205 protein-coding genes, 3 tRNA genes and 2 pseudogenes (1 of these 210 running past the window's edge) are annotated in these 230,686 nt (G+C 46.2%); 90 read left to right on the plus strand and 120 right to left on the minus strand.

Annotation, left to right across the window (positions count from 1 at the left end; all coding sequences use genetic code 11):
• Positions 1-10 precede the first annotated feature (10 nt).
• From LEPBO_RS35665 to LEPBO_RS0100355, 5 genes are all read left to right on the plus strand, one after another.
• Positions 11-418, plus strand: coding sequence for a response regulator transcription factor (locus tag LEPBO_RS35665; protein WP_017285528.1), 408 nt, complete (start codon positions 11-13; stop codon positions 416-418).
• A 138-nt stretch (positions 419-556) separates the two neighbouring features.
• On the plus strand, positions 557-1,984 hold the full coding sequence (locus tag LEPBO_RS0100340; protein ID WP_017285529.1) for an NAD(P)/FAD-dependent oxidoreductase: 1,428 nt from the start codon (positions 557-559) through the stop codon (positions 1,982-1,984).
• Between the two features lie 39 nt (positions 1,985-2,023).
• Positions 2,024-2,521, plus strand: a complete 498-nt coding sequence (locus LEPBO_RS0100345; RefSeq protein WP_017285530.1) for a MauE/DoxX family redox-associated membrane protein — start codon at positions 2,024-2,026, stop codon at positions 2,519-2,521.
• 124 nt (positions 2,522-2,645) lie between these two features.
• The gene (locus LEPBO_RS39670; RefSeq protein WP_017285531.1) at positions 2,646-5,372 is read left to right on the plus strand and encodes a GAF domain-containing protein; all 2,727 of its coding nucleotides are present in this window, start codon (positions 2,646-2,648) and stop codon (positions 5,370-5,372) included.
• Positions 5,373-5,399: 27 nt separating this feature from the next.
• Positions 5,400-6,026, plus strand: coding sequence for a response regulator (locus LEPBO_RS0100355; RefSeq protein WP_017285532.1), 627 nt, complete (start codon positions 5,400-5,402; stop codon positions 6,024-6,026).
• Positions 6,027-6,141: 115 nt separating this feature from the next.
• Here LEPBO_RS0100355 and LEPBO_RS0100365 read toward each other — a convergent pair whose 3' ends face one another.
• A complete protein-coding gene (locus LEPBO_RS0100365) occupies positions 6,142-6,525 on the minus strand; it encodes a DUF2721 domain-containing protein (RefSeq protein ID WP_017285534.1) in 384 nt (127 codons plus the stop codon).
• Positions 6,526-6,716: 191 nt separating this feature from the next.
• Between LEPBO_RS0100365 and LEPBO_RS35675 the strand changes: the two genes are divergently transcribed.
• The 4 genes from LEPBO_RS35675 to LEPBO_RS0100385 are packed head-to-tail and all read left to right on the plus strand — an operon-like array spanning position 6,717 to position 10,627.
• Positions 6,717-7,931, plus strand: coding sequence for a hypothetical protein (locus tag LEPBO_RS35675; protein ID WP_017285535.1), 1,215 nt, complete (start codon positions 6,717-6,719; stop codon positions 7,929-7,931).
• A 58-nt stretch (positions 7,932-7,989) separates the two neighbouring features.
• Positions 7,990-8,730, plus strand: a complete 741-nt coding sequence (locus LEPBO_RS0100375) for an SDR family oxidoreductase (protein ID WP_017285536.1) — start codon at positions 7,990-7,992, stop codon at positions 8,728-8,730.
• 49 nt (positions 8,731-8,779) lie between these two features.
• The gene (locus LEPBO_RS0100380; RefSeq protein ID WP_017285537.1) at positions 8,780-9,328 is read left to right on the plus strand and encodes a DsbA family protein; all 549 of its coding nucleotides are present in this window, start codon (positions 8,780-8,782) and stop codon (positions 9,326-9,328) included.
• A gap of 33 nt (positions 9,329-9,361) precedes the next feature.
• Entirely contained in the window at positions 9,362-10,627 is a 1,266-nt protein-coding gene (locus LEPBO_RS0100385) for a GAF domain-containing sensor histidine kinase (protein WP_225903955.1), read from the plus strand.
• Positions 10,628-10,632: 5 nt separating this feature from the next.
• Here the strand turns inward: LEPBO_RS0100385 and LEPBO_RS0100390 are convergent, their stop codons facing one another.
• From LEPBO_RS0100390 to LEPBO_RS0100400, 3 genes are all read right to left on the minus strand, one after another.
• Positions 10,633-11,082: a GNAT family N-acetyltransferase gene (locus LEPBO_RS0100390; RefSeq protein WP_017285539.1), complete on the minus strand. Its 450-nt coding sequence runs from the start codon at positions 11,080-11,082 to the stop codon at positions 10,633-10,635.
• A 1-nt stretch (position 11,083) separates the two neighbouring features.
• Positions 11,084-11,638: a chlorite dismutase family protein gene (locus tag LEPBO_RS0100395; protein ID WP_017285540.1), complete on the minus strand. Its 555-nt coding sequence runs from the start codon at positions 11,636-11,638 to the stop codon at positions 11,084-11,086.
• A 71-nt stretch (positions 11,639-11,709) separates the two neighbouring features.
• Positions 11,710-12,132: a hypothetical protein gene (locus LEPBO_RS0100400; protein WP_017285541.1), complete on the minus strand. Its 423-nt coding sequence runs from the start codon at positions 12,130-12,132 to the stop codon at positions 11,710-11,712.
• A 398-nt stretch (positions 12,133-12,530) separates the two neighbouring features.
• Here LEPBO_RS0100400 and msrA point away from each other — a divergent pair, with 398 nt between their 5' ends.
• From msrA to LEPBO_RS0100480, 16 genes are all read left to right on the plus strand, one after another.
• Positions 12,531-13,292: a peptide-methionine (S)-S-oxide reductase MsrA gene (msrA, locus tag LEPBO_RS35680; RefSeq protein ID WP_081614707.1), complete on the plus strand. Its 762-nt coding sequence runs from the start codon at positions 12,531-12,533 to the stop codon at positions 13,290-13,292.
• Positions 13,293-13,297: 5 nt separating this feature from the next.
• On the plus strand, positions 13,298-13,879 hold the full coding sequence (locus tag LEPBO_RS35685) for a glucokinase (protein ID WP_017285543.1): 582 nt from the start codon (positions 13,298-13,300) through the stop codon (positions 13,877-13,879).
• A gap of 14 nt (positions 13,880-13,893) precedes the next feature.
• Positions 13,894-14,640, plus strand: a complete 747-nt coding sequence (locus LEPBO_RS40730; RefSeq protein WP_017285544.1) for an IS1 family transposase — start codon at positions 13,894-13,896, stop codon at positions 14,638-14,640.
• Between the two features lie 4 nt (positions 14,641-14,644).
• Complete coding sequence (locus LEPBO_RS35695) at positions 14,645-15,187, plus strand: glucokinase (RefSeq protein WP_051077746.1); 543 nt, start codon at positions 14,645-14,647, stop codon at positions 15,185-15,187.
• A 14-nt stretch (positions 15,188-15,201) separates the two neighbouring features.
• Positions 15,202-18,090: a bifunctional transaldolase/phosoglucose isomerase gene (locus LEPBO_RS0100425; RefSeq protein ID WP_017285546.1), complete on the plus strand. Its 2,889-nt coding sequence runs from the start codon at positions 15,202-15,204 to the stop codon at positions 18,088-18,090.
• Between the two features lie 31 nt (positions 18,091-18,121).
• A complete protein-coding gene (gnd, locus tag LEPBO_RS0100430) occupies positions 18,122-19,111 on the plus strand; it encodes a phosphogluconate dehydrogenase (NAD(+)-dependent, decarboxylating) (protein WP_017285547.1) in 990 nt (329 codons plus the stop codon).
• Positions 19,108-20,613: a glucose-6-phosphate dehydrogenase gene (gene zwf / locus LEPBO_RS0100435; protein WP_017285548.1), complete on the plus strand. Its 1,506-nt coding sequence runs from the start codon at positions 19,108-19,110 to the stop codon at positions 20,611-20,613. Before gnd ends, zwf begins: the two co-directional genes overlap by 4 nt.
• Entirely contained in the window at positions 20,610-21,587 is a 978-nt protein-coding gene (fbp, locus tag LEPBO_RS0100440) for a class 1 fructose-bisphosphatase (protein WP_017285549.1), read from the plus strand. The genes zwf and fbp overlap by 4 nt, the downstream gene beginning before the upstream one ends.
• Positions 21,588-21,621: 34 nt before the next feature.
• The gene (locus LEPBO_RS35700) at positions 21,622-22,593 is read left to right on the plus strand and encodes a class I fructose-bisphosphate aldolase (RefSeq protein WP_017285550.1); all 972 of its coding nucleotides are present in this window, start codon (positions 21,622-21,624) and stop codon (positions 22,591-22,593) included.
• Between the two features lie 19 nt (positions 22,594-22,612).
• Complete coding sequence (locus LEPBO_RS0100450; protein ID WP_239741251.1) at positions 22,613-23,005, plus strand: PadR family transcriptional regulator; 393 nt, start codon at positions 22,613-22,615, stop codon at positions 23,003-23,005.
• Between the two features lie 138 nt (positions 23,006-23,143).
• Complete coding sequence (locus LEPBO_RS0100455) at positions 23,144-23,443, plus strand: hypothetical protein (RefSeq protein WP_017285552.1); 300 nt, start codon at positions 23,144-23,146, stop codon at positions 23,441-23,443.
• A 39-nt stretch (positions 23,444-23,482) separates the two neighbouring features.
• Positions 23,483-24,094: a thioredoxin family protein gene (locus tag LEPBO_RS0100460; protein WP_017285553.1), complete on the plus strand. Its 612-nt coding sequence runs from the start codon at positions 23,483-23,485 to the stop codon at positions 24,092-24,094.
• Complete coding sequence (locus LEPBO_RS0100465; protein ID WP_017285554.1) at positions 24,091-24,783, plus strand: cytochrome c biogenesis CcdA family protein; 693 nt, start codon at positions 24,091-24,093, stop codon at positions 24,781-24,783. Before LEPBO_RS0100460 ends, LEPBO_RS0100465 begins: the two co-directional genes overlap by 4 nt.
• Positions 24,784-24,795: 12 nt before the next feature.
• On the plus strand, positions 24,796-25,395 hold the full coding sequence (locus LEPBO_RS0100470) for a cytochrome b/b6 domain-containing protein (protein WP_017285555.1): 600 nt from the start codon (positions 24,796-24,798) through the stop codon (positions 25,393-25,395).
• A 13-nt stretch (positions 25,396-25,408) separates the two neighbouring features.
• Positions 25,409-26,110 (plus strand): molybdopterin-dependent oxidoreductase, encoded by a 702-nt coding sequence (locus LEPBO_RS0100475; RefSeq protein ID WP_017285556.1) that lies wholly within the window; start codon positions 25,409-25,411, stop codon positions 26,108-26,110.
• Between the two features lie 272 nt (positions 26,111-26,382).
• Entirely contained in the window at positions 26,383-27,489 is a 1,107-nt protein-coding gene (locus tag LEPBO_RS0100480) for a sensor histidine kinase (protein ID WP_017285557.1), read from the plus strand.
• 56 nt (positions 27,490-27,545) lie between these two features.
• Here LEPBO_RS0100480 and LEPBO_RS0100485 read toward each other — a convergent pair whose 3' ends face one another.
• Positions 27,546-28,220, minus strand: coding sequence for a response regulator transcription factor (locus tag LEPBO_RS0100485; protein WP_017285558.1), 675 nt, complete (start codon positions 28,218-28,220; stop codon positions 27,546-27,548).
• 243 nt (positions 28,221-28,463) lie between these two features.
• On the opposite strand from LEPBO_RS0100485, the gene msrB reads away from it, so the two are divergent.
• The 11 genes from msrB to LEPBO_RS0100540 all read left to right on the plus strand — a co-directional run bounded on the left by msrB (position 28,464) and on the right by LEPBO_RS0100540 (position 39,677).
• Complete coding sequence (msrB, locus tag LEPBO_RS0100490) at positions 28,464-28,952, plus strand: peptide-methionine (R)-S-oxide reductase MsrB (protein WP_026148316.1); 489 nt, start codon at positions 28,464-28,466, stop codon at positions 28,950-28,952.
• Between the two features lie 54 nt (positions 28,953-29,006).
• Positions 29,007-30,065 (plus strand): aromatic ring-hydroxylating dioxygenase subunit alpha, encoded by a 1,059-nt coding sequence (locus LEPBO_RS0100495; RefSeq protein WP_017285560.1) that lies wholly within the window; start codon positions 29,007-29,009, stop codon positions 30,063-30,065.
• 303 nt (positions 30,066-30,368) lie between these two features.
• Positions 30,369-31,166: an SDR family NAD(P)-dependent oxidoreductase gene (locus LEPBO_RS0100500; protein WP_017285561.1), complete on the plus strand. Its 798-nt coding sequence runs from the start codon at positions 30,369-30,371 to the stop codon at positions 31,164-31,166.
• Between the two features lies 1 nt (position 31,167).
• Positions 31,168-31,743 carry an NADPH-dependent FMN reductase gene (locus LEPBO_RS0100505; protein ID WP_017285562.1) on the plus strand — a complete coding sequence of 192 codons (576 nt, stop codon included), beginning with the start codon at positions 31,168-31,170 and terminating at the stop codon, positions 31,741-31,743.
• A 151-nt stretch (positions 31,744-31,894) separates the two neighbouring features.
• Complete coding sequence (locus tag LEPBO_RS0100510) at positions 31,895-33,457, plus strand: GMC oxidoreductase (RefSeq protein ID WP_017285563.1); 1,563 nt, start codon at positions 31,895-31,897, stop codon at positions 33,455-33,457.
• Positions 33,458-33,473: 16 nt separating this feature from the next.
• Positions 33,474-33,983, plus strand: coding sequence for a YkgB family protein (locus LEPBO_RS0100515; RefSeq protein ID WP_017285564.1), 510 nt, complete (start codon positions 33,474-33,476; stop codon positions 33,981-33,983).
• Between the two features lie 29 nt (positions 33,984-34,012).
• Positions 34,013-34,819: an MIP/aquaporin family protein gene (locus tag LEPBO_RS0100520; protein WP_017285565.1), complete on the plus strand. Its 807-nt coding sequence runs from the start codon at positions 34,013-34,015 to the stop codon at positions 34,817-34,819.
• 7 nt (positions 34,820-34,826) lie between these two features.
• Positions 34,827-36,074: an ergothioneine biosynthesis protein EgtB gene (egtB, locus tag LEPBO_RS0100525; protein WP_017285566.1), complete on the plus strand. Its 1,248-nt coding sequence runs from the start codon at positions 34,827-34,829 to the stop codon at positions 36,072-36,074.
• 22 nt (positions 36,075-36,096) lie between these two features.
• Complete coding sequence (locus tag LEPBO_RS0100530; protein WP_144056115.1) at positions 36,097-37,167, plus strand: VOC family protein; 1,071 nt, start codon at positions 36,097-36,099, stop codon at positions 37,165-37,167.
• A 156-nt stretch (positions 37,168-37,323) separates the two neighbouring features.
• The gene (locus LEPBO_RS0100535) at positions 37,324-38,058 is read left to right on the plus strand and encodes a DUF2808 domain-containing protein (protein WP_017285568.1); all 735 of its coding nucleotides are present in this window, start codon (positions 37,324-37,326) and stop codon (positions 38,056-38,058) included.
• Positions 38,059-38,510: 452 nt separating this feature from the next.
• Positions 38,511-39,677 (plus strand): AlbA family DNA-binding domain-containing protein, encoded by a 1,167-nt coding sequence (locus LEPBO_RS0100540; RefSeq protein ID WP_017285569.1) that lies wholly within the window; start codon positions 38,511-38,513, stop codon positions 39,675-39,677.
• Positions 39,678-39,848: 171 nt separating this feature from the next.
• Here the strand turns inward: LEPBO_RS0100540 and LEPBO_RS0100545 are convergent, their stop codons facing one another.
• A complete protein-coding gene (locus LEPBO_RS0100545; RefSeq protein WP_017285570.1) occupies positions 39,849-40,136 on the minus strand; it encodes a hypothetical protein in 288 nt (95 codons plus the stop codon).
• Positions 40,137-40,331: 195 nt separating this feature from the next.
• Between LEPBO_RS0100545 and LEPBO_RS0100550 the strand changes: the two genes are divergently transcribed.
• From LEPBO_RS0100550 to egtD, 4 genes are all read left to right on the plus strand, one after another.
• Positions 40,332-40,694 (plus strand): hypothetical protein, encoded by a 363-nt coding sequence (locus LEPBO_RS0100550; RefSeq protein ID WP_017285571.1) that lies wholly within the window; start codon positions 40,332-40,334, stop codon positions 40,692-40,694.
• A gap of 41 nt (positions 40,695-40,735) precedes the next feature.
• On the plus strand, positions 40,736-43,393 hold the full coding sequence (locus LEPBO_RS0100555) for an MGH1-like glycoside hydrolase domain-containing protein (RefSeq protein WP_017285572.1): 2,658 nt from the start codon (positions 40,736-40,738) through the stop codon (positions 43,391-43,393).
• Positions 43,394-43,674: 281 nt separating this feature from the next.
• Complete coding sequence (locus LEPBO_RS0100560) at positions 43,675-44,400, plus strand: DUF2808 domain-containing protein (RefSeq protein ID WP_017285573.1); 726 nt, start codon at positions 43,675-43,677, stop codon at positions 44,398-44,400.
• Positions 44,401-44,537: 137 nt separating this feature from the next.
• Entirely contained in the window at positions 44,538-45,560 is a 1,023-nt protein-coding gene (gene egtD / locus LEPBO_RS0100565; protein WP_036044303.1) for an L-histidine N(alpha)-methyltransferase, read from the plus strand.
• 148 nt (positions 45,561-45,708) lie between these two features.
• Here the strand turns inward: egtD and LEPBO_RS0100570 are convergent.
• Positions 45,709-46,014: pseudogene (locus LEPBO_RS0100570) on the minus strand (transposase family protein); the annotation flags it as partial.
• A gap of 139 nt (positions 46,015-46,153) precedes the next feature.
• On the opposite strand from LEPBO_RS0100570, the gene LEPBO_RS40735 reads away from it, so the two are divergent.
• Entirely contained in the window at positions 46,154-46,576 is a 423-nt protein-coding gene (locus LEPBO_RS40735; protein ID WP_071596135.1) for a transposase family protein, read from the plus strand.
• A 234-nt stretch (positions 46,577-46,810) separates the two neighbouring features.
• Here the strand turns inward: LEPBO_RS40735 and LEPBO_RS0100580 are convergent.
• Positions 46,811-46,882: transfer RNA gene (locus tag LEPBO_RS0100580), tRNA-Gly, on the minus strand.
• Between the two features lie 158 nt (positions 46,883-47,040).
• Between LEPBO_RS0100580 and LEPBO_RS0100585 the strand changes: the two genes are divergently transcribed.
• The 3 genes from LEPBO_RS0100585 (at position 47,041) to LEPBO_RS35705 (ending at position 49,642) form a co-directional block, all read left to right on the plus strand.
• Positions 47,041-47,535: a hypothetical protein gene (locus tag LEPBO_RS0100585; RefSeq protein WP_017285577.1), complete on the plus strand. Its 495-nt coding sequence runs from the start codon at positions 47,041-47,043 to the stop codon at positions 47,533-47,535.
• A 36-nt stretch (positions 47,536-47,571) separates the two neighbouring features.
• Positions 47,572-48,465: an alpha/beta fold hydrolase gene (locus LEPBO_RS0100590; protein WP_017285578.1), complete on the plus strand. Its 894-nt coding sequence runs from the start codon at positions 47,572-47,574 to the stop codon at positions 48,463-48,465.
• 127 nt (positions 48,466-48,592) lie between these two features.
• A complete protein-coding gene (locus LEPBO_RS35705) occupies positions 48,593-49,642 on the plus strand; it encodes a tetratricopeptide repeat protein (RefSeq protein ID WP_017285579.1) in 1,050 nt (349 codons plus the stop codon).
• Between the two features lie 14 nt (positions 49,643-49,656).
• Here the strand turns inward: LEPBO_RS35705 and LEPBO_RS0100600 are convergent, their stop codons facing one another.
• Complete coding sequence (locus tag LEPBO_RS0100600) at positions 49,657-49,914, minus strand: hypothetical protein (RefSeq protein ID WP_017285580.1); 258 nt, start codon at positions 49,912-49,914, stop codon at positions 49,657-49,659.
• A 432-nt stretch (positions 49,915-50,346) separates the two neighbouring features.
• Here LEPBO_RS0100600 and LEPBO_RS0100605 point away from each other — a divergent pair, with 432 nt between their 5' ends.
• Positions 50,347-51,789 carry an ATP-binding protein gene (locus tag LEPBO_RS0100605; protein ID WP_017285581.1) on the plus strand — a complete coding sequence of 481 codons (1,443 nt, stop codon included), beginning with the start codon at positions 50,347-50,349 and terminating at the stop codon, positions 51,787-51,789.
• A 143-nt stretch (positions 51,790-51,932) separates the two neighbouring features.
• Here LEPBO_RS0100605 and LEPBO_RS0100610 read toward each other — a convergent pair whose 3' ends face one another.
• Both LEPBO_RS0100610 and LEPBO_RS0100615 read right to left on the minus strand, forming a co-directional pair.
• Complete coding sequence (locus LEPBO_RS0100610; protein ID WP_017285582.1) at positions 51,933-52,634, minus strand: molybdopterin-dependent oxidoreductase; 702 nt, start codon at positions 52,632-52,634, stop codon at positions 51,933-51,935.
• 5 nt (positions 52,635-52,639) lie between these two features.
• Entirely contained in the window at positions 52,640-53,221 is a 582-nt protein-coding gene (locus LEPBO_RS0100615) for a cytochrome b/b6 domain-containing protein (RefSeq protein WP_017285583.1), read from the minus strand.
• A gap of 118 nt (positions 53,222-53,339) precedes the next feature.
• Here LEPBO_RS0100615 and LEPBO_RS0100620 point away from each other — a divergent pair, with 118 nt between their 5' ends.
• A complete protein-coding gene (locus tag LEPBO_RS0100620) occupies positions 53,340-54,581 on the plus strand; it encodes a dicarboxylate/amino acid:cation symporter (protein ID WP_026148321.1) in 1,242 nt (413 codons plus the stop codon).
• Positions 54,582-54,756: 175 nt separating this feature from the next.
• On the opposite strand, the gene LEPBO_RS0100625 is transcribed toward LEPBO_RS0100620, so the two are convergent.
• The 4 genes from LEPBO_RS0100625 to LEPBO_RS0100640 all read right to left on the minus strand — a co-directional run bounded on the left by LEPBO_RS0100625 (position 54,757) and on the right by LEPBO_RS0100640 (position 61,140).
• Positions 54,757-56,367: a glycosyltransferase family 2 protein gene (locus tag LEPBO_RS0100625; protein WP_017285585.1), complete on the minus strand. Its 1,611-nt coding sequence runs from the start codon at positions 56,365-56,367 to the stop codon at positions 54,757-54,759.
• 87 nt (positions 56,368-56,454) lie between these two features.
• Positions 56,455-57,204: an HAD family hydrolase gene (locus LEPBO_RS0100630; RefSeq protein ID WP_017285586.1), complete on the minus strand. Its 750-nt coding sequence runs from the start codon at positions 57,202-57,204 to the stop codon at positions 56,455-56,457.
• 1 nt (position 57,205) lies between these two features.
• On the minus strand, positions 57,206-58,717 hold the full coding sequence (locus tag LEPBO_RS0100635; RefSeq protein ID WP_017285587.1) for a mannitol dehydrogenase family protein: 1,512 nt from the start codon (positions 58,715-58,717) through the stop codon (positions 57,206-57,208).
• Positions 58,718-59,247: 530 nt separating this feature from the next.
• Positions 59,248-61,140 carry a glycoside hydrolase family 2 protein gene (locus LEPBO_RS0100640; protein WP_017285588.1) on the minus strand — a complete coding sequence of 631 codons (1,893 nt, stop codon included), beginning with the start codon at positions 61,138-61,140 and terminating at the stop codon, positions 59,248-59,250.
• A 618-nt stretch (positions 61,141-61,758) separates the two neighbouring features.
• Here LEPBO_RS0100640 and LEPBO_RS44995 point away from each other — a divergent pair.
• The 6 genes from LEPBO_RS44995 to galK all read left to right on the plus strand — a co-directional run bounded on the left by LEPBO_RS44995 (position 61,759) and on the right by galK (position 68,782).
• Positions 61,759-63,024, plus strand: a complete 1,266-nt coding sequence (locus LEPBO_RS44995; protein ID WP_081614711.1) for a glycosyltransferase family 1 protein — start codon at positions 61,759-61,761, stop codon at positions 63,022-63,024.
• Positions 63,017-64,213, plus strand: a complete 1,197-nt coding sequence (glf, locus tag LEPBO_RS45000; RefSeq protein WP_017285590.1) for a UDP-galactopyranose mutase — start codon at positions 63,017-63,019, stop codon at positions 64,211-64,213. Before LEPBO_RS44995 ends, glf begins: the two co-directional genes overlap by 8 nt.
• Positions 64,214-64,274: 61 nt before the next feature.
• Positions 64,275-65,339, plus strand: coding sequence for a UDP-glucose 4-epimerase GalE (gene galE, locus LEPBO_RS0100655; protein WP_017285591.1), 1,065 nt, complete (start codon positions 64,275-64,277; stop codon positions 65,337-65,339).
• Positions 65,340-65,342: 3 nt separating this feature from the next.
• On the plus strand, positions 65,343-66,443 hold the full coding sequence (galT, locus tag LEPBO_RS0100660) for a galactose-1-phosphate uridylyltransferase (protein ID WP_017285592.1): 1,101 nt from the start codon (positions 65,343-65,345) through the stop codon (positions 66,441-66,443).
• 79 nt (positions 66,444-66,522) lie between these two features.
• Positions 66,523-67,686 (plus strand): M24 family metallopeptidase, encoded by a 1,164-nt coding sequence (locus LEPBO_RS0100665; protein WP_017285593.1) that lies wholly within the window; start codon positions 66,523-66,525, stop codon positions 67,684-67,686.
• Between the two features lie 10 nt (positions 67,687-67,696).
• Positions 67,697-68,782 carry a galactokinase gene (gene galK, locus LEPBO_RS0100670; RefSeq protein WP_017285594.1) on the plus strand — a complete coding sequence of 362 codons (1,086 nt, stop codon included), beginning with the start codon at positions 67,697-67,699 and terminating at the stop codon, positions 68,780-68,782.
• Between the two features lie 133 nt (positions 68,783-68,915).
• On the opposite strand, the gene LEPBO_RS0100675 is transcribed toward galK, so the two are convergent.
• The 4 genes from LEPBO_RS0100675 to LEPBO_RS0100690 form a co-directional block, all read right to left on the minus strand.
• On the minus strand, positions 68,916-70,421 hold the full coding sequence (locus LEPBO_RS0100675) for an aldehyde dehydrogenase family protein (protein ID WP_017285595.1): 1,506 nt from the start codon (positions 70,419-70,421) through the stop codon (positions 68,916-68,918).
• Positions 70,422-70,491: 70 nt separating this feature from the next.
• Positions 70,492-71,409, minus strand: a complete 918-nt coding sequence (locus LEPBO_RS0100680) for an NAD(P)-dependent oxidoreductase (RefSeq protein ID WP_263970845.1) — start codon at positions 71,407-71,409, stop codon at positions 70,492-70,494.
• Between the two features lie 205 nt (positions 71,410-71,614).
• Positions 71,615-72,211 carry a hormogonium polysaccharide biosynthesis acetyltransferase HpsU gene (gene hpsU / locus LEPBO_RS0100685; RefSeq protein ID WP_017285597.1) on the minus strand — a complete coding sequence of 199 codons (597 nt, stop codon included), beginning with the start codon at positions 72,209-72,211 and terminating at the stop codon, positions 71,615-71,617.
• Positions 72,208-73,134, minus strand: a complete 927-nt coding sequence (locus tag LEPBO_RS0100690; protein WP_017285598.1) for a glycosyltransferase family 2 protein — start codon at positions 73,132-73,134, stop codon at positions 72,208-72,210. The genes hpsU and LEPBO_RS0100690 overlap by 4 nt, the downstream gene beginning before the upstream one ends.
• Before the next feature lie 170 nt (positions 73,135-73,304).
• Here LEPBO_RS0100690 and LEPBO_RS35710 point away from each other — a divergent pair, with 170 nt between their 5' ends.
• Positions 73,305-74,825: a hypothetical protein gene (locus LEPBO_RS35710; RefSeq protein WP_017285599.1), complete on the plus strand. Its 1,521-nt coding sequence runs from the start codon at positions 73,305-73,307 to the stop codon at positions 74,823-74,825.
• 193 nt (positions 74,826-75,018) lie between these two features.
• Here the strand turns inward: LEPBO_RS35710 and LEPBO_RS0100700 are convergent, their stop codons facing one another.
• The 44 genes from LEPBO_RS0100700 to LEPBO_RS0100920 form a co-directional block, all read right to left on the minus strand.
• Positions 75,019-75,720 (minus strand): response regulator transcription factor, encoded by a 702-nt coding sequence (locus tag LEPBO_RS0100700; protein ID WP_017285600.1) that lies wholly within the window; start codon positions 75,718-75,720, stop codon positions 75,019-75,021.
• 316 nt (positions 75,721-76,036) lie between these two features.
• Positions 76,037-77,080, minus strand: coding sequence for an MraY family glycosyltransferase (locus LEPBO_RS0100705; RefSeq protein WP_017285601.1), 1,044 nt, complete (start codon positions 77,078-77,080; stop codon positions 76,037-76,039).
• Between the two features lie 71 nt (positions 77,081-77,151).
• Complete coding sequence (locus LEPBO_RS0100710) at positions 77,152-78,093, minus strand: UDP-glucose 4-epimerase family protein (RefSeq protein WP_017285602.1); 942 nt, start codon at positions 78,091-78,093, stop codon at positions 77,152-77,154.
• On the minus strand, positions 78,090-78,845 hold the full coding sequence (locus LEPBO_RS0100715) for a glycosyltransferase family 2 protein (RefSeq protein WP_017285603.1): 756 nt from the start codon (positions 78,843-78,845) through the stop codon (positions 78,090-78,092). The genes LEPBO_RS0100710 and LEPBO_RS0100715 overlap by 4 nt, the downstream gene beginning before the upstream one ends.
• The gene (locus tag LEPBO_RS0100720; RefSeq protein WP_017285604.1) at positions 78,842-79,426 is read right to left on the minus strand and encodes a WcaF family extracellular polysaccharide biosynthesis acetyltransferase; all 585 of its coding nucleotides are present in this window, start codon (positions 79,424-79,426) and stop codon (positions 78,842-78,844) included. Before LEPBO_RS0100720 ends, LEPBO_RS0100715 begins: the two co-directional genes overlap by 4 nt.
• Before the next feature lie 9 nt (positions 79,427-79,435).
• On the minus strand, positions 79,436-80,284 hold the full coding sequence (locus LEPBO_RS0100725; RefSeq protein ID WP_144056116.1) for a hypothetical protein: 849 nt from the start codon (positions 80,282-80,284) through the stop codon (positions 79,436-79,438).
• 35 nt (positions 80,285-80,319) lie between these two features.
• Complete coding sequence (locus LEPBO_RS0100730) at positions 80,320-81,033, minus strand: FkbM family methyltransferase (protein ID WP_017285606.1); 714 nt, start codon at positions 81,031-81,033, stop codon at positions 80,320-80,322.
• Between the two features lie 8 nt (positions 81,034-81,041).
• Positions 81,042-82,019, minus strand: a complete 978-nt coding sequence (locus LEPBO_RS0100735; RefSeq protein ID WP_017285607.1) for an SGNH/GDSL hydrolase family protein — start codon at positions 82,017-82,019, stop codon at positions 81,042-81,044.
• Positions 82,020-82,043: 24 nt separating this feature from the next.
• Positions 82,044-82,601: a YdcF family protein gene (locus LEPBO_RS0100740; protein WP_017285608.1), complete on the minus strand. Its 558-nt coding sequence runs from the start codon at positions 82,599-82,601 to the stop codon at positions 82,044-82,046.
• Between the two features lie 55 nt (positions 82,602-82,656).
• Complete coding sequence (locus LEPBO_RS0100745; RefSeq protein ID WP_017285609.1) at positions 82,657-83,421, minus strand: glycosyltransferase family 2 protein; 765 nt, start codon at positions 83,419-83,421, stop codon at positions 82,657-82,659.
• Between the two features lie 58 nt (positions 83,422-83,479).
• Positions 83,480-84,121 carry a hypothetical protein gene (locus LEPBO_RS35715; RefSeq protein WP_017285610.1) on the minus strand — a complete coding sequence of 214 codons (642 nt, stop codon included), beginning with the start codon at positions 84,119-84,121 and terminating at the stop codon, positions 83,480-83,482.
• A gap of 304 nt (positions 84,122-84,425) precedes the next feature.
• Positions 84,426-85,577 carry a glycosyltransferase family 4 protein gene (locus tag LEPBO_RS0100755; protein ID WP_017285611.1) on the minus strand — a complete coding sequence of 384 codons (1,152 nt, stop codon included), beginning with the start codon at positions 85,575-85,577 and terminating at the stop codon, positions 84,426-84,428.
• The gene (locus LEPBO_RS0100760) at positions 85,574-86,740 is read right to left on the minus strand and encodes a glycosyltransferase (protein WP_017285612.1); all 1,167 of its coding nucleotides are present in this window, start codon (positions 86,738-86,740) and stop codon (positions 85,574-85,576) included. Before LEPBO_RS0100760 ends, LEPBO_RS0100755 begins: the two co-directional genes overlap by 4 nt.
• Positions 86,737-87,900: a glycosyltransferase family 4 protein gene (locus LEPBO_RS0100765; protein ID WP_017285613.1), complete on the minus strand. Its 1,164-nt coding sequence runs from the start codon at positions 87,898-87,900 to the stop codon at positions 86,737-86,739. Before LEPBO_RS0100765 ends, LEPBO_RS0100760 begins: the two co-directional genes overlap by 4 nt.
• 9 nt (positions 87,901-87,909) lie before the next feature.
• Complete coding sequence (locus LEPBO_RS0100770; protein WP_017285614.1) at positions 87,910-89,244, minus strand: O-antigen ligase family protein; 1,335 nt, start codon at positions 89,242-89,244, stop codon at positions 87,910-87,912.
• Between the two features lie 24 nt (positions 89,245-89,268).
• Positions 89,269-90,546, minus strand: coding sequence for a glycosyltransferase (locus LEPBO_RS0100775; RefSeq protein WP_017285615.1), 1,278 nt, complete (start codon positions 90,544-90,546; stop codon positions 89,269-89,271).
• Positions 90,530-91,588, minus strand: a complete 1,059-nt coding sequence (locus LEPBO_RS0100780) for an NAD-dependent epimerase/dehydratase family protein (protein ID WP_017285616.1) — start codon at positions 91,586-91,588, stop codon at positions 90,530-90,532. Before LEPBO_RS0100780 ends, LEPBO_RS0100775 begins: the two co-directional genes overlap by 17 nt.
• A 12-nt stretch (positions 91,589-91,600) precedes the next feature.
• Entirely contained in the window at positions 91,601-92,695 is a 1,095-nt protein-coding gene (locus LEPBO_RS0100785; protein ID WP_017285617.1) for a glycosyltransferase family protein, read from the minus strand.
• 107 nt (positions 92,696-92,802) lie between these two features.
• Entirely contained in the window at positions 92,803-93,027 is a 225-nt protein-coding gene (locus LEPBO_RS0100790) for a hypothetical protein (RefSeq protein WP_017285618.1), read from the minus strand.
• Entirely contained in the window at positions 93,017-94,174 is a 1,158-nt protein-coding gene (locus LEPBO_RS0100795) for a glycosyltransferase (RefSeq protein ID WP_017285619.1), read from the minus strand. Before LEPBO_RS0100795 ends, LEPBO_RS0100790 begins: the two co-directional genes overlap by 11 nt.
• Positions 94,174-95,016 carry a glycosyltransferase family 2 protein gene (locus LEPBO_RS0100800; protein ID WP_017285620.1) on the minus strand — a complete coding sequence of 281 codons (843 nt, stop codon included), beginning with the start codon at positions 95,014-95,016 and terminating at the stop codon, positions 94,174-94,176. Before LEPBO_RS0100800 ends, LEPBO_RS0100795 begins: the two co-directional genes overlap by 1 nt.
• Entirely contained in the window at positions 95,016-95,939 is a 924-nt protein-coding gene (locus LEPBO_RS0100805; protein ID WP_017285621.1) for a WcbI family polysaccharide biosynthesis putative acetyltransferase, read from the minus strand. Before LEPBO_RS0100805 ends, LEPBO_RS0100800 begins: the two co-directional genes overlap by 1 nt.
• Positions 95,936-97,162 carry a glycosyltransferase family 4 protein gene (locus tag LEPBO_RS0100810; protein ID WP_017285622.1) on the minus strand — a complete coding sequence of 409 codons (1,227 nt, stop codon included), beginning with the start codon at positions 97,160-97,162 and terminating at the stop codon, positions 95,936-95,938. Before LEPBO_RS0100810 ends, LEPBO_RS0100805 begins: the two co-directional genes overlap by 4 nt.
• 3 nt (positions 97,163-97,165) lie before the next feature.
• Complete coding sequence (locus tag LEPBO_RS0100815) at positions 97,166-98,044, minus strand: glycosyltransferase family 2 protein (RefSeq protein WP_017285623.1); 879 nt, start codon at positions 98,042-98,044, stop codon at positions 97,166-97,168.
• On the minus strand, positions 98,037-98,915 hold the full coding sequence (locus LEPBO_RS0100820) for a glycosyltransferase family 2 protein (protein ID WP_017285624.1): 879 nt from the start codon (positions 98,913-98,915) through the stop codon (positions 98,037-98,039). Before LEPBO_RS0100820 ends, LEPBO_RS0100815 begins: the two co-directional genes overlap by 8 nt.
• The gene (locus LEPBO_RS0100825) at positions 98,912-99,814 is read right to left on the minus strand and encodes a class I SAM-dependent methyltransferase (protein ID WP_017285625.1); all 903 of its coding nucleotides are present in this window, start codon (positions 99,812-99,814) and stop codon (positions 98,912-98,914) included. Before LEPBO_RS0100825 ends, LEPBO_RS0100820 begins: the two co-directional genes overlap by 4 nt.
• A gap of 74 nt (positions 99,815-99,888) precedes the next feature.
• Positions 99,889-101,091, minus strand: coding sequence for a polysialyltransferase family glycosyltransferase (locus tag LEPBO_RS35720; protein ID WP_017285626.1), 1,203 nt, complete (start codon positions 101,089-101,091; stop codon positions 99,889-99,891).
• A 22-nt stretch (positions 101,092-101,113) separates the two neighbouring features.
• The gene (locus LEPBO_RS0100835) at positions 101,114-101,635 is read right to left on the minus strand and encodes a KdsC family phosphatase (RefSeq protein WP_017285627.1); all 522 of its coding nucleotides are present in this window, start codon (positions 101,633-101,635) and stop codon (positions 101,114-101,116) included.
• Positions 101,636-101,637: 2 nt separating this feature from the next.
• Positions 101,638-101,799, minus strand: a complete 162-nt coding sequence (locus tag LEPBO_RS42740; RefSeq protein ID WP_017285628.1) for a hypothetical protein — start codon at positions 101,797-101,799, stop codon at positions 101,638-101,640.
• Positions 101,800-101,809: 10 nt separating this feature from the next.
• Positions 101,810-102,652 (minus strand): 3-deoxy-8-phosphooctulonate synthase, encoded by an 843-nt coding sequence (kdsA, locus tag LEPBO_RS0100845; RefSeq protein ID WP_017285629.1) that lies wholly within the window; start codon positions 102,650-102,652, stop codon positions 101,810-101,812.
• Positions 102,653-102,784: 132 nt separating this feature from the next.
• Positions 102,785-104,707: a PA14 domain-containing protein gene (locus LEPBO_RS44745; RefSeq protein WP_017285631.1), complete on the minus strand. Its 1,923-nt coding sequence runs from the start codon at positions 104,705-104,707 to the stop codon at positions 102,785-102,787.
• Positions 104,708-105,010: 303 nt separating this feature from the next.
• Complete coding sequence (locus LEPBO_RS0100860; RefSeq protein ID WP_017285632.1) at positions 105,011-106,639, minus strand: glycosyltransferase; 1,629 nt, start codon at positions 106,637-106,639, stop codon at positions 105,011-105,013.
• Between the two features lie 9 nt (positions 106,640-106,648).
• Positions 106,649-107,383, minus strand: coding sequence for a 3-deoxy-manno-octulosonate cytidylyltransferase (kdsB, locus tag LEPBO_RS0100865; RefSeq protein WP_017285633.1), 735 nt, complete (start codon positions 107,381-107,383; stop codon positions 106,649-106,651).
• 51 nt (positions 107,384-107,434) lie between these two features.
• Positions 107,435-108,487 (minus strand): hypothetical protein, encoded by a 1,053-nt coding sequence (locus LEPBO_RS0100870; protein ID WP_017285634.1) that lies wholly within the window; start codon positions 108,485-108,487, stop codon positions 107,435-107,437.
• A gap of 31 nt (positions 108,488-108,518) precedes the next feature.
• Positions 108,519-109,934, minus strand: a complete 1,416-nt coding sequence (locus LEPBO_RS0100875; protein ID WP_017285635.1) for an MBOAT family O-acyltransferase — start codon at positions 109,932-109,934, stop codon at positions 108,519-108,521.
• Between the two features lie 109 nt (positions 109,935-110,043).
• On the minus strand, positions 110,044-111,027 hold the full coding sequence (locus LEPBO_RS0100880) for a KpsF/GutQ family sugar-phosphate isomerase (RefSeq protein ID WP_017285636.1): 984 nt from the start codon (positions 111,025-111,027) through the stop codon (positions 110,044-110,046).
• A gap of 1 nt (position 111,028) precedes the next feature.
• The gene (locus LEPBO_RS0100885) at positions 111,029-111,865 is read right to left on the minus strand and encodes a glycosyltransferase (protein ID WP_017285637.1); all 837 of its coding nucleotides are present in this window, start codon (positions 111,863-111,865) and stop codon (positions 111,029-111,031) included.
• A 24-nt stretch (positions 111,866-111,889) separates the two neighbouring features.
• Positions 111,890-112,909 (minus strand): glycosyltransferase, encoded by a 1,020-nt coding sequence (locus LEPBO_RS0100890; protein WP_017285638.1) that lies wholly within the window; start codon positions 112,907-112,909, stop codon positions 111,890-111,892.
• An 11-nt stretch (positions 112,910-112,920) separates the two neighbouring features.
• Entirely contained in the window at positions 112,921-114,255 is a 1,335-nt protein-coding gene (locus LEPBO_RS0100895) for a hypothetical protein (RefSeq protein ID WP_017285639.1), read from the minus strand.
• A 19-nt stretch (positions 114,256-114,274) separates the two neighbouring features.
• Positions 114,275-115,213: a hypothetical protein gene (locus LEPBO_RS0100900; RefSeq protein WP_017285640.1), complete on the minus strand. Its 939-nt coding sequence runs from the start codon at positions 115,211-115,213 to the stop codon at positions 114,275-114,277.
• Between the two features lie 93 nt (positions 115,214-115,306).
• Positions 115,307-115,939: a class I SAM-dependent methyltransferase gene (locus LEPBO_RS0100905; protein ID WP_017285641.1), complete on the minus strand. Its 633-nt coding sequence runs from the start codon at positions 115,937-115,939 to the stop codon at positions 115,307-115,309.
• Positions 115,932-117,182, minus strand: coding sequence for an ABC transporter ATP-binding protein (locus tag LEPBO_RS40740; RefSeq protein WP_017285642.1), 1,251 nt, complete (start codon positions 117,180-117,182; stop codon positions 115,932-115,934). The genes LEPBO_RS0100905 and LEPBO_RS40740 overlap by 8 nt, the downstream gene beginning before the upstream one ends.
• Before the next feature lie 101 nt (positions 117,183-117,283).
• The gene (locus tag LEPBO_RS0100915; protein WP_017285643.1) at positions 117,284-118,129 is read right to left on the minus strand and encodes an ABC transporter permease; all 846 of its coding nucleotides are present in this window, start codon (positions 118,127-118,129) and stop codon (positions 117,284-117,286) included.
• Positions 118,130-118,157: 28 nt separating this feature from the next.
• Entirely contained in the window at positions 118,158-118,511 is a 354-nt protein-coding gene (locus LEPBO_RS0100920; RefSeq protein ID WP_239741253.1) for a hypothetical protein, read from the minus strand.
• A 719-nt stretch (positions 118,512-119,230) separates the two neighbouring features.
• Between LEPBO_RS0100920 and LEPBO_RS0100925 the strand changes: the two genes are divergently transcribed.
• The gene (locus tag LEPBO_RS0100925) at positions 119,231-119,869 is read left to right on the plus strand and encodes a response regulator transcription factor (RefSeq protein ID WP_017285645.1); all 639 of its coding nucleotides are present in this window, start codon (positions 119,231-119,233) and stop codon (positions 119,867-119,869) included.
• Positions 119,870-120,008: 139 nt separating this feature from the next.
• On the opposite strand, the gene LEPBO_RS0100930 is transcribed toward LEPBO_RS0100925, so the two are convergent.
• Positions 120,009-120,707, minus strand: coding sequence for a pirin family protein (locus tag LEPBO_RS0100930; RefSeq protein WP_017285646.1), 699 nt, complete (start codon positions 120,705-120,707; stop codon positions 120,009-120,011).
• Positions 120,708-120,912: 205 nt separating this feature from the next.
• Positions 120,913-122,688 (minus strand): hypothetical protein, encoded by a 1,776-nt coding sequence (locus LEPBO_RS0100935; protein ID WP_017285647.1) that lies wholly within the window; start codon positions 122,686-122,688, stop codon positions 120,913-120,915.
• Between the two features lie 510 nt (positions 122,689-123,198).
• Between LEPBO_RS0100935 and LEPBO_RS0100945 the strand changes: the two genes are divergently transcribed.
• Positions 123,199-123,822: a M23 family metallopeptidase gene (locus tag LEPBO_RS0100945; protein ID WP_017285649.1), complete on the plus strand. Its 624-nt coding sequence runs from the start codon at positions 123,199-123,201 to the stop codon at positions 123,820-123,822.
• A 38-nt stretch (positions 123,823-123,860) separates the two neighbouring features.
• On the opposite strand, the gene hslO is transcribed toward LEPBO_RS0100945, so the two are convergent.
• Together hslO and LEPBO_RS0100955 are read right to left on the minus strand one after the other, a co-directional pair.
• The gene (gene hslO, locus LEPBO_RS0100950) at positions 123,861-124,757 is read right to left on the minus strand and encodes an Hsp33 family molecular chaperone HslO (protein WP_017285650.1); all 897 of its coding nucleotides are present in this window, start codon (positions 124,755-124,757) and stop codon (positions 123,861-123,863) included.
• Between the two features lie 118 nt (positions 124,758-124,875).
• Positions 124,876-125,658 carry a PspA/IM30 family protein gene (locus tag LEPBO_RS0100955; protein ID WP_017285651.1) on the minus strand — a complete coding sequence of 261 codons (783 nt, stop codon included), beginning with the start codon at positions 125,656-125,658 and terminating at the stop codon, positions 124,876-124,878.
• Between the two features lie 252 nt (positions 125,659-125,910).
• On the opposite strand from LEPBO_RS0100955, the gene LEPBO_RS0100960 reads away from it, so the two are divergent.
• Positions 125,911-126,480: a Uma2 family endonuclease gene (locus tag LEPBO_RS0100960; protein WP_017285652.1), complete on the plus strand. Its 570-nt coding sequence runs from the start codon at positions 125,911-125,913 to the stop codon at positions 126,478-126,480.
• Here the strand turns inward: LEPBO_RS0100960 and LEPBO_RS0100965 are convergent.
• Together LEPBO_RS0100965 and LEPBO_RS43850 are read right to left on the minus strand one after the other, a co-directional pair.
• The gene (locus LEPBO_RS0100965) at positions 126,477-127,085 is read right to left on the minus strand and encodes a Uma2 family endonuclease (protein ID WP_017285653.1); all 609 of its coding nucleotides are present in this window, start codon (positions 127,083-127,085) and stop codon (positions 126,477-126,479) included. The two genes, LEPBO_RS0100960 and LEPBO_RS0100965, sit on opposite strands and share 4 nt — an antisense overlap.
• A 179-nt stretch (positions 127,086-127,264) precedes the next feature.
• On the minus strand, positions 127,265-127,777 hold the full coding sequence (locus LEPBO_RS43850) for a transposase (protein WP_096735584.1): 513 nt from the start codon (positions 127,775-127,777) through the stop codon (positions 127,265-127,267).
• Between the two features lie 11 nt (positions 127,778-127,788).
• On the opposite strand from LEPBO_RS43850, the gene LEPBO_RS0100975 reads away from it, so the two are divergent.
• The gene (locus tag LEPBO_RS0100975; RefSeq protein WP_017285656.1) at positions 127,789-128,421 is read left to right on the plus strand and encodes a hypothetical protein; all 633 of its coding nucleotides are present in this window, start codon (positions 127,789-127,791) and stop codon (positions 128,419-128,421) included.
• Between the two features lie 387 nt (positions 128,422-128,808).
• Here LEPBO_RS0100975 and LEPBO_RS0100980 read toward each other — a convergent pair whose 3' ends face one another.
• Positions 128,809-129,513: a phosphatase PAP2 family protein gene (locus LEPBO_RS0100980; protein WP_017285657.1), complete on the minus strand. Its 705-nt coding sequence runs from the start codon at positions 129,511-129,513 to the stop codon at positions 128,809-128,811.
• A gap of 367 nt (positions 129,514-129,880) precedes the next feature.
• On the opposite strand from LEPBO_RS0100980, the gene glgX reads away from it, so the two are divergent.
• From glgX to LEPBO_RS0101005, 4 genes are all read left to right on the plus strand, one after another.
• Positions 129,881-132,007 carry a glycogen debranching protein GlgX gene (gene glgX / locus LEPBO_RS0100985; RefSeq protein ID WP_017285658.1) on the plus strand — a complete coding sequence of 709 codons (2,127 nt, stop codon included), beginning with the start codon at positions 129,881-129,883 and terminating at the stop codon, positions 132,005-132,007.
• A 447-nt stretch (positions 132,008-132,454) separates the two neighbouring features.
• Positions 132,455-133,132, plus strand: coding sequence for a hypothetical protein (locus LEPBO_RS0100995; protein WP_148664750.1), 678 nt, complete (start codon positions 132,455-132,457; stop codon positions 133,130-133,132).
• 162 nt (positions 133,133-133,294) lie between these two features.
• Positions 133,295-133,834, plus strand: a complete 540-nt coding sequence (locus LEPBO_RS0101000) for a pentapeptide repeat-containing protein (protein ID WP_017285661.1) — start codon at positions 133,295-133,297, stop codon at positions 133,832-133,834.
• A 291-nt stretch (positions 133,835-134,125) separates the two neighbouring features.
• Positions 134,126-134,395 carry a hypothetical protein gene (locus LEPBO_RS0101005; RefSeq protein ID WP_017285662.1) on the plus strand — a complete coding sequence of 90 codons (270 nt, stop codon included), beginning with the start codon at positions 134,126-134,128 and terminating at the stop codon, positions 134,393-134,395.
• Positions 134,396-134,525: 130 nt separating this feature from the next.
• Here LEPBO_RS0101005 and LEPBO_RS0101010 read toward each other — a convergent pair whose 3' ends face one another.
• The 4 genes from LEPBO_RS0101010 to LEPBO_RS0101025 form a co-directional block, all read right to left on the minus strand.
• Positions 134,526-135,893, minus strand: coding sequence for a DUF2330 domain-containing protein (locus LEPBO_RS0101010; protein WP_017285663.1), 1,368 nt, complete (start codon positions 135,891-135,893; stop codon positions 134,526-134,528).
• Between the two features lie 10 nt (positions 135,894-135,903).
• Complete coding sequence (locus LEPBO_RS0101015; RefSeq protein WP_017285664.1) at positions 135,904-136,716, minus strand: RnfABCDGE type electron transport complex subunit D; 813 nt, start codon at positions 136,714-136,716, stop codon at positions 135,904-135,906.
• Between the two features lie 145 nt (positions 136,717-136,861).
• On the minus strand, positions 136,862-138,127 hold the full coding sequence (locus LEPBO_RS0101020) for an L-lactate MFS transporter (protein WP_017285665.1): 1,266 nt from the start codon (positions 138,125-138,127) through the stop codon (positions 136,862-136,864).
• A 161-nt stretch (positions 138,128-138,288) separates the two neighbouring features.
• Positions 138,289-139,683: a malic enzyme-like NAD(P)-binding protein gene (locus LEPBO_RS0101025; RefSeq protein WP_017285666.1), complete on the minus strand. Its 1,395-nt coding sequence runs from the start codon at positions 139,681-139,683 to the stop codon at positions 138,289-138,291.
• An 88-nt stretch (positions 139,684-139,771) separates the two neighbouring features.
• Here LEPBO_RS0101025 and LEPBO_RS0101030 point away from each other — a divergent pair, with 88 nt between their 5' ends.
• On the plus strand, positions 139,772-140,212 hold the full coding sequence (locus tag LEPBO_RS0101030; RefSeq protein ID WP_017285667.1) for an SRPBCC domain-containing protein: 441 nt from the start codon (positions 139,772-139,774) through the stop codon (positions 140,210-140,212).
• A gap of 94 nt (positions 140,213-140,306) precedes the next feature.
• Here the strand turns inward: LEPBO_RS0101030 and petA are convergent, their stop codons facing one another.
• Positions 140,307-141,257, minus strand: a complete 951-nt coding sequence (petA, locus tag LEPBO_RS0101035; RefSeq protein ID WP_017285668.1) for a cytochrome f — start codon at positions 141,255-141,257, stop codon at positions 140,307-140,309.
• Between the two features lie 40 nt (positions 141,258-141,297).
• Positions 141,298-141,834 (minus strand): cytochrome b6-f complex iron-sulfur subunit, encoded by a 537-nt coding sequence (petC, locus tag LEPBO_RS0101040; RefSeq protein ID WP_017285669.1) that lies wholly within the window; start codon positions 141,832-141,834, stop codon positions 141,298-141,300.
• A 216-nt stretch (positions 141,835-142,050) separates the two neighbouring features.
• On the opposite strand from petC, the gene LEPBO_RS0101045 reads away from it, so the two are divergent.
• From LEPBO_RS0101045 to LEPBO_RS42745, 5 genes are all read left to right on the plus strand, one after another.
• A complete protein-coding gene (locus LEPBO_RS0101045; protein ID WP_317135177.1) occupies positions 142,051-142,440 on the plus strand; it encodes a DUF3067 family protein in 390 nt (129 codons plus the stop codon).
• Between the two features lie 209 nt (positions 142,441-142,649).
• Positions 142,650-143,885: a BMP family lipoprotein gene (locus LEPBO_RS0101050; RefSeq protein WP_017285671.1), complete on the plus strand. Its 1,236-nt coding sequence runs from the start codon at positions 142,650-142,652 to the stop codon at positions 143,883-143,885.
• 67 nt (positions 143,886-143,952) lie between these two features.
• Positions 143,953-145,443 (plus strand): ABC transporter ATP-binding protein, encoded by a 1,491-nt coding sequence (locus LEPBO_RS0101055; RefSeq protein WP_017285672.1) that lies wholly within the window; start codon positions 143,953-143,955, stop codon positions 145,441-145,443.
• Positions 145,436-146,458: an ABC transporter permease gene (locus LEPBO_RS0101060; RefSeq protein WP_017285673.1), complete on the plus strand. Its 1,023-nt coding sequence runs from the start codon at positions 145,436-145,438 to the stop codon at positions 146,456-146,458. The genes LEPBO_RS0101055 and LEPBO_RS0101060 overlap by 8 nt, the downstream gene beginning before the upstream one ends.
• A 53-nt stretch (positions 146,459-146,511) precedes the next feature.
• On the plus strand, positions 146,512-146,688 hold the full coding sequence (locus LEPBO_RS42745; protein ID WP_017285674.1) for a hypothetical protein: 177 nt from the start codon (positions 146,512-146,514) through the stop codon (positions 146,686-146,688).
• A gap of 1 nt (position 146,689) precedes the next feature.
• Here the strand turns inward: LEPBO_RS42745 and LEPBO_RS41600 are convergent.
• Together LEPBO_RS41600 and LEPBO_RS42125 are read right to left on the minus strand one after the other, a co-directional pair.
• Positions 146,690-147,627, minus strand: a protein-coding gene (locus LEPBO_RS41600; protein WP_225885720.1) for an IS630 family transposase whose coding sequence is annotated in 2 segments (ribosomal slippage) — positions 146,690-147,298 and positions 147,301-147,627 — 936 coding nt in all. Because the reading frame shifts where the segments join, the coding sequence is not laid out codon by codon here.
• A 174-nt stretch (positions 147,628-147,801) separates the two neighbouring features.
• On the minus strand, positions 147,802-148,161 hold the full coding sequence (locus LEPBO_RS42125; protein ID WP_192820014.1) for a transposase family protein: 360 nt from the start codon (positions 148,159-148,161) through the stop codon (positions 147,802-147,804).
• Positions 148,162-148,377: 216 nt separating this feature from the next.
• Between LEPBO_RS42125 and LEPBO_RS0101085 the strand changes: the two genes are divergently transcribed.
• Entirely contained in the window at positions 148,378-149,628 is a 1,251-nt protein-coding gene (locus LEPBO_RS0101085) for a hypothetical protein (RefSeq protein ID WP_017285678.1), read from the plus strand.
• Positions 149,629-149,654: 26 nt separating this feature from the next.
• Here LEPBO_RS0101085 and LEPBO_RS0101090 read toward each other — a convergent pair whose 3' ends face one another.
• The 5 genes from LEPBO_RS0101090 to LEPBO_RS0101110 all read right to left on the minus strand — a co-directional run bounded on the left by LEPBO_RS0101090 (position 149,655) and on the right by LEPBO_RS0101110 (position 154,368).
• Complete coding sequence (locus LEPBO_RS0101090; protein WP_017285679.1) at positions 149,655-150,476, minus strand: class I SAM-dependent methyltransferase; 822 nt, start codon at positions 150,474-150,476, stop codon at positions 149,655-149,657.
• Complete coding sequence (locus LEPBO_RS0101095; RefSeq protein WP_017285680.1) at positions 150,469-151,326, minus strand: peroxiredoxin-like family protein; 858 nt, start codon at positions 151,324-151,326, stop codon at positions 150,469-150,471. Before LEPBO_RS0101095 ends, LEPBO_RS0101090 begins: the two co-directional genes overlap by 8 nt.
• An 82-nt stretch (positions 151,327-151,408) precedes the next feature.
• Complete coding sequence (locus tag LEPBO_RS0101100) at positions 151,409-152,191, minus strand: DUF4058 family protein (protein ID WP_017285681.1); 783 nt, start codon at positions 152,189-152,191, stop codon at positions 151,409-151,411.
• A 1,479-nt stretch (positions 152,192-153,670) separates the two neighbouring features.
• The gene (locus LEPBO_RS0101105; RefSeq protein WP_026148332.1) at positions 153,671-153,982 is read right to left on the minus strand and encodes a hypothetical protein; all 312 of its coding nucleotides are present in this window, start codon (positions 153,980-153,982) and stop codon (positions 153,671-153,673) included.
• 47 nt (positions 153,983-154,029) lie between these two features.
• The gene (locus tag LEPBO_RS0101110; protein WP_017285683.1) at positions 154,030-154,368 is read right to left on the minus strand and encodes a hypothetical protein; all 339 of its coding nucleotides are present in this window, start codon (positions 154,366-154,368) and stop codon (positions 154,030-154,032) included.
• Between the two features lie 157 nt (positions 154,369-154,525).
• Here LEPBO_RS0101110 and LEPBO_RS35740 point away from each other — a divergent pair, with 157 nt between their 5' ends.
• Entirely contained in the window at positions 154,526-154,888 is a 363-nt protein-coding gene (locus LEPBO_RS35740; protein ID WP_017285684.1) for a hypothetical protein, read from the plus strand.
• Here the strand turns inward: LEPBO_RS35740 and LEPBO_RS0101120 are convergent.
• Positions 154,872-155,057: a hypothetical protein gene (locus tag LEPBO_RS0101120; RefSeq protein WP_017285685.1), complete on the minus strand. Its 186-nt coding sequence runs from the start codon at positions 155,055-155,057 to the stop codon at positions 154,872-154,874. The two genes, LEPBO_RS35740 and LEPBO_RS0101120, sit on opposite strands and share 17 nt — an antisense overlap.
• 5 nt (positions 155,058-155,062) lie before the next feature.
• On the opposite strand from LEPBO_RS0101120, the gene LEPBO_RS0101125 reads away from it, so the two are divergent.
• Together LEPBO_RS0101125 and LEPBO_RS40745 are read left to right on the plus strand one after the other, a co-directional pair.
• Positions 155,063-155,260: a hypothetical protein gene (locus tag LEPBO_RS0101125; protein ID WP_017285686.1), complete on the plus strand. Its 198-nt coding sequence runs from the start codon at positions 155,063-155,065 to the stop codon at positions 155,258-155,260.
• Positions 155,261-155,332: 72 nt separating this feature from the next.
• Positions 155,333-155,763: pseudogene (locus tag LEPBO_RS40745) on the plus strand (IS982 family transposase); the annotation flags it as partial.
• A 9-nt stretch (positions 155,764-155,772) separates the two neighbouring features.
• Here the strand turns inward: LEPBO_RS40745 and LEPBO_RS0101135 are convergent.
• The 21 genes from LEPBO_RS0101135 to LEPBO_RS0101235 all read right to left on the minus strand — a co-directional run bounded on the left by LEPBO_RS0101135 (position 155,773) and on the right by LEPBO_RS0101235 (position 188,583).
• Complete coding sequence (locus tag LEPBO_RS0101135) at positions 155,773-157,164, minus strand: IS110 family RNA-guided transposase (RefSeq protein ID WP_017285688.1); 1,392 nt, start codon at positions 157,162-157,164, stop codon at positions 155,773-155,775.
• A 344-nt stretch (positions 157,165-157,508) separates the two neighbouring features.
• Entirely contained in the window at positions 157,509-161,858 is a 4,350-nt protein-coding gene (locus tag LEPBO_RS35745) for a tetratricopeptide repeat protein (RefSeq protein ID WP_017285689.1), read from the minus strand.
• A gap of 1 nt (position 161,859) precedes the next feature.
• Positions 161,860-162,192 carry a hypothetical protein gene (locus LEPBO_RS0101145; RefSeq protein WP_017285690.1) on the minus strand — a complete coding sequence of 111 codons (333 nt, stop codon included), beginning with the start codon at positions 162,190-162,192 and terminating at the stop codon, positions 161,860-161,862.
• Between the two features lie 155 nt (positions 162,193-162,347).
• Complete coding sequence (locus LEPBO_RS45570) at positions 162,348-163,196, minus strand: Clp protease N-terminal domain-containing protein (RefSeq protein WP_017285691.1); 849 nt, start codon at positions 163,194-163,196, stop codon at positions 162,348-162,350.
• A 2-nt stretch (positions 163,197-163,198) separates the two neighbouring features.
• Positions 163,199-165,790, minus strand: a complete 2,592-nt coding sequence (locus tag LEPBO_RS39680; RefSeq protein ID WP_081614712.1) for a right-handed parallel beta-helix repeat-containing protein — start codon at positions 165,788-165,790, stop codon at positions 163,199-163,201.
• Positions 165,791-165,798: 8 nt separating this feature from the next.
• Positions 165,799-168,684 (minus strand): right-handed parallel beta-helix repeat-containing protein, encoded by a 2,886-nt coding sequence (locus tag LEPBO_RS39685; protein WP_051077748.1) that lies wholly within the window; start codon positions 168,682-168,684, stop codon positions 165,799-165,801.
• A gap of 13 nt (positions 168,685-168,697) precedes the next feature.
• Positions 168,698-170,596 (minus strand): serine/threonine-protein kinase, encoded by a 1,899-nt coding sequence (locus LEPBO_RS0101165; protein WP_051077749.1) that lies wholly within the window; start codon positions 170,594-170,596, stop codon positions 168,698-168,700.
• Between the two features lie 52 nt (positions 170,597-170,648).
• On the minus strand, positions 170,649-172,052 hold the full coding sequence (locus tag LEPBO_RS0101170) for a vWA domain-containing protein (RefSeq protein WP_017285693.1): 1,404 nt from the start codon (positions 172,050-172,052) through the stop codon (positions 170,649-170,651).
• Between the two features lie 2 nt (positions 172,053-172,054).
• Positions 172,055-174,088 carry a protein kinase domain-containing protein gene (locus tag LEPBO_RS0101175; protein WP_017285694.1) on the minus strand — a complete coding sequence of 678 codons (2,034 nt, stop codon included), beginning with the start codon at positions 174,086-174,088 and terminating at the stop codon, positions 172,055-172,057.
• Between the two features lie 18 nt (positions 174,089-174,106).
• The gene (locus LEPBO_RS39690; RefSeq protein WP_017285695.1) at positions 174,107-174,715 is read right to left on the minus strand and encodes an FHA domain-containing protein; all 609 of its coding nucleotides are present in this window, start codon (positions 174,713-174,715) and stop codon (positions 174,107-174,109) included.
• 255 nt (positions 174,716-174,970) lie between these two features.
• On the minus strand, positions 174,971-177,043 hold the full coding sequence (locus LEPBO_RS0101185) for a serine/threonine-protein kinase (protein ID WP_017285696.1): 2,073 nt from the start codon (positions 177,041-177,043) through the stop codon (positions 174,971-174,973).
• Between the two features lie 20 nt (positions 177,044-177,063).
• Complete coding sequence (locus tag LEPBO_RS0101190; protein ID WP_017285697.1) at positions 177,064-178,992, minus strand: PP2C family protein-serine/threonine phosphatase; 1,929 nt, start codon at positions 178,990-178,992, stop codon at positions 177,064-177,066.
• A gap of 14 nt (positions 178,993-179,006) precedes the next feature.
• Positions 179,007-179,525 carry an FHA domain-containing protein gene (locus LEPBO_RS0101195; protein ID WP_017285698.1) on the minus strand — a complete coding sequence of 173 codons (519 nt, stop codon included), beginning with the start codon at positions 179,523-179,525 and terminating at the stop codon, positions 179,007-179,009.
• Positions 179,526-179,575: 50 nt separating this feature from the next.
• Complete coding sequence (locus LEPBO_RS44265) at positions 179,576-180,958, minus strand: vWA domain-containing protein (protein WP_017285699.1); 1,383 nt, start codon at positions 180,956-180,958, stop codon at positions 179,576-179,578.
• A 12-nt stretch (positions 180,959-180,970) separates the two neighbouring features.
• Entirely contained in the window at positions 180,971-181,357 is a 387-nt protein-coding gene (locus LEPBO_RS0101205) for a hypothetical protein (RefSeq protein ID WP_017285700.1), read from the minus strand.
• A 73-nt stretch (positions 181,358-181,430) separates the two neighbouring features.
• Positions 181,431-182,684 carry a VWA domain-containing protein gene (locus LEPBO_RS0101210; RefSeq protein WP_017285701.1) on the minus strand — a complete coding sequence of 418 codons (1,254 nt, stop codon included), beginning with the start codon at positions 182,682-182,684 and terminating at the stop codon, positions 181,431-181,433.
• Positions 182,668-183,726, minus strand: a complete 1,059-nt coding sequence (locus LEPBO_RS0101215) for a hypothetical protein (protein WP_017285702.1) — start codon at positions 183,724-183,726, stop codon at positions 182,668-182,670. The genes LEPBO_RS0101210 and LEPBO_RS0101215 overlap by 17 nt, the downstream gene beginning before the upstream one ends.
• A 37-nt stretch (positions 183,727-183,763) precedes the next feature.
• Positions 183,764-186,118, minus strand: coding sequence for a sulfite exporter TauE/SafE family protein (locus LEPBO_RS0101220; RefSeq protein WP_017285703.1), 2,355 nt, complete (start codon positions 186,116-186,118; stop codon positions 183,764-183,766).
• A 4-nt stretch (positions 186,119-186,122) separates the two neighbouring features.
• The gene (locus LEPBO_RS0101225) at positions 186,123-187,001 is read right to left on the minus strand and encodes a hypothetical protein (protein WP_017285704.1); all 879 of its coding nucleotides are present in this window, start codon (positions 186,999-187,001) and stop codon (positions 186,123-186,125) included.
• Positions 186,991-187,827: a hypothetical protein gene (locus LEPBO_RS0101230; RefSeq protein ID WP_026148335.1), complete on the minus strand. Its 837-nt coding sequence runs from the start codon at positions 187,825-187,827 to the stop codon at positions 186,991-186,993. The genes LEPBO_RS0101225 and LEPBO_RS0101230 overlap by 11 nt, the downstream gene beginning before the upstream one ends.
• A gap of 24 nt (positions 187,828-187,851) precedes the next feature.
• Positions 187,852-188,583: a hypothetical protein gene (locus tag LEPBO_RS0101235; protein ID WP_017285706.1), complete on the minus strand. Its 732-nt coding sequence runs from the start codon at positions 188,581-188,583 to the stop codon at positions 187,852-187,854.
• Between the two features lie 313 nt (positions 188,584-188,896).
• Here LEPBO_RS0101235 and LEPBO_RS35765 point away from each other — a divergent pair, with 313 nt between their 5' ends.
• The gene (locus LEPBO_RS35765; protein WP_017285707.1) at positions 188,897-191,425 is read left to right on the plus strand and encodes a GTPase domain-containing protein; all 2,529 of its coding nucleotides are present in this window, start codon (positions 188,897-188,899) and stop codon (positions 191,423-191,425) included.
• On the opposite strand, the gene LEPBO_RS0101245 is transcribed toward LEPBO_RS35765, so the two are convergent.
• A complete protein-coding gene (locus LEPBO_RS0101245; RefSeq protein ID WP_017285708.1) occupies positions 191,422-194,070 on the minus strand; it encodes a hypothetical protein in 2,649 nt (882 codons plus the stop codon). The genes LEPBO_RS35765 and LEPBO_RS0101245 overlap by 4 nt on opposite strands.
• A gap of 94 nt (positions 194,071-194,164) precedes the next feature.
• A complete protein-coding gene (locus LEPBO_RS0101250; protein ID WP_017285709.1) occupies positions 194,165-194,647 on the minus strand; it encodes a hypothetical protein in 483 nt (160 codons plus the stop codon).
• Positions 194,648-194,932: 285 nt separating this feature from the next.
• On the opposite strand from LEPBO_RS0101250, the gene LEPBO_RS0101255 reads away from it, so the two are divergent.
• Positions 194,933-195,331 (plus strand): hypothetical protein, encoded by a 399-nt coding sequence (locus LEPBO_RS0101255; protein WP_017285710.1) that lies wholly within the window; start codon positions 194,933-194,935, stop codon positions 195,329-195,331.
• 154 nt (positions 195,332-195,485) lie between these two features.
• Here LEPBO_RS0101255 and LEPBO_RS0101260 read toward each other — a convergent pair whose 3' ends face one another.
• From LEPBO_RS0101260 to LEPBO_RS45575, 3 genes are all read right to left on the minus strand, one after another.
• Complete coding sequence (locus LEPBO_RS0101260; RefSeq protein WP_017285711.1) at positions 195,486-196,763, minus strand: IS5 family transposase; 1,278 nt, start codon at positions 196,761-196,763, stop codon at positions 195,486-195,488.
• Positions 196,764-196,863: 100 nt separating this feature from the next.
• Entirely contained in the window at positions 196,864-197,100 is a 237-nt protein-coding gene (locus LEPBO_RS0101265) for a hypothetical protein (RefSeq protein ID WP_017285712.1), read from the minus strand.
• A 246-nt stretch (positions 197,101-197,346) separates the two neighbouring features.
• Positions 197,347-198,092, minus strand: a protein-coding gene (locus LEPBO_RS45575; protein ID WP_455565126.1) for an IS1 family transposase whose coding sequence is annotated in 2 segments (ribosomal slippage) — positions 197,347-197,837 and positions 197,837-198,092 — 747 coding nt in all. Because the reading frame shifts where the segments join, the coding sequence is not laid out codon by codon here.
• A 40-nt stretch (positions 198,093-198,132) separates the two neighbouring features.
• Here LEPBO_RS45575 and cas12k point away from each other — a divergent pair.
• A complete protein-coding gene (gene cas12k, locus LEPBO_RS35770; protein WP_225885751.1) occupies positions 198,133-199,095 on the plus strand; it encodes a type V CRISPR-associated protein Cas12k in 963 nt (320 codons plus the stop codon).
• Positions 199,096-200,320: 1,225 nt separating this feature from the next.
• On the opposite strand, the gene LEPBO_RS0101290 is transcribed toward cas12k, so the two are convergent.
• A tRNA-Thr gene (locus tag LEPBO_RS0101290) sits at positions 200,321-200,392 on the minus strand.
• A 69-nt stretch (positions 200,393-200,461) separates the two neighbouring features.
• Here LEPBO_RS0101290 and LEPBO_RS0101295 point away from each other — a divergent pair.
• Positions 200,462-200,761: a DUF3493 domain-containing protein gene (locus tag LEPBO_RS0101295; protein WP_225885719.1), complete on the plus strand. Its 300-nt coding sequence runs from the start codon at positions 200,462-200,464 to the stop codon at positions 200,759-200,761.
• Between the two features lie 13 nt (positions 200,762-200,774).
• Here the strand turns inward: LEPBO_RS0101295 and LEPBO_RS0101300 are convergent, their stop codons facing one another.
• Positions 200,775-202,379, minus strand: coding sequence for a DUF1565 domain-containing protein (locus LEPBO_RS0101300; RefSeq protein WP_017285718.1), 1,605 nt, complete (start codon positions 202,377-202,379; stop codon positions 200,775-200,777).
• Positions 202,380-202,454: 75 nt separating this feature from the next.
• Here LEPBO_RS0101300 and gshA point away from each other — a divergent pair, with 75 nt between their 5' ends.
• Positions 202,455-203,774, plus strand: a complete 1,320-nt coding sequence (gshA, locus tag LEPBO_RS0101305) for a glutamate--cysteine ligase (RefSeq protein WP_017285719.1) — start codon at positions 202,455-202,457, stop codon at positions 203,772-203,774.
• A 258-nt stretch (positions 203,775-204,032) separates the two neighbouring features.
• Entirely contained in the window at positions 204,033-204,203 is a 171-nt protein-coding gene (locus LEPBO_RS42750) for a hypothetical protein (RefSeq protein ID WP_154660817.1), read from the plus strand.
• Between the two features lie 2 nt (positions 204,204-204,205).
• On the opposite strand, the gene LEPBO_RS0101315 is transcribed toward LEPBO_RS42750, so the two are convergent.
• Positions 204,206-205,105, minus strand: a complete 900-nt coding sequence (locus LEPBO_RS0101315; protein WP_017285721.1) for a class II fructose-bisphosphate aldolase — start codon at positions 205,103-205,105, stop codon at positions 204,206-204,208.
• A 73-nt stretch (positions 205,106-205,178) separates the two neighbouring features.
• On the opposite strand from LEPBO_RS0101315, the gene LEPBO_RS0101320 reads away from it, so the two are divergent.
• On the plus strand, positions 205,179-205,901 hold the full coding sequence (locus LEPBO_RS0101320) for a DUF1995 family protein (RefSeq protein ID WP_017285722.1): 723 nt from the start codon (positions 205,179-205,181) through the stop codon (positions 205,899-205,901).
• Positions 205,902-206,044: 143 nt separating this feature from the next.
• Positions 206,045-206,797, plus strand: coding sequence for a metallophosphoesterase family protein (locus LEPBO_RS0101325; RefSeq protein ID WP_017285723.1), 753 nt, complete (start codon positions 206,045-206,047; stop codon positions 206,795-206,797).
• A 157-nt stretch (positions 206,798-206,954) separates the two neighbouring features.
• Here LEPBO_RS0101325 and LEPBO_RS0101330 read toward each other — a convergent pair whose 3' ends face one another.
• Positions 206,955-207,785 (minus strand): M48 family metallopeptidase, encoded by an 831-nt coding sequence (locus tag LEPBO_RS0101330; RefSeq protein ID WP_036044316.1) that lies wholly within the window; start codon positions 207,783-207,785, stop codon positions 206,955-206,957.
• Between the two features lie 179 nt (positions 207,786-207,964).
• Between LEPBO_RS0101330 and LEPBO_RS0101335 the strand changes: the two genes are divergently transcribed.
• The 4 genes from LEPBO_RS0101335 to LEPBO_RS0101350 all read left to right on the plus strand — a co-directional run bounded on the left by LEPBO_RS0101335 (position 207,965) and on the right by LEPBO_RS0101350 (position 211,087).
• On the plus strand, positions 207,965-208,483 hold the full coding sequence (locus tag LEPBO_RS0101335) for a DUF4330 domain-containing protein (RefSeq protein ID WP_017285725.1): 519 nt from the start codon (positions 207,965-207,967) through the stop codon (positions 208,481-208,483).
• A 74-nt stretch (positions 208,484-208,557) separates the two neighbouring features.
• Positions 208,558-210,180 carry a B12-binding domain-containing radical SAM protein gene (locus tag LEPBO_RS0101340; protein WP_017285726.1) on the plus strand — a complete coding sequence of 541 codons (1,623 nt, stop codon included), beginning with the start codon at positions 208,558-208,560 and terminating at the stop codon, positions 210,178-210,180.
• Positions 210,181-210,305: 125 nt separating this feature from the next.
• Complete coding sequence (locus LEPBO_RS0101345) at positions 210,306-210,854, plus strand: Uma2 family endonuclease (RefSeq protein ID WP_026148338.1); 549 nt, start codon at positions 210,306-210,308, stop codon at positions 210,852-210,854.
• Positions 210,855-211,016: 162 nt separating this feature from the next.
• A tRNA-Gly gene (locus tag LEPBO_RS0101350) sits at positions 211,017-211,087 on the plus strand.
• 75 nt (positions 211,088-211,162) lie between these two features.
• On the opposite strand, the gene LEPBO_RS0101355 is transcribed toward LEPBO_RS0101350, so the two are convergent.
• A complete protein-coding gene (locus tag LEPBO_RS0101355) occupies positions 211,163-211,918 on the minus strand; it encodes a 2-phosphosulfolactate phosphatase family protein (RefSeq protein WP_017285728.1) in 756 nt (251 codons plus the stop codon).
• A 608-nt stretch (positions 211,919-212,526) separates the two neighbouring features.
• Between LEPBO_RS0101355 and LEPBO_RS35775 the strand changes: the two genes are divergently transcribed.
• The 5 genes from LEPBO_RS35775 to carB all read left to right on the plus strand — a co-directional run bounded on the left by LEPBO_RS35775 (position 212,527) and on the right by carB (position 218,401).
• Complete coding sequence (locus LEPBO_RS35775; RefSeq protein ID WP_017285729.1) at positions 212,527-213,300, plus strand: tetratricopeptide repeat protein; 774 nt, start codon at positions 212,527-212,529, stop codon at positions 213,298-213,300.
• Positions 213,301-213,304: 4 nt separating this feature from the next.
• Positions 213,305-213,565, plus strand: a complete 261-nt coding sequence (locus tag LEPBO_RS0101365) for a hypothetical protein (protein WP_017285730.1) — start codon at positions 213,305-213,307, stop codon at positions 213,563-213,565.
• Between the two features lie 132 nt (positions 213,566-213,697).
• Entirely contained in the window at positions 213,698-214,771 is a 1,074-nt protein-coding gene (locus LEPBO_RS0101370; protein WP_051077751.1) for a M4 family metallopeptidase, read from the plus strand.
• Between the two features lie 15 nt (positions 214,772-214,786).
• On the plus strand, positions 214,787-215,077 hold the full coding sequence (locus tag LEPBO_RS0101375) for a protealysin inhibitor emfourin (RefSeq protein WP_017285732.1): 291 nt from the start codon (positions 214,787-214,789) through the stop codon (positions 215,075-215,077).
• Positions 215,078-215,164: 87 nt separating this feature from the next.
• Positions 215,165-218,401, plus strand: a complete 3,237-nt coding sequence (gene carB, locus LEPBO_RS0101380; RefSeq protein ID WP_017285733.1) for a carbamoyl-phosphate synthase large subunit — start codon at positions 215,165-215,167, stop codon at positions 218,399-218,401.
• Between the two features lie 191 nt (positions 218,402-218,592).
• On the opposite strand, the gene LEPBO_RS42755 is transcribed toward carB, so the two are convergent.
• The gene (locus LEPBO_RS42755) at positions 218,593-218,748 is read right to left on the minus strand and encodes a hypothetical protein (RefSeq protein WP_154660818.1); all 156 of its coding nucleotides are present in this window, start codon (positions 218,746-218,748) and stop codon (positions 218,593-218,595) included.
• A gap of 326 nt (positions 218,749-219,074) precedes the next feature.
• Here LEPBO_RS42755 and LEPBO_RS0101390 point away from each other — a divergent pair, with 326 nt between their 5' ends.
• On the plus strand, positions 219,075-220,031 hold the full coding sequence (locus tag LEPBO_RS0101390; protein ID WP_017285734.1) for an RNA polymerase sigma factor, RpoD/SigA family: 957 nt from the start codon (positions 219,075-219,077) through the stop codon (positions 220,029-220,031).
• Positions 220,032-220,129: 98 nt separating this feature from the next.
• Here LEPBO_RS0101390 and LEPBO_RS0101395 read toward each other — a convergent pair whose 3' ends face one another.
• Positions 220,130-221,596: a proton extrusion protein PcxA gene (locus LEPBO_RS0101395; RefSeq protein WP_017285735.1), complete on the minus strand. Its 1,467-nt coding sequence runs from the start codon at positions 221,594-221,596 to the stop codon at positions 220,130-220,132.
• Positions 221,597-221,761: 165 nt separating this feature from the next.
• Between LEPBO_RS0101395 and LEPBO_RS0101400 the strand changes: the two genes are divergently transcribed.
• Positions 221,762-223,822 carry a hypothetical protein gene (locus LEPBO_RS0101400; protein WP_017285736.1) on the plus strand — a complete coding sequence of 687 codons (2,061 nt, stop codon included), beginning with the start codon at positions 221,762-221,764 and terminating at the stop codon, positions 223,820-223,822.
• Between the two features lie 11 nt (positions 223,823-223,833).
• Here LEPBO_RS0101400 and LEPBO_RS0101405 read toward each other — a convergent pair whose 3' ends face one another.
• From LEPBO_RS0101405 to LEPBO_RS0101415, 3 genes are all read right to left on the minus strand, one after another.
• Positions 223,834-226,692, minus strand: coding sequence for a UPF0182 family protein (locus LEPBO_RS0101405; RefSeq protein ID WP_017285737.1), 2,859 nt, complete (start codon positions 226,690-226,692; stop codon positions 223,834-223,836).
• Between the two features lie 200 nt (positions 226,693-226,892).
• A complete protein-coding gene (locus LEPBO_RS0101410; RefSeq protein WP_017285738.1) occupies positions 226,893-230,081 on the minus strand; it encodes an MFS transporter in 3,189 nt (1,062 codons plus the stop codon).
• A gap of 159 nt (positions 230,082-230,240) precedes the next feature.
• Positions 230,241-230,686 carry the end of a UDP-N-acetylmuramoyl-tripeptide--D-alanyl-D-alanine ligase gene (locus LEPBO_RS0101415; protein WP_017285739.1) on the minus strand. 892 nt of this gene lie beyond the right edge of the window, so 446 of the gene's 1,338 nt are visible here — the last part of the coding sequence; its start codon lies beyond the right edge, outside the window; it ends in the stop codon at positions 230,241-230,243.

The raw sequence follows: 230,686 nt of genomic DNA on the forward strand, positions 1-230,686 counted from the left end.
CGAATGTAGTATGAAAACGCGCCTGCTTCTTATCGAAGACCAAATCAATCTCGCTCACTTCATTGCCCTAGAACTGAGGGCTGAGGGATATCAGGTGATTGTCGAACATCATGCCAAAATCGGATTAATCGCGGCTCAGGTGCTATGTCCTGACATCATCATCATGAGTTGGGATCTACCTGGAGAAGCTGCTTCAAGAGCGTATCACCAGCTTAGATCGATCGGGAATCAGGTTCCAATTGTGGTAATGACAGTTGATACCAAACCTCGTCATGTCTTATCGCCTGAACTCAATGAAATGGTTTGGCTGATGAAACCCTTTTGTATGTCTGACTTGTTCAAAGCTATTGATCAAGTTCGCCACACGCCATTATTTGTTAATTCACCTCAACCTGAGAGGATGCTGAGAATCGGCTGAGGATTTACTTATCAAATTTTCAGCTTGTTCTACAAAACTTCTTAACGACTCATCATTCAGAACTTGTCTCTCTCAATGAAACTCGTAAAAAGGACTTTCTAACAAGATTGCTTCACCCTACAGCAGCAGGATATCGAGATGGATGAAACGACTCTGCCAACTGTAATTTTGGGCGCTGGTTTTACGGGACTATTTGCAACCTTGCACCTGTGTCATCGCCGCTACCCTCATCATATTGTACTGATTGATCGAGCAGAACGGTTTGTGTTTAAGCCTCTGCTCTATGAACTCCTGAGTGGCGAAATGACCGATACTCAAGTACAGCCTCGTTATGCCGAGTTATTTGAGTGTGATAGTGTAACGTTTGTGCAGGATGATATTGCAACGATCGATTTAGAAACGCGAACGGTTAAGCTCACTTCGGGACTTTGCTATCGATATGGCAATTTGGTTTTAGGACTTGGTAGTGTTCCGACTTACTTTGACATTTTAGGAGCAGAAGCTCATACTTTTGCATTTCGCACAGGTGAGGATGCGATCGCATTGCGGCGACAGTTGCGAGATTGTCTGCAAAGGGCAACTCAAGCAGACGTTGAACAGCGACAGACATTATTGACGATTGCGATCGTAGGAGCAGGACCTGCTGGACTAGAAATGGCAGCAACATTAGCAGACTTGTTGCCCAAATGGTACGACCGACTGCACGGTGATCCCAAAGATATTCGGATTGTTGTGTTGAATCGTAGCCATGAAATTCTCAAAGATGACATTAACGGACATCTGCGAGAAATTGTCCAAACTGCCCTTCAAACCCGTAAGGTTTCTGTTGAAATTATTCAAGGCGTTGCTGTTAAAGCTGTATTGCCGGATGCTTTGAAGTATGAGCAAAATCATGAGATTAAAGTACTTCAAACTGCGACTGTGATCTGGACAGCGGGCAATGGACTTCATCCTCTAGTTCAACAGTTAGCAATTTCGGATGAAAATCGCGATCGCACAGGTCGGTTGCGAGTTGTCCCCACACTACAACTGCCTGACTTCCCGGAGGTTTTTGTGGGTGGAGATTGCGCCGTGTTAGAGAAGCCTCTACCCGCAACGGCGCAAGTTGCCTACCAACAAGGAGCCGCGATCGCACATAATTTATATGAGATCGCACAAGGGCAGCCCCCAAAACCCGCAACAGTCGCGCTACGAGGAACACTGATGAAATTGGGTTTAGGCGAGAGCGTTGCGAATCTCTTCGATCGAGTACCAATTACAGGACGGGCAGGGCATCTAGTACGACATGGAACCTATTTAGAACTCCTCCCCGTGTATGTTCACAATTTCAAAGCGACGGTAGGTTGGCTGACAGATGAGATCTTTCAGCGTCCGAGTCGAACTAGCTTGAAACCTTTGACCTCGATGCGATTGCTTCAGCGCGTTGGAGATGTTGCGGCTGCGATCGTGGTCATGAGTAGTGGGCTTTTGCTGTGGCGTGCTGCTCAACCGACCCAGTTCGAGCAGACTTTGCGATCGACACAGTTGCCCGCATTGCTCGATCGACTTCAGCACAAACAAGGATAGAGACGAAACTTTTGCACTCTCAAAATTTGGAGAACTCTCATGATTTTAGACACTCATACTCAACCTGGCTTACGCAGCGAACAGCGTTTATTTCGACAATCGGTGACGACAATGCGATTTTTGCTAGGGCTTTTCTTTGTGCTGTCGGGCATCGCGAACTATCTTTACTTCAATGCGCCGGGTGGCTTCTTTGAAACAGTGACACAACTCAAGCTCAAGCTCTGGGGATGGGGATTTGAAGGAATTGGTCCTCTACCTCTGATTATTGCTTTGCCCTATGCGTATCTCCTGCCCCTAACTGAAATGATTGTGGGCGTGTCATTTATGATCAATCGATTTGTTCGCTGGACAGGCATCGTGATGATGCTCATGCTATTCAGTTTTATTATTGCTTTTGGTTTGATTGGACCGGATGGGTTGATCCCCAATAATCAGGGGAACTGGGATAAGAATGTGTTTATGCTGATCGGGGCTTGGATCTGTGCCGCCTATGATCACTATCTTGTCGCACGTCGAGAAAAATCGGGCGAACTTTAGAGATATGGGACAGGGATTGCGATCTCGCTTGAAATTTAGGCGAGATCGCTTTCATCTTCAGCTACAAAATTGAACTAAGATGGAATTTAGTACCTTTAAGATTTAATTGATCCCTTTTAGTTCAATGACGCAAAGAAGCGATCACCTTCTGGAAACCACTGTTAGAGCGGCTCATGTTCTACTCACTCTAGATAACTTTGACGAAGCGGTGAATACTGCGCTGAGCATCATCGGAGAAGGGATCGGTTGCGATTTCGCCATTGTTTTAGAAAATGTTTATGAGTCTTCATCTCCATTCCCTGAAATCTGCAATTTCATCTACGAGTGGGCTTCCCCTAGCTTTCCACTGCTCAGCAAGACCTTTGGAGCAACGGTTCTTCCGGTGGGATTGCTAGGAATAGAATTTTTAGAGAAATATCTTCTCAAAGGAAACGGCTTTGGAGGGCTGCTTGAAGTCTGGAATGAACCCTTTCGCAGTCTCTTAGCTTCTGTTCAAATCCAGTCAGCTTATGCGGTTCCGATTCGCGTGAATGGCGAGTGGTGGGGAACTTTATGTCTTGATTATTGTCGCTCGCCCATTCAGGTGAGTAGTGCCGAAATTTCAGTTTTAATGACGATCGCAGATTGTATTGGCAGCGCAATTCAACAAAATCGCCTGAAGCACGAACACCAACAAACTTCTCAACAAAGAGTTGCTGACCTAGAAGGATACAATCGAATGCTACAAGGGCGCGATCGACTATTGGAGGTGACTGCCAGAGCAGCCAATGTGTTGCTAACGCTAGATAACATTGACGTGGCGATTGATTCTGCACTCACAGTTTTGATTGAGGGAATCGGTTGCGATCGCTTGGAGATTCTCGAAAATGTTTACGAAGCCTCATCTCTGATGCCAATTCGTTACCTCAGTACAGCTCATAAGTGCCTCGACTCCAGATTTGAAATTAGCTCCTTCAACATTGAATCTGCCACAGCCATCGAGCTAGAGGATCTCTTTCAGAAGTATTTCCTGGAAATGGATGGTTTTGGTGGAGTGTTGGCGGAATGGGATGAACCGCTGAGAAGCTGGTTAGCGACGCTTCAAATTCAGTCTACTTATGCGGTTCCCATTCGGGTTAATGGTCATTGGTGGGGCATATTGTGTTTTGATTACTGCCACGCCCCCATTCAATTCAGCCCTGGTGAAGTTGCGGTTTTGAGAACGATCGCTGACTGTCTTGGTAGTGCAATTCAGCGCAATCTCACTCAGCGAGAACGAGATCGCCTGTTTAAAGCGACAGCGAAAGCCGCAAATGTTTTACTGACATTGGAAGACTTTGACCAAGCTGTTAACGCAGCCCTTCAGTTTATTGGAGAAGGCACTGACTGTGATTGTGTCGTAGTTCTGGAAAATAGATTTGAGTCCTCATCTCCCTTGCCGAATTCCTGCGAATTCATTTACGAATGGGCTGCCCCTGGGTTTCTGCCTATTAGCGTTGCTTTTGGTTCAACCTCGCTCCCGGCTGACTTGCTAGGATTGGACTTCATGAGACAGTACTTTCTGGAGGGGGATGGCTTTGGGGGACTCACTGAAGTCTGGGACGAGCCTTTACGCAGCGCGTTAGCCTCTGTTCAAGTCCAGTCTACCTACGCGGTTCCGATTCGCGTGAATGGGCAGTGGTGGGGAGCATTGAGTTTAGATTATTATCGAGCGCCGATACAGGTGAGTACTGCTGAAATTTCAGTGCTGATGGCGATCGCAGATTGTATCGGTAGCGCGATTCAACGCGATCGCACTCAGAAAACAATGTTGCAAGCTGAACAAACACGAGTGACTGAGTTGGCTCAGGCAAATACAGCCCTGAAGCAATCTCTCGATACTTTTGCTGCTGATTCAGATCTCGATCGCTTCATTGGAAATACACTCAAAGCGATTGCTCAGCAGTTCGATTCTCCCTTGATTGAATACTGGGTTTATTCTCAGTCAGAAGAGCCAGCTTCAGTTCATCTGACATACTGGCAAGGTCAAGTGCTTAGTGCTGCCAATGCTTCCATCTTGAATGTCACTTCATCAGGATTGATTCCGTTTCTCGATATTCCCCTCAGTGTCGGAGATAGTAATATTGGAGCGCTGTCGATTTACTTGCTTGCCCATCGTCACTTTCCTGGACAAACCATTGAACTCGCTCATGCTTTAGCACAACAGCTCACCCTCGCTCTAGAACTGACCCGTCTTGCACAGGAAGCTCAGCAGACCGCTCTATTACAAGAACGGACTCGCATGGCACAGGAAATTCACGACACTTTGGCGCAAGCCTTTGGCGGGATTTTGATGCAGTTACAAGCCGCTCAGTACTTTGCGGTCAGTCAGCCTGAAAAAGCTCAGTCACATTTGCTGGTTGCTCAAAAAATCGCTCAAGAAGGGCTGGCTGAGGCACGCCGATCGGTTTGGACGCTTTACCTCGAAACTACTGAATATGAGGATCTCGCTCAAGCGATCGCTAAATTTATTGAACAAACTCCCTCTGATCCATCCGTATCAATTAATCTGACAATCGACGGTATACCTTATCGTCTCCATCCAGATCCAGGACTAAATTTGCTCCGTATTGCCCAAGAATCGCTCACAAATGCGCTGCGACATGCCCATGCTCAAAGGGTGCAAATTTACCTCAGCTATTGCCCTCAAACTTTACAACTCACGATCCAAGATGACGGTTGTGGCTTTGATCCCCAATCGTCTACTGCTGGATTTGGGTTACTGGGGATGCAGCAAAGAGCAGCCCGAATGGGTGCATCCTGGCATCTTGTCAGTCGCCCTAGCGAAGGAACGACGATTACCGTCACTCTGAGCAATCCTGTGATCCCATAAATTCTAAATCTACGCTCTATTTCACCTATGCTAACCAAAACCATCCGAATTCTGATTGCCGATGATCATCCCATTGTGAGTCAAGGGTTGGTTGCAATTTTGAATGACCAACCGGATATGAAGGTCGTTGCTGAAGCAACCAACGGGAAAGAAGCGATCGAACAGTTCCGATTGCATCAGCCCGATGTCACGCTGCTCGATTTACGGATGCCACAAGTCGGGGGAGTAGAAGCGATCGCGACGATTCGATCGGAATTTCCCAATGCTGCAATCATCATGTTTTCGATCTATGAAACGGATGAAGATATCTATCAGGGACTTCGGGCTGGAGCAAAAGCCTATTTGCTCAAAGACACCCCTTGTCCTGAAATTTTAGAGGTGATTCGAGCGGTGAACGATGGACAGCGGTATGTGCCAGCAGGAATTGGGACGAAGCTAGCAGCGCGGATGGAACGCCCAAATTTGAGCGATCGTGAGTTTGAAGTGTTGAAGCTGATGGCACAAGGTAAAAATAACAAGGCGATCTCATCTGAACTATCGATTACTGAAAACACGGTCAAATTCCATGTGACAAATGTTCTGCTCAAACTGGGTGCTAGCGATCGAACGCACGCAGTCGTCAATGCTCTTCAGCAAGGATTGATCAAATTGTAGTTACTTGCGAAAGTTAATTTTGCAGGACTGACATTGATGATGAACTTCCAACTGAATCAACTGATGAGAGGATCTTAGCTCATCAGCAATCAGAGCCATCCCCAAGAGCAAAACGCTAATTCCAAGTAAAAAAAACAATCACGACGATTTGCTGGAGCCATTCGCTATTGTTAGCGATCGCGAAAGCAATCACCAACATATCCAGCATAAAGACCAGAATCGCAAGATAAACGAGCACCAAAACATGATGAACCTGATGATGGTGCTTGAGTAGATTGGGCAGCAAATGGTCAAGATGGTGAAGTTTTTCAGCTTTTGCTTGATGTTGAGTCAGATCCAACTCTAGCAAGCTAAGCTGTTCCTCATGAATAGAACGAATGCGATCGCTTAGCCAGGTATACCGCGCAATAATCCCATTCAAGATAATCCCACAAGTGGTAATCATGACGACGGGAGCAATGATCAGGTTAATCGTTTTAACGAGGGTTTCATGATTCATAAAAAACTCCAAAAATTCTTGAAGGGTAGTCCTTTGGTCTGTCAACTACCCATTTGGGTGGGGAAAATACTCAACGCCTGAGGGGGGAAACAATCATTGTCTGGCGTAGTAAAGAATCAGAACAGTTTCTGTAGAGTATGAATTATCTTCAAATGTTATCTCAGCATTACACAAATTGAGGAAACCCAATCATGTCAAAACAAAGATGGGCTAACCACATTGCTCTACTACTCGGAAGTTTAGTCACGCTGAATGCTGCTCCAATTCAGGCTGAAGTGATTAATCGAGGCATTGAATCTGGCCCCTACCAAGAAGCACGTCCCGCGCCCGATTTTCTCCAACCTGATGTCAAGATTGTCGTTGGGCAGCCTTCTCCATCTGAAGTGAATCCTTCATTTCTAGGCCCTGTGCTGCTCATGAAATCTGCTCAGGTTGATTTGGTCAAAGGAACTGCAAAACTTCCCTTACACAAGGGAAAACTCGCTTCAGGTGAAACAGCCTGGTTTATCATCACCGATGCAACTGATGAAAATCTGTCTAACCTGCATGGTGTAAACTATTCACCCAAGCTTGCCTACGGGTTTACAGGACGCAATCAACGAACAGCAACGATCAGTAAAGATGGGACTTGGGTATTCAACCGAGGCAAAGTAGACTTCGAGCCAAAACTGAGCATTACACCAGGTGCTACTAACGCTCCTTTTCCACCTCAAGCGGCTCAACCTGGATCAGTAGGCGATAACAATTACACGCCTTTAGTCAAAGTTACGAATGCGACGAAAGATGTCTTGTTCAATGCTCCAATGGTGGCATTCAATCAGACGGAAGAGCAGCTTAATGCCTTTTGTAATGGCAAGCCGAATCATGATTTAGTTCATGACAAAGTGGTTGCAATCTGTCCGCGTGAAGGAACGGTGACTTTAGAGCTAACGATCGGATTTACCTTCAGTAAACCGATTCTCTATCTCTCCACTGAAGCCAACGATCCAGTCGTCGCTACGCTGGAGACTGCAACCTACGCCCCTGCCATGGAAGACTTACCCTTTGCCCATGAAGATGCACTGCCTGGCGAATCTGCTGAACGCATTTATGTCTTTGTCAATGGAGCAACTGGCTTAGACAATCCGCATCGACAAGGTTTGTACAGTGCATTAACTGACAGACGAGGGCCGTTGAATGTATTGGGTGGCATTCCAACGATTAACTTAGATTACAGTCCGATGTGGCGAATTTTTCCGGCAGTCTGGACAGAAGAAGCGATCAAAAAAGGCTACCGTGCTCGCATGAGCGATGCCATCCACATCGAAGATATGGGTGCTAAAGGCTATATTCGATCTCTCGACGGTGGCAGCCTTCGAGCCGTTGGATTCATTGTCAATTGTCCAGTAGTTTATCGCGTCAATTAGTTCATCATCATTGTCTCAACCGTGATGACTCAGAATACCTATATACAGGAATAGGATCATGCAAATCCAAAATGCAACGGCATTGGTAACAGGCGCAAATCGTGGTATTGGCTACGCATTCGTCAACGCTCTGCTACAGGCAGGCGCTCAGAAAGTTTATACCACTGCTCGTGATATCAATACGCTCAAAGATGTTACGGTTTTGGATACTAGCCGAGTCATTCCTCTCCAACTTGATGTCACAGACTCCTGCCTAATCAATACCCTGCCTGCACAATCACCTGATGTTAACCTCTTAATCAATAACGCTGGGATTCTCGCTTTTGGAAGTATCCTTGATGTGCCAATGGAGGTAATCGCTAGTCAGTTCAATACTAATTTTTACGGCTCGCTAAATGTAGCTCGTGCGCTGGTTCCAGTGATTGAGCAGAACAATGGAGGGGCGATCGTGAATCTGTTGTCGGTCGTATCGCTTGTAAGTATGCCTGCATTAGCTGCTTATAATGCTTCTAAAGCGGCAGCTTGGTCAATGACTCAATCTCTACGAGCTAGTGTTGCAGAAAAAAGGATTATGGTTCATGCTGTTTTTCCTGGTCCTGTAGATACTGATATGGCTGCGGGCATTGAATTTAGCAAAACAAGCCCTGCGGATGTTGCAGTAGCTGTGCTAGCAGGGATTGAAGCAGGTCACGAGGATATTTTTCCAGATCCTATGTCTGCTCAATTCTATGCAGCTTGGAGACAAGATCACAAAGCGATTGAGAAACAATTCGCTGCTGGCTCAAGTGATGATGTTTAGCGATGGCGAAGCCACAACTTGAATTTAAGATATTGTGAGTCTTTATCTAATGGCATCATCCAGAGAACCTAATTGTCTTACCCTCCCTGTGAGCGATCGCGATCATTGCCAAGGCAGCTCGATCGCAAAAGTCACCTTGGTCGAGTATGGCGATTATCAATGTCCTCACTGTTGGGCAGCGCAGCAGATTATTCCGTTGATTCAGCAGCAGTTGGGAGAACAGATTCGATTTGTGTTTCGTCATTTTCCGAGATCGAGTCTGCATCCAGAAGCCTACCATGCTGCCGAAGCTGCCGAAGCCGCTGCATCACAAAGTAAGTTTTGGGAAATGCACAGCTATTTATTTCATCATCAAGCGCAATTGGCAGATAGTGATTTAGTCAGGTATGCGATCGCGCTTTGCCTCAATGTCGATCAATTTCTGGCAGAAATGACTAGTGATTGCCATATGGCGCGCGTTCAGGAAGATATTAAAAGTGGCATCCAAAGTAGCGTGATCAAAACTCCGACTTTCTTTATTAATGGGATAAAGCATGGAGATGATGATCGCTTGGAAACGCTGTTAGAGGCAGTTGTAAAAGCTGAGCGCAACTGTTGAAGCGCACTTGCTCTATTCAAATTGAGGTAACAGATGATGTCTAAGTCTCAGCCACCCGTGAATTCTGCTAGTTTTATGTCTACTGTCTCTCCCGAATTAGAAATGGAGTATTTGACGACGTTAAATTATCGATCGGGCGATTTGGCTGCCTATTTAACTGAAATTTCACGGAGCGTGAGTCGATTGATTCAGTCAGATTGGACGATCGTGACGCTTTGCCAAGGGGAGACCGGGCAAATCATTGCAAGCAATCTTGAGATGCGGCGGGAAAGTGCTAGCTTCAGCGTTCATCGCACCCTGGCAGCAGAAGTGGTTCAATCCGTGCGATCTCTGGTCATCGAAAACCGCCAAAATATGCGGGATCACAATCTTGCAAGTGAGTATCACGCCTATCTGGGAGTGCCGCTAAAAATGAGGAACCAAGCAGCAATTGGCACGATTTGCTCGTTTTTATGTCACCCCCGCTCATTTACAGAAGCTGAAGTAAAGATGGTTGAATTATTTGCTGAGCGAGCAGCAACCGCGATCGAGAATTTTTGGCTCTATCAACATCAGCTACAAGTTAATCAGCAACTCTCTCAAGAGGCAGCAGCTTGCTCAATTGACTTGAAGCGATCGCAAGGTCAACTGATTGAACAAGAACGGTTAGCTGCAATTGGTGAGTTTACAACAATGATTGTCCATGAAGTGCGAAATCCACTGACTACGATCGAACTGGGCTTGAGATACGCTCAAAAAGTATTGCAGCCTGATTCTGACCAACAGCGTCTTAACCTTGCTTTAAAGGAATCTGAACGACTGAAGCATCTTCTCAATGACATTCTGTATTACGCAAAGCCGCAAGTTTTAAAACTCTCAAGACTCAATCTCAGTCTGTTTCTAGATGAATTTCTGCTTCAGGTTCAAGATGTACCCGAAGCAGTTGACCGCCGAATCAAATATACTAACAGCCTTCCAGAAGTTGCAGTGATGGCAGACCTTGATAAGTTAAAGCAAGTATTCTTGAATTTATTTCGGAACGCATTTGAAGCGATCGCTCCTCAGGAAGCCGTCGATTGCTCAATTCGTCCAGGCATCAATGTAAATTCGATTTGCATTGAGATTCACAACGGTGGCGCTCCGATTCCACCAGAGCTATTGTCTCAAATTGGAACTCCATTTTGCTCGACAAAGCCTTCTGGAACAGGACTAGGACTAGCAATTTCAAAGCGAATTATCGCAGCACATGGAGGGGAACTAATAATTGAATCATCTGTATCAGGAACCAAAGTAAGTGTGTATCTCCCGATGAACCTATGAATTGGCTACAAGCTAACTGACATCAAAACATATTGCTCGCGATTCTCAAATTTTGACTGATTATAGAGCTTCTGAGCGCTCAGATTCGATTTCAAGACTTCAAGGTGAATTACATAAATACCAAGCGCTTTTGCAATCGTTTTGATTTGCTCTAAGGTCTGTTTGCCAAGTCCTTTACCTTGAAAAAGAGGTTTAATATAAAACTCATCAATAAAGGCATCTTTTCCGCCAAATTCAATACTATAACTAGTACAGAGTGCAATGTAACCGACAACTTGACTTCTACAACAAATCAACCAAATTCCGCCAAGTTCCGCATGTGTAAGCAGCATCTTGACGGAATTCTCTCTTTGATAGTCTGCAAGATGCAAATCTGCAACTGCGTGAAACTCTTGAACCAGTGGCAGCAAAATTTCTAAATCCGCGATCGTCGCGATCTTAATCTCTGCTTCCATTTCACTCCAGATCACGTTCTAGACGAATTTCAACTTCGCGTTCTACATACTCCCATTCTTTGCTTGCCCGCATCCGCACCAGTAACTCATCAAATGCCTGAGTATGTTCTGGCGCGAACTCAAACCAAGTTAAAAAATCAAACGGTTCTCCTAAGTCTCGGCAGTGCATTAACCGACGAGCAACCCCCGGAAGATACTCCAATCCAACTGCTGTGTGATGAGATTCTTCCTCGAAAATGGCACGTCGTTCATCCTGTGCCATTTCCCACCACTGAGCCGATTTTTTAATGGGAATGAGTACTGCGATCGCAGCTTCTGCTCGATTCAATCCGGGCTGTACCGCTTGAAGCATAGTAAGCTCGTCGCGCTTTGCATACCGGACATTGCTAGTAAAGCTCTGTAGCACCCACACGCTATCTAAGGGAAGTTCTGTAATGGCATCGTTTACAACATCGATCCGTTCAACAGGAGCTAAGCTGTTCCCGATCATTCCTTGCATTCCGGTAACGCGCCATCCGCCCTGCTTACCCCCAACAAATGAAAATCGGTTGTTCATAGTTCTTGCTCAAATCGATTTAACATAGCAAACAGTCGTGTAATCTACACTACTGCTTTTGTACAGTTTTTTCAGTCTTTCAGTACACCGCTCTGCAACACTGGCAATAAAAAAGTCAGCACATATGCAAGGTTAGGAATCGCATTGCGCCAGAACCCTGTGGCGATCGATAAAGCGGTGTCGATCGCTGCCCAGGTCAACACTGAAACGATGACTAATATCCAGATTGGCTTGCTCGCAGCTTTGTCAAGTTGGTTTACGGCTTGTATTGCGGCAAACAAAGTGATGCTCCAACCGATTGACACGGCTCCGAGTACTGCTAAACTAAAGCGCATATGTGAATCAAGATTGAGTTCTCCAGGACCATTCAGCAGTTGAAATACGATCCGAGTCGGTTCGCTAGTTGCTTCTAAAGCACCTGCTGCTAAAGTGACTCCAAATAAACCGATTCCGATGCACCAGACGGTCATCCAGTTTCGCCAAAAATTTGACATACATTCTCTCCTAGTTTTCTATGTTCCAATGGGATTTCCAATATTCGATCTCTAACTCCAATGTCACAGAGAAAAGTCATACTCTCTTACCTCTAACTTCTCAGTTCTTGCAGTCTGTTTTAGAGTGACTATAGTGCAATTTTGAAACTTTCGAGTAAGCGCTGTCTGAGGACATTACCGTTGAACAGACCAATATAATAGTAGACGATCAATTTCATTTGTAAAGCATATTTTTTACTGATTTTTGGTGGCAGAATAGCGTAAGAAATGACCTGAAAGTAGATTGAAACATCTCAGGAAAATCTGTAGAAATTATCAGGTCATATTCATCTAATTCTCAGGCAAGTCGTGCAAGATAAACACTATCCCGAACATACCTGACAGAGAATGTTAATGATATGAGATATCAACCGCTTTCGTGGATTCGCCCTTTAATACTTGCTTCCTCTGTCGTGTTGCTTGCCGCGATCGCGATCTCACTCAGTAGCCGAATAACGCTCCGAACGCCGTCTTTCAATTCAAGTCTTCCATCCGACACCAACTTTGTTGCACTTCCTGATCCAGAGATCGATATTGCTGTTCCAAGCAACCTAAATCAGCAGACGATCGTGCTAGCAGGTGGATGTTTCTGGGGAATAGAAGCAATCTTTGAGCAGTTAAAGGGAGTTTCTCAGGTCGTGTCTGGCTATTCAGGAGGAAGTGCTGAAACTGCAACTTACAGCCAAGTTAGTTTAGGTAAAACGCAACACGCAGAGGTTGTAAACATCACCTACGATCCGACTCAAATCTCCTACGGTCAACTGCTGAAAGTTTACTTTGCTGTCGCACATGATCCGACTCAACTGAACCAGCAATTGCCCGATCGTGGCTCTCAATACCGATCTGCCATTTTTTTCACAACTCCTGAGCAGCAACAGGTTGCACAGGCTTATATTCAGCAGCTCGATCAAGCGCAGTCCTTTCAAAAACCGATTGTAACTCAAGTTGTGCCTTTGCAGAAATTCTATGCGGCTGAAACTTATCATCAGGATTTCGTCCAGCATAATCCGAACTATCCCTATGTCGTAGTTCATGATTTGCCCAAGCTTAAACGACTTGAGAAGCAGTTTCCTGAACTCTATCGAGATCGAATCAAGCTATCCAGCTTTTATTCGAGGTAAATGCCGTGATCATCCTAACCGGAGATATCGGAGGGACAAAGACAATTCTGCGCTTCTCAGAAGTTACTTCACAATCGTCCCAAATTTTATGTGAAGGTCGATATCGCAGTCGAGATTTTTCAGATTTGACTGAAGTGATTTCCAAATTCTCAGCAGAAGCGATCGCAAAGCTGAATCGACCGCTCAGAGCGGATGCAGCTTGTTTTGCGATCGCAGGACCTGTGATCAACAATACGTCACATCTCACAAACCTCGGCTGGATTTTAGAAGTGTCTCGCCTGACTCAAGAAACGGGCATTCCAAATATTGCGTTGATCAACGATTTTGAAGCCGTCAGCTATGGATTACTTGAGCTTACTCAGGCTGATTTATCTACGATTCAAGTCGGGCAATCAAGACCTTGCGCACCAATTGCAGTCATTGGTGCAGGTACTGGCTTAGGAGAAGGCTTTTTGCTCCATCATACTAGGAGCAACCGTCAAGTCTATGCTTCAGAAGGTGGACATGCAGACTTTGCTCCACAAACTGAACTAGAAGGTAGTGTTCTAGATATGTGGATATATGGCAGAATGAAAACGATGTGTTAGAGGGCTGAGTCGAGATGGTCCTAGAACCTGTTCAATGTCCCGATTGCCAGAGTGTGGATGTCGTTAAGCATGGTCGCAGTGCTGCTGGAAAACAACGGTATTGTTGCCGTAACTTAGAGTGTTCGAGACGATCATTTATCTTGAACTTTAGCTATCGAGGACGACTGCCTGAAGTCAAAGCGCAAATCAGCGACATGGCAATCAACGGCAGTGGTATTCGTGATACCGCCAGAGTGTTGAAGATTAGCCCAACGACTGTGATTGAAACGACTGAAAAAAAGTCAAGTCAACTTGAACAAGTAAACATAAGTCTGCTCGAACAGCACCAACCGGATAACACGGCAGTCATGGTCGTCAGAGTCGAGGCGGCGGAGATGGACGAGATGTGGAGTTTTGTCGAGTCAAAGCAGCATCAACGATGGTTGTGGCACGCGATTGACCATCAAACTGGAAAAGTCCTTGCCTATGTGCTAGCCACCCATGAAGACTCAGCTCTTAAGCAACTTCAGCAACTGTTAGCTCCTTTTTCGATTCAACGGTTTTACACCGATAGTTGGGGAGCTTACTTGCGATTGCTAGATGAGCAGCACCATACGGTTGGCAAAGCCAACACACAGCGCATTGAGCGGAAACATCTAACTTTGAGAACTCGGATCAAGCGGCTTGCCAGAAAGACGATCTGTTTTTCCAAGACTGAGAAGATGCATGATACTGTGATTGGATTATTCATCAATCGTCATGAGTTCGGGCGAGCAGTATAACGTTATGCCCACACATCTAGAACACTACCAACTAGAATGTCAAATGTTGCAATATCTACTCAAGCGATCTCCAACTCAGCATGTTTCTGTTGAACAGGTCGTTTCTGGAAATGGAATTTTAGCAATCTATCAATTTCTGCGATATCACACTGGGCTAGACCAACTTCTCCCTGAAGAAGATATCGACTTAACCTCTAAGATTACTGAAGCAGCGCTGAATGCACAAGACCCGTTAGCAGAGAAAGCATTACAGATATTTGTCAAAGCCTATGGTGCAGAAGCAGGAAATTTGGCGCTAAAGCTTTTGCCATATGGAGGTATCTATATTGCAGGGGGGATTGCCGCTAAGATTTTGCCCCTCATGCAAGAGGGAACTTTCCTTAAAGCATTTCTTGCAAAAGGCAGAGTGAGTGCATTACTAGAGCAAATTCCTATCCACATCGTCTTAAATCCCTATGTTGGTTTGATAGGGGCCACACGATACCTCAAGGAAACAATACTTCAGGCTAATTCAAACAATCATTGTTCGCTTATTGATCTAAGCTAAGAGGAATTTTAAGTATGACTCGATCTCTCGTACAGTCTGACAATCAGCCCATCACCTCGCTCCAGTCTCTACATTACTATGGACAATCGATTTGGCTAGATTACATTCGTCGCAGTCTCATTAACAGTGGCGAACTTCAAGAATTAGTTGATTCTGGTAAAGTTCAGGGTGTGACTTCTAATCCTGCTATCTTTCAAACGGCGATCGCTGGAAGCACTGATTATGATCAAGTTTTGAATGTGCTCGAACAGGTTCAGGATCGCGATGCATTATCAATCTACGAAGAACTTGCGATTGCTGACATTCAAGCGGCGGCTGATATTTTACTTCCAACCTACATTCGTACTCAAAAGCAAGATGGCTACGTGAGCTTGGAAGTTTCTCCCTATCTTGCTGACAAGACTGCTGAAACAATTGCAGAAGCACATCGACTATGGCAAGCGGTTGCGCGTCCTAATTTGATGATCAAAGTTCCGGCGACTCCTGAGGGAATTGCTGCGATCGAAGCACTGATTGGGAATGGCATAAATGTCAATATAACCTTGCTATTTTCTCAATCGGCTTATGAAAAAGTCGCTGATGCTTATCTGGCAGGATTAGAGAGATTTGCAGCGCAAGGAGGAAATGTCAGCCAGGTTGCGAGTGTTGCCAGCTTTTTTATTAGTCGAATCGATACTGCGATCGATGGGTTACTCAATGCTCAACTCAGCGCGAATTCAGATTCTCATACCTGCAATTTCCTAAGAGGTCTATTAGGAAAAAGCGCGATCGCGAATGCAAAATTGACTTATCGCAAGTATCAGCAGTTGTACACTAGTCCTCGTTGGCAAAAACTAGCAGAGAAAGGCGCTCATCCTCAAAGACTGCTGTGGGCCAGTACAGGCAGTAAAAATCCACACTATCGAGATGTGGTCTATGTTGAAGAGCTGATCGGAGCAGATACAGTCAATACAGTACCACCTGTCACATTGGCAGCATTTCTAGATCATGGTCAGCCTCGCTTGAGTCTGCCAGAACAGATTGAAGCAGCAGAAGCTGTTTTATTAAAGTTAGAACAGGTGGGAATCTCACTCTCACAAATTGCAGATCACCTTCTCCAGCAAGGCATAAAGCTTTTTCAAGACGCATTTGATGCACTTCTTAGTGCTGTCGCTCGAAAGCGCGAGACGATACTAGGAGATCAAATTGATCGCATGACCTATCGTCTGCCTCCTGCACTTGATGAAGCGGTTCAAATGCATCTATTTGAATGGCGGCAGAGTGGAAAAATTCGCCGTTTGTGGGCGCAAGACGCGTCACTCTGGACAGATACGGATGAAAATTACTGGCTCGGCTGGCTTGGAATTACAGATGATCAACTGGCTCATCTGGATCCTCTGAAGCAAGTTGTTCAGGCTGTGCGATCGCGCGATTTTACCCATGTTGTACTGTTGGGAATGGGCGGTTCTTCTCTTGGTCCTGAAGTGATGAAGCAGACATTTGGCAAGACTCCAAACTTCCCAGAATTGCATATACTCGACTCGACTGATCCTGCCCAAATTCGAGCAATTGAAAGCAGAATTAACCTGCCGCGAACACTGTTTATTGTCTCTAGTAAATCTGGCAGTACTTTGGAACCTCATATTTTCAAGCAGTATTTTTTCGACCGAGTGCAACAAATTGTTGGAGTAGAAGCAGCAGGACAACAGTTCATTGCCATTACTGATCCTAGTTCTCAACTTCAGCAGATTGCAATCAACGATCGCTTCTATCAAACATTCCTGGGATTACCTTGCATTGGTGGACGCTATTCTGTGCTGTCTAACTTTGGTATGGTTCCTGCTGCACTCATGGGAGTAGATATTGCAAGATTTTTACGCCTAACGGAAGAAATGGTACATTCTTGTGCGCCTTCTGTTCCTGCTGAAGATAATCCAGGTGTCGTTCTTGGAACAATTTTAGGGGTGCTTGCTAATCAAGGATACGATAAAGTTACTTTGACGACCTCTCCCAGCATTGCAAGTTTGGGGGCTTGGTTAGAGCAACTTCTAGCAGAATCAACCGGCAAGATTGGGAAAGGAATCATTCCAATCGATCAAGAGGCACTCTCTACACCTGAAAAGTATGGTAGAGATCGATTATTCATCTACATTCGCTTGGAATCTGCACCCAATTTAGCTCAAGATGCTGCGATCGCTCTTTTAGAACAATCAGGATTTCCAGTGGTCAGAATCGCAGTCGCGACTCCTGAGCATTTAGGACAAGAATTTTTCCGATGGGAAATCGCAACCGCAGTAGCAGGAGCAATTCTAGAGATCAATCCTTTTGACCAGCCTGATGTAGAAGCGAGTAAAATTGCAACAAAGCAGCTCATGCTAGACTATGAAAAAACTAGGATTCTTTCTACAGCAGAGCCGCTCACTACGCAACTAGAAATTCAGATATATTCGGCTCCACATGACAAGGATGCCTTCGCAAAAGCAGCGATCGAGAACTCTTTAACAAGCTATTTGCGATCGCATTTGAATCGGCTGAAACCTGGAGATTATTTTGCGCTCTTGGCTTACATCGAAATGAATCCTGTGTATTACGAGTGTTTGCAAGCGATTCGCCATGCAATTCGGGATGCTAAACAAGTCGCAACTTGTCTAGGCTTTGGACCAAGATTTCTCCATTCCACAGGGCAAGTCTACAAGGGTGGCCCAAATACAGGGGTATTTCTACAAATTACGAACGAGCCTGAGAATGATCTTGACATTCCTGGACAGAACTATAGCTTTGGAGTCGTCAAAGCAGCTCAAGCACAGGGTGATTTTCAGGTTTTAGCAGAACGCAATCGTCGATTACTTAGGTTGCATCTGAGCCAGAATACACAGGCAGATTTAGAGCTTTTACAGACCGCAGTACGTATCGCATTAATTTAGTTGATATTGAAGTCTTTGATAGGAGAACAGAATGCAAATTGGTGTTTTCGGGCTGGGACGCATGGGCGCAAATATTGTCCGCCGCTTGCTCAAACATGGTCATGAATGTGTGGTGTTTAATCGCAGTTTGGACAAAGTGAAGCAGCTTGTTACTGAAGGGGCGAAAAGAGCAAATACGCTTGACGAATTCGTTGAGCAATTAGCAGCTCCGCGCGTGATCTGGTTGATGTTGCCATCAGGCATTGTGACTGAAGAAAGCCTTTTAGAGGTCGCCGCAAGGTTGTCTCCTGGAGACATCATCATTGATGGAGGCAACTCTTACTACAAGGATGATGTGCGTCGAGCAAAATGGCTTCACGATCGTAGTATTCACTATATTGATGTTGGCACAAGTGGCGGCATTTGGGGGCTAGAGCGAGGCTACTGCCTGATGATTGGTGGAGAAACCTCTATCGTTCAGAAGCTCGATCCAATTTTTGCATCTCTTGCACCTGGAATCGGTAGTATTCCTCGGACTCCTGGACAAGCGCAGCTAAATTCTACAGCAGAGTTAGGGTATTTACATTGCGGTTCGCATGGAGCAGGACATTTTGTAAAAATGGTTCACAACGGCATTGAATATGCCTTGATGCAATCTTATGCCGAAGGTTTTGACATTCTACGAAATGCAAATTCTCCAGAAATCTCTGAATCTCATAGCTATGATTTCAATGTTTCTGAGATTGCAGAGGTTTGGAGACGCGGCAGTGTGGTGGGATCGTGGCTGTTAGATCTTGCTGCGATCGCATTAACTGAAAATCCATCGCTCTCTAATTACACTGGGTATGTCCAAGACTCTGGAGAGGGACGTTGGACGATTATGGCAGCGATCGAATCTGCCGTTCCAGCAGAAGTTTTGTCTGCTGCATTGTATGCTCGATTTCGCTCCAGACAAGATCATACCTTTGCTGAAAAGATGCTGTCTGCTATGCGTCAGCAGTTTGGAGGGCATGTTGAGCCAGTTGTGGAGCTATCGCCATGACGAAATCTCCCCCATCTATTCCGCCTTGTACGATCGTCATTTTTGGAGCAGCCGGAGACTTGACCAAACGCAAGCTCATTCCTGCTTTGGGAAATTTAGCAAAGGGTCATCTACTACCGGACAACTTTGCGATCGTTGGAGTCGCGCGCGCTTCCATGAATCATGAAGAATTCCGTCAAGCGATGAATTCTGCAATGCAGGAGCTTGCTCCTTACCTTGAAGCTGAGCAGCGAGATTGGTTATGCAAGCGGCTCTACTACCTCTCAGGCGAATTCAAGCAGGCTGAAACCTACGATCGACTGCAACAACTCCTGGATCAAATTGACCACACCCATCATACTCAGGGTAACTATCTCTATTATCTTGCGACTGCTCCTGAGTTTTTCTGCGAAATTATCTGGCAACTCCACTCCTTAGGACTTGTTGACGAAACAGCAGGTCAATGGCGACGTGCAATTCTCGAGAAACCATTCGGGCATGATCTCATCTCAGCCCGCGTGCTCAACCAAACTTTGAGCAAGGCTCTAAAAGAGCATCAAATTTATCGCATTGATCACTATCTAGGCAAAGAAACGGTTCAAAACATTCTCGTCTTTCGGTTCGGTAATGGCTTATTTGATCCGCTGTGGAATCATCGCTACATCGATCATGTACAAATTACCGTAGCTGAACAAGTTGGAGTCGAGAATCGAGGGGGTTACTATGATGTGACAGGGGCATTGCGAGACATGGTTCAAAACCATCTCTTTCAGTTACTCGCAATGATTGCAATGGAGCCGCCGATTTCTTTTGAAGCAGATGCAGTCCGAGATGAAAAGACTAAGCTTCTGCGATCGATTCGTCCACTTCAACCGGAAGAGGTTCTCACCCATACCGTCCGAGGTCAGTACAAAGCTGGTACTGTGCAAGACAAACCCCTAACTGCTTATCAGGATGACCCTAAAGTTGCTTCAGATTCAGTCACCGAAACGTTTGTTGCTCTGAAATTATTCATTGATAACTGGCGTTGGACAGGAGTCCCTTTCTATCTTCGCACAGGAAAAGCAATGTCGGATAGAGTTAGCGAGATCGTGATTCAGTTCAAGCAAGTTCCTCAAGTATTTTTTCGCCAAACTTCAATGGAACAACCTACACCTAACCTAATTCGACTTAGAATTCAACCGAATGAAGGGATTCATGTCCAATTTGGTGCTAAAGTTCCTGGGCCTGTGATGAAAACGGGTGCGGTTGAAATGGATTTTTGCTATGCCAAGCATTTTGGAACCTCTCCAAGTACAGGCTATGAAACTTTACTTTATGATTGTATGGTTGGAGATGCAACACTCTTTCAGCGTGCTGATACGGTTGAAATTAGTTGGGATGTGATCACACCAGTCCTGGATGTGTGGCAATCATTGCCCCCACGCAATTTCCCGAACTACACAGCAGGCAGCTGGGGACCACAGGAATCAGACGCTCTACTGCAACAGGATCAGCGACATTGGTGGGAGGTAGGGACATGATTACACAAGCAATGACCCTTGATCGATATCTTTGGCAGCAGCAAAAAGCCTTCAATATTCCAGTAGAACTCTCGATTCTAATCAGCCAGATCGGTTATACTGCAAAGATTCTAACTCGTGAAATTAGCCGTGCCGCCTTGGTTGGACAGCTAGGGTTAGTCGGAGATAAGAATGCAACCGGGGACGCTCAAAAAAAACTCGATGTTTTCAGCAATCAAACTATCATTGAAGCCTTCTCAGACACAGGGCTAGTAGCGGCTCTAGCTTCTGAAGAGCTTGAAATGGCAAAATTTATGGATTGTCGCAATCATACGCCTTATGTTCTGTGTATTGATCCGCTGGATGGCTCCTCTAACATTGATAGTAGTGGAGCCTTGGGAACCATTTTTGGTGTTTATCAGCGCAAAACTTACAATGGATGCTGTAGCGTAGAGCAAGATATTTTGCGCTCAGGCACAGAGATGGTTGCAGCAGGCTATATTCTTTATGGTACGAGTACAGTTTTGGTTTGCACCTGTGGTCATGGGGTCAATGGATTTACACTCGATACAAGCTTGGGCGAATTTTTACTCTCTCACCTGAACCTTCAATGTCCCAGTGAAAGTAAATACTACAGCGCAAATCTCAGCTATGCCCAAGAATGGCAACCTCACATTCAAAAACTCATTGTTCATCTCAATCAGCAACATACCTCATTAAGATATAGCGGTGCGCTCGTTGCAGATGTCCATCGGAGCTTGATTGAGGGCGGGGTGTATCTCTATCCATCAACTCCTGACTATCCTGATGGCAAACTCCGGCTGCTCTACGAATGTGCGCCCCTTGCTTTTATTGTCGAACAAGCTGGGGGAATGGCAATAACCGAGACAAAGCGTGTTTTAGAGCTTCAACCTCTATCAATTCATCAGCGATCGCCGTTAATCATTGGCAGCAAGGCAACTCTGACACTTTACGAACAAATGCTGCAAGCATAGACTGTAATACCTCAAACCTACTAAGGAACTTCCAATGACTCAACGCATCCAAGAGATTCTGAGTTGGTATGGTAGTGACAATCCTGGAACACTAACCAATCTCGCTCGTTTGCTCAATCACGGTAAGCTTACAGGGACAGGGAGACTCGTAATTTTACCTGTTGATCAGGGCTTTGAACATGGACCTGCTCGCAGCTTTGCGCTCAATCCACCTGCTTATGATCCGCTTTATCATTTTCAGCTCGCGATCGATTCTGGCTGTAATGCTTATGCTGCACCCCTTGGTTTTTTAGAAGCAGGTGCGCGCGAATTTGCGGGTCAAATTCCATTGATTCTCAAAGTCAACGATCACGATTTGCTTCTGAATGAAACTGATCCTGATCAAGCCATAACAGGCAGTGTTCAAGATGCCTTGAGATTGGGCTGTGTTGGAATCGGATTTACTATTTACCCAGGCTCATCTCATCGTTTAGAGATGTATGGACAAATCCGTGCTTTAGCTGAAGAAGCAAAGCGCTACGGCTTAGTTGTTATTATCTGGTCTTATCCGCGTGGAGCAGGACTGAGTAAGGCTGGAGAAACTGCGATCGATGTGACTGCCTACGCTGCTCATATTGCGGCTCAACTTGGCGCACACATTATTAAAGTTAAGCTCCCTTCAGAGCATATCGAGCAAGATGAAGCGCGTAAAATCTATCAAGCACAAAACATTCCTATTACAACGCTGGAAGAGCGAGTCAGGCATGTGGTGCAATGCACGTTTAACGGACGGCGCATTGTGATTTTCTCGGGTGGTGCGTTCGACAGCGATCATGCCTTACTCGATGAAATTCATGCTATTCATGCAGGAAATGGATTCGGTTCGATCATTGGGCGAAATTCATTTCAGCGATCGTATCCTGAAGCCTTAAAATTACTTGATTCAATCACAGAGATTTACAGCAGCACCGCGACTCATTCTGCTAATCGCCAAAGTAATGCAGCAACAACAGTACTTAAGCAGTAACATTCGTATTGATCTCCAAATGTCAAACACTCAGCAATCCCTGACCTTGCAAGATATTTATCAATTTTTTCAGGCTCCGCCAGTCATCTTTCTCAATCAGGAGCTAACAGTTTGCTATGTGCTGTCAGTGTTACTGTCAAAAGGGGAATCTTACGGGGCTGAGCTTGTCCAGAAACTTAGGAATGACCATGTAGGCTACCGACTGTCTGACACAATCTTACAGAGTTCAATACGATTTCTAGAACGTGAAGGAATGGTCGTAAGCTATTGGAAGAAGCCAGCAAAACGCGGTCGTCCTCGACGAATCTACCAAGTTGTTTCAGAAAAACAACAGAAAGCACAAGACCTTGCACAACTATGGCGAGATTATATTGAGAATAAGTCCTCTATTCTCAGCCAATTCTCAGACTAAACTCAGCAAATTTTAGGGCTATATTCATGCACAGCTTAGTTTAGTCCCCCATACTCCAAAGAGTAGCAGGTGCTTGAGTGTTTGCCATTCGAGTGAATAGCACAGTTTAGAACTTATATCATATGGGTAGTGAAAACCATGAAAACAATTGCTTCTCTGATTATTCTAGCTTCAGTGGGTATGCTTGTCGCTTGCTCCACTCCCAATAGTCAAAAGCCCGCTACAACTAACCCAGTTCAGCCTGATGCCATGAAACAAGGCGATGCCATGAAGAAAGATGGTGATGCCATGAAGAAGGATGGTGATGCGATGAAACAGGGTGATGCGATGAAGAAAGATGGCGATGCGATGAAACAGGGTGATGCGATGAAACAAGGCGATGCCATGAAGAAAGATGGTGATGCCATGAAGAAAGATGGTGATGCGACAAAGCCATAGTGTTATCAGGGCGATCAATTCTCACTTTTGGTAAGTTTTATGGGTAGAATTTTCCGGCAGCGTCGTCAGCTTCTTCTTTACTTAGGGTTGGGTGTGGTCGGTGCTGGAGCTACTGCCCTAAAACTCAAGCCTAGCCAAGACAAACAATCTTTAACTGCACAACCCATCCTAGATCCCAAGCAAGATCTTGTCAGTGTGCAAGCATCTGGCAATCCATTACCCGACTTCCAGGGAATTCAGCAGTGGCTAAATTCAACTCCACTCTCGATCGCAGATCTCAAGGGCAATGTGGTTCTGATTCAATTCTGGACATTTGCCTGTATCAATTGCCAACGAACTCTCCCATACATTACTCGATGGCATCGCCAGTATGCAGCACAAGGCTTAAAAGTCATTGGGATTCATACCCCAGAATTCGCATTTGAGCGTGAGCCTAACAATATTCGGAAAGCTATCGAAAAGCATCAAATTACCTATCCAGTTCCAGTTGATAATGAGTACAAAACCTGGAAAGCTTATCAAAATGAGTACTGGCCTCATCTGTTTTTAGCTGATCGACGTGGGTTAATGCGGTACGACCATATCGGCGAAGGTGCATATGACACGACCGAGCAGATGATTCAAACCCTCCTTAAAGAGAGAGTGTTATGAATCCATCGACCCTTTCTATTCAGATTGCAATTTTGGCAGGGATCCTCACGATCCTCTCTCCTTGCATATTGCCAATTCTTCCAGTGCTTATTGGTCGATCGCTGCAATCTCATCGCTATGGTCCAATTGCTCTAATTTTCGGTTTAGTTGGAGGATTCGCTGTAGCTGGAAGTTTACTGGGAATCAGTACAAGCTGGCTAACAGGAATTGCGAACTTCTTGAGATACACTGCGATCGCAATCTTATTAGGGCTTGGACTTCTCACCCTATGCCCAAGCTGGAGCTATACTCTTTTGAGCTATTTCCCCACTCTGAAATGGGTTCAGAATTCTCCACGCATTGGATTGTGGGGCGAATTTTGGTTGGGGACTCAGTTAGGATTGTTGTGGACACCTTGTGCTGGTCCCGTACTCGGCGGGATTTTAGTGTTGGCGGCTGTACAACATCAAGCCATGAGCGCCTTTTGGTTATTGTTGGCATATGGATTGGGAGCTGCTCTACCCTTGCTGATAATTGCTTATGGTGGGCGAAAGTTGACTCAGCACTTGTTGAACTTACGATCGCAGAGTATGACCTTGCAAAAAATTGGTGGAAGCATTGTGATTTTGAGTGCGATCGCAATCTTACTAGGTTGGGATGTGCAAGTTCAACTCTGGCTCGCACCATTTTTCCCGAAAACTTCACTGTGAGGCACTGCGATCATGGATGCTGTAAAACGCCAAAAATCTCCTCCGGCTCCTTCTCAAGCTTTACTCGCTAAGATATTCCACTGGACAAATTTGATTAGCCTGTTCATTATGCTGTTCAGTGGATTACAGATCTATAATGCGAATCCGGTGTTTGGGGGAAGAGACGGGTGGCATTTCCCTAGTTTTTTGACGCTAGGTGGATGGCTAGCAGGGGGACGGAATTGGCATTTTGCAGCGATGTGGATTTACTCACTCAATCTTTTGGGATACGGGATCTATGTTGGTTTGTCTCGCCGTTGGCAGCGTCGATATGCTAGCAGTAGTGATGTTAAAGCACTGCGCGTTAGTCAAAATGCAAAACGTAAAAATTATGCGCTGCATCGAGTAGTTTACACTGCGATCGTTCCCATTCTCATTTTGTCGATCGCATCGGGTTTAGCGATGTATAAGCCTGCTCAGTTTCACGGTTTGTACAGTTTATTTATCAATTGGCAAACACTGCGAACAATTCATTTTATTACTGTTCCAATTGTTGTTGTATTCACAGCTGTGCATTCAATTTTGGCACTCAAAGTTGGCACAATTCGGCTTGTGAAATCGATGTTTATCTAGGAGTGATCGAACGATGTCTAAACCGATTTCTCGTCGTCAATTACTCCAGTGGTCTGGATTATCCGGAGCAGGTTTATTGCTCAGCAGTTGCGGTTCAAATTTTGGGGCACAAGAAATCGGACAAGTCATTGAACCTTTGAACCAAGCGACACAATCCTTGCTACTCAGCCAAAAGCCTGTGCCTGAGTTTTCTATCCATCAAGTTGAACCTGATAAATTACTCATCAATACTTTTGATCAGACGCCAAAAATCGATCCAGCCCAATATCGATTAGAAATTTCAGGGGAAGTAAACCATCCGATGCAGTTGAGCCTTGCTAATCTCCGGTCGCTACCTTTTACTTCAATGGTGATTCAGCATGTCTGTGTAGAAGGATGGGCTGCAATTGTCCAATGGGGCGGAGTGAAGCTTCAGGATTTGTTGAAACTAGCACAACCAAAATTGAACGCCCGCTATGTTTACTTTAAGTCGGCTGATGGCTACTACGAAAGTTGGGATTTTGCCTCAGCAATGCATCCTCAAACCTTGATGGCATATCAGCATAATGGAAAACTGCTCTCAGTCGAGCATGGTGCTCCTTTACGTTTAGCTTCTCCGGTCAAGTTAGGATACAAGCAAAGTAAATGGGTGACTCAAATTATCCTCACAGCGCAACTGATGCCTCAAAAAGGATATTGGGAAGATCAAGGATACGAGTGGTTTGGAGGACTGTGAGATCAATAAAAATATATATTTAGAATTTCAATTTAAGAAGATGTTTGAAAAGTCTCAGAAATCTCTTCACTCTGGTTGCCATCTTCCAGTCTGATGCTAGTAGAACGAAGTCTACTGAAAGACTTAGAAGCCGACTATCATTATTTCTTCGGTTTATTGCAACAGGCTTCGCACAGTTAGACCTGGATTTGCAAGTCGGGACGGGTGAGGTAATCAACTTTTCAAACACTCTCTAATCTAAAACGAACTCCCTCTATATATGAGTAAAGTTGATGAATCGGCTAGGGCAGGTTTCAAATGGGCAGAACAGGCGGAAAAGGTTTGATTTCGCTTCATTGCAGTTTCGGCTTGCTGTCACTGTAATTGGAATTTGTGCGATCGCAATTGCGATCTATCAGCAATTGAGTCATTGGAGCATTCAGACTGTGCTGATGATGTACTCCGATCAGTTGACTGAAGCACAATTTCTGACGATCTCTAGTCAGTTGGTCAACCTGAGCTTGATTGTGATGATTGGAATGACGATCGCAACTTTAGCAGTAACCTGGCTCTTGTTGCGTCCCGTCAATCAATTGCAGCACTGGATACAGACCACAGCAACAAATTCCCAATCCAATCCCTTTACAACTAGAGCAATGCCAAGCGAGATTCGAGTCGTTGCTCAAGCATGGAGCGAGACGCTCAGTCAGAAAGCCGCCATCAAGCAGCAGCAGCGGCAATTTATTAGCAATGTTGCTCATGAGCTGCGATCTCCTCTCAGTGTGATTTATGGATACCTTCAGCGCACCGTCAAGCGTATTCCTATGTCTCCCAGTCAGGAAGAGAGCCTGAAAATGGTAACTGAAGAAGCAGAGCGAATGACCCTGATTCTACAAGACTTGATCGATCTTGCAAGAGCAGAGAGCTTAGATGTTTCGCTTCCTCAAGAGCCTCTGATTCTCAATGAGTTTGTGCGCAATATCGCAAATATGCGGGGTAAGTTTGATCATCCGAATATTCAGCTTGAAATTTCGCCGATTCCGATTCGCGTTCAAGCACGTCGGGATCACCTCATGCAAGTGCTAGATCACCTGATTGAGAATGCGATTCGATATTCTCAACCCGATTTACCAATTGTGATCCAGTTAACTCAAGAGAATGGTTGTGCTGTCATTCAGGTGAGCGATCGTGGCGAAGGAATTCCCCAGTCTGATCAAGTGTTGATCTTTGAACCTTTTCATCGCATTGATCCTTCGCGCAGTCGAGCCACAGGAGGAACCGGATTAGGACTGGCGATCGTCAAAATTTTAGTTGAGAAAATGGGTGGAACGCTTTCCCTTGATTCTGAACCCGGCATAGGTACGACCTTCATTGTTACGTTACCCATGCTACGAAATTGAGCAAAGAGGATTGATTATGATTCATTGACTATGATTCATTGACTATGATTCATTGACTATGATTCTCGGATAACATAGCCCACTCCACGTACGGTATGAATGATGCGTGTTTCACCTTGCTGCTCGAGTTTTAATCGCAAGTACCGAATGTAGACTTCAATCACGTTTGAATCCCCGCCAAAATTGTATCCCCAGACGTTTTCCAAAATCTGCTCTTTCGTAAAAACCTGTTGAGGATTCTGCATTAAGTAAGCGAGAAGATCAAATTCTTTGACCGTTAAATCGATTAAGCGATCTCCCCGTAACACTTGATGAGTCAGTCGATCCAATTTTAGCTCACCTACTTGCAAGATATTTTCATACACTTCTTGAGTTCGGCGAAGATGAGCACGAATTCGTGCGAACAGTTCTTCTACACTAAACGGCTTTGTAATATAATCATCTGCTCCAGCATCTAGTCCATCAACTCGGTCTTCTACTTCATTTTTTGCTGTCATCATGATGATTGGAATCTTGATTCCTGTGGTTCTCAATCGGCGGCAAAGTTCTATCCCAGACAGTCCCGGTAGCATCCAATCCAGAATGGCAAGATCTGGCAGAGATTGCCGTGCAATAGCAAGTCCAGTCATCCCATCGTGGGCTGTACTGACCTGATATCCTTCATTACTTAGCTCAAGTGAAATAAATTGTGCAAGTGCAACTTCATCTTCGACTAAAAGAATATGCGCCATAGCGGTAAACAATAAGCTGCTATCACTAGGAATTGAGCATAGAATATAAGCCTGAGCTATATCTGAAAGAATTCTGAAAACAAGCTGAGAAGCTCTAATTAATCTGAACTCTGTCGCCGCTTTTTACGCTCAAATATTTATTCTCATTGTTTTCTCAGGCAAGCTTTATCGAATTTAAACCTTCACTTCAGAAGTTTCTCAGTCCTGAATAGTTCAATGTACGAATCCCCGAACGACCGAACGATGAAGAGACGATATTTTGTGCAAGCAGGTTTAGCGCTTGCAGGAACCGTTTGGGTATCCCATACCCTCCGCCAGAATCCAAAAAATATGCCAGAACGCTCATTTGAAATCATCAAAACTGAAACAGAGTGGCGCAATCTGCTAACACCAGAGCAGTTTTATGTCCTCCGCAAGCATGGCACAGAACGAGCAGGAACAAGCCCACTTGATAAACAGTACAGCAAGGGAAGCTATGTCTGTGCTGCCTGTAAACTTCCGCTCTTTACTTCAGAAACAAAATTCAATAGTGGAACAGGGTGGCCCAGTTTTCACACGCCGATTGCAAATGCGATCGCGACATCACCTGATTATACGATTTCTATTGCTCGCACAGAAGTTCATTGTCGTCGCTGTGGTGGGCATCTGGGGCATGTATTTCAAGACGGGCCTCGACCTACAGGTAAACGCTATTGCATCAACGGAATTGCATTAGATTTTATTGCAGGATAGTCCTGATAGACGACCTGACTACCACAGACAAACAATCGTATTCTTAACAAGAGCATGATAGAGCTTACACCTGCACTGTCAGAACACAGACTCAAAGGGCAAGTGCGCGAGATTGGCATCAACCCCAACTACTGGTATGCCGTAGCCTGGGCACATGAGATCAAGCCTTTGCAAATCCTTGCAATCACACTCTGGAATCAAGAGCTTGCTATCTATTGTGATGATCAAAACATTGTGAGAGCGGTAGAAAATCGTTGCCCACATAAAGGAGTAGCATTGCATCGGGGTGTTGTTCAGAGAGATGCGATTGTTTGTCCTTATCATGGCTGGAAATTTCAAAATGGACAATGCACTCACATTCCATATTTTCCAATTGATCAGAAGTTGCCGACTGCTTGTTTGAGAACTTTTCCTGTTCGAGAACAGTACGGTATTATTTTTGTTTTTCCAGGCGATCCAGCCCAAGCAGATCAGATTCCTCTCCTAGACATTCCGCAATATGCAAATCCCAACTGGTTAATGATTCCAGTGAGCGCACATTTTAATGCTCACTACACGATTTGCAATGAAAATACGATGGATGTTTTTCACGGATATCTGCATCGAAATCTACAGGGATGGTTTGATCCCGTATTGCTCAAGTTGGAAGAAGCAGAAGCTTCTGTCCGAGCCGATTATCGGGTATCATATCGAGGAGCGATCGCAAGATTTTTAGGATTAAATGATACTTCTAAAGTGATCACTCGAACGATTTCAGTAAATTATCAATATCCTAACTACATCAATTCTCTGCAAGATTTGTCTTACCTCTATCTGATGCGATCGCCGATCTCTCAACACGAAAGTCGTTCATTCTCACTTCTGTTTGTTAACGTTCGCCTCCCAAAATGGCTCATTGCCCTATTACAACCTGTGCTAGAGCGTGTAATTCGCAACCGTCTATTTATGAGATTTTTAGCACAAGATATCGCAATGATTGAGAGTGAGTATGAGAACTATTTACGCGATCGTTCTCGACGATATGTAGAGGTAAATCCTGCAATTATTGCTCTACAAAGGGTGATGATACGCCAGTATAATTTTTCCCTGGATTGCAGCACAGGGGAATCTTGACTGTCTGGATCGAGGAATCGGTTCTTGCATCTTGGATTATGCCGAATCTGAGCGAGAAGTCAGGTGCATCGGTATTTTACAACGATTTAGCGATCTAGATAATCGGGATACAAATTTACTCTGACACTACCGTGGCTTGGAGACTGAATGTGAAGCCTTCCAATATGAGAATCTGCTGAAAATCACCTAAGAATTTTTTCATTAAAATGTTAGCAATTTAAGCTGGAGTTCTTAGATAGAACTCATCTTTCAGCTTCTTCTCTCAGTCACAATGAATGACATTGTTGATTGAGGAAGTAAGATATGCGACTTGATGGAAAAGTTGCTTTAGTTACAGGCAGCAGTCAAGGGATTGGGCAAGAAATTGTTCTACATTTAGCAGCAATAGGAGCAGATGTGGTAATCAACTATCGATCTCATCCAGAAGGCGCTCAAGAAACGCTAGAAAAAGTTAATGCGATCGGAGGAAAGTGCTATCTTGCGGAATGTCCGCACTCACAAGCGTATTCAATTCAAGCTGATCTCGGTAATGTTGACATGGTGCGAGAATTGATTACTGAGAGCATTGAGCATTTTGGCAAGCTAGATATTTTGGTCAACAATGCTGGAATTGAGAAACATGCTCCCTTCTGGGAAGTTACGGAAGCAGAGTATGATGCGGTGATGAATGTTAACTTGAAAGGCGTTTTCTTTGCTACGCAAACTTTTGTGCAGCATTTAATCGAAACAAACCGTCCTGGGAAAGTCATCAACATTAGCTCTGTCCATGAAGAATTGCCCTTTCCCAACTTTACAGCTTATTGTGCTAGTAAAGGCGGAATGAGAATGATGACTCGTAATCTAGCAGTTGAGCTAGGTGCGCTTGGGATTACGATTAACAATGTGGCTCCTGGTGCGATCGAGACTCCGATCAACACACAGCTTTTGAACAATCCTGAAAAATTACAGGCATTGCTGAACAACATTCCATTAGGGCGGTTAGGGCACCCTCAAGATGTTGCATCTTTGGTCGCATTCTTGGCATCTGAAGACGCAAATTACATTACGGGCAGCACATTTGTGGTCGATGGTGGATTGCTTTGGAACTATCAGGAGCAGTAGTATGCGCAAAGCGTTATTTATTCCCGTAATTTTGGGGACATCTCGGCAAGGTCGTCAGAGTGAATTGGTTGCTCGATTTGTGGTGGAGCAAGTTGCCGCTAGAGACGGAGTTGAGACTGAGTTAGTTGATATTCGCACGATTGCGATCGCAGTTGATGATGCAGGTGAATCAATCAAAAATTCTCAGTTCTCCGCCACGATGGAACGTGCTGATGGATTGATCATTGTTGTTCCAGAATATAACCACGGCTATCCGGGTTTGTTGAAACATGTATTGGATACTTGCCTCAAGGAATACATTCACAAGGCTGTAGGATTGTGCGGAGTTTCAGCAGGTGCATTTGGTGGAACAAGGGTGATTCAGAACCTGCTGCCTGTGATGCGTGAGCTTGGATTAGTGACAACTTTCTATGATCTAAATTTTAGTAATGTTCAATCTTTGTTTGATGAAATGGGTCATTTGATTGATGAAGCGACTCAGATTCGTCGGCTCGATCGCTTTTTAGATGAATTGGTGTGGATGTCAACAGTATTGCGATACGGACGGCAAAACCCATTGAATGCAATGGAGGAATAAACTCAACAGATTAGTTGCCAGATTTAACGGTGAAGCAATTGAGAGTGGGAGATGCGATTGTTTCTTTGCATTTCTACCAGGAAGGTGAACAGACGCGATGGCAGGTGACTCAGTTAGAGGATGAACTCACGGTTAAAATAAGGTAAGAACTATGACAACTCAAGCTCATTATGATGTCATTATCATCGGTACAGGAGCAGGCGGAGGCACACTTGCACATCGTCTTGCTCCAACCGGAAAAAAGATCTTAGTGCTGGAACGAGGCTCGTTTCTACCGAGAGAAAAGCAGAACTGGGATACGATCGAGGTTTTTCACCACGATCGCTATCACACTAAAGAAGTTTGGCGAGATCAAGACGGGCAAGCCTTACATCCTGGAACAGGTTACTTTGTCGGGGGCAATACAAAAGTCTACGGTGGAGCGCTGTTTCGGTGGCGCGAGCGTGATTTTGACCAAGTTCAACATCAAGGAGGCATTTCGCTAGAATCTCCTCTAAAGTATCGCAATTTTGAACCTTACTACACTCAGGCAGAAGCACTCTATGAAGTGCATGGACAGCATGGGCTAGACCCAACCGAGCCACAGGCAAGTCAAGACTATCCTTTTCCAGCCATTCAACACGAGCCGCGAATTCAAGAGATTCATGATGCGCTACAAGCAAAAGGATTGCACCCGTTCTATCTTCCGCTAGCCATTAAACTCAATGAAGCAAATCGCCATTTGAGTTCTTGCATTCGTTGTGATACTTGCGATGGGTTTCCTTGTTTAGTCAATGCGAAAGCAGATGCAGAGATCAATTGTGTACGTCCTGCGATCGATCGTACTGAGAATTTAACCTTACTCACTTCAGCGAAGGTACTCCGTTTGCATACAAGTCCATCGGGTCGAGAAGTCACAGCTGTTGAGGTCGATGTTGCAGGTCAAATCCAGATGTTTTCTGCAGATATTGTTGTTGTCTCTTGTGGTGCAATTAACTCTGCGGCTCTGCTACTACGATCTGCGAATGATCAACACCCAACTGGATTAGCGAATCGTTCTGATCAAGTTGGACGGAATTTTATGAGGCATCAGAACGGTGCGATCGTTGGATTGACGAAAAAGCCAAATCCAACTCAATTTCAGAAAACCCTAGCTGTGAATGATTTTTACTGGGGAGAAGCAGGATTTGACTATCCAATGGGTCATATTCAACTGCTCGGCAAGGTCAATGCTGACATGATTGCACTAGATTCTCCGAAGATTGCTGGAGTTTCATTTCAAGATCGCGAAGTCTTCGCATCGCTTGCCAGTCATTCTGTAGATTGGTGGCTCACAGCAGAAGATTTACCCGATCCGAACAATCGTGTACAGGTGAAAGGAGACAAGATTCATCTGAGCTACAAAGACAATAACACGGTTGCATTCGATCGATTATTACATCGCTGGACAGAAGTTTTGAAATCGATTGATTGTGGCGATCGCTTTTTACCTTGTTCGTTCTACTTCCGTAAAAAAATCCCACTTCAAGGAGTCGCGCATCAATGTGGAACTTGCCGCTATGGAGAAGATTCACAAACCTCTGTGCTGGATATCAACTGTCGAACTCATGACGTGGACAATTTGTATGTTGTCGATGGTAGCTTCTTTCCGGCTAGTGCTGCGGTCAATCCAACTCTGACAATCATTGCGAATGCCTTGCGGGTAGGAGATCACTTGATTGATCGATTGAGATAAATAAGGAGAATTAAAAATGGCAACGACAAATGATCGAAAAGCAGTTAGCCGACTTCTAGAACTCATTGGGCTTGCTCTGATGCGGTATGGAATCGTGCTGATTTTATTTTGGATCGGCTTGATGAAGTTTACACCTTACGAAGCGAATGCAATTAAGCCACTTGTAGAACATAGCCCATTCATGAGTTGGATGTATCGCGTTATCAGTGTTCAGGGAGTGTCTAATCTGATTGGTGTGATTGAAGTTGCAACTGCGGTCTTGATGGCATTGCGCTCGTGGTTCCCGATTGCTTCTGTCGTTGGCAGTGGGATGGCAGTGGTTACCTGCTTGTTAACTCTGAGCTTTTTATTTTCTACACCAGGTTGGGAACCGACACTCGGATTTCCGGCTTTATCAGTTGTACCGGGACAATTTTTACTCAAAGATATCTTGCTCCTGGGCGGTGCAGTTTGGTCATTGGGAGAATCTCTGCGGGCAGTGAAGGGTGTTCGTCACAGCGATCGTGAATTGCAGAGAATCCGATAGCACTGAGGCAGCACTTAGAGAGTCTAACCATGATCAATACAATTCGTCGTCACTATCCTGAATATTTGATGGAAGCAGCAGGATTAGGGATTTTCATGGTTGCTGCTGCGGTGATTACAGCAGCAGTCGTACATCCTAGTTCGCCGATCTCTCAGATCGATCCGTTACTTCAGCGATCGTTGATCGGAATTGGCATGGGACTGACGGCAATTTCGCTGATCTATTCTCCCTGGGGAAAGCAATCAGGCGCACATTACAATCCTGCGGTGACGTTAACGTTTCTCCACTTAGGTAAAGTGAAGCCGAAAGATGCATTTTGCTATGTCATTGCTCAATTACTAGGTGGATCACTCGGAATTTTAATTGCAGCAAAACTATTGGGGAACGTGCTCTCACATCCTTCAGTTGACTACATTGTGACAATTCCAGGAACTCAAGGAGCAATCATTGCGTTTTTTGCTGAATTGGTCATTTCTTTTGGGTTGATGATGACTGTTCTCACAGTGTCGAATACAGCACGACTCGCACGATGGACAGGACTCTTTGCAGGAGCTTTGGTGGCGACCTATATCATAATCGAGGCTCCATTATCCGGGATGAGTATGAACCCTGCTCGAACCATTGCTTCTGCAATTCCGGCAAACAATTGGACTGCGATTTGGGTTTACTTAACCGCACCGATTCTTGGGATGTTTTTAGCTTCTGAGATCTATGTGCGAATCAAGGAACAGCAGGCCGTTTGTTGTGCCAAACTTCATCACCAAAATCACAAACGCTGCATTTTTAGATGCGGATTCAAAGCTCAGAAATTGAGCGATCAACTACCAGACATCTGAATCTCTTATGCTTTCTCAACTTAAACCTCAAACCGCACTCCTCGATCGCTATCAGTCTGTACGTCGAGTCAGTGAACAGATCTGTCAACCTTTAGCGATCGAAGACTACATCCTGCAAGCGATGCCTGATGTCAGTCCTCCAAAATGGCACTTAGCACATACCACTTGGTTTTTTGAAACTTTTCTACTGGTTCCATATTTGCCAGGTTATGAAGTGTTTCATCCCCAGTTTAACTATTTGTTCAATTCTTACTACGAAGCAGTGGGAAGTCGTCACCCGCGACCTCAAAGAGGATTACTCTCTCGTCCAACAGTCGAAGAGATTTATCGTTATCGCGCTTATGTGGATCAAGCAATGGGATTATTTTTGCAGGAATTTGCAGAAGTACCTTTGGAGTCTTTGATTCTACTCGGCTTACAGCATGAGCAACAACATCAAGAATTGCTGCTCACGGATATTAAATACAATCTCGCACTCAATCCACTGCGTCCAGCTTATCGATCAGACCTTTCTTTGTCTGCATCTACTACTTCAAAAATGGGTTGGTTGAGCTACTGCGGGGGAATTTATACGATCGGGCATGAAGGCGAATCCTTTGCGTTTGATAATGAGTCTCCACGTCATTCGGTGTATCTACAAGACTATGAGCTAGCCGATCGATTAGTTACAAATGGAGAGTATCTAGAGTTTATCCAAGCAGGTGGATACAATCGGCCAGAATTTTGGCTTTCTGATGGTTGGGCAACTATGCAAGCAGAGCGATGGTCTGCGCCTTTATATTGGGAACAGATGGATGGGACTTGGTGGATCATGACACTTGCAGGATTGCGTCCTCTGGACAGCAATGAGCCTGTGTGTCATGTGAGCTTTTACGAAGCAGATGCTTATGCGCGTTGGGCAGGGAAAAGACTACCCACTGAAGCAGAATGGGAAATTGCAGCAAGACAGGTTGCAATACAAGGAAATTTCTTGGAGAGTGGACGATTGCATCCTTCTGGAACGAAAGGCATGACTCGACCTGATCAGATATTTGGTGATGTGTGGGAGTGGACACAGAGCGCTTATCTTGCTTATCCAGGATTTCAGCCTGCAAAGGGAGCTGTTGGAGAGTATAACGGGAAATTTATGTGCAATCAGATGGTGCTACGAGGTGGCTCATGTGTTACGCCTCAGAGTCATATTCGCCCTAGCTATCGCAATTTCTTTCCAGCGTCAGCTCGCTGGCAGTTTTCAGGAATTCGACTTGCTCAGTAAGTTCAACATCTTGATTTGAATCATGAAGACTACAACTCATAGAAGAATTCGATACATGCTGCTTGCTTGTTTTACAGTGTTTGCGATCGCAATTTCTCCTTATCAGCAAGCCTATCCACAAGTAGTATTTCAGGCTGCTCAACGTGCTGCTCAATCTCAGCAACCTGTGCTAGCAGTCGAATCTATTGGAATAACAGTTTCTGATATGGATAAAGCTGTCTCATTCTACTCTCAAGTTTTGCCCTTTCAGAAAATTTCGGATGTAGAAGTTCTGGGTTCAGACTATGAACAACTTCAAGGGCTATTCGGGATTCGGATGCGAGTCGTCAAAATGCAACTGGGCGATGAAGTGCTTGAACTTACAGAGTACCTCACACCCAAAGGTAAACCTATTCCGATCGATTCCCGGAGTCACGATCGCTGGTTTCAACATATTGCGATCGTGGTCAACGACATCGATAAAGCATATCAGCACCTACGAAAATATAAAGTTCAACATACTTCTACTGCTCCTCAACGGATTCCAGATTGGAACAACGCAGCGGCTGGAATTCGTGCCTTCTATTTCAAAGACCTGGATGGTCACAATCTAGAACTCATTTACTTCCCTCCAGGAAAGGGCAATCCGAAATGGCAAAAGTCTACGAATCAGCTATTTCTAGGGATTGATCATACTGCGATCGTCGTTTCCAATACTGCAAATAGTTTGAGCTTCTATCGAGATCTGCTTGGTCTAAAAGTAGCAGTAGAAAGTATGAACTATGGAACAGAGCAAGCACATCTGAACAATGTGGAAGGAGCGAGATTGCATATTAGTGGATTAAGAGCGCCGACTGGAGTGGGAATTGAATTTTTAGAATACTTGGAGCCGCGTGATGGTCGATCACTTCCTATAGATACTCGACCCAATGATTTACTCAGTTGGCAAACAACTTTAGTCGTGAATGATGTGAAAGCGATCGCGCAACAACTAAAGCGATCTCAGCTTGTTTCTTCCAATGTTGTAACGATCCCAGAGCAGACTTTGGGGTTTAAACGAGGATTACTGGTTCGCGATCCAGATGGTCATGTGATGCGCTTGGTTGAAAAATAGTTACTCATTCTCATCTTTTTCTCAGTAAACGTTTATCTAACTCAAGCTTCTCTTCAGACGACTCTCAGACAGACAGCGTTTAATCATACTCAAGCTTCAAGTCAATCCCGAATTTGACGAGGCGCAATCTACTTCTAATTTTATGGAGATTTGATCATGCTATTTCAGAAATTGGCAATCAGTACAATGTTCGCGATCGCTACAGCAGTCAGCACACAATCTTCAGCTTTTTCTCAAACAACGTTCAAGAACCCGACTCATCCCTACCTTTCGGAAATCGGCACTGCTCAAACAACTATCTCGCATCAACCCTCTCAGAGCCAATTTAAGAATTCCACCCACCTCAGATTGTCTGAAATTGGCACCTCTAGCTCGATGCAGTCTCCGATGACCCAAATGGTCGAGGCTCCAATGAGCCAAGCTCCACTGAACAATGGACAAACTTACTTCTCTCATTCCCCTCAGTTAGTTCGTGTTCATGCTTCTCAAACCCAAGCCTATACTCCATCGACCTATGAGTTTACTTTGACTGTTCCTGCTAATGCTGGACAGTCTTTGAAAGCAGTTCGGATTGCTCAAGAACGAAATTTGGGCACAGTGAAATTTGATGCGAGCAGAAGTAAAGCATTTGCAGGAGAACGATTTGCAGCAGGAGCGGAGATTCCTCTGGCAAGTGTCGGTGGTGAGAAGCCTGCTCCTGGGGAAGCTACGATCGTATTTGATCAACCCGTACAGCCTGGTAGCACAGTGACGGTTGCACTTGAAGCGAAGGCTAATCCAGAATTTGGAGGCGCTTATGAATTTGGAGTGACCGCATTTCCGGCAGGAGACAACGGGGTAGGTCAATTTTTAGGTTTTGGACGAATCAATCTCTATAGTGGTGGTGAATAGATATGATTTGAGACAAGTGCTTAACTGAAGCTCTGCTGATCGCGATCAGCAGAGCTTTCCAGGCATCATTTAGCCCTCATTCTGTACGAAAGCTCATTTGTTGTGATAGCGATCGTCGTGGCTAAAAACCAGTGAATAAAGATTTGCTGAAGAAATATAAATGCACTTCAATAAACGCAGCTATTATCCAAACTGCCGATCTGGATAAAATGCCGTACAGGGGTGTTACACAGATCCCTGTCTGCCTAATCATTCAATTCTGGGATGTTATACAGATCTTCGTCTGTACAATGTGCTGATTTAGGGCGTTATACAGATTTGCGTTCGGATAACGTGCTGAATGTAGAAAGAGCTAGATCTGTCTAAAAATAATTTCGACGTACACCTCTAAACTACGATTCAACACTGTAAGCTGATACAGAGGCTAATCCGTGGGAAGCAAAATCAATTAAATGAAAACTCAACTACTTGAAAGCCTGCTTTACGAAGAAGAAAGTCCAACGCTTGACTTTAAAAAAGAGCAATATCCATTCTCAAAGGCAACTGAGGAAGAGAAGTCTGAACTTGTTAAGGATATTCTAGGATTCGCAAACGCATGGCGAAGATCCGAGGCGTACATCTTGATTGGAGTAGAGGAAATACGCGGAGGGAAAAGTAAAGTAATAGGAATACAAAATCATCTCGATGATCATACCCTTCAGCAATTTATCAACAACCTCACTAATCAGCCAGTTCGCTTTCATTACGAAGCCGTAGCTATTGAGGACAAGCAAGTAGGTGTTATTCGAATTGAACAGCAGACAAGACCAATATATCTTAAAAAGAAATATGGAAAGCTGGATAAAGAGAAGGTCTACGTGAGGAGAGGAAGTTCAACCGATCCAACAAAACCGGCTACTTTGGAAGAAATTGCACAAATGAGGGTGGGTCCTGAAGAGATTGACGCTAATCTTGCGGTTGTATTTTCCAACCCAGATACTGAGGAGCTAATTGGCTCACACTTATCAATTGAAGCTGAATTATGCAACTTGCCGTCATCTTATAGCATCCCATCTTTGCCTGATCCGCCAAAAAATTCCTATGGACTTGGTCCAATATCAATGTATAGGACAAACCATCAATATTACCGTGAGTTAGCTCGCTATATTTTTATATGCAAGCTATTTCGTCCAGCTCGACTATCTATCTCAAATATTGGGCGTGTCGCCGCACGGAATGTTAGAGTCGAGTTCTCAGTTGACTCTTTAATGCAGATAGAGATGCTTGAAAAGAAAGATCTTCCTAAAATGCCCGAAAAACAATCTCTCGGCCCTGACCTAAGTAGAATGAGATTTAACAGACCTAAGACACCAGGGAGTGTATGCATCAATCAAGCGGCTAACCAACTAACTGTTGAGATTGATTGTGGAGATCTACAGCCAGGGAGGAGAGTGTTCTCTGATGTCTTCTACATCGGTAAGAAAACCGAAAATCGCGATAATCTTGTCGGAGCAGTTTATGCCGATAATCTTCCTTACCCCTCTGAGCTGACTCTTACAATATCTGCTTCACTAAGCGAGTCTTCTCTGACAATAGAAGATTTGATGTCTGTGGGGCAGACTAATTTTTTCAAAATCTAGAGTCAGACTAACGTCGAACAACTATGTTGCAGCGATTGGTATCAAGATCTTGGTTGGACTACAAAAGTTACTAGCCGCCACTGATCACGAACGTTATCTGATTAGTTCCTCAGCGATCGCAGTATCTCACAAGCCAATAAACGAGATTTTGATTAATGCGATCGCACTTCTTCATACAAATCGTGTCTGCTGCATTTCTCTTGCTGTGTAATCCGCCCAACTCTCTCCAGAATTTTTGCCCTTGTACGCTTCATAACTTTGGGTGAAAAACTGGCTGATTTGCTGAACTGTTATCTCCTGTTCCAACAATTCACTTAAGCCATTCTGAACCACATATTCAGCATACCAGTCTGCCCAATCCTGGTCATACAGACCTTTCAATACGCTTTGTTCATAGTCGTGATGTGCTTGACCTGCCTGCGTTAATAGTAATGCAATTGCTGATGTTTTCGTTTGCATGATATCGTCTTGAACTCAATTCGTTTTAGTATATCGATCGATGCTTCAAGCATTCTGAGTCAAAGCTGAGAAAAGACTGAATAAAGTAAAATATCGTTCTACCTTTACTCACTAAATTCTCAGCTAATCATCAACGGATATTCAGCCGCATCGTTCATTCTAGGAAGCAGTTCAATCATTAATGAAGCAATTCCTATGAAACGTCAACTCATTGCAGGATTATCTGTTTTACTGCTATCTGCTGTAACCACAACGGCTACCCATGCTGAAACTCGAATCGAGCAAGAACTCAGTATGATTCAGTTGGTGCCAAGCCAAGTCCTGAACAACACGCTCACGCCGAGTGATCTAGCAAATTTAGCTTATCGCGGCTATTTACGCGATCAGGGAATTTCGAGCTACAGCCAACTGATCTATGATTACAAAGCTGGGCGAGTTCACGCAAAAGATATTGTTCAAGCGGCAATTGTTACAAATCGACTGCCTGCTAGCACTTTGAATGATCGGGGTTATCTCAATGCTGTGAATCTTCAAATCTCTGGAATTGATAGCCACTAGATTACTTCGCGATCGCTCACTTTTCATCAAGGTACTAAACCATGACTGTTCCAACTCAAGAAGAACTTAGATTGGAAGCTGCTCGAACCCACAAAGCTCATTGGCGCAGATGGGGATCTTATCTCAGCGATCGACAATGGGGGACCGTTCGCGAAGATTACAGTTCGTCTGGAACTGCCTGGGATTACTTTTCTCATGATCAAGCGCGATCGCGTGCTTATCGTTGGGGTGAAGATGGTTTATTGGGAATTTCAGACAATCATCAACGACTATGTTTTGCGATCGCGCTGTGGAATGGAGCCGATCCGATTTTGAAAGAACGATTGTTTGGACTTACCGGAAACGAAGGGAATCATGGCGAAGATGTCAAAGAGTACTATTTCTACTTGGACAACACGCCAACTCATTCCTACATGAAAGCGCTGTACAAATATCCACAAAGCACTTTCCCTTACACGCAACTCGTTAAAGAAAATCAGCATCGAACTCGCCAAGAGCCAGAATTTGAACTCCTCGACACAGGCATATTTGATCAGCAGCGCTACTTTGACGTGATGGTTGAATATGCAAAGCAGGATGCTGAAGATATTCTGATTCAAATTAAAATCACCAATCGTAGTTCCGAAACAAAGCCTATTCATGTCCTTCCAACCCTGTGGTTTCGGAATACTTGGTCTTGGACTCAAGATAGTTCAAAGCCCTCACTCAAAATTGTGCGCTCGAATCATACCTATGATGTAATCGAAGCAGATCATCCAACCCTCAACAAGCGATGGTTGTACTGTGAGAAAGGTGAAGGATTACTTTTCACAGAAAACGAAACTAATAATGAGAGAATCCTGAGTTCCCCGAATCATTCTGCTTATGTCAAGGATGGTATCAATGATTATATTATTCATGGCAATGAGGAAGCCGTAAACCCAAATAAAATCGGCACAAAAGCAGCCGTACACTATCAATTGATCATTCCAGCCCATGCGACTCAAACAATTCAATTACGGCTCAGCGATCGTGCAAATTTAACGACTCCTTTTGCTGATTTTGATGCGATTATCAGAGCTAGACAACAAGAAGCTGATGAATTCTACCATCGCATTACACCCTTTGCACTGAGCGATGAGATGCGAAATATCCAACGTCAAGCTTTTGCTGGAATGCTCTGGAGCAAGCAATACTATCATTACAGTGTAGAAGAGTGGCTTAAAGGCGATCCGATTGCTCCTGCGCCTTCAGAACGTAAACAGGGGCGCAATCATGAATGGTTCCATCTCCATACAGATGATATTCTTTCGATGCCTGACACGTGGGAATATCCTTGGTTCGCAGCTTGGGATCTCGCATTTCATTGCATTCCACTTGCGATGATTGATCCGGAGTTTGCGAAGCATCAGCTAGATATTTTGACGCGGGAATGGTACATGCACCCCAATGGACAAATTCCAGCTTATGAATGGGCATTCGGTGATGTGAATCCGCCTGTTCATGCTTGGGCAACTTGGCGTGTGTACAAGATTGAGCAGAAAATGTATGGACGTAGCGATCGCGTTTTCTTAGAGCGCGTGTTTCAAAAGCTTTTACTGAATTTTACTTGGTGGGTGAATCGCAAAGATGTAGAAGGGAGAAATATCTTTCAAGGTGGATTTCTGGGACTCGACAATATTGGAGTGTTCGATCGTAGTGCAACACTTCCAACGGGTGGTCACATTGATCAATCCGACGGCACAAGTTGGATGGGAATGTATTGTTTAAATTTACTTGCGATCGCACTTGAACTTGCTCAAACCAATCCAGTCTATGAAGACATTGCAACCAAATTCTTTGAACATTATCTCTACATTGCTGATGCAATGAATCGTATTGGAGAAGCAGAAACTTCACTATGGAATGAGACCGATGGATTCTACTACGATGTTCTACATTTACCGAATGATCAGCAGATTGAATTGAAAGTGAGATCGATGGTCGGGCTGATTCCTTTATTCGCGATCGAAACATTAGAGCCAGAAACACTTCATCAATTACCTGCTTTTAAGAAGCGGCTAGAATGGGTTATTCAACATCGTCCTGACTTGAGGCGTAATGTGGCTTGTATGGAGACACAAGGGATGCAGGCTAGGAGATTGTTAGCGATCGTGTCTCAAGACAAACTTCGACGAATTTTACAGAAGATGCTGGATGAAACTGAATTTCTCAGTTCTCACGGAATTCGCGCCCTCTCGAAACATCATGCTACCCATCCTTATACGTTTGATGTGGATGGAACACAGTTTCGAGTAGACTATGAACCTGCTGAATCTAGCAGTGGTTTATTTGGAGGAAACTCGAATTGGCGGGGAACGGTTTGGTTTCCAGTCAATTTTTTACTGATTGAGTCACTGCAAAAGTTCCATCATTACTTAGGCGATGATTTCAAAGTAGAATGTCCAACTGGATCAGGGCAATGGCTAAATCTTTGGGAAGTTGCTTTAGAACTCTCACATCGGCTGATTCAGATTTTTCTTCAAGATCCATCTGGGCGACGACCTGTCTATGGGGCAACAGAGCTTTTTCAAACTGATCCAAATTGGCAAGATTTGATGTTGTTTTATGAATATTTTCATGGAGACAATGGAGCTGGAATTGGAGCCAGCCATCAAACCGGATGGACAGGATTAGTTGCAAAACTGATTCACCAGATTAGCCAGTATGCAGATGGTTAACTGTCTTACAGTTAAGAGATTCGCAATCAAATCAGATCCCTATGCTTCGTTGCTCACCCGCCCCCGGAATAGAATCCAAGGGTAACAGAACAATGTGCTGTGATTCAGATAGTAACGACTGCGTGAGATTTCTCAGCTTCTTCTCAGGAAAGACTTAGCACATTCGACGTTTTTTCCTCATACGACTCTCAGTTTCACCTCGTTTAATTAGAGTCAAGCTTTCAGAAGTTCACTTCACTTAACTGAAACCAGAACCTTTCATTTCACAAGGAGATTTGACGATGCTATTTCAAAGACTTGCACTCGGAATGATGATCGCGATCGCTGCAACCATCAGCACCCAACCCTCAGCCTTCTCGCAAACTAACGCCAGCAACCCAACACACACCCGGCTCTCTGAAGTTGGCACATCCCCAACCTTTTCCTTGCATCCACCTACTCACAGTCAATTTAAGAATTCGACTCAGCCCAGGCTCTCTGAGATTGGAATGTCAACAATGATGCCTACACAGATGACTGAATCCCAAATGGCTCCAGTCCAGTTCAGCGGCGGGCAAGCTTTTTTCTCGCATCCCCCTCGCCTCATGCGCGCTTATACGTCTCAATCGCAAGCTTACGTGCCATCGACTTATGAGTTTACTCTGGTTGTTCCCTCGGATGCAGGACAGGCGCTCAAAGCAGTACGAATTGCTCAAGAGCGCAACTTAGAAACCGTGAAATTTGATGTCGGCAGAAGCAAAGCATTTGCAGGTGCTCGATATGCAAGCGGTGCTGAAATTCCTTTGGCGAATGTTGGAGGAGAATCGGTTCCGGGTGAAGCTACGATCGTGTTTGATCAACCTGTTCAACCTGGAAGTACAGTCACTGTTGCCTTAGAAGCAAAATCAAATCCAGCTTCTGGTGGAATCTATGAGTTCGGAGTCACTGCTTTTCCAGTTGGAGAACAGAGTATGAGCCAATTCTTAGGATTTGGACGGCTCAATTTCTATACGGGTGGGGCGCAATAAAACGAAGTTGACCTAGAACCCTAATTTCGGCTGTGATTGATAACGAATTACAGCCATTGTTCTGTTAACACACATTCAATTGATTTTCGACTATCAATCTAGACGAATTCAGGTAGATCTCATTCATGAAGCACCCGATGATAGCAACACAAAAGAACTCACAACCCGATCGCTTTCGCTGGATTCCATTGAGCAAATCAATTCCCCAAGCTGATACAGGTGAAGAGGTCATTCAAGGACTAGCAGGCAATCCGAAAACGCTGCCTTGCCGTTATTTTTATGACGATCGCGGTTCACAACTATTCGAGCAGATCTGTGATACCCCAGAATACTATCCAACCCGCACTGAACAAGGCATCTTAGAAAGATATGCCCCAGAGATTGTGAAACTGACAGGAAATTGTGAATTGATTGAACTGGGTAGCGGCAGTTCTCGGAAAACTCGTGTCCTCCTCGAAGCTTATGGGCAGTTGGAGCAACCTCTCTATTATTTTCCGATCGATGTCAGCGAAGGCATTCTCAGAAGTACTGCTCTCGATCTATTAAATCAGTATCCAACTTTGCGGGTTTGTGGGTTAGCTGGAACTTATGAACAAGCCTTAGCAGAACTGCCCTCCTCTGAATTAGAAAATCGAATGCTAATTTTTCTAGGAAGTACTCTAGGAAATTTGGATCAGTCAGAGCGCGATCGCTTTCTCACACAAATCCAACATGCGCTCAAGCCTGGGGAGTTTTTCTTATTAGGGGTAGACTTGCAGAAGTCGGTTGATCTTCTCGAAGCTGCTTATAACGACGCTCAGGAAGTTACGGCCGCATTTAATCTCAATATTTTGCAGCATCTCAATCAGCAATTTCAGGGCAATTTCGATCTCACCCAGTTTCAGCATCTCGCTTTTTACAATCCTGTAGAGGATCGCATTGAAATGCATTTACAAAGTCTCATCAATCAGATTGTTAAGTTAGATGCACTAAACTATCAAGTTGCATTACAGGTAGGGGAAACGATTCGCACTGAACTCTCTCATAAGTTCCATCTCCCGATTCTAGAGCTAGAGCTTGAACATCACGCATTGCACCCTCTCCAAATCTGGACTGATGCGCGATCTCATTTTGGAGTTCTCCTCTGTCAGCGTCAATGTACTTCGCTGGATTGTCCATAAATTTTGATGTCTACTATGCTGAAAGAAGCTTCTCTTTGGAGCTTCTCAGCAAATTCTCATATCTGTCTCAGCTTTCCCTGGGCTTAGGTCGTGAAATGGGTAGTGTTCTAGACATAGGGAATTGGATCAGGGAGTGTCTCCCGTCAATTCGTGCCCAAGGTGCAGCGATCTCATGTAGTCGTTCGCTGAAGATCCGACGATGACAGGAGGCGTTATCACAGAAGAATTTTCGCACTTCAAATTACATCACCACCCGATAGTCCTCCCACGGTAAATCCCCGATTGTTCGTTCATATCGGCTATGCACTCGAATTGCTTCCTGCTGACAAATTGGACAGGGCGCAGAAGCTTGCGTTGAGCAAAGATTGATTTGCACTTGCTTCTGAACGCGATCTAGCTCATAGGTTTGAATCTGTATGTGTTCTGAGTCAGGGAGTAGTTGTAAAAGTTCCACGAGTCATCTGAAGCGTTCCTTGCCCTATTCTAGCGAATTGCTTCACCAAATTTGGACAAGTACCTGATGTGGAACTTCCGAGCTTTTGGTGATCTTGCCTCATAATAGAACTATCCGTCTCTTCAGGATTCTAGAGGCTGTGAAACTCCTCCAACATTTTCTGCCTGACTCTCAAAAACTTCGGCTCGAACATTGGCATTTTAAGGATTCAGAACCTCACTTATGGGCAGTCTTCACCTCAACTCAGACAAGGGCGGAATGCCCGGCTTGTCGTCAATCTAGCCAACGAGTGCATAGCCGTTATCAACGAACCTTAGAAGACTTGTCAATGGCACAATGCCGCCTGACGCTCCAGGTCAAAGTGCGAAAGTTCTTCTGTCTCAATCCGACCTGTTTGCGTCGAATCTTTACCGAGCGGCTTCCAGCAGTGGCAGCACCTTGGGCAAGAAAAACACTGCGTTTGGTGCTGCAATTGCAGCAGTTCGGGTTAGCCTTGGGCGGTGCTGCTGGCTCAACTCTTGTGAAACAACTGGGCTATGTCGTCAGTGGCAGTAGTCTTTAGAATTCTTAACCTGAACCGATTCCTTGAAAGCTTTACCTGGAGAGTTTAAGTACATAAAATTCTCCAGGGATAAGGGGTTCAGATCTACCCCAATCTTACCTCAATAAACTACCGGAATCGCCTGAAAAACACCCAAACGATAGCACTACTACACTAAGTTTGCTGTCAGAGAAATATCACTCTAAGGCCCAAAAAGCCTTTGGAACAAAGGCTTTTTGAGGACTTCGTTTAGAAAGCGGGTAACGCGATTCGAACGCGCGACATTCACCTTGGCAAGGTGACGCTCTACCACTGAGCTATACCCGCATTTGGTACTTTATTAATATCGCACACTAACTTGGAACTGTCAAGAAACTCCAACAAAAAAATTCGAGACCTAACTGCAGAGATCTCCCCGGTCAATTCGCATTATTCAGAGATAAGGTTAGTATGTATATTCTTATTGTTAATTAGCGCTACATTCAATGGTTCAGTACACCCTCGCTCAAAGCCCCGAAATTATCCTCACTGTTTCCGGTAAAGACTCGCCCAAAGCCCGCGAGAAAGCAATGGATCAACTCATGGAACTGATGGATGAAGGGAAACTACCAACAGACTTGGCAGATGGCTTCGGACCGCAAAATTTTATCGAAATTAAAGACCCTGGTAGTCAGCCTTCCAGTGATGAAGACGCGATTAATCAAGCTGTGCAAACGTTGAGCAGTCTGGCAACTTTGAAATTAAAGGCACAGGAATCTCGATCGGAAGCCCTCCAAGTTCGGAAGCATATCGATGTTCTCTTCACAGATGATCTCGTCACCGAAGAAGAAATCAATGGGCTGAAAGAAGGTTTTAAAGTCTTGAAAAGCTATGCCCAGACTAATCTGAGATATCGAGAAGCGCGATCGCAAGCCGAACAAGCCCGCACCATTTTAGATCGGGCATTGCAATCCTCAGAGCCAGAGCCGAGAAAGAAGTAGAATATAAGTGAAGATTAGTTAAGAAAACTTCATAAAATGACTGGCACTGCAAATCAAGTCGTCTCTCTGCCCACGTTTGAGAAACTGACGTGGGATTGGCAAGGGCATTCGATTCAGTACACCGTTCTGGGAACTGGGGAGCCTTTGGTATTGATTCATGGGTTCGGAGCTTCGATCGGGCATTGGCGAAAAAATATTCCAGTCTTGGCACAGGCAGGATATCAGGTATATGCGATCGATCTGCTCGGATTTGGAGGATCGGCAAAGCCTGCACTCGACTACACCGTTGAACTTTGGGTGGAATTAATTCGAGATTTTTGGGCAGCAAACATTCAGCGACCCACCGTGTTTATCGGAAATTCGATCGGGGGATTGCTCTGCCTCATGATTTTAGCGAATCACCCTGAAATCGCAGCAGGTGGAGTTTTGCTCAATCCAGCAGGCGGACTGAATCATCGCCCGGAGGAGTTAAACCTGCCGTTGCGATTGGTCATGGGAACATTTGCCAAATTGGTTGGATCAAAGCAGTTTGGACGATGGATGTTTGATCAAGTGCGTCAGAAAGGACGAATTCGCAACAGTCTCAGGCAGGTTTACCGCGATCCGGAGGCGATCACAGATGAATTAGTGGATTTATTGCATGAACCGTCTTGTCACCCAGGCGCTCAGCAAGTCTTTGCATCTGTGTTGATGGCACCGCCGGGACCGAAACCAACCGAGTTATTACCGAATATTCAATCCCCGCTTCTGGTGATTTGGGGGGAGGCAGACCCTTGGACACCGATCGCAGGATCACAAATCTACCAATCCCTTGTCCACTCCCAGCCTGTGCAATTCGTCTCAATTCCTAATGCAGGACATTGCCCCCATGACGAGCGTCCAGAGGTTGTCAATGAGTTCATTATTCAGTGGCTCACCGAACAGAAATAGGCAGATTTTAGCTGGCACCGTGCTTGGAGAAGTAAAACTCGCAGTTTCACGGAACGCTCCACAGGGATGAACAAGCTAGGCTCTAGGGTGAAATTCCTGAAATCCTAACGTAGGGCGGGGTGTTGCTATGACTCTTGATTCAAATCCCAAGCACGATCAGCTTTCAGTGGAGCGCGACACTGTTCTCCCGATCGAAGATGCGAACAGAGTTGTCTCAGAATCATTCCATGCAGATGGTGCCGAGGCAAATCAACTGTTGAACTTGGGAATAGAGTTACATCAACGCGGAGAACTCCATGCAGCGCTCAATACATTGCAGAAAGCGCATCTTCTGTATTGGGAAATGAATGATCAGCAAGGCGCAAAGCAGGCTCTTGAGGCATTAGGACAAGTCTGCTATACGTTGGGCGAGTATGCAAAAGCGATCGATTATTCGCAGCGGAGTCTTGTCCTAGCGCAGCAAATTCGGCAGTATCTCAGTAGCGTCAAACTGTTGGGAACACTCGGAAATGCGTATCGACATCTTGCAGACCACGAGAAAGCGATCGACTATCAGAAACAGAGTTTGATGTTAGCGCAGGAACTTCGCGATCAGCGGAGTGAGATGGCAGCCCTGAACAATTTGGGATTAGCCTACAAGGCAGCAAATGAACCGGAGATCGCGATCAAGTGTGAGCAGAAAGCATTGGAAATCGCCCAGAAATTGCAAGATTATGTCGCCACGGGACAGATTTTGAAGAATTTAGGCAACGCCTTCTACGCGCTCGGCGATTTTGAGCAAGCCATCGCTTATTACCAACAACGATTGGAGTTAGCAGGTAAATTAGGCGACCAGCGGTTGGAATTGCAGGTTTTACGGAATTTAGGCAACGCTTGTAATGTGACCGGAAATTATGAAACTGCGATCGCATATAATCTGCGGCGAGTTGAGATTGCACAAAAATTAGGTGATGTCCGTACACAGGAACAAGCGTTGGGGAGCCTGTGTGTGGCTTATGAAGCATTAGGTCGAACGACTTGCGCAATCAAATATTATCAGCAGCGATTGGAACTGGCACGTCAGAACCAGGATGAGCGATTGGAGTTGTATTTACTCAGCAATCTCAAGTCAGCATTCTCGATGCTTGGAGACTATACCAAAGCGAGTGAATATAGCGCACAAGCAAGACTAGGCTAGTGCGAAGTTGCAATCTAAGACGGTCGATTGATTGCTTCCGATTGAGAATATTGGGGTTTATAGGCATCTGCCGTTGCAATCAGAGACCATCCGGCATTGCGAAGCTTCTGATAAGTTGTCCATCCCTTCGATGCGCCGCGAATTTGTAAATCGGGAACGCGGTATTGGGGAAACGAGTGATAAGGTGTCCAAGTTTGGTGGGACTGTTCACGTAAATGCAGAATCTTCGTACCCCCACCCAATCCTGCCAACCAGCACATTTGTCCAGCCATTGCAGTGATTTCTCCAGTGAAAACGACGGTTGATATTGAAAGGCTTCAGTCGCCTCTCAACTGATTACGCCCACATTATGTCACCATTTATTAAAAATCATTGATAAAAAGGCAGAATTATGAGTCAAAGAATTATATCTTGCGGATGATTAATGGGGATAGAAATCAAGGCATCTGACGAATTCTAGGGTCAGATCCCTCGTGCTGAAATGACATAGGAAGAGTAAACTGCTGAGGAACAGTCGCTGAGATGAAAGTGTGGCGTTTATTCCTAAAAACGCTATTTTCTCCGTAATTTCCGGCTTTTTTTTCTATATATCTGAAGATTATTCAAAATTTCTTATCTATTTTCTTGAATTGCGGATAGATATAGAAGAACATTCAGATTGCACGATTCTGCTTTTTGTTCCCCATTTCCCTTGATAACTTTCTATGACATCAGTTTTGGCTTCTGAGATTTCTTTATATGAACTGGTCGCAGGTTCGACTTCAGCGCCGTTTGCGATGCAAGTTAGCCCGGTGACATTTAAGGCATTGATGAGTAGCCTCCTCGATCTACTGGTTGAGCAGAATGATACAGCTTCGGTATGGGTAAAGTTACCGAAGGGAGATGCGTGGCAAACAGAGTTTGATCGCTATTTGGAGCGAGCAGGGGCGGATCAACAAATTCACTGCTTTAAGAATCAGCGAGACGACAATCCCGATGCTGACTTAAAACAGGCATTCGCAGGGCTTGAGCGGACGGGGACAAACCAGCCCTCAACAGTTTTAGTATCGCCGGAGAGTCCGTTAAGACGAGAATATTTTTTGCTGATCTGGTCGAAACAGTTTTGTGGTTTGTTAGTGGGGCATCGGGCAAGACTTGCCCCGGTTTTACGGGAAGGGGATACGCTGGTTCAAGTGGATGAAGACGGCACTGAGAAGAAGCAGTCTTTGATGGCATTTTTGGTCGTTGATCCGATCGTCGTGCGCGAAGCGATCGCAAGTTTACAGCCTCTTATGCCTAGGAGTGCGACGTTGCCAGAGTGGGAGACGTTCGATCCGATGCTCGTCAATCAATTGTTAACAAAGCATATTCAGCGACAAGAGGAATTATGGCAGCGGGCAAGTACCCATCGCAAACAAGCTGAAATGGCGAATTTGCTTCAGCTTCAGAATGAGGAATTACTGAGTACAATTCGGTTGAAAGATGAGTTTCTGCATAATGTAGGGCAGGAGTTACGCACGCCATTGACCAATATGAAAACGGCATTGACGTTGCTAAATTCGCCGAGTCTAAAGCCGCCTCAAAAGCAGCGCTATATGGATTTGTTGGCGAGAGAATGCGATCGCCAAAGTTCACTGATTACAAGTTTGCTCGATCTCGTGAGCTTAGATCAGATGGCAGAGCAAACCACGGTTCAGGCGTTAAGTTTGGGGGATATTGTGCCGGGAGTCGTGAGTACATATCAACCACTGGCAGAAGAGAAAGGGGTGCGGTTAGCCTATACGATTCCAGAGAATTTGCCTGCAATTTCGTGCTTTCCGACTTGGTTGAAGCAGATTGTGATTAATCTGTTGCACAACGGAATCAAGTTCACACCGCGAGGGGGACAGGTCTGGGTGAGAGCGAAGCAGCAGGGTGATTATGTGCAGCTTGAGTTTCGCGATACGGGCATTGGCATTGCGGCTGGAGAGATTCCGAAGATTTTCGATCGCTTTTATCGGGTGCGGCAAGCGGTGGATGAAGATATGGGCGGGGCTGGATTGGGTTTAACGATCGTTCAAAAATTGTTGCTGCATTGCGGAGGTTCTATCTCGGTAAAGAGCCGGGTAGGAGATGGATCGACGTTTAATGTGCTACTGCCGATTTATCGAGGATCAGAAGAAGGGTAAGTCTTAAATATTTGAGAGAACCTGATTCAAAAAGGCTGAATTAAATAGACTGCGATGATCGGATTTCGGCTCTGCTCAGCCCACAAATTGTACTGGTTTTGAAGGCTGAGCACAGATGAAACATGAGCATTGAATGTAAGACTTTATAATCCTGCAAACCATTCGTAGCCTTGATCTTCCCAGTAGCCTTTTGAGCGACCGAGCTGGCTGACGAGCGTAATGCGAGTCACCCATTTGCTTTGTTTGTAGCCTAATTTGATCGGGGAGGCGAGGCGGAGAGGTGCGCCATTTTCGATCGGTAAGGGTTGACCGTTCTTTTGATAAGCCATCAGTGTTTGAGGATGCAAACACGATCGCAGATCCCAACTTTCTAAATAGCGATCGGCAGATTGAAAATAGACATATTGCACACCGGGTTTAGGCTGTGCGAGTTGGATTAAATCGCGCAGTCTGACTCCGCCCCATTGCACGATCGCTGCCCAACCCTCGACACATACGTGACGAATGATCATTGAGGTCAAGGGTAATTTGTAAATGTCTTCTAGGCTAAGTGACATCGGTTGATTGACTTCGCCATCAATGATCAGACGGAAGCGAGCAGGATCGATTTGTGGGGTGAATCCAAAGGTGTTGACGATCAATTGAGCCGGTTCAATCTGATTCGCTGCGAATTCTGGTACTGGAGTTTGGGGCTTGAATAGCAGTTCTTCAAATTTTTGATTGAAAGGTTCTGAAACGGCTCCAACGACATCTGCAAAGATAGGGACTCCACACCCCCCGAGAATTAACCCTGAACTTGAAATGCCAGCGATTTTGAGAAAGTCACGTCGCGAAAAATTTTGCATGAGGTTTACCAGAACATTGAATCGATCAGGCGACTGCCGCCGACTTTCAGCACGAGGAGAGAATGAACGATCGCAAATCCAATCACCGTTGGCACACTTAGGAAATGCACCACTCGCAACGCTTGCCAGTCGCCAAACATCTCGACAATCCAAGGAAATTGAGCGGGTTTATACATACCAATCCCGCTGAGAATGGCGAGCAGGAGAATCGGCACGATCGACGTATAAACGAGTCGATGCCACGCATACGCTTTGCGTTTGGGATTCTTTCCAGTTTGCAGGGCTTGAATATCGTTTGTGCCCACAAATCGATGCCGCCATCGCCGGGTCACAAGTACGTAAATCCCATACCAAACTAAATTGAGTGAGAAAAGCCACATGCCTGCAAAGTGCCAATCTCGCCCACCTGCCAGCCATCCCCCTAATGCAAAAATGGGCGGAATGGTCATACCTTGCCGTCCTCCAAACACAGGATTGGCATTGTAGATCTGGATTCCACTGGTCAGCATGATGAATAAACTGACAACATTGATCCAGTGAAAGGTTTTGGCAAGAATTGCCTGTTTTGGGAGAACTTTTAATTCCATCGGGATCGCGCAATCTTTACATCTTGTAATGTGACATAAAACTGTGAAAGTTGCGCGTCAAGCAGTTTGGGGCAATCGACGATGATAGATTGAGGGCAGTTTTTACTTGATGTCAGCTATGAGTTTATCAACGCTCATCCTCGTGGCGATGGGAATTGGGATTGGATTTGGGTCAGTGTTACATGATTTCTTTCCGAGTGCGATCGCTCCACTCGATCAGTATTTGCTCACACCCGTGGGGACTTCTTTTTTACGATTGATCCAATTCGTGGTTGTCCCGATCGTGTTTTCTTCACTAATTTTGGGACTGACTCGGATTCAAAATGCGGCTCAGGTTGGACGCTATGCCGTCAAGCTGATTTTGAGTTACTGCTTAACAAGCGGAGTTGCCGTCGTTGTGGGATTGGTGCTGGCAGTGGTGATCCGTCCTGGAGTTGGCGTATCCGGGTCTGGAACAATCGATATGGAAGCGATCGCACAATCTCAGTCGCTGATTGATTGGCTGGTCAGTTTGATCCCGACGAATCCGATCGAAGCGTTGAGCAATGGAAATTTGCTTCAGGTGATTTTTTCATCAGCATTGATCGGCGTAGCGATTCAGCTTGTTGGAGAAAAGGCAGCGAGTTTCGTCAGCTTTGTTGAGAGCTGTTATGCAATTTTTGAGAAAGTTCTCTCTCTCATTTTGTACGTCGCCCCGATCGGTGTGTTTGCTTTGATTAGCTCGGTGATTGCGACAGAGGGATTGCAACTGATTCTTAAGCTCTTTAATTATGTGTTCTTTCTCCTCGTTGGTAGTCTGCTGATGGTGGGCTTTTATCTATTGATCCTCTTTTTTCTCAAAGCAAAACCGATCAAATTACTACAAAGTCTAGTTCCTGCGCTATCTTTAGCATTTGGAACAGCCAGTTCTAACGCAGCGCTCCCGATCTTACTCAAAGACGTTCAGGAAGAGTATGGATTGCGCGAAGACATCGCAAGTTTCGCAATTCCGTTAGGGACAGCCTTAAAACGCGATGGCTCTGCCATTCTGCAAGGATTCAATGCTGTGTTCATTGCTCAAATGTACGATATTCCACTGACCACATCTTTAGTTTTAGCGATCTCACTCAGTACTTTTTTGGTTTCTTTTAGTACCCCAGGAGTTCCAGGCGCTGGAATTATTATGATGACAACTGTTCTGAGCGCAGCAGGTTTACCGTTACAGGGAATTGCGATCGTGGCAGGCGTTGATCGGTTAACGGATGGATTCAAAACGGTGATGAATATCATCGGTAATGTGTCAAATGCAGTGATTCTCGATCGCTGGGAAACTCCGCAACCGTCAGAATCCCAAAATGAAATGCTGAGAGCTATCGACTGAGGGATACACAGCCACAATTTGAGTACTAGCCATAAAGTAAAGTTGCTCAGAATTAGCGAAGTTCCTGAGTCAATATCTAGAGTAAACTGCGCGTGTTTAAAGAGTGGTTGCATCGGCTGATTATGTGGATTTCAAACAATATCAACATCATTCAGCCGATCTCTATCACTGGAATCTAAAGCGAGTGGCGAATTGAGCTTGAAAGTGTGGGTTCTTTCAACCCTAGATATTTCTGCCAAAAAGTATGAGACATCAGCTCTTGTGCAGCATTTTTCCAGTTTTTACTTGCGATCGACCATTCTGTCCTGCCCTTATCCACAATGCTAGACCACTGCGCCATAAGCTGAACATTGGTCAATAAATCAACATTTTGCTGATTTTCGTAACTGCGGCTGAGTTTGAGCGTGCTAGGATGTACGACTTCTGGATCGATGCTCATAATCCAGTCTGGACCTTTTAGATAGTCGTCAAAGGCTTTGATGAGCATTTGAGCGCGATCGAAGTCTGGCATTAACAAAGAAAGTGCAATTTCTTGCGTCAAGTTACTGACAGTATGCTCATAGCTTGGCGAGAAATGCACAGCGTATGTAATGAGATCATTGCGGAAATAATAGTAAGTTTCCCAGTTTAAGTTCTTAGCAGAGGCAGGAATATGCCAAACTGCCATCGAAGGAAATGTCGCGATTGGAATGCCTAATGTCATTTTCGCTCTGAGGCAAAATTCAACATCATCCAGTTTGATAAAGAGTGGCAACGGCAGGTTGAGTTTTTCGACAAGTTGCCGAGAGAATGAGCAAAACCAAAAGCCACCATAATCTGCATCTTCTTCAACGAGCAATTGATTGAGCGATGCATTTTGGCTTAAGTCAATTCTATAATTGAGAGCGGTTAACGAGCCAAATGCACCCTTTGTTGCTGGATCTTCGTTGTAGGTTGCTCCTGCTTCGTACAAGACTTGTTTGTTATTAAGATCAAGTAGACCGCCTGCAATGATGAACTCAGTCTTTGCATACTCATGCACTGCGAACAGCCTGCAAATGCTTTCGCTTTCTAACTCAATATCATCATCCATCAATAGAAGATGAGAGGAACTCTTTTCTGCTAAAGCTTCCATGATGCCTCTGGTAAATCCACCACTACCACCAGCATTTTTGTTAGGAAAGAGCTTGACTCTCGGATCGTTAAACTCATTATGATCCAGCGTTCTGCCATTGTCAGAAACAAACACTTTAAAGCTCTTATCTTGCAGAAGTTCGTCTTGTAAGAGACTTGTTAATGTTTCTCGAACATAGTTCTCTTTCTTGAAGGTGCAGATGACAATTCCGAGTGATACTTCTCTTTCTTTGGGTTGATCTGTTGCAATCCAACCTGCTGCAAAGATGCCCTGAGTACTCAGACAAGTAATTTCAAGGTAAATTCTGCCAGCTTTCTCAGTCTGAACTAGATTGATCGGTGCAAGCTTAACAGGTTTTGAGAGTTGGCATTGCTCAATCTTCTCTTCTAAAATTGTCTCTCTTTCACCGCTCTGTACTTCTCTATAAATCGCAACTCTAAAGTCACCTTCGAGTTTCAGAAGATAGTAGATAGAATTAAGCGAGGTATATTTGACATAGTAATTTTCATAAAACGAATTAAAATAAGAGCTTGAAGAGACAACTCCTCCCTGCTGTAAGACGGTTCGTTTACTATTTTCCTGAACATCGAGCGATGCTGCTTCATTACATCGAATATATAGATCGGAAATATCCGAAGACTTGGGAAGTTTTACTCTACCAACTATGTTCATAGTTTTATTTAATGGGTTGAGCGAATTTGAGCATATGCCTAAAAAGTAAGAAAGAGTGACTATCAACAACTCATTCTTACGACTGATTTATAGTAATTGAATCAAATTGCGCATGTCTTCGATTACATGCTGAACACCTGCTGCTTGTAGTGCAGATACTCGATCGCTGCGCTCATTCTCCGTGATATGAGTTCCGCCCACATAGCCGATAACGATAGGAATTCCAGCAGCGATCGCTGACTTCACTCCGCTCATTGAATCCTCAACTGCAACACAGCTTGTGATATCTGCACCTAAGCATCTGGCAGCATGGAGATAAATATCTGGTAAGGGTTTAGGTCGTCGAACCGGAAGAGAGTCGTTTGCGCTAAAGATTCGGCAGTTTCCCTCTGCGGAATGTTCACTCGTGAAATAATCGCTCAACTGAGCAGCAACTAGGCAAGCTCTAAGCCGTCGCAGGCTACTATTACTGACTAGTGCGAATTCGACTTCCTGCCTGATCAATTCAGACAATACATCTGACGTTCCTGCGGTTGCTTGTGCCTCGAGACTGAGGTGATCGATCGCACGATTCTCTTCTTCTAATACAAGATGCTGAATATCAGCTTCAGTCAGAGCCATAGGCGAGTCTTTATAAATCTGCGCCAGAATCTCTTGATAGGGCTTTCCTGCAAAGTTTTTAATAAATTCAGGTAGATCATAAAACTGTGCGCCGGGAAATTCGCAAGCAACTTCAGCAGTGAGCTTCCATGCGCTTTTGAGCGCGATAATTTCACTATCAACAATCGTTCCATCATGATCAAACAGAACAACTTTATGCGGCTGGAATAATTTCATTCTAAATAGGCTCCTCACTGTAATATCTAAGTGTCGCTGATAGTCCACGAGTCCGAATCTCTCGCAATGCGCGATCGCAGTATCGATCTAAAGTGTCAGTACATTCGCATTTCTCTAGACCGAGGATTTGGCTCAATGCTGCACCTGCTTGAGCCATGATGATGACATCTGCTTTATCATTTGCATGAAAAGCTGTGCCCGTTTCGCTGATGCCGTCTTGTAGAGCAAGCATCCATGCGGCGATCGGGAGCATTAGATGCTCTAAATTCAGCTTTTGAGCATGAGCATCTTGTAGAATCGGAAGAATATATTTGCCTAATTTTCGAGCGGTTTCTGCTGAAATTCGCGCAATTAAATCAGGTAGTGCTTCATTACTCAGTCTACGTAATACCTGCTCGATGTACTGCTCACACATATAGTCAGGAACCGGAGTGGCAGCAGCAATATCCTCCATCAAGAGCCGAATAAACGAGTAAAATTCTGGCGATTTGAGACATTGATGGACGTACTCAACTCCGGCTCTCACTGCTAGACAAGCAATAAAAGAGTGAACTGCATTCAGAAATCTCGATTTCATGTATAAGAACGGAGTAATATCGTCTGTCATCGTTACTCCGGTTTCTTCCCACAAGGGGCGATCGCTCGTAAACTTATCTTCGACTACAAATTGCCAGAATGGTTCTGTAACAATGGGAGCGCGATCGCGAACTTGTAGGAGTCTGTAGGGATGCTGATCATCCGACTCATGCTTTTGGGGCACAATTCGGTCTACTACAGTATTTGGAAATGCTGCCTGATTGATAAGATAGTCAGCGAATGCAGGATCAATTTGATCTGCATAAGTCAATACAGCACGCTGCAAGATAGTTCCATTTCTAGGCAAGTTGTCGCAGGATAGGGTAGTAAACGGTGCTATATCACGCTCTCGACGACGACGAAGCGCTTCAACGATAAACCCAATTGCAGTAGTCGGACGATCAGGATGGTTCAGATCATGCACGATCGATTCGTGACTCAGATCGAGGTTGAAATTTTGGTCGAGACAGTACCCTGCTTGAGTCACCGTCAGCGTAACAAGATGCAGAGAAGGTGAAGTCATTAACGCCAGCACATAGTCTTGCTCTGTTATCCCATCGACAATCTGATTGATTGAGCCAATGACCCTTGCCGACTCATGGATTTCATCGCCGCTATATCGATCAGTTGAGGTATACAGAAAGTTCTGCGACTGCAAGGTTGCGATCGCGCTTCGGCTTTTGAGACTCACTCCACAGATGCCCCATCTTAGGTCTTGACATTGATTAGAAAGATGCTCATGAATGATACGGGCGAGATGTGCTCTGAAGAAACGACCTGGTCCAAAGTGGACAATTCCTGTATTTAAAGCTTTGCGATTGTAAGAGGGGGATTGGTTCCAAAGGTCGGCAACATTCTTGTTAAATGCTACTTCTGAGCTTTGAGACTCTGCGCTAGTACACGCAGACAAAGCATCCGGCGAAATGTGGCTTATCATAACATTTCTGAAGGTAGAACCTATATTTAGGTGTAAAAGTATTACTTGCAAAGAAACTCAGTGAAGCCAATCAGCTTTTGAGAAAATTACTATTTCTGAAATAGCAAATAGACTGCAAGAACTTTCTATCAACGAGATAGTCACTTCACTGCGTTAAACTAAAAAGACTTGAGATAAGTGTGCATCCTGATGATATTGACATCAATGCAGCATGCTCTCTACCGCTAGTCAAATTTCCTAAATCAAGAAAAAGGTTCCCTGTATACTAAGCTTTGTCACAAAGTATTTTCTAAGCAGAACAGTTGACTGCGAATCAGTTCTGCTTTGGAATGGAATTTGAGGCGGATAAGCACAAAGAATAGCATCTATGAAGTGAGCCTTATGGCAGATGCAAGGTTTTAGGGTAAGTCAACATGCTTGAGTGCTTGTCTAACACCACGGTCACAGCATTGATGTGAAAAAACGCCCCTTTGCCGGAACGTGAGCCGTTATCAGCGTGGGAGCGTTCATGTCATTCAGAATGCTGTGTTTTAGCTTTGCCAAGCACCACTGCATTGGGGTTGTACTGCACATTCTGAAATTTCTGTCAGTGTTTCGTGCCCGAGCGTTGCAGAAGCGATCGCTGCGATCTCAAATTTAGGAGTGCGATCGGCATAAAGCAAGCCATTTGCTTCCTGGAAGGTGTCGGTCAACTGGGTATAACAGAATCCGCTAAACATTTCGACGCGGTTTACCACGTTCAGAAGCTTGTGATACCGCAGTTGTAGGTCGCACACATCTGAGGAACGATCGTAGCCCCAGGCTTTATCTGCTTGCGTATCAGTCGGGCGAGTGTAGGCAACGCCTCCAAACTCAGTCAGCATAATGGGTTGTCCTTGATGAGGATAGCCGTCTAGGGTAAGGATTCGACCACCAGGACGCTGGCTCTCAAACAGATCCGAAAGTTTTACTTCAGAACCATAGCGTTTTGCAAGACGATCAGGCTGACTATCATAGTCATGAATTGCCAGAATGTCTGTCGTGGTACTTTCCCAGCCATCGTTACCGATCACAGGACGAGTCGGGTCAAGCGTTTTTGTCAGATAGTAAAGTGCTTGCACATAGTGCCGTTGCGCTGCTGTTTCGGCAAGGTTGGGAACTCCCCAAGATTCATTAAAGGGCACCCAAGCAATAATACAGGGATGGCTACTGTCCCGATCGAGCACTTCTTCCCATTCTCGTGTAATGCGTTCGATCGCTTTGCGCGTAAATCGATAAGCACTTGGCATTTCTTCCCAGACTAAAAGTCCCATGACATCTGCCCAATACAAGAATCGAGGGTCTTCAATCTTTTGGTGCTTACGAACGCCGTTAAAGCCCATTCGCTTTGTGAGTTCAATGTCTAGGCGCAAGGCTTCATCAGACGGAGGAGTCATCAAGGTATCTGTCCAATATCCTTGATCCAAAACGAGCCGCAGATAATAAGGATGACCATTGAGCATAAAGCGATCGCGCTGAATACTCGCAGTCCGCATTGCTGTGTAGGATTTCACTTCATCAATCAAAAAACCCCCATGCCAAAGCTGGATCTGAGCATTGATCAGCGTCGGCTTTTCAGGACTCCATAACAGTGCATTGCGATAGTCATCAATGCCAGGATCAGAAAGCGCAATCCGGCGATTGATGTCCTCATCTACAACCTCATACATATCGTTGACGAGAAGCCGATCGTCCACACTCAGACGAACTTTGATATACAGGTCATCGCATTTTGCACCTGCCATTGATGCTTCAAATCCGATTTCCCAGCGCTCAAAATGGGGTGTCCAGCGAATTTTCGAGATGTAAGTTTCCGGTACGCACTCAGCCCACACAGTTTGCCAAATTCCAGTTGTGCGAGGATACCAAATGCTATGAGGCTCTGGAAGCCAATCTTGTTTTCCTCTAGGTTTAGCGAGATCATGTGGGTCGTCTTGTGCTAAGACGGTCACGCGTTGAGTTGTTCCTGGTTTGAGAAAATCGGTGATGTCAAAGCTAAATGGGGTATGTCCGCCTTCATGACCGCCAATAAAGTGATCATTCACCCAAACAGAAGCTTCATAGTCAACTGCGCCAAAGTGGAGCAAGACTCTTTGATGATCGATCGGAACTTCAAATTCTCTTTCATACCAACAATAGGGATGAAAGTTAGTATCACCGATGCCGCTTCGCTCAGATTCGGGAGCAAAGGGAACTTCGATCGTGTGAGTCCATTCCGAAATGTCACTTGGGCGTTTCCAATTTCCTTGATCGTTGAAGGAGAATTTCCAGGAGCCATTGAGATTTATCCACTGCGATCGCTGAAGTTGCGGACGAGGATAACCTGTTTCAAGTTGACGACAAATTGCGATCGGACTAGAGACAGAATGAGCGGTTGTGTCGAGGCTTTTACCGAGTAGTTTCATGGAAGATTGCTCCTTCAATTAGGAGAAGTTGCTCTTGGCTTCAATGCTTTTAAATAGCAAGACTAAAACCTAACATCAAAATTAATACTCTTGATGAAAGTTTACAGTTTGAATGACGATCTTTTTGATACATCAATTCAAAAGACATGATATATCCTAAGTCGAATTTAAAATTTTATTCAAAAAAGGCGATGTATTTTCTGAACCTATTCTGCTTAGATCAAGAGTACTTATGCTTATATTTTAGCTTAATTTAATTCATCCCTGGGGCAGAAGAAGTTTCAGAAATTAGCCCATTCCTTCTACATTTGATGAGAGATATTAGTGTTCGACAACTACGAACGAGAGAAAATATCAGACAAAAAATCTATGAATTCATATCTGTTAAGAAGATGAAAATAAGCGATTTAGTCTTCTATTAGAAAAAGTTTTTATGTATTAAGAATGACCATTATTGTTTACATTAAGCGCTTAATTATTTATTGGTTTTCGAGTCTTTTTACCCTTTTAGATCAACCAATCTCATCTCTTTAGACAGAAGCAATTCAAATGCGTTCAATCTACTTTTGTTGAAGTAGTAATCATACTCTACTTAACCTTTTAAACCTCAAAGAATCTATGTCCTCATTTAACATAGGATTGGATGGCTATATTAGTTCAAGCCAGATAAGGCAAAAGCAACTTACAGATGCATTGAAAACAGATGCATTGAAAACAAAAGAATTTCAGGCTTCTAATTTTGATGTTTCTGAGGAGGATGCAGCTAATTTAAATACACCGGATCTAGTCTGTTTATCTCATTTACGTTGGGATTTTGTCTATCAACGTCCTCAGCATCTCCTGAGTCGCTGTGCATCCCAACGAAGAACTTTCTTTATTGAAGAACCGATCTTTAAATCGAGTGCATCTTGGCGATTGGAAACCAGCAGACGTGAGTGTGGTGTTTGGGTTGTTGTTCCCCATTTGCCTAAGGGGATGAGCCAAGAGATGGTTTCAGCAATGCTGCAAACCCTGATCGATGAGCTATTTGAAGAGTATAGTATTGCTGCACCAATTCTTTGGTACTATACCCCGATCGCACTATCATTCACTGAGCAGCTTGAGGCATGCTGTGTTGTCTATGACTGCATGGATGAGCTATCGGCATTCAAAGGAGCTTCTAAAACCCTGAGGGAATGGGAGACAAAGCTATTCAAGCGAGCCGATGTCGTTTTTACAGGAGGACAAAGCCTGTACGAAGCAAAACAACATCAGCATTCTAATCTTCATGCGTTTCCTAGCAGCATTGATGTCGCACATTTTGCTCAAGCAAAAAGCATTACCGTTGATCCCCCAGATCAAGCTTGTATTGTTCATCCTCGCTTAGGGTTTTATGGTGTAATCGATGAGCGCATGAACTTAGAGTTAGTCGATGGCATTGCTGAAGCTCGACCTGATTGGCAACTGGTATTCATTGGCCCCGTTGCGAAAATAGACTTAGACTCTCTTCCTCAGCGCCCTAATCTTTACTATTTAGGCAGTAAATCTTATCAAGAATTGCCGCACTATATTGCGAACTGGGATGTTGCCTTATTGCCTTTTGCCTTGAATGAATCAACTCAGTTCATCAGCCCAACCAAAACGCCAGAGTATCTGGCAGCAGGTAAGCCTGTCGTTTCGACTTCGATTCGTGATGTGATTCGTCCCTATGGTCAAGAAGGCTTCGTTCATATTGCCGATCGACTCGAGGACTTTATTGAAAAAATTGAGCTTGCGATGCAGCAGGGACAGCCTGAACACGTTGATGCTTTTCTGGCTCAAATGTCTTGGGATCAGACTTGGGCAGGAATGATGCAGCAAGTTGAGACTGTGATTTTGAATTCTCGGAGAATTTCTAATGTTTGACTATCTGATCGTGGGTGCTGGCTTTGCAGGAAGTGTAATTGCTGAGCGATTAGCAAGTCAGTCAGGTAAGAAAGTCCTGATTTGCGATCGCAGAAATCATATTGGGGGTAATGCTTACGATCATTACAATGATGCTGGTATTTTAGTTCACCGCTACGGGCCGCACATCTTTCATACCAATTCTCGCGACGTGTTTGACTATCTCTCGAACTTTACAGCGTGGCGACCGTATGAACATCGTGTTCTTGCAAGTGTTGATGGTTTGCTGCTTCCCATTCCTATCAATCTTGATACAATCAATAAGCTTTATGGGCTAAAGCTTACTTCATTTCAGGTCGAAGAGTTTTTTGCATCAGTTGCAGAGCAGAAAGACTATATTCGCACTTCTGAAGATGTGGTTGTGAGCAAGGTTGGGCGAGAACTCTATGAAAAATTCTTTCGTAACTATACCCGCAAACAGTGGGGTATGGATCCATCCGAACTAGATAAATCGGTGACTGCCAGAGTTCCAACTCGAACGAATCGCGACGACCGCTATTTCACCGATACCTATCAAGCAATGCCGCTGCATGGATTTACTCGCATGTTCGAGAACATGTTGACACATCCTAATATCAAGGTAATGCTGAATGTAGATTATCGGGAAATTCAGAAAGTAATTCCCTATCGAGAAATTGTTTATACCGGACCTGTTGACGAATTCTTTGACTATCGCTTTGGTAAGCTCCCTTATCGATCGCTTGAATTCAAACATGAAACACATGATAAGCCTCTTTTCCAATCCGCTCCGGTGATCAATTATCCAAACGAACATGCCTATACTCGGGCGACTGAGTTCAAGTACTTAACTGGACAAGAGCATCTTAAAACCAGTATTGTTTACGAGCTACCGCAGGCAGAAGGCGATCCCTACTACCCGGTTCCCCGTCCCGAAAATGCTGAAATTTACAAGAAATATAAAGCGATCGCAGATGCGACACCGAATGTCCATTTTGTAGGACGATTAGCAACTTATAAGTACTACAACATGGATCAAGTTGTTGCTCAAGCTTTGGCAACCTACGCGAAGCTTTCCGAGCGTTCGACCTGGCATCCTGAAGATGTGCAAGTTTCTCCAAAAGCACTTGCACCCGATCAAGATCTTTCTGCTACTAAGAAAAATGGCGGCAAAGCATTGACATCAACTTAAAGCTTAGCTGCTTAGCCCGGTTCATCATTCTATGATTTGAGCGATCGCTCAGGAGGCTCTTGTGTCATCCCCAACCATTTTAGTCACGGGTGGAGCTGGTTATATTGGTTCCCATGCTGTTTTAGCCTTGCAGCAAGCAGGCTACGACGTTCTTGTCTTAGATAATTTATCGAATGGACATCGAGAATTAGTCGAACAAACATTGAACGTGAAGCTGATTGTGGGAGACACAAACGATCGTCCTTTACTCGATCGCTTGTTTTCTGAAACTGCAATATCAGCTGTGATGCACTTTGCAGCCGATATCGCAGTTGGTGAGTCAGTCAGCAATCCTGCTAAGTACTATCGCAACAACGTTGTCGGTACATTAACGCTGCTTGAAGCAATGGTGGCAGCATCAATCAAGCAGTTTGTTTTTTCATCCACCTGCGCGCTTTACGGCATTCCAGAGTTTGTTCCGATTACTGAGGAGCATCCCCAAGCTCCGATTAGTCCCTATGCGATGACCAAGTGGATGGTAGAGCGCATCCTGCATGATTTTGATGTTGCCTATGGCTTGAAGTCAGTCGCTTTTCGGTATTTCAATGCTTCTGGAGCCGATCCCGATGGACGATTGGGAGAAGATCACGATCCTGAAACGCATCTGATTCCACTAGTCTTGCTCGCTGCACTAGGGCAGCAAAAATCGATTTCAATTCTGGGTACTGATTATCCCACTCCTGACGGAACTTGCATTCGAGACTATATTCATGTCAGCGATTTAGCTCAAGCGCATGTATTAGGCTTAAAATACTTGCTCGATGGCGGAAATAGTAATGTATTCAATTTAGGCAATGGCAATGGTTTCTCGGTACGGGAAGTGATTGAGACGGCGCGGCAGGTAACAGGAAGACCGATTCAGGTGATAGAACGCGATCGTCGTCCAGGCGATCCGCCGATTCTAGTTGGGAGCAGTGAGAAAGCACGCCAAATTCTAAAATGGCAGCCTCAATATGCTGATTTACGGAGTATTCTGAATCATGCGTGGCAATGGCATCAAAAGCGACATGCTCAACAGCCTGATCAGATAACTTCAGCATCAGAAGAGATGTCTTCCCCGTCTATCGAAACCCTCGCGCGCCAATAGAGTATGTATTCTCAAACTTTGCTCAAACCGGATGGTCGCAAACTGACCCTTTATAGTCGAAATGCGATCGCTGAAAACATCATTGCTCCTAGCCCAAGCCCTGAGCCGATTCAGGCAAATCCTCATCTGCGATGGCATCCCTTGCGCGGCGAGTGGGTCTGTTATGCAAGCCACCGTCAAGGGCGAACCTTTATGCCGCCTCCAGAATACAATCCCCTAGCTCCAACCCGTGATCCTGAATTTCCAACCGAGTTACCCCAAGGAAACTATGATGTCGCAGTGTTTGAAAATCGGTTTCCTTCGATGCTAGTCACAGCAACAACTGCGCCGCATGAAATTGTTGAAACGCTCCCTGCGAATGGTGCTTGCGAAGTTGTTGTCTTCACTCAAGATCCGCAAGCTTCCCTAGCATCGCTGGAATTAGATCACTTAGAGTTGCTCATCCAAGTTTGGGGTGATCGCACTCGTGTGTTGAGCGAAGTTCCTCAGATTCAGTATGTTCTCCCGTTTGAGAATAAAGGAGTCGAAGTTGGTGTTACACTTCATCACCCGCATGGGCAAATCTATGCTTATCCTTTTGTGCCGCCTGTTCCAGCTCGCATGGGACAGCAGCAGCAAGCTTACTATCAAAGCCACCAGCGCGGACTATTACAAGATCTCATTCAGCAAGAAATTGCGGATGATCAACGAATTTTGTATCGGGATGAAGTTGCGATCGCGTTTGTTCCCGTCTGTGCCCGCTATCCTTACGAAGTTTGGGTCGCTCCGATTGAGCCAGTTGCAACCTTGATGGATTTAACGCCTGAGCAGCGTGAAGGGCTAGCAAGAGCGCTCAAAACGGTCACGTTAAAATTTGATGGTTTGTGGCAGCGATCGTTTCCCTACCTTATGGCGTGGTATCAAGCGCCGATAGATGGACAAGCACATCCTGAATGGCACTTACATGCAGAGTTCTATCCGCCTTACCGCACCTCAGATCGACTCAAATATCTAGCAGGCACAGAACTAGCAGCAGGTATGTTTGCGAATGATGCCCTTCCCGAAGATAAAGTCAAAGAACTACAAGCTGTGACAGTCCATCTAGAAGAGAGAGTAAAGATTTAAGAGGATATTTGAACAGAGCTAATGACAGCGATCCGTATCTCAAAATCAGGAGAACACCCTCAAAACCGGGAGAATAACAATGCAGACCCAACTCAGAAACCATTCCTCAACGCTCAGCCAGCAACGCAATGCGGAGATCGAACAAAAACTAAGCTGGATGCGTAAAGCGCTGTATGAAACTCATGCAACTGGTCTACGCTTGCGCGGAATTGATTGGTTTTCCTGGGCAACAGCAGGCGGCTCGAATATGGTTTTGCTAGCTGCTGAAACAGGTGTTGCTGAAGTACTTGTGACTTTGGACGGAGCTTGGATTTTGACAGATGAAATCGAAGCTCAGCGGCTTCAAGACGAAGAAATCCCTGCTGGATCTGCTTATCAGTTCGCCGTCAACCCTTGGACAGAGATCGATATTCGAGAAGCTTTTGTGCGAGAGACAACTCAAGGCGGACGAATCATCAGTGATTTACCCTTGATGACTCTCAACGATCGCCCTATCCTAGCAGAAACATCTCTGCCGAATACGTTGGTAAATCGTAAACGATCGCTGTTGCCTAGTGAAGTCGATCGCTATCGCCAAATTGGAAAACTCGCTAGCGCAGCCATGACCGAAGTGCTGACCCAGGCTCGCCCCGATTGGACAGAAGTGCAACTTGCGGGAGCGGGAGCTGCTGCTCTTTGGACAAGAGGACTTCATCCTGCTTTGACTCTAGCTGCTGGAGAACAACGTCTGCAAAAATATCGCCATACGCTTCCTAAACAAGAAAAAATTGGACGAGCTGCGATGCTAGTCTTTTGTGCGCGTGGATTCGGTCTATATGCCAATCTCACCCGCTTTGTTTACTTCGATCGTCTCTCAGAGACAGAAGCAAGCTTACACCATCAAGTTCGAGAAATTGAAGCTGCGGCGCTCAATCAATGTCGAGTGGAAACGCCCCTAGATCAGATTTATCTCACTTTACAACAAGCATACGAACAGCATGGTTATCCAAATGCGATTCGTGAACATCATCAGGGTGGAACAACTGGGTATTTATCCCGTGAAGTGATTGCAACTCCGACTACAAGCGATCGCTTAGCTGCAAATACAGCGATGGCTTGGAATCCCAGTCTATCAGGAGCAAAAATCGAAGATACCTTCTTGCTCCATGAAGATGATCATCTCGAAAATCTCACCCTTGATCCAAACTGGAATAGCATCGAAGTGCATCAGCAACAACGTCCTCTGCCTCTAGAACGAATCTAGTTTGACTGATATGAGTACAGCCACTACATTTACATTTGAGCAAATTTTTAACGCTGCTCCCGATGTGCAAGCGATCGCACCCGGACGAGTGAATTTACTCGGCGAACATACTGATTACAATGACGGCTTTGTTCTGCCCACAGCAATTCCCCAACATACTACGGTTTGCCTTGGAACTAGCTCCGATGATCAATTTCACATTTACTCTCACGATTTAGAAGAGCAAGTCAATTTCTCTTCGCGTGATCCGATTCCTCAAGGATTTAGTCGCTATGTGATCGGCTGTATTCGTGCGATCGAAGAACAAGGTATAGTTATTCCACCGCTGAATATCTTTGTCACGTCTTCTGTTCCGATTGGTTCTGGTTTATCGAGTAGTGCTGCGTTAGAAGTGGCGATGCTACGTGCGTTACGATCGCTTCTCAATCTCAAAATTGATGATGTTCAGATTGCACAGCTTGGGCAGTATGCAGAACGAACTTTTGCTGGCGTACAGTGCGGCATTATGGATCAGATGGCATCAAGCCTAGCTGATTCTGAGCATCTTTTATTTCTTGACACGCGAACACTCGATCGAGAATTACTGCCATTTCCAGAAGGATCTACATTTTTGGTGATAGATAGTGGGATTCCGCGCACGTTAGCAGGGAGTGGATACAATCAGCGTCGGTCAGAATGTGAGGAAGCAGCAAGATTGCTCGGTGTTCCAGCGCTGAGAGATGTTCAGGATGTTAGCGCGATCGCTGCTTTACCGAGTCCGCTCCAAGAACGTGCGCGTCATGTCATTACAGAAAACAATCGGGTTTTAGAAGCACGCCTTGGGGTATCTGCTCAACGTTTTGGGCAATTGATGAATGCGTCTCATGCAAGCTTACGAGATGACTATGATGTGTCGGTGGAAGGCTTAGATTTACTTGTCGCAATCCTGCAGGAGACCCCAGGCGTATTAGGAGCAAGACTGACAGGTGCAGGATTTGGAGGGGCTTGTGTAGCTCTAATTGATTCTAATGCTGAGCTTAAAAATGCGATCCAAGCAGTTCTCGATCGCTATCATAACGCAGGCTATACTGGCAAAATCTTAGTTGATCGTACTTAGAGGGTGCTTTAAGAGATTGGTAAATTAGCTTGCGTCAAAGGTTCCGACGTGTGACCTGCCTCCGCCCCGAATATTCCGGGGCAGGCAAATGCGTCTCAACAATTACTTTTAAAACATCCTCTACGATCTTTAGCTAGAAAGGATAAACACGCGGTGTATGTTGCACCGTGATCCAATGGTCAGTGGTAAATTCTTCAACCACCCAACTGCCTCCAAATCGACCAATTCCGCTATTTTTCTCACCGCCAAACGGTGCATTCGGTAAATCATTCACAGTCTGATCATTGATGTGTGTCATGCCTGCTTCGACTTGCAGTGCAAACCGCAATCCTCGACCTTCATCACGAGTAAATACTGCACTCGATAGTCCATATTCAGTCGCATTTGCGATCTGTAGCGCTTCTGTTTCGTCGCGTACTTTCAGAATTGAAGCGATCGGTCCAAACATTTCCTCGCGTGCCACTCGCATTTCATTGTTTACATCAACAAAGACATGCGGCGGTAGGACTAATCCTTCTGGTTCACCGCCTAACAATTGACGAGCACCCTCTTGATGAGCCGATTCGATATGCTCTAGCAGTGAATCTAGCTGAGCTTGATCAATAATTGGACCAATCACAGTATCCGGATCATTCGGGTCACCGACTTTAAGAGCGCGAACTCGATCGACAAAGCGATCGACAAATTCATCATGCACCCGCTGATCAACCACAAAGCGATTGATGCTCATACAAATCTGACCGGAATTCAAGAACTTACCAAACACCGCAGCATTCACAGCAAGCTCTAGGTCTGCATCATCTAAGACAACAAATGGACTACTTCCACCGAGTTCAAGTGACACTCGTTTCATAATTGGGCTACTCATCGCGAGTTGTCCAATATGCCGCCCTGCTTTAGTTGAACCTGTAAAGGTAATCACTCGTGGAATCGGATGCGTCACAAAAACATCACCGATCTCACTAGCTTTTCCAGCAATCACACTAAACACACCCGGCGGAAGACCTGCTTCTTCATAGATTTTGGCAAGGATTAAACCACCAGAAATCGGAGTGGTCGAAGGTGTCTTTTGCACAACTGCATTACCGAGTGCTAGCGCGGGAGCAATCGATCGATTCGCAAGGTGTAGCGCAAAATCCCAAGGACTGACAACCCCAACAACGCCCACAGGTTGACGATACACGCGACTTTCTTTTCCAGGCAGGTCAGCAGGTAGCACATGACCTTCTGCTTGATACGGAATTCCAACCGCTTGCTGCATGAGCGCATAAGCCGCTTGCCATTCGAGCATCGCTTTATTGCGCGGGCTGCCTGCTTCTCGAATCAGCCAAGAGACAATTTCTTCTTGACGCGCTTTCATGATTTCGGTAGCTCGCTGCATGACTCGTGATCGCTCACTCGGTAATGCCTGTGCCCACTCAACTTGAGCTTTCTTCGCCGCTTGATAAGCTTCCTGAATGTCTTGTTCACTCGCAGCTTGAAATTCAGCGATCGAGGTTTTGCGATAAGGATCGATCAAAGTAACTTTGTGTTCAGAGCGACCTTGTACCCAGCGTCCACCGATAAATAAGCGATCGAGACCTGTGTAGGGAGTAGGTGCAGTCGATTGAGGGGGGCGTTTTGGAGCGGTAGCAGTCATGGTAGCTTCTCCTGATTAAAACGTGATTAGCCAAAAAATGATTGGTTAAAAAGTGATGGAAATCTGCAATTTAAGGTGCAATCGTTACATCTGCTTCGAGTTCCAGCATTTTGATAAATGCAGACGCATTTTCTTCGCCCCATCCTTGATTTACAGCGGCTTTGATGGTTTCTCGTACGGCGACTGCCGCAGGAGTTGGAGCGTTTAGATCTTGAGCAAATCGAGCAATCAAGTTGGCATCTTTGAGTAAATGTTTGAGTGCAAAGCTCGGTGTGAAATCGCGATCGATGAGGGTCTGACCCATTCCATCAAACAGCGGAGAACGAAAATCAACCCGATGTAGCACATCTAAGACATCTTTCGGATTTAGTCCTGCTTTCGTTGCTAGCACCAGTGCTTCGCCAAGGGCTTCGATTTGAGTTGCTACGATCGAATTACCTACAAGCTTCATTGATGCGCCTTTGCCTGTGTCGCCCATGTAGTGAACAGATTCGCTCATTGCATTGAGCATCGGCTGCACACGATCGAAGACTGCTCGTTTTCCGCCAACTACAATCCACAATCCACCTGCCGCCGATTCATTTTTACTCCCAAACACTGGAGCATCTAGAAACTCAACTTGTTTTTCTGCATAAGCTGCGGCTTGACGCTGAGATGTACTGGGATGCACGGTACTTTGGTCGATCGCGACTTGTCCCGATCGTACATTCGATAAAATCCCATTCTGTCCAAAGACGACTTCTTCAACGACCTGATCATTTGCAAGGCAATAGAAAATTACATCCGCATCTTGGACGGCTTGAGCAGGAGTTTCTGCTTGAGTTGCACCCTTTTCGACAAGTGCCTTTCCGGCTTCTGGGCTGCGATTCCAAACAGTCAGAGAATATCCTGCTTTGAGTAGATTAGCTGCCATACCACTACCCATCGTTCCTAGCCCTAAATAGGCAATTCGTTCCATGAAATTGTCCTTGCATGAGGTTGAAGCAATCCTGTTGCGTAAAGATTACTCTTGGAGCAACTGAAGCAGTGAGTCCAGAAAACTTCGGGAAAGGAGCAATCTTTTCACGCAACATCAGATCATCCTAGAGACGCAATTGATTCTGCTCCTCTAACGAACGAGAGAGAAACTGGAATTCTCTGCACAATTCTCAGAATCAATATGCTCTAGAACGATAGGATACTTCGCGATTCCTCTAATGCACTCGCATCTCTCGCAAATAGTGAGATCGACAAGGAGACCCCCAACAAACTGATTGCGCTGGCATCGACTTGAGTACGGTGCTCCGCGCCCCAATCACTGCATTGGAACCAATCTGCACTCCCGGCGCAATAAAGCAATCTGTCGCAATCCAGACTCCATGCCCAATCTCAATCGTTTTTGTGACGAGTCCAAACGCGCGATCGCTCAAATCATGGCTTCCCGTACACAGATAGCTCTTTTGTGAAATCACACAATGAGAACCAACCGAAATACGATCGAGACTATAAAACACGACATTATCGCCAATCCAGCTATAGTCCCCGATCTCAACTTTCCAGGGATAAGTAAACCGTGCCGTCGGACGAACGAGCACCCCTTTGCCAACTTTTGCCCCAAATAGTCGCAACACGGCACAGCGAACTTGATTCAAAGGTTGAGGAGTGATGGGAAATACAATCGATTGAACCAACCACCATAGTAAGACATACCAGCCTGGACGACCGCGATCGTACCAGGATTGATCATAACAATGTAAATCGACGAGCGGAGGCGCATCTATGTCGATCGCAGACCCTTTCAAACTTGTCATGATTCTGGCTGTACGATCGGAGTTGGATTCGGTTTCGGGGTGTTTAACGTTCCCCCAAACTGCTGTAGCTCATACAGCTTCACCCCAATTTGAAACTCGTACTGGCTGAGCAACCGTGCATAGATATAGCCTGCTCTCCCATCTAGAAATCCAAGCCGGAACACATAAGCAAGTAAGAACCTTAGCGTCGGTTTGAAGGGCAATCTTACCCAGATCCGCTTCAAAAATCGCTTGCGCTGTACCGAATCGCCAAAGAAATTTGCACCGATCGTTCCTTGATCGTCTTTGCCATTGAGCAAATTCAGGTAAACCTTCGCTTCCCAATTAGAATAGCGATTGTGTCGGTCTAGCCAGTGATAAAGATCTTTGAAGTCAATGTGGAGCATATCATTTTGCAGATAGCCCACTTTCTCAGACATGACAACATGCTCATGGACTTCGTTGTCACCCGTGTTGCGAATTGCTTCAGTGCTGAGGTTTTCGTAGCGACCTTTCGCATGTTTAAACAAGCGCAAATTCCAGTCGGGATACTTGCCACCGTAGCGAATCCATTGTCCTAAGAAGAACACACGGCGATTCAGATAGTACCCTTCGTACTCTGGATTTTGAATTGCAGTCTCGATCTCATCCCACAGTTCTGGTGTGATCCGCTCGTCGCAGTCTACAATCAACACCCACTCATTGCGAAATGGAAGATTTTCCAGGGACCAATTTTTCTTCTTCGGCCAGCGTCCATTGAAGTGAAACTGCACCACATTCGCCCCATAGCTCTCTGCAATTTCCACAGAGCGATCGCTACTTTGCGAATCGACGACAAACACCTGATCCGCTCGCGCAACACTTTCTAGACAAGCGGGCAAATTTGCTTCTTCATTACGAGCGGGAATTAGAACAGAAACTGGGAGTTTAGAGAGACTAGACATAATTCGGGTGCAGAAAGGGCTTGACGCAACCACGTCGCTCCCAGTATTCCCAATCCAATTTTGGGATCACACTCAAAAGTCTTGTCCAAAAACTCTTGTAAATAACGCCCGATCTTCTGGTGAAAACTCGCTTGAATAGATATTGAGGTAATCACGGATAGGAGTAGGTTATGAAACTATTCACGATCGGCGATAGTGTTTCTCAAGGATTTATGTCAGGAGCCGCTGCTCGAACGGATCTTGCTTATTCAACGCTGATTGCGCGAGCAATGAAACTGACTGATTATCGGTATCCGAAGCTGTGGGGAGCAGGCGGATTACCGTTGAATTTAGAGAATGTTCTGCGTCAACTGCAGGAGACATACGGGACAGATATTTCTGCGTTTGAGTGGCTCTCGGTTTTACAACCACTCGGAAAAATTATTGATAGTGTAGAAGACTACTATGAGCGCGGTCAGGGGGCTGAAAACCAACCTGATCCGAGCGGAGTAGAGTTTTATCACAATGTTGCAATTCAGGGATTTGATGTTGCAGATGCTTGGTTAGTCAATGCTGAAACCTGCAAAACAGAGATCGACAGCAATCCGAATGAGAAAAAAGACAATACGTTTGGATTTCCCAGTGCAACGTTTTATCGGACTGCGCTTAAAGTCCTCAATCCTTCACTGAAACCTCAGTTCGACCAGTACACTCAGTTAGAATGGCTAAGACATCATGCGACTCAAGAAGGAGTTGAAAATTTACTCTTGTGGCTTGGTGCGAACAATGCGTTGGGAACAGTATTGGGATTGAGCATTAACCAAACACCAGGGACAGGTTCGCGATCGCTCTTATCGCTCTCCCGCGAACAGCGCGAAGCTTGGAACCTTTGGCATCCCAATGATTTTGCAGTAGAGTATGCTGAGCTTCTCGATCGCGTTGATCAGATCATGCAGAACAGTCGCAATCAAAATTTTAACGTCTTTGTGGGAACCGTTCCGCTCGTGACGATCGCACCACTTGCGAAAGGATTTGGAGAGACGATGAAAATTGAGGTTGAGACAGATTTCAGTGATAGTCAAGAAAGCTATATTTACTATAAGTACTACAGTTACTTCTTCCGAGAAGAAGAGGCAGTTCGCAAAGGAAAACAAGTATTCTTAACTTTGAATGATGCAGTGTATATCGATAACTGCATTCGGCAATACAATCAAACCATTAAGAAGCTGGTCGCGCAAAAGAATCAAAACTATTCTCAACCGCGCTATCACATTGTTGATCTTTCAAAAGCACTTCAGGACATTGCATTTAAGCGAAATGCGGGGCAGGTCAAATATCAATTTCCAGACTATTTCAACTTTAAGTATCCACCTGTGAATACGAAGTATTATCATGCTGATCAGCAAGGACACTTAAAGCAAGGTGGATTGTTTAGCTTAGATGGTGTTCATCCTTCCGCGATCGGGCAAGGACTCATTGCCTATGAGTTCCTCAAAGTGATGCAAAAAGTCGGTGTCGTTCGCCAAATTAACTTAGATTGGGAAGCGATCTTTAAGAGCGATCAGCTTTACAGCGCTCCAATTTCGCTCATGCACGAGTTGTATGAAAACGATCGGCTTTCAGAGTTCTTCATCGATTGGATTGCTGGCAAACCCGCAGCTAGAACGGAAAGCTTCCACTTAAAGGCAATGGCGGAAGATAGCACACTATAGAGATCGTAGTGCTCAATCGGTTGAAAGTTGGGGAAATAGGGAAGTGGGTAGCAACTTTCTCCATTTCCCAACTTGCAAGATCTTGTCAATCAAACAGGAGTGCTATATCGAGCGCAGCAGGAACTCCGACATTTTGCAAAATTTGGAGTTTCACATTGAGGCTCAGAATTGCTCAAATTTATTTGTCTAAGTCCTACAGTGGAATCCGAAGCTTTAACTTACCGCGCAGCAAATTAATTTTTGATGGATTCAAATACTCTTGCAATCCTGAAACTTCATTCAACAGCGATGTACTGCGAGCACATTCTTCTTCTAAGATTGCAATGTAGCGATCGAGATCTTGATCGGAGATATGTTGTTTCAACATATAAGTCGCGATCGTAATATTCGAGACAGGATGCCGTAAGCCTTGGGATAGCTTCTGCAACAGCATACTATTCATCTCAGCTAGCTCTTGACTGGTTTGGAGTTGCTTCTCAATGGATTGGGCAGCTTGTGCTTGTGCCTCAGACTGACGAGTTAAGCGATCGTACTTATTTAAGCAACTCTGCACCGCGCCGATCAGTTCTTCTTGAGTAAAAGGCTTGGTCAGATAATCATCTGCGCCCAATTCCATTCCCATTCGCACATCTGTGCGCTCAGAACGCCCGGTCAGAAAAATAAACGGAATCGTTGCCGTTTCAGCCTGCTGACGTAATTCGCTCAACACCGTATAGCCATCCATTTCAGGCATGACGACATCACAGATCACAAGGCTCGGCAGTGCTTCTTTCGCCAATTGCAACCCGGCAACACTACTACTCGTCGTCAGTGCTTGGAAACTTTGAAGCTCTAGAATCTCTTCAATATTTTCTAAGATTTCTTGATCGTCTTCGATCACTAAAACACTGTTCATTGACTATCCCAAGGTAAACTGCACTGGCTAGCAATCCGCTTTCTCTGCCGAAGCGATGAGAGCAAATCTGTCGAACTTGCCCTTGTAGATCAACCCCTTTGAAGCCTATCGATCAAGGTTTGCAAATTTACTTTCGCCAAACTTAATCGCTATACAGTACATCCTACACAAGAACTTGACCAATTTCAGTATCTTTTCGTAATTTCTTTAAGCTTTTGTGAAAGAGATTGAGAGAGATCATAGAAGATTTCAGCAAAATTACTGACTGTATCTCTCTCCATCTCGTTAAACACTGTCCAATCTGACTATTTTTTCGTCATCCAGCTCGGGTTCCCATAATTAAGTTCCGAACAGACGAATAGATTACCGTTCGCATTTTGATGCCTTGCTGATGGCTCAGATATCTTTCTCCAAGCGCGATCGCACAGACAACTTCGCTCAAACTGAGCCATGCTCCAAATTCCTGTAGAAAATGTAAATTCAGCGCGATCGCAAGCGTGACCAGAATATAAGTGCTAGCAACTTGAGCGTGGTTCCAGCCCGATTGCTGTAGTCTCTGATAAAGGTGAGTGCGATGCGGCTGAAAGATATTCTCTTTCCGAATCACACGCCGAATCAGCGTGTAAATCGCATCTGCAATCAGTGGTAATGTAATCGCTAAAGATGACCAAGCCTGCACCGCACCACCAGACTGATTTAGCAGCGAGATTGCAATCATCGCGCCCAAAACAGTACTGCCGACATCCCCCATGAAAATTTTGGCAGGTGACCAATTCCACCAGAGAAAGCCGAGCAATGAAATCGCCAGCAGCGCGAGCATTGGCTGGTTATATTCGATCGCTAAGTACGTGAATTGCACAAAAGACACGCCTGCAACTAATCCATCTAACCCATCCATAAAGTTATAGAAATTGATCAGCGCAGTCATCCCAATCATGGTTAATGCAATCGCAAGCATCGCTCCAACCATGCCCAGTGGAGCTAGCCAAGGTTGAGGAAAAGGACTAAACGCTGCGATCGCAATTCCAGCAGAGCTAAGTTGTACAAGATAGCGAATTCGAGCGGGAACATCACCGCGATCATCGAAAAAGCCAACAATAATTAACGGAATTAAAGCCGCCCAAATGAATAACGCATTGCTAGCAGTGAAGGTTTGCCAATCCAGCCACGCTAGCATAGCGCTCACGAGAGCAAATGCAATCACAAACCCAAGTCCTCCTCCACGGGGTGTCGGTTGAGTATGCGAACTGCGATGGTTTGGCACATCAAGAAGATACTGACTGAGATACTGTCTAATCGAGGCGACTAGCACAAAACTCAAGCCACCACTTGCCAGTAGCAGACTGGGAAAAATATTCATAGGAACGAAACCGAAACGATTTTTTGAGCCGCTTTTAGATAGACCCCTTCAGCTTTTTTTACTTCAACAAGTCAGTGTGTATCTTGGAACCCTCTCGCAGTTTGTTCCAGACCTTGTTCGAGGGTAAACGGAGGCTGCCAATTAAGAGTCTGGCGAAGCTTTGAACTATCGATCGTCAGTGAACCAAATAAACGATCGAGCGTTGCCGTTTTACCCAAGATCCGGGCGAGGTTAGTTAGTATTACAGGCGAGATTGGCATCAACCGGACAGGTTTACGCATCGATTCCGAAATTTTTCTAACGAGTTCTGGGGTAGAAACGTCTGTGCTATCACTGACAAGAAACGTCTGTCCAGCGGCTTGAGGATGTGTGGCGCAAGTGACGATCGCATCCACTAAATTGCCGACATAGACTAGACTCCGCTGGTTGTGAATTCCACCGAGCGGGAGTGGAATGCCTGTTTTGACTAGGTTCATCAAGTTGAGAAAATTCGCTTTGACCCCCGCTCCATAAACTAATGGGGGGCGCAAAATTACAATCTCTAAATCAGTGGTGGCTGCAATCTCATTGAGCGCACATTCTGCTTCCCATTTACTGATGCCATAGGCATCAGCAGGTTGAGGCGTACTGCGCTCGGTGTAAGGTGATGCTTGTCCATCTCCGTTGACTTTAATCGAACTGAGATAGACAAAGCGTTTGACTCCAGCAGTAGCAGCAGCGATCGCGAGCGATTTGGTCGCTTCAGTATTGACTGCCCGAAATTCACTCAAGGGATCAGCCGCAGTATCGTTCATCTGATGGACTCGGGCTGCAAGGTGAATGACAACATCGATTTGAGGCAGGATGGGATGATCATCCAATTCTGCGATCGAGGAGACTAAAATTGGTGTTACAGAGGGAGGTAACACTGCATCACTGCGAACTACGCCATAAACGGTATGTTCTGAATGTTCTAAAAGCTGACAGAGGGCTGAGCCAACAAAGCCAGTTGCGCCAGTAATCAAAAAGTTCATGCGGGGCGTGCGACGAGTTGAAAGACCTTAACAAAGTATTTAGACAGAACCTTGGTCATGTTTGTTTGGATGCCATTTTCTAGGCATCCTCGAACGATCTCTCGGTTCAGAATCCAATTGCTTGAGAGATTTGCAGTGCTAGCTCCTCCAGTCCGCATCTTGACGAGAACTTGTGGAATGTAGTGATAGCTCATTTGATGAATTGCCAGAAATCGAATCAAGAGTTCATAGTCTGCTGCAATCTTATAATCGGTTTTGAAAAAACCATAGCGATCAAATGCCCATCGTTTTACGACAAAAGTCGGATGAGCAGGCATCCAACCATAAGCAAATTTATCCGGATGGAAATGGGCAGAACTGTAGTAGCGCACGATTTTATCTGGCTCGTCATGCTTCACGTATACGAGATCTGCAAATACAGAATCGACTTGGTGCTGCTCGAACTGATTGACGATCGTGGAAATAACGTGTGAATTGAGATACACATCATCTGCATTCAGAATTGCGATCGCGTCGCCTGTCGCGAGCTTGATGCCTTTATTCATTCCGTCATACATGCCGCGATCGGGTTCTGAGACAAATCGAGCAATGCGATCGCCATAAGATTGAACAATTTCGACCGTATTATCTTTGGATGCTCCATCAATAATGATGTGTTCAATATTGGGGTAATCCTGAGCAAGAACGGATTCGATCGTGTCTCGAATCGTGGCAGCAGCATTGTAGGTAACAGTAATGATAGAAACTTTCATGGGTTTAACAGACTAGAAGAAAAGCTTTGCTCTTTGATAGCGCGAGGTTTAATCGCAACCGCAGGATTGCCCGCGTAGATGGTCCAAGAAGTCAGTGATTTTACAGCAACGCTTCCCAAGCTCAGAACCGAGCCTTCGCCAATTTCAACACCGGGAGCGATCGTCGATCGTGCAGCTAACCAAGCGCCAGATTTTACGGTAATGGGTGCAACTCGCAAATCAAAAGTTGAAGCTGTCCAATCGTGATTACCAGTACAGAAATAAACCGATTGGGACACACAGATATGATCCTCTAAAACAATCGGAGCAAGATTATCAAACCAGGCATTTTCTCCAATCCAGCAATGATTCCCGATCGTCAATCGCCACGGAAATTTTACTTGGACTCCCGGTTTAATTCGGACACCTTGCCCGATCGATGCGCCAAACGATCGGAGTACCCTAACTTTGAGACTCGAGATCGGGAGCAATCGACTTCGGACAATCGGATCTCCGATGAAAAACCAAAGCAATTGTTTCCAAGCAGGTGCGCCGGGAGTGTATTCGCGAATTGTGTATTGATCAAGATGAATAACTGTCACAGTTCTATCTCAGAGCGTTGCTTTGAATTTGACGGTTTCTTGCCACCAAGCTTGTGTTGTATCAATGTTGTATGTTCTGGGTCGGTCATGTCCTGCCCAATCCCAAAGCACCACACCATTCGCACCACGATCACGAACCGTTTCTAGCTGCGTTCGCCAGAAGTCACCATTAATAAACTGATTCCGAAGTTGGCGATTGCTGCCGTGATACCGACACCACAAATACGGATAGACAGGCTTCCCAAATTGTTGTGCCTCTTCAATGTTTGCATTGGCATACCTCACCCATCCAGGAACACGGTCATAAAAGGTATACAGTGAAGGAGCTAGAAAATCAGCAGCATCTGCAATCGGCTTAAGAAATTGATTGATTCTGCGCCAAGATTTCATGGCTGCGGGATGACCGTTTACAGGTGTCCAATAGTCTCGAATAGGCGGTAGTGCGTACACTCCCAATTTCAGTGAAGGAGCTGCTTCTCGCATCCATTCAATAACTCTGAGATACTTATCAATGTTCTCTCGCACTTGCGCTTCAGAGTGTTCATTGATTTTGACTGCCCAGTGTTCAATGTCGATTGTAAAGTACTCATATTTTTTCGCCGCCGTTCGCGCGACGTTCTGCGTAGCTTCTTTGTCGGGAGTCTCTCGGACTTTTGGCGTTTTGAAAAATCCGCGATCGTCAATTCCCATAGGCACAAGTCCGATCTCAGGTTTTTGATAAGCAACGAGTGAATCGAAGAGAATGAAAGACGCGGCTCGTTTGACTGGGCGCGATTCAACTTTCTGACAAGCACTTGGTAGCAGCAAACTTCCTCCCATGAGAGTGAGAAACTGCCGACGGTTCCAATTCATAGACATCTAAAGAAGCTCCTAGATTTGGACAGGCTTTTGATTTAACAGATTGCACCTTCGTAGACAAAGCTAAATTCTTCGCCTGTTCTCGATGCCGCAAACAATGAATATCTCAGGCTTTGAAGTGTGCGAATGGCTTGCTTGGTCTTCTCGCAGCCGACATTCGGAAAGCGGTGATGAAATTCAATTAACAATTGTTCTGGTCGAATCTGCGATCGCGCCAGACTGTCTATTACCTGATATTCTGCGCCTTCAATGTCCATCTTCAGCAGATCAATGCGATCATGCTTCAGTTCTCGCATGATCGTTTCTAAGCATTTGACTGAGACAGTGATTGCATTGGTCTGGGTAGTTGGGCGATCGAGCAAGGTATGTGAAACGTGCTGAGCATTTTCAGGCGGGTTAAACGAGACTGTGCCATCAAAGTCTGCTAACCCATACTCGTGCATGATAAACGGTTGAGTGAGCTTTTGTTGTCGTACCCACTCAATCGATTTTGGAGTCGGATCAAACGCATGAATGGTTACCCCAAAACGATTCATCATTTCGAGATCAAATGAGATATCTTGCCCGACCCCAACCGAATAAATAATTGAATCAGGGCGAATTCGATCAACCATCACATCCCAACCGCCATAGTCTGAACCGAGCCGCTGTTTCGGATAGTCCCGATCGATGGTGGCGAAGAAATCTTTCCCAATTAACGTTCTGCCGATTCTTCTTAGCTGTAATAGATAGTTCATTACTGTTACCATGACTCAAATTATGGGTTGCACCAGGTCGATTTTGCTTGAATACAAAGCTGTTGAAATAAGAGATCTGCAACCGCCTGATTGCCTGTTTCGCTCAGATGAATTTCATCAATGAAGTACTGCGATTTTTGTTCGACTGGAATCGATGACCAAGCTTGATGCACATCAACTACAGGGAGCTTCATCTGGTTTAACAGTGCAAAAAACTCGGCTTTGTATAAGGGCAGTTGCGGAGTCGGAAGCACTTCGTCTCGATAGGGCGTGTATAGCACGATGATGGGAACGTTTTTGGTCTCAGGTGCGGTTCTAAGTGATCGCACTTCATTTTTCAAGCTCTGACTATTTCGTGCAAACCATGCGGCTTTATCTTGAGGCGATCTCGCTTCAGCATAAGCAGGCATGATCAGGGCTTGACGAACAAATCGTCGAAGAATATAGCGTGACCAAAGTTCTGAGATCGCTGACCAAGGACGTTGATTGGGAAAACTCGGATCAACTCCAATTAGTGTTCCAAGACTGGTTCTCTGAATTAAATCGCTTGTGCCAATCTGAAAGATAATGACATCGCTTTGAAAGCTGCCAAACTCCCGCAAGTATCCGATCCGATTTTCGATGCCCCACGACCCTGTAGACGCATTCAGAACTTCGATCGAACCACCGAGGAGTCCGCGAAACCGCTCGGTAATTGTGTGAGCTTGATCGGTCTGTACGCCTCCATTGAGAACCGAATCCCCGATCATTAGAATTCGTCGAGTGTTAGGGGGTTTAATTGCTGAAATCGGAGGATTGCGCTGAGAATATTGATTAATTTCAATGGATTTCCCAAATCGAAACAGTTTTTGATTCGGCTGAAATCGGTAGCCTGTCTTTGAATCGGCTTGCAAGAGAGGCGGATTCCCGAATCCAAAAATCAGGCGCAGTCCCAGTTCAAGCACCGCAAAGCTCAGCCCAAGTCCGAGCAGCAAGATTGCAAAAGGTTTGAGTTTCATTGGCCCAATCAAATAAGCGCTAAGTTATCGAAATCGATCGCGCAAACTTGCTCCGGTTCGCCCTGTCATGAACCACACTATCGATCGTCCTACATCTCGGAGAATTCGTAGTTTTGATTCCTGGCGATGCACTCCAGACACTTCTACAGGCGTGAACGTAATGCCCTGGCTGCCAAATACAACAGTCGCGATCGCTTCAGATCGGGGCATGTGATAGTCCGAGGTCACAACATAAACATGCTGAATTCCCATGCGCTTGAAGTCAGGGACAACTGTTGTGAAGTTGGTCACGGTGTCGGTCGCACGCTGATCGAAATACACGCGAGAGCGGGGAATGCCTGCAGTCTGAAAAATCTGTTCGGCTTCAGAAGAACCTGTCGAGACCCAAATTTTTAGAGAAGGATAGCGTCGAGCAAGATGTACTGCATATTCTTCGCGATCGGAACTTCCTCCCAAAATCAAGATGATTTCGGGGGAAGGGGATTGCTGACGCGCGATCGCGAGTCGAGCCGGAATGTACCCCAAACCTAACGCAACGCCAACAGCGGCAATGCACCGGAGCAGTCGAGAATGAATAGACACGGTAGACTTTGTTCATGGTAGAAACCCTGAACAAAGTCTACCTGTTTTGCTTCTGTTACGAACTCTCCTCGGCTTGAATGAGATGGATCGATAACAAAATTTCGGCAAGCACGCGCTGAAAGGTGTAGTACCAGCCTGCCCAACCGTCGAGAATTCCTCCTTTGAGAATCAGACAGTAGATCAAAATTACAAAGGGCGCGAGAATCTTGGTTTTGCGAATTCGATCGCCTAAACTCAGTTCATCTGCTGAAGTCGATCGTAGTTTTTTGACTTCTAGCACCATGTAGCGATCTTGTGCCCAGAGCCAGCGGCTCAGAGGTTTACGATCGTCATGGAAAATTGGAGCTTTGAGCGTTGATGATCTGCCTTTGACCTTGAGCAATTGAGTGTGCCCATCGTCGATATAAACGGCGTGATCACGTCGGAATAATGCTTCGCGCGGTGGCAACAAGGTTCCCCGGAGCGGCTTACCAAACACACAGTACGTAAATGAAATGAAATAGCTATCGATCGCCGTATGCGGATCTAAAGTTTTCATCTCTTCGATCAAAGCTTGACTTAAGGTATAGTCCGCATCAAGCGACAGTACCCATTCGGTTTGAACTTGATCGATCGCATAATTCCACTGATTAGCGTGTGTGTCAAACCTTCGCTGGAGAAGCTTAACCTGAGGATAGGATTGAGCAATATCAAGGGTACGATCTTGACTGTAGCTATCGACAATCACGATCTGTTTTGCCCAGGTGAGATGCTGGAGTGTGCGACCGAGGTTCGCTTCTTCGTTATAGGTAAGAATAACTGGAGTGATGGTATTCAGCATAAGAATAAGTTAATCGACAGAAGCTGAATCGTCTTCAGGAGAAGATTCAGCAAGGTTCTCAGATTCTTCTAAGATCAACCGCAACACGCCCAACTTGGAAGAAATACATCAACCAACTCACGATTCCGATTAGTTTTGCTCCATCTTCTAGAAGGTATTGATTCCCAACTAAGCGATACGCTCCATCAATCGCAACGGAGATACCGAAGCAAAACAGCGCAACACCGAGTAGACTATAATCAGTTTGGCGAATCACTGAAGAAGAGCTAAATAGGTAGAATACAACTAATCCCCCATAGCACAGCAGCACTACTTTTTCTGAGATTCCCCAAGCTGGAAACACAGCTTCATGCAGAAGAAAAGCATCATCTAAACCTAGAAGTAAGCTGAGCAGTCCAGCGTTCAGAAAAAATCGTTTGAGTCGATGTAGATGCGATTGATTCCAGAGAAGAGAAGCGTTAAAGAAGCAGAGCGTGACTGAAGCTGCCCAAAAAAATATTCCAACTTGCGACAAAAAACCAGTATAGGCAGGCATCTTTCCCACACTGACGGGATCTTTCGTTAATTGTTCAATTGGAATATTACTGCTGTAGTGTAAGAGCAATAAAATCGCGATCGGGATGAATGAGAAGATGAGCGTAAAACCAATTAGAGGACGAATCTCTTTGATGAGTCGAGGTGAATACGGTAAGTGCTTCATTATTGATTTCCCTTGAAAATGATCTACAGCACCCCCAGTCTTCGTCGTGTTGAATCCATTTTTATCTCGGGCTTCTGTGATGTGGGAAGCGATCAGGATGTGATCTGGACGACATTGACAATGGGTTACATCATACAAAGGAAATTCTGCTACTGCAAGGAATGAAACATGAACTTCATTATTGTGATATGAAAAGCAAAACTAGCACAATTCCTCGATTTGCTTCCAAATGGTACTTTTTCTTGCCATTTGATCTGGTACATTGTTTGAGCATGCCTGCTCATCGTGCTGTTGGCAGTGCAACTTATTCATGCTGGCTTGCGACCTCCTTATCTAAGTCAAGTAACGCTTCAAAATCGGCTAAGTACTGCTCTGCGACATTGCGATAGCTAAATTGTTCAGCTTGTTGTCTTGCTTGGATTTTCATCGATCGAGTCCTTTCCCAATCACAAAGCGCTCGTTTCAATACAGTCGCTAAATTCTCAGTCGCTTCAGCACTGCGGTGATCAAAAAAGAATCCGGTGGTTTGATCTGCGATGAAGTCCTTGAAACAATCTAAGTTTGATACGATCGGAACAAGCCCAGTCGCCATCGCTTCGAGCGGTGCAACTCCAAAGGCTTCTCCTTTCTCAGCAAGCGACGGATAACAGAATAAATCTGCTTCTTGATAAGCTCTAGCAAGTGCTTCTGGATCAAAAATCGGCGCAACAAACTCTACTTTCAAGCCTTCAGCTTGCTGCTTCAACTGATTGAGATAGTCTGCGCCACCCCCTCCTTGATGGGTTCCACTAGGACCGATAATTCTTAATCGAACTGTCGGCAACTCTTTTGAGATGAGAGCGAAAGCAGCGATTAATAGATGCAATCCTTTTTCAGGATGAATCCGACCCACATAGAGAATTACTTTTTCATCTCGGTTCTGATATAAATTGGTGGCGGGCTGGAACACTGTGGTACTGATCGGATTGGGCACGACTTTCATCCGGGATATTGCACTGGGATATTGCGCTGCGATCGCAGTCTCCATGGCACGAGATGCAACCGCAAATCGATCAACTTGTCTATACAGAAAGTATTGTCCTTTCGGAAACCGTCCTACATTCACGACCACTTTTTTGATGTTCGGATGCAGCGGTGCAAAGACCGGAAGCCAAAAGTCATTAATGATCAAAATATCGGTTGACGGCAATGTAGGTGCAGTAGTGAGTGCATAAGAGAGATCTTTGATTAAGTCAATCCAGATTTTAGTCGTCCAGGTAAATCCACCACGACGGACATACTGAACACCGTTGAGTACCTCAAGCGCGGGCTGACCTGAAAACGATCGACAAAGCATGATTACTTCATGTCCCAATGCTGCAAATTCTTCTGCAACCCCTTGCCACCGCCGATTAACTGCGCCCCCTTGAATTGCAGGGACAGGCAACCAAGGACCCATTGCGATCGCGATTTTCATACAGGAACCTGCAACGAAGAATGAGAAAGAATTTCTTGATAGAGATCAATCATTTGTGTCGCGACTTGATCCCAGGTATAGCGATCCAGAATGAACTGTCGTGCCTGTTGACCAAGGGCTGTTGCTCTGGATAGATCAGAGAAACATTCGATTAAAGCATTTGCGATCGCATCTACATCGATATCCGTGACGTAGGCGACATGTTTTGCTTCTGGAAAGTTACAGCCAGTGGTAATGATGCAAGGTAGACCTGCTGCCATGCCTTCTAAGACCGAAACGCTAAAGCCTTCAGAATAAGAAGGCGCAATGTAAGCAGTTGCAGCTGCGAGAGCAGACTGTTTGAGAGTGCCGCTGAGATTTCCAGTGAAGGTCACTTTATCGAAGCATCCTGCATCAATAAAGAACTGTTTCGCTCTTTCTAAAAAACCAATTCCATCCGGTCCCGCTACAACTAAATGAGTGTTGGAAAAACTGCGATTCAGTTGAGCAAATGCAGGAGCTAGCAAATCTAATCCCTTTTTCGGATCAATTCGTCCGAGAAACAGAAGTAAATCTTTTCCCTGGGTTTGAGGAAACTGTTTGTAGAATTGCTCTGGGTTAAGAGATTGCTCAAACACAGATGAACTAATGCCATTCGGAATAAATCGAATTCGATCGTGAGGACACCGAGCCGCAATCGATTGAATCTCTGGGCTAGAAGTCGCGTTAATCACAGCCGCGTGCGTTAGATTCTTCTCCTCCACGAGGCGAAATCCGAACGCTTTACGACGCGGTTTATGTGCAAATGCCCAGGGTTCTAGCATTCCATGAGGCGCAATCAAATAAGGAATGTTCCGGCGACGTGCGATCGCGGCTGAAGTATAGCCAGAATAACTAAACAATCCGTGAACGTGAACTAAATCATAGTTCCGAACGTTCTGGGTTAGCCAGCGTCTCAGAGGCAGGGAAAAGGTAAATCGCTCAATATTCATACGCTCGAATAGATGAACCCGATTTGCAATCATACTAAAATCGACCAGTTCTGCTCCAGACCTCGTGATCACAGTTGCAATCAGGCTTGTTTCAATGCCTTGATGCACTAAAGCATCGCAGAGATTGACGGCAATTCGGGCTGTCCCGCCTGTTCTTTGTTCCAATCCTCCGATCGCATGGAGCACTCTCATGACGTACTGCCTCCTCCCGCTGTTTGAAACACATCTTTTGTAGAACGACAGAGTGAGATCTGTGCCGCTCCGACTAATCCCTGAGCAAAATAATCTGGAGAGAACTTTTGAATGTGCGCGAGTGCGGCTTGTCCCATTGATCGCGGATCACCTTGAGTCATTCTCAGCATCAATTGAGTCAATTGCTCCGAATCAAGGGGATCAAATCCCCATCCATTCGTGCCTTCGACCAACAAGTCTTCGTAGCACCCGCACGTTCGAGAGAGCAAAACAGGTAAACCTGCCGCCATTGCCTCATTCACGACCAATCCCCACTGTTCTTGTAAACTGGCATGAATGAAACATTGCGCATGCGCATAGTAAGGCAGTAACGCTTCTTGCTGTAAAAATCCAGGTAAGTGAACCTGCGCTGTCAAATTTAAGGCTTGAATCTGCTGTTCAATCTCCGATCGCTGCGCTCCGTCTCCGCACAACACCAGATGCCATGATGGATCACCGACTTGATTCCAGTAATTCGCGTACGCGGTGAGCAGTCGAAATAGATTCTTCTTGGGAACGAAACGATTGACAGAAAGAAAAAAGGGTTGACCGATAGGATTCGGCAGTGATCGAATTTGATCGGGATGAAACGTTGCATTTCCGACCACATTGTATCCAGTAAAAATTCGCTCCTCTGGCACTCCAAGCCTCATTAAATAGCGCTTCTGAGGCTGTCCACCCACAAGTGCGGCTCGATACTGCGTGAGCAAGCCTCGTTTGATCCATTCTTGCCAAGTTTGACGCGCAGCATCATCTTCTTTCGTTGCAGAAATCAAAATAGCTGCTTTGCGATGAGAGACTGTCCAGCTTAAAGCAGCCAGCATGCCTGGGTGAGCATATCCCGCGATCGCTAACACATCTGGTCGCAGCCGATTCAGTCCCTGATAGATCTGAGCAATTAATTCAGAAAGCTTCACAGAGGGCAGTGACTGAGGACAAAGCGTAATCAGTGGGTAAGGCAGATTCTCGACGTTCGCTTGCCACGCATAGTCTGTATCAGACCGAGCAAGTTCGATCGCGCTCACCTGCCATCCAATTTGGTGGCAATGGTGATAAAGTCCTTCTAACCGTGCCAGATGATAAGGACCATAGTTCGTAAACAGAACCGCAATGTGAGTCATAGCAACACCCTAGATGCTTTTCCGAAAGGCTTCTCGCTGCGATCGTAAATACGCAAGCAACAAACCCGTTGAGCAAATTGGCAAATAATTCCGGTACGGATCACCGTGAAACGAATAAAGACAAACTGCCTGCACAAAAACAACCAACATAAAGCAAGTCACTACAGAAAAATCGCTCCGAATAAAACGCTCTGGATTAATCTGCTCACTCGCTTGTCGTACTCGTTTCGCTGTTAGAAATATCGCTTGTACGATATGGTGAACAATGTAGAAAAAAGGAGCAATAAACGTTGCAACCCCCAAAATGCCAAATTCTAGCGCTACTTGTAGAAAAGCATTGTGCGTTGCATATTGTGCATATAATCCTTGTCCAATCAGCGGATGTGCGAGAAAGCCCTCAAAAGCAAATTGAAACATTTTTTCCCGTCCTCGAATTGAGCGATCTTCCGTATTTCCACCAGAGATTACTTGGAACAATGCATCAATCCGCTGCGAACCATTCTCGATCGCAGTTGTGAGCGGAGGAGGTTCAGTTATCATCCCGGTACTTTGTCTAGGAGCGGCCATTAACGGGCCTAACAGCAACATACCACTAAGCAACACCCCGCAGACAAAAGTAACAGTGGTTGTGACTCTAGCAATGGATCGACCGGATTGTGTGATGATCCGCGTGACATAGAGAGCAACAACTGCAACTCCCAATAGAATCGCAAGTGTTGCACTTCGAGTACCAGAGAAAACCGTCACCATCAGTCCTGGAACACTTAACCCCAGCCAGATTGCTTTAGACGAAGGCTTTGCTTTCAGCCAGAGGATCAAACAGGTGAGAAACGCATACGCTCCAGTATGTCCTACATTGATTGGATTGCCAGCCGTTCCTGCAACTAAGCGCCGTCCATGATCTGCCCATGATGCGGTTCCTGTAGAAACTTGTGCCATCAGCAAGAGCGCAGTTGCGACTGCGACTCGATTTGAGGTATAGCAAGCAATCTTTAGCTGCTCAAACGAAAAACTTTTTGCAACCGCCAAGGCAAACCAGTAGAGACTTGCATAGATCAGAAGGTTTTCAGGAAAAATCTCTGGGGTTCGCGTGGTGAAAAAGTCATAGATAAACAGGACAGCAAAGATCAAATACAGGAACTCGATCACTCCGAATCGGAGTATTCGTTTCCGGGCATCTGGATCAATTAGATTGAATAGAAATGGAATGCCGATGGTTAGCGCTTGATAAGCTGCGGTTAGGATTGCTGTATGCACTCCTGCCAGACTCGCGATCAAGAAATAGAAAGTCAGTCCGTGCATATAAAAGCCAAATGAAACCGCTGCGATCGTTGACCATTGCATTGATCTATACCCTGTAAGAAAGAACTAAACTTGCGATCGATCGAGCAGATTGTCCAGAATGGTTTTGACAAATCGCTCTGCTTGATTTTGCTGAAGAAACTGTTCTGTTTTTGCCGCATTGACGCTGATCGCACCCTCGATCGATTGAGCGATCGCACTCGAAATTTGAGCAGGATCAGTCGCATCGATCGTGATACCAAGCTCATACTGTCTTGTTAACGCACCCAACAAGCCATAGTTAGAAGCGATCACAGGGGTTTGAGTCGCTGCGGCATGAGCGAGTACAGAACTCATTCCCACATGTCGTTGATAGGTAGCAAACACGCGATCCGCGGTTTCAAAACAAAGCTGTACCTCCTGACCTTTGAGATAGCGATCACGTAAAATCACTTGTACTGGAGTTGCTTCCACGGATGCGATCGCTGATTCAATTCGTGATCTCTGATCAGCATTAATCGGTCCTGCAAGCAATAGGCATACTTTTTGAGCAATCTCAGTAGGAACCTGCTGAAGGGCTTGAAGGACTGGAAAAATTCCCTTACGGTCATTTAATTCCCCAAACATCAGAAACACTTGCCGACCTACTTCGATATCTAGCTCTTGTTTGAACTGTGATCTCACAATTACATTCGTTGGCTCAATGCGAACCGGATCAGCTAGAGGGAGAATTTTGGCTTGAGTGTTCGGATGTAGCTTTTGAATTTCTGCGATCGCGAATGGATCAAGACAAAACAATGTTTTCAGGTGCCGATTGCGAAGAATCTGAGCCAGAATCAATCGCTGTCGCCATTGTCGAATGCGCTCTTTCCAAGATTGCTGCTGCTCTAAAAGCTTTCCATAGTGAAACGCTGGACGAAAATAGATGCCTGATATTGGACAAGGCGGTACTTCCCCCCAACAGAGCGGAAGCTGAAGACTATCGAGATACATCAAAACACCTTCAGTTGCCTTGAGTTGTCGAGCATATTGACAGAAAAGTTTCCACTCGATCCAAGACTTTGCAACAGCCGATTTTGCCTGTTGAAATGCGGCATATTCGGCTTCCGAAATCGCTGTGAATTCGATCTCGCTTTGCTCAGATTGCATTGATAGGGCAACAACATCCGAATGTCGATCGACAAACTGCTGAGAAACAACAACACAAAGCTTTCCCGGAATCTGGGTGTGATGCCAATACTGTACTAGATGGTTGATATAAACCGAATGATGTCCGGTTGCTTTGAGGTCAAACAGCAGCAGCACAGGGTGAGCCACTGTTGAATCCGCAGAACCCGATATCATTTGGCTAACGGACTGAAGCATATCTCGTATCCTCTGCCGTAACGATTTCCTGCAAAATATCCGTAATACTGCGTGTGATTTGCCATTCAGGGAAATGGCTTTTGAGCTTGCGTAAATCAGAAATGTAGCAAATGTGATCTCCAATCCGGTTTTGTTCTACATACACCCAATTCACAGTTCGTCCGGTCAATTGCTCGACTAAATCAAAAGTTTCTAGAATCGAGATACTGTTTTCGCGTCCTCCACCCAGATTGTAGACCTCGCCTGGTCTAGGATTGCGCCGAAATGCTTCAAATGCTTGAATCACGTCATAGCTATGAATGTTGTCGCGCACTTGTTTTCCTTTGTAACCAAATACACGATAAGTTCCACCTGTAACCGCAACTTTTATCAGGTAAGAAAGAAAACCATGCAGTTCGACTCCAGAATGAGAGGGACCTGTGAGACAGCCGCCGCGAAAGATACCGACGTTCATACCGAAATAGCGTCCGTATTCTTGAGCGACAATATCAGCTGCGGTCTTGGAAGCTCCAAACAGAGAATGTAAAGTACGATCGATGCGACAGTCTTCAGAAATGCCGTGATAGTCTGCTTCGTTGGCATAGTCATAGCGCTTTTCGAGTTCGACGCGCGGCAGTTCATTCGGAGCATCGCCATACACTTTATTCGTGCTCATGTGAATGAAGACTGCTTCCGGGCAGTATTGCCGAGTTGCTTCAAGCAAATTCATTGTTCCAAGCGCATTCACCTCAAAGTCCAAGATGGGAATCTGACAAGCTTTATCGTGAGACGGCTGCGCGGCACAGTGAATGATCAGATCAAAAGCATGGATTTGAAATAGCTCAAATAGACGATCGCGATCGCGAATATCAATGCTATGCGGCTTGAAATTTCTTGTTTTTGCACTCAGACGCTGAAGATTCCAGGTCGTATCGCCTTGTGCACCGAAGAATTCAGCCCGCATATTGTTATCGACCCCGATCACCTCGTGCCCTTGACGATCGTAATATTCAACCGCTTCAGAGCCGATCAAACCGTTGGAACCCGTGACTAAGACTTTCATGATGTTGTTAGATTAAGATGGACTTGTACATGCTTGTAGACAATCAATCACCCGTTTCTCGTGCGCAACAGGGCGATCAAGCATTTCAGGACATTTAAGCGAGCGACTCATCAATTCTGTTAACTCAATCCAATCATCATATTGATAGACCCCAGCATAATCAGAGGTACTTCTCGAAGCATTCCGATTTGCAATCACAGGAATGCCAGCAATAAGCAATTCGGGAATTCGAGTGAGTGCCCCAGACGTGGGAACTTGATGAATGAGTGCCGCTTTGGCAGACGTGAGAAACGCTTGTAATTGTTCAGGAGTGACACTGCCATGTACAACAAAATCAGCAGACTCGCAGTATTCTTTGAGCATCTCTGTGCCATACCCGACAATATCCACTTCAAAGGGAAAAGTTTCTCTGGCTTTCTTGAGCCATTCAATTTGCTCGATCATACCGTTACGAGTTGGCGGATTTTTCGCATTGCCATGAATTAGAAAGCGATCGTTTGTCATATTTTGCCTTGCTGCTCGAACCTTAAGAAACCGCTCTAGAACAAGTTGAGGAGGATAGTAAGGCAGATAATGAGCATTAGCTCCCTTCGTGCGAAGTAGCCATTCTTCCTCACGAGAAATACAAAACACCCAGTCTGCTTTGACTAACGCTTGCACTTCTGTTTCAAAATTCTCAAAAATCGCTCCCTGATCTGGAACTAGTGCTTCTAGATTATGAGGAAATGCAATAACCTTAAAGTGCTGTTCTGCTGCGACAAACGGTGCAACATAGTTCTTTGTTGCTTCCCAGATCAAGACTTTGGTGCCTGTATGCTGTTGCAGGACTCGCTGATAGAGCTGACGCTGAAATCCGCAAAACGCGATCGAGCGAAATGCAGAATTGATCTTCAAGTGATGCTTCGCGATAAATTGCCAGGTAGCAGGATCCAAAACGGCTTTGAGCGCAGCAATCGATCGACTCTGAGCCGATTTGAGAAGCGTGCGCGAAAACGGCGTTATCTCTAGATTTGCTTTCCCGATCAGTTCGGCAATTTGTGCGGTACGATGATCGCCCCCATGACCGTTTGCATTTGTTGTAAAAAACGTATCGACTAGAAGACTCATGTTATTTCGTTCAGCAGTTTGTCGCTCCCAGAATTTTCGATAGCTTCTTGAAATGTGGTGAAACATGCTGTGATATGAATAAAGCGTTCATGAAAGATAAAAACTGCTCAAGTGCCAGAGATGACGTTTCGATTGACAGAAAGTGCTGTAAATTCTGAATACAATTCAGACTCGATCTGAATTGGAGCAGTTCGATAAGTGACTTGAAGTTCTATGAGATTTTCAAATCCGAGTTTTGCTCTAGAGTCAGGTTGATCTTTTGCCCAATTTTTCAAACTTCCGCAAATGAGCAGAGTCGATTTTGAGAATTGCTCTAATCGTCTACGCAACATAGTCAAACTCCAGTAAACGATTGTAGTAGTGAAGATGCTGATCAAAAATATTAGAGATCGAAAGCTGGTGACGCAGAGCCGCAATCTTGTGATCTTCAGGTTTGCAACCTGTGGCTAGAAATTCTAAAATCGCTGCTTTCAACCCGTTAGGCGTATAGTCCTCGAAAATTTTGATCGCACCAGGAGCGAGAGCATTATACTCAGCAATTTGAGGAATGCTAGAAGCGAGAATAGGACAGGCAACCGAAAGCCAGGTCGAAAGAGAACTCGATGCAGAAGTTTGACGAAAAGGACAGACTGCTAGATCAGTAGCGAGAAGATAACGTTCAAGTTCTAATTCTGAAAGATAGCCTGTCACGTGAATACGATCTCTGACTCCTTCTTTCTCCGCCAGTGCCATCAAATCCTGAAAATAAGCTTCGTGTCCTGGACTCACCCCGCCTGCGAAAATGAGTTTGACATGGGCGGGAAGATGAGGCAGCGCTTGAATGAGCAATTTATGCCCTTTACCGCTGTAGATAAATCCCAATAGTGTAATGACAGTAAAGTTGTCGAGATGCAAAACTTTTCGCGATTCGATTCGACTGATTCCGGGCGTGCGTGATTCTACAAAGTGCGGAATAATCTTAATTTTTGAGCTAACAATCCGATCGCTTAATCGTCGCGCCTCTTCTTGGGTACAAACAAAAGCACTCTGCGATCGCGAAATCACTTTTTGCAGTGCCAGAATGTTCGGTGAGAGTTGATCGCGCAATATTGCTTTGATCAGTTCCGCGACCCGAACACTACCCGGATGGGATCGATACTTGTGTACCAAAGTAGCACTCGAAGGCGGATAGAAAATATCGTGCAGCGTCACAATCAAAGGACGAGAACAGCGATCAAGAAACGTATTGAGATGATGAATCTGTCGCCAATCTTCTCCCCAAATCACACGATTATATTGAAAGTGAATCACATCTGCCTGAGAGAGGGTTTGTGCCGCATTGATGAGAGCATGACGATCGCACGATCGATCTCCAGTTAACTGAACATCAGCTTCGATCACGTTGATCTGAGATCGAGTTCGCGCTTCTGCAGCTAACAATCGTCCATAGCGATGAATCCCATGTTGCGGTAATCCAATGTGAAGATAGCCAATATTCATCAAATTCTAGCCCTCATCAAGTTTTTTCCAATGGTTCGCTTAATATGTTTGATTGTTTTTCTGGGAGTGTTGAGCAGAAAGTAGAGTGTCGCAACTTGAAGTTGGGATCGTAGCGGTAAGCGATCGCGGTAGGACTTGAGCAAGGCTTCAACCCGTCGTTCTCCTTCCCCCGATCTCCAATCGAGAATTGTTTTTGTGCCTTCGATTTCGCGATAGTTCCCCCAAGTTTCATCGATGTGTTTGACGTGCGCGACCTGCACCGCTCGAAAAATGAAGTCTACATCGAGCGCATAATGTTCCTCGACGTTGTAGAGTCCAATTTGCTCGTGTAAACAGCGATGGTAAAAATAGGCGGAAGGATTAATCGGATGCGGATTGACTTCAGCACCGAGCAGTAAATCGGTTAACTTGAGCTTGATTGGACGATTGTATTTTTTCAGTCCGCCTGAGTCGTTCCAAACATTGCAATTTCCCACAACTAGACTGGGTTGAGGAAGCGATCGAAAAACCTCCAAAACGCGATTTAGCACATCCGGTTCATAATAGTCATCGACATTGAGAAAGCCGACGATCTCACCTTTGGCTAAAGTGATTCCTTTGTTCATCGCATCCGATTGTCCCTTATCCTTCTCAGAAATCCAGCGAATATGTGCATACTGTTGGGTATAGCGCTGAACGATTTCAAGAGTGCGATCGCTCGATCCGCCATCCATAATCAAATGTTCAACATCCGAACAATTCTGCTGAATCACTGCCTGAAGGCAAGACTCAATAAATTTTTCTCCATTGTAGACAGGTGTAATGATACTAATCATGTCAATTCCATTGCGCTGAAAAACCATTAGTCATACTGAGTTAAATAAGCTGCGACATATTCAGCAAATGTTAACTTCTGCTGACCCTGCCGATATCGATGATTGATGGGGACACCCGTTAAATTCAACTGTTGAATCACACTTGGATAAAGCGGAATTTGATTATCACCAAACACTTCTCGATATGGATTTGGTACAGGTTTGAGATCAATCATTCTCCGCATTCGATTCGCCACCCGAACCGCAAAACTCATCGCAGTCAAACCTTCCAGCGAAAACAATCGAAACTCAGGCGGCTTTTTCAACAGCGGCAGTTTGAGAATTTGCAGCATTTGATTGACCACCTCGCGCCCGATCGTATTAGACGGATGATTGACTGTATAAAACAAGAGTTCATGTTGATAGCGCTGTCGAATTAGAGTTGCAATCTTGATATCTGTTTCCTTTTCTCGTCGAGTCAGTTCCTGCAATGTTTCTTCTACTAGATTGAGTAGAAACGCTTGATCATAAAAGTCTGGTTGGGTCAATCGCTCAATAATTTCCGCTCGGCTTTTTCCAGCTTCGACAAAGTTGATGATATTACGATCTCCATATGGAAATCGACCAAACGGATAGCCTGCTTCCGGTTTCGCTAAGGGATTATCGATATCTTGAGGATAGTATCCTTTGAAATAAAGATAAGGAAACGAAATTGTAATGCAGTTCGGGCGTAATTTAGTTACTAAACGATCTGTGCTCAGTTCGCCATATTTCTCGCCGAGTGGCTGATAGATAAACAGATCCGTTCTTGCTAACACCTCCTCAGAAACTTCAAGGTTTTGATAAACCGCTTCATAGGTGTAAGGAATTCTTTCAAAGCAATACTCCTCAACAAATTCATCAGACGACTGTAAAAACGTTTCGATTAGTTGCCTTTGACAGTTTGCAAAGATAGCACAGCGTTTTTTCATGAGGTCTGCAAAATCTGATGATAGAGTTCTTTGTAGCGTTGGGCTTGGAGTGGTAAAGCAAATTCCGCGATCGCGATCGATCGACAATTATTCTGCATGTGTTGTCGCAGGTCATCATCATCGAGTAGCTTTACAATCCCGCTGGCAAAATCGATTGGATCTTCCGGGGCTGCAAGATATCCAGTCACCCCAGGACGAACGAGATCCGGAACACCGCCAACATCAAACGACACCATCGGAGTACCACACGCCATACTTTCTTGCAGCATCAGCGGTAAGTTATCCGCACGAGTCGGAAACACAAACAAGTCCGCCGCAGAATACGCCATTGCTTTTAATCGATCGTGACTCACATAGCCGAGATTAATTGCTTCGATCCCGACTAAGGTTCCAATTTCGTTGTTTCCTCCCAGTGTTAGCAACACAATTTCTGTCTTCAGACTGGCAGGCAGGTGTTCTAATGCTTTGACGAGGAGATCGCCTCCCTTACGCCTATCTTTTAGACTCTCTGCACCGAATAGTAGAACTTTCTTCTGTGCTGGAATGCCCAACAGAGATCGACATTCTAGCTTGTCTAATGGCTGATAAACGGTTGTATCAATTCCATTCGGAATCCAGTGAACTTCAAACCGCTTCAGTAAACTTTGTTTGGCTTGCTCAGTTAGCCATCGACTCGGTGCAACGATCGTTAAATTTGCTCGATCGTATTGGTTTCGCTTCAGTCGCCATTCCCAAGCAGTACTATCTCGCCGTACTGAAGGATAAGTCTCAGGATACGGGCACTGTCCGCAACCCGATTTCCAGCGATCGCAATCATAGCTATAAGCACAATGTCCGGTAAAACTCCACATATCATGCAGCGTCCATACCGCAGGCTTTTGAGCAGTCAGAGATGAAATCGCCAGATAACTAAAAAATCCGCTATGGAGAATGTGAAAATTGAGCAGATCGCTTTCTTGGTAGCATGGATGCTTCAGCAGATCAAACGAGCTAACACAGTGAATATCATTGAGTCCGAGCCGAATCGTAACGCGATTAAGTTGACGTTCGATTTTGGCATTGCGAGAAATCGCTTGAGACTCTGATCCAGCTAGCGTTTTCAGCCCACTGAGAATTTTAGACTCAACACCACATTGGTTTAGCGATCGATGCAGGCGATACATTGAGATCGCACCCCCCCCACCCTGAGCCGAGTCACTATGCGTAATCTGGAGAACTTTCATCAGTTAGAAAATCGGTTGATAAGATTCAATCGTCCAGCGACCTTCAGCAGAATTTGACTGAGTTCGGACGATGCGCTGACAAGAATAGCTCAGATGAGATTTCAGCCAACTCCGCACTATCGGCACACGATGAAGCTGTAACTGACGAAACACATTTGGCGATCGCATCGACTTGAGCGATCGTAGTGATTCAGCCACATACAAATCGAGATGACTGCTTTTCTGTGTGTTTTGTGATCGAAATCCCGCTAAAGGAGAAGCAACCCCATATAGATCAGCGTGCTGATAGAACTGTGCCCATAGATCAAAGTCACCCGCTAATTTGTATTCGGTGCTGATCTGACCACCAATTTTTTCCCATAAACTTCGTCGCCAAAAGGTTGATTCTTGTTGAATGCTTCCGATGCCTCGCAGCGTTTTTGGACTATGGGGCAGATAGCGACCTTCAAGAAATGCAGATCGATCATATCCAGGAACAGCCCGAAATCCTAAACAAAATCCATACCAATCCCACAGTCCTGGATTCAATGTCGTTAACCATTCCACCTCAGACAGTTCGCTCATGATACTTGCAACCGTTTTTAATGCCCAAGGACACTGCATATCATCACTATTTAGCCACGCCATAATTTCCCCAGTGGCGTGAGAAAAGCCTTTATTAATTGCAGCATACTGTCCGGCATCTGGCTCACTACACCAATAATGAAGTTGAGACTCATAGCGTTTGATAATTTCGACACTGCCATCAGTCGAGCCACCATCGATCACGATGTATTCCAGATTCGGATAGTTCTGCGAGAGAACGCTTTGAAGCGTGGCTTCGAGAAACGGGGCTTGATTGAATGATGGAGTGACGATCGAGATTTTGGGAACATTAAGCATACATTGCTAAAACTTTCGATAGATCCTGAACGTGTTGAAGTTTGGAACGGAGCGCTGGAACAAACTGAGAAAGCAGCCATTCTTGATGAGGAATGCCCAACTTTCTCAGCCGTTTTAACCAGGGTTTGAACGTCGGATAACAGCGATCGACTTCCTGATATAGATCGATCCAATACTCAGAAGCGTAAGTTTTCACCACATCTAACACTTCTTGTTTTCGCCGAATGCCACCGGAGCTACTTTTGTGACTTGTATGAATTCGATAGATCGAATAAAGCTTAGGAACATACTCAAACTGAGCAATTTTCCCGGCTCGAAGAAACCATTCCCAATCTAAAACATAGTGATAGCGCAGGTCTAATTCTCCCGTTTCTTCCCAAAGCTTGCGTGTCCAAAATGCACTGGGTTGAGCAATGTAGTCATAGTAAGCCAACATCAACGGATCGTAAGGAGCAGCATACTGTACTTTTCTTGCGCCTCTGGGTCGTCTTTCTTCATAAAGAAACTGAGTATCGCCGTATATGACATAGTTCTGATCGGTCAATCCTCGAAACCGTTGCCCGATCTCTAGCAAGGTTCCCGGCAGATACATATCATCAGAATTCAGCCAACACACGATCTCACCAGAACTCAACCTCATGCCTTGATTGATGGCATCGGCTTGTCCTTTATCTTTTTTCGAGTGCCAGTAAGTAAGACGATCGATATATTGTTCAATCACTTCAACGGTATTGTCGGTACTTCCACCATCGAGCACGAGAATTTCTAGATTCGGATACTGCTGATCAATGACTGATTGGATTGTCTCTCCGATAAATTGCCCTTGATTGTAAGAAGGAATGACAACTGAGATAGAAGGATAATCTGTCATGCGAGTTTAATAGCTTCCATAAAAAGAGAGTCAGGCTTATACACACTGCCATCGTGCTCTGTGTCTAGTTGATAGCTGCACCAGTCTGGGATATAGCTTTCGGTTGCACTGCGTTGAACGATCGAGCTAAATCCACTGTGCTGAAGCAGTCGATCGAGCGAATGGCGATCGTACATCCATTGATGTACTTCTCCACTCTGCCGAAACCGCCCGATTTGAAGTGCAGTATACTCCGAACCCAAAATAAATTTTAGGACTGCTTCTCGGCGACTAGAAGCATGGTTCAAAAACCGATATACTTGCCTCAAAATTCGTCTAGTTCGTGAAACTGGGGGCGTAACTTGAGGCGATGTAGCTCGAGATTCGATCAAGTTTTTGATCTCAGTTCCACAGCGCTGCACGATAAATTCTGGATCTTTTAGCTTAGACTGAGCAAGATGCGAGTACATTTCTCCCCCGGACTGGTGTCGTGCAACTTGATCCAACAGTTCCAGCAGCATCCAATCATAGCGAGGGTTCCACTCTGAGTTTCCAGCGATTGATTGTTCTAGCGCCTGTAGATAGGTTCGCGTAATTTGCTCTAAATCGGGAACCACGACTCGAATCACGCCTTGTGGACGCAAAACACGGTAACACTCTTGGAGGAATGTGATCGCGCTCGATCGCGAAAAATGCTCTAAGACGTGTGAATGATACACCACATCAAACGAAGCATCTGGAAACGGAATTCCCTGGATTAAGTTGTGAGCGATTACTCCTTCAGAAGTTGCAGCAAAATCAACATTGATCCAGGCAGAATGAACTCGATAGCCACAACCAAGATTAAGATAAGCCTTGGCAGGTTGATTTTGAACCGACGAACTCAGATCGTTTGTCGTCTCAAGCCAGAGTGGAGACATAGGATGAATGAAAATAAGAGGTCAAAACTGATAACCGAATAGATTCTGAGCTAAACGAAACACCCGAATTTCAACTATGCCTTGATATGACACAGTGCTTTTCTTAACATTCGCTCTACTTCAAGTCGATCGTCAATCTGATCCAGTTTAAAGAACATCCGCACAACTGCATCTCCAAACCCGATCGTACTTGGCGTTTCAAAGAGCAACTTCAATGATAAACAAGCAGAACTGACCGCAATCACTCGGATCTCTGTATTAAACTGATCGCGATGCAAAACGGTCTGGAAAAAGACTTCAAACGGCAAGAAAAATAGCTCTGGATTCGTGAGTGTAATAATCTGGCTAAACACATCCGAGAGTGCGATCTTTAAGTTCTGAATCTTTGCTGTATCGTCTCTAGGATGTGGCTTGATAATTAACACTGCATCCGGATCGATCGTTTGACTAAGTAAGAGTTTTCGATAAGCTTGGATCTCTTGATCCGAAGAGAGCCGACCTGCTTCTGAGAAATTCGAGGTCAAGAGAATCACAATCGACCTTTCTGCCAAGCTCGATCGTAATTGTTCAACCCATTCTGCATGAAGTAAATTTGAGAACTGCTGAAATACAGATAATAAATGACCACGATCGACTAACGTGTAAGGCATTGGCGGCTCTTCGCCCATAATGTTGGGTAAGACAAAGTAGCCAACATCAAACGGAATGTCTTTTAACACCGTTTTAAAGCCAAGTCTTTCTTTCCACCGATGCCATTCTACTGCAGCCCAAAGTCTGATCCGAATTGGCAATGGTGGAACAGTCCGAGGCATCGAAGACGAGTTCGCACCGTAACCGACGATCGCAGAAGTCTCAGAAAAATAGATGCCAATACTATCGCCATAACAAATCTTAGTTGCAGTCTGATACGCATTAATCAACAACTGGCTGCCAAACTGCCAATTCCGACAGAGATAAATTTCATCGGCAACCGTAGTTCCAACCCATTCATATACGACTTGAAAGATGGCTTTAGGCGAAGAAGAGTCTAGTTGTTGCGCGATCGTATTGAACTGTTCTGGTGTGATATAAGTAACCTGATTCCATTCATAGACCGAAGCTGCCATCGTTTTTAGAAAGGCTGCAAATTGCTCGTTTTGCCCTCCCGGTGCATAAAGGTCATAGATTACAAGATAATTTTCATAAGATTCACCAGATTGCTCTTGCTCCCGCTTCATCAAGGCTGACAGCGCTGTCACAAACTGAACACTTCCTTGGCAAGTAATGATTCGCTTCATGCATCTTTTCCGTTATCCCATCTCATTGTTCAACTGCTCCAATCACTGCCCGGACTAAAACATCACAGATTTCGCGTACTGCACCTTCTCCGCCGCTTCTTTCAGTGACATAAAGCGAGATCTCTCGAATTTCCGACACCGCATCTGCAACTGTAATTGGACAGCCCACCGCTTGCATCGCAGGCAAATCGACTAAATCATCGCCCATATATGCCACCTGCTCAAATGAAAGCCCAAGCTGCTCACACAAGAATTTCACCGTGAATCGCTTATCCTCGACGCGCGTGAAGAGATGCGGAATCCCCAACCGTTTCGCCCGATAGAGTGTAGCCTTAGAAGACCCGGCAGACACGATCGCGACTTCGATCCCCGCTTTCATCGCTAACTGAATCCCCAACCCATCTTTGACATTAAACTTCTTGAGTTCTTCGCCTGTCTCGGTGTAGTACAGTCCCCCATCAGTCATGACTCCATCAACATCTAGAACTAAGAGTCGGATTGTGGCAAGACGGGCTTGTAATTCTGAAAGTGACAGATGCGGCATGATCACATGTAGTAATAGGACAAGAACTCAGAACAGCTATCTTGGATGAATGCGAGATCCATCTGCCACAGCGTATCATCATCAATGCGGTGCATCGCATCTACGAGAATATAGCCCCAAGCTTCGAGAAACTTTGCTGCACTGGTGGTCAGAGTTTTAGTCATCCTAATTTCCTTAACTTAAAGAGAGATTCGGGGCACTTTGTTGAACCTGACGAATTGCGAGAAGCTGTTCGAGTAACGGTTCTAATTGGGCGAGTGGAACCATATTGGGTCCATCGCTCAAAGCAACCTCAGGATTTTCATGAACTTCTAGGAACAGGGCATCAATCCCAACCGAGATCGCAGCACTCGCGAGATACGGCACAAATTGGCGCTGTCCTCCTGACTTGTCACCCTGTCCTCCTGGCATCTGAACGCTATGTGTAGCATCGAATACAACCGGATAGCCTAGATCACGCATCTGGGGCAAGGCACGGAAATCGACTACCAGCGTGTTATACCCAAAACTCGTTCCTCGCTCAGTCAGAAGAATATTTCTAGCTCCGCCCACTTCTAGTTTACGCACCACGTTTTTCATATCCCACGGCGCGAGAAACTGCCCTTTTTTCACATTCACAGCTCGACCCGTTGCAGCAGCAGCAAGCAGCAAATCTGTTTGACGACAGAGAAATGCTGGAATTTGCAGAACATCGACGACTTCAGCGACAATCGCGGCTTGATTGCTTTCATGAATATCAGTCAGAACAGGAACGCCGATCTTTTCTTTGACCTGTTGCAAAATCTCTAAGCCTTCATTGATCGTGTGTCCTCGAAACGAACTAGCAGAAGTGCGATTCGCTTTATCAAACGAGGATTTAAACACAAAGGGAATTTGCAAGCGATCGCAGACTTGACGAATCTCATCTGCCATTTTGAGCGTAAAGTCCTTAGACTCAATAACACAGGGACCTGCAATCAATGCTAACGGACAATTTTCACCTACAAAGAGCGACTCTGTAATTTGAATACGACTCATTCATTTCTCCAAAAAGATACAAAAGCAATCAACGCCAACTTAGTGAAGCGGCGTTTCTCAATCGAATATTGATCAGCACTTTGAGAGTGAGCAATGTGCCCACTCTCAAAGCGAATTGTATCAAGAGGCAGTCTAGACAATGCGAATTTGTTGAGAACTGAGGGTGAGAGGTGAATTGTTCAAGCTGGCAATCACGACTGCCGCTTGGGAGCCGATACCATCTGGATCAAATCGGAGAACGCCATTCTCGTACAAGAAAGTCACATGGGCACTAATGGGAAGACTGCCATTGACAAATACACCGCTGGAAGAAGGTGTCGAAAGCAGGCTAACTCCACTCACTAAGCCATTACCGAAACCCGCAGCGGAAATTTCAAAGCTATCTCCAAAACTAAAGTCAGTGATGGTATCTCCGCCTTCGCTGGGTTTGAAATAGACAAACGTATCGTTGCCTGCTCCACCCGTTAAATGATCACGTCCGTCACCGCCTGTTAAACGGTTGTTGCTCGCATCTGCGATTAACATATCGTCAAACCTTGAGCCAATCACATTCTCAACACTGACCAGCGTATCTTGATCCACACTGAAGGTTCCTTGCGATGTCGCAAAATTGCGAGAGAGGGCGGTGTACCATTCGCTGGAAATTTTGCGATACCCCTCAAAATTGGGATGTAAGGCATCATCTGCAGGGGGTGCAGTGATGTCATTGATGTCGAGTTTTCCCCGCATATCGACAAATTTGACGCGCGGATTTGCCCTCGCATTGACAATACTAGGAATGAGGTTGTTATAGTCATTGATCTTTTGAATCCGAGCTTCTCCACCGCGAGCTTCAGGACGGGCAGGTGGAATAGAACTCACCAATACCGTGACATCGGGAGAGGTACGCAAGATGTTGTCGATCAAAGTGCCTAATCGGGCTGCGATCGTAGCTGGACTGTCGCTGGTACCTGTGTCATTGCTGCCAATCATCAGTAAAACAATATCAGGTTGAGCTGGATTGAAAAATGTTGACACTCGGTCATTGATCCAACTAATCGTCTTTCCAGAGTGCCCTTCGTGGTCTTTATCCCCTAGCTCCACTGCACCATGAGATTGAGATCCAACAAAATCGATTTGCAGATTGTTGGTTTGGAATTGATTCCAGAGGTGGTATCGATATCCGCCCCAGTAGGGAACGGTGGGATCGTTATCGGCGGAAAGTCCATAGGTAATGGAGTCTCCTAGTGGCATAATTCTGGCGATGCGATTTGCAATCCCTTGGGTGAAATCTACCCTAACGCTATTGGTTGCATCCGCATAACTGGCGGTGTCGTTGCCGCTCCCCCCGTCTAAGAGATCGTTGCCCGTTCCACCTATCAAGACATCATCTCCTTCTAATCCTCGCAAGGTATCGTTTCCTGCAAATCCTCGTAGGATGTTGTTGTTTGCATCGCCATTGATAATATTTGCGGCAGCATTGCCATTAAATGTAGTTGGGGTTGGGGTTGGAGTTGGAGTTGGGGTTGGGTCAGGAGTTGGAGTAGAGTCAGGTGGATTGCTAAACAATTGGGAAGCCGCAACAATTCCCTGCTGTTGCCGCGCACTTAACCAGCCAAAGCGCATCATCGCATTGCCTGATACCTCCATGTACTCCAAGCGAATGTCATAACGCTGTCCTGCTTGCAAAGCAATGCGGTTGCTGGAGGTCTTCCGAATCTGATTGGTGTCTTGCCAATCGTTGATGATCAGTTGGTTGTTAATCCACAGTCGCGCGCCACCATCCGCAATGGTCAAGAAGGTATACTCTTCGCTGTACAGAGGTTGAATTTGTCCTGTCCAGCGGACTGAGAAGGTGTCAGGCGCGATCTTAGGATCGGGAGAGCCGTTGTACCAAATCAAGTCCATGCGAGTATCGGTGCGGGTCAACTTCAGGTTCGTGAAGTCCGCATTATCGTAGTACTCGCCTCGCAGCCCTGAAACCCACGTCGGGGTTGTTACGGAAGAGGTTGTTAAAGCAGTTTCTGTATTGATTGCTGAAGGTAGATTGGTAGTACTTAAAGGTTGTTGGCTCATGGGACTCTGGGGCTAATCTGAGGATTACACACATTTGATGCACCTTAGGTTTGAACGAAGCACCCATGAACTAGCTCAGAATATACTCTGTCGTATCTGATACCCCCATAATAGAAAAAATACTGGCTTGAAATTTGTAGAATCTGTGAAGTACGTCCTTACGATTACAAAGAAACTGTAGAGCAATCGCCAAATCCTGCACCCTTACCCACAGGATTTGGCGGTTTGTTTGAGCCTCAGAATCAGAACAGAGCAACAGCAGATCACAAGAATGGACTGTGACTCTGTAATCTGTATGTGACATCAGCGCTTTATCTGAGCAACACGACGTGCGATCGCAGTTTTTCGCACCCGAATCGCTTGCTGCATTTTGGTTTGCCAGGTGAGTTGCGTAAAGGTCAACGGCATTGGGGATGACTGATCTGAAGTGAACGATTTCACATACGTCAAACAGGCGCCTGCTCCGAGCGGTTCGTGCCAATTGCAGTAATCAACTGAGATCGTGGTTGGCTGATACGATTTTGAGCGCAACACGAGATCTAACCAGGTTTTTTGCTGAACCGATGCTTGCCCAATGAACAATAAAAGCCCCGATGAGGCAAGATGGGGATCAAGCTCTATGAGTCGTTCTCGCGCTGATCGCAAGGTTTCGGGTAAGTCAACTAAGATCAACTGTGCTGGACTTTGCAGGGTTTCGGGCGTTGCCCAGTGAACTTGATGCTCGATGTCAATCTCAGCACACCAAGTTTTGACAGACTCGATGGCAGTTTCCGATTCGACATAGCTCAACTTCAATCGAGCCAGGTCTACTAGATCCGCCAGTAATTGTCGATGTTTGCCGCGCCAGTAGATTCCATGCAGCTGAGGATTGATACGATGCAGTTCTTGAATCAACTGATAAAGTTGAAGTCGCTGATCGAGCGCTTCGGACGGTTGATCGTTTGGAATTACTGTGATTCGTCGATCGTGTTCCAGTCGAAACGGAGGTTCGATCTTTTGTGTGAACACATAGCGGTAGAGCTTCTGTTGCGTGAGAGATTGATTGTAGTGGCTTAAAAGTTGTTGTTGACCTGCGATCGCAATTTGTTCTGCCTTTTCAGGATGTGCGAGGTAAAACTTCACTTTCTCAACGAGTTCCGGTAAACTGCCGTAGCATTCTAGATGCTCTCCTTCTCTGAAAAGGTGCTGAATTCCGGTTTGTGGACTTAATCGATCAGTCAACAAAAAGCCCCCTGCCATCAACACTTCAAACACTCGTCGATTGGTATCCCCGTTTAAGCTACAGTTCAACACAATCTGAGCACGAACATAGTCTTCTAAGCAATCGAGATAAGGCTTTTGTTGAATATCAACTTCGATGTCTGCTTGCTGCAAATACCGGAGAACTTGCGATCGATAAGCATGTAAATGCGATTCAGAACCCCGAAAGATCACACCGTATGACTTTTCAGCAGGTTTAGACGGTACGTATGGATCAATTACAGACGTTCCAGGCAGCCAAAACACATTCTTAAGACCGGCTTCAACAAACCAGTGCAGGTGCTGAACCCCTTGATAAACCCAATGAAAATCACAGTTCAGCGATCGACAATAGCGAACGATCCCATTGAGACTGCCATCGCCCCAGTGAAACGTATCGCCGATTTTCATCAGCGTTGGACAGGATAAGCGATCGAGTCCTCGCGGTTGAAATCCCATCTTCCGAGCAGAAAGACTGATCAAATCGGGCTGAAACGTTGAAGGAAGCTGCTGTAAGACATTGTGAATGTCAAACTCTGAACTAGAGAGCGCGATCGCATACCCTTGTTGTACTGCTTCGATCGGTGGATTCGGACAAGCAATGATCCGACGTTGGGTAGTAAAGTCCGCACTCTGAAATTCCGACAAAGCAGCAGGAAAAGGACGCAGCACTAATTCTTTTGGATTCAACATAAATCACGCTTAGAGTTGCTGAGCAACGAGAACTTTCGCTTGAGCTAAATCTTCCGGAGTGTTGATCTCCAAAATCGGTTTGTCAATATGACAGACGCGAATCGTAAAGCCATGTTCTAACACTCGTAATTGTTCAAGCGCTTCACACTGTTCGAGCGGAGTCGGAGTGAGTTGAGCATAAGTGAGCAAAAAGTCGCGGCGAAACGCATACAATCCGAGATGATGAAAGACTGGAGCCGTCGCGGGATAGCGATAGTAAGGAATCGGTGCGCGAGAAAAATAAAGAGCACGCTCATGTCGATCGCAAATCACTTTGACGGTGTTCGGATCAGAAGCACCGACTTCGTGATCTAAAGGGCAAGCTAATGTAGTCATGTCGGGCGTTTCACCCTCTAAATAGGGGCGCACAAGTTCGGTTAACATTTGTGCAGTCACGAACGGTTGATCACCTTGAACATTGACTACTACTGAGTAATCTGGATAGCGAGCCGCAACTTCTGCAACTCGATCGGTTCCAGTTAGATGATTGCTCCTCGTCATTTCAACCTTGCCGCCAAACTGATTCACAACCTCAGCAATCTTCTCGCTATCGGTTGCAACCACGACTTGACTCAAGGCAGGACATTGACTTGCCGCTTCATAAATCCATTGCACCATCGGGCGATGATCGATCAGTGCTAAAGGTTTGCCGGGAAAGCGCGTCGAATCATACCGTGCTGGAATCACCGCCAGAATTTTCGTCATATCGATCGTCAAACTCTCAAAACTACTTCAACTTATTTTGGCAACAACACGTCAACGTTTTGCCTGGATATCTTTTTGCTTTTTCTCAGCCGAGATCGCTTGAACAAGCTGCTGAGTATATTGTTTTGCCGCAGGGTAGATTACATGATCCGCATTCTCCATCTCTTCTTTTGGAAAAGTGACAGGTTCTTGCAAAACATAATGCACTCTAGAACTTGAATTAGCATAGTGGCGCAGCATGTCGCGAACCTGGTTGTAATAGCCCTGAAATTCTTTTTGCTGATAAAGCTCGTTATAGATTGGACTATTAGCGAGGTAGACATCGAATTGATGTTTTTCCGCGAGTGAAATAATGTGTTCGAGCGCTTGCCGATTCGTGTTTGAAAGTTGAAAGGTTGGTTTTTGCTGAATATTCGAGAGGTGCATCGTCTTTTGACCTTCAACATTCTCTGGATTCGGTTGATGCCAAACCATTAAACCATCTTCTTTTAAGCTAAAGCTCCGATTCGTTTCATAGGAATCGAGCGGAAACATCATCACTTCTTGTAAACTTTGATTCTTTGAGTACAATGGCAGATAGCGCTCTAACAGCACTTGAAAGTTTGTGACTCGTCGCTGATTGATTCGCGGTTCAAACTGGCTAAGGCGTTGAAGTTGGAGGGGAACCCTTGCCATCATCATAGGATCTATGTCCCGTCCCCAGACATCGTAAACATGCACAATCAAAATGTGACGGGGAGGTCCGAACCGCTGAATATAAGCCTCTAACATCCAGGCGTTGTTCACGTTGGTCATGTTCCCAACAGTACAGAGATTAATCGAAGTCGTCTTGAGATCTGAATCAAACAGGCTCGGATCAATACCTTGATTGCAGCTTGAATCACCCAAAATCAACCAATCTACAGGCTTTTCTAATCTCAACAAAAGCTCCCACTTCTCGCGAATTAACCAATCAGAGCGGTTCGGCGTATGTCGGATTAGATAAAACTTTGCAGCAAGATTGAACAATCCTACCAGTGCGATTGTGCCAAACAGCGTCAAAAAAATCGATCGACGAGTTGCAGCAGTGACTGTCTCTGTCGGTAATGTAGTTCGTTCCGTCATTGAGGTTTGCCTTGTGACTAAGGTTCGAGGTTCAGAACTGGAAATAAATGAATTCTCCAGATTCGCGTGCACCGAAAATGAACAACCAAACAGTCAAGAAGCTATAAATTGTGATGCGAAAAATGAGATTTAATTTAGTAATAATTAATAGGTTCGCTGTGACCCCCTGATAAATTTGAACCAACAATAACGGTAGACAAAAGAATACAAGTTTGTATCCTAAAATCAGGCTCATGCTAGAAGCAGCAAACCCGATATTCGTGAGGATATAGACCATCTGAGGAATCGAATTCGAGCGGAAAATCACCCAACCAATATTCGTCAGGATAAACATCACAAGCATTCTAATTCCAACACCAAAATGCGAGTGGTTCCAAAATTTCTGCGGTTCTAACTTCGGTTCAAATCGTCGATAAAGAATCAGAATTGCCCCTTGATAGGCTCCCCAAATTACAAAATTCCAAGCGGCTCCATGCCACAATCCTCCGAGTAGCATTGTAATGAATAAATTCCGATAGGTGTTCGAAGTTCCATATCGATTTCCTCCTAAAGGAATGTACAAGTAATCCCGCAGCCAACTCGAAAGCGAAATATGCCATCTCGACCAAAAGTCGCTTGGGTTTACAGCAAAATAGGGCAACCTAAAATTCAGCGTTAATTCAAATCCCATCAATTTCGCAATTCCTCTGGCTATATCAGAATAACCAGAAAAATCGCAGTAAATTTGAAACGTGAAGCCTAACACTGCAATCAGAACATCAAGTCCTTGATACTGGGTATAGCTATTAAAAATTGGATCGACGAGCGTCTTCAAATTGTCTGCAATGACAATTTTCTTAAAAAATCCCCATGCAATTAGAAAAATTCCAGCATTAATCTGCTCGGTTTTCAGTACTCTCGGCGAAAGAATCTGTGGAACTAAATCAGTTGCGCGTTCAATTGGTCCTGCCACCAGCTGAGGAAAGAAAGACACAAACAGAATAAAATCAAAAAAGTTCCGAATCGGCGCGAGTTTTTTTCGATAAACATCAACGATATAACCCAATAACTGAAATGTGTAAAAAGAAATACCCATTGGTAACAAAATATTGAGTGTTGTCCAACTGGGTTGAATTCCAAATAATCCTAGAAAATCCGCAAAACTACTCGTGAAAAAGTTGAAGTACTTAAAGAAACCGAGCAGTAGTAAATTAAACGAGATCGCGCTAATCAAATACCGTTTACGCAGTACGGGTTCTTCTGTTTTGTCAATCCGATTTGCTAAAGCAAAATTTACTGTTTTAGAAAACAGCAGAAGCAACAATAATGACCAATCCCAGTATCCATAAAAAATCAAACTTGCAACGAGGAGAAGCGTATTTTGTAGCCTGTGATGCTTCATCAGCAACAAATAGAGCGCATAAACGACCACAAAGAAGATGACAAAGACATAAGAGTTAAATAACATACGCTGCTGTTGCTGCTTTTACTACGAGAACTCAAATCTAGCCACGCCGAATTCCATCAGAGCGCTCATGGCTTTGACATCCGATTTCGTTATCTTCGATCAGACTTTCCTACAATCCACTCCGAAAAATGTCATGCAGCCGCAGCAATCCTACGCAACACTGATCATCATCGACCACAGGTAAAACTGCAATCTGAGAAGGACGATCTTCCATTAATTTCAAAGCCGTGTAAGCCAGAGTACGCGGTGTGATCGTTACTGGATTCTCAGTCATGATTGCCGCAGCAGTTAGCGTCTCAAGTTCGGTCGCAGGAGTCTTTTGCACCCATCGCCGCAAATCTCCATCCGTAATCAATCCCAGAAGTTTCCGACGATCGCTCACGACACTGACGGCTCCTGATCCCCCTTGAGTAATCGCACCCACAACTTCTAACCAAGAAGCATCTGGCAGCAATACTGGATTTCCACAGTGCATCAAATCTTCGACCGTCAGCGTCAGTCGTTTACCAAGTCGCCCTGCTGGGTGGTTTAATGCAAAGTCATCTGAGGTAATGCCGCGAATTTGCATCACGGTCATTGCCAGTGCGTCACCGATCGCTAATGCAACTGTTGTACTCGTCGTAGGCGCTAAATTTAAGGGGCAGGCTTCTCGATCGACGGCTGCATCTAAGACCACATCAGCATATCGAGCCAGCGTTGAAGAGACATTGCCTAACACTGCGATAATCGGAACTTGGCGATTTTTCAGGTGTGGCATCATCGCGATCAGTTCTTCGGTTTCCCCGCTGTTACTCAACACGATACCGACATCAGCAGCCGTCACAATTCCTAAGTCGCCATGTAGCGCATCACAAGGATGCAGCGAAACCGCCATTGTGCCGATGCTATTCAGTGTTGCTGCAATCTTTTGAGCGACAATGCCTGACTTCCCTACACCGGATAGCACAATCTTGCCTGAGCAATTGAGCAATAAATCAACCGCTTTCTCGACTGCTTCCGGTTGAAGCTGGTGAGCCGCACGAGTAATGGCGTTGGCTTCGAGTTGCAGTAACGCTTGGACTTGGGAAATTGCAGAAGGAGACAGAATTTGCATGTTAGAACTGAACGGCACGTTTGAGCCGACGAATGAGGGGTCTGACAGTTGCAAAGCGAGGAGCGGAAACCGGGCGCGGTGAGTTGCCTTCGCGAATATCCTGACGCACATAAGAGCGAAGTAGGCTTAACTCAATATCGCGATCGCTGACAACTCCTGCGGAGATCGCTTCATCCAGATACTGGAACCAGAGTTCACCATACGGATGATTCGGATGTTTCCACGGCTGGGTGAGTAGATTTGTATAGTGAATCAATTTTGTGGATGCGTCCCAATAATCAAACACATTCCAGTGCGGATCGAGTTCACCAATCTGATAAGAATGGTGTGCTAAAAACGCTGGACTCATACAAGAAAAATCTGAATAGGTATAAAGCCCTTGGTCAATTTCGTCGAGGATTTGTTCGAGATTAAAGCGAGTACGATCGCAATCAATCAGCATGACGCTCAAGCCCCAGAACGCATCGCCCATGTGAGCATAGCTTTCTCGCTTCGCAAGGAAGTGACAGCCGTTTAATGAAGTCTCAAAGAGTTTACTGATATCCGTGAGACAGATCATATCTGAATCGACATAGATTGCTCTGCCTTGAAACTGACATAGCTCTGGAATTAAATAGCGATACAAACTAAACTCAGTCACATTGCAGTATTTTGCCCGAAGTGACATAGGTGCAAGAAACGGCGGCTGATCATTCAGTTCGATCGCATTATGCGTTCCATTGAGAACATAGATGTCAAGGTCTTGCTGAGCATGTTTTCTCAAAGAGTACATGAGAACTTTGCGCTCTAACAAGCTGGCTTCTCCAGAGCCGATAAAGACATTGACGCGATCTGTCATGAGAAATCACCTGAAATCGATGAACTACTCGAAATTTAGAACTTTCACTACTTTGTACAGCCAATGTTGATCGGTTGTATCGACAACACGCAGTACGCCGATCACTTGTCCCACGTACTTAGCTAAGTCAACTCGCAACCGTTTGTGGTTGAACTTGACTAATCGTTGAACTATTAACTTTAAAATGTTCTTTACGATCAAGCGATGGCTCGGTTTGTGCTGTGCGACTTTTTCTAAAGTCCAGCCAAAAGAAGCACTCACCGCAGGCATATAGCTCGAAGCCGTGCCGAATGTCAATCGAGTGACATAATCTAAGGTTGCTCTTTGACCCGGAATGAGATGGGTCATTTGCAACTGAGGTGAAACTCCTGCCGCCAGTCCCATTTTTACGGCTTCCCAAACAATCTGAACATCACCGCCGCTCGATAAACTGCGTCCTTGTCGATCGGTCGATGCGAGTACTCCTTCTGAGATCGCACGTTCATACTGCTCCATCACATCCCGCTTAACGCTCATTCCTGTTCCAGGTGGATAAAATTCTGCCCAGCGCTCGAATACACAGCCGTATTCAGTATGTTGCACATTCTTTTCTTGAAACTTACCGCGAAAATTACGATCGAACCAAGGAGAAACAGGTGCAAGAAAATCGACTTTGACACGCCCAGGACCCCAAACTGCCACACTCGGATAAGCCTGGAAACAATACTGAACCCCAATTAAATAGTCTGAGGCAGGCTCATTATCGTCATCAATGAACACGAGAATTTCAGCGGTTGTCGATCGAACACCGCACAATCGAGCAAACGTCAATCCTTGCTGCGGTTCCCGAATCACGGTCGCCCAAGAACATTGTGCAAGAAAAGCTTGCACATATGTCAATTCCGCGATCGCGATCGAACTATTGTTATCGACAAGGACACATTCGATCTTGATGTCGTCCGGCATTTTCAGAGCCGCGATTGCATTTAATGTGCGTGAGAAGACCGCTGCATCTGGATTGTAAGTGCAGACAATGATGGCAATCTCGACAATCGGTGAAGTCATGATTCCTGTTCCTATGATGCAGGTCTGGCGAGTTCTCTCAGTCGGGACTGGCGATATCGTTTCGTCACAACTTCAGGTTGATTGAAACAAGGAGTCTGCTGGAATGATTTGAGGTAGATCATGGCAAACGGCAACGTTTGAATCATGGACTTGATCGTGGCAGCAATAACCTGCGGTGAACTTTCTAGCGGCACAAATCGATAGCGAAATACAGCGAATCGACTTTCTGCCTCTGGAATGAGAAGTAAGTCTTGCATAACATTGCCGAGTCGATCGTTAGGCATAAGTTCTATGACGGTTGCTGCATGAGCCGACGGAAGCAGCATGTTCGATCCGTGAATGCCCACAATCACTTGGCTCTGAGCATACAACTCACACCACGATCGTTCCACATCTTCTGTGATGGTTTGCGTTCTCAGATCCGTGATCCAATCTGGTAGTCCCCCCGCTTTTCCTAATCCTGCGATCACGAATCGAATCTGGGGATAACATTGTCGAAGCTGTTCTGCGAGTTGAATCACTTGTTGAGTCTGCTCTTGCAAGGCTGGGAACCACTGAGCGGCAAGCTTTTTCCACATGCGCCCCAGACGACCTGGAAATCTACGATCGCGCCACTGTTGAATATGGGAATCAACCCAAAGCCGATCTTCACGCCAAATGAAAGTAACGGTAAGTTGATTTAATTGATCGTCCCATTCTTCGATGGGAAACGGCTGAATTTGAGTAAATCGTTCAACATGCAACTCAGAAAAAGAGTGAGCATACGCGGATGCTAACCAACCGTGATCGAACTGAGCTAACCGCTGCTGAATTTCTTGTGCGATCCAATCATTCCACTCATGTCCCTGCCTGAGTGGTAAATCGATTGTCCAGATAGCTGCCACATCTTGAGGAACAAGCCAGCGTAACCATCTTGGTACAATCACAATCAAATCGTACTCCTGATAGTAATCGAGGTAGTGCTGAGCATGAACAAGCTTTAATAGCCCATGACCATACATTGCATCAAGACAGTTCAGCACGATCGGCTGACGAATTGGACGAAATTCTTCTGAAGTGAAGGGAACCGGAGTCTTTTGGCGATCTCGATAACCCACGTGCAACCAGCTCGCAAACCAACTGGCTTGATATTGATCCCAGACTTCACCTGTCGTCTTGTTGAGCAGCATCGGAAAACACAATCCGTGTCCCGATGGTAAATCGCCATAATATTCTTGATCGCAGTCATCGCATCTTAGATCAGCAAGTATCCGCATTCCTGGCATATACCATCCTTGCGGCTGTAGCGCTCCCTCACAGAAAGGACAACAAAAGTCCGCATCCGGAATAGGATGAAGTTTAAACATACAAATGAATGGGGTAGGGTCAATAACGATTTCGGGCAATATTCGTGAACAAAACCTTAAACTGTTTTGAATCAAATTCGCCATCAGGCTGAACAGTGATCCAATCTCTCAAGGGTCGATGCCAGAATGGAGAATACAGTTTAATACCTTGTGAGAAGAGTGCAGCACTATAACTAAATGAACTTTTCGCCATCAGTAACACATCTGCCTGCACCAAGTGGTGAAAAGTTTTCATAGCAGGTTCATTCAGGTGAAACACAATATGATCTAAATCCGGAAAATCTTCGATTTGTCCTTGTGAATAAAGATGAAACTGTGTTTTCACATTGAATGGTGCAAGCAGGTCAGAGATGTTTTCAATCAGAGCTTTGAGCGTTTGATTGGTCGTATATCGTTCGCAATTTGTTGTTTGATTCACATCGCCACGTCTAACATGAAGTGCAATGTTAAATTGAGTTGGATCAAACTCTGTAACTTTCGGATGGAGAGACTGTTGATACTTGTACTGAAAGCGTTTGAGAAGCTTGGAGTATCGATGAGGATATCGATCAGCAAATTGATGACAATGTGTAACTACAAAAAGAGTTTTTGGCTCTGCAACGCTCAGATCAATTTTATCTAGATTGCTCCTGACAGAAACTGTCTTGAAGTTTGTCAAATCAAGCTGATAAACGCTGGGTTCATCAAAGCCGAGATTGACAAAATCTTCCCACTGCTGTGCAAAATTTGGATCATTCTCATCGTTATGTGCCAGTTCTTGAAACGGAGTATGAACATACTGTAAGCCAAATTCGTGAGCATAAAGCAGCGTTGATAAAACCGCTTGAATTTGCGCTCCTGCTCCGTCTGTTTTGCCTGTACAAGTGACAAAATAATTTGATTTTCGATACGCACTGTAGATAAGCCGTTCCGTAACTTCTTTGAGCCGATTGAATCTAGACTGCGCTTTGACAAGCATTCATCTCTCCAACAACAAACAACGCCCTGCAAAGATTGAAGTATTCTAGAGCTTCGCAGGGAAATGCGCTCGACTTAGAAATCCACAATCGAACTATCGCTTTTTCCCAACCCACAATGAGTCAAACAGTCCGACAAATTCAAACTCATGTTTGGGCAATACCAGATTCTTGATCACCCAGGTTGGACCGAGTTCATCTCTTAATTCATAGAAGTCATGAAACGCAATGTAACCGCCCGAAGCAATATACGGTGCATAGTTCAAAAAGTCTGCTTTGCAACCTTCAATCGAATGATCACCATCAATAAACAGTAAATTGATGCTTGGAATCTGTCCCACAAAGTCCTGAGACATTCCCGATAAAATCTTAATCTTGTCGAGTACGCCTAGCTCCCGCATATTTGACTTGAACTGATTGAGCAGCGGTTGATTGCCTTTCTGACTTTCGTAGATTTCTGCACTGCCTTCTTCACCAAACGCATCAAACGGATCAATCACAACAACTTGACCGCGCTTCAAGCCCTGAGCGAGACAGAAAGTACTTTTACCTTTCCAGCATCCAATTTCTACGATCGTGCTTTGATTCGGCAGCATCGAAGCATAACGATAGAGTGCCATCGCTTCAGACAATGATAAAAATCCTTCGATCGCTTCATACGGCTTGATCCGCTGCCGAACGGCTTTATCTTGTAGCTTCTGCAAAAAATTGATCTTGGTGCTAATCATTCACTTCACTCCAACGGGTGTTCAAAAAGGTCTTCACATGTGGTGGAAACGGCATTAATCGTTTTAATCGATTGCCTTGAAGGAGTTCGATCGCAATACAATCGATCAACTCATCACAGCAAATCGAGAAATTCTCACCAATCCAGAACGAGAAGTAATACTGCGAGGGCGCGAAGAAGACATTCGGAATGTCGACTTTGACTTTGACTCGCTGATCGCCATTCGGTTGTATCTCAAACCCATCATCTAAGTTAACAACATGCGCAAAGGTTTCATTCAAAGGATTTGTGATTTGAATACCAATCACCGGATTTTCAACAGGCGTGTTGAATCGCAAAGAAAAGAAGACTGAAATTGTGTCCCCCATGAGAAACGTACTACAAGGAATGCCTTCGTCGTTGCTGATGTAAAAGTCATCAAACACAACTTTTTTATTCCCTTTGCGAACAATGTCTTTTTGGACTCCAACACTATTGCTTTTCAGATAATTACCAATCACACGCTCTGGAGCACCAACATCTGTTACTTGCCCTTTCTGAAGCAGAATACAGTGATTACAAAGCTGCTGTACTGTTCCCATACTATGGCTAACAAACAAAACGGTTCGTCCTTCGCGAGTCGAAACATCTTCCATTTTGCCTAAGCATTTTTTCTGAAACGCCGCATCACCCACTGCTAGAACTTCATCAACAATCAAAATCTCCGGTTCTAAATGTGCTGCCACTGCAAACGCCAACCGGACATACATTCCCGAAGAATAACGCTTGACTGGTGTATCTAAAAACTTCTCCACCTCTGAAAATGCCACAATCTCATCAAACTTGCGACCAATTTCGGCTTTGCTCATTCCCAGAATCGCGCCATTGAGATAAATATTTTCTCGTCCAGTTAATTCACCGTGAAATCCAGTTCCTACTTCTAGCAAACTTGCAATACGTCCATCGATCACAATTTTTCCGCGACTCGGTTCCGTAATGCGGCTGAGAACCTTGAGCAGCGTTGATTTTCCTGCCCCGTTGCGACCAATAATTCCGACTCGATCGCCTTGCCGAATTTCAAATGACACATCATCCAGTGCCCAGAACTCTTCACGACTACCAGAAGAAGCAGGGTGCTGTAATCGTTTGCCAAAAGACTTAAAACCGTGGGTCAGGGCATCTCTCAGCGTATTGTCTCGCTGTTGTTTGTGCCCAATAATATACTTCTTACCTAAGTTCTTAACCTGAATAACTGTATCAGACATAGTTCTTTCCTGTAGGACTTTTCAGTCAAAACGAGCCGCCTACCTCACGATCGAGATGCTGCGGAAGTGAACACCCAGACCAGGGTGCAATCTGCTCAGGACTAGAAAATATCAGCGAATGTCTTCTCGACTCTACGGAAGTACCATAAGCTCGTCACAAACAGCAGGCTGACAATCCCCAAAGACAGACCAAACCCCATGAGATGAAACGGTGCATCGCCACCTAAAATCGCCCACCGAAATCCCTCGATTACACCGACCATTGGATTAAGCCAATACAGAAATTGCCATTGTTGTGGCACAATATTTGAGGTATAGCCGACCGGAGATACATACAATCCGAACTGAACAATAAATGGCACAATCTGAGCCACATCGCGAAACTGAACGACTAATGCCGCCAGCCACAATCCTGCACCAAACGCACTCATAGCTGCAATCACAATAAAGAACGGCAAGGTTACAACTCGCCAACTTGGAACAAAGTTGTACCAGATCATCAATCCGAGCAGCAGCATTCCAGCAATCAGAAAATCTACAAAGCAAACTACTATCACGCTCGCGGGAGCAATTAGCCGAGGAAAATAAACCTTAGACAATAGATTAGAGTTACCGAGCAAACTGCCACTACATTGTGCAAGTGCACTTGAGAAAAATTGCCATGGAAGGAGTGCCGAGTAAACCAGAATCGGATATGGGGCGTTGCCTTGAGTCGGCAGCTTCGCAATTGTGCCAAAAACAACCGAAAATACGATCATTGTCATAAACGGACGAATCAGTGCCCAAGCCATCCCGATCGCGGTTTGCTTGTAACGCACTAAGATATCGCGCCATGCTAGAAAATAGAACAGTTCCCGATAGCGCCACAAGTCTTTCCAGTATTGCTTTTCGGTGCGTCCTGCCTCCAGAGTTAATCTCTGCCGTCCGGCACTGCTTCGACTATTCATTGAATTTCGTTACTCTCACTGAAAAGGGCTAACCGACGGAACTAAAATCTTTCACGCCTTGAAATCCGACTCGACGGGATTGTCGCTGCGTAAATTCACCAACTGAAGGGTTTCCTTGGGGATTGATCACGCCCGTGGCTTGCTGCCATAGTTCAGGCGGGGCGATCGAGACTTCATACTGATTGTTCTCGAATCGGCGGACATGATACCACTCGCGACTTTGACATTCATCGCACCAAAAGGCTTCTAACCATTCACCACTGAGCATTACCGTCGTTCGGGTGGAAACGGCAAGTAGTGCATATCGACGAGATAGCCCCCGCTCTTGTAATTGTTCTGCTCGATCGGCGTAAATTGGGTGCTTTTGACTAACACTGTGCAAATAGCAGTCGTGTTTAGGGCAATAGATACTTCGCCGTTTAGAACGTTTCCGATTTCGAGCACACCTTCTCTGCAATTCGACCTCCTCTGTCATAGACAAGACTGGTGAAGGTTACGGTTGGAGAGACTGAGATCAACTGACCATCGAAGCCCACTCCATGAAGCAATAGTTAAGTTTTTTATCCAAGCTAGATAGCATTTCGCGAGAAAATGCGGAAATCAGGAAGAATCTAGAACAGAGAGTATAAACTTAATCTTTGATTTTTTTATGTAAAAATACTGCCATTGATAGCTACAAACATCGAATTACTGCTATTCCAGCCTCTACGTGCCTAAGTATGCTGGTGAGAGAAAAACTGATCGCCGTAACCCTCATCTACACGGAGATAGTGCTGCTTCGGTCTTCACGGAGCTTTAGAGAATCGGCTAATCTGTTGTCTCCGTATTTATCAGTAGAGAAATCGCGATCGTAAAAACCTGATAAAGGCAAATTTAGGCTGAGAGCAAGAGCGATCAAGGCAAATCAAACGTAAACCGAGAATTCTCTAATTAAGTAAAATCACGTAACTTTTACGTAAGAGTCTCCGTAGATTTTCTGCATACGGAGAAAGCGAGGAAAGACGTTTGTGCTGATGACAACACAGCGCATTTCTCTGACTATAAATTTAAGTAGAAATACTGGCTTGAAATCTGATTCACTTCTAAGAAGAACCGACGAATATGGCTTTGGAGATAGAGACAAAAGGTTCGATCCTGCTCGTTGATGATGATGTAAATTTTGTAACGCTGATGACTGGATATCTGGCGTTCCAGGGATATCAGGTAACCACTGCCGAGACAGGAACAGAAGCGATCGCGCTTTTGGGCGATGTCAAACCGGATTTGATTATCTCGGATATTGTGATGCCTGAAATGAATGGCTATGTCTTTGCAGAGGCGGTGCGGCAATCGCCGGAGATCAATTGGATTCCGATTATTTTTTTGTCGGCACGTGATCAGAGCCAGGATCGGGTACGAGGATTGAGTGCAGGAGCGACGGTTTATATGGTGAAGCCGTTTGAGTTGGAGGAGTTGATTGCTCAGATTGAGTCGGCTTTACGATCGTCGCAGTTGATGCGGGAAAATCGCGCGAAGCGAACAGAAGCAAAAATTTCTGTCCCGCCTGGAGTGAAGTTGACGAATACAGAGTTAACGGTGGCGCGATTGGTAGCGCAAGGCATGTCGAATCTAGAGATTGCTCAGCGATTGAGTGCAAGTAAGCGGACGATCGAGAGTCATATTAGCCATATGTTGAAGAAGACGCTCTTGAGCAATCGCACAGAACTGTCGCGATGGATTATCGAAAACAACATGGATTGATGCGCGATCGCAGTTCGGCCAATACGAATTCAAAACGGTGCGCTTTATTAAACCCCAGGATGGGATCAATAAACGCACCGTCTTGATGCTCAGATTTAGATCTTTGGGAGAGCGCACAAGATCTTTACTCTCCAAGCGATTAAGCCAAATCAAACACTAAAATTTCAGCGAGATCTTGCCCAACAAATTCCACGTGCGATACGTCCTCGATCGCAACTGCATCCCCCGCTGTTAGAGAAACACCATTGACGATCGCAGAACCCCGTGCGACTTGTACCCACAGATGACGATCGCGATCGACCTCATGCTTCACCGTTTCACCTGCACCTAAAATCGCGGCATAGAGATTGAGATCTTGATGAGCGGTCACAGAACCATCTCGCCCATCTTGAGACGCAATTAACCGCAATTGTCCTCGTCTCTCTTCCAACGGGAAAAACTTTTGCTCGTATCCCGGCTCTAAACCTGCTCGCTCTGGCAGTACCCAAATTTGCAAAAGATGAACCGTCTCAGTCTTCGAGGCGTTGTACTCACTATGCGTCACACCTGTTCCAGCGCTCATCCGCTGCACTTCGCCGGGACGAATCACAGACTGATTCCCCATGCTGTCTTTGTGCTCTAATGCGCCCTCCAACACATAAGTAATGATCTCCATATCCCGGTGCGAATGCGGCGCAAATCCACCCCCACCCGCGACTCGATCTTCATTAATGACGCGCAGATTCCGAAACCCCATATGAGCCGGATCGTAATAGCTCGCAAACGAAAAAGTGTGATACGAATCTAACCAACCGTGATTTGCATGTCCGCGATCGTTGGCTTTACGAAGTGTCAGCATAAACCCTCCTAATGTCTAAGTCAGAACTGTTTGAATTCGTACTTTGTTAGTCCAAGATAACATAGGAATAGTTTTAATGCAAACAATCGCTTGGTTGTAAAAAGAGTGACTGCGATCGACCTAGACCCTTTGCAGGCACTCTTTATGAATTCACAATTGATAGAAATCAGATCTTCTGCACACAAGCACCCTGAAACGATCGTGCTTACACTGCCCCGACTACTCGCCAATTTTGAGCGGGGCGAGGAGCATTGTTCACGACGACTCCCGATGCAAAATCTAGATCATCGAGATACCAAATTCCTTGCTCACCCGTCTCAAAGTTTTGCCAAATCAAATCAGCATGACCATCATCATTGAGATTCTCAGTCTTGACGAGCTTCCAAGGTGAATTACTGCCGAGCTTTGGCGCATTCTCAACCATGCCACTATAGCTAAAATCCTTGCCATCTAAAATCCAGAATCCGGTTTCATCTATCACCTCGTTCCGCCATAGCAAATCCAAATAGCCATAGCTATCCACCGCATCAATCAGCTTCCATTGTGAATTGCTGCCTAACACAGGTGCACCTGACACAAATTCACTCCCAACAAACTGATAGTTCGCGTCGAATGTCCAAAGAGCAGTTTCATCCGTTGCTTGATTTCGCCAAACTAAAGTTGTTTGATCACAATCCCCTAAGAAAACGTGTGAGATTAGCTCCCAGCTAGAATTACTGCCCAGTTTCGGTGCGCCTCCTAAGAACGCACTGGACACAAACTGATTGTTTTGTATCGTCCAGACTCCAGTTTCGTCAGTCACTTGATTGCGCCAGAGATATTGAATACCACCACCCGGTTTGGCGATCGCATCAATCAGCGTCCAAGGAGAATTCGGCGGAATTGCGGGTGCGCCCTCGATGCCACGACCATTAATAAAGGTTGCACCGAGCGGATTGCTCTCAATGTCCCAAGTGCCACTAGTATCATCACTGTCATTTGCCCAAACTAGAGTATTGGTCGAGGGCGCTTGAGTGCTTGCAGCAGACTGCGGGATGACCGTTGGAAGTTCTTCTAAATCGATCGAAACAACCCCTACAATTTGCCAATTTGCATCTGGACGAGGTGCATTTTTGATGAATTCACTCGACGTGAAGTCTGACCCATTCAAAAACCAAACAGCTTGCTCGCCGCTCGTGCGATTTTGCCAGATCAAGTCCGCGCTCTTGTTACCATCTACATCGACAAATTTTGCGAGTTCCCAGGGCGAATTACTGCCCAATTGGGGAAGATTTGCCACAAAAGCGCTACTACTAAAGTTTGAGCCATCAAACTTCCAAATCGCAGTTTCATCGGTCGTCTGGTTGCGCCAGAGCAATTCTAATTGATTGCCATTCCCGAGTGCATCAATGAGCTGCCAAGCAGAATTTGCGCCAAGTCCAGGAGCATTTTCCAAGAAAGCTCCAGACTGAAATACGCCTGTTTCATTGAACTTCCAGATAGCCGTTTGATCCGTAACCTGGTTACGCCAAACGAGAGTTGGGCTATCGGAGATCGTTACACCGCTTACGAGTCTCCAAGGAGAATTGCTGCCCAAAGATGGGGCACCTGTGAGCAAAAATCCGTCTTCAAAGTCTATTCCATCTACCGTCCAGATGGCGGTTTGATCGGTAACAGCATTGCGCCACAGTAACGTGTTCTCACCGCCTGTAAACCCACCTGCATCAACCAGTTTCCAGTCAGAGTTACTGCCGAGCGGTGGCATGTTTCTAAATGCTGCACCAATTTGAAAGGTTGTGCCTTGAATGCCCCACGCCCCAGTCTCATCAAGTGCATCATTCCGCCAGATGAAAGCGGTAGCTCGACTTTGAAGTAATGAAGATTTAGAACCTGATGCAACTGGATCTTCAAAATCAGGTGCACTGTGCCCACATCCGTATTGACTCGTACTTAAAGATACTGCCTCGCTGAGTGGAGACTTCACTTCAAGAGATGTTGTCATAGCAATTGTTTCTACCGTAATTAGAACAGAACTATCGCTAGTTCTAGGCTGATCATAGGGTTGAACCTAATAGTTCGGGTGTGAAGTGTATATGAAATCACATTAAGCAGTAGTGAAATCACGGTTTTTTTACGCTGACTCTTCCTAGCCCCCGTAAAGATTCGCTTGTCTTGCAATTCGCCGTAGATTGATAGATTGATCAAATCTTCAGCCATCTACTTTATCAATTCAAAAATCACTTGGTGACTTTAACGAATGATGAGGGTACGACTGAATTCATACAGCATTGACTAACTACTCATTATTTTTGGAGAAATATAAAGAATTGATGAGGCAACCGCAATATAACGGAAAAAATTCGCGCAATTTTGCAGGAAAATACGAAGGCTGTGAAGATTTTTTGTGATTAAATGACCTTGACTGATTTTTGTCTAACGCTATGTTTCGCTGCGCAACAAAATCAGTGCAGTTCGCATCTGCCGATAACTCTTCACACACAAGGAGAAAAGAATGGCGCAAGGATGGAGGTCTTTACTTGTTCAATCACGGTTCGCATTGAAACGATTCTGGGTCGTTCTGGTCTTGGGATTTTTAGGTGCGATCGCATTGTCCTGGGGTCAACATGGCTTACTCGCGATCGAGGCGAATTTACAAGCGACTGGCAATAGCTGGCAAGGCGCGTCATTCCCACTTGAAAATTTTCAAGGGTATACTTCTCCATTTGGCTATCGAATGTCTCCCGATGGTTCTTACAGCCGTGAATTCCATCGGGGTTTAGATATGGCAGCACCAGAAGGCAGCTATATTCGCAGTTGGTGGACGGGCAAGGTTGTTGAAGTTTCAGACAATAGCGCCTGTGGAACTTCAGTAGTCATTGAATCGGGTTCCTGGGAGCATATTTACTGTCATATGCAAGGCTCAGCCGGTCGGGACGGGCAAGGCAAGTATATTCAGTCCGGTGATGTCCGTATCTATGAAGGTCAGATGTTGCCAGCAGGTGAACGAATTGGTCGGGTCGGTATGACCGGACGCACAACAGGACCCCATTTACACTGGGGGTTGAAATACTCAAGCCAATGGGTTGATCCAGCACTGGTGCTGCGAGCTATGTATGCCGAGCAAGGCAGAGGTTAATTGCGTTTAGATTGAGATCGCTCGCACCCTCTACAAAATTAATTTGCTGTTTTCAGTTCATCGATCAACTGTTCTAGTTGGTCGATGTTTGCTTTGTAGACTTCGCCACAGAAATGACAGGTGGCTTCTGCACCGTTGTCTTTTTCGATCATGTCGCGAAGTTCGGCTTCTCCTAACAGTTTGAGTGCGCCTAAAACGCGATCGAAAGAGCATCCACAGTGAAATCTTACAAGCTGCGTTTCCGGGAAAATTTCTAAGCCCATATCTCCAAGCAGTTCTTCAAAGATCATGGGTAGGGTTTTACCCGCTTGTAGGAGTGGTGTAAATCCTTGCAGGGAAGACAGTCGAGATTCGAGCAGGGCAACTAATTCGGGATCGCTTGCTGCTTTGGGCAAGATCTGAATCAATAATCCGCCAGCAGCTTGCACGCCATTTCCGTCTACAAATACTCCCAAGAAAAGAGCAGAAGGCGTTTGTTCAGACGTTGCGAGATAGTGAGTGAGATCATCTCCAATTTCACCGGAAACGAGTTCAACAGTACTCGAGTAGGGATATCCATAGCCTACATCTCGAATGACATAGACGTAGCCATCTTTCCCGATCGCGCCCCCGACATCTAATTTGCCTTGAGCATTGGTTGGCAGTTCGACCTCTGGATTATCGACATAACCGCGCACGGTTCCATCTAATCCCGCATCGACCATCAGCCCACCCATCGGGCCATTGCCTCGAATGCGAATGTTGACGCGCGATTCTGCTCGTTTCATACTCGATGCCAGCAATAGCCCTGCTGACATGGTTCGACCTAGTGCTGCGGTTGCAACATAAGATAATTTGTGACGCTGCCTCGCTTCTTCACAGAGACGGTTTGAAATGACTCCGACTGCTCGAATTCCGCCGTCTGCGGCAGTTGCCCGTATTAACTGGTCAGCCATGAAAATCCTTTTCGTTACATCCGTTTGTCTTTCTAATTGTAACGAATGATGAAGGCTAAAAAGTAGGGAGTGGGGAGTCTACTCCCTACTCCCCACTCCTCACCGCCTTACGCTTCGACTAAAGGTTATCTAACTGTTTCTTCAAGTCTTCCAATTCTGCATCAACGGCTGCATCATTGGGTGCTTGAGTTGTCTGAGACTGAGGCGCAGTGGTTCCGGGAAGCGATTGCTGGGGTTGGGCTGAACCTGCGAGCATTTGTTGTTTCATTGCTTCGAGTTCGAGATCGACATCGCCGGATTCGAGTGCTCGGAATTGCGATTCTAAGTCGGCTCCAGCCAATTCTGCGGCGGCTTGTGATCGCGCTTCTAGCTGTAATACTTTGTCTTCCATGCGCTCGAACGCAGCCATTGCTGTGTTGGTGCCCATGTTGTTAACCATGCCTTGCAGTTGCTCTTGCGCTTTGGCAGCACTCGCACGCGCTTTGAGCATGTCTTTTTTCGTCTTCGCCTCGGAAATTTTGCCTTCGAGTGCGATCAGACTCCGCTTAAGCGTATCGACTTGACTCGTTTGGGTATCGAGTTGGGTTTTGAGCGCTGTTGCGGTTTCGGTGTGGGTTTTCTTGCGGGTCAATGCTTCACGGGCTAAGCCTTCATCCCCTTTTTGTAGCGCTAATTGTGCCCGCTGTTGCCAATTATTGGATTCAGTTTGGGCTTGGTTGTATTGCTGTTGTGTCCGTTTTTGAGAAGCGATCGCTTGCGCCACGGCTTGACGAAGCTGAATCAAATCTTCCTGCATGTCGATGACGGCTTGCTCCAGAATTTTTTCTGGATCTTCTGCCTTGCTCACCATGTCGTTGACATTGGAGCGGACAACTCGGCTAATGCGGTCAAATAATCCCATAGTTCTTTCCTTCTGGCGTTTCTTAGAGTTCAATTGCCGTTATTTATACGGTAGCCCACACCATTGATTTTGCAGCACTTCCGTATGGTTTGCACTGCGGAGTGACCCAACTTAATTTCTTGTAGGATCGAAACCTGCCGAGTATGCAAATTACACAGCCTCTTCTAGTCTAAAAACTTCAGGAGAAAATCGCCTCGTTCCGCAGAATTTTTTTCGCGTTTGATTAAACTAAAGTCAGAATCCGGAGGTTTTATGGTGCAAGCACAAGAGCGACGATACTCGCCGGAAGAGTATTTAGAGCTAGAAACTGAAGCTGAGGCGAGAAGTGAATATCTTGACGGTGAGATTATCCCGATGACAGGCGGAACCCCAAATCATAATCGAATTGCAAAAAATGTGAGTCAAGCTGTGGACTCGGCAATTGGAGATCAAGATTATGAGTCGTTTATGACCGATTTGCGGCTCTGGATTCCCAAGCAGCGAATTTTCACGTATCCAGATGTGATGGTTGTGAAAGGATCGTTAGAGTATTTGGAAAAACGTAAGGATACGATTACAAATCCTTTGGTGATTGTGGAAGTGCTGTCAGACTCGACAAAAAACTACGATCGAGGTGAGAAGTTTGAGTTTTACAGAACGGTAGAAAGTTTTCAGGAGTACATTCTGATCGATCAGTACAAAATCCATGTTGAGCAATTCTCAAAAACCGGAACGCGAAAATGGAGTTTGGAAGAATACGAAGATGAAAATGATACGTTAGCATTTACTTCGATTCCGTTTCAGATGTCGCTATCGGCAATCTATAAGAAGGTGGAGTTTTAGCGATCGAGAACTTCGCCAGCCGTTAATCGCAAATTTGGAAACGTTGGAGATTCGATCAAATCATTGCCGCGAAATTGCTTGAATTGATATTCTCCGCTTTCATCCAAGGTATAAATGCTAAGTGTTGGAGTTTTCGGATCGCCAATGAACCGTTTTCCGCCGAGTGCAGCATAGTCTACAATCCAATACTCAGGAATTCCGAACGCTTCATACCCTGCAAGTTTGGTTAAATAATCATCTCGCCAATTGGTGCTGACTACTTCGACGATTAAACGAATTGAGGCGGCTCTTTCGATGACGGATTCTCGTTCCCATCGGGGTTCATCTACGATCGCGATTTCGTCTAGTACGATGATGTCTGGCTCATATCCGGATTGATCTAGCACTTTGACAATGCATTCTTTGGGAATAAAGTAGGGGAGTTTTGCTTGTCGAATTGCAGATCCCAAGTCAAACGCCAAATCACCAGAGGCTCGTGAATGCCTTCCTCTTGGCTTTGGCATCTCGACAATCACTCCATTGTGTAGTTCGTAGCGAATTCCGGTATTCTCTGGATACCAAGCGATGAACTCATCAAAGCTAATCGGTTTTTCAAGTGCTTGCATGATTGAAAACCTTGATTCGTCTACTGTTAGGATACTCGATCGCCGATCGAATCTTCAGCTTGAAAGAAATCTGCAATGTTTGAGAAATACGATGCAGTTGTGATTTAAATTATGGGCTAAATCGTGATTTGAATTACGGGTTGTTGACTAGTGCATCTGGGCGAAAATAAAGCAGCAGCTTAGTGGGGCTTCGGCTCAAAGCCCTGAAACTTCCAGTTGAACGGCTTTGCCATCGTGCAATTGAAGTACCGGATGAAGGCTCGAATCTGCTGCTTGAGATCCTCAGTGAAAGTGAAGTTGCCGCGCCGAATCAGTCGTCTGGTCAGAATACTAAACCAACATTCAATTTGATTGAGCCAAGAGGTATGTTTGGGCACGTAGACGAAGCGAATGCGATGGGTTGGATCACTCAGGAAAGCAGAACGTGAAGCCATCGAGTGTAGGATGCCCAACTTACCCTTGATACCCAAATCCAGGTCTAACTGACAACAGGTTGCCACGAGTCGAACTAAGGAAGCAGATTGATGAGTGTTGAGTTGATCCAGCACAAAGATCCAACTCGCTTCTGGGTCAGTCTCAATCGTATGTGCGATGTGATTGGCAAAGTCGAATTCGGTGCGGGTCGCACCGATTGAAACTTGTCGGATGCCGCCCTGTGCAATCTGCCAAGTAAGGCGTTGAAGCAGAAGTATATCTCACTGCCATGCAGGACGCGATCGAGAACCTTGAAGACACCCGTGATCTAGAAGAATCAGAAGTACTAACAGGCGACCGCATATTTGATATCGCCACTTTTGAGCAAAAAGTTGTCCTGCTCTACCGATGTCTCTCCGCATTTCTTGATCCAACGATCGAGCCGCCGACGCTGACAAATGTCATTGAAGCTGCTGCTTATTTTCCTTTCGCGTTTCTCCAGATGCGGTTCGGAGATGAGATTTACTTGGAGAAGGAGGGACTCAACGAAGAGGAAAGCCTGAAATATTTTTATCGGAATTTAGTCTGGCGAGGATTTGAAAAATATCTTTTGAGCAATTGGCAAGCGGGGCAAGAAGAATTTGGGTTTGATGAAGAATTAGATACCTTCCATTCACACTCAGATAATTTGAGTCTTTGGCATACGGTTGTAGATGAATTGGTCGATCGCATCTTCTGGGATCGCGACTGGGCATTAACCTCAAATCATCCAGAGGTGCTGGATGGCATAGAAGAAGAGTTGAGCAAACCACTTGGACTAGATAACTATTTCACGAATCGTCTGCCTCAAGTCACTTTAGAACAGGAAGAAGTCGCGATCAACGAAATTCGGAATTGGAAATTAAGTGCCTCAACCGAATAAACCTCAAATATTCTTACTTTAGGGTTCAATTGGGGACGAATAAACTAAGCCGTAAATTGTGGCTTAAATCCTTACACTTACTGCTTTGCAGCGATTGAGATAAAACTGCGTGCAATGTCGATTGAGATAAGCTACAGTTCTTTCCATCGTTAGTTTTGGAAATCAATCGGATTCGATTCGTAATCGAAAGGTCATGGGTTCAAATCCCATCATCGGCTTTCTGTTGTTGTACTGTAGGTTCGCATACCAAGCTAGTTCCTACTTTCATTCAGCACCGCAACTTGGATTTTTAGCTTGATCGTATCGGTTCAGCAGCGATTCCCCCAGCATTGATATCAACTTTCAAGGGAACGCATTTTTAAGAGGTGAATTCTAAGGCAGGGTGGTTCAGCGAGATTGTAGAGAAACATTCCGCCGTTGTGGATTAATCAGTAAGCTCACGCCGATTGCCCAAGCGATCGAGATAAGCCAACCTGCTAGGATATCGCTCGGATAATGAACACCAAGATAGAGACGAGTCCACGCGATCATCAGGACAAATAAGCCTCCTAGCAGCAATACCCACCAGCGCCATTTTGTTTGCCAAGTTAGAATGATCAGTACTGTCACAAACGTCATACTTGACATAGCGTGTCCACTGGGAAATCCGTAGTCAAATTCTGGTGCAGGCGACTGCCACAAATGCGGACGGACACGATGTAAAAGCAATTTTGCAGTTCGGTTGATCACAATACTGCCTGTTAAAGTTGTGATCAGATATGCAAGTGCATACCACCATCGTCGAAACAGCAAAAACACCCCGACTCCGATCGCAACCGGAAACACTCCCCAAAAGACTCCTAGCTTTGTCAGAAAAGTTGCGATCGCATCAAGCCAGGGATTGTTTACTGAATGGACTGCCAGCAGAATCGGCACGTCCCACGGAAAGCCACCCTGATTTTCCCACACATCCTCTGCTAGCTCTCCAAAAATCAATAGGGGCAGTAACACGCCAATGAGTAGCATGAGTAACGCGCCACGGCGAGCAGCTAGCAAGTGCTTGAGAAATTCTAGAAAAGCTTGGAGAAATTGCTTGACATCAAAATTGAACATGCATTGTCTCAAGTGTGTGAAGTGCTTCTCGATTGAGCAAAGCTTGACCTGACTTCACCAATGTAACGTGACTTGTTTGGGTGCTGTTCACAATTTGGGCACTATTTTAGATGTCCTACTCAGACGCGCTCTACGAGGCAAAATCTTACATGTAAGAAAAAATCAAATATTTTTGAATGCTATAAAATGAGCCACTCCTTGAGATAGAAATTAGCTTGTCCTCCTGGTAGATGAGAAGTCAGCAGTCTACCTCTTACACTGAAGCGAGTGTTAAGGACGCTTGCAAGATATTAGATATCAATTCTTGGATGACTACATCATTGTGTGAATATCCTAAACTGCTTTTAATCATGATAGTTGAACGACTATGAATGCACCCATTTGGACAGGAAAAGTCTATCCGCTTGGCGCGACCTGGGATGGTAAAGGAACTAACTTTTCACTATTTTCTGAACATGCGACATCTGTGGATCTTTGTTTATTTGATCAACAGGGTTTAGAACAGCGTTTACCTCTCTATGCGGGTGAAAATTTTATCTGGCATGGATATGTCCCTGGAGTTGCGCCTGGGCAGCGATACGGCTTTCGCGTTTATGGGGCTTGGAATCCTCAAGCTGGGCATCGATTTAACCCCAATAAACTGCTCATCGACCCTTATGCAAAAGCGATCGAGGGCGATGTTCAACATGGTGAAGCAATTTTTAGCTATCGCTGGGACGATCCAGATGCGGATTTAGGTTTTTCTGATTTGGATGATGCCCATCTCGTTCCGAAGTGTATTGTTGTTGATCAAGCTTTTGATTGGCAAGGAGATCAGTTATTACAAACGCCTTGGAACCAAACTGTTATCTACGAAATGCACGTTAAGGGATTTACAAAGCAGCATCCTGAAGTGCCAGAGACATTAAGAGGAACTTATGCAGGACTTGCACATCCAGCAGCGATCGCACATCTCAAATCTCTGGGTGTGACCGCGGTTGAACTCATGCCTGTGCATCATTTTCTGTCCCAGCCTGGGCATCTTGCTGGCACAGGATTAAGTAACTATTGGGGATATGATTCGATTAATTTCTTTGCACCTTACTCCGGGTATAGTGCAGATCAAACTCTCGGCGGACAAGTGCGGGAATTTAAACAGATGGTGCAAGCTCTGCACCAAGCTGGGATCGAAGTCATTCTAGATGTTGTTTACAATCACACAGGCGAAGGCAATCATTGTGGTCCAACGCTATCTCTACGGGGGATCGATAATAAAAACTACTACCGTTTAGTTGAAGGCAACGAGCGGTACTACATGGATTTTACAGGATGCGGAAATTCGCTGAATGTTCAAAGTCCACAAGTGCTGAAGCTGATTATGGATAGCTTGCGTTACTGGGTTACAGAAATGCATGTGGATGGCTTTCGCTTTGATTTGGCATCTGCACTTGCCCGAGAGCTTTACGCAGTGGATAATTTGGCATCGTTCTTTGACATTATTCACCAAGATCCGATTCTAGCTGGAGTCAAACTGATTGCAGAACCTTGGGATCTAGGCGATGGCGGATATCAAGTTGGCAATTTTCCGGTACTTTGGTCAGAGTGGAACGGGCGCTATCGAGATGAGATGCGCGATTTCTGGCGGGGGCAGGATGGTAAGCTTGGTGAGTTTGGTTATCGATTTACGGGCAGTCCTGACCTTTATCAATCGAATGGCAGACGACCTCATGCCAGCATTAATTTCATGACGGCTCATGATGGTTTCACGCTCCGCGATCTTGTGAGCTACAACGAGAAACACAATGAAGCCAATGGCGAAGACAATCGAGACGGTGAAAGCCACAATCGCTCTTGGAATTGTGGTGTAGAAGGTGAGACAGATGATGTGGAAGTAATGCGTCTAAGAGAGCGACAACAGCGCAATATGCTCACAACGTTGATGTTATCTCAAGGCATTCCAATGATTGTGATGGGCGACGAGATGGGTCGATCTCAGTTCGGGAATAATAATGCTTACTGTCAAGATAATGAACTGTCTTGGCTGGATTGGGAGTTATGCAATTCTCAGTCTGATCTGCTCAATTTCACGCGAGAGTTGATTCATTTCCGTCAAGCACATCCCATTTTCCGGCGGCAGCGGTGGTTTCAAGGGCAGGCGATTCATGGATCGAGTGTGAATGATATTGCTTGGTTTAATCCCGATGGGCATGACATGACCGAGGAACAATGGTGCAATGGATATGCAAAAGCGATCTCTGTGTTTTTGAATGGAAGTGAATTGCCCGATCGCGGTCCCAAAGGTGGACGGATTCGAGATAGTAGTTTTCTATTACTGTTTAATGCACATTGGGAAACGCTAAATTTTGTCTTACCGACTCGATTACGCCAGCGAAAATGGTCTGCGCTGATTAACACAAAAGAGCCGAGATTTATTGATGAGAAGATTCTGTTTACCGGAACAAAAAATGTTCCGGTGATGGGTCGCTCATTAGTTGTCCTGCAATCTGGAAGCTAGCTCCTCAGTAGTCCTCTCGTTATGATGCTTTTGAGGATTTGGTGTCCCAGACAAGTGTTTTAAACCACAAGTACTTGCTCGTGGAAGAAAAGTTTGATGTCAATTTAGACCAATTATTATCTGAGGCAGCGCTACTACGGTCTTGAGAATGAGCGCTTTGGTAGACACGATGATTTCGATGGTAAATTAAGCAAACCGATAATCTTGCAAAAGTACCTGTACGGAAACGCCAGTGGGTTCAATTACGTTGACCCCACTGGTTACTTTGCTATGAATATGGTTCAGACACTTGCTATGGTCAGAATAGCAAGTGCTATCGCCAACATCTTCAATATTGGTGATATAAACCCTTTCTCAACCGATATTCTTTCGGAGATAGACCCGGCTCGCGGTTTAAGGGGACAAATCAATTTCAATCCTTGGACTTCATGATGTACGGTGTAGACTTTGAGTAATCAAGGGTATATGGGTATGAGTCTGAATGATGAAATGAGCCAAGTTTTTGAGCAGCAGAATTTAGTTTACGCATATCCAGAGTCCTTGGATAAGATTAATCTTTCACCCGAAATCAAGGAATCTATTTTGAGCTTGGGCTTACCAATAGTGATAGGCTACCTGAGATTTTCGATGGATTTTGAGCCGATTGCTGAAGACGTAAAATTTCATCAACCTAGTGAATCCTTTGGCAATCTGTTTACAATAGGTTGTAGAGCTGTAACTCAGCTAATTGGAAGATTTATACACCTTGACGAAATTGGTCTAGATGGCAATGCTAGTCTATCAAGAATTGCAAAAAAACTAGAAGAACTAGATCTGGACGAAGCTATTTTCTCGGCTGAGGTCAATCTCGCTAATAGAATATGCCTTGATTTAGACAACGGGAACAGAATTGTGTACATTAATCCAATAGATAAATCTATTGGATTTTGCAACTCTAGCCTTGAGCAATTAGCTGCTTCTATTGTTGCTTATGAGAAATCCTCGCGCCAGTATGATGATGTGCTAGAGCGTTTAGATAGCTTTAGTTACAAGATGCAAGTGATTGATTCAGCAGTATTCAATCATGAAGATGGATTATGGTTATCAATTATAAAACAGCTCAAGCTTGATGATGAGGGCTATTGATTGAATTGCTGTGAATGAGCTTTATTAAAATCCTTTTTAGTGTTCTGTACTGATCCTCACTCAACTTTCTCCAGCACATATTTGCTGAAATAATGAATATCTTCATCATTTGAAAATTCATGAAGTATCGTTCAGTGATTACTGCAATACGAGGAACTTAGAATGCTAGCTTCGGAGTTGTACAGGAAGTATGAAGAAGGGCATAGAGCGTTTAGTGGAGCCGATTTACATGAAGAAGATTTGTCTTTATCTCTAAATCAAATAGATCTGAGATGTGCAACCCTAAACTATTGCTATGCTAGGAGAGCAGAGTTTATCCGTGCTTGCCTTAGCGGATCAATTGGTTCAGAAATCCAACTCTTTGAAGTAGATTTTCGTGAAGCAGAATTGATTGGAGTGGACTTTAAATCGGCTTATATCAGCGAATGTTCATTTGAGTCCGCTAATATAAGTCAAGCCATAATAACCAACTCACTCATTACATTGTCCTACTTTCGTAATGCTAATCTCTCTCAGATTAACCTCGAATCTACGGTTCTTGGTAACTTAGATTTGAGATATGCAAATTTACGATATGCAAATTTAACTGAAGCTCAGATCATAAGCTGTGATTTGAGCTATGTCGACTTATCAGGAGCTACGTTAAACGGCGCTGTGCTTGATAATGTTTGCCTCTTTAATACAATTATGCCTAGCAGTTAGCACGCTCAGTATGTTTTGATTCCATATGAACTTATGACAAAGTAGGCAACTACTTGACCAAAACAAAAATGTTTTCTGATAACGCGACGACAGCGAATTTCTTTTAATTCCTTTCAGGATGCACATTGTGCTCCCGTTATGATGCCTTTGGGAATGTGAGAAGTGAGGGGGCGATCGCGAACAGGTACTTGTTTGCAGGTGAGAAGTTTGATTCAAGTCATTTAAACCTGAGCCGCTAGTACATAAATTCGCAATTAATTTAAACTACTTGAATACTCAGTGAAATAGCTTATGTTTTCTGATCCCACTCTGTATGCTTGCCGGGTTTGTGGACTGCTTCAAGCAGAATCTCCTTGGGGAGAAGATGGAAAAACGCCAAACTTTGAAATATGTGATTGCTGTGGCGTAGAGTTTGGTTATGAAGATTGCTCAATAGAGACTGCGAGATTAGCTCGTGAAAGATGGAAAGCTCAAGGCTTTCGATGGCATGAACCGACGATTACACCACAAGACTGGTCTTTAGAAAAGCAGCTTCAGCAAATCCCGCTTCACTTTCAATAACCGCTCGTATGCTGATGTATTGAGAAAAAGAGGAGACCACAAACAAATACCTGTTTGCGGTCTCCCCTGATTCTTCACCTCATTTCCAAACACATCATCACGAGACTAGCTGTAACATTCCTTCACCCCATTACATGCCAGAGATCGACATCAATACATCCTGCCACCAAGGAAGTTGGCTTTGAACTTGCGGTTGTTTTTTGCGAATCTCATCAATATTCCAGCCTGTAAGACGTGCTAGCGTTTGCGCTTGTTCTTCAAATCGTTGGCGCAGCGATCGCTGATAGCGTCTTCCAGCAGGACAATCTGTTTTACCGTTGAAAGGATGCCGCAAAACATAGCGTCCTTGGAATGTTTCTTGCTGATTCGTTTCTTGGAACATTAGATCTTCGGGGAACTTATCGCGCGTGTAGCGAACATGCAGCCGTGTGATAAACACATCAGAGCTTACAACTGGGCGACGACGACCACGAGGCATCACAACAGGTTCAGAACCTTCTAGCCAGAACACCCCGGCTTGCTTCAATTCTTCAGGATTGAGAGGCTCAGCCGAACAGGGATCACAATTGCCCATATTCCAGGCATATTCTAGAAAAGCAACTTTGCGATCTTCGCGATCGTAGCTTTTCTCAAACATTGATTTGTAGAAGTGACTAAACTCATCTTTGACAAACAACGGAACTTCAGAATCAGAAGGAACCTTGACCGTTCTGTAATTAGTTACCTCAGCCTGACCTTTGGGAGACAGGATATAAACAATCAAGTCTTGAGCCGCCTGAGCATTGATCATCCCTAATCGAATCGGGAGCATAAACCGGGGCGAATCATAAGTAATCTGTAAGGGACGAAGAGATTGAAATCCAGCTTTATCAAACTCATCAAGATTGACTTTCGCAACAAAGAATTTGAGCTTTTGGCGAATGTAAGGCTTTAAGAGTTGCTTTGCCCCACGCGGAATCTTATAGCCATTTTCAACTAACCAAGTTTCTAATCCCCCCGATTCTTTTGCGCTTAAAATCAGAATGTCATATTCCCCAACGGTGAATTTTGCTTCTACAGTGACTCCTAGCGAGCCTTGACGACTCCGAACAGCTTCATTTGCTTCACTCATTGGTGCAGATGGCATGGGCATCCGTAACACGCGATCGTCGATCGTTTCACACGGATCTGGATCAAAATACTCAACTAATCGAGGCGCGCTAAAAGCATCTAATCTCTCGATGATTTTAGGATCGCTTACTTTAACTTGTTCTTTCTGTAGAACCGTTGGAACGGGAACCACGATCGCAAAATCTTTCACCTCACCCTGATAGTCATTCGCCATCGTCAAAACAGTGTGATCGCCACTTCGAGCGATCGCGACTTGAGAAGCTTGGTTATAGAGTTTTGCATCTGCTTTCGCAACATAGAATCCACAAAACGCCCAAGCTTTTGGAACAAAGAAAAAGCAACTCAGACCAATAATGAGCAATGCACATAAAATGCGAAATGATTTCATAGCATATTCCTTAGATTGATAAAGACTCAGTCGTAGCTGCACTCTGTTCCCACGAGAAGCGAGAATCAGGAAAGATTTTATCGATGACAATGCTAAGCGGAGCCAGTGCAAACAATGCCCAAAACACTGCTGTCGAGACAAAAAACTGATTTCGCAAAATGAACGTCAGGACTGCGATCGCACTTGCCCAAATGACTCGCCCAATCTGAGAATTCGGAATGGTTCGAGGATCAGTAATCATAAACAAGGAAAACATCAGGAGCGATCCACTCATCAATCGATGCCCCCAGACATCCCAAGTCCAAGCTAAGTAGTAATTCCGAATCGCTTCTAATCCGCCATACATTGCAAGAAACGCGATCGTCGTATCCCATCTGCCAACTCGCTTGAGGACTAATCCCCCCGTTGCCAAAAACAGCGCTGCATACCAGCCCTCTTCACCCCACTGCCCTGGCGAAACCCAAGCATCCGAAGTAAGCAATAAGGCTGTGATGATGCCAAAATTTCCCGGATTAAAGAGATGCTTCTCTCCAATCCGCAGGATAAATTTACTAGCAATTGCAGCAGAACAAGCAAGTACGATCGTTAGGTAATGATCTGCTCTCAATAGCACGCTCATCCCCAAGGCTGTAACCAATGCGCTGGGGAAAGATTGAGTAAAGGATTGCTCTGAGATTCGAGTCATCAGCCATTGTGATCCGAGACAGGTCACGATCGCAGTTCCAACCATGCTCAGATGTAATGACCAATCTCTCGTGACAATGCCAACGAGCAAAAACAGTGAAAGAAAGAGAATTTGATAAATTCGAGCATCTTGGAACATGAGGCGACCCTTCCGCGTCAGGTTGGATAGCGCCTATTATCAGACTCTCTAAAACAAAAAAATGATGTCGTTACCGATTAAGAAACGACATCATTTTTTTATGAATTGTTCTGCATTCTCAAGGAAGATTAGCGGAATAGTTCTGTTAAAGGCTCTCTTGTGTGATTGGGCGACTTGAATCGTACTTCAGCATTGAGCTAGCAACAATGATGCCCACGATCGCAAGCAACGCCATCGGATAAAACGCATATGTATAGGTTCCCAACCAATCTCGAATTCTTCCAGTTGCCAAAGTTCCGACTAAAGCACCGACTCCATAGGCAGTAAAGACAATCCCATAGTTTTGAGCATATTGGTCAGGATGGAAAAATCGCAAAGTGATCGTTGGAGCCATTGCTAACCATCCGCCTAGACAAAACCAAAAGAGACAAAAAGCAATCAGATACCGTGCAACTTGTCCTGGCTGAGCATTTGCCATGAGAATACAGGCAATCAGAATGAGGGTATAAGATGCGATCGCGACACGATGAGGCTGAAGGCGATCGCTTAACCATCCAAACAAAGGACGACTCATGCCATTAAACACCGCAAACAGCGCAACACTACTAGCTGCGAATTTTGGATCAATGTTGATCATCTCTTCACCGACTGGACTAGAAATTCCAATGGCACTTAGGCCAATCAACGTTGCGATCGCATAGCAAATCCAAAGTCCATAGAACGATCGACTTTTGAATAAGTTGGCTGGATAAGTTCGAGCAGCGATCGTCGATGAAGCAGCGAAATCTCTCTGAGGGTGCCAATCTTTAGGCGGTAATTTCAAGGTGCAAGCGATTGCTAGAATCACGATCGTAAAAATGATCCCAAGTATCCGTAAAGTCGGTCGAACGGTGTAAATGTCAATGAGTTGATTTGCTAGGGGAGCCGTAATCAGAGGAGAAAGCCCAAATCCAACGATCGTGAGTCCAACGGCTAACCCTTTCTGATCTGGGAACCACCGAGAAACGACAACCATCGGGACACCGTAAGCGATCCCAACTCCCGTACCAGCGATCACTCCATAGGTCAGCACCATCATTTCAATTTGATGGACAAAGCTCGAAAGAAGATAGCCGCAGCCGACAATGATTCCTCCAATTGCCGTCATGGTGCGAGTTCCAAGCTTAGAAATGTAGAACCCTGCGATCGGCATCAGCGCAGCATAAAAAACAAGCGCCACAGTAAAAGGTAATAAGCTTTCTGTTGCGCTAATGTTCAGTTCACTTTCTAAAGGCTTTCTAAAGACGCTCCAAGCATAAATACTGCCCAGACATAGCAGAACACTCATCCCTAATGGAAGAAGTAGCCATCTTCCTTGGTCAGCAGGCAGTCCAAGCACTTTCAACTCAGACTTGTGAGTGAGAATCTTCATAACTTATTGCGAATAGTGGACATGTAATCTCTAGAACATTGACAATCTGAATGAATTCAGTTGTTGCTCAGTCCCCGCAATCCGCTGTTATTGTACTGACTCTTCCACTAAGGATAGAAAATGTTCGGAAAGTTTTAACTCCTAAAGTCCTAAGAAATCATTTATCCCTGTGCGACTCCATCTTCTCTCGCAGCCCGTTGAACTGCCGCAGCAACCACCTTCGCCACCCGCTCATCAAAGACAGAGGGCACAATGTGTTCTCGATCGAGTTCATCGGTTTTGATGAGAGACGCGATCGCTAAAGCTGCCTGCAAATACATATTTGTCGTAAAGGTCGAAGCACGACAATCTAATGCCCCACGAAACACCCCCGGAAATGCCAACACATTGTTGATCTGATTCGGGTAATCACTGCGCCCGGTTGCCATGACTGCAACATCATTTTTGACCAGTTCCGGCTGAATTTCAGGGATCGGATTTGCCATCGCAAAGACGATCGGATCAGTTGCCATCGATTTCACCATCTCCGGTGTCACGACTCCCGGCGCACTCACGCCCAGAAAGACATCTGCGCCTTTCATCGCATCGGCTAAGTTACCCGATTGATCAACTGCAAAGCTGCGTTTTTGAGGATTCAAATCCGTGCGATCGTTCGACAAAATTCCTTTCGAGTCACACATGATGATTTCATTCGCTCCGTCTTTCTGAAGTAACGTTGCGATCGCAACTCCCGCTGCGCCTGCACCGTTGATCACAATCCGCACGTCAGATATGTTCTTGTTGACGAGCTTTAAAGCATTCGTGAGTGCAGCAAGCGTGACGATCGCAGTTCCATGTTGATCATCATGAAAGACAGGAATATTCAACTCTCGCTGCAATCGTGCTTCAATCTCAAAACATCGAGGGGCAGCAATATCTTCTAAATTCACACCGCCAAATACAGGCGCAATCCGCTTAACGGTTTCGACAATTTCATCCGTATCTTGAGTCGCAAGACAAATCGGGAAGGCATCCAATCCCCCAAATTCTTTAAATAGCATCGCTTTGCCTTCCATCACAGGCATCGATGCTTCAGCCCCAAGATTTCCTAAGCCTAACACTGCGCTGCCATCGGTGACGATCGCCACCATGTTTCCTTTCACCGTCAATTCGTACACGCGCTGCGGTTCTTCTGCGATCGCATTACAAATCCGTCCGACCCCAGGAGTATAAGCCATCGCGAGATCTGCTTGACCTCGGAGGGGTATCTTACTGACAACACTAATTTTGCCGCCTCGATGAAGAGTGAACGTACGATCGTACACATCGAGCACTTTAATGTGAGGGAGATCTTTAACGGCTTGCACGATCGTTTCTGCATGTTCAGCACTCGCCGCATCGATGGTAATATCTCGCATCGAAATGGCGCGAGTCTGGTCAATCAAATCAATCTGTCCCATACTGCCACCCAGTGTGGAGATTGCTTGGGTGACACTGGCAAGCATTCCCGGACGATTCGGAACCTCAAAGCGGATAGTCAAGCTAAAACTGGAATTAGGGGTAAGAAGATCTGACATGGATTGTGTGCGTGATTTGCGACTCGGCAAATCTTACCGCAATAAAGGGTCACGAATTGTTAATTGCGATCGTCTGAGGACATGATTTATGCCGAGTTTATACACCGAAGTTGAAATTAATGCCGCTCGATCGCAGATCTGGCAAATCCTGATCGCTAAAGAACGCTGGAAATATTGGAATACTTTTTTATTTGACTGCGACCCAAATCGCCCGTTTATCCAAGGACGAGATGTTTCATTGTCAGTTTTACGATCGCCCGGAGAAGATGAAATTCAATTTCGCCCGATCGTCACTTTAGTTCAACCCAATTACTGTTTGAAGTGGCTTTCTTCGATTCCCGGTTTGCACAATGAGCATGTGTTTGAGCTACAAGACATCGGAGTGAATCAAACGCGATTTTCGTATCAGCAGAATTTTTCTGGAACGTTTGCCCGTTTTTTGTTGCCTTTTATTCGTCAAGAGGAACGAAAAGGGATTCAGCGGATGGCATGGGAATTGAAGCGCTACGCTGAAAAGCTTGGATCATGACATCAATATTGGAAGTGGGGAGTGGGGTGTTTTAACACAAAAAAATGGAGCGAGCGGTTAGGCTTGCTCCATTCAATTCGGTTGAATTCTAGAATTAGAAATTCATTTCAGCGGCTTGAACGCGCTCGACCTGTTTCTTCTTCAGAACCAACATGATTTGAGTCAAGGAAACGATCGCAAAGAAAGCGAGCAGACCTTTAATCCGGTCTGGGTTCTGTAACACGATCTCCTTATCGACTTGACCAAATCCACCGACGTTCGGGTTGCTGGTCAACGGATCACCTGCTTTCACCGTGTCACCTTGAGCCACGATCAACTCGGGTCCTGCTGGAATCTCATCAGTTGCAGTTGCGCCATTTTCGCCCGTAATCGTAACGGTATAGCCGCCTTCTTCGGTTTTCGCGATCGCAGAAATCTGACCTGCCGCAGAAGCGTTATAGACCGCGTTATTGCTCTTTTGTCCAGTCGGATAAACCTGTCCACGACCGCGGTTTCCGCCGACATGCACCGGATACTTACCAAAGCGCAAAGACTTATCAGTCTTCGGATCAGGTGAAAGAATCGGAAACTCGATTTCTTGATACTGCTCACCCGGAACAGGACCAACGACTAACCAGTTCGGATGAGCATCACTGTAAGGCTGGATGTAGAGTTCCGCAGCCTTTTCTTTCTGCTCGTCAGTCATCCGATCTTCTGGAGCAAGCTTGAATCCGTCTGGCAACATCAAGACTGCACCGACATTCAACGGACCTTTCGAGCCATCGCCTTGCACTTGCTGCACGCTGGTGTCGTAAGGGATTTTCACCACTGCTTCAAACACGGTATCCGGCAAAACGGACTGAGGAACTTCTACTTCGGTCGGCTTTGCACCTAAATGGCAGTTTGCACAGACAATCCGACCCGTAGCCTCACGGGGATTTTCGTATTGGCTTTGAGCAAAAATCGGGTATGCAGAAGCCGCTTGAGGCAAAGCAAAGCTGCCTGCGAGTAACGTTGCGATCGCCGCGATCGTCACGATCGCTTTTCTTAGAAAACTACTTCTCATCTCTGTTCACTATGTTGTGCAATGGTTCAAAGTCAGCGGCTTAAGCCCACCAAGGATCGTCGCCTGTACGGAAATCGGTTTCAGTCCAAGGCGTAAAGGAGATCTTGTCGTTCTCAACGCTGGCATGAACCAATGCCAAAGACAGAGGAGCGGGGCCACGAACGACCTTGCCAGTGCTGTCATACTGCGAACCGTGGCACGGACACATAAATTTGTTTTCATTTGCGTTCCAAGGCACGACACAACCGAGGTGAGTACACACCGCGTTAATGCCATAGCTCTCAATGCCATCATTTGTGACCACAACGTAAGTCGGATCACCTTTCAAGCCTTGAGCGAGAGAACGATCGCCGGCGGGATGGGATTTTGTATATTCGCTGACAAGAATATCGTTGCCAAGCGCGTCTTTTGCCGTGACACCTCCCGAAGCGCCACCAGCCGACGGCGGAATAAAGTATTTCACGACTGGATATAAAGCACCGAGCGCGACCAACGCTTCAGAGCCAAACATCAAGGCGTTCATAAATTGGCGACGACCCATGCTTGGGACATCAGAAGATTCGGATAATTGAGCCATGACTTCTTCTCTAGGGATTGCGGAAATGAGATGGATGACAAAAGATTTCGCGCAGAACTGATTTGAAAGCTCTGTGTTTAAATCAATTTACATGGAGAGGGCTACACAATGACGAGCGAATGACGATCTAGGGCACTTCAAGTTTGTCCAATCGGATGTCCAGAAATCCCTTAGAGTCGGCTGTCTGTAGCTTTTCTAAGATTTATTATACATTTCTTGACATTCAGATTATCGATACGAGACTGTGGAATTGATTTACGAAATGTTACAAATTTTGCGATCGCCATGATGACAGGACGAGATCTTCAACAAATTCTGCTCCAGAAGTGGGGGCGCTCCTACGATATCCAGGTGCGCCGTACCCAAGGGAAGTTCTTTGTTCAGATTATGTGGAAATATTTGGAGCAGTTGTCGTTCCCGCTGTCTGAGGCGGAATATTTGGAGCATTTGGATCAGGTGGCGACGTATTTGGCAGGATGGGGCGCGATCGAACAGGTGCAGTCTTATATTGCAAAAACTCGTGAACGTCCAAGACAGGGCAAGGCAGTCAGTATTCCAATCGATTTGGGCGATCGCGCTTCAGAATGGCTATTAGAAGATTTCTGAGCGGAGAAGTCCTGCTGAGATTTTCTGTTGATTCCCCTTCGAGATGTCAGCACGCAATCGAGGAATTAAAAAAATCAGAATTTTCTACGAATTCTAACAATTCTTGATAGTTTGATGTGGCTTGCAATACATTTTGCTGCGTTCTGGATTCGTGATAATTCGATCTTGAATTCGCTCCCACACCTCACCTACTTGGCGTTCTGCAAAATATGACAAAGATATCGAAGGTATCGAAATTTCTCGGTCAGATCGGACTGACCGTTGTTCTTGGCTCGATCGTGGGAGCCTGCGGAGGTGGGAGCACTCCTAACTCTGCTTCCTCCCCTGCTGCTGGCAGTGGAGATTACGTCGTTGGCATGGTTTTAGTGGGTCCAAAAAACGATGCAGGCTGGAACCAGGTACACTTTGAGGGCATTCAAAGTGCAATTCAAAAAGTTGCGGGTACAAAATTAGAGTACGTAGACAAGGTGAACCCTGGCGATCGTCCCAACGTTAAAGGTTCTCAAGTCGCAGATGACTTGATTGCCAAAGGCGCAAAATTCATTATCTTTAACTCGGATGACTTTAAAGATGATGCCTTGGAGACTGCCAAGAAACATACCAATGTGACTGTGATTCATGCCTCTGGGGATTATGCTTGGAAAGACGGCAAGAATTTCAAAAACCAAGCCAATCTCGGCAATATCATGGGACGGATGGAGTACGGGAAGATGATTGCCGGATGTACTGCCGCCTTGGGAACTGAAACGGGAAAAATTGGGTATTTAGGTCCCTTGATCAATGATGAAACTCGGCGATATAGTTCTGCTGCTTTTCTCGGCGCAAAATACTGCTGGGAGACCTATCGAAAGCGTCCGGCATCAGAGTTGACGTTCAAAGTGACTTGGATTGGATTCTGGTTCAATATTCCAGGTAAAACGCTTGATCCGACCAAGGTTGCTGATGACTACTACAATGGGGGCTTTGATGTTGTGATGAGTGGCATTGATACGCCAGAAGCAGCAGTACAAGGAAAAAAAGCAGCAGAAGCTGGGAAGAAAGTAAAATACGTGCACTATGACTTACCAACGGGCTGTTCGCTAGCTCCTAGCATTTGTTTGGGTGTGCCGTTTTACAATTGGTCAATTCCTTATGCAGATGCTTTGCAGAAAGCAAAAGATGGCAAGTACACGAGCGAATTTGTCTGGTCTGGTCCTGACTGGCAAAACCTCACCAATCCCACTGCTGGAATGATTGGGTTTAATCCAGGTCAGGCGTTAGGTGAGAATCAAAAATTCCTGGATGAGTTTGTCAAAGGAATGAGCAGTGGCAGCATTAATCTCTACAAAGGACCGATCAAGTTCCAAGACGGAACAGACTTTGTCAAAGCCGGAGAGACTGCAACAGAACAACAAATTTGGTATATGCCGCAGTTGTTGGCTGGAATGGATGGACCCAGTAAATAGCTAAATTCTTCAGAACTCCGAGTTTTTTAGAAACTTGGAGTTCTCGCGTTACAGAGTGGGTTGAACTATGCAAATCGAACTCCAACAGATTACAAAGCGCTTTGGGCAAGTCCTGGCAAATGATCAGGTTTCGATGACTGTTCAAGCAGGAAGTATTCATGGCTTGCTCGGAGAGAATGGTGCGGGAAAAAGCACGATCGTCAAAGTTCTCAGTGGTTTCATCTCGCGCGATTCCGGCTCAGTCCTTTTCGATGGTGAAGCAGCTAACATTAAAACGCCTGCTGATGCGATTCGCTCTGGCGTTGGGATGCTGCATCAAGATCCGCTCGACTTTCCACCCCTTTCGGTGCTGGATAACTTTGTGGTCGGTCGAGGCGAAGTGCTGGCAAAAGGATTATTTTCGGGGTTGAAGTTCGTGAATCTCGATCGCGCTCGACAAGAATTTCTCCGTCTGAGCGAAACCTTTAATTTCTCACTCAATCCGGATGTTCGTGTTGCTGATCTAACCGTTGGAGAACGCCAACAGTTGGAAATCATTCGATTGTTGTCTCTCGGTGTGAAGACCCTAATTCTCGATGAACCGACGACCGGAATTTCTGCGTCTCAAAAGACGGCATTGTTTGAAGCAGCACGACGATTAGCGGCTGAAGGAAAATCTGTGATCTTCGTGTCGCACAAGCTTGAGGATGTAGAGGAGTTATGCGATCGCGTTACTGTAATGCGGGCAGGGCAGGTCGTCGGTCATGCCGAAATTCCTTGTCCAGATTCAGTGCTGATTGATCTGATCTTTGGGAAAGAACTTGCTTTACCCATCAAGCCGAGGACTCAGCAATCTGAACCAATGTTGGAACTCGACGGCATTGTGGTCAAAGACGATCGCTTAACTTTGAAAGTCGATACTTTGACCGCCTATAAAGGTGAAGTGATCGGGCTTGCAGGACTCGAAGGCAGCGGACAGCAATTACTACTTTTACTCTGTGCTGGATTAATGCGAGCTTCAGCAGGCAGGATCGAGATTGATGCGCTTGATATGACTCAAAAACCGTATCCAGCGTATCTCAAACATGGAATTGGCTATTCGCCTGCGGATCGGCTGAAAGATGGCTTAATTCGAGGCTTATCGATCCATGAGCATGTGATTTTACGTCAGCCGAATCAGTCGCCATTCATTGATTGGAAAGCAACGCATCAGACAGCACTCGAAGCGATCGCAATGTTCAACATTCGAGGCAAGCCCCATTCTCATGTTGAAAGATTGTCTGGGGGAAATCAACAACGGACACAGCTTGCATTGTTACCCGTTCCATTAAATTTATTGTTAATGGAGCATCCGACGCGCGGATTAGATATTGAATCAACCTTGTGGGTTTGGCAGCAGTTAATTGCTCGATGTCAAACTGGCACCACGATTTTATTTATGTCTTCAGATTTGGATGAAATCATGCAGTATAGCGATCGCGTTTTAGTCTTCAGTGGTGGAGAAGTTTCAGAGCCGATTGCAGCATCAGAACTCACAGTCGAAAAGCTTGGACAGATGATTGGGGGACGCTTTGAGTAAAACACTTTCTTATCAAGTTGGCGCGATCGCGCTTGCTTTGATCTTTGTTGCAATCATTATCGTGTTAGCAGGGGCTTCCCCGATCGCGGTCATTTCTGAAATTGCATCCGGGGCATTTGGTACGCCTGGACAGTTCGCCCGTGTAATTTCTACACTTTGTCCATTGCTCATCGCTTCTTGTGGATTACTATTCACTTTCACAACTGGCTTATACAACTTAGGCATTGAAGGACAGATTGCTTTCGGTGGGATTGCTGCAACCTTGATACTGCGATTAGGGCAAGATTCTTTGCCTCCTGCTCTGACACTTTTTCTTGCGATTGTGGCTGGCGGAATGGGTGGAATGTTGTGGGGATTACTCGCAGGCGTTCTCAATATCTATGGACGCATCAATGAAATTTTTGCAGGCTTAGGCTTGAACTTTCTTGCCGATGGGATTGCTTTGTATTTGGTGTTTGGACCTTGGAAACGTCCGGGTGTTGCATCGATGAGCGGCACAGAACAATTTCCAGAATCGCTGTGGTTGCCGACGTTTGGTAATACAGATGCAAGCCCAATTTCGGTTTTGATTGCGCTGATTGCGATCGCATTAACGATCGTTGTTCTTAGCGGTACACATTTCGGTTTAAAGCTTCGAGCCGTTGGGCAAAATCTCAGAGCAGCTTATGTTCTCGGCATTCCATCGATTCGACAATTACTCAGTTCATTTGCAATCTGTGGTGCGTTTGCAGGCGTTGCGGGAGCGTTGCAAGTTGTGGCTGTCTTTCATCGCTTGATTCCCAACATTTCAAGCGGATTGGGATATTTAGCGTTATTAGTCGCAATGTTGGCGGGAATGAATGCTTGGTTACTTTTGCCGATCGCGTTCTTTTTCAGTGCGCTGAACATTGGCAGCTTGCAGTTGCCGCTCGATTTGAATTTAGAATCGTCTCTTGCGGGAGTGATTCAAGGAACTCTAGTACTGTTTGTGATTTTAGGAAAAGGCTTTAGTGAGTGGAAGCGGGGGAATGTTTAGCGATCAAAATAAACATTGATTTGAGATCGGATGTGTGTCAATCGTTGTGTTGCATGTTGCCTAGGCAAATCGTTGCATTGCGTCCCGAATCATTACGGCATACTCAGGTGAATCATTGTTTTGCCCGGGCGAATGGAATTATCGGCTTGTATGTTGAGAGAGAAGTGGAATACAGTTCAAACATCCCAGAGAATCTGTTCGCGGCGAAGACGAATCAGTCTGGTGTGTAGATTAAGATCCTGGGATGTCTCCCCGCAAGTTCCGCTGAGGTTGGACAGTATAGCCCGACCTAAGTACGTTAGGACTATCTCTAAAAGCGGCATCGACACAGTCGCGAAAGGTCTCAAATTCATCCCAGCGTTGCCGCATCCAATTCTTCAGCACAAACCACCATCGCTCGATTTTGTTCAAGTCTGGTGAATAGGGCGGTAGATACCAGAGTTCACACTCAGCTTGCGCCACAATTTCATCCATGGCTTGGGAGCGATGGAAACTGGCATTGTCAATGATAATCACACTGCCCGGTTGCAGTTTTGGTAGTAGACAGGTCTCTAGCCACACCTCAAACAAGTCTCGGTTGCATGAGCCAGAAAACGTCATTGGCGCAAATAACTTGCCTTGCTTGAGCGCGGCAATCCAACTGACGCGCTCAGTGCGCTTACCGGACTTGAGGGCATCACAGCGTTGCCCAAGCTTGCTGTAGCCATAGGGATACTCGTCCCGATTGTCGATGCCTGCTTCATCAACGTAAACAAGTTCAGCATCCATTTTGGTCTTTAATCGTTCCTCGAACTCAACCCGCTTGAGTTCATCCCGTTCGCGATAGACGTACGTCTTTTTTTTCGACTCATGCCCAGCTTTTTGATCGCTGCACTCATATTTTGCTGCGTCACCCCGTCGCCCCATAACTTTGCCATTTCTGCTTGTGTCTTGCCGTTATGCTGGACAACAAAGGCTTCAAAGCGTTCCCAATCCGTGATTTTATGCCGACAGCCTTGCTGGAAGTTCGTAATAGCTTGGCAGTCTCCGGTCTCCTGTTCGCGTTTGATCCAGAGGTCGAGCGTATTGCGACTGATATGGAACATCTTACTGACATCGGTTTTCTGTTCTCCGCGCTTGACCGCAGCAACGGCTTTGCGGCGCAAGTCTTCACTGTAAGGAGCAGGCATCGGCAGGTCTCAATCACGCTTTCTACCCCTAACTACAAGTCCTAATGTAGCTTGGTAGGGCTATAGTAACTCAGCTCCCTCTGGGTTAACTCCCTGCACAATTGCAGCTAAGCGATCACTCGGATGAATTCCAACCTCTTTGCCGCAACTCTTAGTCCACAACCACTTGAGCTTTTAGCGTGTGCCATTTCTGCTTGCCACTGTAGTAAGGTCGTTGTTTTTTTTTGGGCGTTCAATTGGACTCTCACTCACATCGACGACGAGGATGTTCCATTCGGTCTGGGCTGAGTGCAGCGCTTTTTTACCTGGCAAGCAGAACTCACCCGACTGAATCAAGATGTTTTCAATCTTGCGGACAATGCGTCCAACCGTCGTTTCATGAATTCCCCAACTTTGCCCGATGTGGAACTGGCGCTCAATCCTGTAGGAGGGTTTCCCTCCGTAGGGAATTGAGTAAGATGGTGCGATATTCTCGCCAATATGCCATCGCAATGAGCAGTTGATCTTCGACACCAAACTTGCCTTGTCCGCCACGTTTCCCCTTGCGCATGAGCTTTGGTTTGAGGACTTCGACCATTTTCTCGAAGGTTTCGCGCTTGACTCCTCACTTGCGTTTGAATAAGTTCGGCGGCAGATGTTGAATGCGATCATACATGGCATCGGTCTCCTAAGCAGCTTCTAACCCTCTTTTCAAACGTTCAAATCACTGCTCAGGATTCGTGCAGGAGGTCTAATCAAGTTCAAATTCTTTTGGAAGTTGCGAAGAATGATATTAATGAGTTGCTTCCAAGCTTATTGAATGTTGCTAGGACTATTCGTAATGTTGAGAGAAAGGCAGAGTTTTTTTTAGAATTAGTAAAAAATAATAGTGCGTACTTTTTAGAGGCATTAAATGCTGCACGCTTAATTCAGGATGATTACAGACGTGCTGCGATGCTTTGTGATTTGGCACAAATCGACTCTACGTATTCTTCAGAAGCATTGTCAGCCGCAGAGTTGATTCACGATGAATCTGATCGAGCAAGAGTACTAATAAAGTTAGCGACAAATGACGCTGTGAATTTTGCTCAGTTGCTGGCAGTCACAGGGTCGTTTCAGGACGAGATTAGTCGGGCAAGGGTGTTAATTGCGTCAGCAGAAAATGAGGCTGTAGATTCTCCTAAATTATTGGCAGCCGTAGAATCAATAGAGTTAATCCAGTATGAGTACAGTCGTCCGGGGATGTGGTTTCATTTAGCTAAAATTAATTCAGCGTTCCGTGCTCACCTGTTGTCATTCTTGCAGTCGATTCAAAATGAATCCAGTCAAGTAGAGAAATTACTCGTTACAAATACGCCTGAATGGGCAGCAGTATTGGTTACATTAGCCAAAATTGACTCTTCTTACTTTTCAGAAGCTTTGTCAGTTGCACGGTCAATTCAGGATAAATCTAGTCGAACAAAGCTATTGATCGAGTTAGCGAAAATTGACTCTTCTTACTTTTCAGAAGCTTTGTCAGCGTTGCGGATGATTCAGGAAACCTCTGAACCAGATCTACTAGCGCAAAATCCGCTGATGGCATCGTTTTGCTCAGATGTTTGGAGTTTGTATAAGCAGATACTCGCATTGATGAATCTCGCCCAGATCGACTCTACATACTTTTTAGAGATACTTTTGCTCATACAGTTGATGGAAGATGAATCCGATCAAGTGAAGATATTGACTGAGTTAGCTCAACAACTACCTGAATCATTCCTGCCCCAAACTTACACTATTATCTATAGCATTGCTCACAAGCCTTCCTGTGCTGAACTTCTTAGTATCTATCTTCCCCGTCTTCCCCTTGCCATCCTCTCACTCAGCAACTGGCAATCTCATCTCTATCTCCTCGCCCATCGAACCCGCGCTGACCTCATGCAAGACCTCGCCACACTATACCCAGCGATCGTACATCTCGGCGGAAAAGAAGCCGTCCGAGGCATGGTCGATGCAATGCGTGATGTATGCAATCAATGGAAATGAACCAGTTCCGAAATGAGTCGAATCAATTAAACTTCTGATTTCTGCGCGATCGCATACAAAACATCAACTTCTAATGCGTGAACCTGATAAGTTCGCAGAAATTGTAGATTGGCTTGTCGCACTCGTTCCTTAGCGGCTGAATCGAGTTGATCGATCGTCCCTCGGTAGCCCCCACCCAAACACATCGTCCACCAATCTTCGGGTGTTGTTAAATCGTGGGTTCCCATTTCAGTGAACACCTCAATCTGAGTTACACCACTTTCTTCTAGTAGACCTCTGAGCAAATCAGGGCAACGAATTCGATCCCACGGCGTGAAGGACTTGACTAATTCCGGGCGTTCCACTGCAATCGCATCCCAAAACACTCGATTCGCAGGCTCAAACACTCGCTCTCCCCAAGAAGTAATCGCAAGTTTCCCACCTGGACGCAGCATCCGCCAAAGCTCTCGAACAGCCGCTTGCATGTCTGGAACAAAGAAAATTCCGAATACACACACGATCGCATCAAAACTTTCATCCGGGAATCCCAACGTCTCAAAATCTCCAGCCTGAAATTTGATATTTTCCAATCCTTGCTGTTGGGCTTTGTCACGCGCTAATTGCAAGAGCGATTCTGCTAGATCAATGCCCAAAACTTGCCCTGTCGAACCCACACGAACTGCCGCAGGAATCGCAGAAGCACCAGACCCGCAACACACATCCAAAACACGATCACCTGGACACAATGCAAGATGATCGATCGTCTGTTGTCCAAAACGATTCCAAAACGACAACGCTGGCGCATCAAAGTAATCTGATGCAGCATTAAATACAGCTTCTACCCTGGCACGTGCCTCTTCTTTACTCACTGAGTTCCTCCAAAAAAGTGAGCGGTTGATTCATCTGAGCCGCAAAACCCAGAATTGCGCGATCGCGGTGCTCATACAACAACTCACCTTGAGCATTAAACAAGAACGTTGCCCCGCGTTGAGTCAGATAAGCAGAATTTGGCACATAGGTCTTCCAATGACTCAGCACTTCCGTCATATTACGAAGTCGCAAGGTTGCTAGTTCAAACGGACGTTGAAAACCGCTACCCCCTGCCCACCGGAAAGTAGAACCTTTGAGTGGCGGAAGTGGTGCAGCTTTTACAGTCTCATCATCGCCAATCAACTGTGGTGCAGTACGATCTCCGCGATATCCCCGAAATACTTCTGTTAAAGTTCCAGGACTCCCAATGCCTGCACACATAAGCAGGAGATTGAACCAGGCATTCTGTTCTGTCGAAAGCAATGGCAACTTGAGCGAGAGTCCCGAATACAATTCAAGCTGTTGGTGGAGTTCAGCAGTAGGGTCTACAAACAGACAATCGGGAGGAAAACCTGTGTATTCGCAGAATTTCTCGCCGGAAGCACGATCTCCAATGCCCACTGCTCGAACTGCAACTTCTGTCGATCGCAGCACTTCCGCCTCTCGCTTCAACCACCAAGCATATTCGAGGTTATCGAAATCGCCCAACTGCGACCAAATCAAAACCAGTTGCCGAGGCGCGTTACAGCCGTCTAAAATGGGCACGATCTCACCATCACTAATGCGTTGACGCTGGGTTTGAATCAAGCGATCGTACAGCTTCATGATGCGAACCCGAAAGACTAAACAACTGACCTTAAGAAGTAAAAGTTTACCAAATTCAGTTGCAGTAGATTGCCAATCTGACACCAATCGTGCCGATTCGCTGATATTCGTAAAACAACGAATTGCCCCTATGGCACTGTTCTTGGCTCACTTGTCCATACAGAGGTCATGCGATTGTAAGCACATTAGCACATCTTAGTAATGTCTCTACCCACTGACAGTCTGATTCAGACAGTTTGGGCTGAAGTTGACGAGTATAGTCGATAGCTAGCTGATATCGTCCCTTGTCATACACCCGATGCAGTAAAGCTTGTAGGTCGAGCATTGGCTCCGCTTCACCTGGCACGATCGGAATCGGAATGATTGGAATCGGTTGACGCAATCCGAAAGCGTACAAATCACCTCTTGGACGCTCATGACCTCGACAGATCAGAATTCGATAGTCTCCAAGATGTTGACTCGCGATCGGAAACGCTTTGCCTCCTCGGAGTAAATCAATCTCAACGAGATTCGTCGCACTCGCCAACACCTGATTTCGTTTGCGTTCATAGGCAATTCTTCCTTCTCCAGTCCGCTTGTTTTTTGGAGATAGAATCTCCAAAACTGTGACGACGGTTCCCGTTGCTACCTCACGAATCTCTAGATACCGCTCATTCACTTCTTCAAGAATGGGAACGGTCACTTTTTCGGGCAAGACAGATCGCGAAGACTGAACCGTTGAGGAAATAGGCTCCACTTTGCTTGTCACGACTGCCACATCAGGAATGCCGACCAGCAAACTTTCATCGTCATCACTGAAATAAGTCCGTTTCTCGATTTCGACACGATACTTTTCGCTGAGGTGATCCACTAAGTCATCCGCGATCGCAACAATCAAGCGATTATGCACCGCTGACCAGAACTCCGGATCTTCAAGAAAGGGATTCATCCCTGGAAAAGGTGATGCCATCGTGCGAACTCAAGCTTTAGGACAGGTCTTTCCTCTCATCATACGAGATGTCTCTGAAGTTAATTCTCGTTGTGATAACTGAGAAGAATAAGTACGATCGTGTCAATTCAAGAGAATATGTGGATTAATTCCTCGACTGATGGTTCTCCCAATCAGGATTTTTAGTCAATTTCCTCTGAGTTCACCCCAATCTTTTGGGAAACTCCTCATATTTTTTTACTCCGGCTGGACTTGTGTTGAGCGGCAAATTAATTGACTACTTCGACACATTATTTGTCACAACTATCGATTCGCTAAAGCTCTTATAAGATGAGATTTTTAGGCTTTATCACTCCCGTGCTCTCACCAAAACTTAACCCAAGTTTTTAGTACGTCCGAACCTAGACAAGTTAATATGTAAACTAACAGCGCCGCAGTTCAAGCTCTTTGAGTCGCTGAACTGTGAACAATGTGGGTCAGTTTGATCGTTGTCAAACGATCGTGCTTTCCGACCCTGGTAGCTGTCTGCCTTCGAGTCGCCATCTCACAGTTAAAGTTGTATGTAGGTGGGAAGTCATATCTGACGAATATCTGTTCTTCAGGTATAGCATAGGTGCGCTCCCGATTACGATAGGCAACGCTCTACCACTGGCAACAGTGTGGTACAGATATGCACTTGTGGTGGCTACCGAATCGCCTCCGAGCAAGGAGGAACCCTCTCCAATTTTTGGGCAAACCAAAGCGAGGACAAAATCCCTAGGAGGTTCGCCAAATTGCTGAATCCTCTTCCCGATTGAGTTGTACGAATCTGTGCTATTTAGACAACGCTTCAAGGAACTACTTTATCGAACTTGGATAAGAGGTTTGCCAAAGTAGAGTTTAGAAGCTGTTAAACAAAAGGATTCTAGGCACGAGGAGTCGCAATCGCCCTCCTAGACATGGGTGGGTTGAAAGTTCCGCTCCAGCAATCGGTCGCATCCATGCTCGTGGTCGCAATCGCCCTCCAGACATGGGTGGGTTGAAGAACCGCATCCAACTGAATATCACTAGCTCGTCTGCGTCGCAATCGCCCTCTTAAATTTTAGATGTGGGTAGGTTGCAGAGTTTCCGCCAAGACTTCCAGAAATTATTGAACTTATTCAATAACTAACTTTCAGAGAGGGTTGAAAGGTGCATTCGATTCGTAATACATCGCGAAATGCTGAATAACTGAATAAAGTGCTGGACTGAGACGACACATTAAATGTCCAATCTTCATTTTGACAAATAATTGTCGCCACGGTCAAATAATGTGTCGCTCAACAATCTACTTAGGAAGCCGATGATGGGATCTGAACCCATGACCATTCGATTCGTAATCGAATGGTCGGAGGGTATCGAAACTTGATGATGGGAAGGATCGTAGCTTATCTTCGATTACGTTGCAAGCCATTTGATCTCCACCTTGATCTCCACTCGTCTTGCTCTCCTTAATCGGATTTTTGCAACTTCTCAAGCAAGTCAGCCAGTTGGGTCACTCAATTTCCAGTTCTTGATTTCGGCGATCGCGGCTGCCACCTGTTCGGGAGTCACACGCGGTAGTCGGTTTGTAAAATAGTCATCGAGTCCAAGCGTTTGGCTCAATTCTTCCTCCATGCCATCCATCACCTCTGGATGACTTGAGGTTAATGCCCAGTCGTGATCCCAAAAAATGCGGTCGACAAGTTCATCTACGACCGTGTTCCAAATTCTCAAATTATCTGAGTGTGGGTGGAAAGTGTCTAATTCTTCATCAAACCCAAACTCTTCCTGTCCCGCTTGCCAATTTGGCAAAAGGTATTTCTCAAATGCCTTCCAGACCAAGTTGCGGTATAAATACTTTAGACTGTCATCTGGATTGAGTCCTTCTCGATATAAATCTCATCTTCGAGCCGCATTCTGAGAAACGCAAATGGAAAATAGGCGGCAGCTTCAATCACATTGCTCAACATCGGTGACTCGATTTCTGGGCTAAGCAGTGCGGCGAGACATCGGTGGAGCAAGACAATTTTTTGTTCAAAATCGGCAATATCGAAGAGACGATCGCCAGTCAACACTTCAGGTTCTTCCAAGTCGCGGGTATCTTCAAGATTCTCGATCGCGTACTGCATGGAAGTGAGATACAATTTCGCCTCAACACCTTTAAGTATGCGATCGCCTAACTGAGTTCGCCATGTCATCAGACCAGTTCCTCAACCTCTTCTTAACTTAACGATCGTGCAACATCAGATGAAGCAGCGGGAATGATGATAGATTTTCTTCCGATTTTTTATAGAGGCGGGTTGAAATCAGATGTGCTGTAATTTCCACATCTTCGATTTGATAGCTAGAGATTTTGTGAATCCTGGATATGTTCTGAATGTTCAGAATGCTTGGGCGAATCAGGATGATGCTACTCGCGATGGAGCTTATGCTTGCGCTTTGGCAGCAGTTGAATTGAGTCGAGACTTGGTGGCACTTCGACGAGCGGAAACTCGAACAGGCGCAGATTATTATATTGCGCCGATTGGCACAGCACTCGATGACTTAGAGAACTGCTTTCGGTTAGAAGTTTCTGGAACAGATTTGAGTAGCGCAGAAGTTCGACGACGATTGCAAGAAGAAGTGGCTCAAGCGCGTCGTGGAAGCAGCAATTTGCCAGCCATTGCCGCTGTCGTCGGATTTCGAGCAAACTTGATTATGATTAGTTCAGTGAGGTAAAAACATATAAGTTGGCTAGAACATCATACTCAAAGTGAACAGTATGCCAGTCTCGCTGAGGTCGCCAATCGCGAGGGAGAAACTCAGCGAACAGCTTCGCTGCACCAAGGGTGTGCGCTGGAACTTTATTATCTTGCAGCGGAATGTGAAGCCCGTGCGCTTGAGGCATTAGATGTGACTAAAACACGAACACTCGGCATTACGGTCGTCAGCGCAGTTTCTTTGTGGTCGAAAGCGAGAGAGTATGGCATCGCAGAGCGACTGGCATACTGTTGGTTAGCAACAGATCTCCTGCCACCGTTTGCCGTTCAAGAACTGCGTGAGCTTTTACAGGCAATCTGGCGAGAACTCCAGGTTTTAGTTGCACCGTAGAGCGGTTTCTTCACACTGGGATTGCCGATGATGAACGGCACTATACCGGATTGAAATTTGTCATTGATCGGTTACTATGGCTTCAAACTCCACCTCGTCGTGAATGACCGAGGTGAATTGTTGAATATGATCTGACTCCGGGCAATACCGATGACCGTACGCCCGTTTTCCAGTTATTTGGCAAGGTGTTCGCCGACAAAGGTTATGTCTCACAAAAGCTCGCCAAACAATTGCTCAAAACGGCTGGCATTCAACTCGTGACCAAGCTCAAACGCAACATGAAACAACGATTGATGTCTCTCAATGACCGTTTGATGCTGAGAAAACGCTCGATTGTCGAAAGCATCATCGACCAGTTGAAGAACATTTCCCAGATTGAGCATTCGCGCCATCGCTCTGCGGTCAACTGCTTTGTCAACGTTCTTGCTGGATTGATTGCATATTGCCATCAACCGAAGAAACTGTCGATCGCGCTTGACCACAATTTACTGCTTCCGGCTTAACCCGAACTCCTAAGAAACAACCTCACTTAGAGCATCAATGGGAGAGCGTTCTGTGAGGTCAAATCCCAATGCTGCTGCTTGTTTTCGCAGATGCTTCAGCTTGCGTTGCTGAAACTGTTGCTCATACTGTGCGGCTCCCACATCCTCATAACTCTGGTGAGTTTTCCGCATGAAGTAGAAGACACGAGCCAGTTTGTGAGCGGTCGCAGTAATCGCCTTGGGAGCGCCAAGCCTTGCCTTCAAGCGACGGAAGAATGCTCCGATTGCCGAGTCAGACTTCCCCGCTGCCATTGCTGCGATGCGAAAAGCGTTTGCGGCTCGACTGGAGCCAGGGCGAGTCTTAGCACTTTTACGCCTGCCGCCAGAAATATTCGTTCCCGGTGACAATCCCAGCCACGTGGCAAACTGTTTGGCACTAGGAAAACGGCTGGCATCCAGCCCAATCTCTGAGAGAATCGTCTGGACGGTCAGAACTCCCATGCCATCAATAGCTGTAAAGTCTACGCCACTAATCCGGTGCAGATGATGCTTCAAATCAAAACTTGGTTGATTCTGAGGACGCTTTCGTGCGGGTGTAGGCGGATCAAGGGGCGCTTGAGCAACCTGCGTCGGCAACTGATTCAGATAGCCTTCAATCTCAAGATCGCAGGCAGCAATTTGCTGCTGATAGCTTTCATACAAGGTTAACTCCTGAGCTAAGACAAACAGATGCTCGGTGCGATAATCGCCACTCAGCGCGGCGGCAATTTCCGCTTCGCTTTTGCGGACTCGTTCATGCTTGAGGGCTGCAAGTTTGTGGGGGTCACGTTCGCCTGCCACAATCGCTTTGAGGATTCTTAACCCACTCAACCCAGTCAAGTCACTCAACACCTGATGCAACTGCACATTCATCTGAGTCAAGGCTTTCTGCATTCGTTGCAGATGACGAGCGGCATCGGCGATGAGCGTATCGCGTTGGCGAATGTAGCTCCGCAACACACAGATTTGGTCATCCGGGCGAAACGATCCGGATAACAAGCCATAGCTGTGTAACTGCCTCAGCCATTGACAGTCGAGCACATCGCTTTTGCGCCCCGGAACACTCTTGACGGAATGAGCATCGACTAAAATCACCTCAAACCCGTGAGACTCCAGCGTCTGAAACACCGTAATCCAATATACTCCTGTCGATTCCATCGCCACCGTCTCAATCTGGCACTGCTTCAGCCACGCTGCCATCGCGACCAGATCCGGGGTGTAGCAACCAAACTCTCGCACCGATTGAGCTTCGCACTCTGGCGGCACACTCACCCAATGGCTTGCCGACCCGATATCAATTTCACACGCATGACGATGCAACACCTCGAAGGCTTCTGACGCATCGGACGTACCTGAAGCACGAGGCTGAGAACGCTGTATCATGAGAGCACCTTATAAAAACATCGGGGGCAATCCTCCACCCGGAATCAGCGACCGTTTGATTCTCCTAATCGGGATAAAGGGTTGCTCCTTTTCACCAGTGTCTTTCACGCGACGATTCCAGAACCAGACTCACAACGGGCGAAATTGCACCAGTGTTCTAGCGGTTTTGGCTGTGAAGCAATTGCCTTAATCCCTAGACTACTTCAACTCTTGGGTCGGTTTCGTTTCTTTCGCCCTTCCCAGAGGTGCGCCTCTTTTGGAGACTCACGTTAACATAATGGTATTCTCCATTGAACAAAGATACTACTCTTGGCTACCTGTCCGAATTTTGGATAGCATTTCAATCACCTATCTATCTGAAACTCAAAAGGAATATTGGCGAATGCGATTTGGCTCCCATGATGAATGATATGCTTCTCTCGAACAGGTAGCCACTGCGGCGGGTGAGTAGAGATAAATGTGCCATTTTTTGAACCTAAATCCTTGATCCACCACTTTCCCACAGTATCACGCCAAATCTCCGCGTGATGATAGTCTAACCAATTGTTGATCGCTTCTGGCAACCTACTCAGATCAATGTCAACAGCAGAAGTAGACTGAGGACTCGATCGACCAATGACCGCTCGACCTTTGATCGTAAAAGCTTCGGTCGTGAGTCCGCCCCCTCGCTTTAGAACAATGCGGGCAACCGGAATCTGAAGCATCACAGCATCGACAGTTGGCGTAGAGGGGACAATCAAATTTTTGGTGCCACAATAGGCACAGACTGGACGATCCTGGCTAATTGGCGAACCACAGCTTGAACAGTTAGACACGGAATTTGCACCGATCAGATGAATCCCCTCAATTAACAGTTGATATTTCCCTGTTTCTTGCTGACTTGAGAAAACTTGTTCTGCCTCCTGGAGTCCTGGTAGCGATCCTGAGTGAACCTGTGCGGTTTGACCCGATAAAAGTCGCACGTCTTCTAAAATCCTGACGAGATTATCTGGCGTAAAATAGTGTTCCTGCTGAATCCGATAGTCTACCGCCATCGGATCTAACTGTTCCATAATCTCTAAAGCTTGCTGTAAATGTTGCGTTGCGACCTGAAATTCTCCCTGTTCCTTGCGGGCTTCTTGTTTTGCTAAAAGATAGCCCAAAGAAGAGAGAACATCCGCTCTCAGCGGCACATTGCCCAGATCCTCAGAAATATCGGCTGCCTGCTGATACAGCGCGATCGCTTCAGCTTCTGAAACTTTCGTCTCGTGCATCAGCACCAGTGCCGCGAGTTGATCGATCACAATGATCTTCATCTGTTTACTTTCAATGCGATCGCATAGGGCTTGCGCCTCTGCAAAATGGTTCATCACCTCTTGATAACCGTACTCAACGAATGACTTGAGAAATTCTCGCTTCAGTCGCCCCAGCAGCAGTAAAGTCTGAATCTGCGTGCCAATATTTCCGGTGCGCTCTGCTTCTTGTACGGTTTGTTCGAGGACACTAATTGCCTGACCAAGGTCTTCTCGCATCGCATGGATGCAGCCAATTCTGTACATAATTGTGGGCTTTGATAGATTGTTGCCAATCTGTTCGCACAGTTCTTGTGCTTGCTCCAACGCATCTAGCGCATTGTCCAACTCGCCGTGCGTCATCCCGATCGTGCCCAGAGAAGCCAGCGCCTCGATTTGACTCTGAACTTCACCAATGTTTTTAGAAATGTCGATCGCTTCTTCTAAAAATTGACTGGCTTCCTGCCATTGATTTAACTGTAAATGCAGTCCTCCAATCCTCTGTAAAGTCGCAGATAGCTCTTGCAGCTTCCCTAGACTTTTCCAAATCTCAGCTGCCTGATTATAAAGCCGAAATGATTCATTGTATTGTCCCTCTTCTGTTTTGATCATTGCCCAAATTTGCAGCGTTTGTGCAATTCCAACGCTATTGTTAAATTGTCCATCGATCTCTAGCGCTTTCTGAACCAGTTGATAAGCGAGGTCAAATTCGCCCTGAGTCGCCTTGAGCAGCGCGACTTCTCCTAAAGCTTTTGCCTTGCCCTGGACATCCGCAACCGTTTGGAGTTGCTCATAGAGCGGAGCGGCTTGTCCCTTGAGTCCTTTGAAACTGAGGAGTGCAGCCAGCAGTGCAATGATCAGAGCTTTGCGATCTCCGTCGTGAGATGGGCAGCCTTTGAGGGCTTGTTGTGAATGTTCTAAGGCTGCATTGGGATCTCCAGTGTACTGCTCTGCTTGTGCTAAGTTGTGCAAAATGCGGTAGTCATTTGATAGCTTCAAGGTCTGCTGGCAAAGGGTTTTGGTTTCAGCATAGCGACCTAGCGGTAACCATTGCTCGGTCAAAACAATCGCGATTTTAACTGCGATCGCGCTTTCTTCGCCTAAACAGGCAAGTCGATGAATTTCTCTTTGCTGCTCCTCGGAAGGCTGGGATTGGAGCCACCAGGTTTGGTACAGCAATTGAGCAGCAATGCGATAAAGCGGTGTAGGTTGGGTCGGAAAGTTGAGAAAGGGAGCAAGCAGTCGTGGAACTCGGAGCAAGTCTGAGGCAGAGAATACTTCTATCAGCCCTAAATCGCTGGCACGACGAAGATATTGATCTAAGTTCTCGATCGCGCGACAGAGAGAAGTAAAGACCGATCGAGGCACGGGGAGATCGAAGAGTAGCCCCAGAGATAACATCTGCCGGAGCTCTTCAGGCTGTTGTTTGAGCAGTTCCTCTGCCAAAATGTTGACTCGGAATGCGGCAACTTTATCTTCGATCTGACTTTGAATGTGTTGCCGGAGTTGTTGGGAGGATTGGGATCGTTCAGCTTCTGTGGAAATCTCTTGCTTGTATTCTTCTGCTCTAGTTCTGAGTGTGTTGAGAATGCCTTCTGGATTGGCATAATCTGTAGTCAGGACTTTTGCTAACCACTCTAACAATCGAGGATTGCCATCTGCTAGTGCGATCGCTTGCTCTTGGAGTAGAGCATCGATACTTTGAGAAGTGCGATCGAAGGCTTCAAGGCGATCGAGCTTTTTGCGTAAATCTGCTCCTCGAAATGCGGTCAGGGGTTCTCGCTTTAGGCGATCGTTGAGCGATCTTTTTTCGAGCTTAAAGTTGTAGCGAGAAGTAATAATAACGCGATGAATACCGCTGTCTTTGACGACTTCGAGAAGTGGCTCTAGCGCGTCAACGGCTTCTCTTTTTAGGACATATTCGCCAATTGCATTGAGTTCTAAGTTTTTCTCAAAATCGTCGAGGACAAACAGAAATGGTTTCTGAGATTCAAATTTGAAGAAGTTTATAAGTTGAATTCTGAGCGGAGCAGTATTTTTTAATGCTTCTAACCCTTGGGAGGTGGTGCATTCATCGAGCAATGATTTACGCAGTTTATCGGGCGTGAGGTCTTGACGATTAAAGATCAAGTCATAATCTGGCAATCGTTCTAGTAACCGTTTTGCTAAGGTGGTTTTACCCACTCCACCAATGCCGTGAATCAGGATTCCAGGTGCAAGGCGGAGATGCTGAAGACATCGCTGGATCGATCGTCGTCGTCCGACAAAGTCTTTACTCGGAACAACTTCTGGACTATCAGGGTCGTCTGGATTGAGAAAGCAATCTTCTAGCTCGATCTCTCTTGGATCATAGTGGAACTGCATTCTGCCACTGGGGACAACCATTGCACCTGGGCATTCTCCCAGCACATACAAGCGCAGAAAATACCAGTCTGCTACATTCGCCTCACGAAGTTTGCGATAGGCACTGGACAGGGCTTGCGCGAGTTCGTTGCCTGCTGCTAGGTCTGCATAAAGTTGTGCAGCAGCAGTCGTGGCACTGAGATCCGCGATCGGGTATCCCCAACCCAGAACGGCTCGAATTCCGTGATCGATTAATTGCTGTGCCATTGAAGGTACTGCACCTTCGTTGCCTGCTTGTCCGGTTCGGCAACCTGAGAGAAAGACTAACTGAGGAAATCGAGGACTCAGGGCTTCAGCAATTTCGCGGGCTGAAGCATCGTAGTGTCTGCCTTCTAAGGTTTCTGTGACGAAGTAGGGAACAGTTTGCTGAGAGTCGATCTTTTTAATTGAGGCATGTCCTGTGAGGTGAAATACATCAAAGTGATGTTCTGGGAATAGCAGCCAGAGTCTTTTGAGTTCTCCAATGCAGCCGCTTTCTTCTACTCTGAGATCGAGCGGAATTCCTTTCGTGTTTTCAAGAATTAGGGCTTCTTCGCGTTCAAATTGTAGGATGGGTTCCAGGGGAGGTTCTGGCGAAGTTGCCATAAACATCACTTGCAAAGGTCGTGTTTGAGGCGATCGAGCTTTAATTTTCTGCCGTGTCCAGCGTACGGGTACGATTTTGGGACGGACGCGATCGATGAGATATTGCTGACCATTGTGCAGGACTTCCCAGGGTAAATGAGACAGTCGCGCACCGCTATCAATGGCGAGGATGAGTCCATCTTCCTGACAGTTGTCAATGCTGCCAGTGAGATGTCTACTTGCGCCGTCTAACCATGCAAAGAGCTTTTTACCAATCTGAACCGGATCGGGCAAGACTGAAACATAGAAATCTTGTTCGCTCTGGTCGATCAGCGTTTGGATGTCGGAGAGTCTGAGCCGTTGAGTCTCGTAAATCTGATGCGAATCGGCGTTGTAGTAGCGGAGTTCGATAGTTTGCTCACCGGAGGGGCGAAGCTCAATGTATAGGGTGTGCATGTTATTGGTTCAAGCAACTTTCCAGAACTTTTTGAATCTGCTCAGCGGATGCGTTTTCTAACAGAAGTCGCTGACTTCCACAGACAATCACAACTTTGTCGATCGTGGTTCCTGATTTTCCTTGCTTGTATTCTTTGTACCATTTACGAATTTGCTCAGCGATCGCGACTGTGCCTCCGACGATCGCGATGACGCTGGCAATCACTGCGATCGTGCCTTCTTTTCTGGCAGTGTCGTCTGTTGTCCAGCTTCCCTGAATTCCATCAAGTGAGACTAGCTCTTGTGCGGCGAGAACTGCATCTTGTCCTTCGATCGCAAACTGAATCGTCGCCATATGAGTTACCTGAATTTGTTTATGTTCTTTGTAGCAAATAAAACAGCAATGCAGCGTTCTGTAATATTGTTTTAGTGTTTTTCTCGCTTCGTTTCAGTGGGGTTCACCCCTAGCGCGATCGCCGATCAATTCATTCGTGTGTATACGGTAGTCTGTTAAGTAGACTGTTCTTTCAGTTGAGTTGAGTTCGTCAGATCTTTTGTCTTGTTTGAAGTAGGTGAAGCTGGATTAGCCTCTTGCCGAGCCTGGACGATCGCTTTGATTTCCCCCTTGATTTCCAGTTCGCGATCGCGAAGTTCACCTGCTCGATCGAAGTTTTTATCTCGAACGGCTGCATCTTTAGCTTCGAGGACTTGACCCAGTTCACGAGAAACAGACGGCAGTTGAAACAGTTCCTCTAGTCGATCTTGAATTCGGAGTTCTCTTCGATGTGATAGTTTTGCTGCATCAAAATTTTGAGTGCTAATGGCTGCTAGTTTATCTTTGAGGACTTGATCTAATTTCAGCTTCAATTCAGCTGGATCACGAGCCATCTCAATCTCAGCATCGATCGAACTCGCTTCTTCAGCTACCTCCCCTATCATGCCTAGAGCCAGAAATCTAATCTTATTAAGATTGACCCCTAAATTCTCCAACACTCTAGCAGCAACCCCTTCACCTTCTCGAACCAAGCCTAACAGTAAATGTTCTGTCCCAATGTAGTTGTGCTCCAGGTTACGAGCTTCTTCTAGTGAGAGTTCCAAAACTTTCTTAGCACGTGGCGTGAAGGGAATCTCTGTCGCGACATGTCCAGAGCCTCGACCAATGATCTTTTCAACTTCAATTCGTGCATCTTTGAGATTTACGCCGTGTGATTTCAAACTCTTAGCAGCAACCCCTGTGCCTTCTCCAATCAATCCTAAAAGAATCTGCTCAGTCCCGACAAAGTTGTGCCCTAGACGACGAGATTCTTCTTGAGCCAGCATGATGCATTTAATTGATTTTTCTGTAAATCGCTCAAACATACTCAACTCACCTCCTGATTGTTACTCTGATACACTTGACATCCACTTTCAATCTGCAGAGCGCCTGCTGCGTTTCCTGCCAAATTGCAATTCTCGATTCTTCCTCTCCCGCGATCGCTGACCCAAACTGCATAGTCTCCATTCGAGTTGATGCTGCATCTTTGAATCGTTGAGTTACTGCCTGCGGTTTTGATTCCAGTCTGAGCATTGTTAAAAATAGTGCAGGATTCTACTTTGCCAAGTCCACGATTCCAAATCAACACCCCAGAAGCTTTCCCATCATAGATTTGACAATTTTGCAGCGTCGGATCGCCTTCTGAATGGATTTCTACACCCGCATAGGAATTCGCAAAAATATCACAAGCGATCAAAGTTCCACTGCCGCGATTCCAGACAAACACACCGCCTTTTTGTCCCTGGTAGATCTTGCAGCGTTGCAAAATCGGATCACTCGCTTCCACAATCTCAACTCCAGCACTCGCATTCGCATAAATGCTGCAATCTTCGATCGTTCCCTGCCCTTCTTCATAGACAAAAATGCCGCCTTGCTGCCCATCGTGAATTTTGCAGTTTCGCACTTGCGGTTCGCTCTGAGCACGAATCGAAATGCCCGCTAAAACATTACCGAAAATATCACACTTCTCAATCTCGCCCTTGCCCCCCTGAGTCACGTAGATTCCACTCGCTAAATTTTCAGAAATCGTACAGCGTCGAATCACGGGCTGACTCTTGTCCTGAATCTGAATTCCCGCCTGTCGGTTCCGAGAAATTGTGCAGCGATCGAACAGTCCAGTTCCCTGTTCATAGACCCAGATTCCACTCTGAAAATTATTGCGGAGTTCGCACTGCTGCGCAGTCGGATTTCCACCTTGATAGACTGCAATTCCTTGATAAAAATTGTTCGAGATGTCGCAGTTCTTTAAAGTTCCATGACCTCCGCATACTAAGACTCCACTTGCTTTCCCCTGTTGAATCCGGCAGTTCTGAATTGTCGGATCTCCACCCGTGCGAATTTCTACTCCTGCGAGACGATTGCCAGAAATTGTGCAGTTTTCTAATGTTCCTTTGCCGCGATCGCACACTAAAACGCCACCTGCTTGACCCTCCTGAATTTTGCAGTTACGAATGATCGGATCAGCCGCTTGTTGAATCTCAATTCCAACGCCCAAATGATTGACAATCTCACAGTCTTCTAAAAGCCCTTGGGCACTCTCCCAAAACAGCACGCCTCCTGATTGCCCATCATAGATGCGACAGTTCCGCAGCACGGCTTTTGTGGTTGCACCTTGTACAGACACACATGCAAGCGACTCTGACGTAATCTGGCAATCCTCCATCACCAGTTTGCCTTGAGGAATCTGCACTGTAAATTGTTTCTTCTCGGTTGCTTTCCCTTTCAAAATCAATCTACGAACGCTTGCATAAGTCGTTTGCATCAAAATACAGTTTGCTTGTGCTGTTTCAATCACAACGTTTTCCCCATCGCCAATGATTTCCAGAGGCTTAGTAATCACAATTGTGCTCAGATAGCACCCAGGTCGGATCAAAATACGATCGCCCGCTCTTGCATTCGCGATCGCAGCATCGATAGTCTGATAATCGCCCTGACCGGAGTTGCAGACAACGATCGTAGACTTTGCTCGATTCAATCCCTGCAATGCATTGAGGAACTCTTGAATCGACTGGGGACGCTGCTCCACTCGAATCGCTAGCGCTGCCATGACCGCATCACTTACAACAGGTGTGATCGCTGCATTGAGCTCTTGAGGAGACTGCAACACACTGCCCAATACACGATCGGTAGCTTGAGTTGGAACTTTTCCAGTCAGCAGGTGATAGAGCGTCGCACCCAGGGCATAGATATCAGTAAATTGACCAAACTTTGCTTCTTGACTGTACTGCTCTAGTGGAGCATATCCCGGCGTTAACATTGCAGTCATGCGTTTTGTTTTGTCTGCAAGAAACGCTCGTGCTGACCCAAAATCGATCAGCACCGCCCGATTATCTTCTGTAATCATGATATTTTCGGGCTTGATGTCTCGATGCAGTAGATTTGCTTGATGCACGATCGCTAATGCTTGACCAATTTGCTCGACATAAGCTAGTGCTTGCTGCTCCAGGATTACAGCATTCTCGTCTAGCCGCTGTTGGAGCGTTTTACCTCGGAGAAACTGCATCACAGTGTAAACGGTATTGTTCTCCTCGAAGACTGTGTATACCTGAACAATTTCGGGTGATTGAAATCGAGCTAGAATTTGGGCTTCTTCTAAAGACTTGACCTTGTAGCTGTGATAGTCCATTGGTGTGATTGATCCTGAAGGCTGAACGGTTTTGCCCTGACGCGCACAGCCTTGTGGAAAAAACTCTTTGATGGCGACAGGTTTTCGCAGTTGCTGATGACTCCCCAGGTAAGTAATGCCAAATCCACCCTGTCCGAGTACCTTGCCGATCGAAAAGTTGCCGCCTTGCAGTTGTGTGCCAACTAAGAGTGACGGAACCACTGCCGTACTCTGACTCAGCGCCATCCCGCAAGCCACACAGACCACTGCGGCTTCAAGATTCGCTGTCCTGCAAATTGGGCAAGAAAAGACCATAGAAGCTATCACTCCTGATTTCTTTGAATTTGGGCTTTGGAGCCAGATTCGACGGTTCTTGCTCCATAGACGTTGTGAGTGAGCGTGCAGTCTTCGATCGTGCCTGCTCCCTGAGCTAGGATCTGTACCCCGATAAAGCCATTCCAACTGATCTGGGCACGCTGGATTAAGGGATTACCGCCCGTATCAATTAAGACACCTGAGTTCAAATTACTCGAAATCTCACAATCGGTAAAGTGCCCTTGCCCATTGTCCATCACATGCACCCCAACGAACTTTCCATGCGAAATCTGGCAGTGTTTTAGCGTCGGATTGCTTTGCTGACAAATCTCGACTCCAGCACCTTGGTTACTAAAAATTTGACAGTGCTCTAAAAGTCCTGCACCCTGTTCTCTTACCCAAACCCCATTCGATCCGCCATCGTGAATCTTGCAGCGACGTAGGATCGGGTTTCCTTGAGTGGCAATAATCAGGTTGGGATACTGATCTGGACTGCCAAAAAGATCGCAATCCTCTAGGAGTCCCTGCCCCTGATCAAACACGCAGACTGCATTCATCTGCCCGTCATGAATTTGACAGTTGCGAATCTGAGGCGTGCTCGATCGCTGAATATAGATCCCTGCCTGAGCATTGCCAAAAATATCACATGCCTCGATTTCCCCTTGCCCCTGCTCATCGACCCAAATCCCAATCCCTCGCCCTTGATAGATCTTACAGCGTTGAATTTTTGGATTGCTGGCTTGTTCGATGCAAATTTCAGACTTCGCATGGTTATAAATTTCACAGTCTTCGATCGTGCCCTGTCCCTGGTCTTTCAGCCAAATGCCATGAGATTCTCCATCGTGAATTTTGCAGCGTTGCAGCGTCGGATCTCCTTGCTCATAAATCGCGATGCTTGGATACTGTGCTGGGCTACCAAAAATATCACAGTCTTGAAGCAAGCCTTTACCGCTCTGCGAAACCGTCACATTGTTCCTTTGCCCGTCATGAATTCGACAGTTGCGAATGGTCGGATGACTGTCTTGCTCAATGTGAATTCCTGAACCAGCATTGTTGAAGATGTCACAGCCTTCTAGCTTGCCCTGCGCGTGATTTTTCAACCAAACTCCATCAGACTGCCCATCATAGATCCGACAGCGACGAAGCACGGGATTACCCGACACGCTAATCACCACATTCGGATACTTCTCCCCTGCTGCAAAAATTGCGCAGTCCTCTAGTACCCCTTCCCCTTTCTCAGCCACGACGACATTGTTCGACTGCCCATGATGAATCTGACATTGCTTGACCAAAGGATGACCGCCTGATTCAATCTGAACCCCTGCCCAGGCATTGTTAAAGATATCGCAATCCTCGATCGTGCCTCGCCCTTGCTCTCGTGAAAAAATTCCATGAGACTGATTATTGTAAATTTTGCAGCGACGTAGCGTGATGTTCCCAGATTGTTCGATCAGGACTCCTGCATAGGTATGACCGAAAATTTCGCAGTCTTCGATCGTGCCTCGTCCCGCATCGCTCACCCAGATTCCTAACTGATTGCCCTCATAGATACGACAGCGTTTTAGAATCGGATTTGCTTGTGCTCCTCGAATCACAATGCAATCGCCTGAGCGAGAAGTGATGTGGCAATCTGTCAGGGTGAGTTGTCCTTGTGTGAGATAGACCGCAGAGCGCGAAGTTTCAGAATCAACCGAAGTGGAGCGTAGCGTTAAGTTGCGAACCGTTGCTTGTTGGGCTTGCAGTTGTAGGCAGTGGGATTGATCGCTTTCGACAATAATCTCATTCGGGTTAGAGCTATCGCCTACAATTTCTAGGGGTTTATTGATCGTCAGGCTTTCACGATACCGTCCGGGTCGTACTAGAATCGTGGCATTCGGAGGAGCATGACGGATTGCTTCTTGAATCGTCTGATACTTGGCTCCAGTCGGTGCAACGACCATGAGATTTGGTTTCGGCAGTGCGATCTGCAATGCCTGTAAGAATTGCTCAACGGATTGAGGACGCTGATCGACTTGAATCGCTAACGCCCATTCGATCGCTTTACTCATTGCACGACTGAGATGAGGTTGGAGCGTCTGGGGAGAAGGAAGTACAGCCCCAAGAATGCGTTCGGGTGCTTGTAGGGGCAGTTCTCCCGTTAAGAGATGATAGATTGTAGCTCCCAAAGCATAGATGTCTGTGTATTTGTCAAACTTAGCATTTCGACCGTACTGTTCTAGGGGGGCATAGCCTGGAGTCAGAAGTGCCGTCATGCGACTCGTTTTTCCAGCGACAAAGGCACGAGCTGAACCGAAATCAATCAACACCGCCCGATCGTCTTCTGTGATGATGATGTTTTCAGGTTTGATATCGCGATGGAGTAACCCCGCATCATGCACCGTCTTGAGTGCATCCCCAACTTTAGCAATATAGTCGATCGCTTGTCGCTCAGAAAGTGCGCCTTGTTCTTCTAAGAGCTTCTGTAACGTTTTCCCCTTGAGAAATTCCATCACGATATAGACCGTGTTGTTCTCCTCAAATGCAGCATAAATCCGAACAATGCCAGGATGGCGAAATTTTCTAAGCAGGCGAGCTTCTTCTAGCGCTTTCGCCTTGGAGAGTTGATAGTCTGATTCGGTCAATCCACCTGAAGGCTGTACTGTCTTACCCTGACGCAAGCATCCCGGAGGAAAAAATTCCTTCACTGCGATCGGTTTGCGCTGCTTTATGTCACTCCCGAGATAGGTAATCCCAAAGCCTCCGCGCCCCAAGACTCGACCGACTGAAAAACTGCTCCGATTAAGCTGAGTGCCGACTGAGAGGGTATGAGGAATCGCTGATCTCAGCACAAAAGCACAGACAGGACATTGGACTGCATCTTCTGAATTTTGGGTATTGCAAACTGGACACTGCATCCCGATCAGCCCCCTATTTCTGTGTGCACTGCCAAAGCTTGATCGTCTTGTCGTAGCTCCCACTGATCAAAGTCTGACCATCAGGACTGAACACCACACTGGTTACACCCTTGAGATGCCCGATCAGGGTTTGAATACATTCTCCAGTCACCAAGTTCCAGAGTTTAATATTTTTTTCGTCATCACTTGCACTAGCAATCAGGCGTTCGTCTGGACTAATCGCAACCGATTCGATGCCACCGCCTAAAAAAGAGCCAGGCTGCGCGGTCAACGTCTGACGCGACTCACCTGTAGGAAAATTACGCAGCTTGATCTTGCCGTCTCGCCCAGCCGTGACTAGCGTTTGTCCACTGGGACTGATCGCGATCGTTCTGATTCCGTAGAAAGTATCGTCCAGATGGAAAATCTCGCAGCGTTGACTGAGCGACCAGATTTTGATTTTGCCATCAAAGTCAGCGCTCACAAGCAGGTGTCCATCGGGGCTGAAAGCAACAGACTGAACAAAATTTGGGTGTCCTGAGAAGGTGATCAAGCTTTCTTGCCCTGCTTCAATCTCCCAGAGCTTAACAGTCTTATCATCGCTTCCACTGGCAAGAACTGTGCTATTTCCATTCATCATGACGGCAAGCGTTGCTATCGATCCCTGATGTTCAGTGAAGGTTTGGAGTATTTGTCCAGTTCGCCAATTCCAGACTCTAATGGTTCTGTCATCACTCCCGCTGATCAAGACCGAGCCATCAGGACTAAACACGACTGCTCGAACCCAATTTTGATGTCCACTCAGAGTGCAGATTTCCGTCTGAGTCATTAAATTCCACAGTTTGATCGTTTTGTCTTCACTGGCACTCGCGATCGTCGTTCCATCTGGACTGAGCGCCACATTGCGGATTCCAGCGAGCCAAGTTGAGCCAGCAGCATGTCCCGTTAGGGTCGCAGTACACATCCAAGTTTCTCGCACTTGAGCAGGCTGAGCAACCGCGAATTGACGAAGAAAGGCTTCTACAGACTGCGGTCTTTGAGTCACTTGAATTGCCATTGCTTGTTCGATCGCGGCAGATACCGTCGATCGAACGGCTGGGTTTAACTGCTGCACGGTTCGCAACTCTACTCCAACGGCGCGATCAGTCGCAGCGACTGGCGTTTCTCCCGTTAAAAGGAAGTACAGCGTTGCGGCTAGGGCATAGATATCTGTGGAGGGTGTTTTTTGCGATCGCTGTGCATATTGTTCTAATGGAGCATATCCTGGTGTAAAGGTGACCGAATGGGTTTGAGTTCTATCCGAAACATACTCTCTAGCTGTCCCGAAATCGATTAGAACCGTTCGCTGATCCTGAGTCAGCATGATATTTTCAGGTTTGATATCGCGATGCAGAAAGTTAGCGCGGTGAATGACCTGTAATGCTTCGCCCACTTCCCGCACATAGGTTAACGCCTCTGTCTCATCCAACCTGCCACCTGCTTCGGTTACCCGCTCTGCTAGGGTTTTGCCGCGCAGGTACTCCATCACAATATAGACCGTATTGTTTTCTTCAAAAGCATAGAAGACTCGTACAATGCTGGGATGATTAAATTTAGCGAGGGTCTGCCCTTCTAGTAAAAATTTTTGCTTAGCATCAGCATAGGTTTCAGAAGTCCAGCTTCCTACCGAAACAACCGTTGTTCCTTGCCTGCGACAGTTTTCTGGAAAGAATTCCTTGATGGCAACAGGGCGAACCAAGCGCGTATCACTGCCCAGATAGGTAATCCCAAAGCCGCCCTGACCCAGAACTTTTCCAACCGTGTAAGCACCTCTCGCCAGACGCGAACCCGGCGACAAAACATCAGTGATCAAGGGTTCCAGTGCCGCCCTACATTGACCACACTGCATTACGCCCGTTTGATTGTTAAATCCGCAGGCAGAACACAGCATCATCGGAGCCTCAAGCTAGAGTCAATCAAATGGGATTGCATCAAGGGCAGTTCTCCTAAGCACCCGTTAAACGACGAATTTCTTCTTCTGAAGGCACACCATCTAGGGAGGAATCTGATCCTGGCTTGATCGTTTTGGTGCGTCCCCCCGCTCGGACAGTCTTGGCTGTGCCGACGGAAATCTGTCCAGTTTGATTCAATTCTTCTAGTGCATTTTCTAACATTTTGGTCACTGCGGCATTGCCGACTCGCTTAGTCATTCCCACTGCAACTTGTAGCGTCTGCTGTGCTCTAGCAACATCTACTGTGGAAAGCCTTACTGCTTCTTGCACCATGCGATCGAGATTTTTCTGCTGCACAAAGCCCAAAACTTCTGAATCAACGGTTGCGATCGCGGCTTCATCTAGTGTGAAATCGACGAACAAGTTTTGGACTGGAAACTCTTCTCGCTTGCTCAGACCCGGTGCAGATCCGGTTAAGCCGACCTGTGCAATTCGCACTCGACTCGGAGGACGCTCAATTCCAGAAACCGTAAATTCTAAAATAAACACCGTAAAATCGCCTGCTGTCACATTCCCCAGTCGATAGCGCGAGTCAGTGTAAGTTGCCTCGGATAAGCTGGGATAGATGCGAGTCACACTGTCTAGCTGTACGCCTTTTACGGTTGCGATCGTCGCTTGCAAATCGGTCACGACCTCACGCACTGAGGATCCCACTTCTTCGTCTAAAATCCCTTGCAGTTCGGTCATTTGCTGTAAGTGATAGTGTCGTCCCTGGCTCACCTGAGACAAGTCCATCAGCAAGTCTTGGTTATACTCATTGCCAATTCCAATCGTGATCAGGGGCGTATTTGTTTTGCCGAATCGCGGCGCGATCGCTTCACAATCTGGTTCGTCAAAGGTCTGTCCATCGGTGAGTAAGAGCACTCGCTTGGCAATGTCGGCAGGGAGGTCTGCGAGTTGCTGATGTACTTTTTCGAGTCCTTGACCCATCAGTGTGCCGCCAGAATACTTTTTCAGGGAGGTTACGGCTTGATGTACAGGTTTTTTATCCGTCAGCGGGGTCAAAGGCAGGAGCGTTTCTGCGCGATCGTCAAAATGCACGATCGTAACGCGATCCTCTGGAGCGAGCCTTGAATCATCGATCAGCAGGGTTGCGGCTTCGATCGCTCGATCTAATTTGGTCGGCAATGCTAAGTCATATCCCTGTAGTCCCCCATCAGCAGTGGGGCGGGGGGTTCCTCTGAGTCCACGCTGCTGAATTTCGACTTGGGCTTGCTGCTGATCGGCAAACTCCAACATTGAGCTACTCGTATCGATGACCAAGGCTAATGCTAGCGGTGGTCGAGATTGTGCGACTTCAGCTTGAGGAATCAGCTTGAGCATCACGAATACTTTTTGTGGCTCGATCGCGTTTGCTTTGAGACTGGCACGGTGAGGCTTGAACAAGAGATTGAGCATGGCTATTCTTCCTTGAGGATGGCAGTTTCGTTTAGGCGAACCAGCAGCACGGTCGCATTGTCTGGCGCACCTCGCTGGAGGGTGAGATTGATCAGTTCGTTAGCAGCATGTTGTAAGTCAAATCCGGCTGCTGCGATCACTTCAGCCATGTCTTGTTCCAAGAGAGGTTCCCACAAGCCATCGCTACACAGGAGCAGCACATCCTCGGTCTGTAGCTCGATTGTGGTTTGGGTCGTCATGGGTTGTAGCGTATCGATGTAGTACTCGGGCAAAGGACTGCGTTCTCCCAGTGATCGCGTGACTTTACTGCGATCGGGATGCTGCCGGAGTTCTTCTAAAGAAATCTGCTGTTGGAGCACATGCACCATTGCCAGAGAATGATCTTGAGTCAGGCGGATTACGTCCTTACCCCGGATACGATACAGCCGACAATCGCCGACATGCGCGATCGTAAATCGCCGATTGATCAAACAGACACAGAGCATTGTGCAACCGCCGCGCTCGTGCCGTTGCTTTAGAGTCTGGCACACTTGCTGATTTGCTTTTTGAACCCAGGTTTTAACGGTGCTCGTTGGGTCAGGTCCGCTTTGGAGCGTGGCAAAGTGCAGTGCTGCTTCTGCAAGCACTGCTTTGACAGCAACTTCGCTTGCAACTTCTCCAGCAGCCATACCGCCCATGCCATCTGCAATACAAGCGATCGACCAAACTTGCTCCTCTGCTTCGCATAAAAACTGTCCGTTTAGATAACCATAAGCATCCTGATTGGTTGTTCGCGTTGCTTCTAAACCAATGGTTGTGGCAGCAGCGATCGAATAGCTAATCGTTGGTGCGATTCGTCGCTTGAGTCTTAAGAGATGTTGATGCAGTTCTTCCATCGTCTTGAGACGGGAGTCGCGGCTGCCTAGGCAACGCCTGAGAAGTTGTAGCCCTCCAGGAATTTCAGGGAGTCGGCTGTGTTCTAGTCCCATTTCTGAAAGATTCTGTCCCGTGAGTGCGGCATAGAGGATTGCACCGACTGAGTAGACATCTTCACGGGCATCGACAGGCAGCTCAGGACGCAAATCTGGGGATGAATAGCCCACATGCAAGAAGGGATGAGCAGTTGTTTGTCCGAGGCGCACGGCGTAGGAGAATTCAAAGATTTTGATGGGTTTGCCGATCGCAATTTGGGTCGGGCGCAACCCCAGGTGAACCCATCCTTTTGTGTGCAGATGCGTCAGACCAAAGGCAAGCTGAGCAAGGGTAGACAGCAGTTGTGGCAGAGGAACGCGATCGCGCTCAAGCCAGTCAGCGAGTGTGGTTTCTGTATTGATTGCTTCGCTGATCAGAATGGTTTTTCCATCTTGATCAAAGAGGCTAAAGACTTGAGGAAACATCTGATGATTCAAGTCTTGTAGAACGGTTGCTTCATGCTGCAATCGCTCAGCCGCTTCTGTTCCACTCAGAGCTTCTCTCAGCCAAACTTCCTTTTGCGGGGCGATCCAGATTGCTTGATAAAGATTGATTTGAGAATCGCTTCTGAGTTGGGTTCTGATGCGGAATGTCGCGCCTTCGGGGGAGATAATCTCAGTGCCTCGATCGAGCAGAGGCGGGGCAGGAATTTCTGACAGGGGTTCGCTCAGTTCTTCTAATAGTAAAGGCTCTGCTGAACTTTCTGCTGAACTTTCTTCACGGGGTTCCTCAGCGCGATCGGCTTCTTGCTCAACAGTCGGAGACTGGACTTCCTCATCTATCTCAGATGGCTCTGGCAGTTGGGGATCAAGGTCATCTTGAGCAGGTTCTGCTTCAGAGGTGTGTTCTGCACTGACTTGATCGGGTGGTTCAGGCGGATCGCAAAGCAGTGGCTCCTCGATTGGCTCAGTTCGATCGAGTTCAGACGGAGACGCGCTAGAACTTTCGGGATCAGCGTGAGTTGGAGGAGTTTCTGCCAGTGCTGCATCAGGAGTCTGATCCGACTGCTGATGGTCTTCGGAGGATTTCAGGATGGTGTTATGTTGTCCGACGATCGATTCATCCGAGAAGGTTGGTTCAGACATTGTTCACCTCGCTGCGGATTAATCCACATGAAATTCAAATTGGACATTGCCAAATGCAATCTCGTCTCCGTTCTGAATCGGGCTTGCTTGTTCACTTGCGACGCGCTCCCACTTGGCTTGCCCGACTGAGCGCAAGAAAGTACCGTTTTTGGTTGCCAGGTCTTTGAGTAACCATCGTCCCATTGGATCTTTTGTAATCTCTGCATGGTTGCGCGAAATGTGATCAATGGCTGAGGCAGGAAGTCGTCCCAGGTCGATGTCTACTGGTCCGCTTTCTGGATCAAAGCGTCCAATCACAACTTGATTGCCATGGATAGGAAAGGCTTCTGATGTCGCGACTCCATTGCTTCTAAACACAATTCGAGCAGACCCATTTGTAACAGGAGCAGGTTGCGGAGCAGGATCAATATCTGTAGAACTGGGAACGGTTGGAGTCGGCTCTTCTGCTGGAGTCGCGTCGGTTGCTTCGACTTCCGCATCGGGCGGATCAGTAATGGGTGTTTCTAGCACAGGAGAATCAGCCTGTGGGGGATCAAGCGGTTTGGCTGGCGTTAGGGTAGTCCCACACTCGGAACACACGTCATCCTGTTCGGATACTGATGCATCGCACACAGGGCAGTTAATCATACTCAATCTCCTCATCTTATTTGCAGAATACTTCGCTCGTGCTGCCTCTTGTCATCTTTGAATTTTGGTAGGAGCGATTCGAGCAGGAGAGCCATTCGCAATCTATGAAAAAAAGCAATCACTGAGTCTCAAAGCTTACTGTTAAACTCACTACAATAGTGACCGACGATCGTGAGTTCTGACTCGGACTTTATTTTTTCTTAAGCAAAGCTAAGCGCTTGATTTGCCAATTCGCTCAGATCTTCAGATTTGCTGCTACAGATCCATCCCGATCGCTCGAAAAGCATCTTGGATCTGATTTGCCATTGCCAGATTGCCTTGCTCTAAGTAGAGTTGAACCGCAAGAGAATAGCACGATCGCACTTCTCGTTCGTCTTTTAAACTACCTTGCTGACTGAGGTTCGACAGCACCCAGGCGAGATTGTGATGTGCAGAGGCAAGACTGGGTTGAAGTTGGATCGCTTGTTCTAGATAAGATTGCGCGATCGACCATTGTGACTGCTGAGCGAACAAGATGCCTAATCGCAAACAGGCATCAGCACTCTGAGGTAAGGTCTGGTATGTTCCAATCGCAGCCTGTGTTTGATCGAGCTTTTCTTGTACAACTCCAAGATTCCAACTCATCCAATCTGACTTCTGCGACTTTTGTACGGCTTGGCTAAAATCGTTGAGAGCCAGTTTCCATTGTGCTTTCTGAGCTTGCTTCCAGGCTCTAAAACCCCAGGCAAAGCCACTATCTATCGCGATCGCTTCTTGCAGCGCAAGCTCTAGATCTGGGGATTGAGGATTCGTGACAGCATCAAGTGCCATCAGCAAGCAAGGATAGATCCAGATTTGGTGGTGCTGAGCACCTTGAGATTGCTTTGACTGCGTGATTGCCAGACGGGCTGAGGGAATCACGATTCTCCAATTTTTCTGATGGGCAGCAATCCAAGCCTTGACTCCTAAAGCAAACACGGACTGTTGCTCCAGTGCGAGAGAATGGTCGATCGCGCTTTGAGCAGACTGCCACTGACCCGATTTGCCTAAAGCCCAGGCGAGATTAGCAGCAATCCAGGCTTGTTGAGGAGCAAGATCAACTCCTTGCTGTAAAAGTTCTACTGCCTCACGCCATCGAGCAGATCGACAGTGCAGTAGACCGAGAATGCCATAAAGCCGTCCATCGGTTTGAGTCAGTTGTAGGGCTTGTTCGGCGATCGTTTGACAGGTCGCATCCTGTCCAAGATGGAGCAACACGATCGCGAGCTCAGTTAAAGCTATAGCATCGTTGGGCGTATCTGCTAGATATTTTTGATAAGATTGCGCTGCTTCTTGCAGGTGAGCTTGCTCGACTAGGCGACGCGATCGCACGAGGCTTGGGGACGTGAATTTACCTGTTTGAAGTGCCTGAATCAGTTCAGTCGTGCTTTGAAATCGATCATTCGCATCAATCCGCATTCCGGTCAAAATCACCCGCTCCATCAGGTCGCTAATTCCAGACACAATCTGACGAGGAGGCTTTAAGCGATCAGATAGCAATCGTTCAGGCGCTTCTAGCGGCAGTTCTCCGGTCAGCAACTCATACATCGAAGCACACAACGCATAGATATCTGTGCTGGGATTGCGTTTTGCACGGACGGTATACTGCTCTGGTGGCGCATATGCTCCGCTGAGATAGCGCGTCATGTGGGAAGTTTTGCCCTGTGTAAACTCGCGTGCTGTACCAAAATCGATCAAGATTGCTTGGTCTTGATCGTTGATGAGAATGTTGGCTGGCTTGATGTCACGATGTAGTAAGTCATGCTGATGCACCACTCCTAATGCTTCTGAAACTTGAATAAAGTAGCGTTTTACTCGTGCTTCTGACAAGATCCCTTCTGCTTCCCAAATCTCCTGAAGCGACCTGCCCGATACCAGTGCCATCACAATGTAAGCCGTATTGTTTTCCTCAAACCAGTCATAGACCTCTACAATATTCGGGTGCTGACATCTTGAGAGCCGCTGTGCTTCTCGAAGAAATCCATCAATCATTTCACGCTGCTGCTTGCGGCTCACTGCCCATAGCACCGTCCTTCCTTGGCGACTGACTTCGCGATCGGGAAAGTTTTCTTTAATTGCGATCGGGCGTTGCTGTCTGAGGTCAAATCCCCGATAGGTAATGCCGAATCCCCCCGTTCCCAGAGTGCTGTCAATGCGATAGGTTCCCTGCTTTAATGTCATTCCGGGTGGCAGATGAATTAGTGCAGTCGTTCGTTGAGTGGTGGAATCGACTAGCGGATTGCCACAGAGCGCACATGCGATCGCGCTGTCTAGGTTCTCATGAAAGCAAACTGAGCATTGGATCGACATAATGATTGGATCGACATAATTTATGACTGTTCAGAAAAATGGCATCGGAGTGCTAGAAGGGTCGCGTTATCATGAGCGCCTGCTTTTAGGACTGCTTCGATCGTTTGGTGAACGGCTTCTCGTAAGCTGCGGTCTGGCTGAAAGAATTCAATCATCTGACAGGCGAGTGAATTTTCAGCCGGATTTTCAGCATTTAATTCGTCCCAGACTCCATCTGAACACAACAGCAGAATGTCTCCCTCTTGTATCGATAAGGTGAGATCACCATAGCGCGACAATGTGTGAATATAACCCTCACTGAGCATCCGACGATCTCCAAGCGATCGAGTCAGTTGATTGCGATCTGGATCGTCCAGGCTGTCTTCGTAGCTGATTTGCCCATTTGCTAGACGACTTGCTGTCACAGAATGATCTTCGCTCAGTTGACAAAGGATCTGATTGCGGATCAAAAAAATCCGACTGTCCCCAATATGAGCAATGTAGAGATTTCGATCGACGGCGAGTGCTACGCTCAATGTTGTTCCGCCTCCTTGCACTTGACTCGATACCTGCTCGTTTGCTTGCTGGACAGCAGATTCTAACCATTTCGCCCATTCTGACATCTGTTTCGACTGGGGCATAGCAGACTCTAGCAGGGTCGTAATGGCAATCTGGCTTGCGACTTTGCCTTGATTCATCCCGCCCATGCCATCTGCGATCGCAGCGAGTGCAATGACGCTACTATCAAAGCGATCGAGATGTTTAATCCCATAGTGGTCTTCGTTCTGTAATCGATGCACAGAAAGACCGACCGTCGTCTGACTCGCAATTTCCCATTCGGTTCGTTTAACATTGCCGTAGCGTTTGCGAGTTTCGACGAGCGCATCTCGCAATCGACATAGGGGCAGACGATCCTCCGCATCAGAGAGACACAGCCGCAAAATTTGATAGATCGACGGGATAGGCTTAATTGCTAAGGGCGCATTGTGAGTCGAGGTTGGAGACTGTTTGTGAATGGCTTGGTACAGAAGACTTGCTACCCCATAGCTACTCATCGTCTCATCGACAGGAGATGTGCTAAATGCAGCTTCTGGTGGACAATACTTGCCGGATAAGCCTGACTGTAACTGCTCACCTGTAGGATAAGCGCCTGTCAAGTCGTGAAACTGAATCGGAGCACGCAGGTAGATAAACTTTGGCAGAATTTGAATAAAGCTCCACTGCACTTGCTGTGTATTGAGAAACAGTTGGCAGACCTGAGTTGCAACCAGGAGCGCCTCTTCCAAAGAAACGTCGCGATCGAGCCATTCTTCCAGCGTTTCGGCATCTTCTGGCAGATAGCTGAGCAGAAGTAGCTTGGGTTCAGGGTGTTCTGATGCTGCTTCGACGATCGCGTCATCGAGTAGATATCCCGATTCATCGACGGGATCAAACGGGTGTGAGTGACTTGCAGTAGAGTCTTCTCGGTCAGTCGATTCAGAGTGATCTGCAATGTGAATGGCGGTTGAATCGGGTTCAGGCGGATGATCGATCGATTCAACACTCGACTGAAATTCAAAGCCACAAGCACTGCACTGTAAGCTTTCTTTGGGATTCTCAAAGCCGCAGATCGAGCAGGATATCGTTTCGGAAGGTGCTGGCTCGATTTCTGGAGGGGCTTCAACGGTGGGAATCGGTTCTGCTGTTGAGATCAAAACAGCAGGTTTCATCTCAGATGCAGCTAGCTCCGAGATCAGCTTATTGGTTTCAATCACTTGACGAAGTTGAAGTTCTCGCGCCAAGTTGCCATTAATTGACCCGACTCGCAATAAGCCCTGCTTAACATCACTCTCAACGGTTTCTTGAATCCCAACTCTAAAGTAGTAAACATCCGCCGCGTGTGCTAAGTAAGCTTCTACCTGCACCTGAAATGCTTCGATTTCAAACCGGGCAGTGGGCTGAATGCACAGCGCATCAGTAAGTGTGTTCATAGCGCTGCAACTCTTTAGGGACTTTGAAACAGAAAGCGGAGTTTCGCGATCGCAATCTCATCACCCGGACTGAGAACTTGAGGATAGTCAATCCTGGCGCTAAATCGACTCTCGCCCACTCGTCGCAAAAAGATGCCATTCTCAGAACCGAGGTCTTTGATTTTCCACTGATCGCCTTCACGGTAAATTTCGGCATGATTGCGCGAAATGAATTCGTCTTCTTTGAATCCTTCCAGATCAATGTCTACGGGACCCGTCACTGGATCAAACTTACCGATCACAGTGTTTACCGAGTCGATCACAAACTCTGCGACAGGTGCATTGACTGTTTTTGGAATCAGTCGCGCTGTTGCCGCAGTGGGCAGAGCGGGAGTTGTAGGCGTTGGCAGGGGAATTGGAAGCGGCTGTGGGATTGGGGGCGGACTGGGAGACGAATCAGGACTGATCTGAGTGAGGTCATACCCACAGGCAACGCAGAATTCGGTTCTGTCAGGGTTTTCGTCGTAACCACAGGCTGGACAAGGACTCATCATAGTTTGTGCTCCTCAGCTAAAGGCTTGAATATTGAAATAAGTTGCGATCGTTATGTCCCAGATGCTTGGCGAATCTCTGCTTCAGAGAGTTCATCGTTGATGTCTTGACCCATTTTGACGGTCTTACTTTTTGATCCCATTTTGATGGTTTTGCGAGTGGCGGATGAGATCCGGCGTGTTTTTCGTAGCTCGTCCTGAGCAGAGGTGAGGGAGTCGGTCATCTCTGTGTTGCCGAGCCGCTTTGTCATGCGTCGCGCTGATTCTAGTAATTCTTCTGCACGATGGGGGTCTTGTTCCGCAATGCGCGTTGCTTCTGTGATTACCTGTGCGATGTTACATTGCTGCACATAGCCCATGACTTCTTGATCTACCTGGACGGCGAGTTCTTGTCCTGCGACAAATTGCACGACTACGTTTTGGAGATCAAGTTCGCCGCGTCGGTTCTCTCCGGGCACATCATAGGTTAGTCCTAATTGTGCGATGCGAATTCGGGATGCGGTGCGGCTTGCGATCGTAAATTCTAAGATAAAAACGGTTTCATCGTGAGCCAGGACGTTCCCGATGCTATGTGGGTCTTGATCAAGCGAGAACTCTGCTTGTGAAGGATAGGCACGCAGCACTCGCGTCAGTGCGACCCCTTTTACTGTTTTTACAGTCAAGGCTAGGTTCGTGATCACTTCCTGCTGGACTAAGCCGATTTCACTCACGATCGTGTTAGGAAAATCGAGGATCGAGACCGCAGTTCCCGTTGCCGTACCGGGCACAACATGAAAGGGCTTGCCTCCCGTCACATCGCTCAATCGATTCAGCAGATCTTCGTTAAATTCACCCACTCCCAGTGCTATCATCGGAATATTGGCGATCGAGAACTGTTTTGCTAATTCATCGCACAGGTCTTCATCAACGGTTTGACCATCTGTGAAGACTAATGCCCGCCGACTTGCCATGCTGTGATCATCCAGGGCGTGGAGGGCTTGTTTTAAGCCTAGCCCCATGCGAGTGCCGCCAGAGAAGCTTTTCAGACGCAAAATTGCAGCGTCAATTGCAGCGACTTCGGTTGCGGGTGTAGCACTGATCAGCGTTGTGGCTTGATCATCAAACTGAATGATGGAAATGCGATCGTTGGCATCTAACTTGCCAGAATGCAGCAGCGATCGTAGCGATTCGATCACAATGTCAATCTTGGTTTTGCCGCCTGTTGCGACGCGCCACTGCTGTCCGTCCATCTGGACAACCTGGTCAGTAGGTTGAGGCTCACCTGCGACAACGCTATACATCGAACCGCTTGTATCAATCACAAATGCGATGTTGGTTGGTGGACGAGTATTTGCAACTTGTTTGGTGGGGCGGAGTTTGAGCATTAAGAATAGTTTTTGCTCGTCCGAGTCGGCGGGGAGAAATTCGCGGTGGGGAGTGATCGCAATGTTTAGCATTTTGTTAAGTTGCTAGAGGAAGCTGAGAGGGGGAAATGCACCGCTCTGGGGTTCGATCGCGCTGAGGTCAGGAGGAACGATCGCGGGAGGAGCTTGATTGCCGGAGTCTTGTAGCTGGTCTAGGTCGATGATGTCGGTCGGGGCGAGGTTGATTTTAATGGTGCTGTCTCGGTAGCCTTGTCGGATATCTTCGATCCAGGTCTTGATGATTTGGTTGAGGTTGGAAGCGTTGATGCGGCAGAGGCTACGTCGTTGAAGTTCTCGCCGAATCGTCTCTCGGACTTCTGGAGTGAAGTAGCGTTCTGGATGGTCTTCGTCATGCGGCTGCAAATCAAGGGTGTATTGGCACTCCTGATCGGTTTGAGCTTCGGATTTGAGCGTGAGGATGTACTTAACCATTCCATAGTGCGTGACGAAGTTCAAGGCGGTTACTTGCTATCATCTCTGCGAATCGGATGAGATGAGAAAGAGCTTAATACTTTTTTTGCGATTGCAGCGATCGCGCCCAGAGACTAAAGGGCACGATCGCTAGCAGAAATAAAGCTCCTGCTAGAATAACAGTTGGCAATCGAGTTTGCCACTTTACTTCGCGTCCGAACAGTGTCATGGTATAGGACTCAGGCTGAGAGGACACTTGGTTGGCGCTAACTTTCACGCTGTGTCGAGTTCCTCGCTCAGGATTAGGATTTTCATATTTCAGTTCGTATTGACCGCGTAATGCATTGAGAAATCGAGTTTCTAGTTCTCGTACAATTTCATCTCCTGCGGCTGAGAAAGTATGAATTCCGCCTGTTGCATCTGCAATTTGCTCCAATCGCTCTTGATCCATAAATCTTCCCTCACATGCGATTTTGCCTCTTACGTTCTCGCGTGTGGCAGCTTGATTCAGTCCGCACCCTCTACCCACGTCTTGCGGAGATTCACCATATCCCAGAGCATGTAGCCAAACTTTTGGCTTGTCTTGAAGTAACGTACTGAGTGCTTCAAAGGCTTGTCTCTCGTTGGGGCTTTGATTGTCGTAGCCATCGGAGAGCAGGATGATTGCGAGTTGGGGGAGTTCTTGGTTGAATCCGCTCGGTTGAGTTTGCCGTAATGCCTTGACTGCTGCTGTGATCGAACTGTAAAGATTAGTGGCTGCACAGGGAGAACTCTTTGCATACATCTCAAGGGCTTCTTTTAGACGGGGGTCACTGGGTGAATAAAATCGATCGTTGCTCAGTAGTTTCGCTGCGTTCGGATTGTCATCATAAAAAAGCTTTGGCTTGATGTCTGGACTGCACTTGTCTTGATCTCCTGTACTAGGTTTTCCGAATAGAACCAGATTGACTTTGGTTTGGTTTGTATCGCGATCGGCAAGTTTCTGGATCAGTCCTCGAATTCCTGTGATCGCGCGTTCAAATTTTTTGGTTCCATTTCCATCAGGCTCCTTCATACTCCCGCTAAAGTCTAGGAGCACAATCATTCGGAGTGGGGGTGGACTCGCCTCATCAGGACGGCTGAACGACCAGTTCTCGGGCGAGAGTGGTTGATCATTGACTTCTAGCTGGAAGTTGTCTCGCTTGAGTGAGGTAATGGGGTCTTGTCTAGCATCTCTTGCTTGGACGCGCAAAATGACTCGATCATCGACAATTTGTTTGCCCATGATTTCGACCTGTTTGACTTGAGCGATCGCAGGCGTGCTAAAACAAGTGAGCAAAAAGAGCGATCGACTAAGCCAATGGATCAAGGAAACGGTTGTAGTAGACGAAGCGAAAGCATTTTTTATCATCTTGAGAATAAAAAGCTAGGATCGTATTGTGTCTGAGTGTGATAGTTCTGCGCGAGTCTAAACGTTCTCCATCAATTGAAATCGTGTCGTAGCAGGTGTTGTTGGGGATAAGCTTGACCGATCGAGGCTCTACATTCAGATTGGCAACATGGGGAGGCAGATGAGGAATTTGAATATTTGCGCCCGATCCGGATCCAATCAGAAATTTGCCGCGAGGGGGGAGCTGAATCGATAAGCCTTCTTCGATTTGCTTTTCTTCGGGTTCCTCGCTCACAAACTTTAAGAGATCGTGATTAATTCGAGGATAGCTGGCGTAGGGTTGGGGATCGGGATCATAGTTTGGTCCAGTAAACTCGAAGCCAGTTCCCGCCCGAAGTGCTGCCATGTAGCTTGGAGAGGTGGCAATGCTTAGGGCTAAGCCGAGCAAAGCTCCGAGCAGCGTAAATCCGATCGGATCTTCGATCCTGCGAAATTTCATCATTTCAGATCGAGAGAATTGCCAGAGTAGCTCAAAAATGACTGCCGCAACTAAGCTAGCCAGGGTTCCGAGTGCAATACTACTCATGAGCCGCTGTTGAAATCGTCTAGAGTCTCCTGCTTCTTGACTCCGCCAGCGCCATGTTAGTCCTTCGGCGAATCCGACCACTGCGCCGATGACGAGCCAACTTGAAACTCTCAAGAGCCAGGTCGGAATGGCAGGAGAAAACCACACAATCAGGGTGAGAATTGCCCCGATCGTGAATCCACTGCCGAGTCCTAGCCCGGCTGCAATCAGAAGCGGTTTACGGGCGATCTTAAAGTTAACAGTTAAGCGGGTAGGATTGCTCAGAAAAATTTCGTTGATCACCAGTCCCACAGCGAGAGAAGCCGCGACACAGGGAAATAGGACGAGCATCGGAAAGGGCTGGAGCCAATTGAGATCGTAGAGAATCAACTGTCCCAGATTCCATCCGATTAAGGCTGAAATCATGCCTGCTAAAAAGTAAAGAATCGTTCTCATTGCCAGTAAATTTGAGTGCTGAATTTAGTTCTGCTTATCAGTGGATGCTTTTTTTCTTAAGCTCATCTTCTAACGCCTTCTCTAGCGCTTGACCCGTCTGTCCATTAAGCTGTAGTACTCCATCTTTAATTGCTATCCCATTTCTACTTTGATAGTTGTGGAGCGCAGCAATCCATTTGTCAATTTTTGGATTTGCTTGATTGGGTGCGTTACGAGCAGATTCAGCAACCTGAGGATCGGCAATGACACCTGCATATTCGACATCACTTTGAAGCACACATTTTAATGACTCCATAATCTGATTTTGAGGTTTTGCATTGGGTTCAAACTGAATCGGTGGATTGCTTTTAAATTTTTCTACAATTCTTGAAATCTCTTGCCGAGTGATCGAAAAACTTTGTCGAGCTTGAACGAGTAGTTCTGGTGGAGGCTGTGTCTCAATTTTGGCGCAGCCAGAAGGTTGAGGTGTACTAGAAGTTGAGTTACTGGTTTGGGAGCCGTTTGTTGAACCCGCTTTCCGAGCAAAATTATTGAGAGTCCGATCGTTGGAGAGAGTTCCAATTCCCCAGCCTGCTGCTGACGCAATGATGAAACCGAAGGCTGAAAGCACCCACATCGCGATTTGCTGACGTTTTGGCATCTCTTGTTCAGGATCATCTTGGGGTGGCACAGACTTAACAAACTTCCGTCCCAGAATCTGCATCAGAAGGAGCACGACAGTTAAAGCACCCAAAAATACAATAAAAATCAGTTTCAACTCATTCGGAATGGCAAGGATGAAGCCACCCAAGAATCCAACGATCGTTGCGATCTTGTAGAAATGTTTGAACACAAAACGATCGTAAATTTTGATCAACGCGTACCCAGCTTGTTCCCAGACTGTAATTTTGCGAGATATCCAGCGCCCCCACAATTTTTCCTTACGACGCTTAGAGTCGAGGGCGTTTTTAAAGATTTTTTTGGGAACCTCTCCTTCGGTTACCTGACAGAAATAAGCAGCAAGCTGGTAGTAGCTCTTTGTCCGCCTGATCGATCCAATCTTGGCAAACTTATCGGCTAGGTCTTTAAATAACTTAGCAAAGGGGACATATGTGCCTGATCGCTTCTCTGCATGTAGGCTTTTCCAGAAGTCAGGATCTCTGCTTTTCAGTTGAGGAAGAGGGTCAGGAGGAGTGTCCCCCCCTAGAGTTCTCAAATCGTGGACACTATTATTGATTAGCTCTGTATTGCACTGCGTTTTGTACCAGAGACTATCTTGCTCAGAAAGCACCCAAACTAATCGATCGACTAAGGTTCTATCTGACTGCAGCCGCTTGAAGCAAATTTCGATGCCTGAGTAACATCGATCTCTAACCGTTTGGATGTCTACAAATCTTGGAGGGATAGATTGCAGTTCAAGCTGTCCTTGAAAAGTTAAAGCGGTACGTGTACGTTTTTCACTCTCTTCCTTCCTTCCTTCGTTTAACCACTTTAAATAATTCGGAAGTTCTTTAGGCAGCGCGATCGCTCTCAAGGTCAACAGCCGAATCATCTCATCCGTGTCAATCTTCTTCTTGATCGCCACCGATGCATCAAAAGAATTAAAGATCTGTTCCCAAGCTTGGATCGATACATTGGGATCATCCAAGGCTTCGACAAAGGTTTTCAGATCTTTTGAATTCATTCTATTGTCGCGCAAAGCTTTGAGAGCACCCTTAAGACCCTGCTCATCCGCAACCTCAGCCGTCGCTTCTAGAACAGGCGTGCGATTTTGCAAGCGTTGGTAGGTGTCTTGACTCGCAGGTTGAATGACCAAAAAACGCTCTGGTTTTTCGATCGCTTCTACGTTGTACGCCCATGCTGGAATAATTTTTCCCTTTTCACTTTTCTGATAGGCGATCGCACTAATCGCAGCTACCTGCATCTGATGCTTGGGAGGGACAATAATCGGAGATTTGTGTTGATCGACCCACTTCGGGATTTCTGGCGACTCAAGCTGGGGATTCGAGATGATGGATTCGCTTGGACGATCAAACGGATCAAATACTGGATAGGAATCGTGGCTCTTCACCCAGGCTAGAAGCTTCGATAAATTATAGCGCCCCTGACTCAAGAAATAGCGATAGACCGGGAACGACCTCGATTCATCTTGCGCCAAAGTCACGATCGCTAAAACTGACCAATCCTCCTCGGCATCTGATTTTCCCCAACACTCCCGTCCTACCAGTGCAGGCTCCGATTTTGACGGACGCACATCAAACAGAAGATTCCGAATGTCTCGATCGACTGCTGGCGGAACTTTAGTCAGCGTCGAGTTCATGTACCCTCCTCTATAGCCCGTCGATCTCCAGTTTTCGCGCGTCCCTTGCGGATTAAGCGCAGTACAGAATTGGTGAATCTCAATCGAAGACATGGGTCTACTCCTTATCTAATCCAGGATGACGCTTATTTGTACAGAGCCAATACAGGGGTGCAACGAGTCCAAACGGTTGCCACAACCTGGGATTTTTCAGCACTGCCCGTGTTCCCCCCTGATCGCGGTAAGTCTTTCGCATATTTGGCTCCGGCGTGTAGGTTCCCAGTGACCCATATGCCGACAGCGTGAAACATTCAGTCTGAATCGCGCCGTCCTGCTGCCAGGTCGCCAATTTTGCACACAGTTTGGGAAAGCGATCGTGGACTGCCTTCTGGGGCTGAAACCGATGCACCCAGAGTTCGGGTTGCTCACACTTCGACAGCGCGATCGCAATCCGTTGTCTAGAAGCCCCTCGGTTCTCTTGATCGAGCGCGAGGAGCAACTGTTCGACACTGGTCGCATAGTCTTTATCCTTGCGATAAGCAGTGCCATCGAGCAGCAACAACAGTCCATTTGCACGAACACAGTCTTCTAGATAATCCTGAAATCTCAGCGACTCTGGCTTAAAAATCAGATCTCTCAAAAACTCACCGGGATAGTCCTTACAGGCAATATTCAGCGTAGTGGTTCTCGCGCCCTGAAAGCTCCAGCCAAACTGATCCCGAAGCGTAATCGTCAGACCATAATCTTTGAGATCTAATGTCGAATCGAGTGGAGATGGCTCTGGCTCTAGTCCCTGCTCCAGAACATTTTGCGCCATTGCCACCAAACTTTTACTATCCTCCCCAAATGGGGTGACCGACTGCACTGGACTATTGGGTGGAATGATCGAACGAGCGAGAGCCGCCATATAGGTTGTTTTACCCGCCGCACGATCGCCAATCACCCGCAGCGTGGCATTTTGAATTTGGCTCTCTTTTTTCCCAAATTTAGTGACCACTGCTCATCCTCGCTTCCTTCGCTAACCAGTAGATTGGAGCCATCAAACCATAGGGTTGCCAGACTTTGCGCTCACGCAAATAGCAGAATCTCTGTTCTCCAAACTCTTCATGAAACACAATCTCGTCTCGTCGATTGGGTCGTGGATTAGTAATCGGATCGAGTACCCCAAATGTAGAAATGGCAAAGAACTGGAGTTTTGTTTTCGCAATTCCCTTTTTCAAAATCTCGGTTGTGCGCGGCAAATGAGTCTCAAACAGATCGCGTTTTGGATCAAGCCGACAAGGCCAAATCTCTCCTCGTTCACATTTACTAATCGCGATCGCGACTCGCAAATCGGCTCGACCATAGTCGTGAAGTAGCTGCACAAATTTTTGAATGCGAGGGACATAGTAAGCATCATCATCCCAACGATCGAGGAGAATCAAGCATCCTCCCACTCGTTGCTGAAAGCATTCGTCAATGTAGTCAGAATGAAGCGAATCCGCCCCATTGATCGAGTCAAAGACCTCACCAGGATAATCCCTAGCAACCAGGACAATCCGTTCCTTCTTAAAAGGCTGCTTAATCCAAATATCGAATGAATACTCAGGCAATTCATCGATATTGTCAGTTGGCAGCGTTGGATCTAATGAGAGTCCCTGACAGATCATGTTCTCTGCTTTATCGGCGAGCTTGTGAGTGTCCTCCCCAACCGGATCGATCGTAAATCTCTGGCTTTTGAACTGTCGATGCCAGTAAGCAAGACCTGCCATAAACGTCGTTTTTCCAGTCCGCCTCGATCCGATGATGGTGATAATTTGGTTGTGCTGTCCGGGCTTACTCATGGTGTCGAAAAATAGTGTCGAAAATCAGGCGGATAAAAAACTAGCAAGGTAGATCCAAGGCAATTCGAGCAGTGTGCGGCTATGAATGCTGGTGATAAAACAACGGGCTGCACAGTCGCGCTGTGTATTAATTCGATCAATCTGTGCTTGAATCGGGTGAAAATATCGCTGGGAGACATAGCGGTGTCGATCGAGCCATGCCATTTGCCTTCCATTCGGATTGTAAATGAGTTTTTGAGCCTCTGCTTCATAATCACAAAATAAATCGGCTTTATTGAGACAAATCGCAATGTGTCGCGCTTTAGCACAGTGACTTATAAAAAACTCGACCCAACTATCAAAGCGATTACACCACTGTCGCTGAGTCATGTAAGGCTGGGGATCAATGGTAGGCTTTAAGATTTCGCGATAGGGAGGCAAGATTAAGAGCACCCCTTCACTCTGTGTGACTGTGCCGAGAAAGCTCAGCCAATCCTCCTGATTGTCGGTCTGCCAGGAAGAGCGCCAAATTTCACCCGGTGTATCCATCCACTTGACCAATAGAGGCTTGGGGATCGGAAGCTGGACATTCACCTCCAATGGGTGCTCTCGAATGCTATCGGTGGCTCGAATGGTATCTTCTGTGCCAAACAGATTCGCTTTGAGAGAGTCATAGTCAATGCCTGAAACCTTGACATAATGCCCGCGAGGATTGATTAACTCTAAGGCAAGATGAGTTTTTCCAGCTTTTCGATCGCCGATGTAAACAATTGCCATCGCTACTCCCTGACCTGGGCTTGCATATTACTTAGGCTGCTAATTTACTTCAGTTAGATAGACGGATAATAAACACTATTTCTCAGTTTTTCAATTTGATCTGGCAAATTTTAATAGAAAGCGTTACTCTCTAGATGGATCTGGCACTGTTTTAGTCATTGTCCTAGCAAGTCTGTACAAAGTCCCAAGCGATCGCCGCTCCAACTTCAAGCGCTGAAAGTATTCCAGATATCCCGCAGAGTCGTGGTGCGAAGGGAGCTTCGTACTCTAGTTTTTATTGTGTGCAGTTTCAGAAGTTGCTAATTTACCCTCTATGTCGAGAGCAGAAAAGATTGAGCAGATCATTGCTAAACGGCAACCTCTCGTTGCCATCGTTGAATCTAATAAAGCAAATCTCATCACGCTGAGTACTTCATTGGAGTCACTACAGGAGCGTTGTAGCCAACTGTTGACACATCGCACAGAGGTTGAGATTAGTAAGGGGTTGAGGAAAAAGTTAGATGAGCTACGGAGCGAGATTGCAACTGCGATCGCAGATCTCGATCGATTAATGGTAAGGTTCAAGCGACCGACTTTAAATATTGGAGTAATTGGGCGGGCACGCCAGGGGAAGAGTCGTCTACTGCGGAGTTTAACAGGACTGAGTGAAGTTGAGATTCCGGATAGTCGCGGCGAGTTTTGTACAGGAGCACGCAGCAAAATTCTTCACTCAGACTCGACTGAATCAGCCACCGGACAAGCTTACTTCTACTCAGAACAAGATTTTTTACAGGAAGTCATCCACCCTTACTATACCAATCTATCGCTTGGCGAACTGCCCGCCACGCTTGACGCTCTCAAAGAGATTCCCGCTTTACCCGAGAACAAGCAGACTCTATCCGGTCGTGCGCTCTATGGTCACCTGCGTAAAACTTATGTCAAGCAGCTAGATGACTATCGCCCCCTCTTCTTGAAAGGCGACATCCCAATCACAGCAGCCGAAATTCGCGACTATGTGACCCAGGATCAAACGAATGATCAGGGGAAACCGATTCTCAACTATCTCGCCGTTCGCGAAGTCGTGATTACTTGTCGATTTCCTCAAGCCGATATCGGCAAGATTGCCCTCGTCGATCTGCCTGGAATCGGGGATATCAACTATGTTGACGAAGAGCGCCTGACGAATACTCTCAGACAAGATGTCGATTTTGTGCTGTTTGTCCGAATGCCAGGGAGCAAAGGAGATAGTTTGCAGGATTTTGATGTGCAACTCTATGAGAAAGCCCGCGAATCTCTCAAAGAATTGCCCATCCAACTGTGGTCGATGATGGTGCTGAACTGGGTCAAGGGCGATGAGAAAACAGATAATTTTCACCTCTGTGAAAAGTACATTTCGAGAATGGATGAGTTCAACATCGAGGTCAGCGATCGTGTGATTGCCGATTGCGATGATAGTAGAGAAGCTCAGACCAAAGTTCTCGATCCAGTTTTAGATTACTTAGCTCACGAAATAGAAGCATTAGACAAGCAGTACGCTCAATCCTGTCAAGCTCAACTTGATCAGTTGCAGCGAAAAGTGTTGGTTGAACTAGAAAAAGCAAGCACAATCCTCGTTCAGGCTGATCTTTACCAGATTTTTCAAGAAAACTTTGAAACATTCTGGAAGAGAGACTTACCCGGAGCGCTAGAAGATTTCATTATTGACAAGTCGCGTAAGCGTAAAGACTCTGAAGCTCAGTTCAAAGCAAAAGTAGCGAACGTCATCAAAAAATGTCAGACAGAAACCCGACTGCCTTCTAGTGTAGATGTCAAGATTACTCGTGATTACCACGAATCATTCAATACTGCCTACAATAGCTATCTTCCTAGACTCAGAGCGGATCTAGCTCGTCAATTTCTATCCTTGGATGGTCAGTTTCAAGATTATCTGGAAACCGTCAAGTCTGAACTGACAGATGTCTTAGTCAAGAAAGCAAAGCTCAAAGGGCTTTCTTCAGCGAAAGGCAGTCAGTTTTTTCAAGATGTCTTGGAGCGAATTCGGGCTGTTCCGGGTGCAGAGGCTCAATTTCGTGAGATTCAGCTTGGTTTCGAGACGCTTTCTGTGTTTAATGTTTCCTATGCAGGTATCATTCAGCGGCAAGTTCGAGCGTATCTAGATAAGCTTACTCCTGATGAAAGTGAAGTAGCTGATCTCAAACCGATTACTAGCTCACAAATTCACGAGCAAGTGCTGGAGATTGTTAAATCAGCAAGCCCGGAGGCAGTGAAAGGTCTGACATTCGATCACTGTCTTGAGGTGATCAAGCAAGCTTTTCCTGAACCTTCGCCAGTTCCTTCAAATCCAAGTGGCGAGACGATCGCCTTTACCCTCTCTCATTTTCTCAAGAGCAGTGACGTTCTTGTGCTCTGGCAACTTCCAGTTGTGAAGATGATGATCGAATTTGGCTTGGAGCGACTCAAATCCGCGATCGCTCAGTCTCCTGAAGTTCTCCCCAGTCCTCGTGTGATCCATAGCGAACTACTAGAAAAAGACCCAGATGTCGATAGAAAGCTCCCGATTGAGCAGATTGAAGCAACCTTGAAGCTTCTGCGAGATAGAACGATCGACGGATGCGATGCAGTATTGCAACAAATGCTGCATGAGCCGAATGAAGTGGCTTATGTGATGGTGCGAGAATTTGTCGATCGAGTTCTGCGGGCTGAATCTGCGGAACGGGAGTGGAATCGATTCCTTCATCGTGAGCAGATTCATGTTTGGGAAGAACTGCGTCAAATTGAGACACGAGCGAATCAGCAACAGGAGTGGCAAAAATTAGTCGATGCAGCAAAGCATCATGCTAGTAACCTAAAAGTTATTGCTTAGCGACCAAACAGCGTTAACAGCCAGCCAAGACCGCCAACCAGCAACAAACCGATGATGACAACAGAACCAGGATTTTTGGCAATCACGATCGAGAGATCGAGTAAGTCTACAATGATTTGAACATCTCTACTGCCCAATCCTCGTAATCTTCCAATTACAAAAGCCATCGTAAATCGAGAAGATAAATCTTGCTTGAGTGCCTCTGGTAAGATGTTAGAAACAGTATTTTGATAGTAAGACCATCGTCCCGTTAAAGCATTGCAGTAAATTCTTTTGAATAGCCCGTACTGTAACCACTTCAGAAACACTGCCAGCCAGGGAACAAAATGTTTAACAAGCGGATTGTAAGTTGATCGAGTGGGCATCTGCTTCGGCTGAGGAACGATCGCAGTCTGTTCGCGATCGAGATTGTTTAAAATTCTTTGTTGCTCTTGCTCTTCATCACGATCGACTCGATCAGCAAAAGCATTTGCAGCACGCAGCGCAATTTGTTGTGCTGCTGGATTACTTTCGCTGGTCAACCAAGAATGATACATTGCTTCCTCAATCTGGGTCTGAGGACGAGCTTGCTTTGTCCAGATCTGATACCTGTACGAATAGTTGCCGATCTGAATAGGCTTAGCACTCCAATAGTCTCCTCCAGACAGTTGAACACGCTGCTCAACATAGATGTCAGACAGTAAGTCTGCAATCTCTTGCCACTCACTCTCTTGCAAATTCGCCACCAAAGATTGCAGTTGAAACTCAATTTCATCAAAATGCGATCGTGCCTGCCGACAAAGCGCAAACAGAATTGCTTCGCGCACGAAAGGGTGCTTTTCTCCTTGAAGCATCTGCTGTAATCGATCGACGATGCTGCTTGCTGTGAGTTGTCCCAATTCTGGTTGAGGTTCAATTTCTCCATAGGTTCGCGCAACCGTTGCAAGCAAACTCTCACGCGATGTTACTTTCGCTGGATCAATTACTTCAGAAAGTCGTTTCCGTCCTTCATCTTCCCAATGTTCAAGAATTTTTATCGTAGCTTCTGAGTCCCTGCGATAAGTCCCAGCCAAACTTGCTGCGATCGCTTGATTGAAGTTGATGATCGCAGAATGCGAATGAGTCGGACTCACCTGCTGCTGAATCTTATCTTGTAACCATTGTCTCAACTGCCTGAGATGAATCTGCAAAGCTCTAGGAAGTGTGTAGCTCAGGAAGACATCTCGGACAACAGGACTCGGATCAGTTGCTAATTTTTCCAGGAGGTCACAACACTCCTGAGACAGCCCCGTTGACCCCTCCATTCCGCGAGGCGCGTCATAGAGCGCGGCATAGCTGATAGTTAGCGCAACCGTTATTTTGATATAGTCCTCCGCTTTTGAACTTTTACTAGATTCACTGTTACGTCCTCTCAAGATCGCCTCAACTTGAGCAATAATGTGCCGCGCTTGCATCAGGTCCAACCAGGAATGGAGCGTTTTGAACAGTTGCTGATCAAGTGAGTATTCTGGGTCGCGCCATCGTGCCATTGCATATGCCGCAGTCGCTTGCACATCAGTGTTTGGATCTGCTGATAGTTGTAGGAGTGTTGTCTGAATTGCATTTTCCGAAATCGAGCCAATATCACTAATCGTTTCAGCGATTACAGTTCGGATCTCTTTGCATTTTGTATCACTTCCATATAATTCCAAATTTGCTAATCGCCCAACGACTGACTGCCGAATCAGATCTACTAGCACAGGCAACGCAGATAAAATTTGTCTACGATCGCTATGCCAAGCAATTTTAAACAAAGTCCGCCGTTGCTTTGGAAAGCGAATTGCGATTTTAGTACCCTGATTCTTAGTTTCTGTGAAGTTGAAGAAGGTATGAAGGTTTTCTAAATCACGATAATCTAACGCCCGCAGGGAAGCATCTCGTCGCTGCCAAACTCTCTCTACAATCTCTTCTAAAGCCGCAAAGAACTGATCATCAAATAGCCCATCAAAAAAGCTCAAGCCTAGTGCAAGCAGTCGATCTCGTGGCTGCTTCAAATGGTGATGATACCAATTACTTAGCGCTTCCTCCTGAGAAAGCGTATTGATCAGTTGAGGCGCATCAGCGACACTGCCACGAGATAACTCATACCAGAATAATTTTGTGCTGCTCGGTTGTCGCCAAGCAGCAAATGTCACATCAGTACTCATTACAATATAGTGTTTACAGAGATTTGCAGCTTTCTGAATGCGTGCTAGGTCATAGCCGAAACTCTGAGGATTCACCTGTGTCAGAATAAAGACCGTTGTCTTTTCAGTGTTCTGTAGCTCGATATCGATACTTTGAGGATCAGAACTGCGATACCATTCCTTGGAGATTGCCTCCATTCTTTGAGCGCTTAGAGACTCAATCAAACAAGCTGCTGTGTGCTTTGCTAGAGAATCTTTATCAACATCAGAACTCCCAGCAAGGACTAAAAATCTCTGGTTCGTCAGTCGAGTGAGCAACTGTGAGATCAGATTAGGACTTTTGAAGGTTGAGGGTTTATAGCGATCGAGAGCAGGTTCAAAAAAGTCAGGTTTCTGTTGAATAACAGTTTGGGAACCAATCTGAGTAATATCTCCCACTGTGAAATCGCCACCAACATCAACATCCTCAAAAATACTCTGCTCTAAGTTGGGTTGGCTCATAAATACTAACTTCCCTCAGTTGAATCTCCGTTAATCTGTAAATTTATGCACCCTATCCAATGAATTGCTAACCTGCGAATCTTGACTCAATTCTCTACAGTTTTCTGTGAACGCTTTGACGAATATCTCCTATCTTTAAGTCGCCACCTACGCCCAAATTACGACCTACCACCTGCTCAGCAGCACTTCCCTCACTGATCTGTTCAATATTGCCAATCTCTACACTGTTCTTGATTCGCACCGAGTCAAGAACAACCTGCAACATAGGGGATTGAGATTGGATACGGTTAACAAAATCACGCAGAAGGGTAGCAAAATCTGGATCGCTCTTCATCTGACTGAGCAGGATTGTCTCTAACATCTCTAAGTTAGCTTCTGTTGGATCTGCTTCCGCAATTGCTAAGACTCCATCTGTATTTGTTGACTTTAGCTTATTTTGTACAGCGTCACGAGTTGCTTGAACCATTTCGCTACCCTTTGTCAAAGCTACTTCACCGACTTTCTCGCCTACTTTTTCTAAAGCTTTGGGAATAATATATGTTGTGACTGCTCCAGCTAACAATGAAAGTGGTTCCATTTGAGCAACTCCTAAAGTATTTTACTGTCAATGTCAAAGGGTGTGATGTATGAATGAAAGGCATTGAATAGGGAGCAACGTGATATGTTTGCTCCCTCCTAAAAACTTTGATAAATATAATCTACCGCATTCGCAACTTGTCTAAGTATAACGCTGGATCGAAGCAAAAAGAAAGACTCACCTTCTGGATGAAAGAATCAGTTCTAGAGTCTTGAATTATGCTGCACAATTGCACAAACTTCGGGATCATGATCCTGAAGTTGTGAAAATACGCAAGGTCACCGCATGTACCGACGTGAAATTCGCTATACTTGCCGCGGCGATATGCAAATGCTGTTTAGTATGAATCCGCGCATTTGTGCAAGTTGTCCCGTGAAGCAGCATTGTCTGTCCGATGATTCTAAAAACACCAAAGGGAGACGAATTTCAGTCATCCGAATGAAGCTGCCTCCGATTCCAGCAGTCGTATTAGAGCCTGAGATTACGGTCATTGCTCAAACTCCGATTCAAACTGTACAAGGGACTCAAGCTTTGATCTGGACAGATATTCCAGCCACTCAACTGCGGCGAGAGATTCGGCAACATTTGAGGCGACACCAAACTCGAATTGAACAGAGCCATTCAGCAACTCAACCCGTCGAATCCGCGATCGTTTACTTAACTCGCAGCCAACGTGCTTACTGACGACTCGCTTGGGCAGAACGGCTGAAACGCAATGCCATCCAATTCAATACACTCCAGATTTCTGCCGAGATTTTTGGAGTGTCACCAAAGTTGATTGTCTTCCTCAACAGCCTATTTAGTCGTCCTTGAAAAACACTATGCGAAATCGTAGAACCTAAGCAGGTTCTACCTCTAGAACCATCACAGCGCGAAACAATTTGCGAAGATTGAACCCGCACCCTGCGAGTAAAGCATTGAGACTATCGCCAAGCTGCCCTTTGAGATAGTTGCGCCCTAAACAGTGGTCGCTTTTGCTATGTCCAATCACAGGCTCAATGGCACTCCGCCGTTTGAACAATCGTCGCGCCTTCCCGGTGCGTTTGCGGGTGTCACAGACGAGAACTTCGACATCCTGCGGGTGATGGTCTTTGCCCCGAAATCCCTGATCCACGGTGGCATGGTTGGGACGAATGTCTGTGAGTCGCTCGACTTGCTCAATGGCGGGAGTGAGAGTGGAGCCATCATACGGGTTGCCATGCTGGGCAGCAATGCCCACAATCCAATTGCTGGCGTTCGTGGTCGTCAGCACGACTTTGCAGCCAAACTCGTAGGGTTTGTGCGCTTTGCCTTTGGCGATGCACTCGACTTCTGGAGCGTGAATGCTGTAGCACTTGCCTTTGTCCTGCTTCTGCTGTTGATAGATTCGCTTGGCAGATTTGAGCAAGACCGCAACGGCTTCGGGCATCGGCTTCAGTTTGCGTTCTAAATCTCGAATCACTCGTCCCAAGTAGGTGCGTAAGATGCGGGTTTGCTTCTGAGCGCGTCGTCCTTGTCGAGCAGCGGCATAGCGACTTTGTTTGAGCAGTACTTGTTTGCCCACCCGCACGTAAGTTTGTCGCAACTTCACCTGATGTTTTCGGGCCATCCGCACCAGCGTTCGTCTGGCTTTGTCGTACAACCGCGCATCGGTAGGAAACGCGATGGCTTTCTCTTGCACGGTCGTATCGACAATCACTTGCTTCACATCCTGGGGTGACAATGCCTCGCATTGCATGGCGGTCTTGATCACTTGTGACAGCAGTTTTTCCAGTCCATCGACTCCGACTCGTCGTCGCCAGTTCCCTAAACTCGATGGATGACAAGGCAACTGATGCTGAAAGGTCTCTTCTCCGCAAAAGTACTGCCAGTATGGGTTTTCCACCCATTTTGCCACGACTGATTCATCGCTCTCGTTGTACAACGCCTTCAGGTAATGCAGTCCCACCATCAACCGTACAGGCAATGGCGGTCGCCCTCCGTCGGTGGTCATCGTTGTGCCAAAGTCTTGCTCCAAACTCTCCCAGTCCAGCAGATTTGCCAGTTTGAACAACGCATGCTGCGCGTTCAGTTGGGCTTTCAGTTTTGGAGCTTCTGAGCTTGATTTTCCGGATGGTGTTTTCGAGAATCCGGTCATGGGTTTTGCAAGATTTTGAACAGTTTGAGTGATTTTCTTGCAATATTATCATTGTTGCTCATTGCTTAGAAGCCTCATCCCGATTACGCTTCTAGGTTTTTCAAGGACGACTAATGTAACCTTGCTCATAACTTGTCATTAGATAGCTATAAGCTTTAGCAGCTTCAGCGTAGCGATGAGCATACATAAACCATAAAAGCTGGTTACGCTGCTTATCAAGGTAAGAGAAAAGAATACTCTGATCTAAACGCTGTAGCTGCTCAGGCGATAGCTCTGCACGAATAAAGTCTCGAAAGCTGTTGTGAAACACTCGACAACCTGCATCGGAAACCTCCATGAGGTGTTTTATTTAGTTGAACAAGAGTTCGCCTTCAAAAACATCTGTTACCTCAGCTATGCGAAGAAGCTCTGAAACTTGGACTCGGAAATTAAGTCGTGCTGCTATACCACATAATTTCTTTAACTGAGGTTCCCTATCAAACTCGCTCCAAAGAACACTATAGTAAGAATCGGTAGTGTTCTAGATGTGTGGGCATAACGTTATACTGCTCGCCGGTAGTGTTCTAGATGTGTGGGCATAACGTTATACTGCTCGCCCGAACTCATGACGATTGATGAATAATCCAATCACAGTATCATGCATCTTCTCAGTCTTGGAAAAACAGATCGTCTTTCTGGCAAGCCGCTTGATCCGAGTTCTCAAAGTTAGATGTTTCCGCTCAATGCGCTGTGTGTTGGCTTTGCCAACCGTATGGTGCTGCTCATCTAGCAATCGCAAGTAAGCTCCCCAACTATCGGTGTAAAACCGTTGAATCGAAAAAGGAGCTAACAGTTGCTGAAGTTGCTTAAGAGCTGAGTCTTCATGGGTGGCTAGCACATAGGCAAGGACTTTTCCAGTTTGATGGTCAATCGCGTGCCACAACCATCGTTGATGCTGCTTTGACTCGACAAAACTCCACATCTCGTCCATCTCCGCCGCCTCGACTCTGACGACCATGACTGCAGTGTTATCCGGTTGGTGCTGTTCGAGCAGACTTATGTTTACTTGTTCAAGTTGACTTGACTTTTTTTCAGCGTTTCAATCACAGTCGTTGGGCTAATCTTCAACACTCTGGCGGTATCACGAATACCACTGCCGTTGATTGCCATGTCGCTGATTTGCGCTTTGACTTCAGGCAGTCGTCCTCGATAGCTAAAGTTCAAGATAAATGATCGTCTCGAACACTCTAAGTTACGGCAACAATACCGTTGTTTTCCAGCAGCACTGCGACCATGCTTAACGACATCCACACTCTGGCAATCGGGACATTGAACAGGTTCTAGGACCATCTCGACTCAGCCCTCTAACACATCGTTTTCATTCTGCCATATATCCACATATCTAGAACACTACCCTTGCGATCAAAGGCAACTGCCTTTCTTCCAAAGCTTCTTAGAAGATTGGCAAGCTTATCAAGCAAATAAAGGCACTTATCCGGCAGGCTTACTTACTCTCAGTTCAGCCCTCCTAGTCTGGAGAGAAGGCGAAGGTCAGGGTGCCCCATGGAATGTGAACCATCTTGCTCTCTATTGCACCTTCGATACTCGTTTAATGAGCGCAGAAGGCACACTAGAAGCCCAACAGGAAAAGGTTGCGAAAACCCTCAAAAAGCTGACCCATCCAAACCCAGATCCTCGCAATCATTCAACACTCGATCGCTTGCAGAACTTACCCGAACGTCCTAGCCGGACTCCTTACGTGGGCAATCCCGAAATTCTAGTTGGCATCAGTATTGGGTTGGCTGACCCGATCACAGTAGCAGTTGTCAATGGCAGAACTGGAGAGATTCTCGCCTATCGTACACCTCGTGCATTGCTCGGTGAGCAATACCACTTGCTCAACCGTCACCGTAAAGAGCAGCAGCACCGCTTGCAGCGTCACAAAAATCAACAGCGTGGAGTCGCATACCAACCCTCAGAATCAGAACTGGGTCAGTATGTTGACCAGCTGTTGGCAAATTCCACCATTGACCTCGCTCGAACTTACCAAGCCGGCAGCATTGTAGTGCCTAACCTGAAGAACGTTCGAGATTTACTCGCCAGTGAGATTCAAGCAAGGGCTGAACAGAAGTGCCCAGGATCCGTTGCAGCTCAAAAGCAATACGCTAAAGCGTATCGTCAGGCAATCCATCAATGGAGTTACAACAGACTGATTCAAGCCATCTGTAGTCAAGCGACTCAACGGGGTATCACCGTTGAAGTCGGATCCCAGCCTCTCAAAGGCAATCCTCAAGAATTGGCAAAAGATATCGCGATCGCAGCTTATTACGCTCGTGCGATCACGGCAAAATAGTCTGACTTTACAGTACGTCCGAACCAAGACAAGTTAAGATATGAGCAACAGCGCCGCAGTTCAAGCTCTCTAAGCCGCTGAACTGTGAAAAATGAGGGTCAGTTTGGTCGTTGTGAGACGACTGTGCTTTCCGACCCTGGTAGCTGCCCGCTCGCTGACTGCCATCCTGGTACAGGTTTCGATTTGAGATTTGTGTGGGGATGGGAAGCTGTAGTTGTGGAGCCCGTTCTTCAACTATAGCGCAGGTGCGCGCCCAGCAGAAGTGAGTCAAGCCTCCACCTCGTGAAGGCACAGGGGCATTATCTCATCAATTACTTGGTGCTGATAGTGTGACTGAAGTTGCAGCTACTGAATCGCCTCCGAGCAAGGAGGAGTCCTCCAATTCTTTTTGGCAAACCGCAGCGAGGGCAAAATCCCCGGGAGGTTCGCCAAACCGCTAGGAGCCACTACTAGTGAACCTTTCATCCAGTTGAGGTATGTCGAAGTAAGTTTTCCAGAAAGTTGAAAGAGTACTTTTTAGCGAGGTTTGCCAAAAGGCAGCTTGGAAAGCTTACAGGAGAAGAATTCTAGCGCTGGGAGTTGCGATCAGCCTCCCACGAATAGGTGGGCTGAAAGTCGAGAATGAGTTGGGGAAACCCCACCAATGCTCGTGTTGCGATCAGCCTCCCACGAATAGGTGGGCTGAAAGTTGGGATGATCAGCAGCTCAATCAGTACGCCGATGTTGCGATCAGCCTCCCACGAATAGGTGGGCTGAAAGAAAAGATGATGCTTGTTGTGCCAGCTGATCGGATTATTGCAATCAGCCTCCCACGAATGGGTGGGCTGAAAGCTCAGAGCAGAAAGTATAAATACTATGAGCTCAATGTGATTGTTGAAACATCAAATTCAATTAGCCTCAGCAAGAGGTAGCAAGTTGAATTTATAAACTACTTAACTACTAGCAACTTAATAAATCCAAACCAAAAGAGCTAACACACTAATATTTTCTATTGGAGGACTGAAAGGTGCATTCGATTCGTAATTGGTCAGCATTCTTTCTTGATTTCAAGTGACATAAATCTGCAAGTCGCATTATTGAAACAAATAGCGACATTAATCTGCGAAGAGCAGGGATTTACTAATTTGCGACACTAATTTGCGAAATGATATCCATATTGCCAAAAATCATCAAAAACGACATTAATTTGCGAATTGCGACATTTAATGTGCGAACGTACATAAAAAGCCGATGATGGGATTTGAACCCATGACCTTTCGATTACGAATCGAATGCACTACCACTGTGCTACATCGGCAAAAGGCCTCATGCAGTATAACAGATAATCGTTCGTTTCTGAAACAGAAATTGCAGAAAATTCCATCTCATGTCACGATCGACAAAAATCCTCCCTTATTATATGAGCCAGCAATCCGAACGTCTGAGACAATCCGATCCCGAAAAATATGCGCGGCTCAAAGCCGAAGCCGCTGCACCTTATCGAGGATTGCGGAAATTTATCTACATTGCATTTGGTGGCTCAGGCGCGATTGGAGCTTTCGTCTTTCTCGCCCAAACGCTGGCAGGACGAGATCTGGAAACGGCACTTCCAAATCTTGCCCTGCAACTGGGCGTAATTGCATTGATGGTCTGGCTCTTTCGATTCGAGAATCGTTCATCAAAATAGCTAGAACTCGAATCTAACGGGCAACACCCACCACGTAGGGAGAAGAAATCGCTTCAGCCTTGCCTGCGCTCACTAACGCCTGATAGATAAATGCAGCAACTTCTGCGCGAGTTGCATCCCGATTGGGATTAAATTGTCCGACCGTCGGATAGTTCACCACGATTTGACGTTGAGTTGCCGCCGCGATCGGACTTCTTGCCCAAGTTGGAATCGAAGCTGCATCTTGGAAGCGAGACAGGAGCGACGGATCACCCGCTCCAAACTCTAATCCATTCGACAAAGCCACTAAGGACTGAACCTTCGGAATCCGTTGTTCAGGTCGGAACGTCCCACCCGGAAATCCTGCCATAAACCCACCGCGCGCAGCCGACTGAATCGCAGCAAAGCCCCAATATCTGCTAGAAACATCTGAGAAGTTGACTGCGGCATTCTTGGGAGCAGGGGCAAACGCTTTCAGCACGATCGCGGCAAACTGAGCACGCGTGACCGGATCATTCGGTTTGAATGTGCCATCTGGAAAGCCCGTAATAATCCCCCTTGATGCTAAAGCTTGGACATACTGCTGCGCCCAATGTCCTTGTACATCAGAAAAAGCGATTGCGCCACCAGGAGCAAAATTAATCAGACCTGCAATCTTTTTCTGATCCAGCTGATTCCCGATCGCAGTGAGAACATTCTGAGTCGTATTGTTAATATCGCGCCCTTTACTATTGCGGATCGTATTATTGCCAAGGCTTTCCGGTGTACCTAAATCAGGCTGAGCACTACTAAGAACTACAATGCCATCTTCGCTACTATCCGCAATCATATTGCCTCGGAGCACGGGTTTTGCAGAATCACCAATCACAAATCCACCCCGGTTTTTGACGATCTGATTGCCTTCAATCAGCGCCGTTGCTGTTCCATTAATCGCAAGCCCAAATCCCGTTTCAGTAAAGGAATTGTTCTTCACTTGACCGCTCGCAGCTCTCGTAATCGAGATTCCATTGCCTTGGTTTTTAACAAAAACATTGTCCGTTACAGTTGGGCTGGCATTCCCTGTAATAAAGACCCCTTCACGAACGCTATTGGCAAACGTGTTGTTTGAGATCGTGGGACTACCTTCCTCCACCCAAATTCCGGTTCCACGCGAGTTTTCATTTGTTACTGTCACCCCGCGAACCTGGCTCCCTTGTGCCAACCACATCGATACATTTTGTTTTGCGAAAGAGCGACTGATAATATCGCCCCCTCCTTGAATGATCGTGGATTGACCTTTGGTTGCTTCATCTCCTCGAACCGTTACCCCTGCTTTAACAATCAAGGGAAAGACTTCGCCAGATTGAAGATTGTAAGTTCCAGGAGCCAATTGAACGATCGTGCCTGCGGTCGCTTGATCGAGGGCAAATTTCAGCGTTTTGAAGGGAACTGCCTCTGTCCGCCCGGCAGTGGTTTGATCCGTTCCTCTGGCAGGGTTAACGTATAAGATTGTCGTCCCCACAGTGTTGAGCGGAACGGTTAGCGTTTCTGGAGGTGGGGTGACTTGGGCTTTCAGCGCCGTTTGTCCACCGAGCCAGAGTAAGGAAATCAAGCCCAAGGGCGCGATCGCAAGAATTTTAGAAGTGCCTAGACGTGTCATATGTTCTCTATACAGGGAAGGGGGTGAATGCCAGGATTGACCTTGTATCTAATCGAAAATGACCAGCCTGGATAGATGCAAGTTCCCCAGGATTGGCTACTGAAATATACCGCAAGATTTCGGAAAGCGATGCACCAGAAATATGAAGGATTGATCGATTTTTGTAAGAAGAGTGCGATCGCATTTCTTCAGACGGTGGCAGATGATCGGTTTTCTCGGATACTAGAAGAGACGACAGCCAGTTGGGAGTCAGTGATGTTATCAAAAGGGTTTGAAATTGAGGTCTATACCGGCACACCTCAAGGAGATGTCGTCGGGATGTCTGATGAGATTGTTGCGGCGTTAGATGGGTTTGTCCGAGAACCCGATAGCCGCAATGTTGAATACACGACCCCGCCTTGTTTTCGATATGAGCGATCGCTGTGTGATTTGGTCACGCCTCGGCTGCGGTTACGTCAATTTTTAAAGTCAAAAGGTGATTACACCTTAATTCCAGGAAGTACATTGCCCTTAGCAGGACAGGGCGATCGGTTTTGGCGATCTGATCCAGCCAATCCTTATCATGATTATATTGAGAAGACTTACGGTACAAAAGTTGTTACTGCAAGTGTACATATTAATATTGGCATCAGTGATCCTGAAGTATTGATGCGAGCGTGTCGCTTAGTGAGAATGGAAGCGCCGTTGTATTTAGCCTTGAGTGCTGCATCGCCTTGGTTTAATGGCGAAATGACGGGGTATCATTCCACGCGCTGGGGACTGTTTCCGAAAACGCCTGCTCATGTGCCAATCTTTGAAAGCCATGCTCACTTTATTCGGTGGACAGAGGAGCAAATTGCGATCGGCACGATGCAAAATGTGCGTCATCTCTGGTCTGCGGTGCGTCCGAACGGTGATCGCCGTCCTTACAATTTGAATCGCTTAGAATTGAGAATTTGTGATTTGGTCTCTGATCCGATCGCGTTGCTGGCAGTGACTGCATTGTTAGAAGCTCGGCTGCAGCAATTGATTGCAGATCCCAGTCTTGATCCGTTGCAGCAGAGCAAGTTGAATGCAGAAGATTTAGTTGAAATTGCCAATGAGAATGAGGCAGCAGCAGCTAAATCCAGTTTGGATGCAGAGTTGAGACATTGGCAAGACGGACAGCCGATTTTGGCGCGTGAATGGATTGAGCAACTGTATGCTGAGACGTTTGCGATCGCGAAAAAAGCAGGCTTTAGTTGTTTCTTGCTGCCTGTGAAGAAGATTCTCCGCGAAGGCAATGAGGCACAACGCTGGATCAAACTGAGCGAACAAGGCTTGAACAATCGAGAAATCCTGGTGCAATCGATTCAAGCGATGCAACTGCGAGAAAAAGAACTCGAAGGGCAAATTTGCCAATCATTGGTTGCTTAGTAATCGCGATCTGGTTTCGACGACAAACGATGTCGATCTTGTTGAGTTGTAACTGCTCAAGAGAGTGGGGAGTAGGGGGTAGGGAGTAGGGAACTACCAAAAGAACTACTCCCCACTCCCCACCTGATTTAGGACTACCACATTAGCTCCAAATGTTGATCGAAGCTGATAATTTGTCCTTTTTTAGCGAATTTTCACGATCGAGATCGCACGGTACACTTACAGGCAAAACCTGTAAGTTGTTTACGCAGCAAGCTTATGATGCATCATCGTTTTGATCGGCGGATGCTGATCCGGCTATTCGCGCTCCTCTCAATCACGGGAACCATTGCCGCTCTTTTGCCTCTACCAAATTTTGACTCGCAAGCGAGATCGGTCGATTCGATGACTCCATTGCGTCAATCTTTGTCCGGTCTGTACGGCAATTAATATTAATTTCTGTGGGCTGCTGCTGCCAAAACCGTAGCATAGGGAGTCTCGTGGAGATGAGCTTTACCGACAGAGCCAAATAATTCTAGTTTCTCAAGAATCACATCTTGCATAGCTGCGATCGCTTCCCCGGTCACTTCTAGTAAGTCCTTCTCCTGCTGCCCACAAATCTCATCTTTGAGTGCCTGCATATACGCCTGCCGGACTTCGGTATTGACATTAAACTTACACACCCCAAGCTGAATCGAGCGCGCGATCATCTCGGCAGGCAACCCAGATGCACCATGCAAAACGAGAGGAATGTCGAGTAACATCCGAATCTGTTCTAAGCGCGGAAAATCTAAACGGGGAGGACTTTTATATTCCCCGTGAACATTCCCGATCGTCACTGCCAAAGCATCGACATTCGTCGCTTTGACAAATTCGACGGCTTGCTGAGGATCCGTCATTTTTGCTTCTTTTTCAGCGATTGTTAATCCGTCTTCTGTGCCGCTGATTCGTCCAATCTCCGCTTCGACGATCGCATGATAAGAATGCGCCAATCGCGTCATATTGCGCGTAAATTCTAGATTTTGCTCATAGGGAAGCGGCGAGCCATCCGCCATAATTGAGCGCACACCATCTTGCAAAACCCGATCGATATCTTTCACGGAAGTACTGTGATCGAGATGTACTGAAATGGGCACAGTTGCAGCTTCTGCGGCTTCTAAGCACAGAGCAACCAGAGGAGAACTGCCATATTTCAAAGCGCTTGGATGCAATTGCAGCATGGCAGGACTACGACTGATCTCGGCGGCATTGATCACTGCTTTTACGCCTTCGAGATTGTAAACATTGAACGCTCCGATCGCAAAAATATTTCGGCGAGCCGTTTCCAAGAGTTCCCGTGTCGAAGTCAGCATCCGTTGCGGCTCCCGATAGAATTAAGACTAGACCGAATTGTACGATAAGACTTTGCAGTTTAAAAAAATCGTTATGCCTGAATTGCCAGATACCTTAGAAGATGCGATCGCGCAAGCCCAAATCGCGACCCAAGCGGCTCTAGAAGCGGGTTATACCCGGTTACAAGTCGAACTCGTGTTTCCAGAGTTGAAACCAATGCCGATCGCAGAGCAATTCATTACGATGTTTCGCGATCGCGGTGCAGGGCTGAAACTCTTTTTCACAGACTCCGGGATTGCTGCACTCGCAAAACGAGATTGGGGCGACTTACCCCACCAAATCCGCAGCTTAGATGTTGCAGGCTCCCGGCAGACGACCCCCGTTACAGAACAAGTTGATCCCGAAGACGAACTTTACGTCTTTGTTTCTCCGAGTGCCGTGGAAGTTCCCCCAGTCGAGCAAATTTGCAATGCCGCCGGAGAACGCCCAGTGATTCTGCTCAATCCAAGATTAGAAGACGTCGCAACAATCGGCATTGGCTATGCAGGACGGCAACTGAGACAGCGATTTTTAGACACGATCGAGCCTTGTTATTATTTGCGTCCGCTGGATGATCAATCCGCAATTTTTCGCTGCTATCCGTCCCCTTGGCAAGTCTGGTATGCGCCTGATGGAACTTATGAACTGATTGCCGAGGAGCGCGATCGCCCTGACTCTGAGAAACTCGATGAAATTTTTGCCAAAGCATTAGGTCAATCGGCAAAACCAAGTTTATTCGCCGGATTGCAACAATTCATCAAGGCGTTAGGAAGATAAAGTTCCCATAGAAAATCCGCGTTTCAGTCAAATTTCAGTCAACTTTAGAAGTGGACAGGGCATAATTGTGGCATACGCTCAGATCCGTATGCTCAGTTTCTGCTGTGTAATTTCTAGTCTTACTGTTTCCTAAGGACGATCGCATGAGTCAGCAACCCACCCGTCGAATCGTGATCGGTGATGTTCATGGTCACTACGATGGCTTGATGAATTTGCTGGATACCATCGCGCCGGAAGCGTCGGATCAGGTCTATTTTCTAGGGGATTTAATCGATCGAGGTCCGCAAAGTTATCAAGTCATTGAGTTTGTTAAAAACAGTCCTTACCAATCTTTACTTGGAAATCACGAGCATTTACTCCTCGAAGCGTTTCCCAATGGGCAAGTGTATGCACCTGCTTTGCAGGCTTGGCTTCAAAGTGGCGGACGAGCAACAGTTGCAAGTTATACCGATATGGACGTGCTTGTCGAGCATGTGCAGTGGATTCGCACATTACCGACTTATTTAGATTTGGGGGATGTCTGGCTAGTTCATGCTGGAGTCCATCCTGAAATGCCGCTCGAACAGCAAGGATATGCTGAATTCTGTTGGATTCGCGATGAGTTTCATCGCTCGACTCAACCTTATTTCTCAGACAAGGTGATTATTACTGGACATACGATCACTTTTACTTTTCAAGGCGTTGTACCGGGAGCGATCGCTCGGGGGCAAGGATGGCTTGGCATTGACACAGGCGCATATCATCCTAAAAGCGGCTGGCTGACTGCCTTAGATATCGATAATGCGATCGTGCATCAGGCAAATATGTATACCAATCAGGTGCGGACACTGGGGCTTGATGAGGTCACAACCGCGATCGAACCTAAGCCTAGAGGGCGGCAGGTCTTAAAACGGTAATCGTTAAGCGGATTTGTTTTGCAAAGTTGGGAATGGGAGCGTGGGGATAGAGAAATAGGAGGAGTAGCAACCCTATTTCAGATCTTCCTCCTCTCTCTATCCCCTTATCAGATTGACTGTATAACGGCTACTCTCGCGTTTTCAGACTTTCAAACTTCTATCGAAGCCGCGCCCGATAACTTGCGGGATCAAGTCCTGCCGTTCCCGAACCGGGATTTTGGCGAATCAGTTGTTGCATTCGAGTGATGCGATCAGACGTGGCTGGATGATTTGCCAAGAACGTTGGAGGCGAAGCAGAATTCAACAGCTTGCGCATAAAGGTGACTGCTTCAGATTGAGCATATCCTGCCCGTCCCATCATGCGAACTCCTCGCGCATCCGCATCGTACTCATCGCGGCGACTATTCGGCAAGCGCAGCGCGACTTGTACCCCTAGATTTGCGATCGTACTACGATCGAGTCCCCCTGCTGCCAATAACCCTCGCTGCACTGCTGTTTGGCGCATTTGGTTGAGCGCATGTTTTCCAGCAATATGTCCGATTTCGTGTCCAATGACGCTGGCGACTTGAGCTTCATTATCCGCTGCATCCAACAAACCGCGATGCACATAGACAAAACCGCCCATCGTTGCAAATGCGTTAATACTCTTTTGATCGACGACTTGGAACGTATAGGGAATATTCGGTCGATCGCTATTGGCTGCGAGTCTTTGACCAATTTCATTGACATAAGCGGTGAGTTTCGGATCATTAACCAGTCGGACTTCTTGAGTCGTTAACTGATTATTAATTTGCCGACCATAATCGACTTCTTGACTATCCGACAATCGAGACAGTTGATTCGCTTGGATGATTTGAATCCCACCTCGAAGCAGATCAGTCCAAGAAATAGCTTGTGCGAGCATGGGCTGACCGAAACAGATGCCAGCCGCGATCGCGATCGATAAAACGGGATATAGCCAACGGCGACGCAGTATTTTTGTAATCATAGGAGAGCGTGAAAAATGCGTGAGGCGCTAAACAGTAGGACGCAACGCGACTCGATTTAGTTGCATCGTTTAGGCAAATTTTCGACAAATTTGCTGATACGGCTGAGTCGAGTCATGCTAATCTTGACAGGCGTTGCATGGCAAACACACAACGTACACGACATCTAGACATCTTAACTATGGCTATTGTGGATTCTCAAGGTCGATTATTCGGGAAAATCAGCATCCTAGATGTGGGTGCAGCACTAGTAATTTTACTGGTGGTGGTTGGAATCTTTGTCTATCCCGGACCAACAGGGGCAGGAGCACAAGGCGCAAGACAGCCTGTAGAAGTCGATGTTGTGGTACGTGGACTGAGCGCGTCAAATCCTAAAAGCTTTATTAAAGTTGGCGATACGACGAACATTCTGGTGCGAAAGCAGCCGTCTGGCAGTGTCAAGCTCAAAGAACTGAGATTTTTGCCTCGGACAGTGGCAACGCCTCAGCCTGATGGAACGTTGAAGGTATTTCCCGATCCGCGTCCAGAATTGGCATTAACGAATGACATGCTGATGACGTTGACGAATGAAGTCCCAATCGTAGACGGCACTCCTGTATTAGGAGGTGAAAAGGTCAAGGTTGGAACGACGATCGAGCTAGATGGTCCGACCTATACCTTTGGTACGACTGTTGTTGCCATCCGCATCAATAAATCCTAGACCCGATATTCAAAGACTGGGTGCTAGGCTGAAGTCAGTAATCATTCTAATTTTCTTCGCGTAGCTCCTAGCCTGTGACTTCTCCTTTCTCATCCGAACGCCTTTTATTCACGCCTGCAACTCCTCAAGCAGACGCAATTCCGCTTATTTTTGCTTTTCCTAACGAATACAGTGTTGACATTACCTCACTCGGATATCAAGTTGTTTGGGCAACCCTTGCAGCGCGATCGGATCTCGATGTTGCGCGTCTGTTTACGGATATTCATGAGCCTTTGCCTGCAAATCCGGAATTGCTTGGATTCTCAATGTCCTGGGAATTAGATTATGTAAATATTCTGGGCGTTTTGGAATCATTGGAGATTCCGATCTGGAGCCGAGAGCGGAGTCATTCTCATCCGATCGTATTCGGAGGCGGCCCCGTGCTGACGGCGAACCCCGAACCTTATGCAGAATTTTTTGATGTCTTTTTGCTAGGCGATGGAGAAATTCTTCTCGATGCATTTGTCCATGCTTATCAAGAAGTCAGACATGCCGATCGAGACACGCAGTTAAAGCACTTGGCAAGGGTTCCAGGCATCTATGTGCCGAGTATGTACCAAGTGACCTATCAGAGTCCTGATGGTGCGATCGCATCAATTACCCCGATCGATGCCACAATTCCGGCGCAAGTTCAGAAGCAGACTTATCGAGGCAATACTCTTTCTGCGTCGAGTGTTGTGACTGAGAAAGCCGCTTGGGAAAATATTTTCATGGTGGAAGTAGTGCGCAGTTGTCCAGAAATGTGCCGCTTCTGTTTAGCCAGTTATTTAACCTTGCCGTTTCGAGTTGCAGATGTTGAGGATTCATTGATTCCCGCGATCGAGCAAGGGCTAACAGTTACAAATCGCCTAGGGTTACTCGGCGCATCTGTGACTCAGCATCCCGAATTTGAAAGCTTATTAGATCATCTGAATCAACATCGATTTGATGATGTGAGAATCAGTCTGTCTTCTGTTCGCACCAATACGGTGACAGAAAAGCTAACACGAACGTTAGTAAAACATGATGCGAAATCGATCACGATCGCAGTCGAAAGTGGGAGCGATCGCGTTCGGAAAATTGTCAATAAAAAACTCGAAACCGATGAGATTGTCCAAGCGGCTGTGAATGCGAAAGCAGGCGGGCTAAATTCGCTGAAACTCTACGGAATGGTAGGAATTCCAGGAGAAGAATCTGCGGATGTGGAACAGACAGTCGCAATGATGCGATCGCTGAAAAAAGCTGCGCCTGGATTGCGATTAACCTTGGGATGCAGTACGTTCGTGCCCAAGTCTCATACTCCATTTCAGTGGTTTGGCGTGAATCCGCAAGCTGAGAAACGCTTGCAAAGTTTGCAGAAACAATTGCGATCGAATGGCATTGATTTTCGACCTGAAAGCTATAACTGGTCTGTGATTCAGGCGCTATTGTCGCGCGGCGATCGTCGATTGTCGAAGCTTTTAGAATTGACGCGCCATTACGGGGATAGCTTGGGCAGCTATCGGCGAGCGTTTAAGGAATTGAAAGGGCAATTGCCGGATTTGAATGATTATGTCTTCGATCGTTGGACAGTCGATCGGGTTCTGCCTTGGAGCCATTTACAAGGAGCATTACCGCAAAGCACCTTAGAAAAGCATATGGCATCAAGCTTTCCTGAGCCTTTAGCGGTTGGGCATTGAGCCATTTCGCAATTAGGCAAAGAGACTGAAAAGAAAGTTGATGAAAGAGACTATCGAATCCAAGCTTTGCGAGTGTGTCAAAATTTTAGGTAACTGAGTTCATCGTCTCTCTGATAAAGAACCTTATGATAGTTCTCCCCCACTTGAAATGGACGATCGAGGAATACCACAGGTTAATCGAGCAAGGATTCCTAGCCGATAAAAAGGTTGAGCTTTTACGTGGAGAGATTATCGAGATGGCTCCAGAAAGCCCTGATCATGCGGATTCTAACAGCGAGGCACATGCATATCTCCTCCTACTTTTGGGCGATCGGGCGAAAGTCAGAAATGCCAAGCCGATCACCTTACCCAATGGAAGTGAGCCTGAGCCAGATATTTCAGTCTGTGAGCGTCGAGAATATAGATCTCACCATCCTTATCCTGAAAACATCTTCTGGCTAATCGAATACTCAGACTCCACGTTAAAGAAAGATTTAGAGATCAAGTCAAAGATTTATGCTGAAGCAGGAATTCAGGAGTACTGGATTGTCAGTATTCAAACCCACGAGTTGATCGTCATGAGAGATCCTGAAGGTGGAGAATATGAAACTGAATTCCGAGTAAAAAGCGGCACTCTCAATCCTTTGGCATTTCCAGAGTTCGAGATCGATGTGCTGAGAATCATCAATCCTTGAGTTTAGAGTTCGCGATCGTTCTTCTTAATCGATTCAAATCTTAAGAATTTTTGAAAACAAGGAATTGAGTCTGATATCAGTCCTTAATTGCAATCGATTCAATTTTTCCAATTCTTGTAAGATTGAGATAGTGCTGATTTTGCTATGATTTAGAAATTCAGCGCGGGTATAGTTTAGTGGCAAAACGAGACCTTCCCAAGGTTTAGTTGCGAGTTCGATTCTCGCTACCCGCTTCCAAAAAAAAAGCCTCCAGCGCGACAAACCGGAGGTTAGCAGAATTTTTAATCTTTTCTAATCTTCATGAGATACTACGCAGCATGAGCGACCACGGCATGTTTGACCAATGTGCCAATCTCACGCTGAATCGGCAGAACATTGAGCGTATCCAACGAAGCGCAATATTTCAGATCTTCGAGGCAATCCAATCGGAGCAACCGCTTGCCGTGGCTGGCATGGTACATCAAACCGAGCAGATTACTTTTCCACTGTTGATACAGCGAAATTGCACCAACCATTTCGTCATTGCCAATCAATTCTTCTAGAGAACAACCCAGTCGCTCAGCCACACTTTGGACGATCGCACCAGCACACACCGTATCTTCTAGCGCAAAAGACCCTTCCCATCCTGCACCGACAATCCAAACAGTTTCCGGCTGATGTTCAACCAAATAATCAACAACGGCTTTGCGGTTAATTAATGCTGCCGCCAGTACTGTTGGCGAAGCTTGAATCTTTTGCAGAGCACGAGTGCCATTCGTCGTACTGATGAACAGATGACGACCCGTCATTAATTCAGGAGTACAGTCAAGTGGAGAATTTCCTAAATCACAGCCCTCGACTTTACTGCCGCCCCGTTCTCCTGCCCGAAGCCGTTTTTCGGGCGGAAGGGCTTCACTTTGGTGCATGAGTTTGTCCATATCGCTGAAGACATGCACAGCATCCGCACCTGAGGATAGCGCCGTTGCGATCGTACTTGTGGCTCGAAGAACATCAATCGCGATCGCACAATCCGCAGCGTTTTGGGTTGGGGTCAGTTCGGGCGTGTGGAATACAGAGAATTTCATGATTGTAGAGAAATTAGGACTGCGATGAAAAAATCAAAAATTGAAGAGGGTCGCAGACTTCAGAATACTAAATGCTTGGAGAAAATGTGAAACATATCTTAGCGGTTCACTATAGAGTCAAGTCAATAGTAGTCCGAAGTCGTCATTGGCTGCACAGTATGAAGCAGCGCTGCGAGTTCGCATTCGGGTTGTAAAATCTCACATTCGGTTGATGTGGAGAGCACCGGATCTCTGCGAAATCCAAAACAACCTCAGTAGTCTTACTAAAACTCTGGATAGCTTGAGACAAAATAATACTGAGTGGGAACTTTAAGACTGTGCAAAGCTGGTGCGAAGATTCCGCAAAGTTACGGAAACCTTTAACCGCTATCCCTTCCTGTTGATGTCTAAAGTTCTGGTGTTTTTTTGACGGCTATGAAATGGCTCGTTTCAGAAATGGAATCGGACTCTCGTGTAGTGAGTTCTGACCCCTAAAATGCAGAAAATCTATGCTCTGCTGTTTGAGAACATCCAATCTCTGACCGTAGACGTATTCATTTGTGGCACTAGGGCAGAAAGAATTCAGTTAGCGAGTCGGTAACTTTAGTTCATAGACATGTGAGGATGGCATGAACGCTCGTACATCTCTAAATGGTAGTTCCCTAAATACTCAAAAGAACCGTGCAGTCATTTCTGGGCGTGCTGCGGCTCCGAGCCGTCGATCGTCCAATCCTACCCGGTTCAACGCTCAGCGTTCTTCGCGTCCAACGACTTGGCTTGACGCTTCTGCTCAAGATCGCCTACTTCGGCGGCGATCACTCTCAGAAGCTCGACAAGGCAATTATGTAGAAGCGATCGCGGGATTGACCATTTTGATCGATCGCAATCCTAAGAATGCGCTGGATTATAACAATCGAGGTTTAGTCCATTTTCAATGCGGTGATCAAGATGCCGCGCTCGAAGACTACAACAAAGCGATCCAACTCAATCCTCGACTCGCAGGGGCTTATAATAATCGCGCCAATTATTATGCGGCTCAAGGAGAATTAGAAGCCGCGATCGCAGATTATGACATGGCAGTCGATCTTGACCCTACCAATATTCGAGCTTGGTTAAATCAAGGCATTACCTTTCGGGATTTGGGATTATACGTAGACGCGATCGAAAATTTTGAACACGCTCTGCAAATCAAAGAATTAATGTCGATTAATCTCGACGACAATTCGATATTGGAAGCCCACATTTATGCAGCCCGAGGAAGAGCGCACCATTTAGTAGGCGATTGGAATTTCGCGATGGCTGATTATCGCCGGGCGCTGAATTTGATCCCAGAATCTGAGATTTCGGGTAATCGAGTGCGATCTCAGGTGAATAATTGGATCAAAGCACTCACAGATTCCTAAAAATATGGAAGACAACACAACAATTTCAGTCTGTATTGGCACATTCGACCCATCGGGAATCCCAATTACGATCACCCGGCATCTGAGCGACTGTGCCACAGTTGCATTTCAAGCCATCACACTGAATTTATTGCTCGCACAGACATTTAATCTTGACCCAGCTGAAACTGTTGAGATTCACCACGAAGGTGGATCTGGAATCCGCATCAATCGTACGCTAAAAGGATTTATCGGCTACGCCGGAACTTACTCAAACAACTCTTAAGCAAGTTACGATCGCGACTTTCTGAAGAAAATGTAGTTAGAGAAGCACTCTGTCTCAGAGCGATTTAAAGTGGATGAGCGCTACAGGCAAGTCAGATTCTTCACTTTGAAAGAGACTAGGAGCAATCTACATATGAGAAACCGTCGTCAATCTCGCTGCCGCCGTAGAGATCAGCATATTTGTCCAATCTGTTGCATCGTGCCGCCTCATATCACCGATCGCATCATTATCAATGGAACTGAGACTCAGCGCGATTGGGCATTACAAAATCTTCGGGTTTCAGAACAGTTTCGAGGACGGCGGGAAGTCATAGGTGCAGCCATCCAGCCTTTCCTTGTCGCTGCAAATGAAAAACGTCGAACAATTTATAACGCAGCAAATAGAACAAGGTTGCCTGGGAGAATCGTACGGGGAGAAACATCTCCAGCCGTATCCGATGTTGCAGTTAACGAGGCATTTGATGGGTCAGGAGCCGTCTATGACTTTTTCAAAGAGGTCTATGAGCGTGACTCGATCGATGACTATGGAATGCGCCTCAATTCGACAGTTCATTACGGGCAGCGCTACAATAACGCCTTCTGGAACGGTAGCCAGATGGTCTATGGCGATGGCGATGGGGAATTGTTTAATCGCTTTACGATTTCGCTGGATGTGATTGCTCATGAATTGACACACGGCATTACCCAAACTGAAGCAGGACTGGTTTATCAAGGACAGTCAGGGGCCTTGAATGAGTCTTTTTCGGATGTATTTGGCGTTTTAGTCAAGCAGAAAGTTTTGAATCAGACGGCAGATCAGGCTGATTGGCTGATTGGAGCCGGATTGCTGACTGCTAAAGTCAATGGCGAGGCATTGCGATCGATGAAAGCTCCCGGAACAGCTTATGACGATCGAGTGCTCGGCAAAGATCCCCAGCCTGCAGAGATGAAAAATCTCTACAAAGGAACAGCAGACAATGGCGGAGTGCATATCAATTCTGGAATTCCCAATCGCGCCTTCTACCTAGTAGCATCTGCCTTAGGCGGATATGCCTGGGAAAAAGCGGGCAAGATTTGGTACATTGCCTTGACCGAGCGGTTACGGACTTCATCGAATTTCCAAGACGCAGCGCGGGCAACCGCAACGATCGCATCTGAGTTATACGGCATAGATAGCCCAGAGCAACAAGCCGTTCAAAATGCTTGGAGAACCGTTGGAGTGATTTAAATTTCAGGGGGAAAGATGAAAGTCACGCTAGAGCAGAGTGGCGGGTTCGCGGGGTTAATGATCATGAAAACCATCGATACTCAGGATCTTTCCCCGTCTGAAGCGCAAGAACTAGAACAACTAGTCAAGGACGCAGATTTTTTTCAATTGAATTCCATGACGGATCGCGCTCCTCAGCCCGATCGGTTTGGATATCAGTTATCGATCGAAACTGATGAACGATCGCACACGATCCAAGTTAGTGAGACGAATATGCCTGCCCAATTGCGTCCATTAATGGCATGGGTACAAGAAAAAGCGCACTGATCCTTGGGATTAGATAAAGGCAGTACAGAAATCGAATCGAAAGCCTCTAGAATGGTTTGGATTTAGAAAGAAGAGCGTAAATTTACTATGCCCCGTCGCCAAGATCTGCACAAAATTTTGCTCATTGGTTCCGGTCCGATCGTCATCGGGCAAGCCTCCGAGTTTGATTACTCTGGGACTCAAGCCTGTAAAGCACTGCGAGACGAAGGATTTGAGGTGGTTCTAGTGAACTCAAATCCGGCGACAATTATGACCGATCCCGAAACCGCCGATCGCACTTATATTGAACCCCTGACTCCTGAGTTAGTCGAGCAAATCATTATTAAAGAACGCCCGGATGCACTATTGCCGACGATGGGCGGTCAGACTGCGCTCAATCTTGCCGTCTCGCTGGCAAAAAGCGGCGTGTTGGAGAAATATAACGTCGAATTGATCGGAGCAAAGTTACCTGCGATCGAGATGGCGGAAGATCGCAAATTGTTCAAAGAAGCAATGGAGCGGATCGGAGTCGGGGTCTGCCCATCCGGACTCGCAGAAACGCTCGAAGAAGCAAAAGTGATCGGGCATCAGATTGGATCATATCCCCTGATTATTCGTCCTGCGTTCACACTCGGCGGATCAGGCGGCGGCATCGCCTATAACCAGCAAGAATTCGAGGAAATTGCTCAGTCGGGGCTGGATGCAAGTCCGGTTTCGCAGATTCTCATCGAAAAATCGCTGCTCGGTTGGAAAGAGTATGAACTCGAAGTCATGCGCGATCTCGCCGACAACGTGGTGATTATTTGCTCGATCGAAAACTTAGATCCGATGGGGATTCATACCGGAGATTCGATCACCGTTGCCCCGGCTCAGACCTTGACTGATAAAGAATATCAACGGCTCCGAGATGCCTCGATCAAAATTATTCGCGAGATTGGAGTCGAAACAGGCGGATCAAACATTCAATTCGCAGTCAATCCGGTGACGGGTGAAGTCGTTGTGATTGAAATGAATCCGCGCGTTTCTCGTAGTTCGGCATTGGCTTCTAAAGCGACAGGATTTCCGATCGCAAAAATGGCAGCCAAACTCGCTGTCGGATATTCCCTGGATGAAATTCCGAATGACATTACCAAGAAAACCCCTGCGAGTTTTGAGCCGACGATCGATTATGTCGTCACCAAAATCCCCCGCTTTGCCTTTGAGAAATTCCCAGGATCTCAACCGTATTTGACGACGCAAATGAAGTCGGTGGGTGAGGCAATGGCAATGGGTCGAACCTTCCAAGAATCGTTCCAAAAAGCGTTGCGATCGCTCGAAACGGGTCGCGCAGGTTGGGGCTGTGATAAGCCGGAAAAACTGCCGAGCTTAGAACAAATTCGCGCCGGATTGAGAACGCCGAATCCCGATCGAATTTTCACCGTGCGTCATGCCATGCTGATGGGAATGCAGAACGATGAAATCTATGAATTGACGAACATTGATCCCTGGTTTCTCGATAAGTTGTCTGACTTGCTTGAAACTGAGAAAACCCTGAAGCGGTTGACGCTCAAAGAGTTGACGCAAGAGAAAATGCTTGCGATTAAGCAACAAGGGTTTAGCGATCGTCAAATTGCGTATGCGACAAAATCGACTGAAGACGAAGTTCGGGCTTACCGCAAATCCTTGAATGTGACTCCGGTTTACAAAACCGTCGATACTTGTGCAGCTGAATTTGAAGCCTTCACTCCCTACTACTACTCCACCTACGATGCAGAGAATGAGGTTGCCCCCTCAACTCGACGGAAAGTGATGATTTTAGGAGGCGGGCCGAACCGCATCGGACAAGGGATCGAGTTCGATTACTGCTGTTGTCATGCGTCTTTTGCGTTGCGAGAAGACGGGTTTGAAACCATTATGGTCAATTCCAACCCTGAAACCGTTTCGACCGACTACGACACCAGCGATCGCTTATATTTCGAGCCGCTGACCAAAGAAGATGTGTTGAACATCATCGAAATGGAACAGCCGGAAGGGGTGATTATTCAATTCGGAGGACAAACGCCTTTGAAATTAGCGGTTCCCCTCGCTGCATTCCTCAAACAAGGCACAGTTTCGACCAAAATTTGGGGAACGTCGCCGGACTCGATCGACACGGCTGAAGACCGCGAACGCTTTGAACAAATCCTGCGCGAGTTGAACATTCAACAACCTGCAAACGGGCTTGCACGGGATTATTCCGGTGCGAAGAAAGTCGCGCGTGAGATTGGTTATCCGGTCGTCGTGCGCCCAAGCTACGTCTTAGGTGGGCGAGCGATGGAGATCGTTTACTCGGACACTGAGTTAGAACGGTACATGACGTATGCAGTTCAAGTGGAGCCGGATCATCCGATTTTGGTTGATCGGTTTCTCGAAAATGCGATCGAAGTCGATGTGGATGCAATCACCGATCAGACCGGTCATGTCGTGATTGGGGGCATTATGGAACACATCGAACAAGCTGGAATTCACTCTGGGGACTCAGCCTGTTCGATCCCACCTGTCACTTTAAAACCAGCCGTTCTCGATCAGATTCGGACTTGGACAGTTCAACTTGCGAAAGCCTTGAAAGTGGTTGGCTTGATGAACATTCAGTTTGCGGTGCAAGGGGATCAAGTCTATATCATTGAAGCGAATCCGCGTGCCTCTCGAACGGTGCCGTTTGTGTCGAAAGCGATCGGGGTGCCACTGGCAAAAATGGCAGCGCGAATCATGTCCGGCAAAACCCTGGCTGATTTGAACTTTACGCAGGAAATCATTCCACAGCACATCTCAGTCAAAGAAGCCGTTCTCCCCTTCGAGAAATTCCCTGGAACCGATACAATTTTGGGTCCAGAAATGCGATCGACGGGCGAAGTTATGGGGATCGATTCTGATTTTGGGAAAGCCTATGCCAAAGCAGAACTCGCTGCCAGTCAGCGTTTGCCGCGTCAAGGCACCGTGTTTGTGTCGATGAACGATCGTGAAAAAACAGCAGTTGTTCCGGCAGTCAAAGAGTTAATGGAGCTTGGCTTTAAAGTCGTTGCAACTGCTGGAACTTGCAAAACGCTAAAAGAACATGGGCTAGATGTCGAACTCGTACTCAAACTGCATGAAGGCAGACCGCATGTGCTGGACTCTATCAAAAATGAGCAGATTCAGTTGATTATCAATACTCCGGCAGGACAAGAGGCGCATGAAGACGATCGCTTAATCCGACGAACAGCATTGACGTACAAGATTCCAATGATTACCACGATCGCAGGGGCAAAAGCGACGGCAGCGGCGATTCGATCAATGCAGGCTGAGGCTTTGACTGTAACGGCTTTGCAGGATTATTTACGTCGATGAGCGAGAACAGAGCGGGGAAGGGGGGAATAGAAAGCCATTAGGCTTGATACGATTTCCCAACCTCCCACTCTAATCTTCTGCCAAAAGATAGATGCCTATTCTAAGAGCGATCGCGTATGCCTATATAACGATTTGCGGCAAACCCGGATATAAATCTAACCGCGATCGCCCTTCATTTCTCAACTGTGCTCTTAATAATATTTAAAGGTTTCCTCAGTCAGATTGTCATATTCGATCGGGGGCAGAAACTTGGCTAAACTCCTCAATTCTGTTACAGATAAGACATTCGTAAAGTTCGTTTCTGATACCGTATTGGCTAAGGCGTGCTTCGCTGAGCCGATTGGCATCTAATCCTCCTTTAGCAAGATTTTTTTCTCAGTAACTTTACAAGACTTAACACAATAAGAGATAATCTTAATATAACCATTCACCTAGACAAATCTAATAAAGGTCAAAAGCGGCACACAGAGTTTACGAGTTTTCGCCATGTCTTTGACACATGGCTATGTAACCATTTCCTAGCGAGGCTGTTTTCAGCCTAAGCTTAGCGCACTTCATAGCAACCATTTTCTAGCCGTGTCCGCCTTCATTTAGATAGATTTCTGAATTTACGCGCGTTCGAGCGTCTGACATTTCACCCAATTGCCCACACCCATCGCTTTCTGATCTTGATATGAAAACCGCTCAGACTCCCACTGATTCCGTCCGTGCTTATCTCCGCGAAGTTGGTCGCGTCCCACTGCTGACCCATGAACAAGAAGTGCTCTATGGAAAACAGGTACAGCGATTGGCGATCGTCAATTCGGTCAAAAATGCCTTAATCGAGAAGTTAGGGACAAGCCCTGATGACTCGACTTGGGCACAGGCGGCTGAGGTTTCAGAAACCGAATTGCGACAGATTTTAGCGGAGGGAGAACTCGCAAAACGTCGCATGGTTGAGGCAAATTTGCGGTTAGTCGTCTCTGTGGCGAAGAAGTATACCAAGCGCAATGTCGAACTGATGGATTTAATCCAAGAAGGAACGATTGGGATGCAGCGAGGGGTCGAAAAATTCGATCCCACCAAAGGCTATCGATTCTCAACCTATGCGTACTGGTGGATTCGGCAGGCAATTACCCGAGCGATCGCAGAAAAGGGGCGAACGATTCGCTTACCGATTCATATTACCGAGAAGCTCAATAAGATTAAAAAAGCACAGCGTAGCCTGTCTCAACGCTTAGGTCGAGCAGCAACGCTAGGGGAACTCGCCACCGAATTAGAATTGCCGATCGCACAAATTCGCGATTATCTAGAACGCGCACGAGTACCCTTATCGCTCGATCTGCGAGTTGGGGATAATCAGGATACAGAATTAGGGGAACTGCTAGAAGATCCAGGCATGTCGCCCGAAGAATTTACAGCACAGACTTCGCTAAAGCTAGATTTAGATGCGTTGATGTCAGATTTGACTCCGCAGCAACGTGAAGTCTTAGCGTTACGTTTTGGCTTAGAAGATGGCAAGGCGTTGACCCTGGCGAAAATTGGCGATCGCTTAAATATTAGCCGAGAGCGAGTGCGTCAGATTGAGCGCGAAGCGTTGACGAAATTGAGGAAGCGGAAAGGGGATATGGGGGAGTATTTGGCGAGCTAGAAAAAGTGGGGAGTGGGGAGTGGGGAGTAGGAAAAGCCTTTCGAGTTTTCATTGAAGGTAAGAGCGTTTCTCCTCTACTCCCTACCCCTCTACTCCTTCTACTCATTCATCTCCCGATACGTCGCCACCGCAGACGGCGAGACACGATTCAAATACCGGAAAATCCAATACTTGAAAATCGTATCTAGAATCACTGGGAACGTTGCGATAAATAAGAAAATGAAATCGCGATTAGCAGGTAAGCCGAAATGTTTTGAAACGCTTTCAAGAATGATTTCCCACCCGTGGGGAGAGTGAAAGCCGACAAAGACATCGGTAAACAAAATGATGATAAATGCCTTAGCACTGTCACTGAGTCCGTAAACCGTCTCATCCATAAACGATTTGAGAATGTCGATCTCGCGTTTACCATTCAGCAAAATTAAGACAAATGCGATCGTGCCTGCGATATCAGCAATCCAATTTTTAATTGCATTCGCACTTTGAGTCGAAAAACTTGCTGCAATTTCAGTCGCTTTTTCTCGAACTCGCACCTCAACTTGTTCTGATCGCTCTTTGACTCTGGCTTCGCGTTCTTCAGCAGGCAAGGTTTCTCGTTCAAACGTCTCTCTGAGCAGATTTTCAAATTTCAGACGTTCCTCGAAGCCCTGCAATTCTCTCAGAGCTTCCTCTGCCATTTCGCCATTGAGAAAAATACGATCGGGGTTTTCAACTTTGAAATTCTGCGTAATCCACGCACCCGGAATCAGATAGTTCGATAATGCAATATTGCGAACCCCTTGCTGCACGAGCAACGGCACCAAAATCAAAATGAGAACGAATCGAACTGCTAATAAAGTTTTGACCTTTGAAACTCTGTAATTTTGTAGCACTTCGGCTTCGGATTTGGGATCGAGATCTCGCCTCAGCCGATTGAGCGTCGTGAGAATCGATCGAGGCAGTAACCCAGTTTTATCAGAAAGGCTTTCAAAATCTTCGGACTTTTCGGCTGCATTCGCTGGAACGTTTTGAGTATCCGCAACGGTAAGATTGGGGTCAGAATTCTTTTTGTCAGGTTTGGTTGTTTTATCGGGACTTCCATTCATTTCAACTGCAAGCATCGAAGCTGAAACTGCTTCTAACGTCAGTTGCTCCTCTGCATATCGCATCAACACTTCATCAATAAATCGCAGCTTTTCGAGCGTGATGGAGGGTTTATCCTGGACAGTCGGCACAAATCGATCAGTTCCTACCTCAGTAGTTTCGATCGTCCGTAATGTATCCGCCGTTTGATTGGGATTGGTAATCGCCAAGGCTGAACGACTGCGATGAAACTCGGTCAATCTCATCCGAATGTTTCGCAGATACTTCTGCAAATCTTTTTCAAAATAAGCGAGTGCATTCCCTCGAAGCTGAGTCGCACGAGGCGAAATTTTCTGTCCGCCGAAATGCTCATTCTCGATCGCTCTAATTTTAAGAGCCGCATCATAAGCCTGATCTAGCGCTCGATCTGGGGTTTCAAGATACCATTGTTCAGCACGCCGAACGTAGTTTCTCAATTGTGACAACAGCGAATTATTGTTCATAGCTCAAGACGTAGCAAGTGCAAGATCAAACATCAGTGGAGAAGCAGAGGCAAACTGCAATGATCGCTCTATTCTAAAACTGCTTTTTCAGAAGATCTAGAATACAAGAACATCTTTATCATTAAAGGTGAGCAACATCCTAGCAAATTGTGTTGAGGCGATTCCGTGCAAAAGCAAACAGTTCAATCTGTCTGGATTACAGGAGCCACTCGCAGCGGCAAAACAGATCGATTGGTGGCACAAGCTTGCGAATGGATGAAAATGAAGCGCTCTGGAATTTTAGTGCTGGCAGCGATCGGAGATAATCGTCTGGCATTGAGCGATCGCATTAGCGAAGCAACGCAAGGAAAATTTCCGTTTCGCGCGACAACGCCGCTCGGATTCTTTGAGGATGAAGTGACGCTTTTTTGGGCTTTGCTGGTGCAACACTTAGATCTGAAAGCTCAGTTTCCGCTGAGGTTGCGCCCTGAGAATGAACAGGAACTCGCGACCAAACTTTGGCGAGTGGAATTAGATCACGCAATCGCTGAAGCTGGCATTCCTGAAGCTAGATTAGTGCGGCGAGTTCTAGATTTGATGCAGCTTGCAGCCTTAAGTGGTTTGTCGATCGAGGAAATTCCAGCATTGCTCCATCAAGGCTTACTAAAAGTTGAAGGAAAAATTTCAGAATTAGCTTTGTCGCCAGAAACAATTGGAGAAATGATGCAGCGTTGGCGAGCCTGGTGCTTGCGGCGAGGATTGTTGACTTATAGCTTGATCACAGATTTGTACGGACGTTATTTAATCCATGATCCGGTATATCAGCAGCATTTGTTAGAGCGGTTTCAGGCGGTCGTCGCAGATGATCTCGATGAGTATCCGGCAATTGTGCGATCGCTGTTTGATTTTTTGCTCGATCGAAACATCCCTTGCGCGTTTAGCTTTAACCCGAATGGAGCGGTGCGATTAGGCTTGGGAGCCGATCCGGCTTACTTAGCACAGTTAAGCGATCGCTGTACAGTCGTGGAATTGAGCGATCGTACTCATCCTTGTTTGATCGATCAATTAGGAGAATCGATTTTAGATCTCGTTAGTGATCCGATCTTTTTTGCGAGCTTACCAGATTCGATTCAAACCCTTCAGACCACAACTCAGGCACAATTGATTCGCCACACCGCAGAAGTGATCATTAAAGGCGTGCAATCCGGGCAAGTCGAACCGCGCGAGATTGCTTTAATTGGGCCTGGGATTGATCCGATTTCTCGCTATGCGTTACGAGAAATTCTGACCCGCCAAAATATTCCAGTCGAGTTACTCAACGATCAGCGCCCTTTAGCCAGTAGCCCGATTGTGCGATCGCTGCTCACTTTACTGACGCTGATCTATCCAGGCCTAGGCAGAGCGACAAATCGAGATACGATCGCTGAAATGTTAGTCATTCTCAGTCAAAAAACTGAATTGACAACAACCTATGTGATTGATCCGGTTCGGGCTGGATTACTTGCTGATCATTGTTTCGAGCCACATCCAGACCAACCGCGTTTACTTGCTGCAAATACGTTTCCTCGCTGGGATCGTTTAGGGTATCAAGCCTCTGAAGCCTATGAGGGAATTGTGCGCTGGATTGAGTCACAGCGATCGCAGTTAGACCATCGTTTGATTGCTAGCCCGGTCGTCATGCTCGATCGAGCAATTCAGCGCTTCTTTTTTGGGGGAAGTCATCTGCCTTTTGATCAACTGGCTGGACTGCGAGAATTGATCGAGACGGCTCAGCATTATTGGGAAGTAGACGATCGATTGCGCCGGAGCGATCTCAGTGATGCACCTCAATCGCTGACGGTGCGAAATTTTATTCAACTACTCAGAAGTGGAGCAGTGACGGCAAATCCGTTTCCAGTCCGGTTGATTGAGCCGAATGCGGTGACATTGGCAACAGTGTTTCAATATCGTTCCACTCGGCGATCGCATCGGTGGCAGTTTTGGCTAGATGCAGGCTCGTCACGTTGGTTAAGTGGAGTCGATTCACTATTTGCGGCTCCGTTATTTTTGCAAGATTGGTCAGGGCGAGTCTGGGATGTAGAAGATACTCAGATGATGAATGAACAACGATTACGACGCATTTTACTCGATCTACTAGCCCGTGCTGAGGAGCGCTTATTCTTGTGCTACAGCGACCTTTCGACGAGCGGACAAGAACAAACCGGAGTGTTGACGACGCTTGTGAATGCAGCGATTCCTTTAAGTTAAGTTGTCTTCGACTAGGGCGTAGGTGCTTCAACGGGACGAACGATCGGTTCAGGCGTGGGTTCGGCACGGAAAATAGCCTGCAAAGCTTGCTCTAAGGTTTCAGCCATCACAATGCGATTTTCATAAGCAACAATCACTCGAACTAAGGTCGGTAAACTGTTTTGATCAGCTTCTAGATAAAGTGGTTCAACATACAGCAGCGATTGTTCGATCGGAATAACTAGTAAGTTCCCTTGAATTGCTTTTGAGCCTTGGCGGTTCCATAGAGAGATTTGCTGAGAGATGACTGGATCTTGATTAATTCGGGCTTCAATCTGTTCAGTTCCAAAAATTAGCCGCTCTTTCGGAAAGGTATAGAGTAGCAAGCGACCATAATTTTCACCATCAGCACGGGCTGCTAGCCAAGCGACTAAATTTGTTCGCTGGCGAGGAGTATAGGGAAGCAGTAAAATAAACTCTTCAAATGGAACATTTGGTAAACTCGTAATCAAATAGTACGGTTCAACAGGTCGCGTTTCGCTGCCGTACACTTCATTCGGAATTTGCCATTGATCCTCTCGATTGTAGAACACTTGAGGATCAGTCATGTGATAGGTCATCAAGCGATCGGATTGCAAATTGAAGAAGTCAACAGGATAGCGAATATGTTGCCGGAGTGCTGCTGGCATCGCGCTCAATGGCTTAAATAAACTGGGAAAAATCCTAGACCAAGTTTGAATCATCGGATCAGTGGGATCGGCGACATAGAAGGTAACAAATCCGTGATAAGCATCAATCACAACCTTCACAGAATTCCGAATGTAATTGATTCCTTCTACTAGGTCGGAATAAGGATAGTGATTGCTCGTAGTGTAAGCATCAACAATCCAGTAAAGATTGTTCTGAGCCGGAGCAGTGCTACTATCAGCAGCAACTAAGTAAGGATCGCGATCGTACATCAAAAAAGGTGCGATCTCTCGAATTCGCTGATTGATATTTCGGCGAAACAGGAGTTTGGTCTGTGGAGTAAATTCTCGCGTGACAAGGACTCGCCAATCTTTGAGATATATGGCAAACAATGCCCGTTGCCAGAGCGAATTTAATGCAATTCCGCCGCGTCCATCATAGGAATTATAGGTATTGTCGCTTCCGCTCGGAAAATCTAGCTCTCGTTGGCGAGTTCCCGTCATGACATAAGGATCTGTAATTTCGCCATAGTAGATACGAGGTCGTTCGATCGGAATACTTTCTCGAATCGATGGACTTGACGTGACTAGCGCCCCTTCTCCCTCATTGCCAATATCTCTAACAAAGTATTCGGGAAGTCCTCCAGCAGCTACGGTATTTACTGGACTGACCGTAAAGCCATAGCCATGAGTATAGATTAAATGGCGATTTACCCAAGTTTGAGCTTCTTGCGGCACCGCGTTGTAATCTAATTCTCTCGCAGCAATCAGGACTTGCCGCTGTTCTCGCGGCGCAGTGGGTTCTGTCCGTAGGGTATAGCGATCGATGTCTGCATCTGGAAATCGGTAGTACAGCCGGATCTGCTGAAGCTGACGGTTTGTGTCTAAAAGTGGGCGTTGATCCCAAAGGCGAATATTGCGAATCGTGAGAGGATTGTTCCGCAGATCCGCTTCACTCAACTGTCCCTGTGGGTTAAACGTTTGAATATCAATATCATTCAAGCCAAACGCTTGCCGAGTTAGCGCGATCGTTCGCTCGATATAGGGACGCTCTCGAACCAGTTCATTCGGCTGAACTGCCACCGATTGCACAAGTTCAGGAATGAAAATTCCCGCGATCGCTAATACTCCATACACCACTAAGCCAATTCCAACCCAACGCCGCCGTTTGGATTGGGGCTGCCAAAAGATACAGCGTCCCAAAAGGTAAAGTGCAATTACACTCGCAGTTGTTCCTAGGGCAATATAAGCCGGGAGTTGGGCGACGACATCGGTATAGCTAGCTCCGAAAGATGCGCCTCTTCTGGAATATAGCAATTCATAGCAACTGAGCCAATAGCCAATTGTGATTGTTCCAATCACTCCAGCACTCACACCGAACAGATGACGTTGCTGTGGAGGCGAAAATCCAAGAAATCTACCTTCACTTAAGCTATGTCCAGATGTGAGATAAGTCAAAGCAACAGCAATAAATCCATAGAGTGTAAGTCCAATCCACCAAAGAACTAAAAGCTCGATAAAGGGCAGTGTGAAAATATAAAATCCGATGTCGCGATTGAATAGCGGTTCAGTTGCATTAAATGCCGTGGGTTGAAGATACTGTAAGACCGTTGCCCAGTGTTGTGCAGCAATAAATCCGAGCAGAGCCGCAAAAACAACTGCGATCGCACTCAACGTAAACTGCGGATAGACGAGTACAGCGATCGCTGCCAAAATTGCTCCAGATGTATACCCTACCTGTGTACTAATCTGCTGTCCAACTTGCCAAATTGCGAAGAGATTAAACATCGAAATGGGCATTGGTAGGTTGACCTCTCCAATCTGCCAGTACTGCACTGCGATTTGCCCGTAGTGAATGAGGATTAACGCAAGCAGCAAACTGAGTCCGAATGTGAGCGGCAACAGGGTTCTTAAGCGCAGGGGCAGAATCGAGAGCGGAGGTTTGCGAAGTTCGAGGGTATCCGTTTGAGGAGATGGATGTTTGAGTTGATTGGCTCGTTTCAGATTCCAGCGAAAATATGCGATCGTAATAGCTGTCACCCCAAGCCACAGTAATCCTTGAGTCGTAAGTCGGAGCAGAAAGACTGGGAGATAGCTGACTTCCTGAAACCAGAGAAGTTCTGCTCCGAAGCGCGCTATGACATCCAGAAGAATCCATCCTCCGAAGCACAGAATCAGAAATCGCAAGAAAATCTGTTTGAACACGGTGACTGAGGGTTAATCAAAAGAAAGCATGACTAAGCCTAGCACTGATGGCAGGGTTACAGAGAAATGTAGGGTCAAGATATGTAGCGATCTGATTTAGGACTGGAGAACCCATTTCAACTCTGAATCTATAGCTATCCCCAAACTGCGCGATGGCAATTTGGGGATAGGAGCTAATTAGAGAGAGTTCATCTCAATACTTAGATGCCAACGGCGATCGCACCTGCTAAGGCTGATGCACCTGCTGAAACAAGAGCTGTGCCGAACAACCACCAAGCTGCTGTTTCTGCGGCTTTGCGGGTTTCTTCGGTCTGCTTTTTCGCTTGGCGTTTCACTTCTTCTAACCGCATTTGAGCTTCGGTCTGGAACCGCTCAGCTCGGCGTAAAACCGTATTCCGAGTATTTTCAACGCGATCGATAATCCGATTCGCCTCGGCTTCGGAAATGTCATCGCGGGAAGACAGCAAGGCGACGAGCGTATCGCGATTAAAGCTGCCTAAGCGATCGCGCAATGCCTCAAAACCTGCCTTCGGATCGTGGAACAAGGTGCGGAGATCATCGCTGATGCCGTCATAGTTCAATTCGGGGCGATCCATCGAATTCAGGTAATCCCGAATGCGATTGAGAATGCCATCAATCACACTTTGAATCCGCGTTTGAATCGCTTGAATTTGAGCGGTGAATTGATCACGAACCGAGAGGACTTGATCGACCACGCGGCTTGCTTCTTCCTCGGTCATGTCCTGACGCTGCGCGAGCAACGCAATCATCGTTGCACGATCGATGTGAGATAAGCGATCTCCGAGCAGACCGAATCCAGTTCTCGGATCTCTCAGCAAAATCGTTAAATCGCGCTTAATTCCATCAGGATTGAGTTCTTCTTTGTCCGTGTTCCGCAGATAGTTCTCAAAGGTCGATTGGAAGTCTTGCACGCGATGCTGAGTTCGAGAAGCCAAGCGACGAGGAGCACGCACGATGCTACGAATCGAAGTTTGAACTTGATCGACCATGCGGTTTGCTTGTTCTTCTGTTAAATCAGGGCGCTGAGCAAGCAGTTTGACGATCGTGTCTCGATCCACTTGCGATAATCGCCGACCTAAGCGATATGCGCCTGTTTTCGGATCATTGAGTAATATCGTCAAATCGCGCTTAATCCCTTCTGGATCAAGCTCAGAGAGATTCGTATTACGAAGATAAGTTTCAATCGTCGTCGTGACACTATCAACTTGATCTTTCGCTTTACTGACAGCAATTTGAGGCGCATGAAGAATGTTATGGCGAACATCTTCAAGCTGGCGAACGATGCGATCTGCTTCTTCAGGAGTCAAGTCTTGACGCTGACCGAGCAGTTGCACCAAGGTATCGCGATCAAACTGGCTTAACCGTCCTCGCAGTGCCGAAGCTCCAGCCTGTGGATCATCGAGCAACAATCGGAAATCGCGCTTGATGCCTTCAGGATTCAATTCGTTCTTATCTGTATTGCGCAGGTAAGATTCCACTCTCAATCGTAGGGCTTCTGCTTCAGAACGCACTCTGTTCTGAACGTCTTGAGCAGAATTCAGCACGCGATCGCGTGTCGATTCAAATCGACCCACAATGTTATCCGCTTCTTCAGGCGTGAGATCTTGCCGTTGGCTGAGCAATTGCACCAAAGTATCGCGATCGAAATGGCTCAACCGAGTTCTCAGCGCGTCATAACCCGCCTCTGGATCATCGAGCAGAAGCGCAACTTCACGCTCGATCGCATCAGGATTCAACTCATCTTTGTTGGTATTGCGCAGATAGTGCTCAACCCGACTTCTGAGATCCGTCGATTCGGACTGTTCTTCTGCCTGCTGAACTGTACTCAGCACAGTTGAGCGAATGACTTCAAGCTGATCGGCAATTTCCGCAACTCGTGCCACAGGTAAGTCGCCGCGTTGCGTTAGCAGATTGACAAAATCACCACGATTGAGGCGTTCTAATTCGCGTCTCACCACAGCCGGATCAGCTTCTGGATCATAGAGAACTTCACGAAATTCAGTCTCTAAAGTCTCACGATTAAAGTGCCAAGCATAGCTATTTAACAGATAGTTCTCAACGTCAGCTTTAATCGGACTGAAGCCAGAAGTTGCTTTCTCAGCGACATTCTGTGCGCCTTGAGTAATCTTGTCTCTTGCACTTTGAAGCTGTCCCATGATCTTTTCAACATCGAGATCAGAGAGATCCGTCCGTCCCATGACCGTTCCCATCAACGTTGAGAACCCGAACTGCATCGCACGATCAACTAAGCTCGGTTGCTCTGCTTTATTCGATTGTGCTAGCGAAGATAAAGTATCGCGCATTCCCGAAACTTGATCTTGCTGAGTGTTCTGCAAGATTTGACCTTGACGGCGCACTTCTTCAGTCAGTTGATCCAAGCGGCGACTGAGTTCATTCGTATCGACTTGCCCCGATTGAACCGTTTTCAGATACTCAACGAGTTCTTGAGTTGGGTCTTGGCGAGGTTGATAGCGTCCGATCGTGTCTTTCCAAACTGAATCTAATTGATCAACCAATCGAGCCGCGTCTCTTTTCGAGAGATCTGTCCGGTTGCTGATCAAATTCACAAACGTATTGCGATCGACACTGCGCAATCGATCGATTACATCAGCAGGCGATCCTGTACCCACAATATTCTGGAGTTCAGGGTCATGCACCAGCTTTTCCAACTCGCCTCGAATATTGCGAAAATCCAACTGTTGCGGACGAATCCGCTCTAGATAGTCTTCTAATGAATCGCGCACACTTGCTGGATCAAGCCCAGATCCCAATTCTCGTCGCACGGCGGCGGCGGCGGCTTCAGCGGTCGAAACAACCTGCTGATTCACCGCTCTTGCTCCCAGTGCTGCGGTTGCAGTTCCAACGATCGCTTGGAAGCCTGAAGTTGCCGTATTAACGACAGAACCGATCAATGATCCAACTGTCGTCGAACTGACCCAAACCAATAAGGTAAAGTAGGCAGCCCAGATGACAACACCAATGATCGCACCCAGACTAGCAGTGGTCAACAAGCTCAATTTCACAGCTAATAAGCAAGCAATGAACAATGAAATGGACACTGTAATCAGCGTCCACATGCCCACTGCGAATCCGATTTTGCGAATCGTTCCGCCACCATTGCCAGAAGCATGATGATCATCATCATCTGAAGATCGTCCGAGATACGAAATCCCAGCCGCGACAGAAAGATTTGTAAACAGTAATTGAAATGCAAACGCTAATACAATGCCTGAAATTAGAGCGACAAAGAATCGAGGACCTGAAAACACCAATGCAGCTTGCTCTGGTGTTGACACCCGTCCGTCGATCGGAACCTGCGCCAGAAAACTCTGACCGAGTTCCAATGTTAAATTTGTTACTTGACTCATAGAAATTCCCTCATCAGACTTCGCCTAACACAACATCTGTGTCAGTGAGGCTGCAATTTTGAAACACTACCTTTGACGCTAGAATCGCTGAGTGTACGGGTTCTAAGCATCTTTCTCAGGTGAGAGGGGGGGTCTTCTGAAAGGAGGAGAAGGTCGATCCTATGGGAGGAGTTGAGCGACGACGCGATCGAGACCTACCGCTCTAGAAGCCTTAAACAATAAGCGATCGCCTGATTGCATCAATTGATTCAGTCGAGCAACAACTGCCTCGTGATTTTCAAACTTTTCGGCTAGAACAGGAGCCGCTGCCGTTGCCATTGCCTCAGCTTCCCCGGGATCAGCCAAAATCAACAGTCGATCGAGTTTCAAATTCTTGACTTGTTCTCCAACTTGCCGATGATATTGAATTGACCAGTCGCCCAGTTCTTTCATGGTTCCAAGCACAGCAATTCTCCGTTCTCCTTCGGTCTGTGCTAGCAACTTCAAAGACGCTAGCATTGACTCCAATCCAGCGTTGTAGCTCTCATCTAAAATGACGACATCGTTTGAGAGTTCATAGCGTTTTGCTCGACCGCTCGGTAAATCAACTTCAATTCCCTCGGTCA

Origin of the sequence: Leptolyngbya boryana PCC 6306, from assembly GCF_000353285.1 — a bacterium.
GTDB classification, from domain to species: Bacteria; Cyanobacteriota; Cyanobacteriia; order Leptolyngbyales; family Leptolyngbyaceae; genus Leptolyngbya; species Leptolyngbya boryana.

Bases quoted from the DNA above. Each gene is read 5' to 3' on its own strand.
- LEPBO_RS35665 (WP_017285528.1), top strand. From the start codon at position 11: ATGAAAACGCGCCTGCTTCTTATCGAAGACCAAATCAATCTCGCTCAC.
- LEPBO_RS0100340 (WP_017285529.1), top strand. From the start codon at position 557: ATGGATGAAACGACTCTGCCAACTGTAATTTTGGGCGCTGGTTTTACG.
- LEPBO_RS0100345 (WP_017285530.1), top strand. From the start codon at position 2,024: ATGATTTTAGACACTCATACTCAACCTGGCTTACGCAGCGAACAGCGT.
- LEPBO_RS39670 (WP_017285531.1), top strand. From the start codon at position 2,646: ATGACGCAAAGAAGCGATCACCTTCTGGAAACCACTGTTAGAGCGGCT.
- LEPBO_RS0100355 (WP_017285532.1), top strand. From the start codon at position 5,400: ATGCTAACCAAAACCATCCGAATTCTGATTGCCGATGATCATCCCATT.
- LEPBO_RS0100365 (WP_017285534.1), bottom strand. From the start codon at position 6,525: ATGAATCATGAAACCCTCGTTAAAACGATTAACCTGATCATTGCTCCC.
- LEPBO_RS35675 (WP_017285535.1), top strand. From the start codon at position 6,717: ATGTCAAAACAAAGATGGGCTAACCACATTGCTCTACTACTCGGAAGT.
- LEPBO_RS0100375 (WP_017285536.1), top strand. From the start codon at position 7,990: ATGCAAATCCAAAATGCAACGGCATTGGTAACAGGCGCAAATCGTGGT.
- LEPBO_RS0100380 (WP_017285537.1), top strand. From the start codon at position 8,780: ATGGCATCATCCAGAGAACCTAATTGTCTTACCCTCCCTGTGAGCGAT.
- LEPBO_RS0100385 (WP_225903955.1), top strand. From the start codon at position 9,362: ATGATGTCTAAGTCTCAGCCACCCGTGAATTCTGCTAGTTTTATGTCT.
- LEPBO_RS0100390 (WP_017285539.1), bottom strand. From the start codon at position 11,082: ATGGAAGCAGAGATTAAGATCGCGACGATCGCGGATTTAGAAATTTTG.
- LEPBO_RS0100395 (WP_017285540.1), bottom strand. From the start codon at position 11,638: ATGAACAACCGATTTTCATTTGTTGGGGGTAAGCAGGGCGGATGGCGC.
- LEPBO_RS0100400 (WP_017285541.1), bottom strand. From the start codon at position 12,132: ATGTCAAATTTTTGGCGAAACTGGATGACCGTCTGGTGCATCGGAATC.
- msrA (WP_081614707.1), top strand. From the start codon at position 12,531: ATGAGATATCAACCGCTTTCGTGGATTCGCCCTTTAATACTTGCTTCC.
- LEPBO_RS40730 (WP_017285544.1), top strand. From the start codon at position 13,894: ATGGTCCTAGAACCTGTTCAATGTCCCGATTGCCAGAGTGTGGATGTC.
- LEPBO_RS35695 (WP_051077746.1), top strand. From the start codon at position 14,645: ATGCCCACACATCTAGAACACTACCAACTAGAATGTCAAATGTTGCAA.
- LEPBO_RS0100425 (WP_017285546.1), top strand. From the start codon at position 15,202: ATGACTCGATCTCTCGTACAGTCTGACAATCAGCCCATCACCTCGCTC.
- gnd (WP_017285547.1), top strand. From the start codon at position 18,122: ATGCAAATTGGTGTTTTCGGGCTGGGACGCATGGGCGCAAATATTGTC.
- zwf (WP_017285548.1), top strand. From the start codon at position 19,108: ATGACGAAATCTCCCCCATCTATTCCGCCTTGTACGATCGTCATTTTT.
- fbp (WP_017285549.1), top strand. From the start codon at position 20,610: ATGATTACACAAGCAATGACCCTTGATCGATATCTTTGGCAGCAGCAA.
- LEPBO_RS35700 (WP_017285550.1), top strand. From the start codon at position 21,622: ATGACTCAACGCATCCAAGAGATTCTGAGTTGGTATGGTAGTGACAAT.
- LEPBO_RS0100450 (WP_239741251.1), top strand. From the start codon at position 22,613: ATGTCAAACACTCAGCAATCCCTGACCTTGCAAGATATTTATCAATTT.
- LEPBO_RS0100455 (WP_017285552.1), top strand. From the start codon at position 23,144: ATGAAAACAATTGCTTCTCTGATTATTCTAGCTTCAGTGGGTATGCTT.
- LEPBO_RS0100460 (WP_017285553.1), top strand. From the start codon at position 23,483: ATGGGTAGAATTTTCCGGCAGCGTCGTCAGCTTCTTCTTTACTTAGGG.
- LEPBO_RS0100465 (WP_017285554.1), top strand. From the start codon at position 24,091: ATGAATCCATCGACCCTTTCTATTCAGATTGCAATTTTGGCAGGGATC.
- LEPBO_RS0100470 (WP_017285555.1), top strand. From the start codon at position 24,796: ATGGATGCTGTAAAACGCCAAAAATCTCCTCCGGCTCCTTCTCAAGCT.
- LEPBO_RS0100475 (WP_017285556.1), top strand. From the start codon at position 25,409: ATGTCTAAACCGATTTCTCGTCGTCAATTACTCCAGTGGTCTGGATTA.
- LEPBO_RS0100480 (WP_017285557.1), top strand. From the start codon at position 26,383: ATGAATCGGCTAGGGCAGGTTTCAAATGGGCAGAACAGGCGGAAAAGG.
- LEPBO_RS0100485 (WP_017285558.1), bottom strand. From the start codon at position 28,220: ATGGCGCATATTCTTTTAGTCGAAGATGAAGTTGCACTTGCACAATTT.
- msrB (WP_026148316.1), top strand. From the start codon at position 28,464: ATGAAGAGACGATATTTTGTGCAAGCAGGTTTAGCGCTTGCAGGAACC.
- LEPBO_RS0100495 (WP_017285560.1), top strand. From the start codon at position 29,007: ATGATAGAGCTTACACCTGCACTGTCAGAACACAGACTCAAAGGGCAA.
- LEPBO_RS0100500 (WP_017285561.1), top strand. From the start codon at position 30,369: ATGCGACTTGATGGAAAAGTTGCTTTAGTTACAGGCAGCAGTCAAGGG.
- LEPBO_RS0100505 (WP_017285562.1), top strand. From the start codon at position 31,168: ATGCGCAAAGCGTTATTTATTCCCGTAATTTTGGGGACATCTCGGCAA.
- LEPBO_RS0100510 (WP_017285563.1), top strand. From the start codon at position 31,895: ATGACAACTCAAGCTCATTATGATGTCATTATCATCGGTACAGGAGCA.
- LEPBO_RS0100515 (WP_017285564.1), top strand. From the start codon at position 33,474: ATGGCAACGACAAATGATCGAAAAGCAGTTAGCCGACTTCTAGAACTC.
- LEPBO_RS0100520 (WP_017285565.1), top strand. From the start codon at position 34,013: ATGATCAATACAATTCGTCGTCACTATCCTGAATATTTGATGGAAGCA.
- egtB (WP_017285566.1), top strand. From the start codon at position 34,827: ATGCTTTCTCAACTTAAACCTCAAACCGCACTCCTCGATCGCTATCAG.
- LEPBO_RS0100530 (WP_144056115.1), top strand. From the start codon at position 36,097: ATGAAGACTACAACTCATAGAAGAATTCGATACATGCTGCTTGCTTGT.
- LEPBO_RS0100535 (WP_017285568.1), top strand. From the start codon at position 37,324: ATGCTATTTCAGAAATTGGCAATCAGTACAATGTTCGCGATCGCTACA.
- LEPBO_RS0100540 (WP_017285569.1), top strand. From the start codon at position 38,511: ATGAAAACTCAACTACTTGAAAGCCTGCTTTACGAAGAAGAAAGTCCA.
- LEPBO_RS0100545 (WP_017285570.1), bottom strand. From the start codon at position 40,136: ATGCAAACGAAAACATCAGCAATTGCATTACTATTAACGCAGGCAGGT.
- LEPBO_RS0100550 (WP_017285571.1), top strand. From the start codon at position 40,332: ATGAAACGTCAACTCATTGCAGGATTATCTGTTTTACTGCTATCTGCT.
- LEPBO_RS0100555 (WP_017285572.1), top strand. From the start codon at position 40,736: ATGACTGTTCCAACTCAAGAAGAACTTAGATTGGAAGCTGCTCGAACC.
- LEPBO_RS0100560 (WP_017285573.1), top strand. From the start codon at position 43,675: ATGCTATTTCAAAGACTTGCACTCGGAATGATGATCGCGATCGCTGCA.
- egtD (WP_036044303.1), top strand. From the start codon at position 44,538: ATGATAGCAACACAAAAGAACTCACAACCCGATCGCTTTCGCTGGATT.
- LEPBO_RS0100585 (WP_017285577.1), top strand. From the start codon at position 47,041: ATGGTTCAGTACACCCTCGCTCAAAGCCCCGAAATTATCCTCACTGTT.
- LEPBO_RS0100590 (WP_017285578.1), top strand. From the start codon at position 47,572: ATGACTGGCACTGCAAATCAAGTCGTCTCTCTGCCCACGTTTGAGAAA.
- LEPBO_RS35705 (WP_017285579.1), top strand. From the start codon at position 48,593: ATGACTCTTGATTCAAATCCCAAGCACGATCAGCTTTCAGTGGAGCGC.
- LEPBO_RS0100600 (WP_017285580.1), bottom strand. From the start codon at position 49,914: ATGGCTGGACAAATGTGCTGGTTGGCAGGATTGGGTGGGGGTACGAAG.
- LEPBO_RS0100605 (WP_017285581.1), top strand. From the start codon at position 50,347: ATGACATCAGTTTTGGCTTCTGAGATTTCTTTATATGAACTGGTCGCA.
- LEPBO_RS0100610 (WP_017285582.1), bottom strand. From the start codon at position 52,634: ATGCAAAATTTTTCGCGACGTGACTTTCTCAAAATCGCTGGCATTTCA.
- LEPBO_RS0100615 (WP_017285583.1), bottom strand. From the start codon at position 53,221: ATGGAATTAAAAGTTCTCCCAAAACAGGCAATTCTTGCCAAAACCTTT.
- LEPBO_RS0100620 (WP_026148321.1), top strand. From the start codon at position 53,340: ATGAGTTTATCAACGCTCATCCTCGTGGCGATGGGAATTGGGATTGGA.
- LEPBO_RS0100625 (WP_017285585.1), bottom strand. From the start codon at position 56,367: ATGAACATAGTTGGTAGAGTAAAACTTCCCAAGTCTTCGGATATTTCC.
- LEPBO_RS0100630 (WP_017285586.1), bottom strand. From the start codon at position 57,204: ATGAAATTATTCCAGCCGCATAAAGTTGTTCTGTTTGATCATGATGGA.
- LEPBO_RS0100635 (WP_017285587.1), bottom strand. From the start codon at position 58,717: ATGATAAGCCACATTTCGCCGGATGCTTTGTCTGCGTGTACTAGCGCA.
- LEPBO_RS0100640 (WP_017285588.1), bottom strand. From the start codon at position 61,140: ATGAAACTACTCGGTAAAAGCCTCGACACAACCGCTCATTCTGTCTCT.
- LEPBO_RS44995 (WP_081614711.1), top strand. From the start codon at position 61,759: ATGTCCTCATTTAACATAGGATTGGATGGCTATATTAGTTCAAGCCAG.
- glf (WP_017285590.1), top strand. From the start codon at position 63,017: ATGTTTGACTATCTGATCGTGGGTGCTGGCTTTGCAGGAAGTGTAATT.
- galT (WP_017285592.1), top strand. From the start codon at position 65,343: ATGTATTCTCAAACTTTGCTCAAACCGGATGGTCGCAAACTGACCCTT.
- LEPBO_RS0100665 (WP_017285593.1), top strand. From the start codon at position 66,523: ATGCAGACCCAACTCAGAAACCATTCCTCAACGCTCAGCCAGCAACGC.
- galK (WP_017285594.1), top strand. From the start codon at position 67,697: ATGAGTACAGCCACTACATTTACATTTGAGCAAATTTTTAACGCTGCT.
- LEPBO_RS0100675 (WP_017285595.1), bottom strand. From the start codon at position 70,421: ATGACTGCTACCGCTCCAAAACGCCCCCCTCAATCGACTGCACCTACT.
- hpsU (WP_017285597.1), bottom strand. From the start codon at position 72,211: ATGACAAGTTTGAAAGGGTCTGCGATCGACATAGATGCGCCTCCGCTC.
- LEPBO_RS0100690 (WP_017285598.1), bottom strand. From the start codon at position 73,134: ATGTCTAGTCTCTCTAAACTCCCAGTTTCTGTTCTAATTCCCGCTCGT.
- LEPBO_RS35710 (WP_017285599.1), top strand. From the start codon at position 73,305: ATGAAACTATTCACGATCGGCGATAGTGTTTCTCAAGGATTTATGTCA.
- LEPBO_RS0100700 (WP_017285600.1), bottom strand. From the start codon at position 75,720: ATGAACAGTGTTTTAGTGATCGAAGACGATCAAGAAATCTTAGAAAAT.
- LEPBO_RS0100705 (WP_017285601.1), bottom strand. From the start codon at position 77,080: ATGAATATTTTTCCCAGTCTGCTACTGGCAAGTGGTGGCTTGAGTTTT.
- LEPBO_RS0100710 (WP_017285602.1), bottom strand. From the start codon at position 78,093: ATGAACTTTTTGATTACTGGCGCAACTGGCTTTGTTGGCTCAGCCCTC.
- LEPBO_RS0100715 (WP_017285603.1), bottom strand. From the start codon at position 78,845: ATGAAAGTTTCTATCATTACTGTTACCTACAATGCTGCTGCCACGATT.
- LEPBO_RS0100725 (WP_144056116.1), bottom strand. From the start codon at position 80,284: ATGTCTATGAATTGGAACCGTCGGCAGTTTCTCACTCTCATGGGAGGA.
- LEPBO_RS0100730 (WP_017285606.1), bottom strand. From the start codon at position 81,033: ATGGTAACAGTAATGAACTATCTATTACAGCTAAGAAGAATCGGCAGA.
- LEPBO_RS0100735 (WP_017285607.1), bottom strand. From the start codon at position 82,019: ATGAAACTCAAACCTTTTGCAATCTTGCTGCTCGGACTTGGGCTGAGC.
- LEPBO_RS0100745 (WP_017285609.1), bottom strand. From the start codon at position 83,421: ATGCTGAATACCATCACTCCAGTTATTCTTACCTATAACGAAGAAGCG.
- LEPBO_RS35715 (WP_017285610.1), bottom strand. From the start codon at position 84,121: ATGAAGCACTTACCGTATTCACCTCGACTCATCAAAGAGATTCGTCCT.
- LEPBO_RS0100755 (WP_017285611.1), bottom strand. From the start codon at position 85,577: ATGAAAATCGCGATCGCAATGGGTCCTTGGTTGCCTGTCCCTGCAATT.
- LEPBO_RS0100760 (WP_017285612.1), bottom strand. From the start codon at position 86,740: ATGAGAGTGCTCCATGCGATCGGAGGATTGGAACAAAGAACAGGCGGG.
- LEPBO_RS0100765 (WP_017285613.1), bottom strand. From the start codon at position 87,900: ATGACTCACATTGCGGTTCTGTTTACGAACTATGGTCCTTATCATCTG.
- LEPBO_RS0100770 (WP_017285614.1), bottom strand. From the start codon at position 89,244: ATGCAATGGTCAACGATCGCAGCGGTTTCATTTGGCTTTTATATGCAC.
- LEPBO_RS0100775 (WP_017285615.1), bottom strand. From the start codon at position 90,546: ATGCTTCAGTCCGTTAGCCAAATGATATCGGGTTCTGCGGATTCAACA.
- LEPBO_RS0100780 (WP_017285616.1), bottom strand. From the start codon at position 91,588: ATGAAAGTCTTAGTCACGGGTTCCAACGGTTTGATCGGCTCTGAAGCG.
- LEPBO_RS0100785 (WP_017285617.1), bottom strand. From the start codon at position 92,695: ATGAGTCTTCTAGTCGATACGTTTTTTACAACAAATGCAAACGGTCAT.
- LEPBO_RS0100790 (WP_017285618.1), bottom strand. From the start codon at position 93,027: ATGTTGCGTAGACGATTAGAGCAATTCTCAAAATCGACTCTGCTCATT.
- LEPBO_RS0100795 (WP_017285619.1), bottom strand. From the start codon at position 94,174: ATGAATATTGGCTATCTTCACATTGGATTACCGCAACATGGGATTCAT.
- LEPBO_RS0100800 (WP_017285620.1), bottom strand. From the start codon at position 95,016: ATGGTTTTTCAGCGCAATGGAATTGACATGATTAGTATCATTACACCT.
- LEPBO_RS0100805 (WP_017285621.1), bottom strand. From the start codon at position 95,939: ATGAAAAAACGCTGTGCTATCTTTGCAAACTGTCAAAGGCAACTAATC.
- LEPBO_RS0100810 (WP_017285622.1), bottom strand. From the start codon at position 97,162: ATGAAAGTTCTCCAGATTACGCATAGTGACTCGGCTCAGGGTGGGGGG.
- LEPBO_RS0100815 (WP_017285623.1), bottom strand. From the start codon at position 98,044: ATGCTTAATGTTCCCAAAATCTCGATCGTCACTCCATCATTCAATCAA.
- LEPBO_RS0100820 (WP_017285624.1), bottom strand. From the start codon at position 98,915: ATGACAGATTATCCTTCTATCTCAGTTGTCATTCCTTCTTACAATCAA.
- LEPBO_RS0100825 (WP_017285625.1), bottom strand. From the start codon at position 99,814: ATGTCTCCACTCTGGCTTGAGACGACAAACGATCTGAGTTCGTCGGTT.
- LEPBO_RS35720 (WP_017285626.1), bottom strand. From the start codon at position 101,091: ATGAAGCGAATCATTACTTGCCAAGGAAGTGTTCAGTTTGTGACAGCG.
- LEPBO_RS0100835 (WP_017285627.1), bottom strand. From the start codon at position 101,635: ATGCCGCATCTGTCACTTTCAGAATTACAAGCCCGTCTTGCCACAATC.
- LEPBO_RS42740 (WP_017285628.1), bottom strand. From the start codon at position 101,799: ATGACTAAAACTCTGACCACCAGTGCAGCAAAGTTTCTCGAAGCTTGG.
- kdsA (WP_017285629.1), bottom strand. From the start codon at position 102,652: ATGAGTCGTATTCAAATTACAGAGTCGCTCTTTGTAGGTGAAAATTGT.
- LEPBO_RS44745 (WP_017285631.1), bottom strand. From the start codon at position 104,707: ATGAGCCAACAACCTTTAAGTACTACCAATCTACCTTCAGCAATCAAT.
- LEPBO_RS0100860 (WP_017285632.1), bottom strand. From the start codon at position 106,639: ATGTTGAATCCAAAAGAATTAGTGCTGCGTCCTTTTCCTGCTGCTTTG.
- kdsB (WP_017285633.1), bottom strand. From the start codon at position 107,383: ATGACGAAAATTCTGGCGGTGATTCCAGCACGGTATGATTCGACGCGC.
- LEPBO_RS0100870 (WP_017285634.1), bottom strand. From the start codon at position 108,487: ATGACGGAACGAACTACATTACCGACAGAGACAGTCACTGCTGCAACT.
- LEPBO_RS0100875 (WP_017285635.1), bottom strand. From the start codon at position 109,934: ATGTTATTTAACTCTTATGTCTTTGTCATCTTCTTTGTGGTCGTTTAT.
- LEPBO_RS0100880 (WP_017285636.1), bottom strand. From the start codon at position 111,027: ATGCAAATTCTGTCTCCTTCTGCAATTTCCCAAGTCCAAGCGTTACTG.
- LEPBO_RS0100885 (WP_017285637.1), bottom strand. From the start codon at position 111,865: ATGACAGATCGCGTCAATGTCTTTATCGGCTCTGGAGAAGCCAGCTTG.
- LEPBO_RS0100890 (WP_017285638.1), bottom strand. From the start codon at position 112,909: ATGACTTCACCGATTGTCGAGATTGCCATCATTGTCTGCACTTACAAT.
- LEPBO_RS0100895 (WP_017285639.1), bottom strand. From the start codon at position 114,255: ATGTTTAAACTTCATCCTATTCCGGATGCGGACTTTTGTTGTCCTTTC.
- LEPBO_RS0100900 (WP_017285640.1), bottom strand. From the start codon at position 115,213: ATGCTTGTCAAAGCGCAGTCTAGATTCAATCGGCTCAAAGAAGTTACG.
- LEPBO_RS0100905 (WP_017285641.1), bottom strand. From the start codon at position 115,939: ATGATTAGCACCAAGATCAATTTTTTGCAGAAGCTACAAGATAAAGCC.
- LEPBO_RS40740 (WP_017285642.1), bottom strand. From the start codon at position 117,182: ATGTCTGATACAGTTATTCAGGTTAAGAACTTAGGTAAGAAGTATATT.
- LEPBO_RS0100915 (WP_017285643.1), bottom strand. From the start codon at position 118,129: ATGAATAGTCGAAGCAGTGCCGGACGGCAGAGATTAACTCTGGAGGCA.
- LEPBO_RS0100925 (WP_017285645.1), top strand. From the start codon at position 119,231: ATGGCTTTGGAGATAGAGACAAAAGGTTCGATCCTGCTCGTTGATGAT.
- LEPBO_RS0100930 (WP_017285646.1), bottom strand. From the start codon at position 120,707: ATGCTGACACTTCGTAAAGCCAACGATCGCGGACATGCAAATCACGGT.
- LEPBO_RS0100935 (WP_017285647.1), bottom strand. From the start codon at position 122,688: ATGACAACATCTCTTGAAGTGAAGTCTCCACTCAGCGAGGCAGTATCT.
- LEPBO_RS0100945 (WP_017285649.1), top strand. From the start codon at position 123,199: ATGGCGCAAGGATGGAGGTCTTTACTTGTTCAATCACGGTTCGCATTG.
- hslO (WP_017285650.1), bottom strand. From the start codon at position 124,757: ATGGCTGACCAGTTAATACGGGCAACTGCCGCAGACGGCGGAATTCGA.
- LEPBO_RS0100955 (WP_017285651.1), bottom strand. From the start codon at position 125,658: ATGGGATTATTTGACCGCATTAGCCGAGTTGTCCGCTCCAATGTCAAC.
- LEPBO_RS0100960 (WP_017285652.1), top strand. From the start codon at position 125,911: ATGGTGCAAGCACAAGAGCGACGATACTCGCCGGAAGAGTATTTAGAG.
- LEPBO_RS0100965 (WP_017285653.1), bottom strand. From the start codon at position 127,085: ATGCAAGCACTTGAAAAACCGATTAGCTTTGATGAGTTCATCGCTTGG.
- LEPBO_RS0100975 (WP_017285656.1), top strand. From the start codon at position 127,789: ATGCAGGACGCGATCGAGAACCTTGAAGACACCCGTGATCTAGAAGAA.
- LEPBO_RS0100980 (WP_017285657.1), bottom strand. From the start codon at position 129,513: ATGTTCAATTTTGATGTCAAGCAATTTCTCCAAGCTTTTCTAGAATTT.
- glgX (WP_017285658.1), top strand. From the start codon at position 129,881: ATGAATGCACCCATTTGGACAGGAAAAGTCTATCCGCTTGGCGCGACC.
- LEPBO_RS0101000 (WP_017285661.1), top strand. From the start codon at position 133,295: ATGCTAGCTTCGGAGTTGTACAGGAAGTATGAAGAAGGGCATAGAGCG.
- LEPBO_RS0101005 (WP_017285662.1), top strand. From the start codon at position 134,126: ATGTTTTCTGATCCCACTCTGTATGCTTGCCGGGTTTGTGGACTGCTT.
- LEPBO_RS0101010 (WP_017285663.1), bottom strand. From the start codon at position 135,893: ATGAAATCATTTCGCATTTTATGTGCATTGCTCATTATTGGTCTGAGT.
- LEPBO_RS0101015 (WP_017285664.1), bottom strand. From the start codon at position 136,716: ATGTTCCAAGATGCTCGAATTTATCAAATTCTCTTTCTTTCACTGTTT.
- LEPBO_RS0101020 (WP_017285665.1), bottom strand. From the start codon at position 138,127: ATGAAGATTCTCACTCACAAGTCTGAGTTGAAAGTGCTTGGACTGCCT.
- LEPBO_RS0101025 (WP_017285666.1), bottom strand. From the start codon at position 139,683: ATGTCAGATCTTCTTACCCCTAATTCCAGTTTTAGCTTGACTATCCGC.
- LEPBO_RS0101030 (WP_017285667.1), top strand. From the start codon at position 139,772: ATGCCGAGTTTATACACCGAAGTTGAAATTAATGCCGCTCGATCGCAG.
- petA (WP_017285668.1), bottom strand. From the start codon at position 141,257: ATGAGAAGTAGTTTTCTAAGAAAAGCGATCGTGACGATCGCGGCGATC.
- petC (WP_017285669.1), bottom strand. From the start codon at position 141,834: ATGGCTCAATTATCCGAATCTTCTGATGTCCCAAGCATGGGTCGTCGC.
- LEPBO_RS0101050 (WP_017285671.1), top strand. From the start codon at position 142,650: ATGACAAAGATATCGAAGGTATCGAAATTTCTCGGTCAGATCGGACTG.
- LEPBO_RS0101055 (WP_017285672.1), top strand. From the start codon at position 143,953: ATGCAAATCGAACTCCAACAGATTACAAAGCGCTTTGGGCAAGTCCTG.
- LEPBO_RS42745 (WP_017285674.1), top strand. From the start codon at position 146,512: ATGTTGCCTAGGCAAATCGTTGCATTGCGTCCCGAATCATTACGGCAT.
- LEPBO_RS0101100 (WP_017285681.1), bottom strand. From the start codon at position 152,191: ATGGCATCACCTTTTCCAGGGATGAATCCCTTTCTTGAAGATCCGGAG.
- LEPBO_RS0101110 (WP_017285683.1), bottom strand. From the start codon at position 154,368: ATGACATGGCGAACTCAGTTAGGCGATCGCATACTTAAAGGTGTTGAG.
- LEPBO_RS0101120 (WP_017285685.1), bottom strand. From the start codon at position 155,057: ATGCCTCAAGCGCACGGGCTTCACATTCCGCTGCAAGATAATAAAGTT.
- LEPBO_RS0101135 (WP_017285688.1), bottom strand. From the start codon at position 157,164: ATGATACAGCGTTCTCAGCCTCGTGCTTCAGGTACGTCCGATGCGTCA.
- LEPBO_RS35745 (WP_017285689.1), bottom strand. From the start codon at position 161,858: ATGCACACCCTATACATTGAGCTTCGCCCCTCCGGTGAGCAAACTATC.
- LEPBO_RS0101145 (WP_017285690.1), bottom strand. From the start codon at position 162,192: ATGGCGACGATTCAGTTTGCGATCGAAGGACAAGATGCAGTTCTCGCC.
- LEPBO_RS45570 (WP_017285691.1), bottom strand. From the start codon at position 163,196: ATGTTTGAGCGATTTACAGAAAAATCAATTAAATGCATCATGCTGGCT.
- LEPBO_RS39680 (WP_081614712.1), bottom strand. From the start codon at position 165,790: ATGGTCTTTTCTTGCCCAATTTGCAGGACAGCGAATCTTGAAGCCGCA.
- LEPBO_RS39685 (WP_051077748.1), bottom strand. From the start codon at position 168,684: ATGCAGTGTCCAGTTTGCAATACCCAAAATTCAGAAGATGCAGTCCAA.
- LEPBO_RS0101165 (WP_051077749.1), bottom strand. From the start codon at position 170,596: ATGATGCTGTGTTCTGCCTGCGGATTTAACAATCAAACGGGCGTAATG.
- LEPBO_RS0101170 (WP_017285693.1), bottom strand. From the start codon at position 172,052: ATGCTCAATCTCTTGTTCAAGCCTCACCGTGCCAGTCTCAAAGCAAAC.
- LEPBO_RS0101175 (WP_017285694.1), bottom strand. From the start codon at position 174,088: ATGTCTGAACCAACCTTCTCGGATGAATCGATCGTCGGACAACATAAC.
- LEPBO_RS39690 (WP_017285695.1), bottom strand. From the start codon at position 174,715: ATGATTAACTGCCCTGTGTGCGATGCATCAGTATCCGAACAGGATGAC.
- LEPBO_RS0101185 (WP_017285696.1), bottom strand. From the start codon at position 177,043: ATGTCGATCCAATGCTCAGTTTGCTTTCATGAGAACCTAGACAGCGCG.
- LEPBO_RS0101190 (WP_017285697.1), bottom strand. From the start codon at position 178,992: ATGAACACACTTACTGATGCGCTGTGCATTCAGCCCACTGCCCGGTTT.
- LEPBO_RS0101195 (WP_017285698.1), bottom strand. From the start codon at position 179,525: ATGATGAGTCCTTGTCCAGCCTGTGGTTACGACGAAAACCCTGACAGA.
- LEPBO_RS44265 (WP_017285699.1), bottom strand. From the start codon at position 180,958: ATGCTAAACATTGCGATCACTCCCCACCGCGAATTTCTCCCCGCCGAC.
- LEPBO_RS0101205 (WP_017285700.1), bottom strand. From the start codon at position 181,357: ATGGTTAAGTACATCCTCACGCTCAAATCCGAAGCTCAAACCGATCAG.
- LEPBO_RS0101215 (WP_017285702.1), bottom strand. From the start codon at position 183,726: ATGAGAACGATTCTTTACTTTTTAGCAGGCATGATTTCAGCCTTAATC.
- LEPBO_RS0101220 (WP_017285703.1), bottom strand. From the start codon at position 186,118: ATGTCTTCGATTGAGATTCACCAATTCTGTACTGCGCTTAATCCGCAA.
- LEPBO_RS0101230 (WP_026148335.1), bottom strand. From the start codon at position 187,827: ATGAGTAAGCCCGGACAGCACAACCAAATTATCACCATCATCGGATCG.
- LEPBO_RS0101235 (WP_017285706.1), bottom strand. From the start codon at position 188,583: ATGGCAATTGTTTACATCGGCGATCGAAAAGCTGGAAAAACTCATCTT.
- LEPBO_RS35765 (WP_017285707.1), top strand. From the start codon at position 188,897: ATGTCGAGAGCAGAAAAGATTGAGCAGATCATTGCTAAACGGCAACCT.
- LEPBO_RS0101245 (WP_017285708.1), bottom strand. From the start codon at position 194,070: ATGAGCCAACCCAACTTAGAGCAGAGTATTTTTGAGGATGTTGATGTT.
- LEPBO_RS0101250 (WP_017285709.1), bottom strand. From the start codon at position 194,647: ATGGAACCACTTTCATTGTTAGCTGGAGCAGTCACAACATATATTATT.
- LEPBO_RS0101255 (WP_017285710.1), top strand. From the start codon at position 194,933: ATGTACCGACGTGAAATTCGCTATACTTGCCGCGGCGATATGCAAATG.
- LEPBO_RS0101260 (WP_017285711.1), bottom strand. From the start codon at position 196,763: ATGACCGGATTCTCGAAAACACCATCCGGAAAATCAAGCTCAGAAGCT.
- LEPBO_RS0101265 (WP_017285712.1), bottom strand. From the start codon at position 197,100: ATGGAGGTTTCCGATGCAGGTTGTCGAGTGTTTCACAACAGCTTTCGA.
- LEPBO_RS0101295 (WP_225885719.1), top strand. From the start codon at position 200,462: ATGTCACGATCGACAAAAATCCTCCCTTATTATATGAGCCAGCAATCC.
- LEPBO_RS0101300 (WP_017285718.1), bottom strand. From the start codon at position 202,379: ATGACACGTCTAGGCACTTCTAAAATTCTTGCGATCGCGCCCTTGGGC.
- gshA (WP_017285719.1), top strand. From the start codon at position 202,455: ATGCAAGTTCCCCAGGATTGGCTACTGAAATATACCGCAAGATTTCGG.
- LEPBO_RS42750 (WP_154660817.1), top strand. From the start codon at position 204,033: ATGATGCATCATCGTTTTGATCGGCGGATGCTGATCCGGCTATTCGCG.
- LEPBO_RS0101315 (WP_017285721.1), bottom strand. From the start codon at position 205,105: ATGCTGACTTCGACACGGGAACTCTTGGAAACGGCTCGCCGAAATATT.
- LEPBO_RS0101320 (WP_017285722.1), top strand. From the start codon at position 205,179: ATGCCTGAATTGCCAGATACCTTAGAAGATGCGATCGCGCAAGCCCAA.
- LEPBO_RS0101325 (WP_017285723.1), top strand. From the start codon at position 206,045: ATGAGTCAGCAACCCACCCGTCGAATCGTGATCGGTGATGTTCATGGT.
- LEPBO_RS0101330 (WP_036044316.1), bottom strand. From the start codon at position 207,785: ATGATTACAAAAATACTGCGTCGCCGTTGGCTATATCCCGTTTTATCG.
- LEPBO_RS0101335 (WP_017285725.1), top strand. From the start codon at position 207,965: ATGGCTATTGTGGATTCTCAAGGTCGATTATTCGGGAAAATCAGCATC.
- LEPBO_RS0101345 (WP_026148338.1), top strand. From the start codon at position 210,306: ATGATAGTTCTCCCCCACTTGAAATGGACGATCGAGGAATACCACAGG.
- LEPBO_RS0101355 (WP_017285728.1), bottom strand. From the start codon at position 211,918: ATGAAATTCTCTGTATTCCACACGCCCGAACTGACCCCAACCCAAAAC.
- LEPBO_RS35775 (WP_017285729.1), top strand. From the start codon at position 212,527: ATGAACGCTCGTACATCTCTAAATGGTAGTTCCCTAAATACTCAAAAG.
- LEPBO_RS0101365 (WP_017285730.1), top strand. From the start codon at position 213,305: ATGGAAGACAACACAACAATTTCAGTCTGTATTGGCACATTCGACCCA.
- LEPBO_RS0101370 (WP_051077751.1), top strand. From the start codon at position 213,698: ATGAGAAACCGTCGTCAATCTCGCTGCCGCCGTAGAGATCAGCATATT.
- LEPBO_RS0101375 (WP_017285732.1), top strand. From the start codon at position 214,787: ATGAAAGTCACGCTAGAGCAGAGTGGCGGGTTCGCGGGGTTAATGATC.
- carB (WP_017285733.1), top strand. From the start codon at position 215,165: ATGCCCCGTCGCCAAGATCTGCACAAAATTTTGCTCATTGGTTCCGGT.
- LEPBO_RS42755 (WP_154660818.1), bottom strand. From the start codon at position 218,748: ATGCCAATCGGCTCAGCGAAGCACGCCTTAGCCAATACGGTATCAGAA.
- LEPBO_RS0101390 (WP_017285734.1), top strand. From the start codon at position 219,075: ATGAAAACCGCTCAGACTCCCACTGATTCCGTCCGTGCTTATCTCCGC.
- LEPBO_RS0101395 (WP_017285735.1), bottom strand. From the start codon at position 221,596: ATGAACAATAATTCGCTGTTGTCACAATTGAGAAACTACGTTCGGCGT.
- LEPBO_RS0101410 (WP_017285738.1), bottom strand. From the start codon at position 230,081: ATGAGTCAAGTAACAAATTTAACATTGGAACTCGGTCAGAGTTTTCTG.